Consider the following 230686-nt stretch of genomic DNA (forward strand, 5'->3'; position numbering starts at 1 on the left):
GGAAAAATGGAGTCAGCCCATGCACAATTGGGCGCTTATCGCGTCTCAGCTCCATATTTATTTTGAAGACCGTATGAACCTGAAACTTAGATAATCAATGAGGTGACACAGTTAGATGAACACTCTCGCGTGTTGACTGATTAGGCTTTGGGCGAACTTGTTTATTTAAGTCAAAACCATTTTCAGTTAACAAATCAAGCAAACTTTCATGACTATTCTCAGGAAGTGCATTTTTGAAAACAGCTTGTGCTTCTTTCATAAACTCCTCAGCTTCTTTATCCTCATTAGGGGCTAATTGCCATTCTTCGTCTTTAAATCCAATTCGCAGATGGTAATATTTATTCCTTTCTTGATTAAAATAGGAAATAGTCAACAGCCCATCAACAGAGCTTTCCCTTAAGAGCCACTTTTCTTTACTGGGTTTTTGCCTTGCTCCCGCAGCGTCCAGCATCAGGTCTGCTTGTTTTGCATCAATGTGTTTTGAAAAGATAATGGAAGAATTTTCGTTTTTTGATTCCATGACAGTCTCCTACTTGTTTATACTAAACAAAAATTTATTTATAATACAAAAAATAAAAACAAGTCTCACATCCTTAGATTGTCTTATAAAAGGATTCCCAAACTACCTTGATTGTATATCAAGGATATTTTGTTTTCTCCCTATTCGTTACTAATGGCAGCTCTTCACTAAGCATTTCTTCAACTTTCGATGCATCTATCCCTACAATAGACTCTTGTTTAAGTGCATTATACACTCCTTCCATTAATAAGTTACACAATTCGGGTTCTTCTTTATTCAAGTGAGTTAGCTCTCTTTTTAGAGGTATAGAAGAATTACCCGCGGCATATTGTAATACAACTTCCACAGCCTTTTGTATGCAATTATTACTTACCAACCAAACTAAAATATTTTTAACCCCCTCAAGATCTTGTACCTCTATTTTTTCAGGTACAGAACCATCGTTTAAGATTTTTGCCATCAAATTATCTACTGGAAAGCCCTTTCCTAAGCGCTTAAAGTCTTTTGGAGCGATACATACTAGCACATTCGTAAGATCTACCGTTTGTAACGTTAATTGCTCTTTTTCAGAGTCAAAACTGGAAACTTCTGTCCCTCCTATCTCAATTTTTGCTTCGGTCAAGTCACACGCGAAGCCAATACCCACGTAAAGATATCTAGTTGACCAAAAGGCTGCATTCGCTTGTGCAAATTTGACGAGAGTCTTTAGGTCTGGACACCAACCGATTCCTGGTGCATTTAGACTACGCTCCTGATAATCCTCTAGCTCACTTTTGGTAATATCTAAAATAACCTTTGCGGGATGAATCGCTTGAAATCCCTTTTTGTTGAATATTTCTTGGGGCGCTCTAGCATCAAGACGAAACAGAATACGAAAGCGTTGTAATTCCCATAGTTTTTGTCCAACGGTAGGATTCACAAATTGACTCAATTTTTTCCCTATCTTGGAGAAAAGTGAGTTTTCACCTCTTTTTGTTATTGAGGAATTATTACTTTGTTTAGATGAAACTGAAACTTTTTTAGAGCTTGGGGCACGCCCCTTAAAAAAACCTTTAAAGTAACTCATGATATTGTCTATTAACGCGCAAAATGATTGAATTAAATACATTATAGCGCAGCGCGTCACAATTGGTCAAATATTGGGCTTCCTTGTGTGATTTGATTTAAAGGTGATATGCTTTTTTACCCTGTAGAAGTCTTTTAAGGGGCAATTACCGTTTCTTTTGGGACTTCAAAATTAATTCATCTTAAGCTTTATTTCTTTTTGCATAGAGGAGAATTGCAGCAACTGATCTTTTGAAACATAAAGAATGTATGATTTTTGAGTAGAATAGTTACTCTCCAGAAGGATACTAAATGAAGTATTTTGTTCAATCTTCTTTTTGGGATTAACGGGTGTTATTTTTTCTACAAAATGATATGATTTATCTAATTCCTTCTCATTTAGTCCAAATATTTTCCCTAATTCAATAATATCCAGATTGGCTAGATATCTGATTGCCAATTCAACGTCTTTTTCAGTGAGTTGTAATTTTTCTTGCGACATATTGGCTAATTTTTCCTTGTACACTGAGCTGGGGTGCTCAAGTTGAGCATCAAATAATGATGTTTTAAATCGCGGATCCGTTTGATAAATCACATCCCCTATAAATATCTGCTGTCCATTAGAGTGAATAAACTCACTCTCAAGTTCTATTTCACCTTTGAGAGGTTTAGTAGAGTTTTTCCAGTCGGGGAGATCAAAAATGTAGACATTGCGTACACCCAATAACTCTGAAACACCTAGCGTATTTTCAAAGGTTCTAACATGTACATTTCCCATTAAACAACACCATTTTTTACCTTTAGATAGAGAGTGACTTTCACGCTCCATGATTTGAGCAGCAGTATAATTCATATACCTGACCCTAGTATTGTCTAGATGCTGATCATCAATGCCGATTTTTTGGCTGTAATAGACTGTACTTATATCAATTCCAACAACCCGAATACCCGCTTCACGAGCAGCTCTTAATACTGATGTATAATCATTTTGCTGCCACAATGGAGATGTAATTCCTGAAGCTGGACCAAAAGAATGTCTCATTCCACTCCGATTCATCTCATAAAGACGAGACATTAAGTAGGTGGATATCTCACCAGTCTCGAAGAATTTATCTAGATCGCTTTGGTCAGTATCGTAAAACAAGTGTTCCATGAATAAGATTTCATACCCGTACTCCTTCATTTTTTTCATGTTTTCAATTAGTACTCGTTTGGGGCTGATATGCGAATGGGACTCACCAATGATAAATGACCCTTCAAATAAATCTTGTACTCTTTCTACTGTCTTATCAATCATAACAGGTGAAATACTTGAGAAATAACTTTTAATTCTATCTTCAAATTTTTCAGTGTCTAAACAGCAATCCCTTATTGTTCTTCCATTAACTTCATGAATAACCGATAATACAGGAACAATATTCTCACAAAATTTTTTTCGTAGCTCATCAGAGATGGTTTCTTTATTATTCATACAATAAATAATAGTTGTTTACTTATTTATAATAATAGACATAGTATTTTTTTACGCCAAATCCTGACAAAGAAAGCTTGTACACAAGCAACTTTTGCAGAAGTTTTCCCGAGTCAAATCCTCAAACAAGACGGATGGAAAATATTTGAAATACCTCTTTTCGAAAAAGTTCAATGAACTGTCAAACTAACTTCACCCTGAGCAGGGGCAGCCGCAATATTCAAGTTGTATAAGTGTTAGTTCTCAATCTGAAAAAATGAGTTTACCTACGGCCGATTAAAGTTTCACTGGGGCTTCTTTGTAACATTGATAACTTTGGAATACTACAGAACTGCACTGAGCAATCGAATAGCATGTCTCTTGTGATAGCCACTCGACTCAAATCATTCTTCCAGAGTCATGCCTTTTTCACGCTTGTTATGATGCTCGGTAGCGTTTAGACAAATTTTTAAGTAAAGCTCCATCGATAACTTCCTCATGACAATGGTTCCGTTTATTTTTATTCTTCAGTGAGGTTGGTTATGAGGCAATTTGCTTATATAGATACTTATTGTAATTATAGTGCAATTAATGTACAATATAAATCCAGTTAGTGTTTTTGTTAAATTAATAGGTGAAATATGTGGAAATTTTTGAAGTCGATTAGCAATCCAGAAAACGGTAAAACGGGAGAAAGTAAAAAGAGCAAACAAATAATTTCAGTAAGTCAATCTAATAACGGTGGCTTAACGTCAAACATTAGCCCAGACATTTTTCAAAAAGAACTATTGCCGTTTCTTGATTTAAAGTCACTTTTGAACTTGCGACTCAGCTCTACAGAATTGTTTAGCCTAGTCACTCACTTCCTAGGGAATAATCCTAAGGCAAAAGATTTAGGTGTTTTGGCTCTTTCTAAGGGAAGCAATTTTTTTACTGTTGGTGATAATGTAGTGTATCAAAAGCCCGCTACATCTCTTTTTTTTGATGGAGCCGCTGTCTTTTACGGCAAAGAAGTAAAAGTATCTGACGATGATATTAAGAAGTCATTCAACTCAAACACTAAGTTTTTTAGCAAAAAAGGGGATGCTCAACGCTATATCCAAAAAGAAACCAAAACCAATGATTATGAACTGGTTATGGAAAAACCTCATCTTGGATATGTTACCTTAAAAGAAGTAACTCTTGCCAAAATGAAAAAAGACCATGATGGATTTACTGAACCAATGTCTATCCAAGATGCCCAAGAGCAAATTGTAACAATTAATCCAAAATAAAAGTCTGATGCCGCCTTTGCCGAGGCGGCATCACTGTCAAAGAATATGACTTTCCAAAAAAATATTCTATTCATTAACACTGTCGCTGAATGAATCTGAGTCCTTATCTTGGAAAGTAAAATATTTAAATAATTAACATTAGACTGAAATAGCGTAATTAAATGGACACACCCAATTAATGTCATAAACTGCGTTTGACAATAACGTTGTTTTGCTCTTCATCGTTTTTTTCGATTTTCTCAGTTGTTTTGACGCTTTCAACTTTTTCGCTTATTTCAGACTTTGTTTGGCTAGTGCTTTTTTCCATTTTTGCTGACAAGCTGTGTGCTCTTTGTCTCTGAGGAGTACTTTGTGGTGCTTTTTCAGAGAGCGAATCGAAAATATGCGAGTAGGAAGATTTATAAAACTTGTTTTCAAAAGCTATGCTCGTAAGTTTCTCTTTTTCATGTCGATCATTTAAATAATAGATAAAAAATGTTTTAAAACTCTCATCGTCTTTAAATTGCATCCAACCTGAATTAGCATCGAAATAGTCGATTAGGAAGCCTTGGGGCGTCGGTTTTGTTCGTTTATGAATAGCAACAACATGTCCCGCACCTTTGCTGTTATAATAACTAACAAAGGTGGCTGTATTAGTATATTTGCCTACTTCAAGCATTATACGATCGGTGAATTTTTCGAATTGCTTTTCTGGGTTGAGTTCTACATTATCCTCATAACTCTGATCGACATGTTCTTTTTGAGACCGATGAGTTTCATAGATTTTAGGATCAAAACGAACAAGATCATTAAAACTCGGTATTGCCTGTAGAATTCTATCCGTTGCTTTGGTTGGCTGAATAAATACCTCTTGATTACCTCGAAAGCCCATAAAACTATCTTTCTTTATAACATCCTCTGCCCAACGACAGGCTAAGCCATAACACATTCCTTTTTCTAAACCCATTCCGGGAAGCATTGCTTGACTACAATGTAGAACAACCCGACCGCCTAGTTCACAGCATTTTTCTTGATGTCGATAGGCCTGTAACCTTGTTCCATGCTTAATGATCCCTTCCCGTAATTCTTCTGTTTTCGCGGTTACTGTAGTGCATCCAATCGATAAGTACTTTAACGCACGAGCCAAGTCCTCTTGTCCATCAATTATCGCTAACAAGCGTTGTTTTTCAACTTCTCCATGTAATTGAAGCAGGGATACGTCCTGTGGCAAACTTGGAATAACCACTGGACTTGATGTATAAGCAACTTTTAATTTCATCAACAAAAACAAGTTGGCTAATTGTTCAGGGTCTCCACTGTCCAAGTAGTGGTGTTCCAATGCGTCTTCAATATATGCCAGGGTAAATGGATCATCTTTTTCTAAAAGTTTTCCAGTTTTATCAAGCGAGCTATTACTTTCTGGGTGTTGTAAATATTTCAAAAACTCTTTCTTTAGATCTTGATAATTCTTTGCAAAATCTCCCTTAGTACAATTCTCAATGAATTTTATATCGTTCTCGATTTTTTGAATCATTTCACGGCGACGATTGTCTTTATCTGGCATCTTCTCTAAATTTATTTCTTTCAACGAAACAGATAGTTGTTCGAGTTGCACTTTCATGGTTTTTACTGCTAACTCAAATGTACGTGGTTGATGAGCTTTGTATTGAGCGCGCAGTAACTTTTCGGAGTATTTATCAACAATCTCTTTCTGCTTCGGACTTAGTTTTACCAAGTTGGCTTCTTTAACGGCTGAAAATGCACTTAGGATTAGAGGCATTTTAATACTAATACAAACAAATTATACATACAGTATACATTATGTTCAGAAAATATCAAGCCATGACCTACCTAACGAATTGCCTCATAAGCAATGTTACCGAAACAAAAAATAAACCGGACAATTGTTGTGGGGAAGTTATCGATGGGGCTTTACTTAAAAATTTGTCTAAACGTTACCGAGCAGCATACAAGGGTGAAAAAGGCATTATGCTGGAAGAATGATTTGAATCGAGTGACTATCACAAGAAGCTGAAACCTAAAGTAAAGACAGGGTGCACCAACGCATATGCAGAACCTCTCTATTAACAAACAAATGAACTGAACAGCCGAGGGCGTCGATGATCCTGAGGATATAAACGAACGGACCTCATTGCCGACCTCTTCACCTCCTTGGGATACTTCCAAAGAAAGGGTGTTTTTTGTACACAAATGACTATTTATGTGCTATATAAATAAACAATAACTTAATAACTTAATTTAAGGTTGAAGATCATGGGTACAGGAAAAACAGAGTTCATACTATCTACAGCACCATCGGATAATGAGGTATCTTCCATTGAGCTAGCAAAATTAATTATTGGATGCCATGAAAGAAAAGCACTATTCACAGAGCCACCAGAGTCAGAGTTGGCTAGTTTAATCAGTAAAAAAGACGAAAAGGGTCTGGCTTATTGGCTACATTTTAACTCATCTATCAAATATCAATTACGCAAAGCAATTCAATCATGCAACACCAACAACGATTTCTCTAAGGAATTGGTCAAAAACGTCCATCTTATTTTAACAAAACACTTAAGGGAGCTGCAGGACAAGAAAAAATTGACGACCTATGAGTCGGGTGATTTTTCAAGCGATGAGTATATGTTCTTATGCAAGGTTTATGATTCAGTGCGATATAAACGAGATAGACAACCTTTTGAAGCCCAAGAAATAACACCCATATTGAAAGCCAAAAACCGTCGCTTGCGAGAAATAGGACGCTCTGGGCAACTGATATCCATTCGATGTACTGATTATGCCTCACAGGCCACGGCAAGAAAACTTGCAAAAGCCATCACGGGTTTGGCTTTGGGGGATAGGAAACAGTATTTGTACAGTCACTTGAATGGCGCTCACACGATTGGCTTTGATGTAGAAAGAGACAGCTCAGGTGTCTATAGAGTTTTTTGTTTTGAATCTGCAGCCGACCCCAAACACATGGAGGCTCTGGAGTTGTTGTATAAAGAACTAACTAAAAAAGGGTTGAAATTCGAAATCAAATCTTGTCAGTCTCGACTGCAAAAGGACGAATTCAACTGCTCGGTATACACTCTGGCGGTTCTTAGCGAACTCAGTAAATACGACCATGCTTTTGATTATTTGCCAGCGCAGTACGAAGAAGAGATGTCCTTTAAGTCAACCAAAGAAATCGAAATAGAAGAAGGTTACACAAAAAAGAGAAAAGTCAAACTGGATAATATGGATAAAATCAGTTGGGTGATGTTATGTGATATGCCTACCAAAGTTATCGCGATGGGGCAATCTTATGAGGCCATGAAAGTGGCCCTTAAAAAATCCAAAGATTTTGACCTTGACCCGGATGTATTTATTCAATTACATAAAAAGAAATACCATTTCGACCAGTCCAAGGAGCAATCAACTAAATACATCAATCAAAGACGCAAAAACATAGTGGATAAACTGGATGCCTCAATAAAACCAATGCTGGAAAAGTCCTACGAAAAACTTTTAAAGGGATTACCTTTACTGAGATTAATCGATGAGGGTACGGTTCCTGACTTTGAAAAAGAAATAACTGATAATGAGGCCATGAGCGTCGATGAAAAAATGGATTACATTGAAAAATTATTTTTTGTCATCACTAAAAAGTATAAAATTGGAGGAGCTTTTGACTCTTTTGAAGCAATTTCAAGCGTGCCTGCTCATTATTTAAAATCTTTACTCTTATTAAGGAACGAATATCTACTACTTGTAGCATCAAAACCAAGAACTGAATACGAGGAATTTTTTAAAAAGAGTCTTTATGGCACCCCCTTATACTACAAACTCGAAACGCATTGTGAAAAAATTCCCTCCGTAAAGGGTTTAAAATCATTATCCAGCGTCTTTAAAGAATTCTTTCCTAAGGATTTTGTGGCAGGATATTATCAACAACATGACTCATGCGAAGATTTAAAAATAAAAAACCCGCTTGCTGTATTGTTTAAAGAAAATAATCGCCTTAAATCTGCTGAAATCATGGAAAAATTAACTGCCCTCGAAAAAGAATATGGAGGCACTGTTGATTTAAACCTATTTATTCACTCGCAAATACTTGATTTTCTAGGAAAAGGTCTTAACAAGTGCATTCATCATGAGCCCTCCACTAGTTTAATGAAAGTCAAATCAGGACTGGATGAGGCGACCATGCTTAGGTTGATTGAATCAACAGAAAAGTGGAGAATAGCACGAGCTTACGTTATTACTGAAGACAATAAACTGTATTTTTATCATGAAGACACTAATCCAAAGCTCAAAGAAATTCCTATCAATGAAACAAATTTTAAAAAAATAATAGAAACGGTTATGTGGCAAATTAAGAAAGAAGGTGATAACCCCGAGTTAGAGCTTTTTTTAGATAATGAGCAAATGAAGCGAGTCTGTTACAATTTGCATTCAGAGACCTTAAATAGCCTGTGCACCCTAGCTGGATATGCTCCCTATTCGCCAGAAGAATTAAATAACAAAATGAATTTACTCGTTTTAAGAGAAATTTATATCCAATATCTGTCTAAAATATTGTCAAAAGACAAGATGTTGGCTGCAAGAGAATGGGGCTCATTTAAAAGGACACTGTTGGATATTTTAGATGTGGTGCAAAAAGATTGCCCTCTTTCTCCCTCAGCGCGTGAAGCAATTGTAAAGCTTGATGCAGCAGAAAAAGAACACTTAGAGCATCAACGTCAGAGTAATACATTCTTTCAAAAATTTTCAAGTTCTGCAAACAGTGTTACAAAAAGCGTTTTAGAGAAAAGCCTTTCATTTTTTAAATCCGCTAATATCCAGGACATCGTAAGTAGCTACTTCTCCAAAGAACCTGAAGAGCAATGTGGAGAAAAAGGTTATAGACAAGAAAATCACGAAGCCCTCGGTTTCAAACTTTCGATATTTCATGCGTTTTCTGGAGAAGGCGACCGTTGGATACGTTATGAACGCACCAAGCCGCCAGTTAAGAAAATAGACGAATTTGATTGGAAATTCAATTTATCCATTCATAAGGACGACGTCTCAAAAGCTTTTCCTATCATTGCAGAGGTGGCTAATCAAATGAGTTTGGGGACATTTAAAATCATGACTCAAGCACAAGCAAATCGTGTGCAAAATAATGACGTAAAAACCATGATAGGGCGAGAGCTTGTCATTTATGGTAACGCAAACCCGGAGTTCGATGCTGAAAAATGGATAGACGTTTTTGTTAAAATTGAGGAGCGTTTCAAAAAAGCAGGGATTAGAACATCTACTGATATTTCCCCCACTTCCAATAGAAAACTCGGCAAGTACGTAAGCTATACTCACGGCGCATGGACAAATGAAAGAATGGACGTCCCATTTGCTGAAGGCATTAAGGAAACCGCATAGAGGATGAGGACCCTTTCACTGACTATGAATACGATGAAGCTACAGAAGCCCCACACAAAAAGCTTGCATCAAAAAAAACATGTTAACGAAGGACTTTCAAGGCCACATAAAATGCATAATTAACGGTATATATTTTTAACATAAGAGTACGACGGAAAATAATCATGTTTTTCTCAAAGGATCATGAAATTAAGAGCAGCGATACGGTGAAATTTATAAAAGCATTTCCCGTACAAGAGTTTTGGCGTTTTTTTGTTGAACGCTCTCGTTATGATTACCGAGAATCATTGTACCGCTTTGTGTATAAACAACTGATGGGGATTAGTGAGGATGAGTTAATAAAAACGTCTTTAGAAACGATATTGGAACATGAGTTATTTAAAGAGCTTACTCTAGAAGATTATGAGGATACTCTGTGGGAAATTAGCCGCGGCAGCTCATCAGTATTTGATTTTCTTAATCTAGACTCAGAAGGACAAGAAGAGAAAAAATTAAAAGATTTTTTAGACATGCATAGGGGGTGGGTGGGTTTTGAGTCTAAAGAACCTGGTTATTTGTTAGGAATGACTAAAGGGTTATGTTTTCTACTTGATGGCATCAGGCAAAACAGTCAATTTAATGTGGAATTTATTAAAAAATTGCATGGCACGTGCCTTAAAAATGTGAAAAAAACAAGGAACTGCACTAAACCAGGGTGCTTTCGAGAGAGTGAAAATGTTGCGGCTTGGGATTTGATCCCTGAACGATGTGACTCCTTTGAAGGACTATTAGAAAACATTGTTTATTTGAAATCTATTCAAGGAAAATACCTGACTGATAAGAACCGAATGTTCGAGGAGGACCCTTTGTTTATAGAACTATCGTCCCCAAAAGAAAACAGCAGTGAAATCGAAATATGGGTTCAGAAGGAGAAAGGAAAACGTTCTTATACGACCTATTCCTCATTTAAAAACCACGATCCTGGGGAGCTGGCAAAGAAGATTTGGATGGCTGCAAAAGAAGGCATGCATATTCAATACGTCACTTCAGAAAATGGAGGAGGTCTATTAGATAGAGTACATGAAGATTGCATTCAACAACTTGAAAATTCCCTAAAAAAAGCCATAGGCAAACAGGAAAAACTAGTTTCAATTTTCACTTTTTTAAAACACGTGGTTTTATTTCATCCATTTGATGATGGGGTTGGACGGACCTATTCCATGCTCTTGATGCAATATTTGCTTATGCGTGAAAATTTAATGCCTGTGATATTTGAAGATTCTAATATGATTCCAGGACTTTCTGTTGAGCAACTTGTCAACGAGTATATTCGAGCTGAAAAAGAGATGGAGTTGGTTTTGAAAGACCCAAGTTATATTGCTGGTTCAAAATTTTCAAGTCCTAATGTTGATACCAATTCTCTTTTGAAAAGCCAGGGCACTGAGCATCAGGTGATGTTTCAAGACTGCCTAAATCTTTTAAAAAAAACCGTTCAAGAATTGGAGTTATCTTCCACCAGTAAATTGTTACCCGATAAGAACTGCGAAGCTCTCACATCAAAACGTGTTTAATCTTTTAAGAGATCAAATTAAATAAGGCTATGTAAATATTAGAAATAGAAAATTCTTGAAAGTCACATTTTAACACCGATTGTATCAGCCAACTCTTAAGTGGTCGTATTAAATTCTTTGGATACTCATCATTGGTAATTCGTGGTCAAATTGCACTAAATGACCTAAAAAAACCATCATTAACGATTAAATTGTCTTAATATTAGCTTAATTTATATTTGATATAGTTATATTAATTCTGTGTATTAATGGTTCAAAATGGGGTAAACAATGCCAAAACCTAATTTAACACTAAGTATCGATAAGGTAAAACAATATATATTTGATGCTAATGCTTTTACACACTTTAGCTTTTATCCCCAAGAATATCTTAACTCGACTTCAGTAGGACTTTTGAAGAAAAACAATTGGCTTAACAATCGTTATGTAGAAAAGCCAGCCATAAACTTAGAAAAATTAGTTCATGAGGGAATGTCAAAAAAGCAAGCAGAACTCTGTTTGTATTTGATTGAAAATCGAAAACTATTTTGCTGTGCAACTGCTTTTGGAGATGATCGGGTCTGGAAAGAGCGTGTGACAAGTAAATGGAGGTCGAACGATTTTATTGACAGATATTATGGATTAGCTCGGTTTGTATTTGAAGGCCCCATGCATCAGAAAGACAAGCTTAAAAAGCTAGTTGATGACTTGCGTGAGATGCAAGTCAGCCATATACCAGAACAATCCAGAGGCTACGATTTTAAGAAATCTATGGATGATTTAAGTACGTTGGTTTCTGAAGTTCCTGGTATTGATCAAATTAAAGAACATTTTAATAAAAATCAAAAATTGCTCGAAATCATAAATCGGTTAGAAATAGGTGCAAATAGCTACAATCCTCGTTGGGTGAACAGTAGCAAAAAATTAAGTAGAATTATTGATGCTCTTGTAAAAGCTATAGATAATGACTTGGATGTAGATAAATTACTAAAAGATAAAAACAGTGAATTATCCCAAGCCATAGATATGAAGCGCACAATGTGCTTTTTTGATAACTCAAAAGAGAAGCCTACCCATTCAAGAACAATAGTTAATAACTCAATGCCAAAACCATAGTTTATATTGCAATAGATAAGTACTGACAATGTTTTTGATGAATTGGGTACTGGTCATGGGCCTGAGGGGTTACTGATGTTATAACCGATTTATTAGGGGTTTATCATAACCCAATTTTTTCAATCTTTGGTTTAATTTCGCTCTTTATAGCTCTAAATCCCAATTTTTGTCACAGAGAGGATATCGCCTGATACGGCAACCACTTTTTTCATTAGATAGCCATATTCATTAAAATGAAGACCATGGTCTATATAGCCGCTGTTTTTGGCTACTCTGAAGGTTTGCCTATCATCTGGGCAAAAATCACATAAGAATTTTCTACCGGCTTTGTACCGATGATACGATATAAACCTATAAACTTTATTGTCATGATTGTGAGCGCTAGGGTAATCAACAATTTCCTGGAATAAATAAACATCAACGAGTTAAAGAGCGTTTAAAGAAAGAAGTGCTCCATTACCATACCGAAAGTTGTGTTAACTAGTTGGATCCGCCCAAATAATTTTAAATTGTGCAAGGACAAAGCTGCTGTGCGCTAAAAATTAAATTTTGAGTACCCCAATCAGTTGACCAGCTTGCTGCACTTATTGTGGCAGGAGTATTTATTTGTAAAACATTACCCAAAAATATATTATTCGGCTGGTTTGCGATAAGAGCATTAGTAGGTTGCGCAAAGATACTCTGACTGTTGTTCACGTTAAATCTTGTATATAGGTCGTTTATTTGATTGTTGGTTGGTACTGTAGCTGCAACAGCTACACAGTTATTTTTGGGGGGAAGCATACAGCTTGTCCTAGAGTTTGCTGCCAAATCATAACATCGCCAATTTACACCATCTAGGTTAATCGCCGTCAATCCATTGCATGAGGGGACACTTTCTCCTATTTGAGATACTGCAGGAGCTGAAGCTGATCCTGGTGTGAGCACATAACCAAAACTATTTGGGATTAAGGTCCCTTGAGAATTTTGAGCAAGATATCCAGGGGTCATTATTTTGAACCCCATGTATTTATAATAAAAATTTGTTACTACTGGTGTAAGAATAACCTCGTTATGTGTTGATTTATGTATTTCACAGGTGATGGGATCGTTAACATTTGTACACACAACAATATCAACAACGAGAGGGATACCTGAATAAGTGACCGCAATAACACTTCCTGGGCTATTTGAAAAAGTGGTTGTGCTGCTTAATAATAAGCCCGTAATTAAACAGGCATGTAAAAATTTGATGGCTTTCATCTTCATCCTATTTAAAAAATTATATTGTTAGAGTGCATAACAGCGCATTAGCATAACTTTGTCCGGTTGAGAAATGATTCATTATCTGAGTATTAATATTGCGTAAATTAGTTTGACCTAAGTAAAAAAATCGATACCCGCACTCGAGTGGAGCAGGCCCAAAGAAATGGTTTACTCTATAACCTATCCCCGCCATAGCAGTAAAGTTTGTAGTTGTTTGCCCTGCGACAATACTATCAGGAATTATACTTCCAAGAAGTGGCTGCTCATTAAATTTGCTGGTACGAATGATATTAGGTCCAATACCAATGTCTAATGTTAGATTGTGGTTATTATTGTTCCGATTTTTAACAAGAGTCTTAATTGCAAAATAGATAGGCCAATTTGTTATAAAATAATTGTATGAAAGGTTAGTGAATAATTGCTCCTGGGTAACCGTACCTATAATTTTAGATCGTGCCAAATAAAAAGCATTGAGGCCATATGTGAAACTAACATACTCCAACTCTTTTGTATTGAAATAATAGCCAAGTCCAACAAGAGCGTTGCTGTTATTTTGACGAGAAATAGAAAAATAATCCCCACGTGTTCCATTGATCTCAATAACCTGGTTAGTTCCTTGATGACCTATAAACCCACCTAATTGCAATGATAAGTAATAATTTTTCGATTTAGATTTATCTTTTAAGGAAGAAAAATGAGGAATATTTTTTGTTGACTCTGTTGTCTTTTCTGATAAGTTGAGGTTAGGATGATTTATTAGATTGCTAGCTATACTCGCTTCTGATAGTCCTATCAATATCAAAAAAAGATAAAAACAAAATTTTATTTTTAACTTCATTCAAATTCCATATTATTTTATATAAACAAATGTTAATTGCATTTCAATCAGAATACAATTAATAATCGATGATGACTTTGTTTCTTAATCCCACGCAGAGTCTTCTTCCACAAAACTTAGGCAGATCGACGGCTTTGAGGCATTTTCAGTGATGTCATTTTATTGAGCACTCCACTAGCCAACATAGTCTCTTGCTGTTGACGGGAAAAATCACGCGCATGTTGTATCACCAAAAGTTCGTTGGTAACGATGCTCTCCTAATTCAGAGTAATTTCGTCGACCATACTCCCCTGTTTTCTTGTACCGCGGAACCTTGATACCTAACTCACCAAGTCGCTTGCTTAAGACCCTGAAATCAGGACACGCTAATGGGATATTAATGAGCTAAGAAACAAAGCCTTTCATCAACCTTACTCACTCACCTAGAAAAATGAATTTATAATGAACCATTTGTTACAATATAAGTCAAATACGAAAAAAACAGATATTAATGGATTTTATTTGTACAGTTTTACAAATGCAGTCTATAATTATTATGGGTTAAACATAAGTAGGTTTTACTTAATAGAGGTACAGATAATGAAAACTTTATTATCAGTTGTTTGTTTTTTAATGATTAGTTTGTCTTCAATCGCTCTTGTAGGTTGTGGTGGTCCAGTTCCCACAGGTAGTACTGCAAGTCAGAGCATGAAATAGGGTATTTAAACTTTAGAAGCTCAAAGCAATAGTGAGCTTCTAAATCTCATTCAATTTAACGGAACGAGAAATTGATAAAACTCCAGACCAAACAGACTTTTTGGTTAGCTAGTGTAACTACTGCAATACTTATTACCGTCCTGTTTTATTATAATAAACGTACAGAAGTCGATGAAAACAATTATATTCTTTCTACTTTAAAGCAAGGTCTACTGATTAAAAAAATTACCGCGACTGGTACTATAAATCCCAAAAAAGTGATTTCTGTCGGAACTCAGGTCTCAGGAATCGTCGAAGATGTATTTGTTGATGAAAATAGTGTCGTTAAAAAAAATATGGTGCTTGCGGTGTTGGATAAAAAAATCTTTAGTAATGATGTTCAAAAACGTAGAGCCGTGCTCGACAAAATGAAAGCCCGCCTGGAATTGACTAAAATTCGCCTGGAACGAATGCAAAAACTTATCAAAAACAAATTTATATCTGCTGAGGATCTGGATATAAAAATAGCCGAACAGAAAATTGAAGAATCCGATTACGCCTTAGCCCAGGCTAATTTTGAGCAAGCTCTAATTCAAATCAAGTACGCCGATATTCTATCGCCGATTGATGGCGTAGTGATGGAACGGCTTGTAGAGCCTGGTCAAACTGTTGCGGCATCTTTTACCACCCCTGTTTTATTTAAAATCGCCGAAAACATGACCGATATGCAAATTAGAGTGAAAATATCTGAATTAGACATCCCTTTAACCTCAATAAATCAAAAAGCTACATTTACGGTCAGTTCATTCCCCGGGAAGACTTTTCAAGCCTATATAGAAAAAATCATGCTGAATCCAAATATTGAACAAGGCGTTGTTACTTATGATGTGTTAATGAAAGTGAACAATAAAGATAATCTGCTGAGACCAGGGATGTCGGCTGACATCTCGATTGAATTAGCACGAATAGACAACGCACAATACGTTTCCAGTGATGCATTGCGCTTTACCCCACCTGAATTTAAAAAAAGAGATCTCCACAAAAAATACATTTACCTTTTAGAAAAGGGACAAATTGTTCCTGTCGAAATAGAAACAGGGATTGAAAATGACGAGTATACGCAAATATTGGGTGGAAATATCAATAAAAACCAAAAAATAATTTTAGGAATTGATGACCATGAGCCTCATTAAAACCACTTCTCTTTGCAAACATTATAGCTATGATAATAACAATTATGAAACGGGGATCAGTGATGTATGTCTGGATATAAAAAAAGGGGAATTTTTGGCCCTCAGGGGACAATCTGGCTCGGGAAAAAGTACTTTATTAAATATATTAGGCTGTATTGATAGCGCTACTTCTGGAAGCTATAATTTTTGTGGTTTTGAAGTCACTGGCATGAACGCCAGCGAATTATCAAAATTCAGGTTAAATCATATCGGTTTAATCTTTCAATCGTTCCATTTGATGTGGGATCGCAGTGTGCTTGACAATGTCGCTTTGCCCCTGTTGTATAAGGGATTAACCTTGAAAGAAGCCCATAAAAAAGCCAGCCTGTTTATTGAGTCCATGCATTTAACTCAGCAGCTTTATAAGCCCGCCAAAAAACTATCAGGTGGCCAACAACAGCGCGTTGCTATTGCCCGAGCCTTAAGTAATTCACCACAGCTTATTCTTGCAGACGAACCCACCGGGAATCTTGATGAGGAAAATACGTTTATTATTCTCGATGTGCTAAAACAAATTAATAAGGTTTATAACGCAACACTATTAATTGCTACGCATGATGATATAGTAAACCAATATGCTGATCGCATTCTCACCATACGCCAGGGGAAAATTAATTAACAGGAGGGATTTTTGATGCTATGGCATGTCCTTCTACTCGAAATTATTATTTCCTTAAATAACTACCGCCTAAGAAGCTTGTTAAACATACTGGGTATTAGTATAGGAATTTGTTCTGTTTTCCTTACCTTGAATATCAGTAATTATATCAATCACACTCTGGAAAAAGAACTGTCGCCAATTAGTCGCATGTTAATCATTACTCCTCAAACGACCAGAGTTAATGGGGTTAATACCACCTCCAGATACACTTCCCTGTTAACTGAGGAAGATGGCGATAAAATCAGCCAGCTCAACGGGGTGAATCATACTGCGCCACTGATTGTCGAGAAAACGCACGCTATATCGAGTTTCAGCAATATTGATACCATAGTGATGGGTTCCTCTCCTGATTATTTTCCGGTCATGAATTTAAATATTATTTATGGGGTGAGCTTTAGCCTGGATGATATTAAAAATCATCGGAAAATAGCCGTCATAGGCAGTACTATAAGGCAAAAACTCTTCCCGCAAGCTGATCCCTTAAGTCAGTTCGTTAAGCTAAATAATGTACCTTATCGTATCATTGGTGTCATTGAAACACAGGGGCAAAGTGTTGATGGCAAAGATAGGGATAATGTAATCGTCATCCCCATTTCGACCGCCCGAGAAAATTTTTTTAATAATTATCAGGCTAATAATGCAGTAGACTACATTATCTTATCGGTAAAAAACCCTGCAGAAATCAACAGTATATCGACTAAAATAGTTGATTTATTAACTAATAATCACCGCATAAAAGATAAAAATAAACTAGATTTTAAAGTGCTGGATAGAGTTAAAGAAGTAAACTCATTGCGTTTTATTTTCGCGACTATAGGCGGGGCGCTGATGCTCATTGGCATTGTATCTTTAGTGATAAGTGGTATTGGCATTTCGACCCTGATGCTGATGTCTGTTTCAGAGCGAAAAAGTGAAATTGGTTTACGCAAAGCAATAGGCGCCACTGATGAAAGTATTTTAATCCAAATTTTACTGGAAACTGCTTTTTTAGCGCTTATTGGAGGGGTATTTGGCAGTATACTGGGCGTTATTGCAGTCTATATTTTCAGTACTTATATTGCTATCAGTTTTATTAATTCTTATTTTTATTTATTACCTTGCTGCTTGGTCTCACTTTTTATTGGTTTAATATCGGGTGTTTTTCCTGCTTATAGAACCACCAAAATACAGCCAGTTACTGCATTAAATGAGCGTCATTAATAACGGTGATAAGAGATGGCTTCTCCAGAAAAAAATCGTTTTGAATTGATTGATATAGTAAGAGGTTTAGCCGTTTTCGGGATGATTATTTTTCATTTTTTTTTCGATCTCACTCTTTTTGGCTATGCCTCATTTCAAATAGGCAAGACCCTGGGCTGGATAGTATTTAATAACGTCATTTCCTCTTCATTTTTATTATTAGTGGGTTATTCCATGGGATTGGCTGATTTATCGCCAAAAAAATTTTTAAAACGAATTTTCAGGGTTGGAGTCTGCGCAGCACTACTCAGTGTTTCTACTTATTTTATTTATCCCAATTATTGGATTTACTTCGGTATACTGCATTGTATAGCCGTCTGTATGGTGATTACCTATCCCTTTGCTCGATACCCCAGGCACAGTTTAACCATGGGGATCTTACTGCTTATTCTTTTTGCTTTCATTTGGCATGATTGGGTGTATTGGTATCATGAGCATATGATCCATACGCTTGATTTTCAGCCCATTTTTCCTAATATTGCCTTTGTTTTTTTTGGCATCTATTTATCCAGCAAAAAACTTCATCTGTATTACCAGGTCAATTTCCCCGGGAAAACTGTTTTCGCCATGATGGGCAGACATGCATTAATCATCTACATGATTCACCAACCCCTCCTCTATTCTCTTTTTTATTTGGTTCAATAACTGGTGACTACAAGCGCTGCATGACACTGACTTCGATGGGGATAGCTTGTTTTTCATACAGAACATCAACTAATCGTGTTCCAGGCAAAAAGCGCTCAATAAGCATCCAACCTTCTTCATGATTTGCAGAAATCAAGCGAGTGGAACCTCTACCGTTAAAATACTTTAATGCATGAATTTCTCTCGAAAATTCATCATGGAGAATGCTGACTTTTAATACCCATTTTTCACCTTTTGAACCTAAAACTGGAAGCATGTAGTTGAAACTTAAATGATCAAACGGATCCAATAAAGTAAGCTCCTGTGTATGAGCAAGATGCCCAAGAAATCGAGACAACCGCTGCCACCATTGTTTTCCCTCATCACCATGCACTAACGATATAGTATTTTTAAGTTCATTCTCACCGTTCGCTTAAATTTATTTAGAGTTCAGACAATATCCATTTTACTCCCCCAAAGCGCTCTGTGCACTTCAAAACAAACCAATCAAAAAAAATTAATTTTGCTATTTTCAATAATCCCATCATAATCCGGGTATTTTTTATTGCCGGAAAAGATTTATCTACAATGACAAACGGACTTATCAGTACAGTTGAGCGGATCGACGATATACCTCTGTTGCTAGCGCAGATGGAAAAAATTCAATTGGCAACATTACTGGACAAACACTTCCCCATGCATGGGCATTGGAAAGGACTTGGTTTAGGTCATATTGTCCAAGTCTGGCTTGCCCATATACTTAGTGAAGGCGATCATCGTCTGAACCATGTTGAAAGCTGGGCTGACAGCTTACTGATAACACTTGAAAAATGTCTTGCAAGGCCAGTGCGATCTTTGGATTTCACTGACGATCGCCTCGCGATAGTGCTGGATTCCTTGGGCCATGATGATGATTTTGAGGCATTTGAGAGCAATCTTAATCAAGGCATCATACGCGTTTATGATTTAAGGGCAAAACGCGTTCGGGTTGATAGCACTAGTGCATCAGGTTATATGACGGTAATGGAGAATGGCCTTTTTCAATTTGGTCACAGTAAAGATCCTCGCCCGGATTTACCCCAGTTAAAAATAAATCAGTCTGCGTTAGATCCTTTAGGTATACCGCTCACGACTACCATTGTCAGTGGTGAAAAGGCCGATGATCCATTGTATATCACCGAGATACGCAAAGTACAAAACAGCTTGATTGAACATGGCGTTCTTTAGTGGGTGACAGCAAAATGGCTTCCCTTGCAACTCGTGCTTACGTAGCCAAAAGTGATGACTTTTATTTGTGTCCCTTATCTGCAGTTCAAATGCCTGAATCAGAACTGTCATTACTACTGGACAAAATATGGAATAACGAACAAGTCCTAACCAGTATTTATCGTCCGGCAGTTGGTGAAGGTGATAGTCCTGAACAAATTGCAGAAGGTTACGGTTATACAATCCACTTGGAATCAGATGAAGCCGGTGATAATTTTTCATGGGAGGAACAGCGGCTTGTGGTTCGCTCACTTAATCATGCAAGAAAACAAGAGCATACGCTACATGGACATATCAATGAAGGGCAGACAGCCATTGCCAAGCTTAATCAGCGAGGACGTGGCATCAAAATGCTCGATGAAAAAGAGTTGCATGCGGCAGTTGATGCTATTTTGAAAAAGCACAAGCTTCAAAACTTGTTGCAAATTGAGTATCGTAGAGAAGAAAAGAAAACCCTACACAAAGCAACTCGCAAACGCGAGGCTTATATCCTGGTTGAAACACGCATTACTGTCCACTCCACCCTGAATCAGGATGCTTTGGAAAAACAGGTGCGCCATTTAGGCTGGCGGGTTTATGCGTGCAATGACCCTGCATTAAGCATTGAGGAGGCAGTATTGGCCTATCGGCAAGAATATTTAATCGAACATGGATTTGCTCGTTACAAAGGAAAGACACTGGGTCTCACCCCGATATACCTGAGCTCGACAACACGCATCAAAGGACTTATTCGCTTGCTCAGTATTGGATTGCGGATACTGTGTCTTCTTGAATTTTCTGTCAGGGAGGCGCTACAACAAAAACAAGAGAAATTGTCCGGGATTTATAAAGGCAATCCAAAGCGTGCAACAGTCAGGCCAACAGCTGAAATGATGCTGAAGGTTTTTCGGGGCATTTCACTGGTCGCGTTGATCGTTAATGGCGTAAAACACCTTGAAATAACACCATTAACAACAGTTCAAAATAAAATATTAGTGCTCCTTGGCTTGTCACCAACTTGTTATACTACTCTTCACAAGGTACCTTGCGAATCACACAATAAATACAGTTACAAGGTTGCATCAGGTTGATATTATCTGACAGTCTATATTTGACTGAAGCAGTAAACGCTACCGAGGGTCAAAATGAAGCGTTGGAATGTAGCGGAAATGATGGGCAAATGATGGGCATTGGTAAGAAGCTTTTCGCAAAAATTCACAAGCAAAAATATCATGCCCATCATAACCATGAAATTCACTTTATGGCACGAGAAATCAATGACTGACTGCCGCAAGGTATTCAGTCCATTGTGGATGGCAGCTATAACCCTCGTTGTTTAAAACGTTATTATTTTTCTGATGAAGTAGTCGACCAGCTACACCCCTCCGATAGAATCCTTCAGCATATTTTGCTGAAACAATTGAAACCTACGTTTAAGTATGTAATGAATCCAAATTGCTACCATTTGGACGGGCCTACAGGCGTCAAGTATGCGACGCAACATATAAAACTAGTGCTGCGAGATGAAAAACCTAATTACGTATTACGCGCAGATATAAAATCTTTTTATGCTTCCATACCGCATTTTCAGTTGGTACAGGATGTCAAAAAATATTATTACGACCCCAAGTTGCATGTGATGCTTGAAAACATCATCACAAAGCCTATTGATACCCCCAGGGGATATAAAAATCCTTCACAGGGCATTGCGTTACGTGGACCACTATCCCAATTTTTTAGCGGTATTTATCTTAAGCCACTTGATGATGCACTAAGCAAAATGGACGTGCACTATCTCCGCTTTCAAGATGATATTCTTATTTTTGCAAAAACAAAACGCCAACTGAGCCGTTGCCGGCGGCGCATGATGGACGTATTACACGAAAGACGCTTAAGCCTCTCGCGCAAAAAATCACGCATGGGCTGCATCAGTGGTGGCTTTCATTTTCTCGGTATTAACTATCTTCCGACACGAACGGAAGGTAACACCAACATATCTCACATCAATGATGTTGCAATAACCACCACCAATAATGTTTATAATTTGAACGAAAATGGGGGGGGTGGTAAGACAAATTTTGAGCATCAAAGGTGTGAGCCGATACGCATGGTCCCTCATCCGAGAACCCTGTGTAAAGCGCGAGAGCAAGTTAAATATATGGTGATTGATGGGATTTCTTCCTGCCGAATCAGAAATTATCTTCATCGTTGGACTATGTGGTGGACAAACACTTCAACCACTTGGCAATACCAAGAACTTTTGCAGCACTTTATTAATGTGAGCTGGCACGGACAAGTGACCGGTTACGCGACCGCCTTATCTTGTCGACATCAGCTTAGATTATTACACACGGGCTCGGCTGATGAGTTGGGGAAAGGGTATAAGTTCCGCAAGTTTGAAGTTTTTGTTCGACATAAGTTTTCCAACAATACCGACCGCGTGCGCCACCGCCCCGCCAACGCCATCGGCGATGCGGCTGCCCCCCCAAATATATCGACTGAAAAATCTGCCCCCAACCCATCAATAGAATCATCAGAAGTGGTAACAGGAAATGACCCAGCCATCCCGGCCTCTCGAAGTGTATATGACCGACCCACAGCCTCTTTTCCGTCTATCACATAATAGAGCCCCTGCGCCATCACACACCTATCAATACCCGGTAAACGTCTCATTTCAAAACCGATTAAGTGCCTCCACACTAAACGAATCTTGTCATAATTATCATTGCTTGCCTTGTATAAATTGGCCCACTCACGGTCAAGTAGTTCGAAAGCATGTTGAGGACTCGCATAGTTATAATGCATGCCGGGTTTGGTAAGAACTTTAGGCGCCCAATCTTTGCGAAACTGGCTAAGTGCCTTACAAAGTTCATTGTCGCCGGTCATGTCTTTCTTGAGCAATGCCGCTACTTGCTCAGGCGTTGCTTTTTTAATCAATTCAATCAATGGTGATAAATCATAGGGTTTTTGTGTCAGCATGCCTTCAATATGCGGCTTATAACGTTCATATTGAGCTATTCTTTGCTGCTCACCTTGTTCTATTTTTGAAAAATATTCCTGTACTTGCTTGGCCAGCTCATAATCACCTGCACCCAATAAAAACTCATAAATGGTGACCCGTTTCCACTCATCTCCACCGGGTGTTGTCACATTGCTCGCTTGAAGCAATAAAGAGGGATTTTTATCGAGCATGGCAAGTAGCGCCTTAACATCTTCTTGTCGTGCATACGCTGCGTGATGTAAGGCCTTTGCAATATCGCTATTGGGGTTTTGGCCGAAATCACTTATTTCTCGAATTATTTCGAGGGGTAATTTAGAAAAAATGGTGTCATTGCGATTACGCAACTTGATTATGGTGTAAACTTCTTCGCGACTTAGCATGGATTTCAAACCTCGTTATGTTTCATGATTTATTGAACGTACTAATGAATTATGTTCATAATATAAACAGCTGGAGTTAAAGTCAATCAAAAAACAGGATGCGACGGGGGGAGTTGTGAATAACAAGTTGTTTTTACGTTAGTTATTGTAAAAAATAACAGGAATAGCATCAAGTGGCTAAACTCGAGGTGATACAAAGTGACTTGATGATTGATAGGCTTACTGATGAACTTAATTTAATTTAAGCGAACGGTGAGTTCATTGAGCGGATTAGTAGAGATGAGATACTTCCTTTTTATCGATTAGCCATAGATCATGTGCTACTTCTTTTGTTAAGCAAAGCATACCTCCTGCCTTTTGATAACAGGCGATTGCACTGCGATTCTTAATATCTGGAGTGACTAGCGCTGTATCAAGTTGCTGAAAAAATATTCTGCACAAATGGCTTTAATGCAACAATGTCAAGCCTTTGTCCCAAAATTGATTTTTCACCAAGATAGAAATCAATAAATGCATTTTTTTGAAAATCAAAAGCCTTATCGGTAGGGAAAAAAATCACAGGCATCATAATACTGGATGTATCCTATAGGCTATTCATCCAGCAGGATAATAAAAACAAAGATGAGTTTTTTCTTTCTATTCTCCATCCGTTCTGTCGAAAATTTTTCAAGAAATTAAGCGATGCCTTTTTAAAGACGCGGTTAGACCGCAAGCTCATAAAACTGCTCTCAGGCTGGAGTATCTTCTTGGATTTTCATCTGTACCTTTTTAATTATTCTATGTAATTCAATTCCTGCAATTTTTGCTTAGCCGCCTGAAATGATTTAAAACCAAGCTTATATTTCGTGATGTTTTTGATACCACGATGATCTTGCTCAACCATGTTGTTAAGATATTTTATCCGCCTTACCTCAATGAATAAAGGAAATAAATAATAAATTATTGATTCGTTCCAGTGCTGCAGTATTGGGGCTAGATATTATCAATATTAACCTTTTGTGCGAGACCACTAGATCGACTTTAACAAGAAAAGCTTTTTTATTTGAGGTTTCAAAGTAATGTTTAAAATCGATGCATTCAAAAATCCCTTTTCGGAACATGACCAACCCATATATCCAGTTCGATCATAAACATAATAACTTCCTAGATTTTGTACAATTGGATAATCACTTGTTGTTGGGGGGATTACTTCAATCTTGATTTTCAATTTAAGGCCGCTTATATAGTTCTTCTAAATCAACTTCTTTCTCCATACTTGCAATAGCACTTTGAGCTTTTGATTGAGTAAAAAATAAAATATCACTTGCACTAACTTTTTCATCTTTTTGATAGGCGTTTACTAAAGCTATTCCAGCTTTTATACCGATTGCTAAAAAGCCAAACCCCAAAGTGAAAATACCCAATGCAATGTTTGCTAGAATAGGTTTCCATAAGGCCTCATGGGTTTTCATAAGTTTATCTTTAGAATGAAGCAACGTTTTGAATTGGGCTTGAAACAGCTCTATTTCGTCTGTCTCTAATTTCCCTTGCGATATTTTTATCTTGATGTTGTCCAATTTGTTAGCTAAGTCACTAGAAAGTTGAGCCACAGTCTTTTTATCTGTTTCAGAGACTAGAGTCTCTCCATAATCTCGCATAATTTTTATCTTTCTATATAAATTATCAAAAGAAGTAGAGATAACCTCAACTATTTCGGAAATTATAGGAGGAGGTGAAAGGGGCTCCTGTTCTTTGTGTTCTATTTTTAACTTAAGAAACTCATCAACCTGAAAAGCAGTCTTCAACATCTCTTTTAGCTCAGGATTTTGAATTTCCCTATCCAAAAACTCACCCAAATCAACAAAAATTTGGCCTTCGGAAAAAACAGCAACGTCATCATTAATGCCTTCTTGAATTTGTTTGGCGGTATGTCCTGGCGAATCTTTCCAATTACCTATAGCTGAAAGGCCTGAGCCTCGTTTAACTGCAAACTCGAAGGGAACTTTTATGAATAAAGCTTTATAAAGTTCGTCAGAGCCTGCAGGAGATTGCACAGAAAGTTTTTTTCCATATGCACCTGATCCCGAACTTATGGTTATTCCTAAGGCATGATGTCTAATTTCAAATTCATTCAAAAATAAGCCAACATTATCAGCCTTAATTTGCTCTCTAGTTAATTGCTTACCGTTATTTCCTGTCACGGTCATTTTTCCAGGAACTTTAGCTAGAAGACTAGCAAAATTGAACGCACCAATAAGAAAATAGTGGCATTTTCCTCCTCCTAATACATGCTCATATTTCTGAGTTTGATTTATGGATATGGATGGAGAAAGCATACTTAGTTGTAAAAGAGGCCACCCAGTTTTAGAATTACGAGGCACCGTTGGAATTTTATCATTTCCTTTTTTCTGCTCGTTGTAAGAACTTAAAATATACTCTTGAGATGCTTCTGATAAAAAAGTGACTGGTGGCACGTTACTTTCTCCTGTGTTTAATTAATTGTCATCCTAATATGTAAATATTAAGGAAATATTAATCTGTGAGTTCACTTAAATGTATTTTGAGTTCAAAAAACTCATTCGCGCCTCAAGTGGTTCTTGTCGTATAAAAATAAATCAATAGCAGAATTGGTTTTGCTATTTTCTATATTTGACTCAGGCAGTAGAGACCAACGTTGTTTTGTTCTCATCGATTTTTTGGTTATATCTTTCATCGTAGATTAGTTAGAAGTCGAGACCGCAAGATGTTTGTGAGCTACGAAGAATATTGTTCCTATCACCAATGTAAGCCAGGGTTAATCCGTCCAGGGCACCATAAGTTTCTTTCGGACTTAATAATTCTTTGTTTCTTCAAAATGCTCTTTAAGCTAAGGGATCATGACTGACTTATCTAGACCACCTGAATAAGGAAGGGCGATTTTTTAATGGATTTTTTCATGAATTACTCCTGGTAATATTGTTTTAGATAGGACGGAAGGGCATTCAAATCAGTTAATAGAATATCTATTAGTACTTGTCATGATTTAAGAAGTACCACTTAACCATTTTGATTGTAATTTTGCAATCTTACCTTTAGCTTCAAGGTTTTTGCTTACGAGCCGTTACACCGGTTAGTTCGAAGACAGCAATAACATGTTGTTTTTAAATATAAATCCATCTTGATTTTCCTATTTATAATCAGTTAAATTTAATTTGATAGAAACCGATATCGCAGGTTTTAGTATTGAGGCGTAGAGATGCAATCAAAAAAAGATGATAAACAGACTAAATATGAATTTGGTGTTTGTGTAAAAGAAACCAATAATGAAAATGGATCAGGTCATGTATCTGCATTTACGCGCAAAACAAAAGAAGGTAAGAGTACAGTTACTCATACTAGTTTTTTTCCGAGTGCTCTTGGAGGTATTCTTCAGCGTTTTAGTCTTGGTTCTATTCCAACATCTGGAGAGCTTGCTAAAGACCATATTGAAGATTTAACTGAAGCCAATAAGGTGTAGTCTAGAGAAATTACTGAACAACAGTATAAAAACATGAAAAAAGCACAAATAGATTTAAGTATTGGGGTAGACAATCGGGAAATTACCTACGCTGCCTTTGGAACTATAAATCCTATTGCAAACTTGGTCCCAAGTTTCTTAAAAGGTGGATAGGTGCTAATAAAATTGTTGAACAACATAAGAAAGAAAGTGGGTCTTTACCGCCGGAAGATCATTGTGGCATACATGGGTTTTTATTTGGAAGATGACAGTTAAGTCTCCTGGGCATGCTGCGGTACAAATAGGGGGCTCCAAGCCCAAAATGAAAGCAGGCGACCCCGGGGAATACGGAAGCCTACATCCAGATAAAATCCCTTCCATGGGATTAACATCGGTTTTACTTTTGTCAGCACACCTTGCTAGTAATTTAACTGAAGACATGGAGTCTTTAGGTGAGGCAAAGAGTACAACTAATATTAACGATATGGATTTTCTGCCACAATCAACCACCTATCAAAGCTCAAAACCATTAACCCCTGATGAAATCCATCATTTTAAAAATCTTGACAACATCAAGATGAGCAAGAAAATGGACAAAGTACGTAAAGAAGTAAGCTCTGGTGTAATGAGCTATCAATTGTTTCCAAATGTCAACCTGCTCAACTTTTTTAAAGATAGCGCATCATTCATAGCTCAAGATCCTATCGATATAGAAATGAGTCGTAGAGCAAAGAAAAATGCTCCAAATAATTCATCAGCACATAACTGCACTTCTCTTGTTAGTGATATTTTAAAGGAAGGCGGGTTAGACATTAATAATTCTAAATACTTACCATGGTCGATTACTCCAGATGGCTTGTCAGATGAACTAAGCAGTGTTGGCAAAAAACCTTAATTCTATCATTTTTTCATGAAGTATCAGGCTCTACGACCGATAAAGCCTGACTGAAAGGAGGTTATTTTTCCTCAACTGAGTTAACAACGCAGAGTTCTCTAATACTGAAATCGCTTCAACTAAATACTTCTCAATTAGTGCGGTAAATAAACTCCGCGATAAAGGATTGTAGTAGTCTTAATTGTGCTTTGATTTTTCTTCCTTTAGGCATGCTTCATAAGCGGTGTGGCCTTCTTCGTCCTTAAGACTAGTATCAGCACCAAGATCGATTAATCTTTTTACTGTTTTAGCAACACCTTTTTCAGCGGCAACATGAAGCGCTGTTTTCTTACAATTGTCAACAGCATTTAAATTAGCATGCTCTTTGGTCAAAAAATCAAAAGCTATTATGTAACCACGGTTAGTAGCAATATGTACTGCCGTTTTCCCTTCGATATAGGTAAATGACCTGCGGATGCAGCAAAATAAATTAGAGAATTTGGCGAAATATCCATTTCCTCATTTTCAAAAAAAGTTTCATAATGTCTGGTTGACTCGATGAAATAAAAGCTCTAATAGCTAAGAGAGTTTGATTTTTCTCTATGTGGCTCATGAAGTTCTGTTTTTTCTAGAAGTCTTTGCTCACTGCTGTTTTCGACTTTTTCTAATTGCTGCTCATCTTCTGGCTTTTGAAAATAATTGTTAGTAGAGTTGAAAAAAAGTTAATTTTATTTCTCAAAAATAATTACTCCTATAAGGTTAATTTATCATCATAAGTGTAAAAATACTTCTATGATTGTCTCAAACTATCTGTTTAGTAGATGCTTTTATAAGCTAAAACTGAGACTGGGATTGGTTGACATTTTGTTGCAATGAGAGTCAATGTAATCAATGCATGCATTTAATTGCTTACTACGCCCTTGTAATGCTTTTAAAGAACTCACTGCATCCACTATTATCTGGTCTCTTTCATCTTCAGTTGTTTCTTTTACTGTTGCAGATTTTACCTTTGAAAGAATTTTTTTTACTGCTCTCGCTTCACCACCAAATAAACTACTTATAGTAAAAATATGATTGACAAAATCTTGAAGTATTTTCTTTGTGAGAAGCAATGGATCTATATTTGAATTTGTTTGACGAATTTTTTCACAACAAAGATAGCTTTCTGTTTCTGAATTCCCTTCATTTTTTGAAATGCTTATTGCGTTATTAATATAATGAATGTTGGTTTTATTTTGTTCATCTAAATTACAAAGTAATCGCACAATTTCAAGAGTTCCTTTTCTTGCCGCAACTTGCAGTATTTCCCCAGCAGTTTTTTTGTCGGGTTGTTGAAAACTGGAAAGTGACTTAAAAACCTCCCATTGACCATCCGAAGCTGCCGTAATTAATGCAAAATTCATTGCTTTCTGAGATGGTTTGTCTTGTTGATCTTGCACGAAATAATTCAAAACCTTTATCCACTCTCTTTCAATGGTTAAAGCTTCAAATTTCTTATCGATACGTTTTTTGGGAACATTTGCTAATTGTTCTAATGCATTCTCGGATAAGCTTTTATCGGGCATTGTAGCAGGGGCTTGTATTCTAGCAATCGCTTCAACTGCACTCCATGCTATGGAGGATTGTTTTCTGATACCTTCATCTTCATAACTCTCCGCCACAGTTAATGCAATTTCAAGAGCCGTATTGATTATTTCTTTCCTTGGTTGATGCGCTGGTGCAGCTAAGTTGCATAGAGCTATAACAAATTCCCAATTGTTGGTAGCAGCCGCGTGGTTTATGGCGTAGGTAAATACTTTCTCTACTAACTTGTTACTTGGTTTATGCCCAGACTGACTTAAACCACATAATACCAAAACTAATTTCCATCTTTTCTCAGCCTCTTGCGAAGAAACTCGAGATGCCGAATAGATCGCTGTCTCTATAGCTTTATCAATCGCAATTGGCCGGATATAACTCATCTCCAGTGCTGATTTTACAAATTTACTGCTATTGACAGTTTGAACGAGTCCTTTAGAAGCTTTATCAATGAGTTCTAATTCTTTATTGGTAAATATAGGCATAAGGGAATTTTGTCTTTATAAAAATCAATTTGATTTTATTATATGATGCCTTGACTAAAAATGATATATTTTCTTACTAATCCCAAGCTATAAGCCGAGTTTTTTTGTATAGCCGTGTGGACAAGCAAGATCAATTAAATTCTGACTAAAACAGCTTATTAGGATGACTCTAAGTATTCGATTGAACTTACAAACTATTCTTGACTTGGTTGGTCAACGAGTCAAACTCATCTCACACTTTGTGATCAGCTATATTTAAGCCTTAATATTCAAATTTCTTTTCAATACTTTCGATATTGTTGTCTTTGGATTCATCTGTTTTTTTAAAAAAAGTTGTTTCCTTTTGCTCTTTAGACGAAAAAATTGCTGGATTTTTGAAATGTAGTTTTGGTGTAACCTTAATATTTGCTTCTTGGAATATGCTAGCTACCTCATTAATTGTATTTTCTATTTGGAGTCGAATATCTGCCGATACTTCATCATAACGACCAAATCTACCAGATCGATTATCTATAATCCACTCTCCGTTAATACACTTTAATTCTCCACCTAAATGAGCCAAGCCAACTTTAACTTGACCATCACTATTAAACTCAGCCGCCAACGTTGGATGTCCGAAGCCATGGTGAGCTTTAATCCCCTCTATCAGTCCTTGTAACTGAGCACAGATACTATTCCATATTTTCTTTTCTTGTTCATTTTTCATATCAACATTGAAAATCTCTGGATACTGCCATGGGTATTCAATACCGATAACAAGTTCTTTCTGTGAATTATAAGACCATAAGTAAACTATATCCTCCCTGAGAACAACCCTGTCTCCTGATTTGATTCTAAAATAGCCCGGGTTAAGCCTATCTTTTTCGGTATCTTTGACTCTATGAGGAGCTATCGGTTCCGTAATATCTGCTTTTCGTCTTGACATAATTTGCTCGAATAACCTATATGGTTATGTCTAATTATAGCACATACGCTTGTAATTGGATCAAATAAAGATCGATATGATGATACTGTGATCATCTGTATTGAATTGCGACTCTGTGTCTCTAAAATAAATGGCTATCATAATATAAAATGAACAAAAAGACTGTATTTTATTCGAACTGAATATGATGGGAATCATCGAGGAAGAACCTAAAACTATATTAACACAGGAAAGCTTTTAGAAGACTTTTGTAATATGTATAAAAAGAGAAGGATACCCATCTGGATCTGGAGTTATTAAAAGCAACGATAAAACAGATGAGTTGCATAGTTTAATAGCTCATGATCACCTCGTTTGTCACCATAAGCATAAATGATGCTGTGATTCCGCATTATGCATCTATCCATAAAGAACTGACATCAGAGAGACGTGCGAAAAAGCAGGTGATTGATAAAGAAATTAAAAATCTAGATAATATAATTAAAAAAGCTGATCCTCTTGCTAAATCAAGGCTGGTTAATGCAAGAGAGGCTTTAGTTGAAGCTAGGGAAAAAATCAAAAGTGATAGGAAAATGGAGACTGATTCACAATATGCTAATGGCCATAATTCAGAATGGAGTACATTGCATAATCGATCAGGTAATAGCGCGCAGACTTTCTTTAGAGAGTTTGTTCAAAGAACAGAAGAAGATCATGCTGTAAAAAGTGCATTAGAAATAAATTAGAATCATTCTGCTATCATCCCCGCTGCACAGACGGGGATTTTTTTATTTCTGAATAACGGCATAAGCCGATGGCAATGGCTCATTACTCAACATTGTCAGAAAAGAACCTTAACCTTACTTCAAAATAAAAATTATAATTGAATGATAGTTATTTTAGGCTAATCCTCAACGGTCATCATTTTAGTAGAACATTTTTATTTTTATTAAGATAAACTGTGAAAAGAAAACAGAGTTAACGGTGACTCTCATACTGGATAAGCTAGCTCTTTTATCTGATGAGGGAATATTACTGGTAATGAGTATTTTGTCAAAAGAACAATACTTCAATAAAACATTTGAGCAACTCTTGTTGTATGCTATTGCTCAAATTATCACGGAACAAGATCAAAAAGGCCCCCAACTATTTTTTCAACTTAGCTATATACGATTTTCTTAGAAATAAAACAAAATTACTTGTTCTTCTGATGAATGCTCAACCAAGCAAAGAGAAATTATCTCAATGCAAGCTTTTTACTCGTTTTATTGAAAAAGAACAAATCCTTATTGAGGAGACTGGTAAAGAGAAAAGTCAATTATCCCCAGCTAACCTTGGCCTGTTTGCTGAGAATAGAAATTCACTCTCATCATATTCCTTTTTAGGTGCAAACAATGAGAAGTAGTGAAGTAACTTTGTTCGATCTAAAGTATTATCGACTCGAATGTCAGAATAACTAGCGTATTCCTCTATTTCCAGATCAGTACTTTCTCCAATAGATAACGACTTATCAAATTTACGGTGCATGTCGTTACAGATCGCTAGCAAATTATAAATCGTTTTACTATCTGACTTTAATGCAGATTCTTCAATTTCACCCAAATACTCTTGGCCATATTGAGCTAGATCTTGCATACCCCTATTTTCTTCAATTCTTTTATAGCCCCCATGAATTAAAGTAGCAATTCCTCGCGTAATTGGTTTAATAGCCCATGCGAAAGGAAAAGTTACTAATTCAATAAGTCCTCTAAATACAGTAAATAATCCATCTGCAATTAATTTAGGACTAAGGGATAACATGCCTCCAAATATTTTTTCTAAACCAACGAGGCTATTTCCGATGCCAACTAATGGTTGTTTATAATCTTGCAAAATATGTGCGCTGCTTTTATAAGGTTTTAGATAATCAATTAAAATTTTAGCAATTTTCTTTGCGGTATGTTTTAAAGGAACATAAGATAACTCACCAAATTTAACCGGATCGTATTCGCGATGAGGGAAAGCCCGCCAGTCTGGATGGTTGTTTGTTGCCAAGGGATCTCTAGTAAAGTGATTAAAATAATTTGTAATTTCTGGTAAATAATCTTCATCATATTCTGCTACTGAGGTAGTTTTAATACTCTGTACCGCTTCCATTGCCCGCATAAAGGTTCTTATTTGCCAAAAGCTATATTGACCTACTTCCTTGATTTTTTTAGGTGAAAAATCTTTCAAGAACCAGTTTTGGTATTCTTTCAGTTTTGCATCCATTTGTTCTTTATATTTAAATGCATCTTGAATAGGACCAGCCATTGCAGATAAGAATCGTGCACTTGCTTCAAGTCCAGCATTTAAACCTTTAAAATATGAGAGGCCTAGAGCAGCATCTCCTTCAAGAACAACGTGTGCACCATCATGTAGTGTAACTACTTCTTTTGCATGAGTAGCTGGGGCTTCATTTACACTGATACGGATTGATTTAGGATCAATTTTTTGTCCGGCTTTCTCAGTATCATGGATTTTATAACTAATATATTTAGTAATGAATGATTTCAGACGAGGAGGTAGCTTTGGTGCATCTTCTGGAGTTTCGTCACTAAAAAGCCTTAAGGGTTTTTTGGAGGTTAATTTTTGCAATGCAAGAAAATCTTCTTTTGAAATCATCATTTGCATTGTTACTGGGGTTTTACCTTGATCAAAATGACCTACATATTCATTAGCAATTAGACCCTTGCGCGCCATTTGCTGATAAAATTCTTGTGTTTTAATGCCTAATGCTTTTTCTTCACCATCAATTTCAAAACGTAATTGTAACACAAAGTCAAATTCATGCTTGACCTGATTCTCCTCCGGGAATAATATTTGGTTCACTACACTATGTGTCCCGTCAGCTCCTATGATGAGTTTTGTGTGAGGGTATTCATCTGCTAGGATTTGTTTTAATGTTTCTTTGGTAACTTCATGTTCGATTAGAATGTCTACGCCACTGTTCCTCGCTAATTTAGTGAAAATTTTTTGAAGGGTATTTGTGCGAATATGGGGATCTTTTTGAAGTTGTGATAGCAGCGATACCATATCCGGATCCATCTCACTGTGGGTTGCTTTCATTATGGCTTCTAATTGTTTTGCCTGCATCACCAAGGTATGGCTTCTTTGATATTCTGCATATTTTTCAAGCACAACAATTTTCAGATTAGGATTAAGTTGCTTCATTCCCCAGGCATTGATAAGACCAATTGGACCTGCCCCAACGACTAAAACATCTGTATCTAATGCCATAATATAACATCCAAAAATTAGATAAAATATGATCAATAGTATCATTATATGAACAAAAAGACAACTCAAATATGGTTTTAGACCTGAGTATGCATATCAAGCTGCACTTGCTTGATATAAGAGTCGGATTCTTCTCATTTAAATAACGAGTTCTTAAATTGAAGATTATTGATAATAGTCTAACGAGTGTATATGCACCTGATTATAATAGCGCTCTGGCAGAGTTTGACAGCCGTCATTATCCAACCGCATACGGTTTTCTTGGCATTTCAATCCTTAGTCAAGCTCACATTTGCTCCTGGCGAATAGAATCTTATTTGTATCTCTTTAACCAAACTCTCGTGATACGCACTCCAAATAGTTTAATTATCCATGAGCCAAATAAAGAAAAAATTTTATTTTTAAATCCTGGGATAACCAGTATTTTGCCAGATAAAAAACCTTTAAATGCAATTTTAGCTACTTTTTGAGCTGACATCGAAGGTAATAAATAGAGCCTGACATTATGATCACCAATATTAGCTCGTTGTAAAAAAGCAGTTTTGGTAACTCCCGGGCAAACAACGGTTACAGAGACACCTGAATCACGCAATTCTTCGGCTAATGCTTTTGAAAACGTTACGATATAGGATTTGGTAGCACAATAAACTGACATTTGTGGGATAGGCATGAAAGCAGCTAATGAAGCAATATTAAGTATCTTCCCTTTGCCTTTTTGCAGCATGGCTGGTAACAATAAATGAGTTAAAGCAGTTAATGCACGAATATTTACCGCCAATAGATCCATTTGCGAGTCGAGGCTTGTATCAAAAAAGGTTCCAAAAGTACTGAAGCCGGCGCTGTTAACTAAGGCATCCACTTGAATGTTATGTGCATCTAAATAGGATTTTATCGCTAATCCGGCGTCTTTATTTTTCAAATCTTGAATAATGATAAAAACATTAATATTACAGTTTGAAAGCGTTTTGGCTAATTCTTCCAGCGGCTCTCGTAGCCTCCCTACTAAAATTAAATTATAACCTCGGGCAGCAAATAGTAGAGCCAATTCCTTACCAATACCACTTGAGGCACCAGTGATTAATGCGGTCTCTGTTGTCATAAAGTTCCACTAAATGGTTTTAAAAAATAAAACTAAATGCCGCAAAAGACATACCGGCACTACCTACGCAACTGATTACCCGGTCTCCTCGTTTTAATTTATGTGCATTAAGCGCCATAAACATCCCAGCTGGGACTGAGGCTGAAACTAAATTCCCGGTTTCTGGAAAAATACAAAATAATTTATCACCTAAACCCACCGCTTCTGCTCCCATTTGCCAACTGTTTTTGGTTGAGGCATGTGGAAGCAGAATGTCAATTGCATTGCTATCAATAGAAAGTTTTCTGATAATGTTTATTCCTTCAATATAACCGTGCTTGTGTAAATCAAAGCCATAAGATGTAAATCGGTAGGCACCGTTTTTTCCTATTTTATTGGTGGAGTTATCACAGAATGATTCGTAGTTAGGGAAGGGGATTGTGCATAAATCAGCTAAATCAGTACGTGATGAAAATTGAAATTCCCAAGGTTCGCTGTCCTCATTGGATAAAAAGGTAACTGAGGCTCCTTCTCCAACTGTAAACGCGGGAAAGGTATATTGAAGCTGTTGCACTGCGCTGAGTTTAAAAAGAGCGGGGTAGAAATATTCTTTAATATTAAACTCTGCGTTAACAATAATAATACGTTTATAGTTCCCCAGTTTAAAATAATTGTGTGCAAGATGTACGGCCCTAACCCAGCTCATGCATGCGTCCAAAATATCAAAGCAATGGGTGTGATCGAGTTTTAATGCATGAGCAATCATATAGGAGTTTCCTGGTTCAATAAAACCTTTACCAACTCCCACATAGATTAATAAATCAATATCCTTTTTTTGCCAACCAGTTTCCACTAATCCTTTATTAAAGGCATCTGTCACCATTTGTATCGGGAGTTCATCTTCAGCACGCCAATAACGATTATTCGCCCCAGCCATTTTTAATATTTTACTTACATGGGCGAGTATTCTCTGCTTTTCTTTTTCGGCAGTTTCCGTACTCTCGTCCGCGATTAATTGCAAAATATCTTCATTACTTACGGTACGAGAAGGAAGTGATAGTTGCACTGAATTAATTTTCATAAAGTGCTCCGGTGATTTAAATAGTCGGTAATGTAGCCAGCAGCCTTACTTACGCCATCTTCTTTGACTATTTTTGTTTGTAATTCTTTTGCGCAACAAGAGAGCGATTTGTTGTTAATGAGCTCATTAATAGCAGCCGTTAAATTATCAAAGGTTAATTTTTTGTAGGGAATGGGTTGAGTTGCGGCTCCCAATTTTGCAATGCTGTGACTCCAATAGGGCTGATCTAAAAAAAATGGGATAGGAATAGAGGGTTTCCCCGCTAATAAAGCCGCTGCGGTTATGCCTGCTCCACCATGATGAATGATGCCAGTTGTTTTAGGGAACAACCAATCATGAGGAATTGACTTAACGTATATTAAATGAGGGGGCAACTGATCAAGTACTGATTTAGGCCAATGACCACTCAAAACTCCTCTTTGTTTGGTGTGTAATAAGGCATCACTAATTAATTGGATTAATGTGTTATCTTGAACCGTAACTACAGAACCAAAACCGATGTAAATAGGGGGTGATCCAGCTAATAGGAAGTCTAGAAGCGGTTTATCGGGCTGCCAATTTGAAGCAGCAGGTAAATACCAATAACCCGTTATTTTTATGTGATCACGCCAATCCTTGGGTTTTTTAAAAATTGACGGACTCATATTATATAATGCTAACTCTTCATTTTGGCGTATTGTGCGCCAATACAAAAAAGACTGTTTAATTGGAGGTAAATTGAGCTGTTCAATCCGCCATTGATTGATTTGGGGACGAAAATAATACCACAGCAAAATTTCCATAAAATACCATCCCGCTAGTCGGCGTAAAGCCCCATTTTGTTTAGGAACCCTTTTTAGAGGATAGGGAAATTCAGCAGTGGGGTGCAAGGGTTGCGAGTAGGCTGGAATCGCTTTTATATTCAGTTTTTCTGCAATACTAGATGCTATATTAGTGCCAAGTACCCCATAAACAATCGCATCGGCATGCTGGCAAGCCAGCCAACACTCCACTAAGATGGTATTTGCTATAGTTAATTGCATGCTGGAAAAAATTTTAGCGGCAGCCAACGGATTCGTAGTAGCCATAAGTCTCTGCCCTTGCTTTCCCCCTAGTAGCTCAATAGGACTCCCTGATAGGGGGTAATGCGCTATTCCATAATCATAAATTAATGCTGAGTGCTCATCATGAGTAGCAATAACTACGGTATGATTTAATTTTTTAAGCCCTAAGGCTAATGCTATAAACGGTTGTATGTCGCCCCTGCTGCCGAGCGCCAAGAGCACAATGTTCATCAAAATCCTATATCATTGCATGCATTCCACTAAGTATAGCATTTTGTTTAAATAATGCTCTATTGGTCTTTGGTTCTCATTTCACTCTCAAGTGTAAAAAAAATTTCCACGATCTTCTCCAACTATCTGTTTGATGCCTTTATAAGCCAAAACTGAGACTGGGATTGAGTGGCATTTTGTTGCAATGAGAGTCCATATAATCAATGCATGCGTTTAGTTGTTTACTACGATCTTGTGTGGCTTTAAAAGAACTCACCCATATGTCAAGTGCTACTGTTCATGCCTGGTGGATTAAATGTATGAACAGTTGCCCCAGTCGCTTTTGCCTGTCTAGCCATATCCTTTAGTATGCTACTAATCCTTTTGAGTAACTGGGAATAATACTTTTGATCTGAATATTTGAATTTTTCTTTTGAAACAGTCTGTCATGATGAACCCAAAAAGAGCCATCTGGTATATAATTATATATAAAAAGAATTAATAAATTATTAGAGTGGTGTTTTGGTGAGTTTGAGTCCAAAGAATTTGGTTACTTGTTAGGAATGACTAGAGGGTTAAGTTGCAAGTTCAACATTTTCAAATCATCACATTAACCCCTTTAGAGTACTCATTTTCTTGATTGGGTGCATTTTCAACAAAAGTTCTTATAATGTCAGCCTCTACCGGACTGACTTCGACAAGAAGGCTAGGGGTTACTAAATCCTCGAATTTTTCTGAAATCACATCCATTAACTCGGTTTCATGACTCATGTGGTTTTCTCCCGTTTATTAATTACCCATATGGGTGTGATCATTCCCTTGATTTGTCTTGTGTGAACAAGACCATAATATCGACCATCGAATGACCATTCGCTTTGACTGGTCATCGTCATGATTTCATCTTCTTGAAGTTGATAATTCATTACCTGCCATTGAGGTAAAGTGCGATTCATTCCATCCTGTAATTTTGGTTTTGAATAGGGAATTAGCATTTGATTCACAAAAACCCCTTCATTTGTCACAGAGAGGATATCGCCAGATACAGCCACCACTTTTTTCATTAAATAGCCATATCCATTACAATAAAGACCTTGGTCTATATAGCCTCTGTTCTTGGCTAATCTGAAAGTTTGCCTATCATCTGGACAAAATATCACATAAGTATTTTTTAGCGGCTCTGTCCCGGTGATGCAAAATAGGCCTACAGGAATGGATTCAGTAAGATTTATCCTAAAGCCCATAGAATGAAACAATGAGCCTGCAGCAATAGTACTTATTAGAAAAATAGCGATTATGATGGACGGTTTTTTCACAGCCTGATCACCTCATCCTCACTTAAACGAACACGTAAAATATCTGAGTGAATAGGTGCCTCTACAGATGCTCTAGCCATGAAGACTGGATCTTTAAAATAAAGCGGTTGTTTACCATAAATAGCAGGGAAGCCCGCTGCATAAACAACCATGTCGCCTGCTTCAACAATCAAGCCATTAGAATCTTTTTTAGGCCCTGGCATACGTAGGCACTCATCAACGGTTAAAAGAGGTCTCGATATTTCCTGAATAGTTTTTGATATTTGATTTAAGAACGTAGAAAAGCGTTTACCGCTGGCGGTGATGTGTTCTTTAACAATAGTTGTTTGGCCTGTCAGCTTGGAAAGATGCTCTGCTGTTTCAACTCTATTGGGTGGATAAGCATTTTGGATGTGGCAATTAGAAGTAATGGTCTCATCAGGGCCATAGCCACGTTCACGGCTTTTAAGCTGATTAATGTCCTGACAAATTAGGTAAAATTTTAAACCATAACCAGCAACAAAAGCTAATGACTCTTGTAAAATATCGAGTTTTCCAAGGCTTGGAAATTCATCAATCATGCAAAGCAGTCGATGTTTATACGTTTTTTTAGCACTCACATACGATAATCCTTTGTCATCGGATACACGCTCAAATTCCATTTTATCAGCTAATAGTCTCACTATCATATTAATCATGACTCTAACCAGAGGTTGAAGCCTAGCCTTGTCGCAAGGCTTGGTAACAATATAGAGACTCACAGGATTTTCATGGTTCATCAAATCTCGAATACAAAAATCAGAGGAAGAGACGTTATGTGCTACTACTGGATCTCGGTATAACGCCAAATAAGATTTTAAAGTAGATAATACAGAGCCTGCTTCATCAATGGGTCGGTCTATCATGTCACGCGCGGAGGCTGAAATAACAGGATGGGTTTTGCCCTCAATATGTGGGTATTGCGTCATTTCAATGAGCAGGTCGGCAATATTAATATTGGGATCAACCAGCATGCGGTCAATGTTGGGAAATGTGGCTGGTTCTCCCTGGTTGTTCAGTTTATAAATCGTATGCAGAATAAAACCAACCAAAAGAGCTTGAGAGGTTTTTTGCCAGTGCGTCTCCAATCCTTTACCATCAGGATCAACTACAAGTGTTGCCAAATTTTGCACGTCACCGACCTCTGATTCGGTACCTACTCTGATTTCATTTAGTGGGTTCCAGCGTGCACTTTCTTTTAACGTTGCCGGCTCAAATCGAATGACTTTGTTGTTAGCATGTTTCTGCCGCCATCCGGAAGTACATGCCCAAAGTTCACCTTTTAAATCGGTAATGACGCAGGATTGCTTCCAGGATAAAAGGGTAGGGATCACTAGACCAACTCCTTTCCCTGATCGTGTTGGCGCATAGGTTAAAACATGCTCAGGCCCATTGTGGCGCAAATAATGAATCTCTCCTTTGTCATCTTCGAATGCGCCAACATAAACTCCTTCATCAAGGCCTACGAGGCTTGCACTGTTTAAATCTTCCCAATTAGCCCATCTGGCTGAACCATGGAGGTAATCACTCACATTGTTCTTTTTAAAATATTTGGAAGCCAACACGATCATCATTAAAAAGAGACAGCCAATCATGACAATTAGACCAAAGGCAGCATTAAATGAATCTGGATAATAGGATTGATATTTAAAAGCCCAAATAAAAATCTGCCAAGGCATATAAACATGGGCGAATGAAGCCCCTAGTACATCAGCATAGTGAAATTGATGCGCAAAAAACTGTGTTCCAATTTGCATACTGATTAAAAAAGAACAAATCACTAACCAGATATGCGTTTTATTTGCCTTGCCATGATTTTTTTCTCTGACTTGAGGGCCTATGGCTTTATTCAGTTTGTTTTGGCTCATTGGCTCTCTCCCGATGCCCTTTGGTTCACAAACTGACTGACCTCATCTGATGTATCAATTCCTGAACTAAAGCTACCTCCAGGAGTACCCATAGACAGAATATTTTGTGCGTTGGATTCTTGCGACTCAGAAGCAGGTGAATCTACCTTGTTCTGAATTGCCTCAGCAATTTTCCCACCCGTTGTGCCAGCAATTTTTTCAGCAATTGCCTCTTTAATCGAGTTTGCTTTTTCACGAGCTACATCCATAGTACCTGATGCTAAATGAGAACCAAAAGAACCTGCAAATTTGGCCGCTGTTCCCATGGCTTCGGCTAACCCACCTGTTTTAAATCCTTTATCCATTCCTGAGAGTGCACTTGTATCGCCAGAGTTGGTTGATTGACTGGCTGCTTTAAAGGCCGCATTAAGTGCGGATAATCCACCACCACTATGGGCAAGTGCGGTGCCTGCTGCACCTGTCATGGCAGCACCAGCTATTCCTGCTGCTCCTAGTGCACCACCAAGACCAATACTACCACCGCCACCAGAGCCCCCGCCTGAAACAATAGAAGCCAAGGCTGGTGGGATTTTATTAATAAGAACTAGCAACACCACGGCCACAACCAGCATGACAAACATCTCTTTTAACATGATGTTGTTTGACATGGCCGCATAGTATTGGTCGACAAAGGACTTACCAATGCCAATAATTAAAATCATGGCAAATGCTTGTAATGCAATACCTAATACCGTTTTGTAATAGTTAATCGCAATATCTTGGGTCCAACGCCCACCGCCAAAGCCTAATAAAATGATGCCGCCATAGGTTAATATCCAGGCAGTAATTAAGATAATGAGCATGTTAATGCTGACTAACGCCAATACGATTAGAATTACACCAGCCACGATTAATCCCACTGTGGTTGCCGCAGGCGACCAAATTGAGGAGCTGTCTATGGCATGCGAGACGATATCAAATCCCACATCCACAATAGCAGAAGGGGAGACTTGCTTATTGATGCCCGATGCACGCGCTGCAAGTTGTCGCATGGAATCAATAATAGATGTTGCAATCTCAGGACCATTATCTAAAATCCAATAGAAAAAACCGACAACCACCAAAAACCGCACCGTTTCGGCTAAAAACTCCTGAATGTCGGCCCTGCGTAATGCCATAAGGCCATATGTCCAAACCATACTGATTAAGGCCAGAGACCAAAAAAGGTATCTGGCATAACTTAAAATGGTTTTGCTCCACATGGCTGATGTGTTTGAAAATCGAAACAAAATGTTATCCAACAAATCTTTGCTATCGATACCTGAGTTCGTCGCATAAGAGCACGTCGAAAAAGCAAGCAAACATAATAAGATGAAGGTAGTGGTTGTCTTTTTATTCATAGGGCTACCACTCTTTTCCTGAGCTTTTGGAATAACTGCCGCTTCTAAAGCAGGCGTCCCCTATAGCTTGTAACTCTTCTTGGGTGCGATTATCACGTGGGCTATTGCAAGTTAAAGATGCTAAATGCTTGGCTTTTGTTTCAGCATTATCGCAACCTGAAAGCACACCTGTAAGTACTATAATAAATAAACTTAAACGTCTCATGTTTTCTCCTTGTTGTTATGAGCTACCATGTTTTACCAGAACTTTTGTGAAAGGTCCCCATTCTAAAATGCTCATCACCTGCTTCTTGAATGGCCTCCTTGTTGGTAATCGCTGCATCTCTAACCGCTTGGGCATTTTGTTGTGCTAATAGCAGACCTCTAATTTGTAGCAATTGATGTGATTGATTGCTTGCAAGTTGAGAAGCAGCTTGTAAGGCTTGCTTTTGACCGGTAGCTGTTTGTGCTTGTGATTGTAAAGTGCGCAGTTTTGCTGAATCAGCTTTTAGGCTTTGTTGCTGCTTATCAATGCCTTTGAGCATGGCGTCATTAGTACGCTTTTGGGCAACGGACGTGGCAAGCTTACTTTGATTAATCTTTTTGAGCTCCTCAGCGGAGCATTGACCATTACCATTAAAGCAAGTGTTATTCTGGTAATACTCCTGGTTTTGAAATTTATCCAGATACCCTTGAAGGCTACCTGTTTCTTGTTTGTAGTAGTCCAGGGTGTCGGTGGATTCCAGCAGATTATTAATCACAGAATTGGCATCATCCCATTGATAAGAGGTTAGGGACTTGGTGTTATCTAACATGTTTTGATATTGCTGTAGTTGGTTTTTGTATTGGTCGACTTGCGTTTTATACTCACTTACTTGGTTTGCAATCATCTTCCCATTTTGTATCCAATTTGCAGCATCAAATACTGGTGCACCATTAGCAAAAGTCTGAAGGCTCCATAAAAAAACGAGTGTTGCTTTACATTTCATAACATTCCCCTTTTATTCATATGCAAACTGTTGATATGGACGTTTAAAGGTCAGATCTTTCACGACCATAATGTTGAAGCGATACCCTGGGCGAACCCGAATGGTGGGAGCGACATTTAGATTTTTCGCAACAAGCTGTGATGTTACTTCGCCTAATTGTTGTCCCAATGCTTGACTCATAACACTACCTGCTGTGGGTGGGCCATATCCAAACTGATTGGTTTGATTCGTATTCTGGCTGTAGGTAATGCCTGCCACGATGCCAGACATCAACAATGCTGAGCCATAAATTCGTGCATAGTGGTTTTGGACCTGGTCGCGAAATCCTCCATATCCGGCACTATCCGCACCAGGCATGGAGCCAATATCCAATGCTTTGCCATCAGGAAACACCAGGCGCTGCCAGGCCACGAGTACTGAGTTCTGGCCAAAGCTTACGTCGCTGGAATAGATACCAAAGAGTTTGGTTCCCTGAGGAATGAGTAGGTATTTACCCGTTGCCGTGTCATACACGTTTTGTGAAACCTGACCGATAATTTGTCCTGGGAGTTCTGATGAAATGCCGCTAATCATAACCCCAGGTATGACGGCACCTGCTCTTAATTCATAACGGCTATTGGGATTTTCAAGTCTTGAGTTTAAATGCCAGCGCATCTCATTTTCTTCGCCGCCTAAGTTTTGTGGCGTAGGATTGCCGTGCTGAGTTTGTAGGAGTGTAAGCTGCTCTTTAAAGTTCATGGATGCATCACTGTTGTTGCTGATGCTAGCATTCATCACGTCCTTACTGTTCAAGCGTGCGTTATCTACCATAACGGATGTTTTAGCTTTAACCGCCTCTTCGAATTCTTGCGTTTTTTCTTGGCGAATGCGCTCGATTTCAGCTTCAGATACTTCAGGGGTGAAGGGTTCTTCTTTAAGAGGTGGTTCAGGAAGTGATAATGGTGCTGTTGCATTGAGCGCAATCATTTCACTTTTTATTGGGATTACAGCGGTTTTATGGCTCCCCACCACATCATTGGCTAGAAGCATTGTGTTCTTTTTTAGGCTTTTCATGGGTGCTATTTCTGGTGCCTGGTTTTGTGCATTCGCTCTTTTATTGGCAACGAGCGCTATCATCAAAACAAACAGCGTCAAAATACCTATGGCAATAATCAGCGGCACGTTATTTACTCGTTTAACACCGGCAGTTTTAAGCTTTTGTGGCGAGCTTTCGGGTGATAAATAATCATTATTTTGATTCATCTGCGTTACTCCTTATGAGACCAAAGGCTTTTGCACCTGGTAACCGTTACCTTTTCTTGGGATGAGCCGCTTCCAATCACAAGAATTGCCTTATCAAAAACACCATCGACAATGTAGCGACATCCTTGCAGACGATAGTTCACCATGACGGTTTCTGATTTATGAAATACTCCACGGCTTCTTAAAACCAATAAGGCAGGAGCCTCACTATGTACCATGGATCTTGGCATCTCGATGATGGTTTTAACCCCATTGTTATAAACCCGAACCGGTTTAAATCGTGCACGACCTCTAATTTGGTAGTTAAAGTTAAGGTTTTCTAAATATTCATGGGGTTCTGGTTGGAGTTTTATGGTTCGTTTTTGCTTAAGCACCTGCCTTTTGGCTTTGGCATCATTTGGATAGGTAAACGATACATAAGGCATAAACTCCGTTCGGTCAGACTTTAATCTAAAGTGATAGGTGCGTCTGTTGGTGGTCACCACCATAGAGGTATCAAGTCCAACATCTTTAGGTTTAATAATGATATGAATTTGTTGTAGGGAGCCTTCACCTGTGATGGATGGCTCAACAATAAAGCGAGGGTCGCCCACATTCATGTCGTTAAATAGTTCCCCGGGTTGTAAGGCAATATCACAGACTTGTAAGGGTGCGCATACGATTCTAATTTGTCCTGATCCAAAAACATAACTGACTGAGCCATCAGTGGATGCATAGGGCTTGCTTGTGTGCTTTCCTTTTTGCAAACGCTCCGCAATGTCGATGGCTTGCTGTTCTTGAATAGCAAGCCTTGGTGATTCTTGCGAAAAATATCGAGTTGCTAGCGATTCATTATCCAGGGCAAACGTTGTGAATGAGATGGTAAACCCTAACAGGAGCATTATTTTTTTCATGCGTTTTCTCCATGCTTTAATTCATACGACCAGTTAAAATCACGCACATAAATTAAATGAGGGTTTTTCAAAATCGATTCACTGGAGATGTCATTAAGTTCATTGTCCTGATACATGGTAATCATTGCCTTCATCATGCGAGGCTTTTCTTTAAGCGTGCCGTCACGGTTTCTAATCGTCTCAACCCAATCGACTTGCCAGGTCTCGGAAGACTCTTGAAGTACCGAGCGAATTTCAATGCTTACGATTTCATGTGTGGCTCTTTCAAAGGGGTTGGATTGTTGTTTGTCACTATAAAACTCTTGAACTTTGGTTAAGGCTGCATCATTGGCGTTCAAATAGGAATAAACTTGAAACACCGCTTTTTTTTGTAATTCGACATCAAGACTTACCATGCGAATGTTTTCGATAAAATGTGCCGCTGCAGCTCTGTAATCATCAATACTGGCCTGAATCACATTATCAGCTCGCGTGACAGACAAGGTATTGCCATTGGCATCTTGTTGAAACACCAAAGGAATAAACTTGGATTGACTGCCAATCGTTATTAGTCCGCCAACGCAAGCTAAAGCGACCAAAAGACTACCTAATCCGACTAATTGCCATACTTGAAGGGATTTCATAAGTCCCGCCGTATGAGCATTCCAGGCGCGACGGGCGTTTAGGTAGGGGTTCGAGGTAAGATTTTTTTTCATGCCGCTTCTCCGTGTTCTTCTGTGGTAATTCCTTGTTCTGAAAGCCAGTAAGACACCCAGGCTTTGCCATATTGAGATTCAAGCTGTTTCATCTGCGTGATAGAGTCGGGATCGGTTGCACCTACAAAGGCTAAGGCATAAGGCCCTAGTGCCAATTGATACAGTCGTTGGCCTTTTTCACTCACAAAGTAATAGTCACGCTTAGGTTGGGCATTCGCTATAATGTCAATCTGACGTGGATTTAATCCCATGCGCTCATAGATGGCGCGAGTTTCTGGATCGCGTGCATAGAGATTGGGTAAGAAGATTTTGGTAGCAGTAGACTCAACAATAATGTCTAAAATGCCAGAATTAGCAGCATGCGATAAATGTTGGGTTGCCATAAACACCACGCAGTTTTTTTTCGCCATGGAATCAAGCCATTCTGCAATCTTGTTTTTAAAGACGGGGTGAGCGAGCATTAGCCAGGCTTCATCAAGTAAAATAAGCGTTGAACGGCCATCTAACGAGGTTTCAATGCGGCGAAACAAATAGAGCAACACGGGGAGTGCGAATTTTTCACCTAAACCCATTAAGTGCTCAATTTCAAAGGTCATGAAAGACGATAAACCAAGGCCATCACGCTCTGCATCCAAGAGGTGTCCCATCAAGCCATCAATCGTATATTGCTTGAGCGTCTCACGAATGGGCTCATCTTGAATGGTTATCACAAATTCAGATAAGGTTTTAGAGCCACTTTGATGCATGCTCATAATGGCATGGCCGATTTCATTTCGTTGGGCAGGTGTTGTGTTTAAACCATTTAAGGCAAGAATCGTATCAATCCACTCCATAGCCCAAGCTCTATCGGCCTTCGTCTCTAAAAACTGTAAGGGTGCAAAAGCAAGACGGCTTTCTTTATCGGCAATAGTAAAATGCTCACCACCAGTTGCCTTGCACGTTGGATACATGGACATGCCTTTATCAAAAGAATAAATTCGAGCGTCTTTATAACGTCGCCAAGATAATGCCAATAAACCAAGATGAGTAGATTTTCCAGAGCGGGTCGGGCCAAACATAATGCCATGACCTAAGTCTCGGACATGAAGATTTAAGCGAAAGGGCGCATTACCACTGGTCACGCAATGCATCAACGGCGGTGAATGAGGTGGAAACAATGGGCAAGGTGCTTTGTCTTCCCCAGTCCAAATGCTTGATGTGGGTATAAGGTCTGCCAAATTCATGGTGTTGATTAAAGGGCGTCTGATGTTTTCAACGCCATGTCCTGGCAGGCTACCCATAAAGGCATCCATGGTGTTAATGGTTTCAGTTCGAGCGGTAAAGCCTAGGGCATTGATGTTTTTTTCTATAAATAGTGCGGCGTGCTCAACGGCAGCCCTTTCTTCATCCATTAACACAACGACAGAAGTGTAGTAGCCTTGCGCGACCATGCCAGAGTTCGTTTCAGCAATGGCCGCTTGGGCATCGTTCACCATATTAAGCGCGTCTTCATCCACAATACCTGAGCGTGTATTAAAAATTTGGTCAAAAAATCCCCTGACTTTTTGTTTCCATTTTTTACGGAACTTGGTGAAGTGGGCAACTGCTTCATGGGTATCCATAAAGATAAAGCGCGAGTTCCAGCGATAGCTAACAGGAAGCTGAGTTAACAGGGTTAAAATGCCAGGATAAGACTCCATGGGAAACCCTTCAATGGCAACACATTGAATGAACTGTCGACCCAATTTAGGCGTGATACCCATTGTTAATTCCTGGCCACCAATTAATGCATCGAGATAAATCGGGTTTTTCGGCAAATTAATGGGATGATTAACCCCTGTAACACAGTATTGAATGTGCTTTAAAAAGTTATCTTGGATGATGGGCTTGTCATCAATAATGCGAGTTTCTGAACCCAGTCGCTCTAAATGAAATGCTGCACTCATACGGGATTCAAAGTTTCGGCAGGATTGTTTGAAGGCATCGATTAATTGCTGAGTTTTTGCTTTTTGGCTCAAGTGCTCACTTGAATCGTCAAACATCAATTCAACAAAACGCTTTTGTACCAAAACCGGTGGATACCAGGTTAAAGTAATCACAAAATACCCTTCATACAAAGTGCCTATGCGCTCAAAGAGCTGTCTTCGTTCGTCATCAATGGCGCGTGATACCGCATCAGGAAAGTGTGAATCCTCTTGCTTGCTGTACCCAGGTGCTTGATGTCTTATGCAATCGACATGAATCATCCATCCACTTCCCATAGAGGAGAGCGCTTGATTGATACGAAAGGAAATCATCTCACGAGCCTCATCGGTACTATTTGCAATGTCTTCCCCTTGATAAATCCAGGCTGCCATAAAAGAGCCGTTTTTACCGATGATTACTCCATCGTCAACTACGGCGGCAAAATTTAATAAATCAACCAATCCTGAAGTTTTGCCTCGATGTTTTTTGGTATGGAGTTCGCGGCTTTTCATGCGAAGGCTTGCAAACAAGAGACTCAAAAAAAGAAGTCCTGCGATGCTGATTAAAAGCGTTATGAAAGCAATCATAGGTATCCCCTTGTATTATTCCTAAATGGAGTGGAGCGTGCAGGGTAGTAAGATTGATAGCTTCTTTGTCTAAGATAGACTGCCCTCATCTGAGGGTCTGATTTTGCCATAAGCCGAAGCCCTTTGAGTGATAAAAACCAAAGGGCCGCGCCCATAGTAGCAGCTAACCAGTCTTGCGCTGCAAAGACTAAAATGGCGGATAGCAAACCTGAAAACATAACAAGCTCGCGATCCCCTCCCATAAAGAGGCTTGCGCGGTTGCCACAACTTCTTATTGGAACGGTGCGAAGACTCATCGTGATAACTCCATAGGTTTAGAGATTTCGGCCCCTTTTCCTGTAATGGCGGTCATGGTATTTTGTGCCGCGACTAAAAATGATAGGACCAATACAAAAAAGACGAGCGTTCTCATAAAACCATTCATGTCCCCACCAAAAATAAGGGTGGCACCTGCGGCGACTAGCCCTATGATTGCTGCAGAAAAAGCAAAGGGACCGGTAATGGATTTTTGTATTTTGGTAAGCCATGAGTCGAAGGGGAGGCCTCCTCCAGCACTTGAGGCGCTTGCTGGTTCTGTCATTAAGAGTAGTAATAAAATGACAACCCCCATCATCCAAAGGTGTTTTTCATTAATGCGTAACGTTTGAGTCATAGCTATTCTCCTTATATGAGTGTTTCGATGTTGTACTGTCCGTTTTCATAGCCCTTAATGGATAGGATGTTTTCAACTTTTCGACCGGTTGGGGTTCGTGCGATATGCACCACACAATGCACTGCTTCACCAATTAATGGTTCAATATCAGCAGGTGCTGCAGGATTTCGGCTTATTAATGATTTCAACCGTTGAAGGCCTGCAAGACAGTTATTGGCATGCAATGTGGCAGCACCTCCCTCATGACCTGTATTCCAGGCATCGAGTAAATCAAGGGCCTCACTGCCACGAACCTCGCCAACTAAAATGCGGTCGGGTCGCATCCTAAGGGTTGTTTTTAAAAGTTGAGTCATGCTGACATCGATGGTGGTGTGGTATTGAACGAAGTTTTGAGCACTGCATTGGATTTCACCGGTGTCTTCGATGATAAAGACACGTTCTGAAGGGGCGTGACTCACCATTTCATGGATAATGGCGTTTACCAAAGTTGTTTTGCCTGAGCCCGTGCCACCAATTACTAGGATGTTTCGATGCTTAACCACGGCGTTTTTAATCACAGTAGATTGTGCCTCAGTCATAATTTGGGCTTGCACATAATCTTCTAAACTAAAAACCGATATGGCTTTTTTACGAATAGCAAAGGTGGGTTTAGATACGATAGGTGGTAATTGCCCGGCAAAGCGTGAGCCATCGATGGGTAGCTCCCCTTCAAGAATGGGATTAAAACGTGTTACTTCTTTACCATGAAATCCGGCCACGGTTTTGATGATGGATTCAGCCCGCGTTTCAACGATGTTTCCGATGCAGTGCATGGTCTCGCCTAAGCGTTCTTGCCACAATCTGCCATCGGCATTAAGCATAATCTCAACCGTTTTAGGGTCATTTAAAGCATTCTCAATTAACGGACCTAAATCACGCCGTAGTTTTTCTTTGGCCCGATCTTTTACCGTGATGGCTGCGTCTTCTGGTTCTATCATCATGTTTCTTGTTGTCCTTTTTTAAAATAAGATGGAAAAGCCTAGGAGGATTGAATGTTGCGATGGCAAATTCTCAATGTGTCCGGTTTCAGTTAATGGATTAACCTGGTAGTTAGGGTTCTTCCCAAAGACATGTTGATAGCCAACAAAAAAAGCCCCATTGTCACTGAGGCCATAGCCAAGACCTGCTTGAAGTTCAGGGTTTAGTCGCACTAGGTCATTGACTTCATTTCTATCGACTTGTAATTGCCTGAATGCGATGCCTCCTTTAACAAATCCAAATAAGCCAGGGTTATCAAAAGGGGTGATTTTTAGTGTTGCTAGCGCATCCAGTAGGGGTTTCACAACCACGCTTACAGGTTCTCCACCCAATGTGTTCAGCACGGGTTTGGGAATGTCTAATCGCATGGTGTTGCCGTTTTGCATCCCGACTTCTAATCCCAAACTTAAAGATTCGGAAAACTCTCGTTGCAGCTCTAAACTCAAACGTCCCAATATGCTTTGACCATCACGAGCGTAGGCATCATTGTAAAAAGCAACACCTGTACTTCCTGAAATGCTAACGCGCGTGTTCGAGCAATCAAAGCAGTTACTGGCTGCTGGTTGTGAGGCTAAAAGTGCGACACTTAAAAACACATAATGACTCTTCATGACGTATCCTTTCGACTAAAAACGCGAGATGGCTCGAACGCGGCCCATCGTGTTGGATTTATTGCTGGCAGTTAATTCCCCGGTTGAAAAATTAATAAGCCATGCATTTGAGGTGCTTGCTTCTGTTGAAGTCCAATAATAATCAGGGGTAAAAGCCACAAGATTTTTTTGGCGTAAATGGGTGTGCATTAACTGAAGCTCATAGGCCGAAGGTAAATACCAGCTGCCATAGCAAATCGTTTCCTGGGTAATTGGGGTTTTGCATGGGGTGATGCCATCGGTTTGAATTTGAAATTGCGAGGCAGAAAGAGCTGCAAATTGGCCTTTTTGATTATCCATCGTTTGGCTTGCAATAATGAGGCGGGTATTTGTTTCTCCAGCACCTATCCCATCGCCTTTTGCATTGGTTATTTTATTTCCAGAAGCCCCATTGCGCCATTGAATGCCTTCTTCGGTTACATCAATTTTGCTGGTGATAAGACCATGTTGTTTGGATTCATCTACCCAAAAAATCACACCGCCGTGATAGGCTTCACCGATGTGATGTGCGTTTTGATTCGCTTTTAAAAGGGCTATTTCTTGAAAGAGGCTTTGGATATTCGTGTTGGCAATATCAATTAACGTATAGGCATACTGAATCTTTGCCCACATTTCTGTATCATTGGCCGCAAATGAAGAAACGGCGGGAACACAAAATAATAGTCCAATCATTTTTTTAATATTCATGAAGACTCCTTATGCATTAAAAGGAATGGATGGGAAGAACAAGCGCTTCGGTCGCTTTGTCCATGCTTATTGCCTTGCCACTGCTAAAGTCCAACAAATAAGCACTAGAGATACTTTCTTCGCTAGAGCTCCAAAAGCGTCCCGAAATCCCTTGGAAATATGCGTTTTGTTGTATCAGCTGTAATTCAGTTAAAGAGGGCAAATACCAATTGCCATAACAGATATGTGTTTTGTCACAAGGCGCCATGCCATCGTCCTGAACTGCAAATTGATGGGCAACTAGAGCTGCAAATTGCCCTTCTTGATCGTCAATCGTTTGTTCTGAAATAATGAGTTGCGTATTAGAAAGACCTGCAAAGACACCATTGGCTCTTGCATTCGTTGTTTTTTCACCGCTTTCACCATTTCTCCATTGAACTGCTGAATATGTGGCAGAGCCTTTGGCAGCAATAAGGCCATGCTGCCCAGACTCATCAACCCAAACTACTAAACCACCTTGATATGTTTCACCAATGTGGTGTGTTAGTTCTTTAAGTTCTGCCTCGATTTTTGTGTTTTGTTGATGCAGTTGAACTTGAACCACTTCAAGAGAATCATGAATTTGCTTGTCCACGTACTCTTTTGATGCGGGGCTTGCATGAATTAGGTTTGGTAGTGAAGCCAGTGAAAGAGTTAGTGCCATCTTTTTAAAACATAACTTTCTCATGATGCTTATCTCCCTATCGATGCCGTTCAGCAACTTTTAGTCCGAGTTTGAATGTGCGGATAAGACGGTCAACGATGTTTTCTTTACTGGCTATTTGTTCATCGAACCATGAGTCATTTTGTTGAGCGCTATTGATTCGTCTTTGAATTTCTTCTCGGTGAATAGATAATGATTTAGGGGCATCAAATCCCAATCGAACCTGGCCTCCTTTCACTCCTACTACAGTGCAGTAAATATCATCACCAATCACAATCGATTGCCCAAGTTTTCTTGTTAAAACCAACATAATGTTTCTCCTTCTGTTATTAAATTAAAAAGGCTTTGCATTGCTTGATATGCGCTTCGACCACTTTCGGGCTTGCAGGTTGATGATCTGTATCTGCAACATAAAATGAGGTTTTTCTTTTGATATCTCGACAAAAACTAATCATTTGAGGAAGGCTAGGCGGCATTTTTTGAAAATCCCTGCACGCCAAAATAGCTTGATTTAAAGTGTCATCATCAAAAGGGCTTAGACCCACCAACCACTCTTTCTTGCAAAACTCTAGGAAGCCTTCGTTCTTGAACTGGCTACGCCACAAATTTCCATAAAAAACAGCAAATCGACTAAACAGGTTATCGATGCGTTTTTTGCTATTGTCGGTAACGTTGGAAGTTGATGACGTTGTCTTGCTGGTATTCATCTTCATCTGTACTTGTTGATTCTCCTGCTTCTGGGATCCAGAAGGGATCGTGGTTTGCATCAGTATTTGTGCGGCACTTTTCATTTCTTTTCTCCTGCTTTAACTCGAGTTTGATTTCATCTTCCCAGCATTGTTGCGACAACCAGTTGGCTGGAAATTTCCAAGCAGGTGCCCATTCGCCATGTGCTTGCTTTGCTTGGTAAATCTTGATTTGTTGTTGAAGGGCTTTCAGCATGGTTTGCAACTGAAGCGTATCGGGATTGATTTGCTTGAAGATTTCAAAAGCACGCTCACGTGATTTTTTCTCGGGGTACATTTCCCAGAAAAGATCAAAGTTGCGTAATAAATAAATATAATTATTATCTTTTATATAAGGTGTGTCGGCTTGTGGGGTTTCATCTGTGTCGGCTTTTGTCCCTGCACGCTCGTTAAATCTTGTAGTTAGAAGGGGTTTTGTGTTCGGTTGTGTGTCGGCTTGCTGTGTTGGGTTTGTGTCGGGTTTATTTTGGACACAATAACGGATATCCGCTAAAAGGCATTTTAAAATCAGATTCATATCACAAGACTGAATGGCGATAAGTCCAGATCGCTCAAGTCCTTTAATGGCTCTACGAATTTGCTGGCGGCTAGGACAGCCTGATTCTTGAATACCAGGATGAGGTTCAATATAAAGTGACTCAGCAAGTGATTGATAGCTTATGCGGCGCTTAATCCCAACCATGAAGGTATTGCGATCCATGTATGGACGAATCCCACTTAAGTAAGTAATTTGCTGGAGATATGAAAGCCCACAGAGTGCATCCAATTCCTTGTTATTCACTGTAAAGTACATAAATAATCCGTTATTCCTTAACTAAAACTCTTAGCGCCTACAGAAACTTGTGTTACCATTTTGAGAACTTAAGGCTTAAAATGGCTCTTATTGAGTTATATTACTCGTTTCGAGTAATTAATAGATCCAAAATAACACATAAAGAGCAATTGTCAAGAGATAAAAGGATTAATTTATTATCCAAAAACCGTGGAATGGGTATGAACATCAAAGAGAAAATCGGCCAAAGAATCATGAATGAACGTAAAGCCAAAGGCTTGACGAGAAAGGCATTGGCTGAGTTGACCAGTGAATTGAAAACTTCACGTATTAATAATTATGAAAGAGGGGACCGTACCCCCGGCCCAACAGAAATTAAATTGCTGGCTGATGCACTAGAAGTTTCAGCCTCTTATTTGATGTGCTTAACCGATAATCGTGAAGGCAAGATGACTAGGTCCCCTGGCATGGGGGCATTGGTTCCTATCTTGGATTTCAAACAAGCAGTTGACCCAGTAGCCGTCATCCAAAAAATCAAAGAAGATGTTGATACCAAGGTTGAGTTTATTCCTGTTAGCACAGCTGTCAGCGATAGCATTGGAAAGAACGCTTTTGCGTTGCAGATCAAAGATGAAAGCATGATGCCTGAGTTTCGGATTAATGATGTCATCATAGTAGATCCTGATACCAGCCCTAAGCCTGGTGATTTGGTAGTGGCTTTGCTTGAGGGAGAGCAGGAGGTTATTGTTCGCAAATATAAGCAGTTATCAGCATCTAAAGAGACACAGCAGTTTGAGTTAATCGCGCTTAATGAGGATTGGGCTGATATTCGTGTAGGTTATGGTGAACTTCAGGCTCAGATTATTGGATGTGGGTTTAGTTTGGTTAGGGCTTTGAGAGTGTAGACTTACTTTTGATTGATGAGGAAAAACCAAAGCTACATTAAGACTCAAGCCATCTTGTTATTATAAAAATCATAATATATACAATGAAAAGGTCTTCCACAAAACGATCTTATTTCTTATGTCAGTAAGCTTGAAGAAAAAGGGATAGGATTTCATAGTATTACTGAATCTATTAACATGGAAACCACTTCTGGAACGTTTATGTTTCATGTCTTTGGCGCACTTTCGGAGTTTGAACGAAATTTAATTAAGGAGCGAACACTTGCTGGGCTCGAAGCGGCAAGGGCTAGAGGTAGGCAAGATGGCAGACCAGAAAAGCTGAATGATGAACAAAAAGAGCTAGTAAAAACACTCTATGCTAATAAAAGACATTCAATTCAATCTATTTGTAAGATGGTGGGTGTAGGGAAAACTACATTGTATAAGTATATTAATCAGTGATAAGTTAAAGGGAATAATTAAGGATGCTCATTTAATATGAAAGCCACTAATGAGATAAATAGGAACTCACACTTACAACATATTTTAACAACTTTGGAAGAGTTAATTATAATATCAAAAAAAACTGCTGCGCCATCGGATAATTGTTTTCAGTATATAGGTACAATTGTTGACAATACTATTGGACTTCTCACTGCTCCGGCTAATAGTTTGGATGGCGGCAATCGTAGGATCAGCTTTAATGACGATAATAATTGGGTTAGTCTTATGCAGGCAGTTCATCGATCTTTTTTATCGAGCATACAAACCTCAGTAGAAAGAGCACTTGCCGAAAGCTGCAAAATTATAGAAATCAAAAGTAAAAAAAAGATTAATTCTCTTTTAAAAGAACTGGACGGTAAATTAACAAATAAGCAAATCAAGTTAATTGAATCACTAGCTCCTAAAAAACCATCTTTCGACGATTACTTAGAAGCCTCTTTAAAAAATATCAGTTCTATGGCAGAAGATAGAAAAAAAATTTGGCGAAAATATTTTAAGTGCTTATCTATATTAAGAAATAAAGTTTCTCATTCAGATTGCTCATTAAGTACTATTGAAAGGGAGAGTTTAGTGCAAAACGGCTTTGCTTCTTTAGTGAATGGAAATGAATTGCAATTTAATAGTAGGTTGTATTCGCAAATATGTGATTATGTCATTCAGTTTTTTCAAGAGTTAGGGCATACACTAAAGCATTGATTCATCAAAGTTTCGAAAACGCACATACTTAATAAAGGCTATACAAAGTCTCTTCTAAGAATATTGATTATGGATAAATGTGTGTAAATCCTTATGGTAATTTGACCAGTTTGATTTTATCTGCGCATCGTCTTCTAAATGTCTAATTATTTCATATTTTAAAAATAGATTCAGTAAATTATCCACTTCACCATGAATGGATTCGACAGCATGTAAAAAGCCCTCTATCCTTGTTGATGTTTTAATTTTATGGGCTTGGGGATAAAGTATTAGTGGATAACAGGTATGAGTATGATCTACATATATAGCACCCCATCCCTCAACGAACTCTAGAGGGTAGAATTCCATTAAAAAAGTTGGATCGTCCTCATCAAAATCATATGTTAGAATGTATTTCTCTGCTTCACGTGCTGATGAGGTAAACTTATTAATTTCTTTTCTAACTTCCTCTAGCATTAAACAATGCAAATAGTATTCAAAGAAAGCGATAGATATTAAAGACCTATAACAAGGGGCGTTTTTGTATTCAGAGCAGTTTGCATATTTACTTTTATAAAATCCATTTAATATTGACATAATTATCCATAAATTATTAATACATATTAAAATATAGCATAATTAAGTTATAGAGCATGACGGGGGAAGGGCACTCGCTCAACAAATAATATGTTTACTAATTAGATCAGAGATAATGTTTTAAATTAGCTATACTTCAATCAAATTAATTGCTGGATATTACCCATGGATGATGAATTAGAAAACTTCAAAAAAAAATATATTGAAGGACTAAATGCTCGCTTAAAACATGATCTTTCCGATGAAGAAATATGGATTGTACGAGAGTTTTTAAAAATACATAGCATCAACTTTAATGAAGAAGAAATTATAAAAGAGCATCAAGGTAGTAAAACAGATATTTCTTTTAAAGATTGCAGCTTTCAGTTAAAAAAAATCCTTTACCCAGAAGATTATAAAATTAAAGATGAAGACCAGAAATTCAAGAACCGTATTACTAATGCAAAAACTCGAGATGAATTAATTAATGCTAATCCTGGTTTTGAAGGTGAGTATCTTGAACCAGAATATTTAAGTGAGAAGATCATTCAAAATTCTTTTGAATTGGCAAACAGAAAGAGGCGAGACAAACCGCAGTATCCGCTTGAAATACGTGAAAAATTAGATCTTCTATTTCATATTGAAGTTGATCTAGCTAATGCAAAACAAAGGCCACAAGGAATCATTTATGATAAAAAAATTTCTGAGCGGCTCAAGGATACTGGATGGAGGTCAATTTCATACTTATATGGCCCGTTATCATTGATTCTATATGTATCAGAATATGCACCAAATATACTGAAGAGAGCTTCCTCCCAACAAACTTAAGTTATTCACAAATAGAACATCTCTTTTACTTAGAATTAATAACTGTATTTCTTAACTTCAATAAAATTGATCTTCTGTAGCATTAAAGGTCAAGCATATGAGTTAACAAAACCCCCGTTTTTCATCCTGATGAGCTAGTCAAGAAGGAGTCGCCATTTTATACAGTACACAAGTCTAAGTTGCTATTGCTATGTACCTTAATTGATCATTTATGTGTCGTAGGGGGAAGGGCGAGCATTTGATATAAAATATCAGGGTTTAAAATCAAATGTTCTTTTTCCTTTTTTGAAAGTTTTTTGATGAGGCGTTCTATCTGCATAGCAGTGGATTTGTCGCCCAGCACCTCCCAACTTTGGGCTATCGAGAGTGGTTTGAAGCTCTTTGTGTATTTGGCACCTTTTCCAGAAATATGTGCTTGAAAGCGCCTTTCAAGATTATCGGTATATCCTGTGTAGTAGCTATTGTTTTCACATTTAAGCATGTATACCCACCAGGATTTATGAAGTTGAGTTTTATTCAATATATTGTGTAACTCATTTTAATTTATAATTTTTGATTTCAAAACAGGTTACTTCTCGGTTCCAATAGGTTGTTGTTCCAGTATTAATCATACCAGCCTTTAGAAGAACCTTATAAGAAGCAACATTATTAGGTTCAACCACAGCCATTAGAGTTGGTATATTCAGATTATCAAAACCCCATTTAATTAAGGCGGTAGTCAGTTCAGTAGCTTAGCCTTTTCCCCAATATCTTGAGTGTAAACGGTAACCTACCTCTATTTGGGGTTGGTTGTCATCGTAGCCAAGATAAATCAAGCCGGCCTGACCGATAAAATGATTAGTATCTTTTTCACGTACTGAAAAAAAACTAAACCCATGTTTGGCATAATGTTCAATAGCCATATTCAAAAAAGTTGCAACCATAGCTTTTGTCCGAACACCGTCGCCTATATAACGCATCACTTCTGGATCTGATTGAAGTTCGAATACTTCATCAAGGTCTTCTAATTTGGGTGTTGTCAAAATAAGCCGTTCTGTTAATAGGAATATAGCCATGATTTTTTATGAATCGGTTAGGAGGGATCGATTATCATTATAAATCGAGTTGGTTTTTTGTCACACAATAACTTGTGAGGGAAAGGTATATTTTTTTAGATAGATAATGTGCCGTATCTGTTAACTGGGTTGTCAAAACCCTTAGACCATTACGTGAACAGAACTTGGCTTTGAACCCAGGTGTCAGAGAAGACATGCACTAAAAAAGTGTAAAATAATTTGTGTTCAAAAAAACACACATTTATGGAATAATGCTAATCAGTTCGTAATGATGTTGTATGTACAGATATTTTATTTGCAATAAAAGAATCCTTGATAATGGTTGATTTTTGATAATCTATTGATCTAAATTTTTTATAAAATAAATAGTACAAAATTTTGATTACCAAATTTTGGAGGGACTATGGAATTATTGGATGCAGTGGAGTCATTGGTGAAAAATCCTCTCCTTGATACAGTGATTTTAGAGGATTGTATTTTAAATAAAAGCTTGATTGAATCATATAAAAACTCAGATACCCATAAGATCAGGAAGTTAACCACAAATAAAAGGAACTTTTCGGATATGACACATGTGATCCCGTATCCCGATATGACACATGTTTTTACACTGACCTAATAGGGAGTTAAGTGAAAGTTTTAGCGTTAGTTGGTACTGGAATTAAAACAATCGCTCATATTACAGAGGAAGCAAAAGGATATATATGTACTTGTGACAAGGTATTGTATTTAGTTAATGAACCCTTGCTAGAGCGTTATATTCATAAATTAGCGAAATTATCAGAGTCATTGGATGCAATCTACTTTAACTCTAACTCAAGAGAAAATGCTTATAAAAATGTGGCACAATTTATTTATAGAGAGATCGAAGATGTAGACTCTCTATGTGTTGTTATATATGGCCATCCATGTGTATTTGCCACTCCTGGATTGCTTGCTTTCTCTGGGCTTAGTAATAACATTAAAACAGTAGTGTGTCCCGGTATTTCAGCTCAAGACTGTTTATATGCCGATCTTAGATTTGACCCTGCATCTGGAGGTATACAGTCATTTGATGCTACGGAATATCTTTTGTACGATAGATCAGTAGATACTTCTTCTCATGTAGTGGTTTACCAGATTTGTATGGTTGGAAATTTGGGGTTACCAACGAATACAGTCAATTTGGAAGCCATCAATTTTATTAAAAATAAATTAACTAAGCTCTATAAAAATGGAAAAAAGGCTATTATTTACGAAGCTGCTCTTTATCCTGGTACTTATCCAAAGATAACTGAGTTTGAGTTAGAGCAACTTGATAGGCAAGAGTTAACAACATTATCTACTTTGTATATTCCTCCCGATGAAAATCTTCGAGTGCCGAGTTCTGATGCATTAAGGTTATTAAATCAAATGGCATAGGTTAAGTGGATGTATCTAATATTTATTTAAGGTGAGGGAGTACAATGAGCTCAACAGTCAGCTCTTCTAAGGTAGGCTTTTCTTTTAGGGATTTACCAGTCGCTTGTAAATTGTTATTAGCTCTTTCTTTTATAGAAGCTATTGGAGGCGGCCTATCTTATCATATTGCGTATTTTTTTAGTGTAAGCACTAATTTTAATAAATTAAATATTGGTTTTTTAGGCTTTGCAATGGGGATTGGAGCCATTTTGGGCAGTATATGTGGTGGATACGTTACGGGCAAAGCACAAGCAAAGGATATCATAGGCACAAGTTTCTTACTCATAGGAGTAGCGTTTGTTATTTTAGCAAAAGTAAGTTCCTTTCATTTATCTGTTGCCTTTGTATTTTTAATGGGATTTGGAATCAACTTGTTTATCACTTGCAGTAACTCATCTTTTTTGCAGATTTCAAGAAAGACAAATCACAGTTTAACGATTGCTCAATCTTACAAAAATGCACTAGAAAATACTGGTGGTATTGTGGCAATGGTATTAATAATGCTTTTAGCGCAAAATCATTTTAAATTAGCAATGATTTTGGTTGGCGTTACTTTAATAGTATTTTCAACCGTTATTTTTATAAAATTAGAAATCAGCAATGATGATGTAGTTGCAACAACCAGTAATAAGGAAGAGATTGAGACAATCTATAGCTCGCTCATTCCAATGTTATTTTCAGTATTTTGCATCGGTTTGACTTATGGGATACAAAAAACAGTACTAGGGATTCACTTAAACGAAACAATTGGAAGTTCTTTAGTTATTGGATTTTTTTTCGCAACTGATCCAATTTTAATTGCATTATTTCAAGTAAAATTATCAAAACGAATTGAGGGTTTCAATAAACATGCAGTTGCTTGTATAGGCTGTATTTTATTAGGAGCATCAACCTTTTCTATGGGTTTGTCTACTACTATACTAGGAATGTTTTGTTCGCTATTAGTTTTTACTCTTGGTGAAATGTTATTTATGGCATATTCTGTTGCATTATGTCATCAATATGGAAGTTCTAATCACAGTGGCTTAGGAATAGGGGCGTGGCGTAGTGCATATGCGTTAGGCATGATGATTGGTCCTCTCATATCAGGTATAGCGATGTATTATTTCAATGCCCAAAGTGCTTGGACAATATCTTCTTTGCTTTGTTTCATGAGTGCTTTCTTAGTATTTAATTCTAAAAGAGAACGGCGGTTAGAGGCTGTTTATTGAGATGCATCCTTTAAAAAATGGTGCATCTTGACAGAAATTCCCATTATTTAAATTCTGCATCCCAGCGTCATTTTTGAACAAATGATGAATGTCCGATAGCCAATCCTTTTTACTCTCAAACCCATGGTAATAATGAAATTGAGATTTTTTGGCCTTTTCTTCAAGAATTGTATTGGCCCACTCTTCATGAGTAGAGGAAAATAATTCTTTATATTTAGTTGCAGCGATTTTTATATTTTCAAGCTCAGACATTAAAGTCGCTTTTTTTCTGGATAAACCTTGATATGGTCTGAAAATAGGATGTTGAAGCGAAAAATATACTGGATTTTTTTCAACATGTTTTTTAGGTATTAATATAGATGGTTCTGTTTTTAGTTTATAAATATCTTTTAAAACATAGGAAACCCATGATGCAGGCAAGAACTCATCCGTGTTACTAAAAGAAAACCCATACTTTTCACCTATTAGAATTTCAAAGATATATTTAGCAGTATCTTGAATAAAAAAATCGCGCTCTAAATTCGACTTATCAAAAGCAACCCTAAAAATATGTTGATAATAGTCTCCATAGTAGGTGTAAGCATAAGAATTTAGATAATATTTAAAGAAATACTTATTAATATGTATCCAATCAGGATTATTAACTATATTTTCTATCCATTTTTCAGAGAAGTAAACAATTGAGGCCCTCCATTTACTTTCAGATGGGCAAGACTGGTAAATTCGCTTAAAGAGATCACTGTGATCATGATATGAATTGGGGATGGTGCAGTCAATTCCAGAACGAATAAGACGATTATGGCTTCTTTTGCATCCAATGTTTTGTGTTACAAGAGTCGTTTGTGCCCCAGCTTTTACAGAAAGTATGCTATTAGGTAAATATCGTTTAAGTGGTTTTACCTGGGTTACATGTCCAATATTAAAAAAAGCTCCTTTTTTATCAATGTAAACAGGATACGTTTCATTTTCTGCATTACCTCTTAAGTACCATTCAAAGCATTTATCTAAGACAAGACCTAATGGACAACTATGAAATCCATAAATAAGGTCTTTCGTAATTGACTCTATAGATGAAAAATTATTAAGGGATTTAAGCTTTCCTTGGTGCGGAATATAAAAGGTTTCAGAATCACCAATTAAATCACCATATCCAAAATTAAAAAGATAAAGTGGGAAATCATTTCCGGGCGCTATTTCATCAACTAAGAAAAAAAACTCAGGATTAGATCTTTTTACTTCTTCTTTAATTTCATCCCAACATACTTTAGTAAAATTCCTACAAAATTCCATATTCGTATCATTATTGGTTAATTTATTGTTATTTTGAACTGAAATGCGATTTGTCCAAATATTTTAGTGATGTAAATGACAAGGGCATTATGCTTTAATCCCATCACTCTTGTCAAAACCGATTGAGATAAAAAATATTTTTAAATTATTTTCTGTAGCTATCTACAGAAAAGTTGAAAAGGAGTTTTCGTTGTGGAAAATAATTTTAGGCTACAAATCTGTAGGCACATCATTAAGTATCTATTAGAGTCAACTAACTATACTCTAATAGATATAGCTGCTTTATTAAACTGCTCAATAAGACAATTACATTCTATTTATTTCGATGAGTTAATGCCAACAAATCCACATTGCGAAAGGGATCTTCTAAGGCTTTATCATTTAATTCTTGAACTCAATACAAATAATCAATATGTGCATCAGGGATTTAAATGGAGTTGCATATGAACACATTAAATATTGAAGTGGATGCAAAGTTTTTAGGCGCCCAAAGGAAAACTATCTGGCAAATGGCTGCATCAGGCGTACTACTAATATCACCTTATATTAAACTTTGATTGCCATTGTACGAATAAATTTTTAAGGTATAGCCCAAAAAAAATTTGCAGTGATATGCTCGATATGCTCTAATAAATGCTCGAAACGAGTATTTATTATGTGTGATTTACAGGAGTTTAGAAGTCATGAACAATATTCACCTAATTCCCCGATTAATTCGTTTAAGAGACGCTCCGTCCTATGTAGGTATGGATCGACATCGATTTAATAAAGATGTCAGACCAAGCCTGGTTGAGATTCCAATGGGAACACAAGGTATTGCATTTGATCGACTTGATTTAGACGCTTGGGTAGACGATTATATACAGTGTAGTGGTCGTCCCGCGGCAGTAAAAAGTAGGAGTTTGGAATTATGGGACGAAAAAGAACACCAGGACTGCAAAAGCGTGGCAGCGTCTGGTGTATTGACAAAAAGGTCTTCGGACGACGACTTTGTGAAAGCACTGGTACTGACAACCTCGAAGAGGCGGAAAAGTATCTCGCAAGGCGTCTCGAAGAGATAAGATTAGCAACAGTCTACGGTGTTCGCCCAAAAAGAACATTCAAAGAAGCCGCTACTAAATTTCTGATGGAAAACCAACACAAACGCAGTATCAGTGATGATGCTGGTCGTTTGCGAGAAGTGGTTAAATACATTGGCGATTTGCCTATTGAAGCAATTCATATCGGTAGCTTGCAATCCTTTATTGAAGGTCGAAGAAAGGATAATGTGAGTATGCGAACTATCAATCATGGTTTGAAAATTGTTAGGCGTATATTAAATTTAGCGGCCAGTGAATGGATGGACGAGTTTGGCTTAACCTGGCTAATTTCAGCGCCAAAGATAAAACTTTTGCCTGAGCCAGATTTAAGGAAGCCTTATCCATTAAGTTGGGATGAACAGCACAAGCTGTTTCAGCAGTTACCCGAACATCTGAAAAATATGGCTTTGTTTGCCGTAAATACAGGGTGTCGGGATCGCGAAATATGTGAACTGCGCTGGGATTGGGAAATACAAATTCCAGAATTGCCACACATCATCGTTTTTATTGTACCAGGTGAACTGGTCAAAAACGGTGAGGAACGGCTGATTGTTTGTAATGAAACAGTTCGGGAAGTTATAGAAGGGGAGAGAGGTAAACATCCTACTCATGTTTTTAGTTTTAAAGGTCGACCACTAAGTCGTATGTTATCGACTGGTTGGCGACAGGCTAGGGACAAGGCGAAATTGCCTGAAGTAAGAGTGCATGATTTAAAGCATACTTTTGGTAGACGGTTAAGAGCTTCAGGGGTAAGTTTTGAAGATAGGCAAGATTTACTTGGGCATCGTTCAGGTAGGATTACAACTCACTATTCCTCAGCTGAGTTGCAAAGTTTATATCAAGCTGCGAATAAGGTTTGTGAGAATCGTAAAAGCGGAGTGATATTAACGTTATTGAGAAACCTAAAGAGTAGACCTGCATGTCAAAATACTCTAAGGGAAAGTCACGTAGGTTTGTAAGTGCGTGATCTAGGTCACGCAAAAGTCACGCAAGGACTTTTGCGTTAAAACAGGTGATCAACGTAAGTTATTGATTTTAAAGGTATAAATTGGTGGGCCCACTAGGACTTGAACCTAGGACCAACGGATTATGAGTCCGCTGCTCTGACCAACTGAGCTATGGGCCCGGAGAGGGGGTCATTTTAAACTTAATTTGCTTAATGTTCTAGTTTTTTTTGTGATTTTTTTAAAGCATTTTCCTCTCCCGTTAGGGAGAGGGGAGGGAAGGGTAAAGAGGTCACAAATCCTTTTTATCCTTCCTCTAATTTGGATAACTAGCCTTCATCGCCTTCAAGGAAGCTTCTCAGCTTTTCTGAACGAGATGGGTGGCGTAGCTTGCGGAGCGCTTTGGCTTCGATCTGACGAATCCGCTCGCGGGTTACGTCAAATTGCTTGCCCACTTCTTCCAGTGTATGGTCGGTATTCATTTCAATACCAAAACGCATGCGGAGTACTTTGGCTTCTCTTGGCGTTAACGTTTCCAAGATTTCTAAAGTTGCTTCGCGAAGCCCTTCGGCGGTTGCCATGTCGATTGGCGACTCGATGTTATTGTCTTCAATGAAGTCACCTAAGTGCGAATCGTCATCATCACCAACAGGGGTTTCCATGGAAATAGGTTCTTTGGCAATTTTTAAGACTTTACGAATCTTGTCTTCGCTTAATTCCATTTTTTCAGCTAATTCTTCAGGTGTGGCTTCGCGGCCAGTTTCCTGCAGGATTTGTCTGGAAATACGGTTAAGCTTGTTAATCGTTTCGATCATGTGTACCGGAATACGTATGGTACGTGCCTGATCGGCAATCGAACGAGTAATTGCCTGTCTAATCCACCAGGTAGCATAGGTTGAGAATTTGTAACCGCGACGGTATTCAAATTTATCTACGGCTTTCATCAGACCGATGTTACCTTCCTGAATTAAATCAAGGAATTGTAAGCCACGGTTGGTGTATTTTTTCGCAATGGAAATTACCAAACGTAAGTTTGCTTCAACCATTTCTTTTTTGGCGCGTCGTGCTTTGGCTTCGCCAATCGACATTTTACGATTGATGTCTTTAATTTCACCAATTGTTAAACCGTATTCGAGTTCGAACGCGACCAATCGAGATTGGATACGCAAAATTTCCTCGGTATATTCCTCAATACGAACCATATCGAGTTTTTTACCGTGTTTGCTAACAATGCTATTGAGCCATTCCATGTCGGTTTCCTGACCTGGGAATGTATCAATAAATAGTTTTCGTGGAATACGCGCTTTTTCAATACAAAGACGCATAATACTGCGCTCAAACTCTCTAATGTGGTTACGCAGCTGTCGGAAATGACGTGTTAAGCGATCAACTTGTCTGGACGTGAGCTTGAGCTTTAAGAATGACTCAGACATAGCTTCTAAAGCTTTTTCGCTTTTAGCATGTTCTCTGCCAAATTCTTTTAAAGCAGCAGCGGCGATTTCATAAGTTGCACGTAAGTCATCAAAATAAATTTTAGCTTGCTCTGGGTTTGGACCATCATCAACTTCTCCCAAACCACCACCTTCGCCGTCTTCATCTTCTTCATCATCAGACAGCAGCAATTCACCCACTTGTTCTTCATCGAGCATAGAGCCAATGCTTGAAGCAGGAGCTATTTCATCTTCAACATCAGAGAAACCACTAATAATTTCATTGAGACGAATTTCTTGAGCATTGAAACGATCATAATCGTCAAGCACTAACTGTACAGTTTCTGGATAATGAGCCAAAGACTTAAGGACTTGATAAATACCTTCTTCGATGCGCTTCGCAATGCGGATTTCGCCTTCACGAGTCAACAGCTCGACTGTACCCATTTCACGCATGTACATACGAACTGGATCGGTAGTACGGCCAGTTTCTTTGTCGACAGAGGCGAGTACCATGGCGGCTTCTTCGATATCCGGTACTTCTTCTGTATTCAGCAGAAGTGCCAGTTCATCATCACCTGGTGGCAACTCAAATACTTTAATGTTCATGCCTTCCAGCATGCTGATAATAACATCAAAATGTTCTGTATCGACGATATTAGGCAGCAAGTCATTGATTTGACTGTAGGTCAAATAACCTTGCTCCTTGCCTAGGCTGATGACTTTGGTTATCTGTGAGCTTTGCTGTTCTTGATCATTCGTGGTCATAGGCACTTCTCTAGGGACAATTGGATATTTTCCTAAAAAACAATGGAATCTACAGTATCTATAGCACTAATTGGATTTAGATTGCTTCTTTAGGATTACAAAACCTTACAATTATAAACCTTGAGACTGCAACATACCAGTAGTTTTTCATCGCTTTTTTCTGGGCCTCTTCTTTACAAGATTTTAGCACATTATGAATAATTGCAAGAGCTAGGGTAAATGCCAATTGCAAAGTAAAAAATTCTCTTATTCAAGCTATTTTCCAAATCAAACATGACGTTCTTTTAACATCTCTTGTAATTTTATTCGTTCTACTTCACTTAATCCCTGCTGACGTGATTTATTAATCAGCTGGCGAATGTTTAATTCCCGATTTTGTTTTTGCAAAAAGAGCATAATATCGATAAATTCTTTAACCAATTCTGGCTCGGGAACCAGATGATCCCACGCGGCGAGTTTGTTCATGGAGTCAAAATAAGGATGTTCACGCCATGATTCAATGAGGGTTGCTGTAGTTGCCTGTGGATTGGTTGCCAATTGCTGTAACACCTGCAATAGGATCTCATGTTCTTTTGAATCGAGAAGCTCAAGGTTGATTTTGGGTTTGATCTGAGCATAAATTTCTGGATGTTGGAGGAGCAAAGCCACCGCGATACGCATTGGCGTACGCGCAATAGTCATTGTCTGCTCCTGCTGAGGTGTTTTCGACTCCTCAGTAATCAACTGATTCAATCGATGCGTTTCGATATGAGTTAAACGTGCCAAATCTTCAATGAGCAATTGCTTGTATGAACCTTCATCCATTTTCTGTAAAAACGGTTTCGCCAAATTAATAAGCTGGGTTTTTCCTGCAGGTCGAAGCAGATTAAGGTCTTTGGCTAAGTTATCAAAAAGAAAACGATGTAATGGGGTTGCTTGCTTAATTCGATTTAAAAAATTCTCTTTTCCTTCCTGGCGGACCAAGCTATCCGGATCATGGCTATCTGGTAAAAACATAAAACTGGCATCAAGCCCCAAATTCAAATGCGGCAAGCTGCTTTCCAGCGCGCGCCATGCAGCTTGTCTTCCTGCATTATCCCCATCAAAACAAAAAATCAGTGATTTGGTGTGTTTGGAAAGTAGCTGAATATGGTAGGTGCTGGTTGCTGTGCCTAAAGTGGCTACGGCATTCATAATTCCATGTTGGGCTAAGGCAATCACATCCATATAGCCTTCAACCACAATAATGTACTCAATCGTTTTTTGCTGGCTTAGAATTTGATGCAAACCATACAATTCCCGGCTTTTTTGAAAAATCACGGTTTCCGGGGAGTTGAGGTACTTGGGTTTTTGCTCGTTGTCTAGGACGCGTCCGCCAAAACCTATAATGCGTCCATGGCGGTCATGAATGGGGAACATGATCCGGTTACGATACCGATCATAGATTTTTCCATCATCGTTTTTAATCAACATCCCCGTGGTTAGCAGTTCCCGTTGATTGCGAGGAAACGCTTTTTCGAGGTGATGCCAGCCCTCACTTGCAAAACCTAACTGATATAGCTTCGCAATTTCTCCGCTTAAACCTCTTCCTCGTAAATAATTAATGGCAGGTTGACCTTCATGTTTTAATTTTTTTTGATAATAAAGACTGACATCCGCTAAGAGTTTATATAGATCCAGGGAGGGATTATTTTTCTCGTTTTGTTTGTCTCTTGGGATGGTTAAACCCACGCGAGTTGCCAGGGTTTCAACTGCATCGACAAATCCCTGATTAAGGTAATTCATCACAAAGCTGATGGCATTGCCTGAGGCACCACAGCCAAAACAATGATAAAACTGTTTTTTAGCTACGACGTTAAAGGAAGGGGATTTTTCGTTATGAAAAGGACAGCAGGCAATATGACTGTTCCCTCGTTTTTTCAAGGGAACATAGCTGTCAATTAGTTCAACCAGATCCGTTCTATGGAGGAGATCATCAATGAATGGCTGCGGGATTAAGCCAGACATGTTGCTCCTTAGCTTAATTGAGCCTTAATCATGGCACTAACTTGAGCCATATCAGCCCGTCCTTGCAAGCTAGGTTTTAAGATCGCCATTACTTTACCCATGTCAGCCATTTTTTCAGCTCCGGTTGAAGCAATAGCGTCTTGAACCATTTGTTTAATTTCAGCTTCAGATAAAGGCTCTGGCAAGTATTTCTTAATGATGTCCAATTCAAATTGTTCTTGCGCCACCAAATCATCACGATTGGCTTTTTCGTATTGTGCTATAGACTCTTTGCGTTGTTTGCTCATTTTATCCAGAATCACCAACATACGCTCATTATCTACTTCAATACGCTCATCCACTTCGACTTGTTTTACTGCTGCAGTAATTAAACGAAGTGTGGATAAAAGCTCTTTATCCTTAGCTCGCATTGCATCTTTGACATCGTTATTAAGGCGTTCTTTAATTGTCATTTTTATTCCTTAAAATCTAATGAGCAGCTCGGCTCCTAAGTCTAGGAACGGCTATCTGGTTCATCTTGAACAAACCGAACCGTTCCTCAAGATTTTTATATACTTTGAAAAGCTAAAGGCCACTAAATACGACATCATAATCATAATTATTTGTGACTATGCGAAGTATATGTGGCCTTAGTAAAAAATACAGGACAGAAAATCCTATTTACGTCGGCGTTTTCCGCCTTGTTGTTTTGCTGTCATATCACGAGAAATTTTCTTCAGATGACGTTTTACCGCAGCTGCTTGTTTGCGCTTACGCTCAGCAGTTGGTTTTTCATAAAATTCACGACGGCGTAATTCGGTTAAAATACCGGCTTTTTCACAAGAGCGCTTGAAACGGCGCAATGCATATTCTGGATTTTCGCCTTCTTTGACGCGAACGGTAGGCATTAAACTAGTCCTCTGGTTATTTGATCTTAATAGGTGGGCAATTCTAGTGCTAGTTGAAGCACTCGTCAAGTTTTAAGTAGATAAATTTTGTTTTTAACCTATTAGATCACGTTCGAAAGCTACCGGATAGGGAGGTGTTTCGTCGATACAGTGCTTAAATCTGTGGTACAATTGCTGAATTTTTTTATCAGGCTCTTAATTTTATGTTGGTTTTAGGTATTGAATCCTCCTGTGATGAAACTGGGGTGGCAATTTACGATTCAGATGCTGGTTTATTAGCGCACGCTTTGCATTCGCAAATAGATACTCACCGTGTGCATGGCGGGGTAGTTCCTGAACTTGCTTCACGTGATCATATTAATTATTTGATTCCTTTGCTTGATAAAGTATTGCTACAAGCAGGTCTTGATAAAAAAGCACTGGATGGCGTTGCTTATACAGCTGGGCCGGGTTTAGTTGGTGCATTATTAGTGGGATCCTGTTTTGCTAAAAGTTTAGCTTATGCATTACAAATCCCTGCTTTAGCTATTCATCATTTGGAAGCACATCTTTTAGCAGCAAAAATGGAAACTCCTTCGCTCGAATTTCCCTTTATTGCACTTTTGGTATCCGGCGGTCATTGCCAATTGGTTGAAGTTAAAGATCTGGGGGACTATCGTATCCTCGGTGATACTTTAGACGATGCTGTGGGCGAAGCGTTTGATAAAACTGCTAAGTTAATGGGAATACCTTACCCAGGAGGCCCAGTACTTGCCGCCTTAGCGGATCAATGTGAATCAACCCCTTATCGATTCCCGCGTCCAATGACGGACAGGCCTGGTCTTGATTTTAGCTTCAGTGGTTTAAAAACATTTGCATTAAACACCTGGAATCAAAGTGCTAAAGATGAGCGTGCATGTGCTGAGATTGCTAAAGCATTTCAGCAAGCAGTCGTCGATACGTTAATGATTAAATGCAAACGAGCCATACAGGAATCGGGGTGCAAACGATTGGTGGTAGCGGGAGGAGTTGGTGCAAATAAAGCCTTACGCTTGGGCTTGCGTGAATGGATTGAGAGTATTGGTGGAATGATTTATTTTCCAGCTTTAGAATATTGTACGGACAATGGAGCGATGATTGCTTATGCTGGATGTTTACGGATGATGCGTGGAGAAAAAGATTCAGGTATGGGGGTGGAAGTTAAAGCAAGATGGCCTTTAGCTTAATTTTTTGTTCTGGTATCAAATGCAAAAGATTCATTTAATACCAGGTATTAATTGCACGAAAGCAACCGCCAATAGAGATTTAATAAGAACAGAAAGAACAGCCTTGGTTCTCAACATTCTCTTCCTCGTCGTCTCGACCTTTTGATAAATCTCTAATTTTGCTGCCATCCATATGAAATAGCTTTTTTGCAGCATCAATGAATTTTGCCAACAAACCTCTAGTGTCTAACAGCTCTTTTGCTCGCGCACTTCCATAATTAATTCCGCAATGTGTAACAGTTGGTTGGGCTGTTAGTTTGCCTTCATTGTCTGTTAAATCGACATCTATAGTCATCAACGCTTGATAAACGTATGGTTTTTCCCCCTTTGGGTCATCTGGATAAATTTTTAATATCTCTTTCCCATTAACTACCACTAAAGCCTCTTGAGTTACTACTTCTTGTAGAATAAAGCCCTTTTCTGTTGTAAGGAAATTGAGTGCTCTTTTTTGCCAAACAGGGGAGGATAGATTATTTGGGCTGGGATCTAGTGCCGGGGCAAATATGCGGGCTTCCCCTTGATGTTGCTCACGGCTGCAGAAAAATTTTTGTCCTATAACTCCTTTTTTATTAAGCTCATTGAACGCTTGGTCTGCAGCTGCAGTGGCTGGACTTAGCCCGCCTTGGCCCAATAGCAGCTTTAATTGAATAAGAGCATCATCTTGCTGATTTTCAGGCATACGGAAAAGAAGATGAGTCTTTAAAAAATTGCTTAATTCTTCCTGTTCACAGAAATAACGCCCATCGCTATATTTTGCAAATTTTCCTTCGTTTTTGAGTAGCTGCTCTAAACTCATGCCATCGATGGTTATGGAGGCGCGCTCTGTAAATCTAGCCGATAGTTGTGGATTTACAGGTCTCTTTTTTATATATTCGATCTCATGAAAAGGACTTGCTGTTGTGGTATCAAAAGAATAATACGTTTTACCCTCTCTCTTTTCGAACACATAGTTATGATCTTTATACCCCATTATTTTCCCCCAAAATTCGAACTTAATGGACTTATTATATACAGTTGAAATATTAATGTACATCCTGGGAGGTGGTTTAAGGTTCTTTTAAGGGAGTAAATGTTCTATATGGGTATGGCATTCATACCCATAGGGTGTCGGTTCAATCATTTGCTGAAAAAAGACAACTTTTGTAGGTTAAATCCAACTAAAGCCGTTGTAATTACCAAAGAACGAACTCCGCTAGACAATGGAGTTTTTATTCTTCTTTTTCTTTCTTTGCTTTAGATTTTACGGGTGCAGATTTTTTAGCTGCTTTGGTTTTCTTTTCGGGTTCTTCAGTCTTTTTAGGCGTTGCTTTTTTTGCTTTAGGTTTAGTCACCACGGTTTCAGTGATGATGACTTCTTCTACTTCAATTACTGTTTCTGTGGGTATGGTTTCAGTTTTAGCCGGGGTAACAGCATGCTCCGTTTTGCCTTCCATCATGCTATCGAGAACATCATCTTTCAATTTTATTTTAGGTTCTTTCTTATCAATAAGACGAATAATATTCTCTTTATGTTTGTAAAGGATTAAGAGCGCCATAATGAAGATGGGTGGAAAAATATCTAGGCGTTGAATCAGCAGCAGGGAATAAAATGGGGCAAAACCAATTGCGGTGATGGATGCTAAAGAGGAGTACCGTGAAAACTTGGCGACGGCCAACCAGGTTGCTGCAACTAAAACACCAACAAGAAACTGGAAGCCCAAGAGTGCCCCAATAGCTGTTGCAACTCCTTTTCCTCCTTTGAATTCAAAGAAAACAGGGTACATATGGCCAATAACCGCGGCTAGAGCGGTAAATCCTATTGTTATTGGATCAGCACCTAAGATTTTGGCAATGAGTACGGGAATCGTACCTTTGAGGAGATCGGCAGCCATAACCAAGGCCGCATATTGCTTTCCTGCAATGCGTAATACATTTGTAGCCCCGGGATTTTTTGAACCCTCTGTCCGTGGATCTGGCAAAGAGCAAGCGCTGCAGACAATAACCGCAGAACAGATAGATCCCATTAAATATGCAAGAACTACCAAAAATATGAATAACATCACCGATTGCTCCTTATCCGGAAAGTAACTTATTATTAATTAATCTTTATTGGCTAGCAAGTAGTTGCACCTAACTCAACTTTTTGAACTGGAATAAACAGGTCTTATTCTACAGTTTATACTTATAAATATAGCGCTTGTAAGTCATTGGTGTAACGTCTGCCAAAAGCAGTGACTTGCCAATGAGTATCCGTGAGCGTGATGAGCTTTTTCTGTTCGGCTATTTTGAGCTTGGGGAGTAAATCATTCAATGCTAACCCCGTAGTTTGGGTAAAGAGTTCTAAGGGGATGGCTTGTTCTAAACGGGTAGTGTTGAGCATAAATTCAAACAGAAGATCTTGGGCCGTTACGGTTTCCATACTTGCCAAAAAAGGTTTATCTGAGGCGAGATATTCTTTAGGTTGACGATGCTTACGTGTTCTTTGGATTCCTTTTGGGGTTGTGATTTTGCCATGAGCTCCAGCGCCTATACCTAAATAATCGCCAAAGAGCCAGTAATTCAAGTTATGCCGAGCTTGTCGCGCAGATTGAGCAAATGCAGAAATTTCATAGCGCTCAAAACCAGATTCTTTAAGTAAAGCGAGTCCTTCTTCTTCCAAGCACCATGCTTCATCTTCAGAAGGTAATGGAGGTTTTTCTTTGTAAAATACCGTATTTGGTTCTATGGTTAATTGGTACCAAGACAAATGTTCTGGTTGATGAGCAATCGCCGCCCGTAAATCTTCGATTCCTTGGGCCACGCTTTGCTTGGGTAAACCGTGCATAATGTCCAGATTGAGATTGTTAAAGCCGGCATTTCGTGCGGATTCGATAGCTCGATGCGCTTGTTGTGCATCATGAATACGACCCAAAGTATTTAAATGTTCGGGATTGAAGCTTTGAATACCTAAGGATAGTCGATTAATCCCAATTTGTCGGTATTCAGTAAATCGTTGTTGCTCTACAGTGCCTGGGTTGGCTTCCATAGTGATTTCAATATCCTGCGCAAAGGATAAAAGCCGTCTTAATTCGGTAAATAATGTATCGTATGCTTGCGCGGAAAACAAACTTGGAGTGCCTCCGCCAATGAAAATGGAACAAATCTCACGTGCTTCAAAGTGCTGCAAATCAGTTTTTAAGTCAGCAAGAAGCGCTTGAACATAATTTTGTTCTGGTAAACTCTCAGGACTTTTATGAGAATTAAAGTCGCAATAAGGGCACTTGCGAATGCACCATGGAATATGAATGTACAACGATAAAGGGATCATTACTCTTTTTAAGACTGGCTTGTTTGGGAATGCAATAGTATCATGTTGCAAGTTTTCTAACAAAAAATGTAATCATGCAAGTTGCTTTCTTTCCTGCTTTGCGAGAGAGAATTTGTGCTGATTACCTGAAAAATAAGAGGAAATCACATGGCAAATAAAAGAGTTAGAGTTGCTGTTACTGGAGCAGCTGGACAAATTGGTTATGCATTATTGTTTCGGATCGCTTCTGGACAAATGTTTGGTGCAAACACTGAAGTAGAATTAAATTTACTTGAGCTTGAAGCAGCACTGCCTTCTCTAGAAGGGGTTGCGATGGAGCTGGATGATTGTGCCTTTCCTTTATTGAAGCGTGTGGTTTGTACCTCAGATCTGAATAAGGCAATGGACGGAGTGAATTGGGCATTGTTGGTTGGCTCTGTTCCTCGCAAACAAGGTATGGAGCGTTCTGACTTATTGCAAATTAATGGTGGTATATTCACCAAACAAGGTCGAGCAATTAATGACAATGCAAGCGATGATGTGCGTGTCTTTGTGGTAGGAAATCCATGCAATACAAACTGCTTGATCGCCATGAATAACGCGAAAGATATCCCAAATGATCGTTTTTATGCTATGACCAGTTTGGATGAATTAAGAGCGCGTAGCCAATTGGCTAAAAAAGCAGGTGTGGACATTACCGCAATCACTGAAATGACCATTTGGGGTAACCATTCTTCTACCCAATATCCTGATTTTTATAATGCGAAAATTAATGGAGTTTCTGCTGCTAAAGTGATTGATGAGTCTTGGTTAAAAGACACATTTGTTTCTACTGTACAACAACGTGGCGCTGCAGTAATTAAAGCGCGTGGCTCTTCTTCTGCTGCCTCAGCTGCCAATGCCGTGATTACTGGTGTTAATCGTTTAGTGACTGATACTCCCGCTGGAGAGTCATTCTCTATGTGCCGTAGTTCTCAAGGCGAATATGGAGTCGATGAAGGGTTAATCTTCTCTTTCCCATGCCGACGTGAAAACGGAGAATTGAAGGTAGTTGAAGGCTTAACCTTTAATGATTACGGTCGTGACATGTTCCACAAAACTTTAGATGAGTTAAAGCAAGAGCACGATACAGTTAAGGATTTAGGCTTGTTGGATTAAGGATCGGTTCTTTCTATTAGTAATGCGACAACTCCTTTCTCTCCAAAGGAGTTTTGCTGGAAAAATTAGAACGGTAATTATCAAATTTCATATAGGTCATTTCAGAGACCTATATGTCATTCCCGCGAAGGCGGGAATCTATTCAAAAAATTTGGTATATGCCTGATTTTTGCGATGAATTCCCGCCTTCGCGGGAATGACATACTTAATAAAATTTCTCTATGGATAAAAAAGTCGTAAGATTGTAGCCTGGGTGAAGGCGCATCCGTAACCAGGGTTCTAATCACTTCATGCCGTGGGTCAGTCTGGCTCAATGTTATATTTCAAACCATTCTAGGTTTATACTCCTCGCTTTCTACAACAGAAGGATGCTCTGGGCGATTTTTATATTCATCACTTTGATATATTTGGAACAATTCTGAGCTATCTAAAACTTCTTTAGCTTTGGAATTACGTAAAAGCGTAGAAATAGAGCGCCCATTAGATAATATTCTATTTAATCTATCCACGAGCTGTTCTACCTGGACTAAAGGATCAGGGTGTTCCGGCAGCATATCAGGCAAGTATTTGATTATTGCCTCAGCTATTTGCTCATCAGTTAAGTAAAAAATTAAGCGTGTACCGGAAATTTGGACGAATTTATCTTTGGATTCCATAATCAAATGTGCTAAAAATTCTGGCTCTTTTTGTAAATGGGTAATGAGTCTTTGACTAAACCCAAGTTCATCTCGGTGAGCAATTAATTTGGTATGTAAGCCCGATTCATTCTGAGCGTGAATTTTTTCGTACATCGCATCTAACCACGGGACAAACTCAACATCTGCTTGCGTGTCGTTAAATTGGAATCTTTGCGACTTTTTAGGATGATCAAGATACCTATCCCAGTTTATCGCTGGCATTTCATGTTGTGCAGCCAGAGAATCAATTGAACTTTTTATAGGGCCAAAATTAATACGCCACTTTTCCAAATGGTGTAATGTTGCGCCTAATGCTTTTACCAGCTCAACAAATGTTGCTTTTTCATCAGGCTGATAGCGTTCAATAGCATCCTTTAGTTGCTGGATTTCAGGATAAGTATATTTTCCGTTTCTCATCGGTATCAAATGAAACACGGATTTAACGGCTTCAATCAGAGTAGAAAAAGGGTCATCCATATTCATCCTCAGCAGGAGCAGGCCCTTCTATAAAGGTAGTTTATAAAAAAAGAAAATGCCAAGCTTTTTTACATATTGCCGGCAATAAAGGTTGTATTTGCAAAAAAAGATCTTAAAATCAACGATTTTTGGGTGCGGTGCAGCATTATTTGCGCTTTAATTTGACAACCTGCAAAACTGCGAAATACGCACGTTCCATGCGTCCTATCAGGTGATTGTTTAGATTAATTCTGATACAATAAGTCCTTTATTTTTTCTGAGGATGGTGGAGTATGCAGTCTTTAAAAATAAGCTGTATCATGATTATTGCCATAGTTTTATGGGCTTCAGCATACGTTGGAATACGCATTGGATTAGTTGGCTATTCGCCTGGAGCACTTGCTCTTTTACGCTTTACGGTCGCATCACTCTGTATGATGATCATCTACCACAGCCTGGGCATTAAAAAACGAGTACTATGGAAAGATCGTATTCAATTACTGCTTGCCGGCATGGCTGGTATAGGTATTTATAATATTTGTTTGAATTATGGTGAGTTGAGTGTCTCTGCGGGCATTGCCAGTTTTGTTATGGGTTTAATGCCGGCAATGACCATTCTCTTATCACTGGTTTTTTTACGAGAGAAACTGGCGCGAGGTGTTTGGTTTGGAATTATAATCAGCCTATTGGGGTTGGCTTTATTGACGATTGGTGAGAACACAGAACCCGGAGTTCAACAGGGAATCATGGCGATTTTGGTTTCTGCATTGATGGGCGCGATTTTAACGATTATCCAAAAGCGATTCGTGAGTGTTTATCATCCTGTTGCGATTATTGCCTGGGTGATGTGGGGGGGAACTTTATTGTTATCTATATTTCTACCTGACATGCTGCAGCAAATTAGAATGGCTGAGGTACAAACTACAGCAGCGGTTGTTTATATGGGTATTTTCCCGGCCACACTTGCTTATTTAGCATGGGGCTATGTATTGAAATATTTATCGGCCTCTAATGCGTCCATCTCTTTATATGCTCTTCCCATCGTATCCACATTAATGGGATTTCTTTTGTTAAATGAACAACCTTCATTACTTTCTCTTGTGGGATGCAGCGTCACTTTATTAGGTGCTTTTATTGCCAACCGCTTTCAAATGCGTCTTTCTTTTGCTCAACAACGGCAACTGTCGAATTAATAAGTAGCCTGGGTGAAGGCATAGTCCCTAATCCGGGTTCTGACCCAATCCATACGCTTCATAACCCCAGACAATAAGTTTCTTATTTATTCTCTGTGAAAAGATTCGAACAGGGTTTATACTTTTGATTTTGATGTTTATTTGTGAGAATACTCATGGAATTGAGAATTGATAATACTCCCTTTAAATCCTTATTTCAGCCTTTAGATTTAGGTTTTACTCAATTAAAAAATCGATTGTTGATGGGGTCTATGCATACTGGTCTCGAAGAAGATAAAGAGAGTTTAAATCGTTTAGCACAATTTTATCGAGAAAGAGCACTTGGAGGAGTCGGACTTATTGCAACAGGTGGTTTTGCCCCGGATCGTGCTGGGCGTTTAGCTCCGTTTGCTGCAAAATTAACTAACAGCAAAGAGCAGAGTCGACATGAATTAATTACTCATACGGTACATGAGGCAGGCGGCAAAATTGTTCTGCAAGCTTTGCATGCAGGTCGTTATGGTTTTCATCCATTTATTGTTGCTCCCAGTGGCATTAAATCGCCTATTAGTCCTTTTAAGCCCTGGGTAATGAGTCAATATCGCATAAAAAAAACCATCAAACATTTTGCTCGCTGTGCGCGTCTTGCGCAAATGGCTGGTTATGATGGAATTGAGATTATGGGTAGCGAAGGATATCTAATTAATCAATTTATTGTCACGCATACCAATCAGCGTCAGGATGAATGGGGTGGAAGTTATACAAATCGTATTCGTTTTCCAATTGAAGTAGTGCGGAGTGTACGAGAAGCGGTCGGTGAAAAGTTTATTATCATTTTTCGTTTATCAATGCTGGATTTGATTGCTGATGGCAGCAATTGGGAAGAAGTAGTGATTCTTGCTAAGGCGATTGAAGAAGCAGGTGCTACCTTGATTAATACCGGTATTGGTTGGCATGAAGCGCGCATCCCAACGATTGCTACTATGGTACCTGCTGCAGCATTTACACCTCTAACCCAGCATTTGAAGCCTGAATTAAAAATTCCAGTGATTACTTCAAATCGTATTAATACACCTGAATTGGCCAATCAATTAATCGAGTCCGGGGTAGCCGATATGGTTTCTATGGCCAGGCCTTTTTTAGCAGATCCCTTATTTGCTGAAAAAGCCAAAATAGGCGAAAGCGAAGCGATTAATATATGTATTGCCTGTAATCAGGCATGCCTTGATCGGGTTTTTGTAAACAAAACGGCTTCCTGTTTGGTGAATCCACGTGCATGTAATGAAACGGAACTGATTTATGAGGTCACTGCACAACCCAAATCCATTGCGGTAGTGGGTTCTGGACCTGCCGGACTTGCTTTTGCAACGGTAGCTGCGGAGCGTGGGCATAAAGTCACCTTATTTGAAAAAAGCAATCAAATCGGTGGACAATTTAATCTGGCAAAAAAGATTCCAGGTAAAGAAATTTTTCAACAAACTTTGGATTATTTTAATTATCAATTGGAAAAATTTAAGGTAACTATTCTGCTAAATACCGAAGCAACGGCTGAGCTATTGCAAGAGTTTGATGAGGTTGTTTTAGCCAGTGGAATTAAACCAAGAGTTCCCGAGATCAAGGGCATTGACCATCCTAAAGTGGTGAGTTATATCGATGTGATTACTGGTAAGAAAGAAGTAGGTCAACGGGTGGCTATTATTGGTGCAGGCGGAATTGGCTTTGATGTGGCTGAATTTTTAACTCATGAGCATCCAGTTCCAAAGGATCAGTTTTATAACGAGTGGGGTATTGATATTCATGGAGAATACCGTGGTGGCATTAAACCTCCCCAAGTAACTCCCAGCCCACGTGAAGTTTATTTGTTGCAACGTAAAAAGGAAAAAATGGGCCAACGCCTGGGTAAAACAACAGGTTGGATTCATCGTTTAAGCCTGAAACATAAGCAGGTCAAAATGATTTCTGGTGTACACTATGATGCGATTGATGATGAAGGCTTGCATATGAACATCAATGAAAAATCACAGATTCTACCAGTGGATACAGTGGTTATATGTGCTGGACAAATCGAATTTGCTGAATTGTATACCCCTCTGAAAGAAGCAGGAAAACTTGTGCATTTAGTGGGTGGAGCATATAAAGCCCTGGAGTTGGATGCCCGTCATGCAATTGATCAGGCCTGTCGTTTAGCGGCATTGATTTAATCTGACTTTCCCTGGGTGACGAGTAGTCGTAACCCAGGTTTTTTAGTTAATTCGTATTTATTCTGGCTTAATTTATCGCACGTGGACTATAATAATTGCACACCAATTGATATAGAGTTTACCCTAATCAATTCATAAATATAGTGCATTATTTTGTTTATTTTGTTATTATACTGTTCAATTTTTATATCACTTAGCCTTTTATAGGTTATGTTTTAATCTATCAGGATTTTTATGTCTCAAGAAATCAACAGCTTCGCGTCCTTTAATTTTTCAGATGCTTTAAACAAAGCACTAGAGGATATGAAGTTTACTACACCATCACCAATTCAAATTCAAACCATTCCTTTATTGCTGGAAGGTCGTGATGCGATTGCTCTGGCACAAACTGGAACAGGGAAAACTGCAGCTTTTGCTTTGCCTATATTGCAAAATTTATCTACTAATGTCCAAGGTACTCAAGCCTTAATTTTGGCTCCAACCCGCGAATTAGCAATACAAGTTGCTGAGCAGTTTGAACTATTAAGTGCGAAGCAACGTGGTACTACTGTTGCTGTTTTATGTGGCGGACAAGATTACGGGCGCCAATTAAAACAATTGAAAGCAGGGGCTCAGGTAGTGGTTGGAACTCCAGGCCGTATTTTGGATCATATCGATAGACGTACTTTGCAATTAGATAATTTGCGTACGTTTATTCTTGATGAAGCCGACGAGATGTTGCGAATGGGCTTTATTGAAGATATTGAAACCATCATGGCAAAACTGCCTGAAGAAAAACAAATAGGCCTTTTTTCAGCAACCATGCCTCATCGTATACGCCAAATTGCCAATACTTATTTGCAGAATCCGGCTTCCATCGAAATACGTGCTGAAACGGCTACGGTTAAAAGTATTGAACAACGCTTTTTATTTGCTTCAGGACATCAAAAACCTGATGCATTATTGCGTGTGCTGGCTGTAGAAGAATATCAAGGTGTTATCGTATTTGTTCGTACTAAAAGCAGCACTGAAGAAGTTGCCGAACTGTTACAACAACAAGGATTGCGGGCGATGGCCATTCATGGCGACATTACCCAGGCACTACGTGAACGCATTATTGCACAATTTAGACAAGGGGCAATTGATATTCTGGTAGCAACAGATGTGGCTGCCCGCGGTTTGGATGTGGAGCGTGTAACGCATGTAATTAACTATGACTTACCTCATGATAATGAAACTTATGTGCATCGCATTGGTAGAACCGGTAGAGCTGGTCGTTCTGGAGTCGCTATTTTATTCGTAACACCTAAGGAATCACGTTTAATTACGAGTATTGAGCGACATACCCGTCAACGTATTACCAAAGTAGCTGTTCCCAATGATCATATGATTCAAGTTGCGCGGCAGGAACGGTTTATGGCAAACATCACTGCACGTTTAGAGCATGAAAACTTACCTTCATACAAACGCATCATTGAAGAGTATATTAAAGAAAATGACGTTTCCGCTGTTGATGTTGCTGCAACATTGGCTTTATTACTACACAAAGACCTTCCTTGGCAAAAAGAGCAAGCATTACCTAAAGCATCAAGACCTGCTAAAGAGGGACGTGTTGAGCGTGGTGGCAAATTTGAACGCTCTCGAGCCGATGAGCGAAGAGGCGGTTCTAGTGACAAGAAAGGTTTCCGAGACGGTCGTGACAATCGTAAAAAATTTAGTGACGAATTTGTAGAACAAGATTTATTCCGCATTGATGTGGGTAAAGTTCATGGAGTAAAACCAGGGAATATTGTAGGTGCGATTGCCAACGAAGCTGGTTTACAAAGTAAACATATCACTGGTCTGAAAATTCATGACGATCATTCAACAGTACGCTTACCTAAAGGAATGCCTAAAGAAGTCATGAGTGATTTAACCAAGGCATGGGTTTGTGGACGTCAGTTGAAACTAACCTTGATTGGTAGCGCTCAATAAAGTCGTAACCGAGAGCGCTAAAACTAATTCTTACCCGAGGTTCCGCTTGCTGCATCCGGCTATAGGTATGGAATCCTCGAGTGTAGCCTGGGTGAAGGCGACGCCGTAACCCGGGGTTCTGCTCTATACCTGATAACATTCACATATGCTACAGGCTTCCATGTTTTGGCTAATAAGGCTGTTTCAACATTTCGCTCAGCGAGCCTATTTCCCTTAACTAGCTCTTACAAATTACGTATTATATTTGTGGTAAGGAAACAATAGTGAACCAAAAATTTTCGATAGATTGCACTACATCACTAAACTTATCTAAATCAAGAGGCTTAGTAATGTAACAATTGACGTAGGTATCGTACGCTTGAAGAATATCACGTTCTTCCGTAGAAACAGTTAAAATAACGACTGGAATTTTTTTCAATGAATCATCAGATTTGATTTCTTTTAATACCTCGCGTCCATCTTTTTTGGGGAGATTTAAATCAAGTATAATCAGATCTGGACGTTTCGAATTCTCGAATCCATTGCGATGAAAAAGATAATCCATAGCTTGCTCACCGTCTGTTGCAATGGATAGGTTTAATTTGAGCTTGCATTCTTTTAAAGCTTCTTGTGTCAATCGAATATCTGCGAGGCTATCTTCCACTAATAAAATATTTGTTGTCCTAAGATTAGTCATTAGTTTGTCCATTCCTTTCTCCCTGATGCATGTATGTGAAGCAAAACTTAGAGCCTTTGCCTAATTCTGACTCAACCCAAATAGTGCCTCCTTGTTGCTCGACAATTTTCTTACACACAGCTAATCCAATCCCTGTTCCAGGGTATTGATCTCGAGTATGTAACCGTTTAAAGATTTCAAAGATCCGTTCTTGATATTCAGGTGCAATTCCTATGCCATTGTCCGCCACGCAAAAAGTGACAAGCTCACCCTTTTTTTTACCCGTGATTTTAATTACAGGATTTTCTTTGCAAAATTTGATGGAATTGCAAATAAGATTTTGAAATAATTGGCGTAACTGCCCTTGATCTGCCCACACCATTGGTAATTTGTCGTATTGAATAATAACCTTTTTTTCACTAATTGCTTCTTTTAAAGAAGCGGAGATGTCATCTAATAAAAGATTAGGATCCACCTGTTGCGTCGGCTTGGTTTGTGTTCTAACTCTAGAATAAGCCAATAAATCAGTGATTAATTGTTGCATTCGTTTACTTCCGTCAACAATATAATTAATAAAATCAGTTGCATCATCATCCAATTTATCTTTATAGCGTTTTTCTAATAACTTGGTGTAATTTGAAATCACTCGGAGTGGTTCTTGTAAATCATGTGAGGCGATATAAGCAAATTGTTCTAGATCTTTATTTGATCTTTGCAACTCATCCAAAGTTTTTTGTAACTGTTCATTGACTTTTATTTTTTCACTTATGTTCTTATCTAACTCATCTTCAATTATTTTTTTATCTGTAACATCACGTATGATCTTTCCAAAACCGACCAAGTTTTGAAGACTATCGTACATAGGTCTAACGATGATATTGGCCCAAAAAGGTTGGCCATTTTTGCGTACACACAATTCATTTTTTTCACTAAGACCTTTTTCTGCTGCTTCTTTTAATTCTTGTTCCTGGTCTTCTATAAGTTTGTCTTTAGGGAAAAGCAGAGTAAAATGTTTACCAAGTACTTCTTTCTCGGTATATCCCGTTATACGCTCAGCTCCTAAGTTCCAACTAGTGACTTCACCAGCTGGATTAAGAATGAGAAAACCATAATCTTTAGAACTATTCATAAATATGCGAATTCGTTCTTCTATTAGTATTTTTTCATTGATAATTTTATTTAACAAATAGAAACATAAAATAATTAATCCAATAGCACCGATGTTACATAATAGTGCTAAAGATAAGGTCCTTGATTCTACGATGAAAGCGTTTCCACTACGGATATCCAGCAGCTTTTGTTCTTCATTTATGATTTGTACACTGGTTTGGTTCAGTTGATCAGACATCCATTTGAAATTATCTGCGGCAATATATGTTAAACCTGCTTTCATCCCGTTTTTTTGACGTACTTGAATGGATGCATCCAAAAGTTTGAGGTATTCAGCAAATAATCGTGAAAAATCATTTATTCTGTTTTGTTGGATTGGGTTGTCTCGGGTTAGATTAGTAAATATTTTAATATTTAGAACAATCTGACCAATTAACGCTTTATAATCAATAAGATAATTTGCTTTGCCAAAAATAATATAATTACTGTGTATTTTTTCCAGAGTATTTACGCTGGTAATTATTCGTTCAGCAGTTTCTATGGTTTTATGAGTGTGAAAAACCTGATCATTTTCATCAATGAGTCGATAAAGTTGAAAGTATATAATGAAACTAATGATGATAATAAATACAACACTAAAAACAGAAAAAATCCTTATAAAAACTTGAGATGAAGGGACTTTCATCGCATGTCCTTTTTTAATTTACTACTGCTAGTATAGCATGTAAGAAAACGATTATTTTTAACTTCCCGAGGACTTAATTTGTAAATTACTATGAAGAAATAAGTCATAATAATCTGCATCATTAATGTCCTTAAAATGGGTTGGTTTGCCAAAAAAACCTGTCATTTTATGATATATACTTAAGAAGAGTTTCAAAAAACTTAAGAGATCTATCTAAAATCTCAAATGAAATTATGAAAAATAATTTATCCATTTTATTAGTTGAAGATAGTGCAGGCGATGCTCGATTAATAAAGGAATTATTAATCGATGGAGGGCATCTTGAGCCTAATTTTATCTTAACTCAGACCTTAGAAGAAGCGATAAATTTATATAAAGAAAATAATAATAAAATTGATTTGATTCTTCTTGACCTAGGTCTTCCAGATTCTCAAGGTTTAGACACCTTTCAAAAAATGCAAAATGTCGTAGTTGATACACCTATCATTGTCTTAACCGATTTGCTAGATGGAAATGTGGCCATTAATTGCTTAAAAGAAGGTGCTCAGGATTACATTAATAAGGAACATTATGATGGTGTCTCCCTTTTTCGCGCAATTACTTCTGCTATTGAACGTAATCAAACTGAAAGAAGCCTGCTTGAGTATGCTTTAGTCTTAAAATCTTCTAACGATGCAATCTATAGTAAGGATTTAAATGGCATAGTTAACTTATGGAATAAAGGTGCTGAGCGATTATTTGGGTATAAAGCAGAAGAAATAATAGGACAGCACGTCTCCATTTTGCTACCACCTGACATAAAAGAAGATGGTATGAATTTGATTCATATCATAAAAGAAGATAGAGAGATTTTAGATTATGAAATGTATGTTCTCACTAAAGATGGGCGACGTTTAAATGTACTTATTAATGCCGCACCTATCAAAAATAAATTAGGCAAAATTATTGGTATCTCTGTTATTGCTCATGACATCACGTATATAAAACAAAATGAGCTCATTCTGGCTATTGAGTATCGCATTGCAATGGCATTATCTGAATCACCTGATATCAATTCTGCAGGACACAATATTTTAAAAATAATTTGTGAAATTCAGAATTGGCAAATTGGAGAAATATGGGCAGTCGATCAAAAACAGGATGCATTACAGCATCTCAGTATTTGGCATAGCTTTAAGATGAGTTCCCTCTTTGATAAAAACGGAAGAAATATCATTTTCCAATATGGGGAAGATCTCGCTGACTATGTATGGCAAGGAAAACGTCCGATATTCATAAATGACTTAGAGCAGTTTGAAAAGAAATCTAAATTTTCAACGCTCTTTCCAAGAGATTTATGTTGTTGCTTTGGACTTCCCATTTCGTTTAGGGGGGAAGTTCTTGGCATTATATTATTATTTGGATATAGAGGGATCAATATTGATCGAAAGCTTTTCAATATGTTTGATAATGTCAGTGCGCAAATTGGGGGATTTATCAAACGTAAGAATCTAGAAAGAAATTTATTATATCTATCCGAGCATGACATGCTCACTGGTTTATCTAACCGTAAGCATTTTTCAAACTGCTTGAATAATGAGGTGGCTCGATGCAGAACGGAAAAATTATATTTTGCTATTTTATTTATCGATCTCGATTTTTTTAAAAAAATAAACGACAGTTTTGGTCACGAAACAGGTGATATGTTATTAAAAGAGGTTGCCAGAAGACTCAGCAACACTGTTCGTAAAACAGATATAGTCGCCAGGTTTGGTGGTGATGAATTTATTATATTATTGACAAATTTGAGTCGGATTGACATCGACATCATTACAAGCATTGCCGTTAAGATTTTAAATTTAATTTCGAAACCATTTCGCATTGAGAGCTATGAATTTTTTATCACTGCGAGTATTGGCATTAGTATTTATGCGAAAGATAGCAAGAATCCTGCTGTTTTACTAAGAAAAGCAGATCAAGCAATGTATTTTGCTAAAAACTCTGGCAGGAATAATTTTAAATTTTCCTATGGGATGAGATCAGAGCTCACTAGGAAAAAATATATTTTAGAAAATGAATTACATCATGCTATAGAAAAAAATGAGATGATTTTACACTATCAACCCATTATCGATACATCAAGTTCTCATACAATAGGAGTTGAAGCGCTTATTCGTTGGCAACATTCGAGTGGGGTAATGATATCTCCTGCTGATTTTATTCCCCTTGCCATAGAATCGAATTATATTATCGAGCTTGGTAAATGGATTCTCAAAACTGCGTGTTCTGAGTTTGTCAATTTGCACGCAAAATATCTTAAAAGCATCTCCGTTAATATTGCTTCACCTCAACTAGATAAAAGCTTTGTTCAAACTGTAAAAGAAATTATTCATGAAACTAATATTCAGCCAAACCAATTAGTGTTGGAGTTGACTGAACAGGTTTTTATTTCTAACACTGAAGCGAACATCAATATTGTGCGTGAATTAAAAAAGCTGGGGGTCAAAATTGCCATAGATGATTTTGGCACGGGTTATTCTTCATTTGCTTATATAAAATCGTTCAATATTGATATTATCAAAATCGATCAATCTTTTATTAAAGATTTGCCCTCAGATCCTAATTCGATTGCTATAGTCAATGCAATTGTTGCCATGGCAAAGGCAATGCATATTAGAGTTATTGCTGAAGGTGTTGAGATAAAAGAGCATTATCAGTTCCTAACACAGCATGGTTGTCATTACGTTCAGGGTTTTTATATAAGCAAACCCTTACCAATAGAAGAATTATCTAACTTTTTAATTAAAAAAATCAATTTTTGAAGTAAAACATTATCGTTCAATACGTACTACCCGCATTCTTTCAGTTAGGCTTTATATGCTAATAAAGCTGCTGTGGTCGCGGCGGCAGCAATAACGACTAAGCCTGCGGTGACAGGTGTAAAAAAAGTATAAGGATTCTCCGTTCGTTCTATTTTATTTTTGAGATCTGTTTTAATTCGTACAATCTTTTCTTTTACTGAGTCAATCCTGTTATTGGGGTTGGTATTTTCAGTTAAGAGGGGGAGATACTGTTGCTGGAATACTGTATTGGCAGCACTTATTTCTTGAGCCCTCTCATCGCTTTCTGAGTAAAACGATAATGAGCTGCGGGCAATTGCTTCAAAAACAGTGGCACTAAAGCGTAATTTATCGTGTTCATTCCATAATGATGCGTCAGTTATTTTGGTATTCAGTTGGTAACGAGAAGTAGGTACTTTATTTTCGAGGTAATGATGAATTGCTTCTTTTAACTCTCCCTCATCAGAAAATATTTGTTCCATACAATCAAGACATTTAAGGATGAAATTGTGTTCAAAAGTCATTTATGAAGCTTCCCTGGCAAAAAATACTAATATAAATATCTTTTGATTAGGGAGCAATGGAAAACCTTCAAGATAGTCTTCTTGTCCATGAAATAAGCATATTTATGATTTAAATAGTTGTTTTTAGAGCAGTTGAATTTATTTAACTTATTGATAAATATATTAAAATAGTGAAAAGTGGGTTTATGCAAAAAAATTGCTTATAAATGATCTTTCATACTATAATGCGGGTGGCTTTTTGTTTTTAAAATAACCAGATACACTCTTCAAAATTCAGTGCAGTAGCCATTTGTAGTAAGATGTCACTGCTTTATTTAGGATTAGACTTAAGGGTATTCATGAAACTGTTAGCAACTATAGGGGCTTTTTTATTTTCCGGGATTATTTGGGCTACACCTCTTCATAATATAGTTGTATTTGGTGATAGTTTATCTGATAACGGTAATTTATATAAATTTATGAAGTATCAATTACCACCATCTCCACCTTATTTCGAAGGTCGTTTTTCTAACGGACCTGTTTGGATCGAATATGTAATTGCTTCTTACTTTCCTGAAAATCCTGCTGGACATTTATTGGATTATGCTTATGGTGGTGCTGGTGTGTCCGAGGAAGAAGGAGCTGATGATGTCTTGTTTACTTTAAGAAGAGAAGTGAATAACTATTTGGCAGAACATAATGATAAAGCGAGTGAAGACAGTCTTTTCGTGATATGGATAGGCTCAAATAACTACCTCGCCTTTCCATCTGAAACGGAACAAACATTGCACGATGTGCATACAGGAATTGTACGCAGTATTAATCGATTAGTAGAAAAAGGTGCGAAACATATTTTAGTGGTTAATTTGCCTGATTTAGGGCGAACTCCTGCTGCAATTGAATTTGGTTCAATTAACGAAATGACTTATTACGCTCAAGAGCATAATAATTTATTAAGTAAGTCCGTTGATGACTTCAAACAAAAATACCCAGAGGTAGAGTGGTTATATTATGATTTGCATCAAGCTTTTGATGAAGTCATGATGCATCCACAAGATTATGGATTCACCAATATAACTGGCACTTGTGTTAATTCTGTAGTGGACGATATCACTAAAAAATCGGTCTTAAAAATGGTGGCATCCGTCAAACCTAAAATAGCACCAGATGCATGTAACGGTTACTTGTTTTTTGATTTAGTCCATCCAACTGCATTGGCACATCAAATTCTTGGAGATAAAGCCAAAATAATGTTGGATCAAGCGGGTATAGAATTAACTGATTAGATAAAGCGCTAACCTTCAATGTAGTCTGGCTCAGGGTTCTGCTACGTTGCATCAGACTACATATCCGTTTTAATTGAGCCAGGATCATTTTATTAGGATAATATGAAATATATTACAAGGATCGTTTTAATATTTTTTTTCTTATGTTCAGCTGCTTTGGCAGACAAATTAACCGTCAAGGTAGATGGTAAGAGTGTTGATTTACCTTATTGGCCCGCAAAAAACGAAAAATATGGCGCAGTGCTCCTGGTGAATGGAGGTGCACAGCCACAATCCACGCTCTTTTTAGATAACCTTGCAAATGAATTGGCTCAAAACGGATGGCAGGTTGTATTACTTAATAATAAAAGTAGTAATGCCGTTCCCTGGATCAAACAATTTCCAGAAGTGGTCACTACGTTGCGAAATCAAAAAATCATGCGTATTGTGGTCGTACATTATGGGGAACAATTGAAACAAACATTTGATTATCTGGAAAAACCTCCTGTACCTGAAATTGAAGGTTTAATCTTGCTATCGGCTTATGATCTTCCCCCATCTAAAAATAAGAAACCTAAATTAAATATGCCCGTCTTTGATATTGTTGCTCAATTTGATTATGATTTGACGAAGCAAGAAATGGCTGCAAGAAAAAAAGAATTTGGACCGGATAAAAATAATTATTTGGCTTTAGAGATACCGGGTGCCCACCATGACTATGAATACAGTAAGCAACTTCTCTTTTCCTTTATTCATGGCTGGATGGTAAAGCTGCCAAAGTTTCATCCTAAATCACCTCCAGTGATGTACTCTTATTTAGGACCGATCGCTCCTTTTTTGTAAGAGTGCACGCAGTATTCACTGAACGACTGTATTCGACACATTTTGCGCGAAAATAATATTTCGGAAGCCTCAAATACTGATGTTCTAACGGCAGAGCCGACGTTCAGTGACTTGTCTGCGAAAACTGTTACTTTTTTAAGATTGATTAAAGAAAATCAAGGATTTTACTGCGTACCCCACATGTGTAGGTTACCAGCCCTTACTGGTACAAATTAATTCATACGCTTTTACTATTTTTTGCGTTTTTTCATTTGCCATTTTAATCATTTCCTGGGGTAAGCCTTGGGCAATTAATTTGTCTGGATGATTACGGCTTAACAAGCGTCTATAGGCTTTTTTTACTTCTTGTTTGCTGGCATTCGGTGATACTTCCAAAAGGGCATAAGCATAATCCATGTTTGTTTTACTGGGTTGATAATTATATCTACTGTAGGATGAATACGAGTGAGATGATGAAGAGGATTGTTGTGATTGTTGCTTCGTATCATCTGGTGCTTCCGATGAATAACTGGTACCAAAATCCTCATAAAAACGATATTGTTTGTGAAGCGGTGCAAAATCGAGTTTGGAAAAAATCTTATCCAATATTTGGATTTTTTTAGCACCAAGCCCATCTGCTTGAGCAGCGCGATATTGAATATCGATAAACAAGCGTAACAAGTCCCGATTATCCTTACAGGCCTTCTTTAAATGTTCAAGCACTGCATCTAAGTTGAATTGGGCTTTTTTTCCATCATTAAATAAATGTTTTGCCAACGTTTTTTGTTCGCTACTCAAACGCATTTCGTCCATAAACTGACGTGCCATGTCCAGCTCTTGTTCGGAAACACGACCATCCGCTTTAGCTAAATGCCCCATAATGGAAAAGGTTGCTTCAAAAAAGACTTTTTGAATTACTTTACGCTTTTCGGTGTAATACAGCCAATGAGGATTAGAAAAATAATTATATAAACCCCGATCAAAGAAATTACCGACCAAAAGGCCAAAGATTGCCCCTGTAGGCCCGTCGATTAAATAGCCAAAAAATGCGCCAAGAATCTTCCCCCACCATGTTGATACGACAAAGAAGTCTCGAAGAGACATTACAAAGGATTCCTTATATTAGTACGTTAAAATTGATTTTATCGCTTTATACCACACTTTAAGTATATACTGTCGCTTTTTGGGTTTAGTTTTATATGCGATTTTTTTACTCTTTTTTGATGTATTTGCTAAGTCCTTTTCTGCTTATTCGTTTATGGTGGAAAGGGAGGAGCTTACCCTCATACAGGGAGCGTATATCCGAACGTTTCTTTCTCGGTAAGCATGATTATAAACCGTTTGATGTCTGGATTCATGCTGTATCTTTGGGGGAAGTAATTGCTGCTATTCCCTTGATCGATGCCATATTGGAAAAAAACTGGTCCATATTTGTCACTACTATGACTCCAACGGGTTCGGAGCGAGTACAAGCCCGCTTTGGTAATAAGGTGACTCATCAATACGTACCCTATGATCTTCCCTATGTACTCAAACGCTTTTTTAAACAAATTCAGCCTCGTGTTGGTGTGATTATGGAGACCGAATTATGGCCGAATTTAATTTATCAAGCTCGAGCAGCAAAAGTTCCGTTATTACTTGCGAATGCACGGATATCTGATGATTCCTTGAATGGATATAAAAAGATTAAATTTATAATTAAACCTATTTTGAATCAATTCTCTGCGATTTTGGCCCAAGGGGAAGAGGATGCACGCCGTTATATGACTCTAGGAGCCAGAAAAGAGATAGTCCATGTCTTAGGAAATATGAAATTTGATCTGCAAACCAATAAGATTGATAGTAAACGCTTTAGCGATTTAAAAAGTCATTGGGGAGCAGAGCGAGTGGCGGTGATTGCTGCAAGTACTCATGAGAATGAAGAGGCACAGATTTTGTCGCATTTAAAGCGATTACAGCAAGCCATGCCGGGAGTTGTTTTATTAATTGCACCTCGTCACCCTGAACGGTTTCAAGCCGTTTATCAATTATGCATGCAATCAGGGTTTAAAACGGGATTACGCTCTGATCTAAAAACCTTAAGCCCTGAAAATGAAATTGTTGTATTAGATAGTTTGGGGGAACTTTTAGGTTTGTATCAAATTAGTGACTATGCTTTTGTAGGCGGAAGTTTGGTTCCTGTAGGTGGGCATAATGTCTTAGAGCCTATTGCGATGGGTGTACCGGTATTAAGTGGAAGTCACATCCATAACTTTAAAGCCATTTGCAATGATTTACACGCGGCTCAGGGTATTTTGTTAGTGGATCAGGCCAATGATGTGATTGATGGAATTATTAAACTGCATACGGAGTCCGAGTTTCGTCAACACATGATTCAAAATGCCACTGCCGTTTTTGAAAAAAACAAAGGCTCAGTAGGGCGACATTTGCAGCAAATTGAAGCAGCTTATTTAGGTTGAATGAGGGTTTCCTGATTGTGGCCTTATATTAATGTAATGCCACCTGATTGGAGCTCCCTCACAGCGTCTTCCAATTCACCTTAAGTTTTCCTTGACAGCCACTGAGCCCTTCGTGCTGCGACTTGTTCGCAGCATCCAGGAATAAGCGAGCTTAGTGCCTCAATCCCTGGATCCCGCGGACAAGCCGCGGGACGTCGGTATTGTTATAGTCACGTAAAACTTAAGGGGAATTGGAAGCTCTGCGTTTCGGGATGACCTAACGATTTCCAGGATGACGTAACTATTTCTGATGAATGAATTCTGGTATTAATTAAGAAAAACGCGAACCCAAAGTGATTCATTATGAAGAGACCTCTTCTTTGCAGAAGAGGTGATCTATTTAATTAGGAGCCTTGATTTTGTTTTTCTTTAATCTCGGATAAGGTCTTACAATCAATACATAAAGTTGCTGTAGGTCTTGCTTCTAAACGTTTGAGGCCGATTTCAATACCACATGCTTCGCAGTAACCAAAATCTTCATTTCTCAAGCGCTCTAAGGCATCCTCAATCTTCTTAATCAATTTACGCTCACGATCACGAGTACGTAATTCGATGCTGAATTCTTCTTCCTGGCTGGCTCTATCTGAAGGATCTGGAAAATTAGCCGCTTCATCTTTCATGTGTGTCACTGTGCGGTCGACTTCTTCCATCAACGATTGACGCCAAGCTAGCAATATTTTTTCAATATGTGCTAACTGCTTTTCATTCATATATTCTTCACCAGGGGCTTCCTTATAGGGGGTGATTCCCATGCTACCTATCGCGTCGTTTTTCACGTTGTGTCGTCTCTCATTGGTTTTATCAATTAATTGCTCGGTCATTTTAGCCTCCGTTCCCATGTACAACTTTGGGGTTACAGAAAGCGGTTAGGTATACCAAAAAACGATTGTATCATCAATAAAATTATCGCCAACCCCCACTTACTCTGTCATTTCCCTGAATGTCTTGCCAACATTGTACGTTCTTATATTGTAATTCATTAAGTATAGTCTGTACTTTTAACTTTTGATCATACCCATGTTCAAGCAAAATTAGACCATCCGGTAAAAGGTAGTCATAACCTTGTTTAATAATACATTGTAGATCAGCTAAGCCTTCTTGACTACTCACTAAAGCATTTCTTGGTTCAAAACGCAAATCGCCTTGGTGTATATGGGGATCGTGTTCTGAAATATAAGGCGGATTTGCTACCAGTGCATGATATTTGCGTTGCGGAATATTACTAAACCAGTTGGATAAATAAAAACTTACATTGGTTATCTTATGGCTTTGTGCATTTTCTTTTGCAATATTTAAAGCTTCTGGACTGATATCCGCAGCAATGATGTGCCAATGAGGTCTCTCTTTAGCAAGGGCCAAGGCGATGGCTCCGCTGCCAGTACCCAAGTCTAGAACATAGGTATCGGGGCGATTGGGAATCAGCTCCAAGGCTAATTCCACTAGTCGTTCAGTTTCATGTCGGGGAATTAAGGTATGCTCATTAACTTTTAAATTTAGGGACCAGAATTCGCGTTCACCTATGAGATAGGCAATGGGAATTCCTTGGGATCTTTGAGCCATTAAATTTTGGAAGAGTTCCCATTGCTCTGCAGTAAGTAATTCTTCAGAATGTGCAAAGAGATAGGTCCTGGGTCTTTTCAAAGTGTGGCAAAGTAAAATCTCTGTTTCCAGATCCGGAGTTTTTCCCAGGGCCGTACGGATACTAATCATTTCGTCCCAGCTCTGCGAGTAATTCTGCATGGTACTCGCGTTTTAATGGTTCGATAACTAATGCTAAGTTTCCTTCCATAACGTCATTTAATTGATAGATCGTTAAGTTAATCCGATGATCTGTTAGTCGTCCTTGAGGGTAGTTATAAGTACGAATTCGTTCTGAACGATCACCTGTTCCTACCAGCGATTTCCGAGTTTGCGCTTGTTCTTTCTTTTGTTTGCTTTGTTCTGCATCCAGCAAACGTGTTTTAAGTAAAGACATTGCTTTGGCTCGGTTTTTATGTTGGGAGCGTTCATCCTGGCATTCCACTACTACACCTGTTGGGATATGCGTGATCCGTATGGCAGAGTCGGTTTTATTGACGTGCTGACCCCCAGCACCCGAAGAACGATAGGTGTCAATTCGCAAATCATCAGGATTAATTTGAATGTCATCAATTTCATCCACTTCAGGCATAATGGCTACAGTACACGCAGAGGTATGTACGCGACCTTGAGATTCGGTTTCAGGAACACGTTGTACACGATGAGCCCCAGATTCAAATTTAAGTTGCGAGTACACTGCATTACCACTAATACGCACGATAATTTCTTTATATCCCCCATGTTCTCCATGGCTGGCACTGATTAACTCTTGTTGCCAACCTTTGCCTTCTGCATATCGACTGTACATCCGATAAAGATCACCAGCAAAAATTGCGGCTTCATCACCGCCGGTTCCTGCTCGGACTTCGAGATAAATATTACGTTCATCATCTGGATCTTTGGGTATCAGGTGCCATTGCAATTGTTCGTCAAGCTCGTCTATTTGTTGTTGAGCTGCTCCTAACTCTTCCGAAGCCATTGAGGCCAGCTCCTCATCATCGCCTTCGAGCAATTCGTTCAATGAGGACAAATTATTTTTTGCTTCAACATAGGTTGCATAACATGTCGCTACCGGTTCTAGCTGGGCGTATTCTTTGGAAAGAGCTTTAAACTGATTCTGATCTGCTATAACGGATGCTTCAGATAATAAGCGACCTACTTCTTCGTATCGCTCGAGCATCTGTTGCAGTTTGAATTCAAGAGATTTCTTCATAGGATGACTGATGTGTTGTTGTATTAAAAAGATATTGTGCCAAAGTAAATAAATCTTCCCGACCGTCTTTAGCGATTTGCCTTAAACCTGCAGTAGGGCTGTGTGTGAGTTTATTAACCAAGCGTTCACTAAATTCATTTAAAACGACCTGCTGACATTGTCCTGCAGAAAGTTTTTTCAAAGCACGCTCTAACTCTTTTTGTGCCAAGTCTTGCATTTGACTGCGGTAATCACAAATGACTTTTTTGGCTTTAAGTGAGCGATGTTTGCGGATGTATTTCTTCAATTCTTCATCGATTAATTGTTCTGCATGTAACGCGGCATGGCGTCTTTCTTCCATACCTTTATCGATCATAAATTGCAAATCATCGATGTTATAAAGTTGTATTGGTCCTAATTCCTTGATGTTTTCTTCTACGTCGCGGGGAACAGATAAATCCAAAAAAAACATGGGTGCATGATTTCTTTGATTTAATGCCTCTTCGACCAAACTTTTATTAAGAAAGTGAATTGGACAATTTGTAGCAGAAACAATGACGTCAGCTTGAGGTAAATATTCAGCGATATCCGTGATAGGAATCGTTTTACCATTAAATGAGTTGGCTAGTTTTTCCGCATTTTCTAGTGTTCTACTTGCAACCATAAAACGTTCAACACCGTGTTGACGCAGGTATTTTGCAACTAAAGAAGCGGTTTCGCCTGAACCAATTAAAAAAACATTCAGCGATTTATAGTCTGTAAAAAGCTGGCCTATTAATTGTACTGCAGCATAGGCAATTGAAACGGGATTTGTACCGACACCACTTTGTGTTCGTACTCGCTTTGAAGCGCTAAAAACATATTCAAAAATTGGGCGTAGTTCCGTTTTTATGGCACCGAGATTGCACGCATGCTGGTAGGCTTGTTTCATTTGCCCAAGAATCTGGGGTTCACCAATCATCATAGAGTCTAAACCACTAGCAACACGTAAAAGATGCTTGATTCCTTGATGGCCTTTATGCACATAAAAAAATGGGGATAAGGAATCCAATGGTAATTGATGTTCTTTGGTAAGCCAATGTGCAATGACTTGCGGGTCTTGGGTATCGCAGTATATTTCTGTACGATTACAGGTCGATAAAATAGCGGCTTCATTCACTTCCGGCAATTTTAACAAGCTATCGAGCAAGGAATCTTGGGTAGCAGGAGATAAGGCGACTTTTTCACGCACGTTTATTGGAGCAGTTTTATGATTTAGCCCGCAAGCAACAAACACCATAGAATATAAATTATTGGAATATGAATTATTGAGTTAATCGTGGAATTGTAAACGATTAGTCAGTAAATTTGTAGGCCTGCTGTCTTATTTCTTTATTTTGATTTCTAGCGGCAACGATTCTATAACTTCAATGATGTGCAGTAGAACCGAGCTTAAGGCTTTACCGCAGACAATTAAAAAAACTAATTGTAAAATTAAAGTACATTCATATTTTGCCGCTAACAAGAATAGAGGGTTTTATACAAAAATCCCAAGTTACGGGGAGAGCATCATGGATATTATCCTGCAAGGCGAACATAGTGGCGAAGAAGCAGCAAAAAGTTTGGCACGTGTACTAGAATTATTTAAAGAACGATATCATATCGCTGGATTTCGTGAGATTCATTTAACGGTTACCTTAATTGATGAACAAGGTGATGATGTTGAATTAGTTGATAGTGAGTCGAATCAGGCGTATCGTATTTTTGAAGTTTATCGGCAAGGTTATGAACTCGATGGTAGAAAAGGAACTCCCGTATTGGAATTAATCGTTGATAACACGCGCCCTCGGTGAAGGAGTAGTTTATGGTTTTGGCAATAATCGCCATTATTCTTACATTAATTTTGGTTGTTGGAATACATGAGGGTGGGCATGCATTAGTAGCACGTATTTTTTCAGTAAGAATCAAAAAAATTTCTATAGGTTTTGGGAAGCCGTTATTGATTTGGCAAAGTCGAAGTGGTTGTGAATGGGTGTGGGCATTTTTTCCATTAGGAGGTTACGTCCAATTAGAAAATACACGTATCAGTCCCGTAGATCCAAAGCAACATTCCGTATGTTTTGATAAAAAACCGATTTGGCAGCGTATTCTTATTTTACTTGCAGGAGCAGTGGCAAATCTGATTACCGCATGGTTTGCTTTTGTTCTGGTGTATAGCATAGGCCTTACATACACTATGCCAGAAATCAAAGAAGTACTTCCCAACAGTACCGCAGCGAAAACAGGGATGCTTCCTGGTGATAAATTTAAATCGATTAACGGTTCTGCTACTCCGACTTGGAGCGATGTGGGGATGCGTTTGGTGACTCTATGGGGAAAGAACAATATTCCTGTTACGCTGATTCGGACTAATGGGCAAGAGTCAAATGCCATGCTTGACTTAAGCCATCAACAATTTCATGGGGCAAAAATATCTTTATTGACGCAATTGGGAATTAAACCGAATTTATCTGCGCCCAAAAACATATTGCGGGCTTCATCCCTCATGGATGCAATACATAAAACGAATGAATTCATGGGGAATATGGTTTATTTTTTTCTAATGATATTGAAACAATTACTTACGGGAGTAATCCCTTTTTCAGTATTGTTAGGACCTCTAGGTATTTTTGCAGCGTCAGTGGCTTCACTTACCCAAGGCGTGGTTGTTTTTCTATTTTTTATAGCTAGCTTAAGTTTGGCGGTGGCCGTGATTAACCTGTTCCCTATCCCAGGTTTGGATGGAGGCTCTATAGTGTATGCGCTCATTGAAAAAGTTCGCGGCAAAGCGGTCTCGGTACCTATGGAACTTTTATTGCATCGACTGTTCTTTATTATATTTTGTGTCTTATTGGTTCATTTATTAATGAATGATCTGCAGCGAGTCTAAATTTTAATAGTTAATTAGATGATTGATGCAGGGTTTGCTTCGTTCTTGAAAAGCAATTACAATCAATCAGTTTGTCTAAAAAAGGTGAATTATGTATCAAAGATTGCAGCAACAACTAGAAGGACGCAGCGGGAGACAAGAAAAAGGTTATCGTCGGTTCTTTTCAGAGGAACCAGTCCAAAATAATAACATTCAGATTGCCATTAAAAATACGAAATTAAATATTGATAAAGGTAATTTTGATGGTCGCTTAGAAGCAGCTCAAGAGGCAATTCAAGCTTTTGCCGATCAGAATGAGATAATCTATCAATCGCATGGCCATGGTTATGGCTCTTTATCTGTTAACAGTGTGGCGCATAGTATTACTCCCTATGGCATTGATGTTTCCATGATGTTGCAATTCTGCGGCATTAATGAATCGGAACTCACTCGACAACCAGAGTGCAAATAAAATCATATCATTGTATCCTGCGTGAGAAACCAGGATACCTATTTTATGATTTACCAACGGTTCGTGCACAGCACCATATGTCTACCTGTTTAACTCCCGATTTTTTTAAAGTGAAAGCCAGTTCATTTGCAGTGCTGCCAGTTGTTAAAAGATCATCAATAATTGCTACATGATGCCAGGGAAGCTTTTTTGTTTTAAACGCATGGCGTAAATTTTTTTGCCGTTGTTCTCCATCAAGACTTGCCTGGGGCTCTGTGTTAATGATCTTTTGGCAACTGGTTAAATCATAAGGTAACTTTAGTTCTTTGGCGAGTAAACGAACTAAAACCGCTGCTTGATTAAATCCGCGTGCCTTAAGTCGTTGTGGATGCATAGGGACTGGAATTAAACATTGAGGCCTCGTTCCATGACTGAGAGAGTTAAGAATTAAGTGACTTAAAAAAGAACCAAGATAAAGGCCATTGTGGTATTTAAATTGATGCAAAAGACTGCGCAATGGTTCTTCAAAGATGTAATGAATAATTGTTCGGTCAAAATGAGGTGTTTTTTTAATACAGCGCCCGCAGACCGACAGATGCGTATCAGGTAAAGGATAAGCGCAGAAATGACAAGCAGGGCCTAAAGGCGTCATGAGCGAAATACACGCGTGACATACCGCCATTTTGTTATTATGAAATTGATTGCATAAAGCACATATTGAGTACAAGCTTAAACTTTGTGTTAAACTCCATATTTTCTGGCGCACGAGCGTTGGAATCCATTAATTTTTCCTGGTTTTATAATGGCTGTTATCTATGAAATTAGCAAGGCATTTAATCATCATGCCGCTGAATATGAACGTGCTGCTAAAGTACAACAAGAGATTGGAGTACGGTTACTAGAGCGATTGCAGTATTTGAATATGAAGCCGCAGCGTATTCTTGACCTAGGATGTGGACCAGGTTTTTTTTCTTATGAATTGAGCCAAATGTATCCAAAGGCCCAAGTTGTTGGTTTGGATTTGGCACAGCTGATGCTAATTCAGGCACAAAAAAAACAAGGTTGGCGACGCAAATGGCCTTTAGTGGCTGCAGATATGGTGCATATGCCCTTTGTTACAGGTGCATTTGATTTAATTTTTGCCAATCAAGTGATTCACTGGGGCGGTCCGTTACAGCGAGTTTTTCGGGAATTGAATCGAGTCATGAACGCTAATGGATGCTTGATGTTTACTACTTTGGGGCCTGATACCTTTAAAGAATTGAAACATGCTTGGTCCGGAGTGAATCAGCATGCTCATGTGAATGAGTTTGCTGACATGCATGATGTAGGTGATTGCTTGATGTCTGAGCACTTTTTGGAGCCCGTAGTTGATATGGAATTATTGGCGGTACATTATGAAACGCTGCCTCAGTTATTACAGGCTTTAAAAGCCCAGGGAGTAATAAATATTAATCCGCAACGAAACCAAGGTTTAACGGGGAAAATGGCCTGGCGACAATTCGAACAAAATTACTCTACCCTGCAAACGGATAAAGGAAAATATCCATTAACTTATGAAGTAGTGTACGGACATGCCTGGAAGGGCGAGCAAAGAAAAACAGAACTTGGGGTTGAAACCATGATCCCTATTTCGCAGATAACGAGGCGAAAGAGTTAAAATATCGTTCATTTCCTAATCGTTTGATATTCTTGTAATGCTCTTTTCCTTGCGAGATTATGATCCACTAATGGTAAAGGATAAGCCCAACGTAATGCGCAACTCATTTTGAGGGGCCTCCCAAGGTTTGTGAATCCATTTATTGGGAACTTGTGCTAATTCCGGTATCCATGTTTTAACGTAGTTTCCTTGGGGATCAAATTTTCTCCTTTGAGTATCGGATTGAAAATTATTTATTACCTATCCAATTGACTACGTTCTTGTAATTGCTTGGTTAAGTCAATCAATGCAAGTGCTTTTTGATCAAATATTTTTAGCGCATCGAACGCAATTTGATAATGCGTGTTGATTTCTTCTTCCAATTTATTTTTGGAGTATAGAGTCGCAAATGTTGTTTTTTGGTTAGCCAAGTCAGAGGAGCGGCCTTTACCCAAATCTGCAGGAGCATAATGATCCAGGTAGTCATCTTGCATTTGAAAAACCAGACCTAAATGACTGGCATAAGTCTGTAAAGCGACTTGATGGGCTTCGGGTACTGTACGGGCATTTAGAACCATTTCAATGCACGCTAAAATAAGTCGCCCAGTTTTAAGATAGTGAATTTCTCTAAGCTGTTTTTCGCTAGTAGATGATTTGGCTAATTCAGATAAGTCTAGACTTTGTCCGCTCACCATCCCACTAATGCCGCTGGCTTTAACAAGCTCAAGAGTAACTGCTATGACTTGTTGGGGGTCAATCAGTGGAGAAAGATGAGTTAATAGGACTTCAATGGCCAAGGGTTGCATGCCATCACCAGCTAAAATCGCTGTCGCCTCATCAAAAGCTTTATGACAACTCGGTTTACCACGACGCAGATCATCATCGTCCATCGCAGGGAGATCATCATGAATTAAAGAATAACAATGCGTTAACTCAATTGCGGCAGCAATAACATCGAGAATTTTTAGATCCAGATTGAGCAAATCTCCAGTTAAATAGACCAAAATAGGTCTGATTCTCTTTCCGCCAGGGAAAAGAGAATAATTAATTGCCGAACGTATCGTTGTTGCAGGCACAGAAGAGTCATTGATTATTTGCTTGAGAAATTCTTCATGCCGTTGTATGTAATTACTTATCACTTAATTGTTCATCCGAGCTGGGTTCTGCCGAGGTTAATGTTTCTATTTTTTGTTCGGCTTTTTGTAGCACATCCTGACAATTTCTGGCCAGGCTAATTCCTTTTTCAAATTGTTTCAGGGAGTCTTCTAAAGAGAGTTCGCCTTTTTCTAGTTGCCTGACAATTTCCTCTAGTTCCGTGATCGACTGCTCAAAATGCATACCTTGGCTCATAGATTTTGTCCTGATTGTGCAAAATGTACTGATTATACTGAGTTGTACTCAGGATTCAATGTAAGTAAATTAATTTTATTTGAATTGGATTCACAGCCAGGCTACCTCACATTTAAATTTAAGTGAGGTATTCAGGCCATGCATAATGAAGATTCAATAAGCTAAATCGTGTATATTAACGGCAACCGAATCAGATGGAATAAGTATGAAAACGAAAACCCAATTTGTATGCAGTCAATGTGCCGCAATTTTTAAGCAATGGGCCGGACAATGCACGCAGTGTGGGGCATGGAATGCAATCGCAGAAGAAGGTATGCCTGTGAATAAAAATTCGCGCAGCGGCTCTTGGGTGAATCAACGTTCGGTAATCACTGCTGTAGAAGATGTGGTTATGGATAAAGAAGTGCGCATGGATTGTGGCTTATCCGAATTGAACAGAGTACTAGGTGGCGGTTTAGTTTATGGCTCTGTAGTCCTGATCGGTGGCGATCCAGGAATTGGTAAGTCCACTTTGTTATTACAAACATTGGCTAATCTCTCGATGCAGGAAACTGTTTTATATGTCACTGGTGAAGAATCCTTACAACAAGTAGCGATGCGTGCCAAGCGCCTGGGATTACCCTTGGCGGGTTTAAGACTTTTAGCCGAGACACAGGTCGAATCAATTATTGCTCATGCACAAAAAGAAAGTCCTAAAGTGATTGTGATCGATTCCATTCAAACTATTTTTACGGAAAATATCAGTTCTGCTCCAGGAGGGGTGAGCCAAGTACGTGAATCGGCCGCACAATTGGTTCGTTTTGCTAAGCTAACCCAAACCGCCGTGTTTCTGGTTGGACATGTAACGAAAGAGGGTGCTTTAGCAGGCCCACGAGTTTTAGAGCATATGGTAGACAGCGTTTTATATTTTGAAGGTCAAAGTGACAGCCGATTTAGGGTCATTCGTGCCATTAAAAACCGTTTTGGTGCGGTCAATGAACTTGGCGTGTTTGCGATGACGGACAAAGGTTTAAAAGAAGTAGCCAACCCGTCAGCGATTTTTTTATCGCGTCAACCAGAACCTACTGCAGGTAGTGCAGTGATGGTGACGTGGGAAGGGTCGCGTCCTATGTTAGTGGAGGTTCAAGCGCTGGTGGATGAGGCACATGGGCAGCAATCCAAACGTGTAACGGTTGGGCTTGAATCCAATCGCCTGGCTATTTTACTTGCTGTATTACATCGACATGGGGGCATTGCTACCTACGATCAGGATATCTTCATTAACGTAGTAGGTGGTGTAAAAGTGACGGAAACAGGATCTGATTTAGCATTATTAGCCGCCGTTGTATCGAGTTTACGTAATCGAATTTTTGATCGGGAAACCATTATCTTTGGTGAAGTAGGATTGGCAGGTGAAATTAGACCCGTTCAAAGTGGGCAAGAGCGATTAAAAGAAGCAGCAAAACATGGGTTTAAACGGGCAATAGTGCCTTTTGCCAATGCACCAAAACAGCAGAACTCTTCAATGGTAATCGAACCTGTTAAATATTTGCACGAAGTTTTGGAAAAAATGTAATTCTTGTGCTAGTGGTAGCCTGGGTGAAGCGTATTGGACCCCAGGTTACGACGTTATTATCCTAAACCTGAAATATCGTCACATTTTTTGTACCATTTTTCGAGTCCATTAATGGGTAACTTGTTTGTATATAGTATTATTACTCATATGTGTCATTAATCATATATAGTGTCATTCACGCCTGCGCGGGAATGACATAAATTTAGGTCAAAACTGGTCCTTCGTCGTAAACTCCTCAGGATAACGTGGTATGCAATTACGTTTTTTTTGGACTGCCCCAGAGCACTACGTGCTGCGACTTGTTCGCAGCATCCAGTAAAAAAGAAAGCTTAGTGCCTCAAGGTGAATTGGAAGGCGAAACGAGGGATTTCCAGTCACAAAGACGTGTATGTGTAAAGTTTCAAGAACTTATGACATGATGGATGGATAAAGTCTTTACCTTTTTGATGTTTAATCAACGATAGGAGCAATGATGACTTTTCCAGCCAAGCTAAAATTTGAATTTATGGATATGCTAACCCGCAACAAAATTTCTTGCAGTCAGGGTTGGACGAATTTTATGGGAAACGTACGTAATCCCTCAGCTGTGGTTGTTGATGTAGATAGTGAAGCGCAAGTTCAATTAATTATGAAAGAAATAAAACGGATGAATGAGGGGCGGACTCCAAAGAATAAAATTACCTTAAGAGCGACGGCCGGTTGGGAAAATAAAGACAACAGTGTAAGCTGTTGTTTATTTCCATGGTCCAAAGTTCAGGAAGAAGAATACGGTAAAGGCAGTTTTTCTTTTTCAGAAGTAGTAGGAGGAAGAGCTTCTTCTGAAGGCGAAGGTACTGACATTATTCTTCGTTTTAAAAAGAAATTTCACAAAGCGAAAGTCCTAGGCCCTCTTAATACCAAACCGGCATGGCTTAATCCCAACAATCCAATTCACCAGCTTCCTGCCTCATTGGTTGAGGTAAGTGCTGGAATGCAAATAGCCGAATATGCAGAATTTTTGCGAAAAAATAATTTATCTTCATCGACGCTTAGTATGTTGAGTTGGGCAAGTTTAGTAGGATTACTTGGGCATGGAGGACACGGTACAGGTCGTGATGAGCCGGCAGTCAGTGGCTTGATTGAGTCAATTCGAGTTTGTGATATGGATGGAAACATTCGTGAACTGACCCCGGACCATCCTGATTTTCAAACATTATGTGCAGCACATAGCGGTTTTTTAGGAGTTATTCTTAGTGTCAAAATGCGCGCGGTGAAGGCTTACAATTTACGAGAAACAATCGCAGTATTTCACAATACCGAAGAAATGAAAGGCAAACTGGGAGATATATTAAAGAATAATCACTATGTGAGTGTTATGGGAATGCCAAGCTCCTCCCCACTGGGTGAGAATGTTCATCAATGGCAAGTGCGTATGTGGAATTACACTACGGATAAACCAACTCAAAAGACTCAACCAACCTATGCACCAACGATTACTTCTTTGGCCCAAGAGCTGGGACTAAGGTTGGGTAAAGATTTAATGGACTTCTTAGTTAATTCGGAATTAAGAAGTTTATTGCCAGAGTTTATGTTAATTGCAGCGGCTCAATCGATTGAAGAACGAGGAACAAAATCTATAGTCGATTTTGAAAATCATATCACCCATCCCCAAGTCGCGTTCCCTGAAAAACTTCGTGATGTGGATTATTTTATCCCTGTAAAAGATGACAAGGCTGGAGAGAATTTAGAAGCAATTTTGCAACAAATCGAAAATCAGGTAAACAAGGCATCGAGGCGTGGAGAATACCCGATAACTTACGCGGTCTATGTTCGTTATTTGAAAGGAACTAATGGAGGATTATCTCCAACCGGTACGAGCAGCCCTGATGAACATATCATTGCGTTGGATGTGGTGACTCATCCCCAAACACGAGGGATTGTTCGTTTTGAAGAAGAATTTTTAGAGTTTTTAAAAGAACAAAAATTTGAAGTAAGAAATCATTTAGGAAAACATTTTCCAGATGGAGTGGTTCATTATTCTCAGTTCTTAGACTCTAAAAACATGAAGGAGTTTATAGAAGCAGCGGAACGCTGGAATGCGACACCCCAGAAGAATGATGGTGCAGATCGTTTGGCTATGGCTCCTTATAACACTAATTATTTTCAAAAAATGCTTGATCTGAGTTTGGGTTTGAAAAGTGAATTGGAGGATAAGAGTATAAAAGAGATAAGTCATTCACCAAAAATGAAATCCATAGAATATACTAAAGAAGAATGTGTAAGTTTTTTGATGCGTCTCCATGAGGTGGTTGATTTAATGCCAGTACAGAGCGAGGCAGCGAAAAATGCCAAGGCGATTTTTTTAAAGACGTGTCAGAATGAATTGGAAAATCGAAGGATACGTGATTTGGTGATTTCTTAACTGGTCTTGTCATAGCCAGGGTGAAGCACCTGTCTCTTGATCACACCTTTGTCGACGCCCCGCGGCTTTGTCCGCGGGGTCCAGGGTTTTAGGCAGATTTTCTGGATCCCGCGGACAAAGCCGCGGGACGTCGGGATAGGGCTGGACAGGTTTTTCAGAGATGAGTATAAGATTCAGGTGAAGCCCCCAGGCTACACTCTGACGATGGTGGAATGATATATGGACATAACTCCTTTTTTTAAATTAATGGTTGACCGCGGTGCTTCAGACTTATTTTTTAGTGTGGGGGCGCCACCTAATATTAAAATTGAAGGGGTAATTTCTCCTGTAGGGCAGGTGCCACTCAAATCCCAACAAATGGCTGAAATTGCTTTATCGTTGATGAATGATGATCAGCGCAAAGAATTCGAGGCTACTTTGGAACTGAATATGGCGCTCTCCATTGCTTCTGTCGGGCGTTTCAGAATTAATTTGTTTCGCCAGCGTGGAGACATCTCGATGGTGGTGCGTTATATCAAAAATAAAATTCCTTCACTCGAACAATTAAATTTACCGCTGATTTTAAAAACTATAGTTATGGAGTTACGCGGTCTGGTTTTGGTTGTAGGTGCAACTGGATCCGGTAAATCAACTACTTTGGCATCAATGATTGATTATCGTAACGAAAACCAAAGCGGGCATATTTTAACCATTGAAGACCCTATTGAATTTATTCATCAACATAAAAAATCAATAGTGGACCAACGCGAAGTGGGTATTGATACCATGAGTTATGATAATGCCTTAGTCAATGCGATGCGTGAAGCTCCGGATGTGATTTTAATTGGTGAGATTCGCGAACGCAATGCGATGAAGCATGCTATTGCCTATGCAGAAACAGGCCATTTATGTATTTCGACGCTCCATGCCAATAATGCGAACCAAGCAATGGACCGCATTATTAATTTCTTCCCCGAAGATGCACGGAAACAGGTATTAATGGACTTGTCGCTCAATTTACGGTCTATTATTTCAATGCGTCTTATTCCTGGCGTGAATAATCAACGTATGGCTGCTGTAGAATTATTATTAAATACGCCTTATGTTTCTGATTTGATCGAGAAAGGAAAAATTGATGACATCAAAGAAGCTATGGAGCGCAGCACCGAACAGGGGATGCAGACGTTCGATCAGGCTTTATTAAAATTATACCGAAGCGGAGCAATTTCCCAAGAAAATGCAATTAAGTATGCGGATTCAAAAAATAATGTGGGTTTACAAATTCGTTTAAATAGTAGCGGTGACTTTGATTCTCAAAATGATACGTTAACTATTGATGAGAATTGATTTTTTTGTTCTTCATGTTAAAATTTAGCGCAATTTGATTCCGATTTATGGTTCATGGCTGCATTTTTTCAGATTAAAGATATTACCTTAGGACCGCCTTCACACGCATCGGGTCATGAGACGTATCTTAAAGCAGTATATACTCCCCCCAGTCGGGAAAAACCCGCTTATAAAATTATTTATAAAAAGAATAAATACGGTCAACCGCAATTTTCTCGTTTGGAAGTGATGTTTAGCCAATTGGCTCGCCTGTTTTTATTATCTGGTTTAACGCCATCGAACAACTTGGTGGTCGATGGTGACAAAAACATTCTTGGTTTGGCTGTTCAGCATCTTTGCTATGTTATAGCCAACAAGGAAGGGCTAGAGCATGACTTTTATGCTTTAAATGATCCAAATACAGGTTATGACTCAACTCCATCACGACTCAATGATCCCACTAAAATACCCATTTATTTTCTAGATAAATTACCTCAGGGCTTTTTTGCGCGCTTAGTCGAAGCGGAGATAGATGGAAAATTAACCATTGATTATGACTCTTTAGCCAGCATCCTTGCGACTTCTTATACTTTGGAAGAGGATGATCTGCATAAAGGAAACTATGGCTTTTATTTGGTAGAGCGCAATGGTAAGCCTCAGGTGGTGTTCTTTAAAATTGATCATGATTTAATGTTCGTAGATAGCATTATGGGGTTTCATACTCGCCGACCTTTTCATTTAATGCACGGTGCTCATGCGTTTGACATTACCGTCAAAGACCTTAAGTCACTCACGTGTTTAACTAATTCGTCTAATTCCTATTGGCCAACAAAATTTAGTTATATTGCTAATCCCTTTGACAACAAGGAATACCATAATTATGCCGATATTAATGCTTTTTCTCTGCTCAGTAATAATTCTCGGTTCACCCAAGCGAAATGGAAATCATTTTATAAACATATTTTAATTCCCAATGAGATCATTGAGCAAACAGTACAAGACTGTGCAGAAATGGAGAATGCGGCAGATCGCGCTGAAGTTGCATTGATGACCCAAACTACCATAGCAAGGCTTGCCCGTTTGCGGGCTGCATTGTTTTCGGTAAAAGATTTTCGAAATTATGTAGGCAGTTTGGATAATGAAAAAACCAAAGCTTTATTGCAAGAAATTATTCCGCCGCATCTAGTAACTGAGGTTCTTGTAAAACAAGTCCGTAATTCTTTTATTCACTATAAGACCTTATGTAATGAAGCCGGTGGATTTGAGAAAGGAGATACACCGTTACATACCGCAATTAAGCTGGGTGAGTATCGCTATGAAGAAACTTTGAGCATGTTTGCTCAGTTCATGAATGTAAAAAATAAAGCCGGTAAAACTCCTTTAGACATTGTAGTGGAACGAGTTCAAGCTGGGGTAGATGATGAACAGGATGTAACGAAAAATGGAGTGTTAATCATCAAACATTTAATAGACAATGGAGCGTATATAACCAAAAAATATAGAGATTCTGGTCTTATGCAATTAGTTAAAGCATATGCTTTTAAAAATCCTTATTTGGAACAAATAAAACCGAATATGAGTTATCGATCATTCAAGCAGATTTTAAGAGATATAGGTGAGGATCATCGTTTTTGTCTGAAATTCCAAAAGAATTTAGCTCTAGAAAGTATTAAGCGTTTTATTAAGATTAATCAAAATCATCCTAATTTTGAGAATAGACTGAACCAGTTAAGATACGACATAAATGGTTACTCATCTGAAGAAGAATCGGCAGGGGTGAAATACATACGCCAACTACGCAGTAAACTATGGATTATTCGCCAATTACGGGGATTATATGGTTGGAGTTCCACACAATGGGAAATTAATACCCTAATTAACCGGGCTCTGGAGCGTAACCAAGCCAAAGAATCCAATTCTTTTTCATTCTTTTCTTGTGCCAAGCAAGCAGAATCCCCTCCGGCCTATGAGTTACAAAATTCATGTCCCGTGTAAACTCCTCAGGACGCAGGTGAATGGTTACCAACCCACATCCAGCCTGATACAAATAATTGCCGTGTTCTCTCACTTATGAAAATTAGAAATTAATGGGTTTGCATTTCTCCCAGGTGGAATGGGTAATCATGTCGGCAACGTGCATAGGCGGCACCGATTTTGGTGGGATCGGGGTAAAATGCGTAATGGGTGGCTTTGTATGCACAACAAGGGACGGCACTAACAAAACACCCTCGTTTGGCATTCCAACGATAATGGCCATCTTCTGCAAGCTGCAATGTTCTACCATCAAAACACACATAACGAGGATTCGAAGGAATCTCGCCAATGACGCAACCTTGAGCATAAGCAAAATTAATTAATGCTAATAATAATCCAATCCGTATGATTTTCATCACTTAATCCTTTAATCTTGCTATAATAATGTTATAAAGTTAGTTCATCTTACCCCCTATATTCAAGCAAGATGTGCTGAAGCGATGAAATTTAAGGTTTATTTAATAAAATAAGTTTAAAATAGATACATTATGGTTTGCGGAGTGTTTGATTATGCCTAAGAATAAAGAGCTTTTAACCGTATTAAAGAATACTGCAAAGTTACGAGGACCTGGTGTTGTAGAAGCGGAAAGAAATGGTGCTTTAGACGAATTATTAAAAGCTGATGCCAATAATCCAAAAGAGTTTAGATCAGCAGTACTTTCGGATGAAAGTATAGCTTTTTGGCAGCAGATGGACAGCACTATTGCTCCTCCATCTTGGGGCTTGGGAACTATAAAAAGAGGTGCCAGAGCTGCATTTGTCTCATCTAACCCCGTCCAAAATGATGATTTTTTGGGCGCCAGACTACAAGATACTCCTACTTTGAAAGAAATAAAACAAGCAGCCGCTGAACAACGTGTCAAATTTTCATTAGCAGCTGCGCAAAATGATGTTTTAGTAGGCCTTTTAACCTCTGATTTTACCGATAATGGAACAATACTTAGACAATACTTAGCATCGAGGGAGAATTCTCTTGGACTTAAATTTGGTGAGATACATGGATGGAATCCAAGCAATGAGGATGTCCTAACCCATGCCTCTTTAGCTAAGATAAGAATAGAAGCAGCAAATCAGCTACTACTAAAATTAATAGCCAAACCCGAACTCACTGATCCTAAATTATTTGATGATCTAACCAAGGCAACAAATATAGGAGAATTTCAAACTGCTGCGAAAGCACTTATTACTGCAGGCGGAATTACCCTACCTCCTGGGAAAACACTAGATGATATAACAAATGGTTTGGCATTTGACTCCGTTGCGGTAGTTGTTGATGCCGCTACAAAGCGAAGAGACAACTTACTGGATCTAAAGGCTATAGCTGAGTTTGAGAAACAACTGCAAAATTTTAAAAGCACCGTTTCAGATATCGATCTTTTGGGAATGAAAAATACGCTTAAACAAGGTGAACAAGCATTCTTAGATGCATTGGCTGCCGATGCAAAATTAAAAGAGGATCTAGCGAATAACCCATATAAAGCTAGAATGGCGAACTTGAAGGCTAGTAAAAGAACGGCTCTTGGTACTACTCACCAACAACCATTATGTGAGCAATACCTAAAAGCTAAGATATTAGCTACAGATAAAGCAATTAATGATCCTCTTTTACTCAATCCATTAAAAGAATTAAATAAAGATACCTTAAAAACCCAATTAGAAAATTTCGTCGGAGCAGCCGCCGATGCCGATGATAAGGCAATTATCGGCAAGGCTATAACTGATACCAACTTATCCGCGTTTAAAGTGGCTTTAACGGCGAATATCATAAAAAAAATAGGTTCAGGTGGTACTCCGGCTGATCTTGATTCCTTAAAAAAACTCCATGCAGCTTCTGGTAATTTAGAGAGTTTCCGAAAAGAGCTCGTTACTAAGGTTGGAAATGGAGTTACATTTGATTTTGTTCAGGAAAAAGACTTGCCTGAGTTAAGAGAGACACTTCGTGATCAGATAGCTGCCTTTTCGCGAAAAGATCGGGAGGATAAGTTTAAAGCTGCGGTTGAAAAATATTCTCGTTTAGGTGCGGTGTCGCATCCAAAATTAATGGAAGTATTTAAACAGTTACCCGATACAAAGCAAACTCAAATTTTGGAATCTAGTAAGCAGCACGAATTGCTTTTTGTAATCAATGCAAAAAGTCCCGAAGAAATTAAGTATTATTGGGGAAATAAAGACGCCAATGGCAGTGCGCTTGTTGTGGATGCGCTTGTTCGAGAGAATGAACGTGCTGCGGCCTTTAAACAAATCATGAATCCCACAATAGCTAAAGTTTTGATGGGGCTTGATTATATTTCTCCTAATAAAGCGATGATTGATGGTATAAATGAAAGGTTATTAGCAAACAAAGACCTCGATTTTACTAACCTCGCTCATTATAAAACCTTAATTGACGATATTCATGGAAAATGTGCCGTACCGGCTCCAAATAAAAATGCATTTTATAAATCTTTTGATCTGCAAAGTGATTCTGTAAATACTTTAAAGGTACCCACGCATCCGATAGCAGATGCGGTACAAGACGAACATAAAAAAAATAAACCTTTATTTGATGCTCACCAAGCTGTATCTCATGTGGTGGTCAGGGTCAATGGAGTGCAGGAAGATGAGGCTTTAGGTCCAACACAGAAAAAATTTGTGCAGATTCTTGCAAGAGTTACGGGAGCTGCTCATCTTGACATTCAAGGGGTGTCGGTGATGCCGCTGCGAAATGAGTATCATATCACAGCCGATGTCAAGAATCTTTTTGAGAAATTTAAATCGAGCACTAATGTTCACGAGTTTCTTGATAACCTCATCCCTGAAGCAGTTGCTAATCGTGATCCATTAAAGGGCGCACTAAAAAAAGAATTAAGCAGAGAGTTTACGCCAAGCGTGTATAATGAACTAAAAGGCATGAGAATTACGAGTCTTTTTGGCATAGATGATCAAACTAAACTATCCACTATACAAGAAATCAATCAGGACTTAGAACGACTGCAAAAAAGTAAGTCTTCAATTGAAAAACATAAAGGACATTTAGAAGCGCTTAAAGAGGATCTTAAGTCTCTACCTGCTTTATATAGCGGGGCCAATGAAGTCAAAGCCAAAAACAAAGCTGAGAAAATGATAGCAGAATATAAAGCTTTGGAAAAGCAATGTGATACGGTCATCGTGCATTTAGAACGGGTTCAGGCCGAGCTTCAAGTCCGTCTAGATAATACACCTGCTGGTGGTGTAAGTCCTCAGGTAAAAGAACAATTAGATCCACTGCATGAGAAGTTAAAGAAAGAAATAACGGATGTTAAGGAACAGCTCAAATTTTATAAAGAAATAAAACAAAAAATTTCGGGAGAAAATGGTGCTTTAGAACAAATTAAAGGAATAATGAAGCGAGAGCTCACTGCGGTGGTGGAGACAGCATCTACTACATACTCCACACTCGATCTGAGTGATATCAAAAAAATTGATGGTCAAATTGTTGGCAGTGGCCTTGATTACTTCCCTATAAAGGCTGAAGCTCGTACTCCTAGTGTGACCACCGGAGCTACTAATACAAGTGGCGACTCCGAGACCTCTAAGTTACACAAAATCCCTGAGCAAGGTAAAGCTTTTTGTATCAATACGCTTTATGTGAAGCCTGATTCAACAGAAGTAAAAGGACGTATTGCTATTGATTATCATCCTGATGGATCTATTCCCAAAGCAACTTTAGCAGGAAATGATGTAGTCAGTTCTAGACCTATAAAGGTAATGATTGCTGTGCCAGTAGATGATCCCGTTCATAGAGCGGATCAATCCTTGAGAGCAGCAAGAGAATTGTTAAAAGATTGGGATGGCCAGAGTCTTATTAAATTGAAAGGCTGGAGTGGTAAAGAGAAAGAATTGGCCTATTTATGGACCGCTCTCAATGTTTTAGGCGAGCATCACCCCAAATTCTCTCGTGATAAAATATCCATTACAGGAACTGCGAATTGGAAACCTGATGGGGAACGTAACTGGAGAGGTTTTACCGAAGTTTCTGTTTATAATAAAGTATTCAAGGAAAAAGCCAGTGGATACACTGCGGAACATGTAAGGGAATTCACCTCCATGATTGATCAAAAGAAACGAGATAAAGTGGATAAAGGTGTTAAAAACTCAACTTCATTCTACAGAGATACTCTCAGTGGCGATAAAGATCAAAATATCGAGAAAGAAGTTGAAAAAGATAAGAAAGTAGAAGGAACAGCTAAGACTCTTGGGGGGTAGGTTTAAGCGATAATTACTAAAAAGGGGTATACAATTGAATTCAAACCAATTGGCGATTGGTGTATTTGACTCAGGGATGGGCGGCTTAACTGTTTTACGTGCATTGCGGGAGGGGCTACCGCAAGAATCGTTTATCTATTTGGGGGATACCGCTCGACTTCCTTATGGAACTAAAAGTCCAGATACGGTAAAACAATATGCCATGCAAATGGCAAAATTGCTGGTTGAGCGGAGGATTAAGGCTTTAGTCATTGCTTGTAATACCGCCACTACAGCCGCATTACCGTATTTACAGGAAATGCTACCTGGTATGCCAGTGCTTGGTGTGGTTGCACCAGGTGCTGCGGCAGCAGTAGCGGCAACTGAAAACAAGCGTATTATTGTTTTAGCTACTGAAACAACAATTGCATCCAATGCATACCAACAGTTAATTACCCACCATTTACCTCAAGCAATAATTAATACGCGTGCATGCAGCGTTTTAGTTGCTTTAGCAGAAGAAGGCATGGTGAACAATCAAGTAGCGCGCGAAGCATTAAAACATTACTTGGATGGTTTTACCAATGAAGATACGGTGCTCCTTGGATGTACCCATTTCCCTGTATTTAAGTCTTTGCTGAGTGACTTGTTACCTAAAGGGGTTACTATAGTGGATTCAGCACATGCCACTGCACATGCTCTGTATCAGTTGCTCGAAAAGCAGGATTTATTGAATGATGTTCCTTCTTTGAGCCGTTCCGTAAATTATTTAGTAACGGATTCAGTGAAGCGCTTCCAAATTGTGGGCGAGATATTTTTAGGCGATCGGTTGTTCTCTGAGGACATTGAGCTTGTGGATGTTAAATCCTAAATATAATTTCTACGTACGCTGAAATTCATTTAAGAACTGTAGTTCCCGCGCAAGCGGGAACCATTCCTGATAAAGAACAGAGTAGTTCCAGCATAAATTCTCGCTTGCGCGGGAAAATTTGTAAGCTTAAGGCAGAATCCGGCGGATTGAGAGTGCAGTTACTCTTCTTTAGGAGGGCGGCTCATTAAGTTCTGTACCACTTGTTTGGGACTAATTTTCCCTTGCAAAAGGGCGTTAATTTGCTCGCAAATAGGCATTTCTACATGATGCTGTTTGGCAAGGAAGCAGACTTGAGAAGCATTATATTTACCTTCTACAACTTGGCCAATTTGCTTTTCTGCATCGTTGATGCTGATATTTTGTCCGAGGAGTAAGCCGAAGCGACGGTTTCTAGATTGATCATCAGTGCAGGTTAAGACCAAATCCCCTACGCCAGCTAAGCCAAGAAAAGTTTCTGCACGTGCTCCCAAAGCCAGTCCCAGACGCTCCATTTCTGCGAGTCCGCGGGTAATTAATGCGGCTTTGGCATTTGCACCATAACCTAAACCGTCACTGATGCCGCAGCCAATAGCCAAAACATTTTTAATCGCACCACAAATTTGTACGCCGATCAGATCATCACTCAAGTACACACGAAGGTTATCGTGATGAAGTAACTCACGAACATTTTTTTGGTATTCTGAGTCATTAGAGGCTAAAGTCACTGCCGTAGGTAAGAAATGGGCTACTTCTTTGGCGAATGATGGACCTGAAATAATTGCCTTGGGAAAAGTAGGGCCAAAAGTTTGACCCACTAAATCACTTAATAATTGATGGCTTTGTGGATCAATACCCTTAGTCAGCCAAGCTAATCCTTGAGGTGGTATTTTTATTTTGCCGATAATTTCTGCAAAAGCATGAGAAGGCACTGCAATAATAACGTAATGGGCTTCATTCACACACTGATCAAAATCGGTTGAAGGCTCTAATGTTTTAGGGAAATCAATATCAGGTAGATAGCGCGGGTTTGTTTTTTTCTCCGTCATAAGAGCAACTTGCTGCGGATCATGGCTCCACAACAAAACACGATGTCCCACTTTGGCGAGGTGAATTGCTACAGCCGTTCCCCAAGATCCAGCACCTAATATGGTAATGTTTTTTTGGTTCATTTTATGCTCTTAAAAAGGAGTGTATTGGTAGTGGGATCAAGCGAAGTGACCCGGTTGAAAAACAGATTCTTATACTAACCCCCGGGTTAGGGCTTTGCCTGTACCCGGGCTCAATACTTTAGTATGTACTTGTATTTTTTAAGCTTGACCTTCTTTTTGTTTTTCGGCAACTTGTTGCATGTATAAAGCATCAAAATTAATAGGTGCCAATACTAATTGTGGGAAACTGCCACGAATTACTTGAGAAGTAATTGCTTCACGAGCGTAAGGGAATAAAATGTTGGGGCAGAAGCTGTTTAACAAATGATCCAATTGATTTGTAGGAGCACCTTGAATGGTGAAAATCCCCGCTTGTTTCACTTCTACAAGAAATGCAGTAGCTTTTTGATTGCTCACGGTGGTAGTTACAGTTAATACTACTTCATAAACACCCTCTTCCAATTTGGTGTTGGAAGTATTGATTTCGAGATTCAGCTCTGGTTCCCATTGTTGTTGAAACACAGCAGGTGTATTAGGCGTTTCAAAAGATAAATCTTTGGTATAAATTCTTTGAATCATGAATTGAGTTTCATTTTGGTTTTGTGCTGGGTTTGCTTGTTCGCTCATGATATTGCTATCCTCTTAGTAATTGATCGAGTGTTCCCTGGGCATCCAGGGCATATAAATCATCGCAGCCACCGACATGCTGGCCATTAATAAAAATTTGCGGGACGGTACGTCTGCCGCTTTTTGCTATCATTTCATCACGTAATTCTGGTTGTAAATCAATACGAATGTCAGTAAATGAGGCACCTTTATATTGTAATAATTCCCTGGCTTTGACACAGTAGGGGCAATAACCTGTACTGTACATAATTATTTCAGCCATGATCTTATTTTCCTTTAACTAAGGGTAATTCTGCATTTTGCCAGGCAGTAACTCCGCCGCTAAGTACATGGGGTTGGTACCCTTGGGCGCGAATTTTATTAGCAAGAGCTTGCGCTTCCATAGGCCGTGAAGCAATGAGGATAATGGGCGTATTTTTATACTTATCCATTTTTTGCTGTTCAAAATCTTCACTTTTTGCATTGATCGCATCAATAATATGTCCTTGTTTAAAGGCATCTTTGTCACGCAAATCGATGACTATAGCATTCTCATTATTGATCAAATCAACAGCAGCCTGAGGAGTGAGTTCTTTTGCTTTCTTTTTCTGGGTAATTAACTCATTGATAAATATAAGTGATAAAACCACGATAAGTGCAAGCCATAATTGCCAATGATTTATGATAAATTGACCTAAATGTTCCATGTTCTCTCTTGATATTTTATTAATGTAGCGAATTATCCCCAGAATAAGGCATGAACGCAAGTAACGGAACTATATAAATGTAGCCTGGGTTTGTCTCTTGATCCTATCTGTGCCCACACTCTGCCGATTGTCCGCGAGACGCAGTTATTTCTGTTTTTTAAGTAGTACATAAACTGCCCCATTTCCGCCGTCTTTGGGCAAGGCACTATGAAAGGCTAAAACTTCATCTAATTGGGGCAACCAACGATTGAGTAAATTTTTAATTACTGGTGGTGCACCGAGGTTGCCTCCTTTGCCGTGAATAATTAGTAGACATCTTTTGCCATTCTCGGCCTGAGTTTGAATGAACTGACACAGGGTGTCTCGGGCTTTTTCACTTTTTAAGCCATGTAAATCCAAGCGGGCTTCCCAAGGTATTTGTCCATTTCGTAATGCCTTAAGACGTTGGTTAGAAATACTTGATTGCGAATAGGAGAGTTTTGTTTCAGAAAGTACTGTATCCACAATCATATCGGACAAGTAATATTCCTTTTTTGGTGGTATTACTGAGGGTTTGTCTTTTTTATTTGGAATTGAAGGCTTAGGTTCCGAGGTTTTTACCCGTTTGGTTTTTTCATTCAATGGTTTTACCGAGCGCATATGTTCGCGAAACAGGTCTTTGTCTTCATCGGATAAAAAATCATCAGCCATTTTTTACTAGAAAGGATTAAGTAATAATTGAAGTATAACTCAGGTGTAGTGCTGCTTGTACCTTTGATTTGAATGCAGTGGGTGTAACCAGGGTCTAATTCTGATACTTAAATAAAACTGAATTGTACTTAGGCTACATTTGTTGATTAACATAGGGTACAATTTGTACTTTTTCTGGATGAGAATCGAAATCCCATGAGCAATTATATACTTAAAGAAACGGAAGAATTAAACACCATTTTGGATTTTTTACGTTTTAGTGTGTCCTGTGCAAGTGATGCACATTTGTATTATGGTCACGGCACTGATAATGCTTGGGATGATATGCATTCATTGATTCTGAGAAGTTTGTCTTTGCCTTACGATTTAGAATCAAATTGGCTTAATGCACGCTTAACCACCAGTGAGAAAAAACATTTACATCAGCAATTAGAAAAGCGTATTAATCAACGGGTACCCGTACCCTATTTAATTAAAGAAGCTTATTTTTGTGATATTCCATTTTATGTGGATGAACGTGTTCTTATTCCTCGTTCACCTATAGCTGAACTCATCAAAAATGAGTTTTCTCCCTGGGTCGACCCTGATAAAGTGCATCGTATTTTAGATTTATGCACAGGTAGCGGATGCATTGCAATTGCATGTTGCTATGCTTTTTCTGAAGCTCAGGTTGATGCCGTTGATATTTCCAGTGAAGCACTTGCGGTTGCTGCGATTAATCGCGAACAGCTCGGTGTGGAAGAACAACTCAATTTAATTGAATCAGATTGTTTCTCTAAAGTGCCCAAGGTAGGCTATGATTTAATAGTCAGCAATCCTCCATATGTAGGCAAGGAAGAGATGCAAACTTTACCAGACGAATTTCGTCATGAGCCTGTGCTGGCGTTGGAAACGAGTAATAACGGATTGGCCATTGTTGAAACAATTCTTCATAACGCCCATGATTATTTAAATGACGAGGGTATTCTTATTGTAGAAGTAGGCAATAGTGAAGCAGCTTTATGTGAGGCTTATCCTCATGTTCCTTTTACTTGGCTTGAAATGAGTTATGGTGGACATGGCATATTTTTATTAACGAAGCAGCAACTAAAAGAGTACTTTAATGTCCGGTAATACATTTGGAACTTTATTTACAGTAACAACTTTTGGTGAAAGCCATGGCCCGGCTATTGGCTGTGTGGTTGATGGTTGTCCACCAGGATTACTGTTAAAAGAAGAAGACATCCAACCCTTTTTGGACAAACGCAAACCAGGACAATCCAAATATACAACACAACGTCGAGAAGAGGATAAAGTACAGATCCTGTCTGGTGTTTTCGAAGGCAAAACGACAGGGGCACCTATCGCTCTGTTGATTCAGAATACGGATCAACGTTCGCGAGATTATGAAGAAATTAAAAATTTATTTCGTCCTGGGCATGCAGATTTTACCTATCATCATAAATATGGTCATCGCGATTATCGTGGAGGGGGGCGCTCTTCAGCACGAGAGACCGCAGCACGTGTAGCGGCTGGCGCGATTGCTCGCTTGTATTTGCAGCGTCATTTAAACCTGGAAATTGTGGGATATTTGCAGCAAATGGGTGATCTGGTTTTGCACTTTGCTGATGAATCAGAGATTAATAATAATTCTTTTTTCTGTCCTAATAATACTCAAATTCAGGAACTTGCTGATGCGATTGAGCATTTAAGAAAACAAGGGGATTCTGTAGGCGCTCGCGTAAATGTCATTGCTAAAAACGTGCCTATAGGATTGGGAGACCCTGTATTCGACAAACTGGATGCTACATTAGCTTATGCTATGATGTCTATTAATGCAGTTAAAGGTGTTGAAGTAGGTGCAGGATTTGCAGCTGTGAATCAGTTGGGTTCTGTGCATCGTGATCAAATGTCTCACCAAGGGTTTCTTAGCAATCATGCGGGAGGAATTTTGGGTGGTATTTCTACCGGACAGAATATAGAAGTTAGTATTGCATTAAAGCCTACTTCGAGTATTACTACTCCAGGAAAAACGCTCAATGTTTCTGGTGATGAAGTAACCGTAGTAACTAAAGGGCGACATGATCCTTGCGTGGGAATTAGAGCGGTGCCTATCGCTGAAGCAATGATGGCTTTAGTTTTAATGGATCATTATTTGAGATATAAGGCGTTAATTCCTAATTCATAATTGGAAAATGCCAAGAACTCTCGCCCTAACCTTCTCCCATCAATGGGAGAGGTGATTGTACGAATTAGTAATCCCTTCTCTCCTTTGGAGAGAAGGGGCCCGAAAGGGCGGATGTGGGGCTACTATACTATCCTATCCTCACCCAACCCTCTTCAATTAATGGGAGAGGGGATGGTATGAAGTGAGTACGCATTAATAGGTCTTGAGAATACAGAAGAGGTCAAAAATGAGCAGAGAATTAAATGTAGCCATAGTTGGAGTCACTGGTGCGGTTGGCGAAACGTTTTTAAGCGTATTGGAAGAGCGAAAGTTTCCAATAAAGACTCTTTATCCATTAGCTAGTTCTCGTTCAGTTGGCAAAACGGTAACATTTAAAAACAGGCAATTGGATGTTTTGGATCTCGCTGAATTTGATTTTAGCAAAGCAGATATTGCTTTATTTTCAGCAGGTGGGTCGGTCTCTAAAGAATATGCGCCTAAGGCTGCAGCAAGTGGCTGTGTGGTTGTTGATAATAGCTCTTGTTTTCGTTATGAAGACGATATTCCTCTAGTGGTTCCAGAAGTTAATGCACACCGTATTGCTGAATATAAAAATAGAGGTATTATTGCCAACCCTAATTGCTCTACCATCCAAATGGTCGTTGCTCTAAAGCCTTTGTATGATGCTGTAGGAATTACACGCATTAATGTTGCGACCTATCAATCTGTTTCTGGAACCGGAAAGAAAGCTATTAGTGAATTGGTTTCACAAGTAGGCGACCTCTTAAATGGCAGACCTGCTAATGTCAACGTTTATCCGCAGCAGATCGCTTTTAATGCAATTCCGCATATCGATCAGTTTGAAGAAAATGGTTATACCCGTGAAGAAATGAAAATGGTGTGGGAAACACGTAAAATAATGGAAGATGACAGCATTATGGTTAATCCTACTGCAGTTAGAGTGCCTGTCATTTATGGGCATTCCGAAGCCATTCATTTAGAACTAAAAAAACCTTTAACGGCCGAAAAAGCACGGCAAATTCTTTCTAAAGCGCCTGGCGTTAAAGTGGTTGATAACGTAGGTAAAACAAGTTATCCGACTGCAATAAAAAATGCGGTTGGTAAAGATGAAGTATTTGTTGGGCGAATCCGCGAAGACATTTCACATCCAAATGGATTAAATTTATGGGTTGTTGCAGATAACATTCGTAAAGGTGCGGCGTCTAATGCAGTGCAAATTGCTGAAATTTTGCAACGAGAATATTTATAGTTCAGTGATTTTTCGGTACCTTCTCTCTTTGTGAGAGAAGGAGCTTTATCATACCACCATAGTATTTTGATCGAACAGATCGCTAAAAAAATCCTCCTACTTTTTATAACCTAAGTTATACTTTGATTAATACGATTGGATTTTTGAAAATATGCTAAATGAATATTATTTAACTGATGATATTGAAGAGCCTGTTCTTGCGAGCAGCATTTTATCTTATGCTACTCCTAGTGTTTCTAGTAAACGTTTCAATGAATTAAAAACAGGACAAATTGCCTGGGAGGCAAAACTGGATCTTTCTGATTTATCATCAGAGGGAGCTCGTAACGCTTTGTTGCAGTTTATCCAAAAACAGATAAAGCAGCATAAACATTGCTTACTCATAACTCATGGTACCGTAAGTTCTAGAAATACTCCGCCAGTATTAAAGAATTTAATCAATCACTGGTTGCCGCAAATTAAAGAGGTTACTGCTTTTCATAGTGCCCTGCCCAAAGATGGAGGCATTGGTGCCGTATATGTTTTACTAAGAACAGCACTGGATTTGCCCGTACCCACTCGTATAGAAAAAAGTACTTCTTTTTTGGTTGCAGAAACCAAGTCAATGGAACGACAGAGGCGTTTGGCCGAACAGCAGGGCGAGCGACGAATAGCGTTAGTGAAAGCACGCGAACATTCTGATTATGAAGCTGCGCCTGGTCCTGAGGGGGAATTGCAAAATAATATTTTACAACATCCTGCGTTAGACAGTCAGCGTTATGATGGAGTTGACTCTCCGTTAAACCCTGAGCCACCTTTAAATACTGATGCCCGACGTGAGTATGATAATGAACTACGCAATCAGGAGCAAGAAAAGCAATTGCGTTTAGGTAACATGCCCAAATTTAACAACACACCTAAACCTAGAGGTCCTTATTAATGACTATTGCAAGTGACATAATCAGCCATCGAATGCCTGATTTTGAAGCTTATCTTCGAGCAGGGGAATCGTTGGATGATATTGATGAATATGGTTTTACACCCTTAATTGAGTGTGCGATTACACGTCAAATCGAAATTGCCGAACAGTTAATTGCTCGAAAGGTTGATGTCAATAAAGGAGATGTGACCGGACGAACTCCTTTACATTGGGCTGTTGATAATAATGATGTTGCATTGGCGCAGTTGCTTTTAGAGCACGGCGCAGATCCCAATGCGTATACGCGCAATGGGCTTTCCATATTGGTTTATCCTGTATTACGTAATCAAGATACGCTCAAACATTTACTCTATCAATATGGAGCGAAGCTCGATTTTGCCCTTGATTTTATTAATGCCAAACTAGTAGGACATCGTTTTGAACTACAAGGTGATGTAGATATAGTTAATGCCAAAGGTGAGTTTATTGAACTGGACTATGAAGGGTTCATTCTTGAGTTTACAGTTGCAGTAATAAGAGATGCTTTAAGACGCTTTATCAATAGTTATTCAACACGCCATTTACGTGAATATTTTTCATTAGCTCATGTGATTATTGATGCGTTTTCGCTGGCAGAAGAGCTGTTACAATATCAACATTTGCCTTTTCTTAGTGAACAACACATGCAAAGGCTAGATGATTTATTAAAAGTACCTATGTTAATTCTACCAGCGGCAAGTCGAGGGCATGCCATGGGCTTTATTCGCTTTGGCCAATGGTGGGCTAAAATTGATCGCGGCGAAAACAGCCTTCAGGAAGGAAGCGTTAATATCTATAAAATTACTCGTCCTGAAGCGCTAAATGCTCATTTTTTACAAAATTTTCTTTATAAAAAACAAGCCAGAAATTTTTTCCATCAGAAAATCAACCATCAATTAGGCTTGGTACCCGTGGCAAAGATTCCCATTAGTTCGCAAATTAGTGGCAATTGTTCTTGGGCTAATATACAAGCCATTGTAGCAGTTGCTTATGCCATTCAAGGATTGGAAAAAAACAGTTTTTTAAATTCAGATCCTGCTATGACCTTTTATAATGAATGGGTCGCATGGGATAAGGAACGAGCTATAGATGAATGCATCCAGCGTTTTTATTTGGCTAATCCGGTGCGTAAAGCGAGTATTGCGGCAATGTTAGGGGGTGTTTTATTCCAAGCATTCAATTATGAAAACGAGCGACACTTAGAGATGGCGGAAAAAATACTTAAAATTTTAACCCAGCCGGATTATGAATATATTTTGAAAAGTTATCTTGAAGAATACTGCATCAAGCGACTCACTAAAAAAGGCAACAATTTGCTTAAAATCCTCGATGATTGCGGCATTAATCCTAATATTGGGATCAATCCTATTGCTACAGGTTTATGATTTCGCAATTTGAAGCGAACCACGAGTAACCCGTAAGGAGCAAAGCGGATAACGGGGTTTCTCAATTCATGATAAGAACTTCCATAGACAGGAACTCCCGTATTGATTGAGTACATATTGCAAGTTCCTGCGCTCTTCTTATTGTGCTTATTTTTTAAGCTATAATCAAAAGAGTAAAAACAATAATATCCTGATAAGGAGATCACTATGTTAAAGTGGGCGCTCATATTTTTGGTAATCGCCATCGTTGCGGGATTATTTGGTTTTCGTGGTATTGCGTCTACAGCTGCCAGGATCGCTAAAGTACTTTTCTTTTTATTTATAATTATTTTCCTGACTCTTTTAATTCTGGCTATATTTGGAACGGCATCTCTTACTGCAGTACCGTAAAACGCATTTATGCGATAACCTTCTCCCTAGGGGGAGAAGGGCGAACTCAATTATTGATTCGATATAAATAGGAGGTGTTATGCTAGAGAGGCAATATCAATAACAAAACGATAACGGACATCGCTTTTCAAGACGCGTTCATAGGCTTCATTAACTTGTTGGATAGGAATTAATTCAATATCAGATACGATGTTGTGTTTACCACAGAAATCGAGCATTTCCTGAGTTTCCTTAATGCCTCCAATCATTGATCCAGCAAGGTTTTTGCGTTGAGCAATCAGGGGAAATGGATTAATCGGGACAGACTCTTCCGGAATACCAACAACGACCATAGTGCCATCACGTTTGAGTAGTTTGATGTAATCATCCCAATTAATATTGGCGGAAACCGTACAGATAATGAGATCAAAATAGCTTTTTAACTTTTGAAAAGTGTTGGAATCTGAAGTAGCAAAAAAATGGTCGGCCCCCATACGTTTACCATCTTCTTCTTTACTCCGTGAATGACTTAATACACTTACTTCGGCACCCATTGCATGAGCCAGTTTGACTCCCATATGCCCAAGTCCTCCCAAGCCTAAAATAGCGACGCGTTTTCCAGGGCCAATATGCCAGTGTCTCAGTGGCGAGTAGAGCGTTATTCCGGCACAAAGTAGTGGTGCTGCTGCATCCATAGGTAAGTTTTCTGGAATTCTTAGAATATAATTTTCATCAACTACGATTTTGGTCGAATAGCCCCCTTGAGCTAGGTTATTGCTATTGGGCTCATAATTGTTATAGGTTAAAGTTATTCCTCCTTCGCAATACTGCTCTAATCCTTCATGACAGCTTTCGCATCGTCGGCAAGAATCAACAAAACACCCCACACCCACATGGTCTCCTACTTTAAATTTACTGACGGAGGACCCTACTTGACTGACTATGCCAATAATTTCATGACCAGGAACCATTGGGAATAAAGACCCCCCCCATTCATCTTTCACCTGATGAATATCTGAATGACAAATACCACAATAATGGATATCGATTAGTACATCATTTTTTCCAACATCACGACGACTAAATGAATAAGGGGCAAGTGGTGCTTTTCCTTTTTGAGCTGCATAGCCTTTTACAGGTATCATTAAAACTCTCCTTGTTGTGTCAAATCGGGGGAAGCTAAACTTTTGCAGACAGTGCTGCAAAATCTGTAGCACTATTAAAGAGTTTATGACTTATGCTGCCTAATGTATACCAGCACAAGAAAAATCTAGATTGTAACTCCTGTATTGAGTGATGACACGAAGTTAAGAGTGTTTTTCTATAATTTATCTGGAATGATCTTTTAGATATTCTTAAGTGCTTATTTAAAACAAAGTTCTGGATACCGCGCATAAAGCGCGGTACGTAGAGTGAGACAGCATACAGTATGTAGGTGAAAACTCTCTGGGATACGTCGAAGAAGCTGGTATGGGGGAATAAGCTTAACCTCGTGTCATTCCTAAATGGGGAATTTCTTTATCTAGTTCAGCAAAAATACCACCTTTAGAAAGAAGCTTATCTTCAAAGGTTTCTAATTGTTTGAGGGAGTCTGTTTTAGTATTAAAAAACGTTCCTATATACCCCTGTTCAGAATAAATTTCTGTCAATAGTCCTGGAACAAAAGTTAAACCAGCTATAATTCCACCTATTGTTTTTATACAAACAATGATTGATTTCAATATAGGATTCAATTCGTTATACCATTTGGCCCAACCGCGAAATTTGGCAAACTCGTCTTTTGCACCTTTTATGGCGTTTTCACACGTTGTCTTGAACTCGTTAAGACTGTTTTGTGACATAGGATTATTGAAAAAATTAGTACCTGCATTACCCAAGGAAGTGCGTAATAATTGGGCAATAGGTGCTACCATTGAGTAATTTGGGTCAAATCTAAAATTATCAAAAGTGTACTGCTCATCGGAAAGGGTAGATTCATAGGTTTTCGTTCCTTTATCAATCAGCTCATACAATTTATAATTGAGCATATGCAGCAACTGATTAAACCTATGTTCTTCTCTTGTAATAGCCAGCATGGCTGAAAATTTTCTTTTTACTTCAGGTAAGGTCTGTTGAATCAAAGCTGGATCAAAATGCTCCGTTAAATGGGTATTAACTTTTTCAACTAAGCGGTCTGTTAGAACGGAGAGATTATTATCAGCAATTTTATAAAGCTTAAGTTTTTTTCTCAGTAATAGAAGTGATTCTAAATCAAGTTCTAATAAGTTACCGGCTGCCACAAACAAAGAAGAGGATTTGATTGCATCTTCAATATTTTCGTCTGGAAGAATAACCGCATACAGTGTCCTATAAGTATTATAACAATGATGTTCACTATCAAAAGTACTCTCTGGATATTTATGTTCAATCCCTCTAACAATTTGAATAAAACGTGTTTGTTCTTCTTCGCTAAATGAAGGCTTTTTAAAATTAACAGTAAGGCCGAACTCCAGAGATGAATGCTTTTTACCATCTTGAAAACGAATATTACTTGTATGGCCTGCACGAAAAACACATTTCAGAGGTTGACCTTGTAACGGATGTAATGCACCTGCTGATTCGAGCACCATGTATTCAATGATATCCGTTTGATGTAGTTGCTGGTCTTCGTAAAGAAAACCGGATTGGCTAAGGTGGTTCGCAATAAGTTTATATAAAGACATCATTTTTAAAAATGAATAAAAAAGTTGGGGAACTCTAACATATCTTGCAGAGAGTTACATTATATTTTTATTAATTATCATGTGCTTAACTCATTTTCTGGGATTATCAGGCAAATTAGAATTTAGAGGTGAGGAGATAGAAAGTGAAACTCGTTTTTTTGGTAATGATTTCCCGGGTTAGGGCTTATCCTTCACCCGGGCGACATTGTTTAACTTTATTCCTTTATTGCTGGTTCTCTTTTTTTATTGCTTTCTCCTTTGGCAGCATTGGCCTTGATATTTCCTTGCTGTTGCTGACCCGTTTTTCTACGATTCTGGTTTGAAGGAGAACTGTTGCCTGTATTGGCTCGCTGTTGTTGATTACCGCTAGGCCGACGTCGTCGGTTTTGCGATCTTCTATCCCCGGAGCTTCTAGACGATTTTGCTTGAGGTTGATTACGGCCTGGCATTTTCTTAGCTTGACTTTGCGGCACTGCAGCTGAAGAGTCTGTATGTCCACCAAATAAGCTTGACCATAAACGTTTGATGAAACTGTTTTGGCCACTTTTTGCGGGTTGATGTTCCGTAAATGGCTTGACTGCAGGTTCATCACGTAAAGAAGCTTCTGTCTCACTCGCAGCAACGTGTAATTCAGGCTGTTGAATTAAAGAATAACTGGGCTTTTTAGACTTGCCTACATTATCCTCTTTAAGGCGCGTGATCGTATACTGTGGTAAGTGCATATAAGGATTAGCGATAATGATTACTGAAACGCCATGTCTTTTTTCAATGTCCTTAATGAAATTACGCTTCTCATTTATGATGAACGTTGCCATTTCTGCAGGAAGTTGTACTTGTATCTCAGCTGTCTTTTCCTTTAATGCTTCTTCTTCGATAAGACGTGTAATGGAGAGTCCATGAGACTGAATGTTACGAACAGTACCCCGTCCTTCACAACGTGGGCAAACTTCTTGAGCGCTTTCACCTAATGATAATCTTAGGCGTTGACGAGACATTTCTAATAGACCAAAGCGAGAAATACGTCCAACCTGAATCCGAGCTCTATCTGCTTGTAACGCTTCTTTCAAGCGATTTTCCACGTCACGTTGATTCTTACTGGAACTCATATCGATAAAATCGATAACGACCAGACCACCCAAATCACGTAGACGTAATTGACGTGCAATTTCATCAGCTGCTTCAATATTAGTATTGAAGGCAGTTGCTTCGATATCTGCTCCACCTGTTGCTTTGGCTGAGTTCACATCAATTGAAACCAGAGCTTCGGTGCGGTCAATCACTAAAGCACCTCCAGAAGGCAACATCACTTGACGTTGATATGCCGTTTCTATTTGGCTTTCAATTTGATAGAAATTAAACAAGGGGACACTGCTGTTGTAAAGCTTCAAATTAGGTAAGAATTCAGGCTTCACTCGCTCAATATATTGTTTGGCTTTAATATAGGAAATCTGATCATCAATGATGATTTCGCTGATTGACTTGCGTAAGTTATCCCGAATGGAACGAATGATGACATCACCTTCTTGGTGAATCAAGCAAGGAGCAAGTTCTGTGTTATAAGCCTGTTTGATTGATTGCCATTGATTGCATAGCATATCCAGGTCATCTTGCAACTCTTCTTGGCTTTTGCCAACGCCAGCTGTGCGGATGATAAGTCCCATATCTTCTGGAAGAGTCAATGCGTTAAGTGTTTCACGTAATTCATCACGCTCTTCTCCCTCGATGCGTCTGGAGATACCGCCAGAGCGAGGATTGTTTGGCATTAGAACTAAATAGCAACCTGCTAAGGTGATATAGGTGGTGAGTGCGGCACCTTTGCTACCACGCTCTTCTTTATCTACTTGAACTAATAATTCCTGGCCTTCACGAATTAATGAAGTAATTGGTGGCTTTTCATCGCCAAAATCTTCAGGATTTCTGCTTAAATATTCAGGTGCAATTTCTTTAAGTGGCAAGAAACCTTGACGTTTAGAGCCGTATTCTACAAAAACGGCATCGAGACTTGGCTCCCGTCGGGTAACGGTTGCTTTATAAATATTACCCTTTTTCTTCACTTCACCAGGACATTCAATATCCAGGTCAAATAAATAACGATCTTTAATAAGTGCAACACGAACTTCTTCAGTTTGCATCGCATTGATTAACATTTTTTCCATCTATTACCCCATATTAGGGCGCCGTCATTTAAGTTCAGATAGTATAAGGCTCAAAATACCTCAGAGGTTCAATTGGATATACTGACATTTCTACGTTTTGGGTGGAGATCTGGATTTTCTGTGCTACGATGCACACATTTGTATGCTTTGTTGCAATATTTGAAAACCCTGGAGTTTCACCGCAAGAAGGTAATGGGTCAGTAGCACCTGGAATTGAACGATAAGCGATGTGATCTTTAAGCGAACCCATGGCCTTGTAAACAGACTTTACGCAGGTTCCCTGTTCAATAGACCTCTTTTGAAACGCTACTGCAGAGGAGAACGGCGTCGTCGGTACGGTGCTCGAATCTTCGTGTACTGAGGAGTACGCTCCGGTCCGGTGCTTCGTTTTCCCGAGCAAGTGTCTCCCTGCAGCGAGTTTCGAAAGAGGTCTAAGGATAGGTGCATGCTCTGAAATATACTGGTTACAAATCAAACGGGTTGAAATATGAAGCCAAAGGCGTGCGAAAGCCCTGAAATAATTCGTAATCGGTATAAAGCATGTCTGGCATGCGTAGGTTTCTGTCAAAAATATGCTCAATTTATCTCTGGCATTGGGTCGCTTCCTTATATCTGCTTAAATGGAAGCGCTATTTCTTATGTAACTATAATTTAACAAGTAAATCACTCATTTAGGGTGGGTCAAGACCCAATTTCCTTAATGTTCAGCATATACTTAAAGTAAATAGTCACGCTTTTTTTATTTAAATGCGTTATAATTCGGTTGCATGGAAATTTTCCCACGCTACAGGCGATCATACCAAAAAAATCACGCCCAGCAAACAGGTTTATTGACAATGAGTGAAGTTAGTTATAAAGAAATCAGTAATGAAGAAGAAGGACAACGTCTAGATAATTACCTGATTCGTATTTTGAAAGGTGTTCCTAAAAGCCATATCTATAGAATTATTCGTGGTGGTGAGGTTCGAGTTAATAAAAAAAGAGCACAAGCTAATTCAAGATTGTATGCGGGCGATAGTGTTCGTATTCCTCCAATTCGCCTGTCAGAATCAAAAGAGGTGTTTGTAGGTGATGCCTTGGCAAAACGGCTAAATGAATGCATTATTTTTGAAGATTCTTGTTTCTTGGTTCTTAATAAGCCGGCAGGTATCGCTGTTCATGGTGGAAGTGGTTTGAGTCTGGGTGTGATCGAAGCATTGAGAAAAACAAGACAAGATTTAGCTTATTTAGAATTGATTCATCGTCTTGATAAAGAAACTTCAGGTTGTCTTTTATTAGCCAAAAAAAGGAGTACTTTAAGAGCAATGCATGCATTACTTGAGTCACGTGAGGTACAAAAGACTTATTGGGCATTACTGACCCATCGCTGGGAAGGTAAAAAGCAAGTGACTGTTCGTGCCGCACTTGAAAAAAATATTTTAAAATCAGGTGAACGTATTGTTTCGGTTAAAGAAGAAGGGAAAGCTTCAGAAACAGGATTTAAGCTTCTGGAAAACTATCAGCAGGCCTGTTGGGTTGAGGCTAGTCCTAAAACTGGACGCACACATCAGATTCGTGTGCATAGCGCCCATTTAGGACATGTTATCGTTGGCGATAAAAAATATGGATCACTTGCAGGAGAAATAGAAGGGATAGATAATCAGCATCATCGTCTTTTTTTACATGCGCGATCCATTCAATTTGAATTGAATGGTACAAGGCATTTGTTTCAAGCTGATGCAGATAACCATTTTTCTACCGCACTAAAACAGTTACGTGCGAGGAGCGTAGTGAGCAATGAGCAATCCATATGATTTAGTAGTATTTGACTGGGAAGGTACTATTGCGGATACTTTAGGAATCGTTTTACATATAGTTGCTACAGAAGCGAATTTGCTGGGATTTGGTAATTTTGATCCTTACCAGGCGAGAAAATATGTTGAGTTGGGTTTAGTACAAGCTTTGCGGAAAACATATCCCCATTTGACGACAACACAACATCAACAGTTATTACAGGCTGTACAATTAGCGATGCATTCTCGATCAACTGATGTATGTCTGATGCCTGGAGTGCGTGAACTGATCTATAAATTGCATGAGGCTAAGATAACACTGGCGATTGCAACCAATAAGGGACAACAATCCTTGTTGCGCGCCTTGCAGACTACGGGTCTTGATAAGATATTTAAAATAACCCGCTCTGCAGGACAGGTTCCCGCTAAACCTTGTCCACAAATGTTGGAAGAAATTATTGAAGAGCACGGTGGGACTGCAGCTACCACGTTAATGATAGGCGATTCGCTTACTGATATGGAAATGGCAAAAGGTGTTCAAGTTACTGCGGTAGGAATAGATATTTATCATCAACAAGAAGAGGCTGCACTTAGGGCTGCCGGTGCAGTGGTTGTATTTGATGATTATGAACAAATAGCAAATTTTTTAAATTTATCGAAGAGTAGTTAAACACATACAGTTGTCTGTAGTCGGGGTGAGGAAATAAAGTAACGAGCCAGAATTCGTAAGCTCAAATTCGCTGAGGCTATATTTTATTTTTGGACTACTCAAAGGATGGGGGTTGCTTTATTTCGTCTTATGTAAAGGGAGTATCAAGCGTTGAGTACATTAACCAGTTTGCCAAATTTATTAACTTTACTGCGTATCGTTTTGATACCAGTATTTGTTATTGTATTTTATTTACCGTTTTCTTTCGCACATATGCTGGCGGCATGCATTTTTGCTGCAGCAAGCTTTACTGATTGGTTGGATGGATATTTGGCGCGTAAGCTCAAAATGATGTCTCCTTTTGGTGCTTTTCTTGATCCTGTCGCCGACAAGTTACTGGTCTCTACGAGTTTATTGTTGTTAGTAGGAGCTAAAGAAATTAATTATATTACTATTCCGGCGATTGTGATTGTGGGCCGTGAAATTGTTATTTCAGCGTTACGGGAGTGGATGGCTGAAATTGGTCGACGTGCAAGTGTTACCGTAGGATATGTGGGAAAGATAAAAACTTTTCTGCAAATGATCGCTTTGATTTTATTATTAGCATTTAATTCCTTAGACACTTGGGGAGGAATTTTTGGTTTTGTCCTTCTTTATGTGGCAGCTATTTTAACGATTTGGTCGATGATTATTTACTTGGCCATTGCATGGCCAGAATTAACGAAAAAAAATTAATTTTATTATTGACAGGGTGTTAAATTTCGGTAGAATCACACCCCGTAGAGACGCGGGAATAGCTCAGTTGGTAGAGCACAACCTTGCCAAGGTTGGGGTCGCGAGTTCGAGTCTCGTTTCCCGCTCCAAATTAAAGCGACAAAAAAAGTCGCTTTTTTTTTAGAGCTTAAAGAAGAAGTATTAATGAGGCTGTGTGGCAGAGTGGTCATGCAGCGGCCTGCAAAGCCGTGGACGCCGGTTCGATTCCGGCCTCAGCCTCCAAAATCAAATGCCCAGGTGGCGAAACAGGTAGACGCAAGGGACTTAAAATCCCTCGGAGGAAACTCCATGCCGGTTCGATTCCGGCCCTGGGCACCAATCACCAATCATTCTGAAGCAAATAAGATCAAAGCAAGAATTGCAAAGACCATACCCAATCCATGTTTTAATGTTAATCCTTGTTTAAGAAACACAACGCTGAGTAGTAGTGTGATCATAGGATACATTGAGGTGACAAGTACCACCGGCATCGTAGGCCCATTACGTAGCGCCAAAATGAAAAAAATGCAGGCAATACCACTGGCTAAACCATTCAATAGCCCATAGGTGCTTCCTTTAGGACAAAGATCCAATTTAAAATCAAGTAATACCAATGCGATGATGCCGGAAATTAATACGCCTATGCTTGAATAAAAAGTGATGGATAGAGGATTAATAAAACTTGATGCTCTTGTACCCCAATATCCCCAGGCACCATAAAGAAACAAAGCAATGAGCGAGGGGTAGTACCAAGAGCTAGGATTCATACAAATTACCTTACCTGTGAGCAGGTTTTACATATTAGTGATATAGGATAACTGGTAGTTTATAAAAATAATACTACCGAGTATCTCCTTGGAGCCCGAGTTACAATTTTTATTTAACCAGGAATGGATCTTTGTGCAACTGTTGCTTGATCGGACTGAAGATCCAGCTCACTTTGCCGTTCTAGCCATTCAATTAATCGAGGACGGAATGTCTTAAAAAATAAATAGAAACGATTGGATGAACGAATCTTAGCTCCTTCATCACGTTGATACAAAGACATCACTTCTTCTGATGTGGTTAATTTTAAATTTAAGGCAATTTTATCTGCATGGAAGGCGATATCAGTCAAAACCCTATTCGTTAATTTGAAAAAATCCTCGATAATTTCACGACCTTCTATTTTAAAATCATTCAGAGTAAATTGATGTTTTGCAAAATAGTCACATTTTTTGCCATTGGCTGCTTTTAATTCTTCTTTGGCACCGGCGGCAATCAGATCTCTACTTAAATCATCAAAGTGGTAAAATTTGGCCCAATGAAGTGCCGTCATTCCTTGAGAGTCGGTGTGATTTACTGTACAACCTAATTCACGCATTTTTTTCAATATATGTTTTGCCGCTTCTTTATCTGCCAGTTTGCATGCCAATAATAGCGCTGTATTTTCATAAGAAGTTGCTAAAAGAAAATTTGAATTGCTTAAACTCAATGCCTGTTGCAGCTTAAATGGAGCGCGTTCAATAATAGCCTGATGTAAGGGAGTATTTGTGGGGACTTCATCATCATAACTGGCTTTGTCATGCAGAGACAGTTGGCAATATAGATTTAAATTTTTTAATGTTTCTTGATAATCCAAGGATTGCAGTTCGTTAAGATAAATAGCAAAAAAATTTTTAACCGCGTTTTCTTGATGTAATAAAGGTAAGGTGTGTTCTAAAATATTAAGATTCAGCAAACCATTATCCCGTAAATAACTCAGATGGGATTGAAGATTCTCGATACTGGTTTTATATCTTAGCTGAGGCAACATGGGTTCTATTAGTTCTTTTTGTAATAAACCCAATTTGTAGATGAATTTAAAAAAAGTGCTAAGAGCGAGAAGATCTTCCACTGAAGGATTGGCCTCTATTAATAATTCTGCTAGCAACGGAATTAATTTGTGAGGAAGGCATTTACAAAGCCCAAACAAATCAAAAATTAAATACCACTCACTGTATTCTTCCATAGATGCAGGCTCAGAATATCCTCTATCCATAGCAAAACGAACCGGAGCAATGCGGCTTAGTTCAGTATAACGAACAAGCTTGTCTTTTTGCGCTAAAAAACTAATGAGGTCATAAATCTTATCATCCTCTTTAGGTGCGAACCTCATTGCGTGTACTAGAGCTGTTCGTGTTTCCAAGTTTGTATTTTTATCAGTAAATACACGTAGGGCCAGAATTGGATCAGAAAAACGTTTTGCTTTAATAAAAGAAACAAGATGAATGAATTCAGTGAGTTGTTCAAGAGCGCCTCCAGATGGAGTTGAGCTAAGTTCTTCACCTAACATAGCATCGACCTCATCAAGATGCACATCGGGTTTATTAACTAAAGCAGTGATTTTATCGCTAAAGAGGATTTTTCTTACATTCCTTTCGGAGGCCATAATATTCCTTCTGTTAAAATTAGATTTTTTGCACCATCGAGGTTTTGTTATCCAACTCCGATAAGCGTAGTAGCAGTAGATAATATTAATTGAGGAAGCGTGCATTTTGCAATCATCATTGTCAATTTTTTGACTGAATGCTTTTTACGAAACCTGATGAAACAACTAAGAGTGAAGGATATTGCTTTATTTGGATACCATACATACTTTTTAATAGATCCAAGTTCATTGTTGAAGGAGGTAACTCGTTGATTTATTATCGGCCATTTGGTCGTTCATGGGACGAGATTCATCCGATCAAACAGGCAGTATGGCGTGTCGTCAAGGAGCTATCACCGCAGGGGGCTGGTAAAGAAGATCCAGATAATCCAGGGGTATTTAATTTATCTCTTCGACCCATAGATCTTCAATCTAAAGTCTTAAACTCAAACCGTCTATTCTCCACCAAACTCAATCCCAAAACGGAACCCTCAGTAAGGAGAGCTCAAAGTCGGCCTTAAGACGTAACCTGTTGCTTCATACTAATGAGCCCAAATTTGGGCTTCGTTCTACTGGATGAATGATTATGTAGGGCTTACATTGACAGTTAAAGACAAAGAGCATGTTTTTTAATTAGTTCGAAGCTTGTTGTTGAAGTAAAACCTCAATCCTAGACCATCATTGTCATTTTGCCCTCGAAGAGCCCTTATTTCGGGCTCATTTATATGAGTGTCCAGTGGAGTTAGGGGGCATCTTCATCTTATTCTTGTTCATAGAATCAATTCAAATTTCGCGTTTCTCGGTAAAATATCCACAAATTCTGTGGATAACTGTGTGAGTTAACTGATGAAGAAATAATAATGGCAGAACTCCGTATAAGGTGTATCGCTTGGATGATTTTTTCTCTACAATAAGACTTTAACTAAAAATAAAAGCAAACATGTATAAACCATTAGCCCTTTTTATGGGGTTACGCTATACGCGTTCTAGAAAGAAAAATCATTTTGTCTCTTTTATTTCGCTTAGTTCGATGCTAGGTATTGGCATAGGGGTGATGGTTCTTATTACAGTCTTATCGGTAATGAATGGATTTGATCAGCAAATACATAATCGATTTTTCGGAATGGCTCCTGAAATTACGGTTTCTGGACCCAATGAACGGCTCAGTGATTGGCCTGATGTGGCTAAAAAAATTCAAACGGTTCCCGAAATCAAAGCACTGGCACCCTATGTTGGTGGGCAAGGATTAATGGTTCATGAGGGGCAGGTGTATCCTATTGTTTTAACTGGGGTATTACCTGACAAAGAAGAAAAAATGAGCCATTTACAAAAAAAACTGTTGGCTGGAAATCTAAGTAATTTAAAGGATTTTGGCATTATTTTGGGTAAAGGGCTTGCAGATAATATGGGAACCATGATTGGAGATAAAGTTACCGTCATGATTCCTCAGGCAACGGTTACTCCTGCCGGAATGATTCCTCGTTTTAAGCGGTTCACTGTAGTAGGGGTATTTTCTGCTGGAAGTGGATTTAATTTTGATACCAAATTGGCCTTCATCAATATGGGAGATGCCCAAAAGTTATTACAGATGGGCGATGAAGTAACTGGGATCAAGATGAAAATAGACAACGTCTATCAAGCACCTGAATTAACTTCTCGATTATCTCAATTATTAGGTGATGAGTATCAGGTGGGTAATTGGACACAGCAATATGGGGCGTTTTTCCAAGCAGTTAAAATGGAAAAAACAATGATGTTTATGATTCTATTACTGATTATCGCCGTAGCAGCGTTTAATCTAGTCTCTTCTCTGGTAATGGTTGTTAATGACAAACAAGCAGAAATTGCTATATTAAGGACTATTGGTGCCACACCTTCTACCATTTTGTGGACATTCATTGTTCAAGGGATGATGGTGGGAATAGTAGGTACAATTTTTGGCTTGATTGGTGGTTTAATATTGGCAGAGAATGCGACCACAATAGTGAATCATCTTCAGTCCTGGTTTCATGTTAAAGTCTTATCATCCAGTATTTATTTCGTTGATTATTTGCCCTCTAAAATTCTATTTAGCGATCTATGGAAAGTTTGCGTTATGGCATTATTAATGAGTTTTTTTGCAACAATTTATCCTGCATGGCGGGCCTCAAAAACAGTGATTGCGGAGGCTTTGCATTATGAGTGATATTATTTTAAGTGCTAATAAATTATGTAAGTCCTACAGCGACGGTGCCTCTAAAGTGAATGTATTACGCGGGATTGACTTATCCATAGGTAAAGGCGAGCGTTTGGCAATTATTGGTCCTTCTGGCTCTGGGAAAAGTACTTTACTGCATTTGTTGGGTGGATTGGACAAACCCACAACCGGAGATGTATGGATAAAGGATACAAATTGGCAAAAGATAAATGAAAAACAACGTTGTAAATTACGTAATCAAGGTTTGGGATTTATCTATCAATTTCATCATTTGTTACCGGAATTTACTGCGCTTGAAAATGTTTCCATGCCTCTACTACTAGCAAATATTCCAGTGAAGGATGCAGAGGCGGAAGCGAGTAAAATGCTAGATGACGTGGGGCTTAAAGAAAGAAAAACTCATAAACCTGCACAGCTTTCCGGAGGAGAGCGGCAAAGGGTTGCAATAGCTCGGGCCTTGGTGCACCAACCCTATTGTGTCCTGGCTGATGAGCCTACAGGGAACTTGGATCAGACTACTGCTACAAAAGTTTTTGAGTTAATGCTGGAGTTGAATAGAAAAAGGAACACTGCTTTGGTTATTGTGACTCATGATCAGCAATTAGCTAGGCAAATGGATAGAGTCTTAGTACTAGGAGAGGGCATGTTATCAGAAGGTTAGATGATGTAGATACTGTCCTAGGCTAGAACTGTTTCAGATAAGGATTATCAACAAACAGAGGAGTTAACAAGGATGTTTAAGAAAAAAGCAGGTAATGTCAGTAAAACTGCAGATCTAATTCACAGTAATACTCAGGAAGCTACCTCAGTTAAATTAATGAAGAATTTTCTTGAAGGAGCGAGGAAAGACGCCAAGAAATATGATCTAATTGATACTGGTGTCCCCATAAATCCTCATCCATTTTTATCGTATAAAAACCAATATAATCGATTGAAATCTCAGATTCCACCGTTTATTGTCCAGGGTTTGCAAATTTCGGATGAAGAGCCATTTGAGGTAAATCCTGCTTCTCCTTAAAGCCCCCAATTACCTTGTAAATTCGTGAGTGAAATGAAGGAGAATTTGGGGTTTTGATCCATGATAAATCTGGGCGAAGTCCTAATCCGAAATTCTTTTCGTCATTCTGATGGGAACTCTGCGGGAATATGAGGAGAGGGTGGAGATTCCTCGCTCGGGATGACGTTTTGGGGTTTGGGGTGAAGAAGGGTTCTTAAGACCCTTCATTCAAATGCTTAATAATCGGCATGTCCTGGGGTGCGGGGGAACGGAATGACGTCTCGTACATTGGCTAAACCGGTAACATAGCTTACCAAACGTTCAAAACCTAAACCAAATCCAGCATGTGGCACAGTACCATAGCGACGAAGATCGCGATACCATTGATAACTCTCTTTGCTCAGATTGCATTCTTCGATACGTCTATCTAGAACATCAAGGCGTTCTTCGCGTTGACTACCGCCGATGATCTCACCGATTCCTGGTGCTAATACATCCATAGCAGCAACCGTTTTACCATCATCATTGAGGCGCATGTAGAATCCTTTAATTTCTTGAGGATAATTAGTCAGGATTACTGGTTTTTTACAATGAACTTCTGCCAGATAACGTTCATGCTCTGATTGTAAATCCAAGCCCCAACTTACTGGGAATTCAAATTTTTGACCGCATTGCTCCAAAATTTTAATCGCATCAGTATAGGTCATGACTTCAAAGTCTGAGTTCGCTATATGCTCTAAACGCTCAATACAACCTGGGGCAACAAATTGATTGAAAAACTCCATATCATCGGTACGCTCATCTAGGACTGCTTTACATAAATAGCGCAACATCCTTTGACTTAAATCACAAATATCTTGCAAAGTAGCAAAAGCGATTTCAGGTTCAATCATCCAGAATTCAGCGAGATGGCGGCTTGTATTTGAGTTTTCAGCACGGAATGTTGGCCCAAAAGTGTATACTTTTGACATGGCCATACAATAGGCTTCCAGATTTAATTGTCCTGAAACGGTAAGAAAAGTCTCTTTCCCAAAGAAATCCTTACTATAGTCAATTTGGCCGAATTGATTTTTAGGCACATTTAAAAGATCTAAAGTCGATACACGGAACATTTCTCCCGCACCCTCACAATCACTAGAGGTGATAATAGGTGTATGAATCCAGAAAAAACCTTGTTCGTGGAAAAAACGATGAATGGCTTGTGATAAACAATGACGGATTCGGGTAACGGCGCTAATTGTGTTTGTACGAGGACGTAGATGAGCCACCTCACGTAGAAATTCCAGTGTATGACGTTTTGCCTGAATAGGATAAGTATCTGGATTCTCAACCCAACCCACGACCTCAATAAAGTCAGCTTGAATTTCAAAGGATTGGCCTTTCCCTTGGGAGGCAACTAATTTTCCTGAAGCAATCAAAGAACAGCCGGCGTTAAGTTTAGTGACCTCTTCATGATAATTGTCTAAACCATCGGTAGCTACGATTTGAATGGGAGCAAAACAGGAACCATCATGCAAGCTAATAAAAGACAAGCCTGTTTTGGAATCACGCCGGGTTTTTACCCAACCTCTTACGGTAACGTGTTCATCAATGTTGATTTCACCATCCAAACATTGTTTTATGGTAAAAACTTCGGTCATTTTTTAACTCCTCACTCTGTGTATACTTTGCATGGTTATAAGGTATGTTTTAAGTACTTATTAAATTCTATCAGTCTGCATATGCTGATTGAGATAAAGCACAGGTGTAGCGTTACATCAAGCTTTTCTATTGAAGAATTAGTCTGGGTTAGCGAGCCTGGATATGCCAAAATCGCATTTGCGACCCCATGAGTATAGATACCTTTAACCAAAAATCAGATGATACACTGGGGTTATTCGCATTTCTACTATCTTGGTGCCAAAACGTATTGATTTTCTCATTCTATTGCGATATTCATAAGGCAAAACTTTACCTGATTCAATATAATTATTGAGGAACCGTCATGTTGCGTACAATATTCTGCATCTCTTTGTTTTTGTGTTCCGTTGAAGCTGCAGCAAATGATACGGTATTAAAATTATATAGACCTTATGGTGATGTATCAGAGCAGGTAGTCCCTCAAGTGAAAAAGGAGCTTGTGGGTGAATGTTATTCTCAATCTCAATTAATCGTTCGTGAAGATGCTTGGCGTTGTATTGCAGGTGGAAAAACGTATGATCCTTGCTTTGTTAAAGCCGGTCCCAATAGGACAGAAGCTTTATGCCCTCGCTCTCCTTGGAATGGAGAGAGCGTGCGGATTAAAGTTAAAGAGCCTTTGAATAATGAGCAACACATAACCTTAGATATGTCTCGCACTTATCCTTGGGGAATCGAATTAACCAATGGTGAGCAGTGCCACGCGATAAAGTCAGAAAAGATTTATGACCAAATGCCAGTGCGTTATAAATGCAGCAATAAAAATTACTTGGTTGGCTACTTACAGCGATGTAAAAACGTATGGAGTATGCTTGAAAAAACCCCCCAGGGTGTTGTGACTGTAGAGTTAAGTAAAGCATGGTTCTAAAAGTAAGATAAATATTCTGTCTGTAAGCCTATTTATTTTTCATTTTATAAAAATTTTAGTTGATTATGTCATAAAAAAATCTGAAAATTTCTTGTTTTTAAAGCACTTAAACTTATAAAGGATCAAATATGCAAGAAAAACAAGAAACAATATTTGAGGATTCTGGTTTCCTTAAAAATGAACACGAACTTAATCAATTACAAAGTTCTGCGGTTTATCTTCCCCATAGAAAAATTCAATTATTGAAAGAAAATATAAAAAAATTAACAGATGCAATAAATTATTATGATGATGCAGATTTGCAAATTCGTATTTTGGCTAAATTAGGGGAATATAATGAAACTTTATCTGAAGTCTTAGGATCTATTGATAATGCTACACAAAAGGATAAAGACGATCAATTGAAGTATCGAGAGCTTGCAAAACAATATAATCCGAAAATAGTCAATAAATTAGAGCTAGAACAACAAGAAAGTGATCGTTTACTAGCCGTTTCCTTATATGAAGAAGCTCTAGTGGGCGATGAATTAGAGCAGAAGCGAAGAGGTCGTTCCCAACACCTATTCTTTACATCAAGCAATCATGAGCCAACACCAGAAACAGGAGATGAACTATTATCTAGGAACACGATAAAATAATAGGTCCGGATTCATTCCTTGTTCAAGTTCGTGTAACCGTCAAACGATTACACGATTAAATGAGGGATAAAATTGAACTATAGAAGCTCAGGAGCTGCCTTTTTAAATTGCTCTAAAGTCAAACAATGAGCATTGATTTCATTAATGAGAGGATAGTTATTCATTGCAAAATGAAAACGGTGTGCATTATAGACCTGAGGTATAAGACAAAGATCAGCTAAAGTTACAGCATCACCAAAACAAAAGGGTTGGCTGCGTTTGAGGTTCATTAACTTCGCTTCAAAAGCATCAAATCCAGCTTTAAGCCAGTGGTGATACCATTCAGTAACTTGAGTTTCACTGGCTTGAAACTGCTCTTTTAAACGATTTAATACTCTTAAATTATTCAGAGGGTGCATATCACATGCTACGATTAAAGCTAGCGATCGTACCGTTGCCTTATCCAAAGGATTTTGAGGCAATAATGCAGGGGTTGGGTACGTTTCATCAAGATAATCGATGATTGCAAGTGATTGACTAATAATCTGTTCGTTAATTTCTAAACTAGGGACTAATTCTTGCGGATTTACTGCTTTGTACTCTGCACTATGCTGCTCACCACCATGATTCACTAAATGAATGTCAATTTTTTCATAAGTTATATCCTTTAGGTTCAGAGCAATACGCACCCGATAACAGGCTGTGGAGCGAAAATAATCATAAAGTTTCATGGCTTATACCTGTTTAACAACTTGATCAATGGCTCCAAACAAGCTTTTCCCTTGTTTGTCGAGCATTTCGATACGAATTCTATCTCCAAAATGCATAAAAGAGGTTTTTGCTTGGCCTTGTTCTATGATTTCCAGCATTCGTCTTTCGGCAATACAAGAAGAGCCTTTGCTGCGATCGAGATTCGAAACAGTACCTGAACCAATAATAGTTCCTGCACTTAGCACTCTAGTTTTTGCTGCATGTTGAATCAACTCTGGAAAAGAAAACGTCATGTCAATTCCAGCATTGGGTTGACCAAACAATTGTCCGTTCAGATGACTCAACAAAGGTAAATGCACTCGTTGTCCGTCCCAAGCCGTACTTAATTCATCGGGGGTAATTGCTACGGGAGAAAAACTACTTGAAGGTTTAGAATGGAAAAAACCAAAACCTTTTGCTAATTCATCCGGTATCAAATTACGTAATGAAACATCATTGACCAGCATTAACAGTTTAATATGTTGCGCTGCATTTTTATGGTTTATCCCCATGGGGACATCATCAGTAATTACTGCAACCTCTGCTTCAAAGTCGATGCCAAATGCCTCATCTGCAACTAATATGGGATCTCTAGGTCCCAGGAACGAATCGGAACCTCCTTGATACATTAATGGATCGGTCCAGAAATTCTCTGGTAATACTGCACCTCGGGCTTTGCGTACGAGTTCGACGTGGTTCACGTAGGCGCTGCCATCCGCCCATTGATACGCACGCGGTAAGGGCGATGTGCATTGTTGCGGATCAAAATTGAAGGTGTTTTGCAAATGGCCTTCATTAAGTTGTTGTGAGACATTTTGTAACTGTTCCTTTACTGTATCCCAATGATCTAGAGCATACTGTAAGTTGGGCGCAATCTGGGGAACACGTATTGCAAGAGTTAATGCTTGATTGACTAGGCATAATTCTCCATCTCGGGATGATGTTGATTTTAAACTGGCAAGTTTCATAAGCTCCTCTTTAGTAGTTGTGTTTGGGGCAGTGAAATGTATGCGAATTTTGACCATAGGTTGAGTTTTGGGCCACTTTCTTTAAATTAAGTCCATGTGTAGGCGAGGTTATCATTCCCGCCTTCGAGGGAATGATAAAGTTCTTAACTTAAGGGTAGTGGCATTTTGCTGTACCCAGGCTACAAAGTATTTCAGGTCACATTTCTTAAACAGATGTTTCTTTCAAGGTACCGCGTCGGATCTGATCACGTTCAATAGCCTCAAACAGTGCCTGAAAATTACCTTCACCGAATCCTTGATTCCCTTTGCGATGAATAATTTCAAAAAATACAGGACCAAAAATATTTTCAGTAAAGATCTGCAGTAATAATCCATGTTTCGGATCCTGCTCACCATCGATCAAGATTTTTTCTTCTTGAAGTTGCTTGACTGGTTCGTGATGCCAAGGAAGACGATCATGCAACATTTCGTAATAGGTATCGGGAACATCGAGGAATTTAACGCCTTGTTCTCTTAATGAATGTACCGTATCGTAAATATTTTCAGTAGTTAATGCGATATGTTGGATGCCTTCGCCTTTGTATTCATGAAGAAACTCTTCAATTTGTGACAAATCATCTTTCGATTCATTTAAAGGGATTTTAATTTTTCCACAAGGACTACCTAAGGCGCGACTTAACAAGCCAGTCATTTTCCCTTTAATATTAAAATAACGAATTTCCTGGAAGTTAAAAATGGATTCGTAGAACTGAGCCCATTTATCCATATTGCCCCGGAATACATTATGGGTTAAATGATCGATCATCACTAAACCATTACCCTCAACCTTTTTATTACCTTGGTGTTCCCAATGGCCGGAGAAGGGTTGATGTTGATCATCAACAAAATAAATCACACTCCCGCCGATTGCTTGAATTCCAAGTAAACCATGATGTGCGTGTGTGCAATCTTCAAAGGCTATCGCTCCATGTTGTAGTGCATATTCAAAAGCTGCTTTAGCATTTTTTACTTTAAATCCCATGGCGCAGGCACCCGATCCATGAGTCTTGCTGTGTGTTTCAGCTTGGCAATTTGTTGCTGCATTGACGATAAATTGAATCTCACCTTGCTGAAATAAGGTGATGTCTTGGTTTTTATGGAGTGCAGTTGCTTGGAAACCCATATCGGTGAATTGTTGATGTAGGCATTTTTTATCTGGACCTGAAAATTCTAGGAAAGCAAAACCATCTAATCCACAAGGGTTGTTGTTTGTTTGCATTGTTTATTGCTCCTTTAAAAGTATTCGGTACTTATAAAAATCCTTTCCTCAAGAGAGGGGAAAAACATGACACGTAGCCTGGGTGCTGCACTGCAGGCCCAGGAATTTTGAAAACCTGGGTTTCGTTGCACTTCACCCGGGCTACCTTATGTCTTTAAGATGGCTGTACTAAAAATAATCCATCAGCTATAGGTAACAAACTAATAAATACGCGTGGATCATTTTTAATCAATTCATTAAGTTTTCTGATTTCTCTGGTTTGTCCACCCGTTTCATTTTCATCGATTACCTTACCATCCCAGAATATATTATCAATAGCAATTAATCCCTGAGGTTGAATCAGTTTTAATGCCAGTTCATAATAATTCACGTAATTGGTTTTATCGGCGTCTATAAAAATAAAATCGAATTTTTGCTCCCAACCTTCAGCGATTAATGCATGTAATGTGTCTAATGCTCGACCAAGTCGTAATTCAATTTTATGATCTTGCTTGGCTTCTTTCCAGAAAGGATGTGCCTTGCTTGTCCATTCTGCGCTGATGTCACAGGTAATCAGTTTCCCATCATCAGGAAGCATTAAAGACATGGCCAAAGCACTATAACCAGTAAATGTTCCTAACTCCAAAACATTTTTTGCGCGGACTAAGCGTAAAAGCAATTGCATAAATTGTGCTTGTTCCGGTGCAACTTGCATGTTTGCCAGGTCCATGGTGGATGTCACTTTGCGTAGCCCGGTTAGGGAAGGGTGTTCACGCAAAGATTTATCCAGCATGTACTCATAAAGTTCAGAAGTTAGGCTTAAGTGTTTCATATCGTTCGTTCTTTTAAGATAATTTCTCTTTTGCCAAATTATCTGCAATTTCGCTAGTAGGTAGATTTTCCTTAACAGACAAAGCGAAGATTTCAGTTAGATGGCTATAAATCGCATCAATCTGTTGGTTAATTTGTTCTTCGGGAGTATGGAGGTATTTAGATGCAGCAAAAATTAATCCTCCAGCATTAATGACATAGTCCACTGCAAACAAAATGCCTTTATCATGTAATCTTTTTCCATGATAGGTATGAGCTAACTGGTTATTGGCTGCACCAGCGATAATTGTAGTTTGCAATTGAGAAATGGTGATGTCATTGATAATCGCACCTAATGCACAAGGAGCGAATACATCACAAGGAACTTTGTGAATTTGATCCGTACTTACTGATTTAGCACCCAACTCGGTTACAGCGCGCTCGACAGCGGCTGCAGATACATCTGCAACTGTTAGAGTAGCCCCTAATTCATGTAAGTGTCTGGCCAGTAAAAATCCAACATGTCCTAAGCCCTGGATGGCTACATGAATTCCATTCAGGCTTTCTTTTCCTAGTTTGAACGCAACTGCTGCTTGAATGCCGCGAAGAATACCTCGAGCAGTAGAAGGGGATGGATCGCCATCATACTTAGATAAGCTGGCTACATAAGGAGTATGTTCTGCAATGATGTCCATATCTGGTAATTCAGTACCGCTGTCAAGAGCAGTAATGTAGCGGCCATTTAATTCGTTAACAAACCGACCAAATTGATGCATGTACTGAGCACGGTCAAATGGGCCCTTAGGTTTTATAATGACTGATTTACCGCCGCCTAAAGGCAAATTCACTGATGCTGCTTTGAAACTCATTCCTCGGGCAAGGCGCATTGCATCTTGAATCGCAGCGTAGGTACTAGGATATTCAATAAAACGACAACCACCTAAAGCAGGACCTAATTTGGTATTGTGAATGGCGATTATTGCTTTCATTCCAGTTATGGGATCTACTTTGAAATGTAAGTCACCAAAACCATGAGAGAGGGCGTAATCGAGGAAATCATCATCGGCTATTATTTGGTTAGTATTTGATATATTGTCCACAGAAATCATTGCTTTTGCTCCTCTTGCAAATATTTTGCAGAAGTTATATTCCTATTTTTTGATTAAATCAATGGTACAGTTAATAATTTGGTGTCTTTAGGTATGCTGGTATACACTTATTTGATTATTCATCAAACTGGAGAGTGTTATGCGCCAAGTATTTGTTAGAATGCTGACTTTAATGCTAGTTACGCCGTTTGCCTTTGCTGAAGGGATTATACCGCCACCTATTCCACGGCCTCAATTGGTCCTTGATAAAATAGATTTTCAACTTTCAGCAAAGCAGTGGGTGACAACTCAAACTGCTTTATTAGGAGTCAATATCAATGTGACGTTAAGCAGTGCTGATTTGGTGAAGGCGCGAGCTGACATTATGGAGCGATTGAATAAAATAGCAAAAGGGGAGTGGCATTTGACCGAATTCGATCGCTCACAAGATAACTCTGGTCTTGAAAAGTTGTTTGTACAAGCACAAGCACGAGTAAGCCAAAGCGTATTAACTGATATTTATAAAAATGCCAAAGATGTAAGCTTACCAGGGGCAAAATATGAAATAGCCAGTGTTGATTTTAAACCAAGTTTTGATGAAACACAGGCTGTGTTAAGTCAAGTTCGAGAGCGGTTGTATCAACAAGTGAATGATGAGCTTGCTCGTATTAATAAAGCCTATCCAGGGCAAAATTACAGCCTTAGTAGTTTAAATTTTGCTGAAGGAAATAATCCTTCTATACCCCGTCCTTATCAAGCTAAGACAATGAATACTATGATGGCAGGAGAATCAGCTTCAGCACCAGCATTAACCGTCAGTAACGAGTTGATATTAACAGCGATGGTTGAGGTTGCTTCGAATCGCAAGCAATAGACAATGAGTGCACTGTCATTGATTTGAAGTTCTTTCTACCTCCCGCGGACAAGCCGCGAAACGTAAAAGATTAGTAGTTAGACCTAATGGCAAGCTTGATATAAAAAACAAGTATTTAAACAAGGGGAATTAATTTGTTGGTTGTTGAAAAAATTATTGGGCATCGAGGCGCTGCAGCTTATGCTCCTGAAAATACATTGGCTTCATTTGACAAAGCGTTGACTTTAGGATGTCGTTTCATTGAGTTTGATGTAATGTGTAGTGCCGATGGAGAGCCTTTTGTTATTCATGACGATAATTTAAAAAGAACCACTAACGGACGTGGCGAAGTAGGCATGGTTGAAGCTAGTTATTTGCAATCTTTGGATGCAGGCTCATGGTTTTCACGGCAATTTAAAGGCGAGTCTATTCCTCATTTTAAAGAAGTATTGAAATGGTTGTCTTTTGCAGGCGTACAGGCCAATGTAGAAATTAAACCCTATCCAGGAGCAGAAGAACAAACAGCCGTTGCGGTGATGAGTCATATTCAACGTTATTGGCCACAAGGTAAAGAGTTACCTTTAGTGTCAAGTTTTTCCTGGGATGCTCTTTTGTTATGTCGAAGTATTGCTCCGGAAATGCCCTTGGGTTTGCTACTGCATGAATGGGATGAGCAATGGTTACAAAAAGCAAAGCAATTAGATTGTTTTTCTATTCATTTTAATCGGAGAGTGTTAACTGAGCAGCGGGTAAAGGCAATCAAAGCTGCGGGTTATATTCTATGTGCTTATACAGTGAATCGCAGACGTTTGGCTAACAAGTTATTTGGCTGGGGCGTGGATGCGGTTTTTAGTGATTATCCTGACTTACTCGCATGAAAAAATTATTTCTTTTTTTATTCATTATCTTTTCAACTTTCTCGGCCCAGGCAAAACGGGTTGAGTTGGTATTTTGGCATGGAATGGCAGGGCATTTGGGTGATGAAGTTAGATTACTTGCTGATGATTTTAATCAAAGTCAAAGTGAATACTTGATTAAACCTGTTTATAAAGGAAATTATGTAGAAACCCTAACAAGTTTTGCTGCCGCATTTAGAGCCCATCATTCGCCGGCAATCGTGCAGATTTTTGAAGTTGGTACTGCAATAATGGAGTCACCTAATGGAGTAATCAAACCGGTAGACGAATTGATGCGGGAACAAGGAATGAGCTTACCCAAAGAGGATTTTATCCCGTCGGTCCGCGAGTTTTATAGTAAAAATGGACAATTGATGGCTTTGCCTTTTAACCTCTCAGTTGCTACCTTGTATTACAACTTAGATATTCTTGCCAAAGTAGGTTATTCCCAAGCTAATTTTCCCCGCACTTGGTCTGATATGGAGGTGTTGGCAAAAAAATTAAAAAAAGCGGGTTATGATTGCACTTATACCACCGCGTATCCGGGCTGGGTGCTTTTTGAATCCTTTTTGGCGATTCATGGATTACCATTAACACAGGATAATCCTGTACGTGCTGCTTATGCAACACCACAATTAGCCAGTCATTTTGAACGTTTGCAGCGTTGGCATTCACTGCATTATTTTAAATATGCAGGGAGGGTGGATGATGCCACCATTTTATTTACGAGTGGTGCTTGTCCATTATTTAGTCAATCTTCTGGGGCTTATAACAGTTTATCCTCCTTGGTACCCTTCCGTTTAGGCATCGCCAGTATGCCTTTGGATACTGCAGTAAGTCCGATAAGGCACGCTAATGTTGCAGGAGGTGCTGCATTATGGGCCGTAGCGGGGCAATCGAAAGAACATTATAAAGGAATAGCGCAATTTTTTGCGTTTATTGCAAAACCTGAAACACAAAAGCGATGGCATGAGCATACAGGTTATCTTCCCATAGGTTTACAAGGGATCTATGCTGATATTTTGCAAAGCAGTACCCATCCTACTTTATTAATGGCACGTACGGATTTATCAGGTGAATTACATGAACAACCGTTACAACGTTTTGGTCCACAAAATCAGATTCGTGGCATTAACGATGAAGTCTTAGAGGCAATGTTTGCAGGTCTTCTGAGTCCAAAGGAAGCGCTGCAGGAATCTGCGATGCGCACCGATCATGTGTTGTTTCGCTTTGTGAGAAATACCACGGGACAATAATATATTAATGAGTCCTTCTGGTCTTGAATTTTTTTAGGTTGAGTTATAGCAGGTTTTAATCCTAAATATAAAAAAACCCCCGCCGAGGCGGAGGTTTAATCAAGTAAAAGAACATTAATTAATAAGTGATCTCTTGTTTTATTCCAAGTTTGTCTTCCAACTGCGCTGCTGTTTCTTGCATTTTTTTCAATGACAAGCTTCCTTGTTGGATTAGTTTTTCAAGCTCACTATTCTTAACTTTTAGTTGTTCTATTTCCTTGTCTATTACGTCTATGTGTTGTTCTATTCCCTCGATCGCCTCTTTCGACGTCTTACCTTCTTCTACTCCCAGTGTTGGTCTCAAAAGAGTTTCTCTTACCCACTGAAGATAGAAATATGGGTTTCTACCAAATTCCGGTGGAAGACTACCTCCTACTTTTCTTCCGGGAATAAGTGATAACTCTTTTTCTGCCTCAACAAACTCTACGAGCTTGTCTTTTATTTTTCCTTTGATTTCTAAGGCCTTTTGCGTATCATTAAATGTGCCTTTGGCTATATCCAAGTCTTCCTTGAGTTTCTCAATATCCTGAGGTAACGGTTTATATTGTTGAAACAGCCTAGAAGCTTGATAGCCTCTTACTACACTTTGTATCCGAATAATGGCTTGTTCTTCTAATTTTGCCTGTTTTTCTCGGTTCAACATCACTGTTCTTGTTTTTGCTGCCGAATCTTTAGGATGAATGATCTCTTCTACAGTAAGAATTAGACCTTTACCTTCATATCGTTGATCAATGTATTGTTGAGCGCGAGCTGAAACGTCTTTGTTTCTTACACAACGACCCGTTGCCTGCGGTCCTGAAAGAATTCCGTTAATCACATTTATATCAGATTCAATAACTGGCGAATTAGTATTTATAATTTGCACGTTTAAGATATCTCTGATACTTACTCCTGTTGCAATGACCTGGTCCGCTACGATATGCGTTCTTAGACCTACTTCAATCTGAGCCAGTTGGTCATCAATTGAAGATTGCTTTGTACCCATATCAATGGCACTGGCATAATTCTCAGTTGCTTTTAATGCCTTTAAGTCAACTGGAGCAGCTTTAGCCACAATATCCGCTATAGGTTGTGAGGTTTTGATGTTAGCCACTATTTCTTCTGCTCTATCCAAAATCAATTTGGTAATGGCATCCTTTTGTTCTGCTGGTAATTTGGAAATGGGTGCTCCCAGTTTGCTCAGCGCTTCATTTAATTTTATTCTGCTTTTTCCTTCACACCCTTGCAGCTTAGATAAAAACATCTCATGGATATCGTCATTTTTTATCTTATATTTCACAATATGTTGATCCCAGTCTTTTACATATTCTTCCAGTTTATGAGTTCGGTCCTTCTCCGCAAGATCTGTAGGCTTTTCATTAAAGACAAGGGCAAGTGCAAAGCTATTGATTGTTCTTTGAATATCTTTTTGCTGTTCTTTATCGATATCCATTTTTAAATCCACTGCGCGTACAGGGACTCCTTGTTCTATTGTTGTCTTGGCAATCGCGCCATTGAATTTTTTAGCCAATTGCAGTTTAGCTTCAATTTCAGAATCTCTTCTGAGTTCAGCAACTTTAGCTTGGTATTGTTCAATGGTAGCTCCATCTCCGTTTGCAATTTTCTGATACGTTGCAGCTACTTTCTCACGAGTTGCTTTGTCATCAGAAAAGGCCATATTGCGTTGACAACGGATACGGTTCATTTCCAACGCTTGCTCTATAGCCATTTCTTCAGCAAGATTATCTCCAATTCCTGTATGCTTTTTCTTGATCTGTTCTTTTAATTCAACAGGATCAGTATAACCATTCATTCCTTCTGTGAGATAATAATCATCAAAGTAATGGAGTACCGCTTCGGTAACTAAATCTTTCTCTGCTAAATAAGCTACTTCGGGATGAATTGGACGAATGGTTCCTAACTCAATTGCAGCTCCAAGACTTAAATCATCCAAAGGCTCGCCTGAGAAAAGATCATACAATTTGGAAGTCGGTGTCGCTGTTAATGCAAGAATTGAATTGCGTTCCTTTAACCCTTGCAAAATTTGAGCATCTTCCTCATTAAATGTATGACGATGACTTTCATCGATTAACACCATGGAATCTTTAATTTCACCGGCAATAAACTTGAATAAAGGATGCTCGGCCTGTAAAATTATTTGATCAAAATGCTCCACGGAAGAATCATCGGCAATCACTTTTGCGAAATATTCTTTGATTGATTGAATATCCAATTCGGTCAACGGACTATCCCAATCAACGTCGACATTTCGTTTAAGAGTTTCTAAAGTGAAAACGTTAGGCGTATGCGTATTACCGTTGACGACACCTGCTCCAAGCATCTTTTGTGTTTCAAGTGATTGTTGATCAACCAAGGTTTTATCCGGAACAATCATGACTGTGCGTCCAACAGCTTGAGCAATACCTGCCATAACAATACTTTTACCTGAACCTGTTCCCATAACTGCGAGCCGTTGTTCTTCCCCTTTTTTCAGACTGTTGCAAAATTTGGCTAATATTTCAGTTTGATAAGCATGTGGAATAAACGATTTGGTTTCTACGGATAGCCCTTTCTTAGTTACCGCATGAAGATCGCCTTCTTTGTCGTAAATTAATTTAACAGATGCGGCCTGAGTTGGGTCAAAAAATAATTTTCCTCGGCTAACTTCTGCATTTAATTTACTGGTGATATTTACAGTATATTCTTGTTTATCGTCATGGAGCCCATCATAAATCATATCAACAGTATAAACAGCGCCACCAATAGTAATTGCGGCTTCAAGATGTAACTTGCTGTCTTCTTCTACCCATTGACTTTTTGACTCTCCGGGTTTGCCTGCTTGTGCTAAAATCGCTTTAACGATATTTCCAATTTTTGGTTCTTTCTTTGAGTTTTCTACATCAATAAGTTTCTTCGCTGAGCCTACTGTAATTACTGCTCCATTTGTAACAACTTCTTTTAATAAGTGAACGGCTGCAACGGTATCGGTGTAATCTTTAAGATCGTCAATTTGTTTTCCAACAATTTTACTTTCTGCGCCCATATGATTCTCCCCTTAAGAATGCTTTTTTTACATTAGTTTAAGTTAGGTCATTGTGAGTCTTATTTGATAATGTGGGTCACAATTTACCTAATAGAAGGGATTATACAAAAAAAACATTAAGTGACTATTAAGTGATTCCATTGAAAATAAATTGTTCATTTGGGGGTATAATTAATAATACAATGACAGTGAAGAAAAGATGGATTTGTATTTTTATTATTTATTGTATTTTAAATTTCTTTTCTTTGTTAATATTTGTGGCTAGATGACTCTTTTTTTGGTCACAATAAATTTTATTGGTCTTTTGTTTGAGAAAAAAAGATAAGATGAACACAGGATAGTAAGAGCGAGGGCGGCAAATGGCATATCTTAAATTCAATGGTGGAACACAAAATAAAATTAATAATCGTCTATTTAATTTAGGTCTAGAACCTGAAGCTCGAATGATGAAAACTCTTGAAGAGAACCCCCAATACCTCAATCGTCTCACTTCCTTATTCAGTATATTAAAGAAATATAAGATTGAATTGAATGATACGCTTCATAATGCCATTGCAAGTAATGTGGCTTATGCTGGAGCCGTGGTTGACTTGTTAGAATTTATGCACGAAGAAGGGGTCGATCCTGCATTTATTTCTCTAGAACGTTTATTGGCGAGTGCAAAATCTGAAACAACTCTAAAACAAGGGATGCAAATTCTGAAAACTCATGATTCACTTGATTTAGCAAGTTTGAATCTTATGTTCGCCTATCCTCAGGACTCTTTATTAATTGCTGATTTAATCGTTAATTTTCAAAAACACGCTTATCCAACGGCGGAGATCATTAAAAAGCTCCATCAATTTTCCGTCAAAAATATGAGTACAGTAATCGAGCTCTTTACGATGCTTTTAAGTAAAAACCTCTATTATTTTGAATGTTTCGATATTTTTTTAAGGCAACAAGAATATATACATAAAATTTATGAGGGCGCTAAAAAGCTTGTTGCGCAAGAGAAACTTGCACCAAGTTATTTCGAGGTTATTGAGAAGAATCCAAAAAATGCCAATATTCTTGCCAATATTATTTTGTTATTAAATCACGCATCATTAATTGATTATCAAAAAACAGAAGATGTATTAATAGCAAGCAAATTAGGAATAGGGGAGTTTCATTTTTTGACCCATTTGCAGCAAGCAGATATGTTAGATGCTGAAAATTATAAAAAGGTTTGTCGATATAGCAATCCTATTCTTACCCATCCTGAAGTTATTGAATTGTTTACCAGTCTTCCTTTATTTGAGGAATTCCATAGAGAAGAATTAGAAAAAATGTTGTCTTTAATTACTAAAGAAACAAGTGCAGATATTTATTTAGATGAATTCATTGATATGATCCAAAAACATCAATTCAGCAGTAAACCAAATCTCTAAATAATGAAATTTTTTGCTTAGTGCTGTCATTTTGTGTTATATTTTGGCCTTAGAGAACAATTTAAGGACAGTTATGGCTGACACTACTAATTGCCAAGATTCTGGGCCAGTGGAAAATAACAGCACTCAATCGATGATGCAAGCTTTATCCAACGATTCAAAAGCATCAGCGTCAACCACTGAATTTGTTAACCGTTTAAAAAGGTTAAATTTGGGAGTGGATGAGCGCATGATAAGACTTCTTTCAGACCACCCTGATTATGGTAACCGTCTAATTTCATTATTCAAGATGCTGAAAGCAGTCAAAATTCCAATGACTAGTGAGCTTGAGTTAATTATTTCCAACAATATTAGCTGTGTCGGTGGGGCCGTCAATTTGTTAGGATTGATAAAAGAATTAGATATTGATTCCCAAGCAATTTCATTAGACCGTTTATTTGAAGCTTCGCGATTTGATGCAAACGTAGCCCAAAGTGCGCGCGAATTACATCAACAACGTGTACTTGATTTAGCTACTTTTGAATTGCTGCTTGATTATCCAGAACAATCTCTTGAAATTTCCCGATTGCTTATTAATCTTCAAGAACATGCCTACAATGTTGAAAGTCTTGTCGAGAGACTTTGGGCTAGTTCAATTTCTAAAAAGCATATGGGTGCTACGCTCGATTTGCTAAATTTAATGCTGGAAAATGATAGCTACTATACTAATGCAATTGACATTTTTTTAAGACAAGAAAAATATATCAGCAAAATTTATGAAGGGGCTAAAAAGCTTGTAGCAGAACATTACCCTTTGTGTAGCTATTTTGAGCTGGTTGAGAACAACCCTCAAAATGCTAATGTTTTTGCGAAAAATATTTTATTATTACACCAGGCATCACTCGTCGATCTTGATAGTGCTGATGATTTATCCATGGTAAGCAAGTTAGGTGTTGGGGCATTTCATTTCATGAAACATTTACAACTAGCAGGTATGTTAAATGTTAAGAATATTGAAAAAATCTGTCAGCCCAATAATATATTAGAGCAAGATGCAGTTGTCCAAAGATTGATCAGTCTTCCTTTGATTACGAAATTCGAAAACGAAGAACTGGAACGAATGTTAGAGTTATTGGATAACGATACAGTTTCCAAGGAAGATATTGAGCTCTTCAATGAAATTTTGGAGGAACATTTTATTGCTAATATTTGCGCGCCTTCTGCAAGTTATAAATGAGCAAACAGATTCGCTGTTTGCTTTCCTTTCCAAATCTAATTTTTAAAAAAATACAACGTACTTCTTCTTGATTGAAGTACGTTTAAAAAGTTGGACTAATTCTTCAAGTTATTTAAACAAATTATTAACCACATGAGAAATCATTTAATTTCTCTGGTACTGAAGTGTTGGCAAAGCATTCAGTTGCAACTGAATTGCTTGTTGTCGTGCAGCTTCATCTTGTTTTTCTTTTATAGCAAGAGCATCATTGATAGCATTGATTTCTTGTTCTTGCTGGATAACTTCAGGGCTGTCTATAGATGTATCAGCATCTACGGGCACGTCTGGATAAGCAACTTGTGGCGGATTATACCCAGGGGCATAAGTATATTGGATGGGTTGATTTGTTGTTCCAACCACATAAGCTGTCGGAGCACAGCCAATGAGAATAAACGTCATTCCCAAGAGACAAACAGCGCGGGTTTCCTTGATCATAAGACATCGCCCTTAAAGCATAAGTTGAATTAGCTTTTTGCTTGAACTTGTATAATTATAGATCAATTAGTCTAGAATTTGTGCGATTAGCTTTATACGTGGATGGGCTGAGGTTTGGCTTTTTCTGATAATTTGAATAACCTAAGTTCTATTTGTGTGTACCCAGACTATGAATTTATTATTCGTTTAGTTATTTAGCATTGTAGCCGTGAAAGTGCATTTGAGCACATCATTCCGAGAGTAACGAGGGAGCTCCTATCATAAGATAGAGTCCCAGTGGGAGAGCCCTCATTACACCTTACAATTCACCTTAAGTTTTTTTTGGCTTATAACCAATACCCACGTCCCGCGGCTTTTCCGCGGGATCCAAGGATTTGAGGCGCTAAGCTCCTTTTTCCTGGATGCTGCGATCGAGTAGCAGCACGGAGGCTCAATGGCTGCCAAGAAAACTTAAGGTAAATTGGAAGCGTTACAGTCGGAATTACTGCAAAAGGATCTAGATTCCGCTGCATTGTGCCAGGCTCAGTTATAATGGTTCTAAAAAATTCCCCAGATTAGGTTTTTGCCCTAAGCGATATTGATATACGATATAAAACGCCATAATATTTTTTAAATAATTACGGGTTTCTTGCCAGGGCAAGGTCTCTATCCACACATCAATTTCTTTAGGTGGGTGGGTTTTTAACCAATAAACAACTTGTTTTGGCCCAGCATTATAGGCTGCAGCAATGAGTATAGGGTGATTGCCGAATCGCTTTGCAAGCTGTTTTAAATAAGCCACTCCAATATTGATGTTCTTTTGAGATAGAAACAACTGCTTTTGATCATTATAGGGAATCTTGTCTGCTTTTGAGACCACTCTCGCGGTATAAGGCATGACTTGCATTAGACCTCGAGCTCCTACCGAAGAAGTAGCATCATCTCTAAAGCCACTTTCCTGACGAATAATGGCGTATATAAATTCTGGCGCAACAGCATATTTTTTAGAGTACAGTGAAATACTGTCTTTATAAGCTAACGGAAACCTTAATGAAAGTTGATTATTTAAGGTTTCATTATTACTTAAATAGACCGATTTACCATGCCATTGCAATTTTTGATCGATCCAGTAGACTAATGCGCTTGCCTCATCTTTAGGTAATTCACTAATGAAATCATTGAGCAAGCGTGATGCTTGAAGCGTTTGTTTGCTCATGTAGAGGGCTTGGATTTGATCAATAAATGTTTGATAGGGGTTCAATACATCCAAGTTTGTTGTGGGTATTTCATTGCTAAAACTGGGCTTTTTATTAAGGTGAAGGCTGGCCAGAAATCCATAATACTGTCTATTTTTTGCTAAAGGCTCATAGATTGCTCGCGCTTCTGCTGTTTTTCCTTGCTCCTCTAAGGAACGTGCAAGCCAGTATTGCCAACAGGGCTCATCTTTACGTTTCGAATCATTAATTAATTCAGTGACTTGTGTCCAGTTTTTTCTTTTTAAAGCAAAGCGGATTTGCCAATCCAATAATACATCATTGTAGTACTGTGGTTTCACTTTATTGAACCATTGTAAGGCATCCTCATGATTGCGCATGGCTTTATAAAGGGCAATATGAGCTAAAAATGCTTGTTGCTGAGCTGGATTCAGCATTTTTTGCGTTTTGCTTTGTTGCCATAACTTAAGCGCTTTAATCATATTAATCGAAACCATACGCTTGAGACCATAAAGGTAGATGCTGCTATTTAATCCACCCGGAGATAACTTAATGATGTTCTCTGGATTTTGATGAACGGCATTTAAATTATTTAACTCAGCTGTATGAGGTGTTTTATATTGTTTTAATAAATAACGCGCTAATTGGATATTGCGTTGCTCCAAAGCTAAGTCAATTCGTTGAGTAATTAAATTTTGATCAAAGTTATTATCTTTAAGAAGCAAATCAAACAAACTGTTGCAAGAAGGAGGTCTTGAATCACCGCTTAGCCATAATGGAATAGATGCTTTTAATGCCTCTTGTTCTTTGCCTGTATTGTAGTTTGCAATTTGTTCATAGCAAACGAGGTTCAAATCATTAGAGGGCTGATAATATTGACTGAAGTGAGTCCAATCTCTATTTTTAGCCAATTCATACAGCCACTTTTCACGCAATTTTGTAGATAAAGGAGTTGTACCATTAATAAAATCCAAAAAAGTTGCGCTGGGTGTTGCAGCTGATGGAAGATTTTGGGTAAAGGATAGATAGGTATTAAAACGTTCCATGTAGGCTTCCCCCGAGAGGGCAAGGCAAACCTGGGAACTAATAAGTCCACATATGAGTAAAATAACTTTTTTCATAACTATTCTTATTTAATTTTCTTGAATATTTGCTAATTCTTTTCGCATGGCATCAATTGTTTCTTTATAATTTTTGCTCTTGAAAACCGCCGCACCGGCTACAAATTGGTTTGCACCCGCGCGCGCCAACGTAGCAATATTATCTATGGTTACTCCTCCATCGACACACAGATCAAGTTTAGGATAGAGTTTGCGAATTTGTGGGATTTTATCAATAATTTCAGTAATCATCTTTTGTCCCCCAAAGCCGGGATTTACGGTCATGATCAGGACAAAGTCGAGTTTATAAGCGCACCAGCTCAAAACCTCAATGGGTGTTGATGGATTTAATACAAGACCTGCTTCACATCCTAAATCTTTAATAAGATTTAAACTGCGATCTAGGTGTATGGTGGCATCTGGATGAATACTAATTCGCTTTGCTCCTGCTTTTGCGAATGATTCAATGAGTGCATCAACAGGTTCAACCATTAGATGGACATCGATGGGGAGTTTCGGAAAACGTTTGAGAAAAGCCTCACAGAATGCCGGTCCAAATGTTAAATTGGGTACATAATGATTATCCATGACATCGAAATGAATAAAATCTGCTCCCGCATTCATTACGGATTCTACTTCATTGCCCAGACACGTGAGATCCGCAGATAAAATCGAAGGTAAAATATGATAAGCCATAGGAGTAGTTTTTTTAATTTGGATAAGTACTATATCATATGCTGTCTTGAGAAAACATTCTACGATGTTGTATCAATAGTGTTGTATTTTATTGTGCTCACCGAACCCAACAAGCCCATTATAAGCCTCCTTGCATCTTGAAAATTTGGTCAAAATATGAGACAATATGACTCTATTTCTGCTCTTGTAATTTTTGAAAATTATCTCAAGATAATGCAAGATTACAGAGACCTAATCATGCTTTTTAGGGAGAATAATATGAGTCAAAACTGGCCTACCAGAGACAGAGATTTGCAAGCTGCCCGTGTGATTATGGAAGAATATGCGAGTGAACGTGAAAGTGACTCATTAGGTCTTTTTGAAATTGTTGTGGACCAAACAGAAAAAAAAATGAGTTTCCGTTTATCCGAATGGGTTGTCACTTTAGCAAAACATTTTAATTCAATGTATGGGGTAAGTCAGGGCGATTTTGTAACGCGACAAGTCATTACACGTTGCCTTACTCAAGGACAAACATTACATTAATATGATTTTCTCAAGAAGCCTGAGAACAGGCTTTCTACATTAAGAAAATAAACTTCTCAAGTTGTACTTATTCACCGGTACGCTTAGAATTCAAACAGATATTTATTATAATTTACTTTAAAATCCTCTGAATTTTGGAATTGGACGAGGGCTTGGTTTAGTTTTGTTAATAAGTCTTGATCCGCTGGATTAATGGCTATACCATAGCCATTACCGTACATGTATGGTGGACCTATTAATTTAAATGTGTCTCCAGAATTAGATGCCCAATAAACAGCAGTTGCATTATCCAGCAGAATAATATCTACATCGCCTCTACCTAATGCCGAGAGTTGGTCTTCAATGCCAGGATATTCCTTAATATTGGGATTTTTTACTCCCATCTGTGAAAGTTGGTCTAAAAATACGGTCCCCGATTCCAGTCCTATTGTTTTAGTATTTAACAAATCCAGGTTAAAAGGTTCTTTGGAAAGGGTTTTTCTCTCTAAAAACCGTGAATAACTGAGTAGATAAGGTAAACTGAAATTGACTTGTTTAGCGCGATCGCTCGTAATCGTTATCGAACTGACCGCCGCATCTAGTTTTTTGTTCGCAACGGCATCAATTAATTGAGCAAAACGCATCACATGAAAGGCACATTTTCTATTCATGATTTTGCATAGACTGTTCATCATATCAACATCGAAACCATAGGCTTCATTATGACTTCCTTGCATGACGAATGGGGGATCAAAACTTTCAATCCCTACATTTAAAGGTTCACCCTCAGCAAAGAGCGAAGAAGAGAAACAAATAAATGTAATCAGAATTAATCGAATCATTTTGAATCTATAGAATTGTTATTGACTTTTATAGATTATAATATAACGAGAGTATTAATTTTGGGAATGAAAAATAAGAAATTTATGCAAATAGAAATTCCTGAGTTATTACAAGCAAAAACATGGTTCATTGAAAAACATCTATCCGATTTGCACCACCCTTTGCGTGAAAGTGCCATCAAGTTACTTCTTATTAGTGATTATGCATCGCGACAGATTCAATTATTAAAAACATTACTTATGGAAGATGAGTGCTGTTCCTTGCTGTCACGTGAAGAGTACTTTCATACTTTGAAGAGTGTGTCCTTCCATCTGCCTCAAGCCACTTATTTGCGAGCCTTGCGTCAATTTCGTAATACTCAATTTTTACGCTTACTTCTTCTTGAGCTATCCGGTATTGCCAATACAGAACAGATTATGCGTTCATGGTCTGATTGCGCTGATGCGCTGATTTTGCATTCAATTGATTACTGCAAACAAGAATTGTCAGTACGTTATGGCATTCCGCGTGATGACGCTGGCAATGAAGTTGAGTTATATACGTTGGCAATGGGGAAGTTAGGGGGGAGGGAACTAAATTACTCTTCTGATGTGGATCTTATTTTTGCTTATACGGTTGTAGGAGAAACGGACGGCGAGGAGTGCATTGATAATCAGCATTATTTTAGTCGCTTGGTTCAACAACTTGTGCAGACATTACAAAATGTAACTGCGGATGGATTCGTATTTCGAGTCGATTTAAGATTACGACCAAATGGAGATAGCGGTCCACTGGTTTCCAGCTTGGCTGCAATGGAAACTTATTACCAAGAGCAAGGTCGTGATTGGGAACGTTATGCCATGGTTAAGACGCGGGTAATTACTGAGAAGGTGGATGAAGTCCAACCCTGGTTTGAGCGTTTAATCGTTCCTTTTGTATATCGCCGCTACGTAGATTTTAGTGTCATTGAATCATTGCGTAGTATGAAGGCCATGATTGAGCGAGAAGTCCAATTAAATCCACGATTGGATGATATAAAACGGGGCCGAGGTGGGATTAGGGAAGTAGAGTTTGTTATTCAGAATTTTCAGTTAATACGTGGCGGTCGCTTGCCGCAATTACAAGAGCAAAATGCTTTGACGGCACTTGCTGTGTTAAAACAGGAGAAATTATTACCTCATACCGATGCTTTAAAACAAGCTTATCTTTTTTTACGTAAACTCGAAAACATCCTCCAGAGTTTAAATGATCAACAGACGCACTCATTGCCTGAAGATTTGGTGAAACAAACACAAATTACTCTCGCTATGGGATATCTTTCTTGGGAGGATTTAATTAATAAATTACATCAATATCAACGGATTATCAGTTATGCGTTCCATTCAGTACTTGGTACAGTGAAAGATTATGAAGATGAGAAAAGATTATTAGCGAATCAATTAGCCAGTCTTTGGCAAGGACATGTTGAAACAAGTATGGCAATTAATTTGTTAACGAGTTTAGGTTTTGTAGATGCAACCCATTGCTATCAAATGATTCATTCCTTCCGTCATAGCCCTCGTTGTCGTCGGTTAACACAAGGGGCACGCATGCGTCTGGACCGATTTATGGTTATGTTGCTTGCTGAACTGACTCATGTTGAAAAAACGGATGAAGTTTTATTACAAGTAATGCACTTGCTGGAAAATATTGTGGGGCGTAGCGCATATCTTGCTTTATTAACCGAGAATCCGCAGGTTTTAACCGAGTTGTTGTTTTGGTTTGCCCAAAGTCCATTTATTACTTCCTTATTAGTGAACCAACCTTTCTTGTTGGAAGTATTGTTGGATCAAGGAGAAGAATGGCGACCTCAATCCTTGCATCAATTACAAAGACAATTAGTAGAAAAACTGGCTCATCATCCTGATGTTGAAGTGCAAGAAGAACTATTGCGTCAATTTAAACTGACCAACTGGTTAATGGCTGCCCGTGCCGAACTTTATGGTTTCTGTAATGCGGTGCGTATTGGGCAATTTTTGTCTGATGTGGCGCAAGTGATTGTAAATCAGGTTTTAGTAATCGCAAGCGAGCAATTGTATTTACGACATCCGGAAATGGAACAAGCAAAATCACATTTTGTAATTATTGCCTACGGGAAGTTAGGAAGTCGCGAAATGAATTATGCCTCGGATTTGGATTTGGTATTTTTACATTCGGCAAAACACTCTGAAGAGGCATTGATTACTCGTTTAACGCAAAAAATTTTGCACATGTTGACTACTCGTTCCCAGTCAGGAGTGCTTTATACAGTAGATACACGTCTTAGGCCTTCTGGTGCCGCGGGGTTGTTGGTGAGTCATGTAGATGCTTTTGTGGCGTATCAAAAAAATCAGGCATGGACTTGGGAACATCAAGCATTATTAAAAGCACGTGTTTTGACAGGGAATGCAAGGATCCGACACACCTTTTTACAATTGAAAAAATCGGTATTGTTATTGACCCGAGATAAACCTACTTTGCTGCAAGATGTATTGGCGATGAGATCCAAAATGGAACAGTATCAAGATCGAAATTCTATATCTGGTGGTTTGTTGGATTTGGAGTTTTTAGTCCAGTTTTTAATGCTTCATCTAGGGGAGTCTTCTTCTGCTCGGTACACCAATACCTTGAGCCAATTAGATCATTTGTTTTTAGTGGGTGCTTTAAGTAAAGAGCAGTATACTTTTTTTAAAAAAGCATATAAGAAACACCATCAGTTGTTGCATCAAAATTTACTGCGTCCAGGCGCTGTAAAGAATAAAAGCATGCAGGATGAGATATTGGCAATGTGCAAAGAAATTTATAATCGCTCCCTGTAACCTGGGTGGAGCATAGCGGTAGGATATGTCATACCGAACCACTATTTGTCATCCCGAATGTAGTGAGGGATCTCCAGAAGAAGGGGAGAGTAAAATCAGGAGATCCTTCGTTGTAAACTCCTCAGGATAACGAATCGTGATGCTTCACCGCAAGCTATTTGTTGAATTCGGCATAAAGGTCGTAATCATCACTATCTGTAATCATAACCTCCGCAAAAGATCCCACTTTAATACCAGGAGTTGGTGGTAGGATAACAAGACCATCAATTTCCGGGGCATCACTTTGGCTGCGTGCGATAATCTGCTCTTCATTTACTTCATCAATTAATACAGTTTGGACGCTACCTATCTTATTTTCCAGCTTATTGCGGCTAATTTCTGCTTGTAATTGCATGAAGCGATGATAGCGTTCTTCTTTTATTTCTTCTGGAACGGGGTCACTTAATTCATTCGCTTTGGCCCCTTCAACCGGAGAGTATTTGAAACAACCCACTCTATCCAACTGTGCTTCTTCGAGAAAGTCGAGCAGTTCTTCAAATTCTTCTTCTGTTTCCCCAGGAAAACCAACAATAAAGGTCGAACGCAGTGTAATATCAGGGCAAATTTCTCGCCAAGAAGCAATGCGTAATAAGGTATTTTCACTACTAGCTGGGCGTTTCATCGCTTTAAGTATTCGCGAATTAGCATGTTGTAATGGAATATCTAAATAGGGAAGAATCAATCCATCGCGCATCAAAGGAATAATCTCATCCACATGCGGATAAGGATAAACATAATGCAGGCGAATCCAAATGCCTAACTCACCTAATTGTTCGCACAAATCATAAAAGCGCGTGTTAATTGTTTTGTCTTTCCAGGTGATTGGTTGATAGCGTGTATCTACCCCATATGCACTTGTATCTTGAGAAATCACCAAGATTTCGTTAACACCAGCGTCTTTTAATTTTTGGGCTTCAGTTAAAACCTGGGTCATTGGGTAACTTTGTAATTTTCCACGCATGGTAGGAATAATGCAAAAAGTACATTTTTGATTGCATCCCTCAGATATTTTCAAGTAGGCATAATGGCGAGGAGTTAATTTAATTCCTTGAGGAGGAATAAGTTGTGTGAATGGATCTGCAGGCGGAGGCAAGTGCTGGTGAACTGCATTAATTACCTCTTCATAGGCATGTGCGCCGCTAATATGCAGGACATCGGGACATGCTTCTTTAATGATCTCTGCTTTAGCACCTAAGCAACCAGTGACAATAACTCGTCCATTTTCTGCCATTGCTTCTTTTATAGTATCCAATGATTCTTTGACCGCGCTATCAATAAACCCACAGGTATTAATGACTACCACACCTGCATCTTGATAACTGGATACCAATTCATATCCTTGAGCACGCAGCTGGGTAATGATGCGTTCTGAATCGACCAATGCTTTGGGACAACCCAGGCTAACAAAACCTACTTTATGATTCATAAAACTCTAACTGTAAAAAAAGTGAACGAATTATACCTCTTAATGCGTCTTATTGTCGACAAGATTCTTTGATTTAAATGATTTTTTGATTGTGGTACTTAGCTGGTTATTTTGGTTTAAAAATGCATATACATTGGCCATGGTTTCATTCCATGATGGGAAGTTCTGATAAGTAGAAAGAGAAGAAAAACTCATGTTGATTAGCAGGTCTCGATTTTTAATTAATTTGAGAATGTAATTTCGAAGCATGGTGCTATCCCCTGGCTCGATTAGGAACCCATTAATCGTATCATTGACAATTTCTGGTACTCCTCCAATGTTGCTTGCAATAACGGGAATACCAGCTCCCATTGCTTCGGTATAAACAATTCCATAACTTTCAAAATATGAAGGAACAATCAATACATGCTTTGAGAGCAGTTCTTTTTTTAATTGTTCAATATCCAGTAAGCCATGTATTTTGATATTTGCCTCCAATTTTAAAGTGCGAATCATCGTGAATATTTTTTGGGTGTATTTTAAATCAAAATAGAAATTACCGACGATGGATAATTGCCAAGAGTTATAATCTATTTCTGATAAAGCCTGCAGTAATAGATGCAACCCTTTGTTATATAATAAATTACCAACAAAAATAATCATGAATTTATTGTTTTGGCATTTAAACCTAATATTATTTTTTTTAGGATCCAATCGCAGCCGATCTTTCCCAGGATAAGCAATCAATGAATTTTTGTGTGTTCCAATAATTTTGAAAATGGAGCGTTCTGTAGAAATGCTATTGAAGATAAAACCATCGACTGATTTAAGGTATAGGCCTTCGATTTTTTTAGTTATCCATTTATTCCAAAAATGGTGTAAGACGTTTGCCTGTAACAAATGCACAATACTTATAATGGGGAAACTCCCCATTTTTTTTAGTTTTTTATTCAGAATAAATAACGAACTGAAATTCATCTCATCTTCTAAAAGAACATCAGGAGAAAACTCAATTACTTCATTTAGAAGTGTTTTCGAAAAGTTATCCCTTATTAATCGCAAAAAACCTTTTTTTTGCTGTGAAAAAATCTTAACGATTACTCCTTGAGCACGTAAATATTCGATTAACTTGAAATCATAAATATAGCCACCTGTAGTGGTACTTAAGGGGCCATATACGATTAATCCTACGCGCATTTTGCTTCTCGATAGCTGGCTTGAGCAATCTCATCTTCCCATAATCGCACTGTAATTTGGCTGCTGGGAGGGAGGTCAAAATAAGTATTAAATTTTTGCCAGAGGATTTTAGAAAAAAGTTCAAGACTTGGATTTTGCTCTTTGAACTCTGGAAGCTCATTTAATGTTTTATCCTGGAAATAGGATATTAATTGTTCAATACGTGCTTTGACTTCAACAATATCAATAAGAAAATTGTATGAATCCAGTTTTGTATCTTCAATTTCCAGCTCAAAACTATAGTGGTGAGAGTGACATTTATTTTCTGCCCCAAAGTCTTTTCCAATTAAGAAGTGTTGGGCAATGAAATTCTTTCTTAACATTAGACAATGCATTATTACACCTCATAAGTTAAAGTGATAAATAGAGTATCATTAGGATTAGAAGCTAATAATTGATACGCTGCATCCGCCTCCGTAATATGAATGTTATGCGAAATAAAACGAGAGGGTTTTATTTTTTCCAACATTTTAAATGCAACGTCAAAGCGTCGCGCTTTAGTCCATCTGCCTTGAAGTTCAGAAGCAATAGTACTGACCTGACTGGCAATGACTTTAATTCGATTTCGATGAAATCTACCCCCTAAATCGATAGAGCACGATTTTCTGCCATACCACGACCCTAGAACGATGCGTCCTTCATAAGCTGCAAACTCAATTGCCGTGTTGAGTGCATCAGGATTACCGGTTAATTCATAAATAAGATCAATCGTGCTCTGTTGTGCCTGTTCCAGGTATTGGTTTAATTGCATATGAAGATCGGATTGGGATGCATCAAAGACATGTTCTGCTCCTAACTCCCTGCATAAGTTTCTTCTTTTTTCATATAAATCGATTCCTAGAAGAGTAGTTAACGGGAATTGTTGCAGTAAGGCAGTGGTAAGAATGCCTACAACACCTAGTCCTAAAATAAGCACATTTTCTCCAATTAGAGGAGCCCCATCTAATGTTAAGTTAATTGCTGTTTCCATATTGGGTAAGAACAAAGCATCATAAGGCGATATATGCTCGGGTAACAGGATTAGGTGGTGTTCCTTTGCACAAAAATAACTTTCATGCGGATTGAATACGAAAACCCATTGGTTTAATAAATGGTTTAATTTTTTATTGCCTGTTTCAATGACTTTACCCACAGAACAATAACCATATTTGAATGGATAATTCAGTTTGTGCCTTAATGAAGGAATGCTTGCATCCATGCAGAGAGCCGTGGGCATTAAACCCCGATAAAAAAGCATTTCCGTCCCTGCACTGATTCCCGAAATGACATTTTGCACTAATACTTCATCTGTTTTTGGTCTGGGAACCAATTCTTCCAAGACAGAAACTTGGTTGGGTTTATTAAAATACAGTACATGATTTTTCAAGGTAGATTCCTTTCAATGTCAGCCATGATAATAATATCCTTCCCGAGCTTATACTGAAGTACATTTTTTAATTGAGGAAAACCTAAGCTTTCCTTTATTTCCCTCGATAGTACAGAGACTCCGCCCACAAAAATTGGAGCTACTGTGATGATTACTTTATCGACATGATCTTCATTAATAAAATTGGTGATAATGCCTCTTCCACCCTCAACCATTACTGTTTTAATGCCCAAAATAAATAATTTCTCTAAAGTTTTGCTTAAATCAGTCCGGCCTTCATCTGTTGCGTCAACTCGGACGATCGTGGCATTCATTTCAGTAAGTAATTTTTGTTTTTCAGGATCAGCTTGATCGGTAGTGAAAATTATAGGCGGCTTAGCGTTTTTCAAAACTCGTGCGGTTAAAGGAATGCGCAGTTTGCTGTCTAAAATAACAACTTGTGGATTGTTTCCTTTATAATGTCGCACTGTTAGAAGAGGGTCATCTGCAATAATAGTACCGACTCCAACCAATATGGCATCATTTTCAGAGCGTAATTTGTGCGTCATTACCAGCGATTCTTGAGAACTTAACATAAGTCTTTTTTTGCGGTGAAATGAAATGGATCCATCTAAGCTTTGAGCATAAGCCAGGGTCACCACCGGTTTCTTCTTTTTTAAGAAAGAAGAGCATTTTTCATATAACTCTTTAAGATCTTCTTCTTCAAATACATGATCCATTTTTTGGTTTTTAGTCAACAAATAAAATGCATTATGAGGATGAATAGAGCCTTTTATAGGGACTCTGGAGGTAACATTTAATTGGTACTGATTGAGCGCTTCTATCTTTTTAGGATTGTTGGTAAGTAAACGAAGCGATTTAATTTGTAATTCTTTTAAGATATGGGCCGCTACTTCATAAGTACGCTCATCGCCGCCATGACCTAATGCTAAATTCGCATCGACTGTATCTTTCCCTTGATCTTGCAAATTATAAGTGCGTAATTTATCAATTAATCCAATTCCTCGTCCTTCTTGACGAAGATAAATAATAATCCCGCGACCCTCAATAGCAATTTGACTCATGCTTATTTGTAATTGCTCGCCACAATCACAGCGTAAAGAGCCTAAAATATCGCCGGTCATACATTCCGAATGAATTCGAACTAAAATATCATCTCCATTATGTACCGCACCATAGGTGAGTAAAAGGTGCTCTTTATCATCTTGATTTGTCGTAAATAATGAAAGCTCAAAAGCCCCATATTTTGAAGGAATTGCTGCAGAAACTTCTTTTTTTACAACCAGTTGATTATCCATAATCTATTCCTTAGACGGAGTTTTCGCCCTTCAGGTTTCTTATTGCCTATTTAACTATAGTTCATAAAAAAAGACGGTCAAATAATAATCACAAAATCAAGCAATAACCATAATGACCAATGTTTTCCATTATATTGGGGGCAGTTGAATAAAAAATAATTTTAATTAGGGGTTCAAAAAACTTGATAAAGATCCGTTTAGGATAGCGGGAAAGAAGGACCCAATTTGAGGCAAAATAACTTTGAGATAATGCATTTTTATTTGTTGAAATTAAGGTAGGTCCTTAAGGTTATTCTATTTGATTTAAGGTTTTTAAAAATTTATTTGCGGAAATTTCCCCAACCAGTTTGAGATGATTGAGCTCTTTTCCTTGGGCATCTAGAAAGATAAAAGTTGGTGGCGCCACCACATGAAAGTAACTAAGCAGAGCTTTATTTTCTGCATTATTTTCTGTGACATCTATTTTAATTACAACAAATCGCGCTAAGGCCTCTTGTACCTGAGGGTCTTTAAATGTAGTCGCTTCCATTACTTTACAGGAGGTGCACCAATCAGCATAAAAATCAAGCATCACCGGTTTACCATGAGCATCCGCTATCGCTTGTTTTATTGTACTCAAGCTCTGTTGCTGTTGTATTTTAATTGGTGCAGCGCTTGCTGATTGTATGGTTAAGGGTTGCAAGGGATTGGTTGCTCCCATACTGGCGCCAACCAAAATCAAAAACCCATAGCCGAGAAGAATGAGTCCTATTCCTTGATTGAATTTTTCACGATGAGTTACAGAGTAGGTCAGGGCACCACTATAAATCCCTGAAAAAATAAGTAAACTTGCCCATAAGAGCATGCTGACCAATGGGGGAGCTATTCGAGCGATAAGGGTAATTGCAACGGCAATAAAAATAATGCCAAACAGGGACTTGATGGTATTCATCCAGTTGCCTGTTTCAGGTAACCATTTACCAGCAGAAGTACCGATGAGTAAAAGAGGTGTACCCATCCCCAAACTTAAGACAAATAAAGTCAGACAGCCTAGAAGAACATTCCCAGATTGGGCAATATAAGTTAATACTCCAATGAGTGGCGCAGTAACACAAGGTGAGAGAATTAGAGTGGATAAACACCCCATAATTGCGGCCCCAAGATAGTGTCCGCCTCTTTGATTACTGGAACCGTGTATTTTCGCTTGCCAAGAATGAGGTAGTTTAAATTCATAAAATCCAAACATGGAGATAGCTAACAGAATAAAAATCAGGCTAAATACTCCCACAGCCCAAGGTGATTGCATGCTAATTTGTAGATTGGCTCCAAGCAAAGCTACTACAGCCCCAATGATTGAATAGGTAATCGACATACTAAGCACGTAGCTTAACGAGAGGAAAAATGCTTTCCTGGTCGTAATTTCTTTCCCATGCCCCACGATAATTCCTGATAAAACGGGAACCATTGGTAGAATGCATGGAGTGAACGATAAAAGTAAGCCAAAGCCATAAAATGAGAAGAGAATTAATAACCAATCGTTGCTCAAAAAGATTTTAGTCACCCCATCATTTTGTGATTCTTCAATAACTGCGGACTGGGTATTTGGGGATTGCTCCAGATTCGCCTGTGTTAAAGCCAAATCGTTGTCTATGGACAATTGAATTGTCTTAGTCTCAGGAGCATAGCAAAAGCCATCATCAGAACAGCCCTGATAATGTAAATCAATTAAAGCATCCCCCGGGTTATTCCCTAAAATTCCAACGGGAATAGAGACTTGATTACGGTAGACAGAAAACTCATGTCCTAATTTATCTACTTTTTTCTCTGAGGGAGGGAACCGCAGAGTTCCTAAATGAAATGTGCCATTCTTTTTCGTGGTTAATTTAATACGGTCGCTATAAAGAAAATAATGGGGTTTTATCTGGAAATTAATCGCAAATGTATTAGGATCAACCTTGTTTACATTCACATGAAATACTTGAGCAGCCGGAAGTGGGTTTGCATGTAGAGCAAATGTAGTTATGCAGCTAAATAACAATAAAAACCATTTTCTCATTCTGAAAACCTTTATTATGCGGAGCTTAAAATACATATATGTAACTATATCAGAACATCATGGAGTGTGAATAAAATTAAACACTAAAATTTTTTTTATTTTAACCCTTGAAACTCATTTTCTTGTCCCCATATGGCATTCAGTGACATTGCAATTTGACTTTAAAGTTTAATTAATCAGGAGATAGAAGCATGAAAATTCGTCCTTTACACGATCGAGTTGTTGTTCGTCGTATGGAAGAGGAACGTACCACAGCTGGTGGTATTGTTATTCCAGATAGCGCCACTGAAAAACCAATGCGTGGTGAAATCATTGCTGTGGGTGTTGGTAAAATCCTAGACAACGGTGATGTTCGTGCGTTAGCAGTAAAAGTGGGTGATATTGTCCTGTTCGGCAAATACTCAGGTACCGAAGTGAAAATCGACGGTAAAGAACTAGTTGTGATGCGTGAAGACGACATCATGGGTGTAATTGAGAAGTAATCGTTTCATTAGGAGAGAGAGATAATGGCTAAAGAATTACGTTTTGGTGACGATGCGCGTTTACAAATGCTCGCTGGTGTTAATGCATTAGCTGATGCAGTGCAAGTAACTATGGGCCCACGTGGTCGTAATGTTGTATTAGAAAAAGCTTATGGTGCCCCAACTGTAACTAAAGACGGTGTATCTGTTGCTAAAGAAATCGAATTTGATCAACGCTTCATGAACATGGGCGCACAAATGGTTAAAGAAGTTGCTTCTAAAACTTCTGATACTGCTGGAGATGGTACTACTACAGCTACTGTATTGGCTCGTGCGATTGTAGTTGAAGGTTATAAAGCAATTGCTGCTGGCATGAATCCTATGGATCTGAAGCGCGGAATTGACAAAGCAGTTACAGCAATTACTAAAAAATTGCAAGCAATGTCTAAGCCTTGCAAAGACAACAAAGCAATTGCTCAAGTAGGAACTATTTCTGCTAACTCTGATGAAGCAATTGGCGCTATTATTGCGAGTGCAATGGATAAAGTAGGTAAAGAAGGTGTTATCACTGTTGAAGACGGTAACAGTCTTGAAAATGAATTATCTGTTGTTGAGGGAATGCAGTTTGATCGTGGTTATATTTCTCCATACTTCATCAACAATCAACAAAACATGACTTGTGAGCTTGAGCATCCATTCATTCTGTTGGTTGACAAGAAAATCTCCAGTATTCGTGACATGTTGTCTGTATTGGAAGGTGTTGCAAAATCAGGCCGTCCATTGTTGATCATTGCTGAAGATGTTGAAGGTGAAGCATTAGCAACTCTCGTTGTTAACAACATGCGTGGTATTGTTAAAGTATGTGCTGTTAAAGCTCCTGGCTTCGGTGATCGTCGTAAAGCAATGTTGCAAGACATCGCAATTCTGACTCATGGTGAAGTAATTTCTGAAGAAATTGGTAAGAGCTTAGAAGCTGCTACTTTAGAAGACTTAGGTACTGCAAAACGTATTGTAGTTACCAAAGAAAACACTACAATTATTGATGGTGAAGGTAAAGCTGCTGAAATCAATGCACGTATTGGTCAAATTCGCGCTCAAATCGAAGAAACTACTTCTGATTACGATCGTGAGAAATTACAAGAGCGTGTTGCTAAACTTTCTGGCGGTGTTGCAGTTATCAAAGTTGGTGCTGCTACTGAAGTAGAAATGAAAGAGAAAAAAGCTCGTGTTGAAGATGCATTACACGCTACTCGTGCTGCTGTAGAAGAAGGTATCGTAGCTGGTGGTGGTGTTGCTTTAATCCGTGCACAAAAAGCTCTGGATTCTTTAAAAGGCGACAATGACGATCAAAACATGGGTATCAACATCCTACGTCGTGCTATTGAAGCACCAATGCGCCAGATCGTATCAAACGCTGGTTATGAAGCTTCAGTAGTTGTAAACAAAGTGTCTGAAAACAAAGACAACTATGGTTTCAATGCTGCTACTGGTGATTTTGGTGACATGGTTGACATGGGTATTTTGGATCCAACTAAAGTAACTCGTATGGCATTACAAAATGCTGCTTCTGTAGCAAGTTTAATGCTGACTACTGAGTGTATGGTTGCTGATTTACCAAAGAAAGATGAAGCTGCTGCTGATATGGGTGGCATGGGTGGAATGGGTGGTATGGGAGGCATGGGCGGCATGATGTAAGCCCCTCTCTATCCCTATTTCTTTAAAAACCCGCCTTAATGGCGGGTTTTTTATTTGAAAATAATGGAATTTTTGCCGTGTATCATCCAAAATGATGAGGAATAATAAAGTCAGGAGTCATGATGGGAGCAATGATTAAAAAGTTAGAAGTAGTTTTAGCAGATACGTACGCATTGTATCTTAAAACTCAAAATTATCACTGGCATGTTAAGGGAGCGCAGTTTAAAAGTTTGCATGAATTATTTGAAATGCAATATACAGCATTGGCAGAAGCGATCGATGAAATTGCAGAACGAATTTTAATTCTTGGGCATAAAGCTCCTGCTACTTTTACCGCATTGAATCAATTAAAAACAATCAAAGACGGTGATTCCAATGTTGATGCGAATCATATGGTGAGTGAGCTTGCTCAAGATAATGGGAGTTTAGTTAAAGATTTAAACGCCGCGGTTAAACTCGCACAAGAACATGATGATGAAGGGACAATTGCGTTGCTTAGTGAGCGTATTGGGGCTCATGAAAAAGCACGCTGGATGTTGAACGCTTCTATTTCTTAACTTTGGTTTATACATCTCCTAACCTGGGTAAGCCCAGGTTATATCTGTTTACTTCTTCTTAATCATTTCTTTTTCGGCGCTTTTCTTCATGACAATGATGCTGATGCGTCTGTTTTCAGGACTGTATGGATCTTTTAGATTAAGAGGCACAGTTGATGAAAAACCAGATACACGAACGACTCTATCGGGATCCAAACCCGCCTTAACCAATGCACGACGGGCGGCATTGGCTCTTTGGGCCGATAATTCCCAGTTAGTGTATTCTAATTCATCAGGATTATGGTAAGGATGAGCATCGGTGTGCCCTTCAATGGTAATTTTATTGGGGACGTTCTTAAGTAGTTTTGCGATTTGGACAAAGACATGCTCCATGTCCGGATTAAGTTTGTCTGAACCTACATCAAACATCGGTTTATTTTGATTGTCGATTAATTGAATGCGCAATCCATTTTTTACTACTTCCATCATTAATTGATTTTTTAAACCAGCAAGAGAAGGATCTTCTTTAATACTTAAATTAATCTTGGACTTTAATTCTTCAAGTTTTTGGGTTTCATCTTCAGTTGATTGGATTACTTGAATGTCTTGGGCTTTTTTATTTGGAGCCGATGGGTGATCTGTTGTTGAAACTTGACCATTAGTGTCTTTTATTTGAGGTCCGCCGCCTTTAAGATTAATTTGTTGATTACCTACATTTTCTCCACCAAAAAAGGTGATTTTCATTGGTTGTTTAAAATACTCGGAGATCCCATCTTTTTGAGCTTTATTGAGAGAAGCAATCAACCACATTAGCAAGAAAAAGGCCATCATTGCGGTTACAAAATCAGCAAAAGCGATTTTCCATGATCCACCATGATGCTTATGCTGATTTTTCTTTATTTTTCGAATAATCGGGGTTGCGCCAGATTTTCCTTTATTGCTGTTGTCATTCATGTTGTAACCTCATTAACTCGGAGTGGGTTCCGCAGAAGAACCTTCTTCTGAGTTGGATGAGGATGCGCCCGGCTTGAAATTTTTGATTTCTTCATTGAGCTGGGTAAAGGAGGGACGTTGTGCGGAAAACAATACTTTGCGTCCAAATTCAACGGCAATAATAGGGGGGTTATTGTGTAAACTCGCCAAAATTGTAGCCTTTATGCATTGCAGCAATAATTGCTCCTGATTGGCGTGCTGTTCCATTGCTGAAGCTACAGGACCAACAAACCCATAGCCGATTAAAATACCCAAAAAGGTACCTACCAGGGCATGTGCAATGAGAACGCCTAATTCTGGTGGAGGTAGATTGATCGATTCCATGGTATGCACTACCCCAAGAACTGCCGCAACAATACCAAAGGCGGGCATGGCATCAGCGAGTTTGGATAAAGCATTAGCAGGAATCATTTCCTCCTCATGATGCGATTCAATTTCCATATCGATTAAAGCCTCCAGTTGAAAAGGTTGGAGGTTTGATGTGATGATTAATCTTAAGTAATCACAAATGAACTCAATAATATGGTGGTTTTTCATAATTGAAGGATAGGCATTGAAAATAGCGCTTTCTTTAGGGGCTTCAATATCCGTTTCTAAAGACATAAGTCCTTGTTGGCGTGCCTTATTTAGCAGCGTGTATAACAGACTTAATAGATTACTGGAAGTATCCTTAATGGATTTTTCCCCACGAAAAACCTTAGGTAGCGCTTTCAACAATGATTTTAATACCGAACCACTATTCCCAACAATCAAGGAGCCTATGGCCGCTCCACCTATAATAAGCAACTCAATGGGTTGAAAGACCGCAGCAAGGTGGCCTCCACCCAAAGCGAATCCCCCAAAAACACAGAGAAGTATGACAACATAGCCAATTAAAATTAACATTTTTAAACGATCTCCAAATTCCTTTTAAAACTTTGCATCGTCTTTATTTTAAATAATCGTGCACAACACGACCATAAGGTAATGTGAGATCCGTTAATAAATGTACCCCATTTACAATGCGCTTTACGGGCAAATTTGCTACAGGAGCTAATGCATGATGTTTCATTTCTAAAGAGGCTGGTCCATTCCAAGCACCTTTGATGATTACATTATCAAGATAATATTCAACCAGCTCACAAACTCGAACGCTGCCATCCACATGAGGAATTATCTTAAGTAAGTAATTAGGGGTAGCAAGTGATTCAGCTACTTTTTTTACATCAAGCGCTTCGTATTTATAACCCATAGTTGCTGTGGCAACTCTAATGGGTCCATATTCTAGAGTACCCAAGAAGGTTTCATGAACTACTTCCAGTTTGGGCTGAGCCAGCTTTTTAGGAAAGCCCCAAATTTCTCGTCCGCCCGCAATAGGAGGAAGATCATCTAAAAACATAGCATGCGTGTAATTTCCCTTTTTACCTTTATAGGATACTGGGATGACTTGACCTGATTCGGTATAGTCCCCAAATCCTGTTGAGTCTGGCATGCGAATAAATTCAAATTTGACTATTGGTTCTACTACTTCTAAGGGTTCAGGGACCACTTCGCGTAGTAACTCGATATCGGTTTCATAGGTAATTATTAAAAATTCCCTATTAATGAAACGGTAAGGGCCACGAGGATAACACGGACTGGTAAGTGGCATGGCAAATGCTTGTTTTACTACGTCTGCTTCATTCATTTTTCAGACTCCTCTTTTAAATGTTTATTTGGCGACATGTCGTATACAGCAATGCCCGTTGTACTAGGTATTTTTTTATGCCAAGGTGATTGTTTGACCGCTTTTTTTCCATCCGTATAGCCGTTTTTGATGCGCTCCATAATACTTTTCCTGGAGAACTCATAATCTTTTGAAGAAAACTCAGTTTCATCGTGCTCATACAAAAAGCGAACTAACGAAATTGTAGATTGATGACCTCGAGCCATACATAATTTAAGTTCTGGATTTCCTTTTTCCTCTTCAGGGATATATTGTGAAAGAACGTGAATGGTATTTTTTAATGCGTGAATTTGTTGATACATTTCCACAGCATGCGCAAAACGGCTGGAATACTCTATGTCTTTCCGACGTTTCATTACGGCATCCAATGACGTTGGATATAAGCCATAGGAGTCAAATAGATGAATTGCAAAACACAATAAATTATGAGGGCATCGATTAGCAGATAAGATGTAGGTTGCTGGCGAGTTACTTGAAATTCCACCATCCCAGTAATATTGCCCTTCAATTTCCACCGCTGGAAAACCAGGAGGCAATGCGCCGCTGGCCATGATATGTTCGGGGCCAATTTTTGTGTTTTGTGAATCAAAATAAACCATTTCGCCGGAGCAAATTTCAACAGCACCAATGCTTATGCGCGTCTCTTCAGAATTATTGAGTCGATCAAAATCGATAAACTGTTCTAGAGTCGACTTCAAATTTTTGGTGTCGTAAAAACTCAAGGTATCCGGTGCATCATAGTATCCCATGAGTAGTGGCGGGAAACGAGGTGTAAAAAATCCTGGCTGGCCAAAAAGTAATGCAGTTTGTGCTGAGAGAAAGTGTTCAATTTTGCGGCTTGCAACATCATCGGGAAGAAGCCTGCTCTCGATAAAAGAAGGGGTGGCTATGGTTTCCCAGAACTGATACATTTTTTCAACCCGTATATTAGGTGGATTGCCTGCAGCAATTGCCGCATTAATTGCTCCAATTGAGGTGCCTGCAAACCAGCTTGGATAGTAGCCTGCTTCGTCCAAAGCATGCAAAACACCTACTTGGTAGGCGCCTAAAGCGCCTCCACCTTGAAAACAACAAGCAACATGATGATGTGTTGCAGCTTTACTGTTTTTTGTTCGAGCCATAGGCCTTACTCCATGAACCATCCATGACTAACAATCAATGACTGACCTGTTAGAGCATTTGATTCAAAAGAAGCAAAAAATAACGCAGTCTGTGCTACGTCATCCGTGGTAGTGAATTCTCCATCCACTGTATCTTTAAGCATTACATTCTTAATAACTTGTTCTTCAGTAATTCCTAATTCTTTAGCTTGTTCGGGAATTTGTTTATCGACTAGTGGTGTACGTACGAATCCTGGGCAAATTACGTTCGCTCTCACGTTATGGGCTGCCCCTTCTTTGGCTACCACCTTACACAAACCAATTAAACCATGTTTTGCAGTCACATAAGGTGCTTTCAGTTTAGATGCTTCTTTAGAATGGACTGAGCCCATATAAATAACGCTTCCTCCCTTACGAGAGGCATACATATGTCTTAACGCAGCTCTAGTTGTTAAGAATGCTCCATCCAATTGAATTGATATGAGCTTTTTCCAATCAGAAAACGCCAGTTGCTCCACAGGACTGATGATTTGAATTCCTGCGTTGCTAACCATAATATCAACGCCACCAAAGTGTTTAGCAACATCATCTACGCCTTTATCCACTTGGTTTTCATCGGTGACATTCATGGCAACGGCCATAGCCTCCCCACCTTTAGATTTTATTTCTTCTGCTGCAAGATTGGCTTGATCCAGATTGAGATCTGCAATGGCAACTTTAGCTCCTTCTTTTGCATAGACTAAGGCGATTTCTTTACCTATGCCGCTGGCGGCACCTGTAATTATTGCTACTTTGTTTTTTAAGCGCATGATTACAATCCTTGTATTATTTTGAGTGAATGATCAAATATTTAGGCTTATTTTAAAAATTCTTTTAGAAGTATAGCAATGGAAATCTGATATTGCTTTATATTCCTAAGATTTTTGTTGTCATATAGAAAAATAGAAAAAAATTCATTTGAAACAGCTGTCTCAATGGTTTTTAAAGAACCATATTTTTTCTAATATGACTCCCTGTTAAAGAAGAGATAGATGAACTCATCGTACATGAGTAGGTGCGTTGTGCTCAATTTACTAATAACGTGCAGCTAAATTTGCCCATGACTTTGCTGGAGGTTTCGATTTCAGATGTTTAGCCAGATACTAGGTTATCTGATGTGGAAATTACACAAAATTAAACCTCTTAACCTCTTTTGGAGGTTAAGAGGGAACTTCATTTGTATTAGTAGTAATAAGGGCGATAGTATCGACCATAGTAGTATGCACGACGGTCTTGCTGTTGACCAATTGCATTACCTACAAGTGCTCCAGCCCCTGCGCCAATTACAGTTCCGACTGCGCTGCCTCCAGATACAGCATACCCTATACCTGCACCGGCAGCACCACCCGCGGCAGTACCTACTTGAGTATTAGTGCATCCCCCAAGCATAAAAGCTGATGCACCAACAAAAAATAAGGGAGCAATAATTTTTTTCATAGTGTAACTCCTTTTTATAGTTTTCAGGATTTCTGTAGTGATAGAGCACGATTCAATACAATAAATCCTAGTTGCTTCATCTTCACTATGATTTTAGTACAAAAAAAACATTTTATGTAGAATAAATGACCATAATTTGTGTTGCATATTATTTTTTAAATTTCTAATTTTACTCTTACCCACATTTTCCAGTAGTATTAGTAGTATGAAGAATAATAATACCAGAGGACTCTATGTTTAAAGGAAGCATTGTCGCTTTACTAACACCCATGAAGAATGATCAGATTGATGTCCCACGTTTACGAGAATTAGTCGAGTTTCATATTGAAATGGGGAGCCATGGTCTTGTTGCAGCCGGTTCTACCGGTGAATCAGGTACTTTATCACATGAAGAAAAACTACTCGTTATTAAAACAGTAGTTGATCAGGCGAAAGAACGAATTCCTGTTATTGCTGGTACTGGTATGAATGCAACCCGAGATTGTATTCAATTAACCCAGGAAGCTATGGAATGTGGTGCTCATGCAGCATTAATTATGACTCCTGCTTACATCAGACCGACGCAAGAAGGGCTATATTTACACTATAGTCAGATAGCCGAAGCGGCTGCTATGCCTATTATTTTATACAATGTGCCAACGAGAACAGCTTGTGATATGTTACCCGAAACAGTCGCCAGACTTGCGAAGATTTCTAATATTGTGGGAATAAAGGATGCTACGGGACAGATGACCCGTTTACAACAAATTTTGCGTCTTTCAGAAGGCAGTATTGATGTGTATAGTGGAGATGATTTTACTGCAGCATCCTGGATGTTGGCTGGAGCGAAGGGAAATATTTCAGCAGCAGCTAATGTGGTTCCGAAACTAATGGCTAAATTATGTGACTCGGCTTTAGATGGTGATCATGCAGCATGCTTACGTTTAAATGAACAATTAATGCCTTTGTATGACTTATTGTTTGTTGAAACGAACCCAATTGCAATAAAATGGGCAGCAAATAGAATGGGGTTAATGAACAATGAATTAAGATTGCCATTAACTCGTTTATCAAAAGAACATCATGAACCATTGGAAAAAATGATGAAGAGTTTGGAGTTGATTTAAGTGAAAAAGTTGGGTTTTATTTTTTTTGTAACACTTGTACTCTTTGGTTGTAGTCGTTATGCCAGTAATGGTGAACATCTTTACTTGAGTAGTCGTAATGGTCCCTCATTGGAAGTTCCGCCGCCATTAACGAGAGCAAATATTAGTAGTTTTTATGATTTGCCTGAGCAGAACCAGAATGCACGTGTAAGTATCGCACCACCTGTATCTTAAGGGGTTTATTATGACACCATCAGAATCGGCTGAGTTACTTATTGTACAGGAGTTATCGCAGCGTATTGTGGAAGCGCAACGTAAAATCAGGATTCTTGATAGTATTAAATGGGATGAATCCATAAGGAAGGAATTTTTTAAAAATAAAGGGAAAAAACTTCCAGCTATTGATAAAGAGTATTACGATAAAAAGCCTTTACCTTTTGATGTTCATGATAAACAAGAAGAATTCCGGATTATTTTACGTGATACTCAGAACCAACTGGGACAGTATTCCACTTTAACTCGTTTAATACGTCGTCAGTGTGAAGAATACAGTCGCGCTACGCAGATGCTTTCAAAACGAGGAACTCCTGCATTTTCAGAATTGGCAATGGAGTTGTATGGCAGTCCAAACGACGTATTCTATGCGGGCGGGCCACGTATGTCAGAGATGGGTACGTTACTCTTTGATGTCTTAACAGGTCTTAGTGTCCAATTACAGTCTGAAGCCGACGTAAAACGTTATACGCCCCAGCAGGCTCAAGAAATGCTACAAGCACGGTTAGGTCAATTTTTTGATAAACATCCGGGGAAGGTCACCGTCATGGTCAGTGATGATATGATTGCGGATGCTTCTGCGGGAGCAGACAGCATTAAATTGAGTCAACAAGCCATGTTTAGTGATCGCGATCTTCGTTATCTTGAAGTGCATGAAGGTTGGGTTCACGTTGGAACCACTTTAAATGGCTCCATGCAGCCCAATTGCTTTTTTCTTTCTAAAGGCTCTCCTTCTAGTAGCGTTATTCAGGAAGGTTTGGCGGTGATCACGGAGATTGTTACTTTTTCTTCATATCCTAGTCGTATGTTAAAGATTACTAATCGCGTGATTGCTTTGGATATGGTGACTCAAGGGGCTGATTTTCTCGATATTTATAATTATTTTATGGATTGTGGTTTAAGCGAAGAAGACAGTTACAATCAATCGGTACGTGTTTTCAGAGGAAGTACGCCTACAGGTGGTCCATTCACTAAAGATTTATCTTATGCTAAAGGCTTTGTATTGATTTACAACTACATCCGTTTTGCCATCAGCCGCAAGCATGTTGAGTCTATTCCCTTATTATTTACCGGAAAATTAGTGCTTGACGATTTGCCTTTACTTACTGAACTTAAAGAGCGTGGAATTTTAACCAATCCTGTTTATCTTCCGCCTCCATTCCAAGATTTGGCTGCGTTAAGTGCGTGGATGAGTTTTTCCTTGTATTTGAATCAATTTGATTTAAACGAGATTCAAAAGAATTTTCGCTTTTTGATCGTTTAGAACATGATCCTTGGCGGTCCATTGGAACCCGGACGGCTATGTCCGGGGGTGAGTATACTTCTATAAGAGAGTCTGGGTTACGGACTTTGCTTTCACCCAGGCTAAGACATTTATAATTAAGCCTTACACGCCACAGCCTCAATAAGCTCGATTGGTTCTTCTCTTTTGCGCTGATGTGAAAAGAAGCGAGCTTGACTGTAACTTAAATTAGGTTTCTCTTGTTCTTGTATTGTTTTTGAAAGTTCAGGGTATTCATCCAAAAGCAATCGAGCTTGTTCTTTGATGTATGAATCATTAGATTTATTAATCATATTGAAATAATAAGTCGCTGTTTGCAGATCCTTGGCATCATTTGAGTTTCCTAATATTTGTACCATAACCAGCATGGCATTAGTGCATTTCAAATTCGCAGCCTGGCGCATGGTTTGTTTGTACTCAGAAGATGTAGGTGGATAAATATGGGCTAAATGGTATAAAGCCATAGGGTTATCCCGAGCTAAAGCGATCATTTTAGGTAAATTTTGGATCACCGCTTGTTGTAAAACATGATCGTTAGGTGATTTATGTAATTGATTTACCAACGCAGCAAATTCATTACTAGAAGTTGTTGCCATATCCTACCCCCTAACCTTGACTACATTCCCTTGTAGGATAAAAGATCAAGGTTAAGGCAAGATTAAGGGGGGAGTGCTTTACGATTTTTTTACGTTTTCAAATGCTGCCCATCCTAAATGGAACAACATATGGGCCAATATTGCTGCAATAAGTCCCCATTGCCAAAATAAATATCCAAAAAGTAAGGACTGATAAAGGCTAAGGATAATCAGCGAGTAAATGAAACGTCGGTTAGAAGTACAGCCGGCAGCGATGTATGCAGGGATTTGGCTTACTACCAAAACCAAACCACTAATAAAAATTGAAATCCAAATGATCAAGGTAGGATATTGCTTTGTAAAGAGTAGTGCGAAAAATGTTGCAAGATTCATTAATCCCCATCGGCCAATGATTTCCTCTACGACACCGCCATAAAGAACACAACCATCCACACCAAGGGCAGTGCGTATACGAGTCATAATTTCCATGTTGTTCTTATCAACAATGCGTGCAATGAGACCGTAATAGAGAACTAAAAAAAATATAACTCCGAAAAAGGCATACAAAACAGTAGGTAGTAACATAGGAAGTAATACACTTACTGTTGCAGTACCCTGCAAAAGTGCTTCAAGCCTTGCATCATGTAAACCCGTCGTTGGAGATAACACGGCGCCTGCAAAACAGAGGACAAAGATCATAAATAAGGTTTGCAAAATGGCAAACCGACTCATTCTTTTCTTTAGTTCGTCAGAATTATCCGGTAATAAAAAATAAATTAAGCGTTTAATTGCAATGACTACGCCAGGAATGGATAAGCAGAATAAAACAATGATTAAAGGCCAATTGATTGTCATTTTTTATCCTTAAATAGTACTGAATAGAAAAAGCCATCCATACCTTGTTCTCCCGGTAAAATTTGTTGACCATGCCCTGTTGCGTGTCCCCATGCCCTAGGTTCTTTAATTATCGTACAGTCTGGATGGGTTGCAACAAAATTTGCGATTTGTTGCTCATTTTCAGCAGACATTACGGAACAAGTGGCATAAACAAGTACGCCACCTTTTGCGAGCAGGGGCCATAGGCAATTCAGCATGTTATGCTGAATTTTAGTTATGTTAACAATTTCCTCGTTATTACGTAATAACTTAATATCGGAGTGGCGTCGAATAACTCCTGTTGCAGAACAAGGAGCATCTAATAAAATACGATCAAAAAGTTGCCCATCCCACCACGTGGAGGGAGTTAATGCATCACCTTCAACTAAATTTGCATGCAAGTTGAGTCGATCTAAGTTTTGTTGAACTCGTTTCAATCGTTTAGGATCAACATCCAGAGCAATACATGCGGACAGATTCGGTTCCTTTTCTAGAATATGACAGGTTTTTCCTCCCGGAGCGCAGCAGGCATCGAGAAGACGTAACCCGGGTTTCAAAGACAGTAAAGAGGCTGCTAATTGCGCTGCACCGTCTTGAACGGAAACTCGCCCCTCTGTAAATCCTGGAAGTTGGTGCACATCGCAAGGTTTGCTTAAAGTAATTCCTTCAGGTGCTATAGGATGAGGTTCAGCAGCAATGCCCTCTTGATTTAAAAAGTGTAAGTATTCAGTAACTGAATTTTTTTGTACATTGACCCTTAAGGTCATGGGTGGGTGCATATCATTTGCTTGGGCGATTGCTTGCCAGTCATCAGGCCAATCTGCTTGCAAACGTTCCAGTAACCATTGCGGCTGGCCATGAATAAATCTGGGGTCATTGCTTAAACGCACCAGAATTTCTTTTTGTTGGCGACAGAAATTACGTAAAACAGCATTGACTAAACCCTTTGCCCAGGATTTTTTGATTTTTTCAAGTAAAGATACCGTTTCTTTGACTACAGCATAATCAGGTACCTGCATATAGTGCAATTGATAAAGGCCAATGAGTAATGCGACCCAAATTTCCAGTTCTTTAGGTTTTTTTTGTACTAAGCATTCCGCTATGGCTTGTAAACGAAAATAATGACGGCAAAACCCGAAGCAAATCTCTTTGGTCATGGGTGTGGCTTCGGCTGTTGAAGGCATAAGCTGTGATAAGGATGATTTCTCAGCTAATAACTGAGTTAAAATTTTTAAGGCGTGCAGTCGTTCATTCTTATTCATTAAACACAAATCCTGCATGTACTTGTGCTTTTGAAGAGTTTAACCAATCGGCAATGGAGATTACTTTAGCACCTGGAAGTTGGATTCGCTCTACAAGCAAACTTTGATTTCCAGTTGCGATTAACATTCCTTTTTTATCGATGCGAATGACAGTACCGGGTGCTTGTGAAAATGATTGGTCTACGACTTTGGCTTGATGAATACGCAACGTTTCTTCCCCAAGGGTTGTATAGGCGATTGGCCAAGGATTGAACGCACGAATTTTGCAGTCGATTTCTGTTGCTGAGTGCTGCCAATTGATACACGCATCTTCTTTGTTAATTTTGCTGGCGTAAGTGGCCAATTCATTATTTTGGATCTCGGGTTTTTCGGTGTGTGTCGCTAATTCATCTAGGGTTTGTAATAAAGGTTGCGCGGAGATCTGCGCCAATTTGTCATGCAATGTTTGCGCTGTCTCTGATGCAGTGATAGGGCAGGCAACCTTGTGAAGCATCGCACCTGTATCCATACCGACATCCATTTGCATAATCGTTACCCCAGATTCGTCATCGCCATGAAGCAGAACAGACTGAATGGGGGAGGCGCCACGCCAGCGAGGCAGCAAGGAAGCATGTACGTTAATACAACCTAAGCGCGGAATTTCCAGCACGGATTTAGGTAAAATTAATCCATAAGCAATTACTACTAAGACATCAGGCTTTAATGCAGCAAGCTCTGCAATGGCTTCAGGATTTTTGAAATTCAATGGCTGATAAACTGGGATATTCTGGTTTAAAGCCCACTCTTTGACTGCGGAAGCTTGCAGTTTTCTGCCCCGTCCAGCAGGACGGTCTGGTTGAGTATAAATTGCTTTAATATGATGTTTGGAATGTAACAATGCCTCAAGACAAGGCAAACCAAATTCTGGAGTTCCAGCAAAAACAATGTTCAATGTGCTCATGGTAACTACCTGTCAATCAAGGACCGTTCTTTAAGGGACGTATTTTAATGAAAAATCTTACAGAACCCTCAAGACCTTATCTACGTGCATGCTGGCGCTTGAATTTATCTAATTTCTTTCGTGCCATGGCTTTTTTCAATGGAGAAAGTAGATCAATAAACAGTTTGCCATTCATATGATCGATTTCATGCTGTAAACATTCTGCGAGTAAGCCTTCTGCTTCAATTTCAAAAGGTTTTCCATTTCGATCTAACGCCTTGACGGTAACTTTTTCTGCGCGAATCACGGTGTCGTAAGCACCAGGGACAGAAAGACAGCCTTCTTCAAATTTTTTTTCGCCTTCTGAGGCAATGATTTCAGGATTGATGATAACTAGTTGATTCTCTTTGTCTCCGATAATATCAATTACGGACAAACGCAAACTCACACCAATTTGAGGTGCTGCAAGTCCGACGCCTCGAGCATCATACATAGTTTCAAACATATCATCGATTAACGTTTGCAACTTATCATCAAAATGTGTAACGGGTTTTGCAACATCTCTTAATCGAGAGTCAGGTAAATATAGAATCGTATGAATAGCCATTGTTTATCTGGTTCTCTGTACAAAAATCATGTTAATATTATCCTTCATATATTGTAAGGCTGCAAGATATTCCAACAAAGGATTGACTCTAATGAGATTTATTCTTTTTATATTCTTTTTTCTCCTCTCTAATTTGAACTATGCACTAAGCTTAAAAGCAGATGCTCCAGCACGTTATGTGGTTCAACCAGGAGATACTTTATGGACTATAGCCAATCGCTATCTCAATAATCCCTGGGAATGGAAGGAGCTTTGGCATGCCAATCCCGGGATAAAAAATCCTAATCGTTTATACCCAGGAGCGGAGCTCGTTTTAGGCTTTTCTAAAACCAAACCCTACATTAAGGTAGTATCAAATGGGACAATAAAATTATCTCCCAATGTCCGTGCTTTGCCTTTAGATGATCCCATTCCTGCAATACTTTTAAGCGATATTAAGCCTTTTCTAAATGAATCGCTGATATTGGATCAGGACGCGGTCAGTAGAGCCCCTTATATTGTTGGATTGGTAGGGGAACACATGTTAGGTGGGCAAGGAGATGAGGTCTATGTTCGAGGATTACATCCATCACGAGAAATCCCCCCAGACGGTATTCCGTCGTATTCCATTTTTAGAGGGGGGAAAGATTATGTGGATCCAAAAACTAAGGAACTTTTAGGATATCGAGCTGATTTGATTGGTTATGCCGAGTTGATTGCAGGTGGTGAGCCTGCAACTATTTTATTAACCAGCATAAATGAAGGAGTGAGAATACAAGATAGTGTTCTGATTAATAATAGTCCTGAATTTAATTTGTTTTTTGAGCCTAAAGCACCTCTATTTCTCGTAAGGGGCTATATTATCGATATGCCAAATGGGATGCCTAGCGGAAATGTTGAGGAAGCTGCAGGTGGTGTGGCAGTGATTAGTTTGGGGGCCCGTGATGGATTGGAAGCCGGGGATGTTCTCGGTATCTATAGAGAAACAGGTACCGTCAATGACCCTAAAAATCCTCTGTTCCCTATTCTATTACCGCCTGAGCGTATTGGTGAGCTCATGGTGTTTCGGGTGTTTAGCAAAACCAGTTTTGCATTAATTGTTCGTTCAACACGCGTTGTTTACTTATTGAATTATGTGGCTAACCCATGAGTAATTTACCCTATTATCTTGCATTAAATCGAATGGAGCGAGTTGGGCCGCGCACCGTCGCCAAACTACAAACTCGTTGGCCTGACTTGCAGCACATGTTCCAGCTCTCAGCGATTGAACTCGAGCAAGCAGGCTTGCCGCAGGCTTTGGCGCATACTATTGCTCAGTTCGATATGAAGGTGATTGAAGAAGATTTGAGTTGGTTGCGTGCCGCAGATGATCATCATCTACTTACCTGGGACTCACCTGAATATCCTTCTTTATTGAAGGAAATTACGGATCCTCCCATTGTTTTATATGCTAAAGGACAGCTGGCTTGTTTAAATCAGCTTAAACTTGCGGTAGTAGGTAGTCGTAATCCGACTGTAACTGGAAGTGAAAACGCACGCCACTTTGCAAAAGCCATCGCCGCTCATGGAGTGACTATTGTGAGTGGTTTGGCCTTAGGTATTGATGCTCAAGCCCATCAAGGATGTTTAGAGGCCGGGGGGCAAACAATTGCGGTATTGGGTACAGGAATCGATCGAGTTTATCCTCATCGACATCGGGCTTTATCACAGAAAATTACTCAAAATGGTCTGTTAATGAGCGAATTTCCCTTGAAAAGTCCACCGATCGCTGGACATTTCCCCCGAAGAAATCGTATAATAAGTGGTTTATCATTGTGCATTTTGGTTGTTGAGTCAGCAATCAAGAGTGGATCATTAATCACAGCACGAATGGCCTTGGAACAAAATCGAGATGTTTTAGCGATTCCTGGCTCTATTCACAATCCTCTGGCTCGAGGGTGTCATTACCTGTTGCAGCAAGGAGCCAAATTAGTTACTTCAGTTGTCGATGTTCTTGAGGAGTTAGGGATTGATTTGGAACAGCAAACAGCTGATAAAGCTATTTTACCTCTTGCCAGCGGGAATAAAAACCTAGTAAAGTTCATTGGCTTTGAAATGACTACAGTGGATCAGATCATTTTACGTAGCGGATGCACCGTTGAGCAAGTCACTAGTGAGCTTGCAGAATTAGAATTAAATGGGGCTGTTGTATCTGTGCCCGGTGGCTATATGAGGTGTTAGTATATGAAAGATAACTTATTTGAGATGTTATTGAGTTTATTTGAACAAAGTCTTACTCAACTGAAAGAAAGCCATAAAACCGCTGGTCAAGATGCAACGGAACAACTAAATGAAGATGAGAACGTAACTTCTGAAGAACAAGTCTTACATTTGAAATTACAACAACACACATCAACTCGAGTCTTTACCTATGATGAGCAAATGAAACTGACTAAGGCCAGTTATCAATTTCTCATGCGTATGAAATTATGGAATGTTCTTAATACCGAATCATTTGAAATGATTATGAATCAATTACAATTTTCTGAATCTCGTATCGTAACTCTTCAAGAGACTAAATGGACTATAAGAAATGCTTTAGGGAGTTCTTTAAATGAAGAACAGTTGGCTTTTCTTGATTTAGTTCTTTATCAAACAGAAGATGAATTGACATTACATTAAAAGATCGTCTATTACCTATATTACTAGAAGTTGGTGATATTTCATTTTCAGCATCACTATTCCATGCTTGTTCTCAGGCGTGGGTATTTGGGTGCTTAGGGATGAAGTGAAAAGGATAAGGTTAACGTTATATGAGTAAACATTTGGTGATTGTTGAATCACCCGCAAAAGCGAAAACAATTCAAAAATATTTAGGCGGTGATTATGAGGTTGTGGCCTCTTATGGGCATGTGCGTGATCTACCTGCACGCAAGGGCTCCGTTAATCCCGAAAAACATTTTGCAATGACTTATGTTCCTATTGAAAAGAACGCACGTCATATCGAAACCATTGCCAAAATGCTCAAAAAGTCAGACTCTCTCTTGCTTGCAACGGACCCTGATCGTGAAGGCGAAGCCATTTCCTGGCATATTTTTGAATTAATGAAAGAAAAAAATCTCACAAAAGATAAACCCATTCACCGGATTTTTTTCAACGAAATTACTAAATCAGCAATTCAGGATGCAATAAATAACCCACGTTCCATTTCAATGGATTTAGTTAATGCTCAACAGGCACGACGTGCATTGGATTATTTGGTGGGATTTAATCTGTCTCCCCTATTATGGAAAAAAGTGAGAAGAGGACTTTCTGCGGGACGCGTGCAAAGCCCAGCACTACGACTTATAGTCGAGCGGGAAGAGGAAATCGAACGTTTTGTTGCTCAAGAATATTGGAAGATTTTAGCGGACTGCCTTCATAATAAAGTATCTTTTGAAGCACGTTTAACACATTACAAAAATGAAAAATTACAGCAATTTACGGTAACCAAAGAAGAACAGGCTCAAGAAATTAAAGAGAATCTGATTCGTCAAGCTCAAGGTCATTTACTCGTTACTCAAATTGAGAAAAAGCAGCGAAAACGTAAGCCTTCACCTCCGTTTATTACCTCGACCTTACAACAAGAAGCCGCACGAAAATTGGGTTTTACTGCGCGAAAGTCGATGATGGTTGCGCAACAATTGTATGAAGGGATAGATATTGGAACTGGGACTGTCGGTCTTATATCCTATATGCGTACCGATTCGGTGAATTTATCGACAGAAGCAATAGAGGAAACACGACAATTTATTACGGGACGTTATGGTGCCGATAATTGTCCTGAAAGCCCAAGAGTTTATAAAACCAAATCGAAAAATGCTCAAGAAGCACATGAGGCAATTCGTCCCACGTCGATTAAACGTACACCGGAAATGGTGCAATCGGCATTAACCGCAGATCAATACAAACTGTACAGTTTAATTTGGAAACGTACAGTAGCTTGCCAGATGGCCGATGCAATATTAGATACGGTTGCTGTTGATTTAAGTTGTGGCGAAGGCAATATGTTCCGCGCAAATGGTTCTACAATTACGTTTCCTGGCTTCCTCTCCGTGTACGAAGAAGGTCGGGATGATACTAAAGATGATGAAAATGAAGGTTCATTATTACCTGCATTGGCCGTTGGTGAAAAAGTCAAAGTACAAGACATATTAGCGAATCAACACTTTACTGAGCCTCCACCAAGATACTCTGAAGCAACTTTGGTTAAGGCACTGGAAGAATATGATATTGGACGACCGTCAACTTATGCATCCATCATTCATACATTGCAACAGCGTGAATACGTTGTTGTTGATAAGAAAAGATTTTTTCCAACAGATGTTGGTCGCATAGTAAATCGCTTTTTGACTGGTTATTTTACACGTTATGTAGACTATAAATTTACTGCTCAACTTGAAGATACCCTGGATGCTATCGCACGGGGTGAAAAAGAATGGATCCCGGTCTTAGAAGAATTTTGGCAGCCATTTGTCCAACAAATTCAAACGACTGATCAACAGGTACAGCGCAAAGATGTAACCTCTGAGGTTTTAGATGAAGAGTGTCCAAAATGTGGAAAACCTTTGTCAATAAGATTGGGCAAACGCGGACGCTTCATTGGCTGCACTGGCTATCCAGAGTGTGATTACACGCAAGATATGGCGGGTCAGGATAGTGAAAAAAATGAACCTGAAGTTGTTGAAGGAAGAGTGTGTCCGGCTTGTTCCAGTTCACTGCATATAAAAACAGGACGTTATGGTCGTTTTATTGGTTGTAGTAACTATCCTCAATGCAAGCACATGGAACCCATAGAAAAACCAGCGGATACAGGCGTGGAATGTCCTAAGTGTCATGAAGCAAAAATCTTACAGCGCAAATCAAGAAAAGGAAAGATTTTCTATTCGTGTGGAAATTATCCTAAATGCGATTATGCCTTATGGAATGAACCGATTAATCATCCATGCCCAAAATGTAGTTGGCCAATTTTGACGGTAAAAGAAAGCAAAAAATTTGGTCGACAAATTCTTTGTCCACAAGATGGATGTGGTTATTCTACCAAGGAAGAACTCGACGCAATTAAATAAGAAACGTTAAATCCTGGGGACGGTGTTTGCCGCACCCAGGGTATTAAATGTTTCGATCAATAAAAATCAATAGTAGTCGTAGTTACATCTAAAGGACCTACTGGATAAGAATAAACAGATACGGGTTGAACAACTGGTGCAACAGCAGGCGTAACAACACGTGTCACAGCCACAGGTCTATATGAAACTACCGGTCTATATCGAACTACGGGTTTGTATGTAACTGCTGATGTATATGCAATTGTCGGTGTGTATACCGGTGTATATGCGGTGGTACAACAACATCCTGCCATCAAAACAATACTTCCTAAAAGAATAATCCATTTCATTATGTAGCCCCCTTTAATGGATGCCTACGAAAAGTGTAGATTATTTAAACATTAATCTCAAGAATTGAACTATTAAGACCCTATAATCTCAGGATTGATGGAAGCTCTTTTCTCCTGCAAACGAAAGAGGGCACTTGATATAAGAAGTCCCCCTCTCCCGTACTGGGAGAGGGGCTAGGGGTGAGGGATATACCTTCATTGAATACAAACTCATTCTTCCTGTTCATTTTGAATCAGTATATACTCATCATCTTCTTCTTAGAAATAACTCAAACAGGATGTAGTGATGTTAGACAGGACCATTGTAGTTGATGAGCAATTTTTAAATCGAGTACAACAAGCAGATTTTCCAAAACCCAATAGTACGATGAGTCCGGAAACAGCGGAATTGGATAAGAAAACTGCTATAGAGCTCTTTGATTCGCAAATCAAATCACGCCTCCTTGATTTGATTGCCAGGCAGCTCAAGGAAAAAGGTTTATCTTTTTATACTATAGGCAGCAGCGGGCACGAAGGTAATGCAGTTTGGGGACAGGTTTTTCGTCCCGATGACATGGCTTTTTTGCACTATCGAAGCGGTGCTTTTTATTTACAGCGTGCCAAAAAAGTACAAACTACTGACGGCGTTAGAGATATTTTACTTTCTCTAGTCGCTGCATCAACTGATCCCATTTCAGGAGGGCGCCATAAAGTTTTTGGTAGTGTTCCTCTAAATATTCCGCCACAAACTTCTACTATTGCATCGCATTTACCCAAGGCTTTGGGTGCTGCATTATCGATTACGCGAGCAAAAGAACTACATATTCAAAGCAATTTAAATCCAGATTCTATCGTCATTTGTTCTTTTGGTGATGCATCAACAAACCATGCTTCGGCACAAGCAACTCTGAATGCTTGCTCATGGATTGCTCAACAAAATTATCCTGTACCCATTGTATTTATTTGTGAAGACAATGGAATAGGAATTTCAGTATCCACACCACCCCAGTGGATTGAGCGCTCTGTCAGTGCTCGACCGGGAATTCATTATATTGCTTGTGATGGCTTGAACATTGCGGATGCCTATGCGAGTGCACAAGAGGCAGAATACTTGGCGAGGGTAAAAAAACAACCTGTTTTTTTACACATGCGTTGCGTGCGTTTATTAGGCCATGCCGGGTCTGATATTGAATCACAATATTGTACGCAAGCTGAAATTGAAGCCCGAGAAGCTCAAGATCCTTTATTACATACGGCCGGTCTTTTATATCGGGAAGGGTGGATGAGTATTCAAGACATACTAAGCCTTTATCAAAATAATAAAGATTTAATTGAAGCCAAGGCTGTGGATGTCATCAGGCAGCCCAAGCTCTCCAGTGCTGAAGCCGTAATGTCTTCATTAATTCCCAATGGACCTAAGAAACCACCATTCCCTTTGCCCAGTGAAGAACAGCGCGCAGAAGTCTTTGCTAATGCATTTTCACAATTAGCTCAAAAACGAAATTTATGTCAGCAGATTAATTTTGCTTTGACTGATTTAATGCTGCAATATCCTAATATGCTAGTGTTCGGGGAAGATGTAGGCAAGAAGGGCGGTGTTTATCGAGTGACTGCTGATTTACAGGCTCGTTTTGGACAACGCCGAGTCTTTGATACGATTTTAGATGAAACCACAATTTTAGGAACTGCAATTGGCATGGCGCACAATGGATTTATTCCAGTGCCCGAAATTCAGTTTTTGGCTTATTTGCATAACGCAGAAGACCAACTCCGTGGCGAAGCCTCCACGCTATCCTTCTTTTCCAGCGGCCAATATCAAAACCCCATGGTATTGCGGATTGCCTCATTAGCTTATCAGAAGGGATTTGGTGGTCATTTCCATAATGATAATTCTATTGCTGTGTTACGCGATTTGCCTGGAGTGATTGTCGCTTGTCCTTCAAATGGTCCAGATGCAGCAAAAATGTTGCGAACATGCATGCGGCTGGCTTATGAAGAGGGAAGGGTAGTCGTCTTTTTAGAACCTATTGCTTTATATATGACCAAGGACTTACATGAGCCAGGTGATAATGGATGGCTATTTAATTACCCAGCCCCCGATGCACAGATTGAGCCGGGAGAGGTAGGTGTTTTTGGGGAAGGGCCCACAGTAATCTTAACCTATGCCAATGGGTATTATTTATCACGGCAAGCGGCAAAGGTGCTGAAAGAAGAACACAATATTCCTGTGAAAATCGTGGACTTACGTTGGCTTAGTCCCTTACCGGTCGAAGCAATTTTGAAAGAAATAGCCAAAGCGAAACAGGTATTAATTGTTGATGAAGGCAGACAAAGCGGCTCAGTAAGTGAGGGATTGATGACCATGTTGTTGGAGGAAGCCTCATCCAGGTTAAAAATCAAGCGAATTACCGGTAAAGATTGCTTTATTCCTTTGGGTAATGCTTGGCAATATTTGTTACCCAGTAAAGAAAGTATTATTGAAGCGGTAATTGCGTTACAGTCAGATAAAAGGGAGAAAGAAAGTGGACGACTTGTTGTTTCTTGATGAACAATTGAACGGTGATGAGCGCATGATACGTGATAGTGTCGCGCGTTTTGTCACCAATGATGTAATGCCTTTAATGGTAGAATCTTTTGAACATGCGCAATTTCCTCGTGAGCTCATTAGAAAATCAGCAGAAATGGGATTATTAGGTTTGACCTTGCCCGCTGAATATGGTGGCGCTGAGGCCTCTTACGTTGCTTATGGCTTGGTGTGTCAGGAATTAGAACGCGGTGATAGTGGCTTACGCAGCTTTGTTTCGGTACAAAGTTCCTTATGCATGTTTCCTATTTTTCGTTTTGGTACTGAAGAGCAACGAGTGCGCTTTTTACCCGGAATGGCTACAGGTGAGATCATTGGTTGTTTTGGTTTGACTGAGCCTGATTTCGGCTCCGATCCCTCGGGCATGAGAACCACTGCCAAGAAAGTAAAAGGTGGATGGACTCTAAATGGTGCCAAAATGTGGATAACCAACGCACCCATTGCCGATATTGCTATTGTTTGGGCAAAAACCGATGAAGGTATTCGTGGATTTATTGTTGATACTAAATCTGAAGGATTTAGATGTCCTGAAATCAAATTAAAGATGTCATTACGCGCTTCAATCACCGGCGAATTGGTGTTTGATAATGTTTTTGTCCCTGATGAAAATTATCTTCCTGGCAGTGAGAAAGGTTTAGGTGCTCCTTTAAGTTGCTTAAGTCAGGCACGGTATGGAATTGCATGGGGTGCTATGGGCGCGGCAATGGCTTGTTTTGATATTACTCGCGACTATCTGTTAGAGCGTAAACAATTTAACAAGCCGTTGGCATCGTTTCAGCTTATTCAAAAAGATCTGGCAGATATGTATACTGAAATTCTTAAGGCACAATGTCTTAATTTACAGATAGGCCGAATAAAAGATAATCATCGTGAAAATCCCGTGATGATTTCCCTGGCTAAAGGGAATGCATGCCGTGAAGCATTAAACATCGCACGAAAATGCAGGAATTTATTAGGAGCAAATGGAATCAGTCTTGAATATCATGTGATTCGTCACATGCTTAACTTAGAATCAGTCTTTACGTACGAGGGTACGGATAATGTTCATACTCTAGTACTAGGAAAACATATTACAGGCATTAATGCTTTTGCTTAAACCAAGCACTAAACGGTTAAGCATCACGATCAATGACTTTAATTGTAACCCGGAAACTCAATCCGGGTTACATTCTCGTTCACCAACTACACGTCATTGGCATCGGTAGAGTTTAACAGGAGTTCCTTCTACAAATGGAACTTATTCTTCATGCAATGGGATTGTGTGAAGTAAAGCAGGTTTATTGGGCAACTTACAGGAGTATCTATGTTTAAAATGATTTTAAAAAGAGCGTTAGTATTAAGTTTACCTGTATTAAGTATGAATGCGCACTCAGGGCCAAGCAAAGAGTTTTTAGCCAATCAATGCTATGAGCTTTCTCGAGTTGTGGTATCTTTAGCAGATAATCAGGAAAAAAAGATCTGCATCAATAAGCTTTATATGGCTTCCGTACAAATGAGGACCGCAGCCCTTTTAATTATAGAAAACTCTTCTGATGTAGCAAAAGAGATATTGAATAATGCTGTAGCAGCTTTGCAATATGCAGAACTACTCAGCTGCAAACAATACATTCAAATTGCACACTCAAAATTTGAAGCTCAGAAGATTAAAACATTATTGTAATGACGATACTCTTCAAGTGCTTATAAGGCCTTGGAGAGTTGTTAGGAGCTTTTAAGTGAGTTCATATTTAAAAATTGTATTTTTAGTTCTTGTTGTTTTTATTGCTGGCGTTGCGATTGGAGTTCATTTTCATCCATCAATTCATGAATTCATGGAAAAAATTTGGAATAAGCTAACTCGAGAACAAATATCAGAAGAAGTGCACTTTTGTCCTCCAGCGAGCATCGTCCAACAACATCAATACAACCCTGATGCATTTCAAGTAGGCAAATTATATTGGCAGATGGAGTACCAAGGCTGGAGAGCACCTGAGAGCATAGGCTTTATGCAAGCACTGATTAATTCAAATAATAATTTAGTGTGTTATTACCACTGGCCAAATCCAAAAGATAAAGGCACTTATTTATGGCTGACTATTCACTTATCACCATCAGTAAATCAAATTGTGAAGCCTTATGGCCCATATTGGACAATTCAAAAGAAAGAAATGCAATCAATATGTAGTTCAGGAATAAATGCCTGCGGTATTATTCTTTCAGAAAGTACCAAAAGGATCATCCCTCAAAAATAAAGCCATAGCCTGGGTGCCGCGCAGCGAAACCCGGGCTACAAACACCAATCATCCGATAACCCCTTGTTATTTCCCGCAGACTTAGTTATCATTTGCCACCAAGTCGGGGCGTAGCGCAGCCTGGTAGCGTACTAGCATGGGGTGCTAGTGGTCGAAGGTTCAAATCCTTCCGTCCCGACCATCAAATCCCCTTTATAATCAGTAAGTTGCATCTTCTTAGTTAAACCCCTTAAAAATAAAAAATTCTGCTGGGTGTACTTATGGGTGTACTTTTAAAATTTCGAAACATCACATCTCAAAACCTGTGGCAATGATCATAAACACAATTGACGTTATAAAATTACTACTAAGCTTATATTTTCATGTAAACTTAGAAGTAAAGATGCATAACCAGTTTATAATGAACATTGAGAACTATTAGGTACCTAATATGAATAAACAAAATATAAAGTTGCTATTTTTCTCATTTATTTTATTAATGGTTTTAGTTTTATTGCACTATTACTGGGTGATGATGGAATGGAAGGATATCATCATGACCGCTGCGGTGATTATTGGACCAATAGTTGCTGTTATTATTGCTCGCACTTTAGACGATGAAAAATTTTCCAAAGAAAGAAAACTTGAAATTTTTAGAGCACTCGTAAAAGATAGAAGCAATCCATTGTCTTATGATTTCGTAAATGCCTTTAATTTAATTCAAATTGAATTTTCGAAAGACAAGCAAGTTATTGATGCATGGAAATCTCTTTATAATAGCCGTCAGGAAGCGGGTCCTGCAAAAGATGATCATGAAGGCTGGGGTCGAAAAATTGCTGAATGGAATAGTAAAACAGATAGGTTATTATTTGAAATTGCTACAATTCTCGATATGAAGGTTAATCCCTTTGATATTCAAGCTAGCTATATCCCTGTTGCGTGGGGCAATGAACAACAATTGAACTCAGAAATTAGAGCTTTACTACTGAAGCTACTTAAAAATGAAATATCATTGCAGATCAAAAATAGTGAAAGTGTGAATACAATGGAAAATTTATCAGACGAGCTCAGAAATCAATGAGCAAGTGCAATCTTAATGGAGTGAAGCACAATCAAGTTTTTTTGCTGCTTCCCACTACGCTTGCTATTCATTCTTAAGTTAACCTACTATGACATCATATTTGTGACTCTTTCGAATTACCTGGAATTATATGAAAACTGTTTGTGTTTATTTGGGTGCTCAATTTGGTAATGATAATGAGTATAGTGATGCAGCAATTTTATTAGGTAGAAAAATAGCTGCTGATGGCTTTACACTAGTTTATGGTGGTTCAAGTTTAGGGATGATGGGACTTCTTGCTAATACTGTAAAAGAATATGGTGGAAGGGTAGTGGGGATAATTACTAATCATCTTATTCAACAAGAAAAACCGTTAAAATCCTTAGATGAATTACATATTGTAGATTCTATGCAGGAGCGTAAATCATTGATGCAAAAAATATCTGATATTTTTGTTGTGATGCCAGGTGGACTAGGAACTTTAGAAGAAGCAATTGAGACATGGAACGCAATAAAAATTGGAGAATTAACAAAACCCTTAGGTTTTTTAAATATTAAAGGATATTTTGATGGGCTATTTTCATTTGTGAATTCATGTGAGCAAGCTGGCTTTCTAACTGCTCAGGCAAGTAATATCCCTATTTCAAGATCTAATATTCCATTGCTTTGGAATGAAATGCTTGATCGATATAAAGCATGTCATTCTGTTTCTATTAGCTAGGTGTAAGATAATTAACCTATCTGAGCGTGCTGTTGATAGAAAAAAATCACTCTTCATTATGCTTCATTCTGATCTGTCGACAATGTTGACATAACATTTCACCATCCATGTAAGATTCTAAAAGACTAGCCACATCTACTGTTCCTCCGGAAACACAAGTATCATCATCATACTCTTCGTCGTTTTGGACCACACCTATACATCTTGGATTAAGTAGAGGCCAAATTTCATCTTCATATACTCTTTCTTGAGCCGGAGACAAATTATCAAAGGATTCTTCGCCTATGATTTTTCTACAAATACCCTGTGCTGCTTCATTATGGCTTAAATAGTCATTCTCTATTAAGTATTTTAAAACTTCTATTTGCTCCATTTTTTCATAAGGATCTTCGAACTCCATAATCTGCCCCTTGAATTAAAATATTATCTTCAGTATAGCCTTAATTTGGGTTATTAGAGGAACGACATAATTATGTTATGGTCAATGAAGTGCACAGGAGCAGAAAGCATGTCTAAATGGTTTATTAACTACTTGAGCATGTATAGGTAGGGCTTGGTTTGATACTAATTAAATTTCCTACAATCTCTTTAGTATTGGCATCAACTAATTGGTTATATGCATTAATTCTTAAAGCCAAAATACAGTTAGACAATTCTGTTTTAACATAAACCCAATCGTTTTTGCGAATGTATTGATTTGCTCTTAAAGTCCGTTTACGTTTCTTTTTATCTAAAGGGTCAAATAGTATAATTGATTCTTCATTTTCCATGTTTTTCGGTTCACTCATTGTTTCAATAGGGATTTCTAAATTTACGTCTGAAAGAAGCTGCTCTACTATCGATTTATATTCTTCCGGACAGATTATTTTATTAACATTATTGTTGGAAATTTTTATACGTCTACGTATTAATATCTCAAAGCAAGGATGTTTTTGTTCTAATGCTTCAATTAATGTTCTAGTATCACTCGTTTTATCTTTATCAGGGCTTGTTAAGAATTTACGACCTGAATTAAAAGGAAAAACAAAAAACTCCCTAAATGGTAAAATTTTTTCCGGCTTTATAACAAAACATACACAACCGTAATATGATTGCCCACCATAATTATACCAATTTGTATTTCCAAGAAATACATAATCCAAAAATCCATTTTTTGTTTCAGCTAAAACATCATTTCGATTCAGTTGGTTCAAGATATGAGGGTTATGGTAGTAATGTTTTCCAAATAGCATCGCCTTGGAGTATAGATAACCATCTTTTAAAATACTTTCCATAGATTCTATTGAAGTCCAATGATAGAGAGAATACAGATCTTTTCGCAGTAGTCGTTTTAATTGAGTTCTCACGTAATGAGTAGGAGTCGTCATAATAACTGCTATTAATGAATATTGAATTAATTATAGAATATAAAAATTTTATATTGCCTTAATATCCGCATATTAGCTTGAGGCTGATGAGCAATGGTGATACTGGAACAACCAGTTTGATCTAGCATTTAAAGATGAGATACTATGAGTAGTCCTCCGCAATTTATAGTGTCATCGAGGTAAATAATCTTATGGTTTTATCCAAGGTAGACCTTAGTAATGGCTAAACGTGAATGCCCAAGTTCCCGACTAATGATTTGCCGTGCCTGTTTGTCAATTTTCTTCTCGTTACTATTGAGTTCTTTAGTAGCTTTTCCGCCAGCTATCGGGCAGACTAATCCAATTTTTAAAGAATCAAATTCTTTAGTCAATTCGGAATATCTACGTTGAGCATAAGCATGACGCAGGCCATGCAATTTACAGACTCCCATTAATTTAGCTTGTTGTTGATAATGACCTAAATGTTGCTTATAGGTTCTTTTCGTAGGAATTAGTGACTCACCACGTCTTATCTGTTGCCAGACTTTTGATAGCCATTTCATTTGGTCTTTATTGGAAATTTTAAGCAATCGACCGATACCGCCTTTTGTCCAACTGGGTTTGATATGCAAACAATCGCCATGCCATGCTTCACTGACTATAAATTTCATGGATTCTTCCCTACGTAGGCCAAAAAGCATTTGTGCTTCCAGTGAAAGGCGTATGTGCGGATCGGTACATAAGTTTAAATCGATATGGTGGATGGCTTTATTTTGAGTAGGAATATAAGTGCGTTTATCAATTTGATAGGAGTCATTACCCGTTTTTACTAGTTTGGGTTTATCAAGAAAATAAGCGAGCTTACGCAGTTTGGACATATAATTCTTGATAGTTGCGGGACTCTTGCCCTGTTTTTTCCAATGCTCAACAAGAACATAAATATGTTTGGGCTTTAAGCCATTTAAATGACCAACTTTAAAACCCAATTCATGCAGGTCTTTCATGCAGCGATTAATCATATGTTTCATATCCGCCTTACTTGCATAGGAATAACCCTGCATCTGTCCAATTAATTGGTGTACTGAGTAAAGTGCACTGCGTAGTTTATTGCTCATTGAGATAACTCCAAAGTGTGGTACGGGATTTCAGACCCATTTCATCCATTATGAGTAAGGACAAACGGTAATGGGATATTTGAGATGATAGTTGTGAACTTAATTGTTGGGCATAAAGATAACGCCAGCATTTCTTACTGGGTAACTTTGAGGACTTCATCGCTTTTTGCCAGCTAAAACAGATAGCTCTATAACCATGAGTGGTAATAAGACATCCGTTTCCTTGGGTTAATGTATTAAAATCCTGTATAAGCTTTATTTGGGCTTCGGAGCGAATAGGAATCTTCCTATCCTTGCTGTTAAAAGTGATTTCTCGTGTCAGTAGTAATTCATGCTCTTGGATATGTACTCCTGGCAAAATGCGCATGGCTTCGCTCAAGGTCAAGCCAAAATGAATTTGAAAACCTAAAAGGATTTTGGCAATGGGATCATTGATCTTATCAAGCAAATCAGCAGAAGTTTTTCGAGTTTTCTTCTTAATTTTTTTAGTTTGCAAACCAAGGCTGAGATTATCAATCTTCTCAACATTATGACCCACATGACATAGAAATTTGCGGATGATGGTCATATAATTCATAAGAGTCGAAGGCTTAACCTTTTTCTTATGCCAATGTTGAATCAGGTGTTGCAAATGGATGGAAGTCAAACCCGGCCAATTGGATGGCGCAAGGCCAAGAACAAAGAGATCCTCAATCATCCTAAGAATAACAAAGCGACGGTATTTTTTGCCACGAGGGCTACCGCTATTATCATGATCCAGATACTGGCTTGCTATTTGTCTTAACGAGTGTTTGCGCATAATTTTATTCAATCAATCAATTTATTTGCCCTGTCTTTGGTTTAGTGTTAATCGAGCGATTCACTCAAAGAGGATATCCCGCTTGCGCTGCAAGGCTCGAAATGGTGGGACAAATCAAGGTTAATGATTATTGTGGTACAACGGTTTTTTAGTGGTTTATCTCCTTATTGTTTAAATACAAAAACGCACGGCAATCCAACAGCAGCTGCCGCTGATCCATGGTTAATAAAGAAGTGATTATTAACTTATCTACCCGATGGTAGCCTATCCTAGAACTACAGATTCCCGACTAGACGTCCAGCCACAGGTTAAGGGATGAGAGTGGCTTAGCATAAGACCCGAAGGTTTCGCCTGAGTTGCACAGGCTCATCAGTTATGCTTATGAAAAATCTAGCAAAGGCGAGATCTGGGGGCAATAGGTTTTGGAGGAATATTTTGTTCAATCCTGTGGTGCGGGATTGAATTTTTTTTGTTAATTGTTTGATTTTAAATTTGAATTTTTTGATTATTTCTCTGCGTCACTGCTGGGAAATTGCAGTGACGCAGAATACTATCTAATTACCAATCAAAATCTAAGAGGTATTATTTGCTAGTCTAACTCAACGACTGTTCCTGATTTATATATAGCTATGGCTGGAACCTCTTCGTCATCAAATTTGGGTTCCTTTCTAATAATTGAAAAAGTCAGATCCACATGCTGCATAGATTTTTTTGAAGCATAATTTCGTGCTTCATTTTCGTCATCAAATTCTTTTCTGAATTTAGTATTTTTCGGATCGGAATTAACTACATATATATTCATAATTGCCCCCATTATGGTGCTTTAAAAACAGTTAACAATTTTTTACCAATGAAAATATTATAGTCCAGCATTTTAGCTAAGTGATTTTTAGAGTCCGCACAGAAAGTGATTGCAAATTAATTTGTTGCCAAAAATATTATAAATAGTGTTATACTATACATAACACGGCCTGCTCCTCTACATTGAAAAATGCACGAGTGGGTTTTCTTTTTTATAAAGCCTAAAAAATGTCGCATTATAATAAACCTTATCTTACCTTTGAACAGCAACTTGAGTTATTAAAATCTCGTGGTTTGGGGGTAACCAATGACAAAGTGGCATTGGAGTATCTAGGTCGATTGGGCTACTATCGTTTAAGTGGTTATTGGTATCCCTGCCGCAAATTACTCCCTTTAGTAGAACAACAAACAAAATCTATAAGACCTCGGCGTTCAGATGAATTTTTGCCAGGTTCTCGATTTCAGGATGTTGTGGATTTGTATGTCTTTGATAAAAAGCTGCGCCTATTAATATTGGATGCAATTGAGAGAATAGAAGTTGCTTTCAGAGTGGACATAGCTTATTTGCTTGGTGAAAGAGACCCGTTTGCCTACACCAATCCTGATTTATTACATGGTCATTTTACTAAAAAAATTGATCCAAATACGGGTAAAACGAAGTATCAAGAATGGATTTCTAAACATGAGCAATTAATAAATCGCTCAAAAGAAGATTTTGTAGAGCACTACAAGGCAAAGTACGGTTTACCATTGCCGATATGGGTTGCTATTGAGTTATGGGACTTTGGTCTTTTGTCTGTATTTTATAAAGGAATGGCAGTTAAAGATAAGGCTATCATTGCTAACAAATATGACATTCCTGACTGGCAGATTATGGAGAGTTGGTTACGTTCTTTAAATTATGTCCGAAATGTTGCGGCGCACCACAGCCGTTTATGGAATAGAAACTTAATTGATCAGCCGAAGCTTGCAAAGCCAGGTGCAATGCTTGCTTTCGATTCATTCATTGATAATGTTCATATGACATCGAGAGTATATGTGGTTTTATGTATATTGGCGCATTACATGAAAATAATTTGCCCGCGATCAACATGGCAAATGCGTCTAGTGGAGCTGATACACTCCTTTCCAAATTCCAATTATGTAAGTATTCAAGATATGGGATTTCCAGCTGAATGGGAACAACATATATTCTGGAAGAATTGATTTTGTGGAGTGCATATAGACTTAGGCGGCTTTAACTACTTATGTGAACTCTCAAGCCAACTTTTTTTACCCAACCAACTTGCAGGATAAGGCCAAAGAGGCATGGTTTTTTTGGGTTTAACTAGCTGTTCTTGTAATCCATCCATGATCAGTGCAAAAAGTCTTTCATCAGGATCAATTTGCTGAAATTGGTTCCAGGCTTCGGATTTATAGCTAGGTAGGGGGTAGAGTTGCCAGAATTGTTCGAATTTTTGGTATAGATCTTTTAGGTTGCTGTTGGGCTGTGCTTTGAAAGCTGATTTTGATATACAGGCTGTTTTTTTGGGTTTCATTGATTTTAGGTTTTCTGGTGGTACTGGATGGTTCTGTTCTACTTGGTTCGGTGGATTTTTTTTAGTCTGAGATTCATTTTCAATGTCAACAGGCTCATATGGGTTAGCCAAAAGACATTTCACAATGAGGTTTTTTGTTGTTGAGCGAATTTCTATGATGCCTTGGCGTGCCAGGGATTTAATTACACGTTTCATTTGTTGGTGGCTAGGGCAGCCTGTTTTTACGCCCTTGATGGGGGCGACATAAAGTGTTTCTCTCAGTGACTGGTAGCTTATTTTTCGTTTAATGCCGACCATGAATGTTTTTCTGTCCATGTAGGGACGGATGCCCATGAGGTAGACAACTCTTTGCATGAGTGGGATTTCGCTGAGTGCGTCCAGTTCATATGTGGTGACGAATAAGAAATCCATTTTTACTCCTGTTTTAACCCTGTATTTTAATTTCAATTGATATCAAACGCTATCAATCGATGACATTTAGATAACCAAGATGCATTAAACTTGATTCATTCTAGGAAATTGGATAAGAGTGTCAATAGGTGAAGTGAGCTTGATAGTAAATGATATTCAATGAACCTTATATTTTTTTTTACTTAGAGGTTTTTGCACTTGAAGCCAGTTCATTTTTGTTCAAAATTTTTAAAAATTAATTTTCCTCGCGCGCATAAAACACACAAAATAAAATATCTGGAGTTATGAGGTGGATCGGCCTGGAGAGTTTCACTTTGTCGGGTTTTTAGATTCGACAGGTTTTTTCACCATGCCAGTACTGTATCTTGCTATGTCGGGTTTGTGCCGGGATGATGTGTCGGGTTAAGGTCGGCCTTGTTTTGGGCGGATTTAGGCTCATTGATTTGGGGAGTTAAAAACAATTGTGGTGAAAGTTTAGTTTAATGGTCATCTATTGATGATGTTTATTTAAATCGGAGTGTTTGTCAAAGGTTTTTTCTACCTGTTATTGATTGAATATATATGAAGTTATTTTCAAATTGTGACAAATTGTCACTGTTCAATTTAATCAAAATCAGACAAAGTCTAACCAAATTTAAATAAATGGTAAGATTATGTCTGATTTTGAGATGGAAGATAAATTGTAAATAAATTAGAAGTTATACGTAAAGATTTAATCGAATCGGCCTGGGCTTTTTGCGTTTGGCATTCACAAATAATCTGCTTCTTTTAAAATTTGAATAGAAATTCTTTTGTTCAGCTTGGGTCTTGGTCTGTGTCTGTTCTATAATGTAAATCCGTAACACTTGTTCGGTATTTTCATTCATGTTAGTTATCTCATCTCCGCATTTTTCCCATTTACTGACAGCGGTGTGCGATTCATGAACCACTGTTTTGCCAAATTCTCGAAGGGTCATGGAAAAATAGGAGCGAATGAATTTAACTTGATTGCCAGTTAATCTCTCTTCTTGAATGGCCAATTTTTTAATAATTTCATTGGCAATGTATTGGACATCAATTTTTGGAAGCCATTCATCATTGAACCGAACCATTTCTACGTTCCCTAATTCGATAGGAAAACCAAGTCCCTCATATAGGACGTTAGGTTCTATTTTAGTTTCCATGGTTTTTTCCTTGATTACATTGCACATAGTAATAATAGGCGTCACAATGGTTTCTGTAAACTTAGTTTACATTCATTTAAAATAATTAAAACTTGTATATAAAAGAGCATATGTTCCATTTTGGAACCTATGTATTTTTTGATTGCTGTGTATGAAAAGTTATTAGTATGTTTGATTTTGAACCATTTACAAAATGGAAACAGTTGCTCATTTTTCAGTTATTTCCATTTTGGAAACATCTGCTCAGGATGTTATAAGCAATATTTGCCATCCCTTTTTCTAATTACCTTATTAAAATGGAGGTGGCAATATACCTCTACCCTTAATCTAACATTGATCATAACTGTTAAATTCAGTTGGTGACAAAATGTCACCAACTGAATAAATATTTAATGTTGGGATTCATTTATTAAATCTAATCCTTTTGTAGTTAAGCGATATTTTTGCAATCGGCTGTTGGGTATGTCTGGAATAGTCATTTCTATCATTCCAAGTGTTATAAGTTGTTTAATTTGCTTATTTAGTTCACCAGAAACGGTTTCATGACCTAAGGCACGAGCAATTTGTAATTTGCCAATTTCTTCATTTTGTAATATCAAAATGACTCTAGCCGCAAGTTTTGACTCTAGCCGTGACTCTAGCCGTGACTCTAATTGTTCATCCCTTTTATCGAAAATAGTGTCAATTGGTATAGCTTGTGCAAGGTATATTATAAAGCGTATTCGCATCCCAATTTCTATAATTTCGGGTTCTTGTAATTTTTGTTCTATAGCTTCGGAGTAGATACGACTTACGCCACTTCCCCATTGTTCAATTAAATTAAGTTCACGAAAAACTCTGGCAATGACATGATTTCTAATTTTTGATATACCCTGTCGCATATCTTCAATTGTTAGTCCTGGCAAAAGAATTCCAGGGTGTTCTATTTCTATACGGTCGTCAAAAAAGGAAATTCGAATTGGCGCACCACGTTGAGAGTAGTCAGTATGAACAAGTGCATTGATAACAGCTTCGCGCAACATAAGAAGAGGGATACTCCAAATATCTTTTCTTTGTACTGCTGAAAAATCAGCGCCACGTAAAGCGTGCTTTTTCAAAAACATCATGATGCTCTCAACTGCATTGGGAAGATAGTCATAGATATCAACATGATCGAAAATACGGGATTTGTCTTTACCAATGAAACGGCCACATTGTACCCAGGCATCAGGAAAATATGTATTGCGTTCTTTTCCAAATAACAATATCGCGCCTTTTGTTGGAACTAATTTTCCTTGATGAGAAGTGATGAGCTTTAAAGTCAGGAGGTTTTTTTCATTCAGCGATTTAATATCTGAAAATAGTTCTTGAGCTTTCGTTATATCAACATCATCGACAGAAAGCTCAGGCATGGGCATTTCATCAAAATTTACTCCTTCTGAGCGACGGTGTAATTCTGTGATAAGCTCTTGATCTGCTTGACGATTTGTGGAACCTAGTCGGACATAAATACCTTGTGTTGATCCCTCTGAATTGATCCAATGAGGTCCTGTATTGCTGACAAATACTTCAATTACCAGCAGTGTTTTATTATTTAGTGTTACCAATTCAATACTAGGTATAAGGCGTGGTGAGATAGAATCAGCAATCAGATTACATAGACGTTCCTCTTCGTCTAATGGATGCTCAACACCTGTTATTTGTCTATCATCATTGCCCCCAATAATCAGGTGACCGCCAGCTGTATTTGCAAAAGCAACGATAGATTTAAGTAGTGATTTTGGTGATGATAAATCTCTTTTAAACTCGAGTGTTTTTCCTGCTTGTTGTGTAATTAGATTTTTTATCATAAATTTTTATCCAATCGTAATTTCTGCTTTGTTTAATGCATCTTTGCAATATACAGCTAATTTGGGGGAGTCTGATTCTATAAGTTGCTTAATACGTTCTTCCCACCGAATAAGGGCTTCCTTTCTTTGAGGCAGCATTTCATTCTTATTATAAGTAGCCATGATCTTTGGCATCTTATGCCCTAAACATTTTTCAATCACCACTGGATCAACATGTAACGCTTCACCAAGCTGAGTTGCAAAGGTTCGTCTTAAATCATGTGCTGTCCAGTGAGGGATGCCTACACGTGATTGTATTCTGATTACCGCTCTTGGCATAGCTCGGTCAGATAATATACTTTGGTCGTCTGCGCCTGTAATGACGTATTCTGAATTGCTGTGGGCTTTGAGTTCTCTCAATACCTTTTTAGTCATTTCTGTGAGGTGGATTCTCATGACTATGTTAGTTTTGGTATTTTCGGCAGGGATAGTCCATAAGGAGTTTTCAAAGTCGAATTCTGACCATTTGGCTACTCGGATTTCTCCTGTTTTAACTCCTGTTAGCAGGATGATTTTCAGGGCTGCTCTGATCTGGAAAGAAGTGCCATGTTCTTCACTGTCTAGGAATTGCCATAGGGTTTTTACTTCATCGAGGGTTAAATAGCGTTCTCTGGGTTTTTCTATACCGCCTATGTCTCTGGCTCGTATGGTCATTGCAGGGTTTAGCAGCATTTCTCCTCGGCTTACAGCATAGTTGAAGGCTTGCTTTAGTGTGCTCAGTACTTTATTGGCATGTACGGGTGAACCGCGACCAACGATTTTATCGAGAGCTTGAGTTATTTCCCTCGTTTTTAAGTGTTCGAGTTTTTTATTACCTAATAAGGGAATAATATCTCCCTTGATGTGCTGCCAGACTTGCAGAGGCTGGGCGCGGTGTTTTTCGATGTAGTTGGTGTACCAGTTGAGTATCAGTTTTTTTACTGTGCTTTGGTCTTTCTGTTTTTGTTCTTCAATGTGCTCTTTGGGATTAACTTCGCCATGACGCATATCGCTTAAATCGATAAAACGTTTCTTGGCTTCCGATAAGCTCATAGCTGGGTAGTGGCCTATAGTAAGGAAATGTCTTTGGCCGTTAATTTTATAACGGTATAACCAAGTTTTTAACCCTTTGGGGGTGACACGGATGCCAAAGCCTCCGTCTCTGAATTCTTCATAACGAGCAGATCTTGGTTTTAGGGATCGAATATATGCGTCTGTAAAGTTTCTTTCCATCATTGCACCACTTAAAAATTAGGTGTACTTCTAGGTGTACTTTCGTGAGTTCTCACATGAAATCATTTGATATTTTTTGAAGTATATCAGATGATAAAAATTAATAAAATACAATGAGTTAATGATACTTTTTGATATCAAATGATACCGTTTGAAAACGGTCTTTTTAAGAATGGGGTGCTAGTGGTCGAAGGTTCAAATCCTTCCGTCCCGACCATCAATTCTCCTTTTAAATCAGTAAGTTGAGTCTTCTCGGTGCGGAGTGGGAGTTTGTTCATCAAAACAGCCTCTTTGTTAATAATAAAGAGTAGTTTCTTCTAAGATTTTAAGCATGATACTTTTGAAAAACGGGAATAGGTGGTTTGAAATACCTATACCCGGCTAACGCCTAATACGGGCTAATTATCTTAATCGCCTGAATAATACTTTTACTGACGGGGTTACTGTGTTTTTCAGGTCGATACACCAGGCAAATATCATCTCTGAATACAGGTGCGCCTTCCAGTTTTTTAAGATTCGGGTATTGCAAGGCAACCCTGGAAGGTAAAATGCCATACCCCAGGCCTATCGCCGTTAATTTGGCTGCAACTTCCAGATTGGAGGAACTGAGCACTCCGCTAAAATGGATTGTGCTGTTCATGTTTTTCAGTATGTACTGCGACTGAGCAAGGTTTTTATCATAAATCAGTTTATCTTGTGCTGTATCAGTATAAAAAACAGTAACTTCATCGGTACATAGCTTGGTAATCACCAGATCAGGATACTCTATGGGATTCACAATAATGCCAAAATCAGCCTCCCAACTGATCACTTTTTCCATCATCTCTCTTGAAAGACCATGAATGAAATTAAAATCAAGTTTGGGAAAATCATGCTGTAACTTTGGTAAAAAATACTCAAGTGTGTACAAGGCAACAGAGGGGTGGACGGCAATGGTATAGCTACCCTGCACCATGCCTGATTCAGGATGAGCCAGGTTCTGCGCATGCTCCCATTCATACATCAGTCTATGAGCACGCTTTTTAAACTCTTCACCTAATTTAGTTAGTTGAATGCCATTTTTAAGGCGGATAAGCAGTTGCCCACCTAACCTGTCTTCCAAACGCTTGACCGCATAACTAAAGGCAGGTTGTGAGATACCCACAATTTCAGAAGCCCGGGTCATGTTCAGGGTTTCACTCACCGTAATGAAGTATTTGATATCAGTCAATAATAAAGACATTAGAGCTTTCAATAACATAAGACATAAATAAAACTTATCACATCAATAAAAATAAGTCATTTTATTTATTTCTTTGGACTGGGTAATATTTTATCAAGTGATGCAATTAGTCCAAGATAAAGGTGCAAAAAAGTGAACAATCCAACATACAATTTGATGTCCCCAGATAATGATATAAGCAGTGATTTTGTGATTGAAATGGCAAAAAGGATATTGGCTGAAGTCATGATTTTCCGCCGTGTTCCTGAAGCTATAACTTCATGCCGCGATTTGAGATGCTCTGATTGCAGCGCTCACCACTTACCCAAAATAATTTCTGCCGTGACTCAGAATAAACCGGTTACTTTTGTATTACCGGCTTTTCCTGGCAAGTCGCCTAACCCTGAAAAGGTACTGGGGCACCTACCCGATCTGGCTGAACGCCTTTCCCTGCGTTTTCTCGGCAACCTGTGTCAGCGTATCAAAAAAATATACATTCCTGGCATTAAAATCATTCTTTGCTCCGATGGACGAGTATTCAGTGATGTGGTGGGCATGGTAGAAGAACACGTGAGTGCCTACCAACATGAGTTGGATAAACTGATAGCAGAACTGGCCCTGACAGACGTGAGCATCTTTAATCTTGACGATTTTTACCAAGGGTTGAATTTTGTCCAAATGCGCGAAGAGCTCATGAAGCATTATGGAAATTCTGCAGAATCTAAAGCAGAAAATTCGCAACGGCACAAAACTTTTGGCAAGTGCTGATGAACAGGAAGCCATTCGCATGTATCGCGGCATCACCCGTTTTTTGTTTGAGGATGCTATGCACCAGAACCAAACCAAAAGCCGCACTGCTATTCAAAAAGAGTCTCGTCATAAGGCTTGTGAAGTGATTAGAAGAAGTAATGCCTGGAGCCATTTAATTGAAAAGCATGTCCCTGACGCGGTGCGATTATCGATACATCCACAAATCTGCGGTGCCAAAAAACTGGGGATTCGTCTGGTAGGAAATGAAAGCTGGAGGACGCCATGGCATGGTGTCGCTGTTGAAAGCAAAAAGGGATACATCCTTCTCAAACGCTCTGAAGCAGAGGCTTTGGGGGCTCGTTTGATTCACAGCAAAGACGGACGGCAAAGCCATTACAGTTTACTAGGATAATATTTACAGGCTACAAACACAAAATTAATTCAATCCCAATTAGCTGAGGTGTAACATGATCTATAAAATAAACCGCATGAAACCATTTGGTGTGCTCATCGAACCTGTAAGCCATACTACTCATATCAATGATCTGGATATAGAGGAGTTACGTCAGTTATTTTGGCAAGAGCAACTCTTGTTATTAAGAGGCTTTGCAACTTTTCAAAACGCTGATGGCTTTGCCGATTATTGTGAGCGCTGGGGTGAAATCAGTATTTGGCCTTTTGGGAAAGTATTGGAACTCATAGAACAGGAACACCCCGAAGACCATATTTTTGATAATAACTATGTTCCTCTGCATTGGGACGGTATGTATCGCCCCCAGGTTCCGGAATATCAAATATTCCATTGCGTTAAAGCCCCTATTACTGGGCAAGGAGGAAGAACTACGTTTTCAAACACTGTTCTGGCCTTAAAACAAGCCGCTGCTGAGACCAAAAATCTATGGAATAAAGTAACAGGCATCTATCAAAGAAAAATGGAATTTTACAATAGTAAAACAGTATCGCCTATTATCACCAGGCACCCGCGAAAAGACATACAGGTCATTCGTTACAATGAACCACCCTCTCAAGAGAAAGGTCATTTTCTTAATCCTCCCGACCTTGAATTTTCCGGCATCAGTGATGAAGAGTCAGTGCATTTTCATGCCAGTTTACAAAAAGCGCTCTATGCTCCTGATACCTTCTACGCTCACAAATGGCAAACGAGTGATGTTGTCATTGCCGATAATTTTTCACTCTTGCACGGCAGAGAAGGATTCACCTCCAAATCCCCTCGCCATATTCAACGGGTGCATGTTTTAAGTAACCCTCCTTTTGATAATCCCGGACTGGAATCCTACCAATGAACGTAAATGTTACAGACATAGTTATTGTGGGCGCGGGCCCTGTTGGCCTCATGTGTGCTTATCTGGGGCAGCTTTGCGGTTTACGAACTCTTATTGTAGACAAGACCGAAGCCCCATTGGAAACAGGCAGAGCAGATGCATTCAACGCACGCAGTTTACAACTACTTGAAGTGGCTGATTTATTTGTCGATCTCTATCCTTTAGGAAAAACCTGCAACACCAGTTCGGTCTGGGCTGATGGGCAATTTGTTTCCCGTCAGTCTTCATGGTGGGAGGCACTGGAAGGCTGTCTGCATCCCCATTTTCTCATGCTTGGTCAATCGTATATTGAAAAGCTGTTGGATGAGCAACTAAAAACGATGGGAGCTGCAGTGAAACGCTGTACTGCTGTGGCGCATATAGAACTTAATGAAGAAGGTTGTCTCACCACTTTGGACGATGGCACGCAAATTCAATCACGTTATTTAATTGGTGCTGATGGTTCCCGATCGTTTGTCCGCGATCACTTTCACATCCCTTTTGAAATCATCCGGCCACAAATTGTATGGGCAGTTATAGATGGGATTATCGATACCGACTTTGCAAAGGTTCCTGAAATCATCGTCTTTCAGGCGGAATCCTCCGATGTAGCCTGGATTCCCAGAGAAGGTGACATTGACCGCTTTTATGTTCGTATGGACATCAAAGAATTTACCCTCGAAGACGCGCTGGGCAAAATTAATCGGGCACTGCAACCGTATACTTTAAGCTTTAAACAGATTACCTGGTTTTCCCAATTTTCCGTTAAGGAGTCAGTAGCGGAAGAATTCTTCATTCACGATCGCGTTTTTCTTGCAGGAGATGCCTGCCATATCCATTCGGTAAATGGCGGTCAAGGCCTTAACACCGGACTTGGTGATGCCTTTAACCTGATGTGGAAACTGCACAGAGTCATGCGTTGCAACGCTCCGGAAGAACTGCTACAAAGCTATACAAAAGAACGCCGACCTGTGGCACAAAGTGTTATCACCAGTTCAGGCGAGCTCGTCCGCTCCACCAAATATTCCCCTACAGGAACCCATGCCCAGGATTATGTAAAGATTGTTGAAAAGCGTGCCGGGAATATTACTGGAATGGGAATTCGTTATGGGGATGAAGGACTTGAGGGTACGCGTCTCTTTGATATGGATCTGTTTCACGGCAACAAGAAAACCCGGCTTTATTCACTTTTGGATTATACGAAATATACTCTGCTCCTCTTTGGTCATTGTGAATGTATGCCCCCAGCTCAAGATACGGTTCAAGTCATTCAGATTTATCTGGAACCCTGTACGGATGATTTATGGACACATGCAACTCACTATAAAAATCAGGCCATATTAGTCAGACCTGACTCATACATTCAATCAATCACTTCCCTGGACAGCAAGGAGTATAACCAATGAACAGACCTGTTATTATAGTGAACCCTATATCTTCAGGAATAGAATTAGCTCCTGCATTTAAAGCACGCGGAATACCAGTAATAGCCATAACACTTCACTCCCTGGAATGGGCAGGCTTTGGTACCAACATTCAACATGCGGACTTTAACGAAATTATTCCCATCCAACCCAATCTTGCAGAACGACTTAAGGATTATGATCCTCTTGCTATTATTCCTGGCGATGAAGAAGGCGTCCCCCTTGCAGAATCTTTGGCAGCGACGTTGACACCCCAATTTGCCAATGATCCCGCAAAAGCAATGAACCGATTACATAAAGCACTGATGCAAAAATCATTACATGATGCAGGTATACCGGCTTTGAAAACACTAAATACTGCATCTGAGAAAGAAGTGGAGGCCTGGTTTAAAACCAATAGCCTTACTGACTCATCGTTTATCATCAAGCCGCCAATCTCAGCGGGCAGTGACAAGGTCTTCCATATATCCACCAAAGGAGATTGGCAAAAGGCCTTTCATCAGGTATTGACCGAACCATCGAAACTTACCGGAAAAATGAATGACACAGTAGTCGTCCAGGAAGAAGCCATAGGTACAGAATATGCCGTGGGTACTGTAAGTGCAAATGGTTCCCACTATCTGACCCATTTAATTAAATACAATAAGACTTCTTTTAATGGCCGTAAAACCGTATACGATCACGTCGAATTTATAGCCTTTGATGAAGAAGCACATGGGGATTTATTCGCTTACACAAAAGATGCACTTGATGCTTTGGGCATTCGCTGGGGAGCTGCTCATACTGAAATTATCCTCACAGAGCATGGCCCTCGCCTGATAGAAACAGGTGCCAGAATGTGTGGCGGCCCCGTTGTTGGCTTTGCCCGTGAAGCCACTGGCAGTAGCCAGGCAGACAAATTGGTTGAGATTTATGTTGATGGTAACGTTGCTACCAAAGAATACGTATTCAAAAAAACGGTTGTACCTGTTTTTTTGAAGTCCTCAGCAGCAGGAACCTTAACCAATATGGAAGCTTTTGCAGACCTTGCCACCTTACCGACCTTCTTTAAAAAATATATTTGGTTTAAAAATGGCGATGTTGTGCCTCAAACTATAGATTACCTTACAAACTTGGGAATAGTCGCACTAGCTGGCGATCGCCAGGCTATTTTCAATGATTATCAAAAAATTCGTCAAATGGAATCCGAGTTGATGATTTTGTAAGTTCACTATGGTCTTGATTGCTATTTCGATCCCGTATTACGCTTCGCTAATACGGGCTACAACGTACCCCAGAGTTTATTAGGTGATGAGATCAATGAATTGATGACAAATATGCGGCTCAGACAGAGATTCTCTGAGCATTTCATCCAAGGCTTGAGTTATCTCACGAGTTTTTAAGTGCTCCAGTTTCTTATTGCCCAATAGGGGAATGATATCTACTTTGATATGTTGCCCAGAGGTTGGGCGCGGTGTTTTTCAATGTGGTTGGTATACCAATGGAGTACCAGATTTTTTACTGTGCTTTGGTCTTTCTGTTTTTGCTCTTCAATATGCCCCTTGGGGTTCACTTCTCTATGGCGAATGTCGCTTAAATCAATAAAACGTTTGTTGGCTTCGGATAAACTCATAGCAGGGTAGTGGCCTATGGTGATGAAATGCCTTTGGCCGTTGATTTTATAACGGTATAGAAATGTTTTTAGCCCTTTGGGTGTGATTCGAATATCAAAACTGCCATCTCTGAATTATTCATAACGAGCAGATCTTGGTTTTAGCGATCGAATATAGGCGTCTGTAAATTGTCTTTCCATCATGGCACCACTTAAAAAATTAGGTGTACTTTCGTGAGGTTCTCACATGAAATCATTTGATATTTTTTGAAGTATATAGATAAAAATTAATAAAATACAATAAGTTAATGATTCTTTTAATATCAATTGATACTGTTTGAAAAGGCATTTTTTAAGAATGGGGTGCTAGTGGTCGAAGGTTCAAATCCTTCCGTCCCGACCAATTCCAGTAAGGGTTTTATACGATTTCCAAACCCCGTCAGAAGTATTTGGTGCCAGTTTTGGTACCGAGCGTAAAATGGTACCAAAACCAACTAATAAAAACTGACCTAACTGTATTCTATAAATTTTTATAACTATTATTGACTATGACGCACGTGAGAGAGTACAAATGTTAGCTGATTACCTACGCTCAGTACATTAGCAATTTGCTTCACCATAAAATCTTACCTATTCAATCGGCTATAAACATTTTCCAAGTCTGGCGGTAATTCATATCGTACTGGTTCTGATTTTAGCCATTTATTACTGAAAAAACTTAAATTTGATGTTACAAATTCATAAGCATTAGATACTGCCTTTTTACTGAGGTCATAAATTCCCGAGGGGGTAGTGAGTTGTATCATACTATCAATAAAAATCGCATGGAAAATCGACTGCGCATCCGGCTTCTCATTTTCTCTTAATAAGCGTTCCATACTGTTTTGAGCGGCATTGATAAACAGAATATAAAATACTCCTAAACCAATAGATGAGAAACTTTCATCTAGTAAATTAACAATAAGAGACATGGTATTAGTAGTTACTAAGAGCCCGGCTATATATCGAGTTAATTGCACGTATACCGCATTTTGGAATGCAATTTTAATTCTGCTACTCTCAAGTTCAGATATAAGTCTGTAGGTATTAAATAGAAATAATAAGTCATGCTCTTCTTTTAACGAGTTACTGATTAGTTCATTTAGTGTTTGATTATAGGTTGCCATATTATCACGCCCAAAGAGGATATCCAAAATTCTTTGTCGTGGAGGGGGGTGCCTCAAAAAATTTGCCTTATATTCACTTATAAATTGACGATTAGGCAAAACTCTAAGAGCTGGAACAGTTTGATCTTCATTATTTCTATTATCAATCAAAGCAAATAGGTCTTGGATACGAGTTTCTGGTGGATTATTGGTTATTTCCCCTCTGAAACTTCTCAATTGCCAATTGAATTTGTTTTCTGTATCAATCTTAGCAAGAACATCATTATCATCAATAAGAGTATTAATATCATTGCTTGTCAGCAACTTGCTTACTAAATCATCATTAGTAACATTTTCGTGAGAGCCTGAGATTTTACTTGATAATTTAAGTGCATAATACGGGCCTTTTCGCCTTGATAAAGGGCAAGAAGAAAGCTTTCTCAGCGTTTCCTCATCACTAATATAGAAGTAAATGTCTTTTTCCTTCTTATTCTGCTTAGGAACTTTTATTAAAAGAGCATTTTCTTTGGTTAGTGGTTCGAAAGATATTGGGCATTTATTAGTGTATGGCATAGATAATTTCTTCTTATTAAAATTTTCAGAATTCTTAGTTAATTTCTTTACTCGAAGTCTCTCTATCTCTATAGAGCTCATGTGAAGCAATCATTAGAGGAAATTTTAAATCCTTCCTCATTACAATGATTAAATGTAGTTATACTGCTGCTGTTGTGTAATCGTATATTCCTCTTCTTCATCGCTGTAATACGATTGGATTTCTGTAGGCTGGTTATGTCTATCCTTTTCTTTGTAATAAGCTCTTTCCAGCAAACGAAATTGCTCACGTTCAACTTCTAATCTTGTTTGATCGCTCTGAGACTCTCTATGGCGTTCATTATTTTTTTTGTTTTTTGTAGAAGCATATAAATTCATCTGACCCAACATAGTTTGAGTGCTATCTGGGCAAGCCTCTGCTTCTTGTTGCAATTCAAATTTAGCTTCTAGAAACAATTCCTTCCATGCTACCAGGGCTTCTTTCATAAGAGGGATGCGATCGATAGCGTCTAATTTTGATAGACTACTGATAATTTCAGTGGCAGCTAGATGTGACCGAGAGCCTAACTTCCAAATTCCCGCGCGCAAAGCTGAATCATGGCTTAAGGCTAAAAGATACAAGAGATCAACTCCATTATACTTGTTTAACGAAGTTAACTTATGGTGCGCTATGAAATCTATAAAATCTTGCCCTAAGATTATGTCTTGTCTTGTCGGAGAAAACGTGTATTGCGAAGAAAAAATAATAGGGGCAACAGCCTGATAATGAGCACTTTTTTCCGCTGATTTTATATCTAGAGGAAATGAATGAGATGTCAATTCATCAATGGAATTTGTCACATGGATCTGGGCATTTTTTTTATAGTAAAAAGGCATATGTTTTCCTTTTAAAAAGTTTGTGTGCATTAGCATAAATACTTATTTGCCAATAGTAATTTACAATCAGATAGAATTAAAATAGAACATTTGTATATAGGTATATAATATTTTTATATTCTTAATGCATGATCTATGAAAGCGCATGCGGTTTTTCAAAAGGTTTCGCACGTGTAGGGATAAGCAAAGGTTGGGTCATTTTAACACACCAGGCTTTCCACGCTACAAATGGGGTCAGGTCTTGAATTTTTAAGATAAAGATTCCTTATAAGTCTCAAATTGCGATTCAAAATTCAAGCCCTGACCCCGAAGTAGATTTTCAGTTGGCTTCTTTGTAAAAAAGTTAATTTGGACTTGGGAGTGGTCAAAACATTTGTTTTTCCAAGGGAAGAAACTCTTTATTGATGGCCCTATTTGCTGAAAAGGTGATGAGGATAAACCACTTCGGATATAAGAAGTGGTAGTTCGCAACTTCTGTTTGAGAAGAGTTGGGCCGGAATGAACCGGCCATTTTATAGTTTTAGGACCGGTTACAAGGAAGACTCTTGAGGTTTTTCACTTAGAATATAAACACATTAGGTGGTTTAGGTTTCTTCCAGAAAAATGTAAGAGTTGGGGAATCTTTGCAAAGATAAGTGGGTTTGAGAATTCACTATTTTTGAAATTAATTTTTTCAAATTTGGAAATTTTGGGTAATACAAAATATTAGTGATAAGACATCGACTATTTTTTTGTACGCTTTGGTTTAACTATTTTTATTGACCCCCGACCGGGATCTTGGTTAAAAAAGGGTCCTGTTCAATTTTTAACCCCTATTAATACCAAACTGTAATGGTATTATCTGTTGTGACCTGGACAAATCAAAAACGCCATAGCGATTAATATTTTCCCTGCAATATGCTGATAAAATCGATAATCATCTTTACTATATTTGACTTCTTCAGGAGAAAGCTGGTTCATAACCAATGGGGCCAGGCCTTGAATTTAATGGTTTTTATTGGTTTATAGTCTGCATTGCAAGACTCAAGGCCGGACCCTATATGTGCGCAGTTATTTCAGGAGGAGCAAGGTGGTAGTCTACAATAATAGTGTCGCAAAAATCACCCACATCATCTGCAAGAGTAGTACAGTCTTCCTGTAATGTATCTTGTGTTTTGTAAAGGCCAAAAGATAAAAGTCCTAAACAAGTTGCCGGAATGCCAAAAGCAGAGAGAAATCCTGCTAAAGTATCAGTAAAATACATGCCAGTAAGAAAACCGAAATACCATGCACCAAATGCAGCACCTATAGCTAGACAAATACTGATAGCAAGTAAATAAAAGCAAGCCATTGCAATCTTATAATTGACTAATGCTTGATTTTTTTCATTAGGTAAATTACTTGGTAATTTTAGTGCTTCCCGTTGTAAGTGTTGACAGTCTTTTAACAAAGAGTTCAACGTGTCTTCGCCAGGATTTTTTTTCATGGCGGCAGTTAGACGTAACAGATTCTCAGTTTGAGCGATGATAGCATACAGTGTCTTTTGCGCTTCTTCATCTTGCATCAGAGTATGTAATTTCTGACATTTGGTGACAATGCGTGCTCCATGATCTAGGTAGGCTTCTTTTATAATATTATTTTGGTTATATTGATTATTGAAAAACCATTTTTTTGCCAGAGTAGCACGTATTTTTTTTGATGTAGTCATTAAAAATCAATCCTTGAATAAATAATGCAGAACAGTAAGCATTATATTAAATACCGAAGTAATTTACTTGATCGAGCATGCGCAAACAAGGGTTTTTCAAATGCTAAATATATATTTCTCTTCAATAAAAATAATCGTTTCTCTTTTTATTTTGGTAAGCAAAATTTGTGTTTTCACAAAATGGAAACCTTGTTCGAGGCTACGCTGGTTTAAGAAGTTTATTAAAAATCCAGAATGGATATTGTAATGCTTCTATGCTTGCTATAAAGTCACTTAAGATTTTTATATGATAATTGAAGGAGTTAGGAATGCAAGATAAGAAAGATGTTGGTTTCTTTGCGGCTGTTGTGGAAGGAGTCACTGTGCTTTCTGAATTAAATGCAATTAGAGTATTTTGCAATAATTCAGAAACTTTTAAAACGATGCAGAAAGATTCATTTTCAGGAGATTCTCAACGTAAACAAGAGTTTATTAAGTCAATAAAAGAAGCTCATACGTTTTCTGATATGCTTCCAATTATCGATAAATTTAATCCAGGTATGGAAAATGAATCTATGGCTGTTAAAGCATTATTCAAAACAGTTGTGTTTTTTGGTAGTTATGTTAATAGCGATGCAGATTTTGTATATCACTTACCAACATTGAAAAATGAAATTATTAATTACGCGGTTGAGAATGGTTATGATTTAAAATACCAACAAGACACCTCTCATGGAATTTAATTAAAACTATAAGTCTTAAATCAAAGCATCATTTACAAATCGAAATGAGTTCAACATTCATCGCATAATAATACTTATGCGATGAAATAACTTGGCAAGCCCGTAAGGAGCGAAGCGGATTATGGGATTATTCCCCAAAACAAATGGGGGCAGGCCTTGAATTTTGAATCTGAAGTTTTTATTAGTCTCATAGTTGCACTTCAAAATTCAAGCCCTGACCCCGAAGTACTACAGGGAAAAGGAAAGATCTAGCCCTATTAATCTTACGAGAAAAAGGTTGTTATCAAAAAGGACTCGTAGAATTTAGATATTGAGTAAGTTAGCAGCATTTAAGTAACTTATTTTCATTTTATCTTCATCGTCCAATTGCACAGAATCGAACCATTGGCTTGCTTTTAAATTATCTTCGTAAGGGTAGTCAACTGAAAACATGATTCTATCTGCACTAACTGTAGAAATTGCATGCATCAAGGACGGAGTATCAAAAAAACCACTTGTTGTTAGGAATATATTAGTATTTAGATACTCTGTAATTGTTTTTTTACATTCTAATTTTTCACGCCAACCTTCTTCTTTTAGTCGATGATCAAGTCGCCAAGCCCAAAATGCAAGCATTTCCCCCATGTGTCCAATGATAATTTTAAGGTTTGGATACCTATCAAAAAGTCCTGATAGCATTAAGCGCAAAACATGTTCGGCTGTTTCAATATGAAATCCCCATGTTGAGCCATGTAATGCTGCGTAGGGTGAATAGGTCGCTACTCTTTCTTCAGGAATCCCTCTGGGGTGTATATAAACGGGGATGTTATTGACATGAATGTATCCCCAAAATTCGTCAAAAGCCTTTTCATCCAGGTATTTTGCTGGTGTATAGCTACTGCTATCGTATCCATTAATTAGGCAGCCAACGATTTCTTGAGCACCATGAATGCGTTCAAGCTCTTTGATGGCAAGCTCTGGGGCATAAGTGGGGACGCAGGCAAAGGCACGAAATCTATTTGGGGATCGAGTAACACAGTCTATTAAGTAGTCATTCCACTTTTGGGCGCACGATTCTAATTGCGATGCTAGGGCTAATGACTGCAATCCTGGAGTCGTTACAGAAATCACTGATAAATCGATTCCCGCTTCATCCATACTTTCAAGTCTTAGCTTATGTACATCTTTTAAAAGAGCTAAATTTTGATTAAATTCGAAATGACTTTTGTGCTCCAAAATTAAGTCTCGACCAGGAACAACAATCGCTTCTTCTAAAGCAATCCTTTTCATTTTTAACCTATTCCATCCGTTAATATAGATAAGTCTAGTATATTATTCATGGAATGTTGGATCTTAGTTTAGAAAGAATGGGTCAGGCGTTGAATTTTGAATTGTAAGAATCTTTAACTTCAAAATTCAAGGCCTGCCCCCGAAGTACACTCTGTATATGCATTAAGTTAATCTCTAAAAACAGCTATATGAAATGGGCGAGCTGCAGGCGTGCCATCTGGATTATAGGTATGCACTTGCATCTGCAAGGGATCTTCCATTAAGCCTACAGTGATTAGTCCAGGCGAGACTTTCTCATACATTGAACTACCGATTGTGCCTGCAAAGTTTGTTTTTGCTTCCTCTTGTAATTTAATTTTCCAGGTAATAATGTATTTATTAACACCGTCAAAATCGCACTTATCTATCATATACCCACGTGCAATTGTACCATCGGCATTGATCACACAAGCTAATCTATTTTCAAATTTATCCATTAATGCCTCCTGTGTATTTAGTTACTGTATAACTGTAGAGTATTTTTTCAAAAAATGAAAAGTTAGTGCCAAATTTGAAAATCTCATAAAAGAGTTGATATTTAGTTAGTAAAAATGAACTAATTTAAAAGAAAATAGTAAAAATATTTTTTGCAATTATCTAAAATTTATACGCCTTTCGATTTTATTAGGCATATTAACAGGTACTGTGGGTTCATTATTGCAACTGGTAATCCATTGGTCAGATAATGCTTTAATCAGCTGGTTTAATTTTGCAGAGTCAAAAGGTTTAGATATAGATATCGTTCTGCACTCACAACGATGGTCATGGGTTTTATCGCATTGGCTTTGGTCAAATGGGTTGCAACCGAAGCGTCAGGAAATGATATTCAGGAAATTGAGGGTACTCTACTCCATGAGCGCCCAATTTTTGTTCGTAGATCATCGCCTGTAAAATTTGTCGTTGGTGTTTTCTCAATTGGCTCTAAAATGGTGCTCGGGTGCAAGTATGATGCAGTATATTTCGGGTGCACAATGGAACATAAAGCATATCGATACTTCGTAGATTCCGGGCGGCAGTCTACGTATCATTGTGTTGTATTTCTTGGTATGTAGTATTTGTCTGTTGAATAGAAACTTTATCGCAACAATTTAGGCTAACCAACTCTTCAGAGTCATTGGTAATTCCTAAGCTAGATTCAGGCTCTAATTCAAATGAAAAACCATCCCCAAAATTATCGGTGGTAAATAAAACCATTACAGTGCCTTCTGGCATAGTTAAGTTATTAATAATGCTTTTATTTTTTATTGCAATAAAACTTAATAAATTGTCAGTATTTTGTTCTTTGGATTCCAAATTACATACCAGTTTTTTTGTACATTTAAAATTTCCCTGCATAAGAAATTGCTCACCAGGAGGGAGATCAAATAAACAATTTGAGGTACCAGATATGCTATTAGAATAGATCGACCATAATAAGAAATTAACTCCCAAAAATTTGTTACTTATTTCTCTAATTTTCATATTCTACCTCTAAAGATTTCGTGTTAAAAAATGTATCTATTTATAATTTATGTTGTTGCAGCCAATACTCAAGCAAACCAACTTGCCACAGCTTAGAAATACCTGAAGGCGTAAAATTCTTTGCTGAATTTGTAAATAAGCTTTGAACTGCTTGTGAATTAAAAATACCTCTTTGTTTTATGTTTTCAGGAGAAAGTACCTCACGCATCAACTCTAAAGTACTTCCCTCTAAATATTTCAACGCTGGAACAGGAAAATATCCTTTAGGACGATCTACAATTTGTTTAGGAAGCATTTTCCTTCCAAGCTGTTTTAAAATATATTTACCACCTTGAGGCAATTTATATTGAAGAGGCATAGAAGTTGCAAGTTTGAGCACCATTTCATCCAAAAAGGGCACTCTTGCTTCGAGGCTTGCTGCCATTGTCATATTATCAACTCGGCTTAAAGGACCATTTGCTAATGCGAAGGTGCTTTCATATTTAAGTAGATTATCGATAGGGTTTCTAGAGTTATTTTTTTCACACAGCTTAATTAAAAAATCCGAAGCATGAAATGTTGTTTGGAGGTCTGGCATGACAAGTTGCTGGTATTCTTTAAACGAACGATCAGCTACCTTGTTAAAAATGATTTGTGCTGATTGTGATGGTAAAGCTGGATTTACATGTATGTTTTGAAACCAATGATAACCCGCAAAAATCTCGTCTGCACCTTGACCGGAAAGAGCTACTTTAACATGTTTGGATACCTCGTGAGAAAGAAGATAAAAACCAATATTATCATGACTCAACATAGGTTCTGACATTGCAGAAATGCAGTTTCCCAATGAATAGGCTAACTGCTTATTTGAAATAAACATTTGCTGATGCTGCGTATTAAATTTTGAAGCAATAAGATTCGAATATAAGAATTCATCACCTTGCTCTCCATTCGCACCTTCAAATCCAATAGAGAATGTTTGAATTTCTTGTTGTCCAAGTTTAGAAGCCATCGCCACAAGTAATGAAGAATCTAATCCACCAGAAAGTAAGATGCCCACTGGAACATCTGCTGCTAATTGGCGATGAGTTGCTGATTTTAATACTTCATAAGTTTCTTTTATCCAATAATTTTCATCACGATAATGCTCTGCTTTTGTATTCTCGAATTTTAAATCCCAGTAACTCTCCTCCTCAATTTTTCCATCAGGATGAACAGTCATGAGAAAACCTGGAGAGAGTTTTTTTACACCCGATAAAATGGTAAGCGGTTCAGGAACTGCATGAAAGGTTAAGTAATAATGAAGTGCAATTTTATCAATTGAAGTATCGATATTACCAAATTCAATTAAAGCGGGTAATGTGGATGCGAATTTGAATCCATAATTTGCATCAGCAGAATAATATAGTGGTTTAATGCCTAATCGATCACGGGCAAGTATCAATTTACCTGTATTTTGTTCCCAGATTGCAAAAGCAAACATACCATTGATTCGATGTAAACAATCTTTTCCCCAAGCATGATAGGCCTTAAGAAGTACTTCTGTATCACTATTGGAAATAAAAGAGTATCCTTTAGATTTTAGAACATCACGTAACTCAGTGAAATTATAAATTGCTCCATTAAAAACCAACGCCAAACCTAAATCTGAATCAACCATGGGTTGCATTCCTAGATTTGATAAATCAAAAATTTTAAGTCTTCTGTGCCCAAGCGCCAAACTTTTCGTGAGGTATATATGACCGTCATCAGGCCCTCGGTTAAACTGCCTAAGTAGAGCCTTTTCTAGATTAATAAGTGGAATATTTTTTTTATTGAATTGGAATTCACCGGCAATACCACACATTGTTACTCCTCCTTTGTTACAATTTTGCAGCTAAAACGCTAGGTTCATCTAGGGTCACATTTGTTTTTAATGGTTTAAAAAATAATAGGCGTGGTTTATCACAGAACTTAGTAAATTCTTCCTGCTCCTGATGTTTCAGTGTTTTATGTAAGATTCTTTTGGAACCTTCATTTGAAGGGTGAACTGTAGCAACGATTTCTTTAATGTTTTTTTCTAAGGTTTCATTCTCACTTTCAGAAATAATATGTTTTATAAACTTTTTCCCTAAGATTGCAATTTCAGTTCCATAACCTTTTCCCCAAAAAGCGTGATCAATAATATAAGCAATTTCACCGACATTTTGATGGCCGACCCCCACATGGGAGAAATCATCTAAAGAATGTTTTATGTGGAGATAACCAATAAATTCTTGAGTAGTTGAATGGTAAATTGAGAGCACCGAGAATTTGTTACCAGAGTTCCAACGTTTCGTTTCATCTTGTATGAACTCTTCTACGGCAGAGGATTCCCAGGTCTTTCCTTCACCAAACATCTTTATATTTTCATATTTTGCTAATAGACGAGTATAGTTATCAATTAAAAAGCTCTCTTCATCTTGATTAAGGGATCTGGCTTCTAATCTATTCGAATAAATGGTGTAATGATTCAATTCACTTTTAATAGTTACATTACCTAATTTTTTTGATGTATAAGTTACTTGTTTCATTATTATTATCCTCCTCGATTGTTTTTATTAAACAGCCGCTCCCATTAAGAGGGTGTAATAACAGACTCGCGTCTGTATAGAGGGGTTTGAAGTAAAAACTCACTGACGTTGTGCTTCACAATATCTTTAAGGCAATGATTATGAGCAAATACTTTGCGTTGTCGTTCAGAACTTGTGCCTGAGTCCATAATCATTTTAAGGGTGGAAAAATAAGTTTGATAGTCCAATTTTTTGATGTATGGTTTTAATTTTTCAAACCATTCATGGATATCTTCACGCATCAATTTGGTTTTACCTTCAGTATTCATTACTAGTTCAGCATCCAAACCATAACGAATGGCTCTCCATTTATTTTCACGAGAAAGCCAATAAGGAGGATAGGCGACTGATTCAAGCCAACCCCCATTATCAGCAAACCAACGGGCAAGTGTATGAATAAAGGCAACTAAAGCAAGCGTCTCTGATAAAGTGGCTGCTCCATCACAAACACGAATTTCTAATGTTCCAAAACCAGGACTTGGCCTTAAATCCCACCATAAGTCTTTAAGCGATTTAATCGAACCACATAATTTTAATGACTTATATAGATGCTCAAAGTCTTGCCATGTTCGAACATGATAGGGTTGTCCTGCAGTTGGTAACGCTTCATAGGTAGTTGGTCTGCAAGAGGCAAGCCCTGTATCTATTCCTTGCCAGAACGGAGAGCTCGAAGACAGCGCTAATAAATGAGGCAAAAAATACATAAAAAAATTGTTAAAACGTATGCAGTCTTCACCACTGGACATACCAATGTGAACATGTAAGCCATATACGCTCATACGTCGGGTAAGCCATTGATTACGATCAATTAGCTCTTGATAACGAGTCGTAGGAGAGACTACCCAATCAGAGTATTTAGAGAAGGGGTGAGAACCAGTTGTGGAAAATAAAATCCCTAAATCCTTTGTTGCTAATTGTAAAGAAGCAAGTGTTTTATAGAGATCGTCTTCAACTTCCTGGGTAGTGGTGCATTTATCTGTAGTCACTTCTATAGTACTTAAATAAAACTCTTGTTTAATTTTTTCAAGATGGGCTGTAGCATTAAGTACATCAGTTGCTCTTGAGCATAAATTATAATTTTTAGCGTCAATGAGCTGGAGCTCAATTTCAACTCCTAATGTTAATACTCCATTACTATTAAAATAAATTTCTTCCTCTGTAGAGGTGCAGGTCAATTGCGATGCATCCTTGGTTGATTTTAAGAGTTTGTTAATTTGATTATCCATTCGATAATCCTCCCTTTGTTGATGATACTTGAGAATTACTAAAGCGACTGGTGTATTGAGGATTAATTTCAATATTATTTTTGATGATGTTTCTATAGTTATATTGAATACTTGGATACAATAGTTAATGCCCTTAAAAATTCATATCTGTTGATATGATTTGTACACAAAGTATTTGTCATGGTACTGGGTAAATTAATTCATTGCAACCGTTAATAGGTAAAGAGTGATCCATGAATGATATCGAGAAAAAATCGCTAGACGATAAAATAACAGCTGCTCAACAGTCAGAGCAGCGTTCCAAAAGCATCATTCTTGCCTTACGAAAAATTATGCAGCAGATGGATTATCATTCCAGAAGATTAAACAAATGCTATGGCTTAACTGTTCCTCAAATGGTCTGTTTGTATGAAATTTATGAAAATGGGCGGATGACCATATCTACTCTTTCAAAGAGAATTTATTTATCAATGAGCACTATTGTAGGGGTAATTGACCGACTAGAAGAAAAACAATTTGTTAATCGAACTCGTGATATTCAGGACCGCCGTATTATTTATATCGATATTACAGAAAAAGGAAAAGAGTTTGTTTCTGCTGCCCCTTATCTTCTGCATAATAGATTGAACGATAACCTTCAGGTTTTAACTGTAGAGGAACAAATAGCGCTTGCTAACTCAATCAATTTATTAGTTGATCTTTTAAGAGATATATAAAGTTTTTTCCTTAAATAAGAAAAATTGCTGCAATATTATTCATGGAAATCGTTCATTCGATGATTGCGCGTATACAGTTTTTTCACTAAAGGACCAATAGAAAACACCTCCTGATATCGTAAAACTAAGAAAAACACTCGATGTTTCTTTGGATACCCTACCATCAGATATGACTCTACATTTATACCAAAAATATTCCGATCAACTGATCGAAGCTTTCAAAAAGTCCAAAAGCAAGTATCCCTTAGTAGTAGAACCATGCCGAGAACTCCATTTGGTTCAATATCTTCCAGAAAGAAAGTTGCATCAAGCTGCCATTACCACCAAAAATTATTGAGCAAGTTATTGTTTTAGCAGGAGGAAGTTTAAATATATCTGAAAGTGATGCATGGAAACTTTTGCTGATGCTCTGCCTTGAATTTTGCAATTCAAAACTCAAGGCCTGCCCCCGAAATTTTATTCGAATAATTCTCCAAAGATGATTGCATTTCTTATTGACTGTAGAAAGTAGAGGGGCACTTAAATCATTCATTTTCATTTCACTAACATGGTAATATACCAGAGTTAAATTTTTAAAAAGTTGGATGATTAATCGAATTATGGAAAATAAAACTTTATCCGCTTTATTAACAGCATCAAAAATGACTCTTGCGGGACTTATTGCTTGTATCTTTTCATTCATTGTTCCTTGGTCTTATAGTTTTTGGGCTGTTATTAGCGTCGCTGCCGTGACCCGCCCCGGATTAACCCACACTTATTTAAAAGCTATTGCTAGAAGCACTGGCACACTCATTGGTGCAATCCTTGCTTATCTATCCTTTTGGCTCGCTGGCCACAATGCGTTAATATTAATTGTATGCTTTTTTATAATTATTTCTCTTGTTAGCTATCTTTCATTGCAGCGATCATTTCTTAGTTATTGCGGTATTATTATTGGAATAACTGTAATAATCATTCTATCCAGTTCTGCGCAATATGAGCCTATCACCACCATTATTTTACATAGAATTATTGATGTTCTGGTTGGAATATTAGCAATATTACTAGTCAATATCCTCCTTAGATTTTTCTTTCAAAAAAATGAACCCGTTAAAGAGAATTTAAAAATGGAGTTTCTCAACAATTTTGAGTTGCTATTTAACTGGTACGAAAATAAATATCTAATTAAAACAGCTATAGCAATTGGTTTTACAGCGAGCCTCACTTTTTTGCCTTGGTTGTATTTGAAATATCCGGGGGGATTTTGGGTTACGATTTGTTGTCTCTTTATAATGGAGGAAAACATAATCAACGTAAAAGAAAAAATTTGGTTTAGATTTCTAGCACATGTACTAGCCGCAGCTATTGGAACCATTTCCGCGTTTTTAATTGGCAATCACCAGTGGTTAACTCTGATTCCTCTATCAATGACCTTTTTCTTTTGTGGGTATATTATGGTTACTAACGATGTCTATGGAAAAGCAGCCAATACTTTGGCTATTGCCGTATGTATTATGCTTCTTTCAGGATCCAGCGAGGGCACAAGCCTTACAATAACGGCTTCACGATTTATTAATACCATCATCGGATTAGGATTAGGATTTTTCGCCACATGGCTTTTTATATCAAGGAAAGGACCTCCTCCTCATCTACTTGAAGAACATGAGCATTTAAGATGATGAAAGTGATCTTCATTCAGGAGCTCATCCCAGGCCCCGAGGTTCCTCAGCAAAAGGAAAGACCTTATGTAGGTGCTCCCTTATGTATAATTAGGTTTTAGATTTGAATTAAGTTCTAATGCATCGATATTTCTAAGATTAATATAATATTCTGCCAAATGTTCTTTAATTATTTTAAGCTCATGCTCTCTGAGTTGTTTATGTTCAATTTCCGTAAGATGATCAGGTAAATCATGTAATTCAATTTGTCGCATTGTGGGCTTATCTGATTTCCAATCATATGATCCAATTCTCAACTTTCGGATATCACCATTATAGCAAATTCACTTGCTATGGAATGAAATACTTGAGCGAGTTTTGAAGTCAATGGTTTTTATTAGGCTCTTAGTTTGTAATGCAAGATTCAAGGTCTGACGCTCTAGGTTCAGGTATTTAAAGAGTTTCTTGCTTTTACGATAGTTGATGAATTACCATTCATTTTTTCACCAACCGTAGATTTCAAAATGTTCATTATTAAATTAAATGGACAATTTATTGGAGAGTTGCCTGATGATGCCAATATTGATGCATTAAATATTTTAGTTGGTAATTATTTATTTAAGGAGCCAGTTAGAGGTCACATCAAGCCAGAAAACACTCTAATAAAAGCGTTAATAGGGCATTGTACTGCTTTTTTTGATCAAAATAAGTTAAACGACCCACATAAAAGTTTTCAATTGAATTACTTTATCACAACACCCTATCGAACCAATTCGAAAGCAGTAGGTATGGCTAATACCCCTTTAATTCACTATTTCTCTAAAAATGATTTTGAGAATGGAAAAAAGATAGGAGTATTTTATGAATATACGCGATTGCTTACCATTGAAAGCGATATTTTACAACAACGTAAGGCCTTCGTTAATCAGTTAAAGACATTAATATATGCGTTTTACTGCTGTCCACCTCCTGTACTTCCCCAAGTTCCTATTGAACTTTTTCAATTAATACTATATCAATCAAGTCCATCGACTGTAACTTTAGAAGATATCGTTTATTTGACCAACAACTATTTAACTGGGACACAGCGAAAAGCCATCCCCGTTCATTTAGATAACCAAAGCACTACCGATTCTTTGAGCAATATTTGTTCATTTTTTAAATTTGAGCAAAACTCTCATGTCCAGAGCTGCGATTTGATGAGAGATCAAAAGAACACCAACGGGGTAAGTCCTTGAATTTTGAATTTAAAAGTTGTTATTAGTTTCATAGTCGCAATTCAAAATTCAAGGCGTGTCCCCCGTAATTTGTATGATGTTTCCTTTTTATTCTTTTTTAGCGAAACGAATTAGATCTACATTCATGCATGTCTATTTTTTCAAACTTATATCCTATTTGTTTAATATACATTTTTTTAAAAAATTTGACGGGATAGCTCGGCCTGACCCTATATGTGCTGTTTTTAAAGATAATTATAGCGGTCTGCATTAGCTATGCATAAGCACGCGCAGGTATGAGGCCAAGGCCCCGCCTACGTTTGGTGTATGCGAAATGACTAGGCCATAGATTAAAATAAATGGGCTTTCGTGTTCGATTGTTCCACTTACCCCAACATTAGTTTGAAAATAGAATCAGTTCTATGACTAACATCGACGATGTTTTCCTTTTGGATTTGAGCTTCATCCAAAATTTTACAGATACAGGAATATAATCGACTAGACCGAGCTGTATAAAATGAATTGTATTCCTCTTCAATTTCCTTTTTTGCTTCCTCTAATGCAGCAATTTTTTCAAACGATGTTAGGCGTTCATTTTTTAACATGTTGATTAAATCACTAGCTTTTTTTCCCCTTGTTTGATTGGGAGCTGAAAAAAAACTTTGTGAGGGATTCATGAAGCGCATTACCTGAAGATAAGTCTCTAAACTGTCTATAGCTATTTTCGGGTCAAAATTTTGCGCAACCTCCTCTAAGCGATGGAACTCGAATTTATTTTGCGTTAATAAAGCGAACTCTTCTTTCGTACAATTTAATTTTTCTGGATTAAATTGTGCAAAAACACTATTTCGAAGTTGGTCTGATGAAAAGCAATCTGCTATCTCCTGGAGCTCTGATAAGGAAGAAACAAAAGAATCCAATGCAATTGACGATATATAGTCTGCATAACTGGATTTTGGAATCAAAGCTAAATATTTTTCAAATAATTCTTTAGTGTTGATAAGAGATTGAAAAGCTTTGATAAGCTGTAATTGTCCGTCCCCCGTAGTTTCTTGTACCAATGGAAATAAGTTGTCGCTATCTTTTATCTCATGTTTAAACTGGGAAAATAGTTGACCTAATAATAAAGATTGAATCGAACTACAGCGTTTCCAAGCAAAGTAGTGTTTTCTCCAGTCCACAAAGGAGTGACACTTACTTTTTATTTGTTCTGACATTATCGTTAAAAGATTAAATTTAACAAAGAAGTGAAGCAATTTAGTAAAAGAATCATAATTTCCAGCATTTAGCCACTCATATAAATGAGGCTTAATAAAGTTAATAACTTTTTGTTGTTGAACACTGGAACATGCAAGAAGTATGGTGCAAACACTTTCATAACTATCAAGCAATATAGGATATTTGGACTCAAGTCCCTCGAATACCTCAGTCATTAAATCTTTGCTCACTCTTTTTTGCAAAGCCAAGAAATCCTGGGGTGAGTTAATTGAAGCAGCTAAGCGCTCAGCATATTTTCTTTTAAAACTAATTTTTGCTGGATTGTGAAGTTCGGAAATCAATTTCTGATATTTTTTTGGAGTATTATATTCCTGAATCAATTGTTCAAACGTGGCATCGACTATGAGTTGTTGCTGCTCATTGGAAAAAAATCTGAGCAACTGATGGATTCCAGGCATAAACGGTAATGCAGCCAGGCGAGATTGAACACGTGTAGCAACTGCGTCAAACAGTGCAGGAGTATCCGTTAGCCCTTTAAATTTCTCATAGCTCTTTATCTGTGGCGCTATGAAATCAGCTGCGGCGCTCATATTATCAGCAGCGCTTCGTAGTACCAATTTCGTTACTCGTTCAAACAACCTGGTATTATCACCGTTCAGCATTGGTGGTCGATGCACCAATCCCTCTAACACTTTGGGTAATAAAGACTTCAATGAAGGTAAATCTTGCGTCTGTTTTTCTTTTGTAGCAACCGAGATTTTATAAAGTCCTGGATATTGAACGAGGAATTCAAATAAACAATCAGAGATTTGGTAGGCACAAGGGAAAATATTTTCTTCTTGTTGTCGCTTTAATTCTTCTTCTGTCAATGGACAGTCTTTATGACGTACAAATACAGCTAAAAAATAACTCTCCAGAGTCACGTTGCCGCGCCCATATGATTTCAGCCGAAGGTCTTTCACTAATTTGTTTGTTTCCAGGAGGTTGTCTTCTTCCTGGGGTAAAGGAAGGTCTTTTGATAAACTGCGCCACAGTAAATAAAACGTTTTAATCGCATCAGCAACCACCTCATTATCGGCCCAGTCCTCATTACCCGCATCCACTGCCGAGCTTTTTCTCATCTCTGTTGCCAGCTTTTTTATCGCAAACCCTAGTGAATTGTCATCATACTGTTGGGCATGGTGCTGCTTTAAAACACGGATAAAAGTCGTGCTCGCCTCTCCGGCCACTTGTTCCAGGTTGAGAAAATCCCTACCACCAAGTTGATAAGGTAAAGTGGTCTCAGCAGGCTGAAAATCTGCGAGTACGTGGTTGCTGTTAATAGCCGCCGTCTGAAAGATTTCCTCCACTGGAATCAACCGTGTATAATCTTGGTTGATAATATAGTTTTCCAATTCAAAATGACCATCGACTTCCGTTTCAAATTTAAGAGAGGGGCACTCTCGATTCACCCCTATAAGACCTGGCATTAAAATTTGGCAGATCGCTTCTTTGGGCCCAGCTATCTCTTCTGCTACTTTTAGACAGAACTGATTTACTGGCAAAAAAGGATAACGCGTATAGGCAAGATTCGATTTTTTCAAGGTAGCCCAACGGTCTTTGAAATAGCTTCTAATTTTGCCAATAGTTTCTGAAGAAAGAGTGTCATCATCCTTTCCTTGAGTTAATTGAGTAAAAAAAGAGAAGGTATAGGCAGACTCCTGCTGCATCACTTCAATGGTTTGATTATCTAAAGTGGATGGGAAAATCGTTGGTTGATTTTGAGAAGTAGTAAGCAAATCTTTGAGTTGTTTTACAGTAATCATACCAGTAAGCATATAAAAAACGTAAGATTATACGCACTCAAACTGCGATTTCAATGAACACCGGCTACAATACAGATATCTCTAGGTTTTCATTGAGTAAAAGTTATATATCAGACCCTTAATTAAATCATCAACTGATTTAAACCGCTGCCTGTTGCTGGTTTAACTGTATTTTATAATTCCTATTTTTCGAGATTTAATAACAATGAATCATATGGGGGGGTAAATGTTAGCTGATCCTATGATATGTGGAAAATAAAGGCATTATAAAAACGATAAGTTATATGAAGTCATTGGCCAAGCGCGTCATAGTGAAACAGATGAAGAGATGATAGTGTACAGAGCACTTTATCATTGTGAACAAAACAAATGGGCTCAGGCCTTAAATTTTGCAATTCAAAACTCAAAGCCTAACCTCGAGGTTTTTATCACGTGAGTGTACTTATAGGTTGTATTTCTGGATCTGAGGAATGAGTTAGATTTGTAGATTTAGATAATCCGAAGAAAGTGCCGTTATAACTGCAAAGCTCAGCTGAACTTGATATGGTGGGTTCCATTCCTGTTTTCATTAATCTTATGAATGTATCATAAGCTGCCTCGACGTCGTTGAGCGTGGTTGCAACCTGCACACGAGCTACCTTAGGGTTTGACGCTTCATCTATTTTTGTCTGGCTTGTGCTTAGGTCGATGGTGAGTGGGAGCTCCTCAAATGTTGCCATCGACGGGTTAAGCGAGATCATGGCTGATAAACTATCCCAGAATTGTAATTTTTCATAAAATAATTTCTCCCCCATTCCTAGTAGTAAGGACGTTAACATCGCTTTGACCAGTTTTAACGAAGGTAGCGTTTCTTTATCCAAACGTGCATAAAACTCTCGGGTCATAGGCATTTGACAGGTAATGTCGATTGGAACAAGTCTTATAGGAAGATTTTGAGTAGTAAAAACAGTTTTTGCGGCTTTGGGATCAGCGTAAATGTTCCATTCTGCTGTCGTATTTTCAGTATTTTGGATAAGATCAGATATGTTTCCCGGTACTTTTACAGCGCCTCCCATGATGTATATTTTTTCAATTTTTTCTATGCAATCAGTATGGGCAGATATAAGCTGGGCAATATTAGTTAAAGGACCAGTGGCTACTATAGTTATCTTCTCGTCACTAGACATTAAAGTGTCATACATTAACTTCACTGCAGAATCAGTCACTTGAGAATCAGCTACTGAGGGTACCTCGGTATTATTTAAAATAGTATTTGCTTCTTTATTAATATATTCTGGAAAAGGAGTCCCGTGTGGATCCGAGGGGGAATTAATCCCGTATGCAACAGGGATTTTTGCCGAAGGTTTTAACATTCGGCATACTCGCTCCATATTTTCGGCACCGATTTTGGTGGTCGACTCTCCATATGCTACAGTGATGGCTACTACTTCAGCATTAAGCAGCAATAAGCACAATGCCATTATATCTTCATAGGCAGCATCACCATCATGTATGACTTTCATCACCAATCCTTATTATATTTGAAACGCGCTACATGCTACGTTAAATTCATAAAGATTTCTGCATTTTGCCAAAGGAACGCAAAATAAATTTTGCAAATATAAATTAA

214 protein-coding genes, 5 tRNA genes and 3 pseudogenes are annotated in these 230686 nt (G+C 38.5%); 97 read left to right on the forward strand and 125 right to left on the reverse strand.

Annotation, left to right across the window (positions count from 1 at the left end; translation table 11 throughout):
- Positions 1 to 94: 94 nt before the first annotated feature.
- The 3 genes from ACWTEW_RS02235 to ACWTEW_RS02245 all read right to left on the reverse strand — a co-directional run bounded on the left by ACWTEW_RS02235 (position 95) and on the right by ACWTEW_RS02245 (position 3035).
- The gene (locus ACWTEW_RS02235) at positions 95 to 520 is read right to left on the reverse strand and encodes a hypothetical protein (RefSeq protein ID WP_454780196.1); all 426 of its coding nucleotides are present in this window, start codon (positions 518 to 520) and stop codon (positions 95 to 97) included.
- Between the two features lie 118 nt (positions 521 to 638).
- A complete protein-coding gene (locus ACWTEW_RS02240) occupies positions 639 to 1451 on the reverse strand; it encodes a hypothetical protein (RefSeq protein ID WP_454780197.1) in 813 nt (270 codons plus the stop codon).
- Between the two features lie 306 nt (positions 1452 to 1757).
- Positions 1758 to 3035: a membrane-targeted effector domain-containing toxin gene (locus ACWTEW_RS02245; protein WP_028378583.1), complete on the reverse strand. Its 1278-nt coding sequence runs from the start codon at positions 3033 to 3035 to the stop codon at positions 1758 to 1760.
- Positions 3036 to 3655: 620 nt separating this feature from the next.
- On the opposite strand from ACWTEW_RS02245, the gene ACWTEW_RS02250 reads away from it, so the two are divergent.
- A complete protein-coding gene (locus tag ACWTEW_RS02250) occupies positions 3656 to 4288 on the forward strand; it encodes a hypothetical protein (RefSeq protein ID WP_028378582.1) in 633 nt (210 codons plus the stop codon).
- A 181-nt stretch (positions 4289 to 4469) separates the two neighbouring features.
- Here ACWTEW_RS02250 and lem8 read toward each other — a convergent pair whose 3' ends face one another.
- Complete coding sequence (gene lem8 / locus ACWTEW_RS02255) at positions 4470 to 6047, reverse strand: Dot/Icm T4SS effector Lem8 (RefSeq protein WP_028378581.1); 1578 nt, start codon at positions 6045 to 6047, stop codon at positions 4470 to 4472.
- Between the two features lie 41 nt (positions 6048 to 6088).
- On the opposite strand from lem8, the gene ACWTEW_RS02260 reads away from it, so the two are divergent.
- The 4 genes from ACWTEW_RS02260 (at position 6089) to ACWTEW_RS02275 (ending at position 12312) form a co-directional block, all read left to right on the forward strand.
- Positions 6089 to 6271, forward strand: coding sequence for a hypothetical protein (locus tag ACWTEW_RS02260; protein ID WP_028378580.1), 183 nt, complete (start codon positions 6089 to 6091; stop codon positions 6269 to 6271).
- A 270-nt stretch (positions 6272 to 6541) separates the two neighbouring features.
- Positions 6542 to 9667 (forward strand): hypothetical protein, encoded by a 3126-nt coding sequence (locus tag ACWTEW_RS02265; RefSeq protein ID WP_454780198.1) that lies wholly within the window; start codon positions 6542 to 6544, stop codon positions 9665 to 9667.
- A 164-nt stretch (positions 9668 to 9831) separates the two neighbouring features.
- Complete coding sequence (locus ACWTEW_RS02270) at positions 9832 to 11217, forward strand: hypothetical protein (RefSeq protein ID WP_028378578.1); 1386 nt, start codon at positions 9832 to 9834, stop codon at positions 11215 to 11217.
- 270 nt (positions 11218 to 11487) lie between these two features.
- A complete protein-coding gene (locus ACWTEW_RS02275; RefSeq protein ID WP_028378577.1) occupies positions 11488 to 12312 on the forward strand; it encodes a hypothetical protein in 825 nt (274 codons plus the stop codon).
- Between the two features lie 504 nt (positions 12313 to 12816).
- Here the strand turns inward: ACWTEW_RS02275 and ACWTEW_RS02280 are convergent.
- Complete coding sequence (locus tag ACWTEW_RS02280; RefSeq protein WP_028378576.1) at positions 12817 to 13554, reverse strand: hypothetical protein; 738 nt, start codon at positions 13552 to 13554, stop codon at positions 12817 to 12819.
- 19 nt (positions 13555 to 13573) lie between these two features.
- Complete coding sequence (locus tag ACWTEW_RS02285) at positions 13574 to 14395, reverse strand: hypothetical protein (protein ID WP_050598488.1); 822 nt, start codon at positions 14393 to 14395, stop codon at positions 13574 to 13576.
- Between the two features lie 767 nt (positions 14396 to 15162).
- Between ACWTEW_RS02285 and ACWTEW_RS02290 the strand changes: the two genes are divergently transcribed.
- The 4 genes from ACWTEW_RS02290 to ACWTEW_RS02305 are packed head-to-tail and all read left to right on the forward strand — an operon-like array spanning position 15163 to position 18847.
- A complete protein-coding gene (locus tag ACWTEW_RS02290) occupies positions 15163 to 16263 on the forward strand; it encodes an efflux RND transporter periplasmic adaptor subunit (RefSeq protein ID WP_028378573.1) in 1101 nt (366 codons plus the stop codon).
- Positions 16250 to 16921: an ABC transporter ATP-binding protein gene (locus tag ACWTEW_RS02295; protein WP_050598487.1), complete on the forward strand. Its 672-nt coding sequence runs from the start codon at positions 16250 to 16252 to the stop codon at positions 16919 to 16921. Before ACWTEW_RS02290 ends, ACWTEW_RS02295 begins: the two co-directional genes overlap by 14 nt.
- A 15-nt stretch (positions 16922 to 16936) precedes the next feature.
- Complete coding sequence (locus ACWTEW_RS02300) at positions 16937 to 18163, forward strand: ABC transporter permease (RefSeq protein WP_019234660.1); 1227 nt, start codon at positions 16937 to 16939, stop codon at positions 18161 to 18163.
- Positions 18164 to 18178: 15 nt separating this feature from the next.
- Complete coding sequence (locus ACWTEW_RS02305) at positions 18179 to 18847, forward strand: heparan-alpha-glucosaminide N-acetyltransferase (RefSeq protein WP_028378571.1); 669 nt, start codon at positions 18179 to 18181, stop codon at positions 18845 to 18847.
- 7 nt (positions 18848 to 18854) lie between these two features.
- Here the strand turns inward: ACWTEW_RS02305 and ACWTEW_RS02310 are convergent, their stop codons facing one another.
- On the reverse strand, positions 18855 to 19184 hold the full coding sequence (locus ACWTEW_RS02310; protein WP_229309755.1) for an aminoglycoside phosphotransferase family protein: 330 nt from the start codon (positions 19182 to 19184) through the stop codon (positions 18855 to 18857).
- A gap of 230 nt (positions 19185 to 19414) precedes the next feature.
- On the opposite strand from ACWTEW_RS02310, the gene ACWTEW_RS02315 reads away from it, so the two are divergent.
- The 3 genes and pseudogenes from ACWTEW_RS02315 to ACWTEW_RS02325 form a co-directional block, all read left to right on the forward strand.
- The gene (locus ACWTEW_RS02315; protein ID WP_197697699.1) at positions 19415 to 20053 is read left to right on the forward strand and encodes an IS1634 family transposase; all 639 of its coding nucleotides are present in this window, start codon (positions 19415 to 19417) and stop codon (positions 20051 to 20053) included.
- Between the two features lie 14 nt (positions 20054 to 20067).
- On the forward strand, positions 20068 to 21162 hold the full coding sequence (locus ACWTEW_RS02320; RefSeq protein ID WP_201785600.1) for an IS1634 family transposase: 1095 nt from the start codon (positions 20068 to 20070) through the stop codon (positions 21160 to 21162).
- Positions 21163 to 21380: 218 nt separating this feature from the next.
- Positions 21381 to 21971 (forward strand): annotated as a pseudogene (locus tag ACWTEW_RS02325) (reverse transcriptase domain-containing protein); the annotation flags it as partial.
- Between the two features lie 431 nt (positions 21972 to 22402).
- On the opposite strand, the gene ACWTEW_RS02330 reads toward ACWTEW_RS02325, so the two are convergent.
- From ACWTEW_RS02330 to ACWTEW_RS02340, 3 genes are all read right to left on the reverse strand, one after another.
- The gene (locus tag ACWTEW_RS02330; protein ID WP_028378570.1) at positions 22403 to 23452 is read right to left on the reverse strand and encodes a hypothetical protein; all 1050 of its coding nucleotides are present in this window, start codon (positions 23450 to 23452) and stop codon (positions 22403 to 22405) included.
- Positions 23453 to 23864: 412 nt separating this feature from the next.
- Positions 23865 to 24020 carry a hypothetical protein gene (locus ACWTEW_RS02335; protein WP_019234665.1) on the reverse strand — a complete coding sequence of 52 codons (156 nt, stop codon included), beginning with the start codon at positions 24018 to 24020 and terminating at the stop codon, positions 23865 to 23867.
- 640 nt (positions 24021 to 24660) lie between these two features.
- Complete coding sequence (locus ACWTEW_RS02340) at positions 24661 to 25632, reverse strand: hypothetical protein (protein ID WP_205882908.1); 972 nt, start codon at positions 25630 to 25632, stop codon at positions 24661 to 24663.
- A gap of 1034 nt (positions 25633 to 26666) precedes the next feature.
- Between ACWTEW_RS02340 and ACWTEW_RS02345 the strand changes: the two genes are divergently transcribed.
- Positions 26667 to 26927, forward strand: coding sequence for a hypothetical protein (locus ACWTEW_RS02345; protein ID WP_050598486.1), 261 nt, complete (start codon positions 26667 to 26669; stop codon positions 26925 to 26927).
- A gap of 301 nt (positions 26928 to 27228) precedes the next feature.
- On the forward strand, positions 27229 to 27801 hold the full coding sequence (locus ACWTEW_RS02350; RefSeq protein WP_205882909.1) for a hypothetical protein: 573 nt from the start codon (positions 27229 to 27231) through the stop codon (positions 27799 to 27801).
- Between the two features lie 177 nt (positions 27802 to 27978).
- On the opposite strand, the gene ACWTEW_RS02355 is transcribed toward ACWTEW_RS02350, so the two are convergent.
- The 3 genes from ACWTEW_RS02355 to ACWTEW_RS02365 form a co-directional block, all read right to left on the reverse strand.
- Positions 27979 to 28257 (reverse strand): ankyrin repeat domain-containing protein, encoded by a 279-nt coding sequence (locus ACWTEW_RS02355; RefSeq protein ID WP_080274359.1) that lies wholly within the window; start codon positions 28255 to 28257, stop codon positions 27979 to 27981.
- A 350-nt stretch (positions 28258 to 28607) separates the two neighbouring features.
- Entirely contained in the window at positions 28608 to 29843 is a 1236-nt protein-coding gene (locus ACWTEW_RS02360) for an ankyrin repeat domain-containing protein (RefSeq protein ID WP_028378567.1), read from the reverse strand.
- Between the two features lie 262 nt (positions 29844 to 30105).
- The gene (locus ACWTEW_RS02365) at positions 30106 to 30768 is read right to left on the reverse strand and encodes a hypothetical protein (protein WP_019234669.1); all 663 of its coding nucleotides are present in this window, start codon (positions 30766 to 30768) and stop codon (positions 30106 to 30108) included.
- A gap of 341 nt (positions 30769 to 31109) precedes the next feature.
- Here ACWTEW_RS02365 and ACWTEW_RS02370 point away from each other — a divergent pair, with 341 nt between their 5' ends.
- Both ACWTEW_RS02370 and ACWTEW_RS02375 read left to right on the forward strand, forming a co-directional pair.
- Positions 31110 to 31493, forward strand: coding sequence for a hypothetical protein (locus ACWTEW_RS02370; RefSeq protein ID WP_019234670.1), 384 nt, complete (start codon positions 31110 to 31112; stop codon positions 31491 to 31493).
- 238 nt (positions 31494 to 31731) lie between these two features.
- Positions 31732 to 31929: a hypothetical protein gene (locus tag ACWTEW_RS02375; RefSeq protein ID WP_028378566.1), complete on the forward strand. Its 198-nt coding sequence runs from the start codon at positions 31732 to 31734 to the stop codon at positions 31927 to 31929.
- A gap of 132 nt (positions 31930 to 32061) precedes the next feature.
- Here ACWTEW_RS02375 and ACWTEW_RS02380 read toward each other — a convergent pair whose 3' ends face one another.
- The 23 genes from ACWTEW_RS02380 to ACWTEW_RS02490 form a co-directional block, all read right to left on the reverse strand.
- Positions 32062 to 34005, reverse strand: coding sequence for an FAD-dependent oxidoreductase (locus ACWTEW_RS02380; protein WP_028378565.1), 1944 nt, complete (start codon positions 34003 to 34005; stop codon positions 32062 to 32064).
- A gap of 313 nt (positions 34006 to 34318) precedes the next feature.
- On the reverse strand, positions 34319 to 35104 hold the full coding sequence (locus ACWTEW_RS02385; protein ID WP_032832000.1) for an SDR family NAD(P)-dependent oxidoreductase: 786 nt from the start codon (positions 35102 to 35104) through the stop codon (positions 34319 to 34321).
- Positions 35105 to 35123: 19 nt separating this feature from the next.
- A complete protein-coding gene (locus tag ACWTEW_RS02390) occupies positions 35124 to 36164 on the reverse strand; it encodes a 3-oxoacyl-[acyl-carrier-protein] synthase III C-terminal domain-containing protein (protein WP_028378564.1) in 1041 nt (346 codons plus the stop codon).
- On the reverse strand, positions 36161 to 37438 hold the full coding sequence (locus tag ACWTEW_RS02395; RefSeq protein ID WP_050598484.1) for a glycosyltransferase: 1278 nt from the start codon (positions 37436 to 37438) through the stop codon (positions 36161 to 36163). The genes ACWTEW_RS02390 and ACWTEW_RS02395 overlap by 4 nt, the downstream gene beginning before the upstream one ends.
- A 576-nt stretch (positions 37439 to 38014) precedes the next feature.
- On the reverse strand, positions 38015 to 38188 hold the full coding sequence (locus tag ACWTEW_RS02400; RefSeq protein ID WP_028378563.1) for a hypothetical protein: 174 nt from the start codon (positions 38186 to 38188) through the stop codon (positions 38015 to 38017).
- Positions 38185 to 38730: a conjugative transfer signal peptidase TraF gene (traF, locus tag ACWTEW_RS02405; protein WP_028378562.1), complete on the reverse strand. Its 546-nt coding sequence runs from the start codon at positions 38728 to 38730 to the stop codon at positions 38185 to 38187. The genes ACWTEW_RS02400 and traF overlap by 4 nt, the downstream gene beginning before the upstream one ends.
- Positions 38727 to 40616 carry a type IV secretory system conjugative DNA transfer family protein gene (locus ACWTEW_RS02410; protein WP_028378561.1) on the reverse strand — a complete coding sequence of 630 codons (1890 nt, stop codon included), beginning with the start codon at positions 40614 to 40616 and terminating at the stop codon, positions 38727 to 38729. The genes traF and ACWTEW_RS02410 overlap by 4 nt, the downstream gene beginning before the upstream one ends.
- A complete protein-coding gene (gene trbL, locus ACWTEW_RS02415) occupies positions 40613 to 41995 on the reverse strand; it encodes a P-type conjugative transfer protein TrbL (protein WP_028378560.1) in 1383 nt (460 codons plus the stop codon). Before trbL ends, ACWTEW_RS02410 begins: the two co-directional genes overlap by 4 nt.
- A 4-nt stretch (positions 41996 to 41999) precedes the next feature.
- A complete protein-coding gene (locus ACWTEW_RS02420) occupies positions 42000 to 42200 on the reverse strand; it encodes a hypothetical protein (protein WP_028378559.1) in 201 nt (66 codons plus the stop codon).
- Between the two features lie 22 nt (positions 42201 to 42222).
- Positions 42223 to 42963: a P-type conjugative transfer protein TrbJ gene (gene trbJ / locus ACWTEW_RS02425; RefSeq protein ID WP_028378558.1), complete on the reverse strand. Its 741-nt coding sequence runs from the start codon at positions 42961 to 42963 to the stop codon at positions 42223 to 42225.
- Between the two features lie 12 nt (positions 42964 to 42975).
- Entirely contained in the window at positions 42976 to 44205 is a 1230-nt protein-coding gene (locus tag ACWTEW_RS02430; protein ID WP_028378557.1) for a TrbI/VirB10 family protein, read from the reverse strand.
- 5 nt (positions 44206 to 44210) lie between these two features.
- Positions 44211 to 45098: a P-type conjugative transfer protein TrbG gene (trbG, locus tag ACWTEW_RS02435; RefSeq protein WP_028378556.1), complete on the reverse strand. Its 888-nt coding sequence runs from the start codon at positions 45096 to 45098 to the stop codon at positions 44211 to 44213.
- Positions 45095 to 45793: a conjugal transfer protein TrbF gene (locus tag ACWTEW_RS02440; protein ID WP_028378555.1), complete on the reverse strand. Its 699-nt coding sequence runs from the start codon at positions 45791 to 45793 to the stop codon at positions 45095 to 45097. The genes trbG and ACWTEW_RS02440 overlap by 4 nt, the downstream gene beginning before the upstream one ends.
- On the reverse strand, positions 45790 to 48324 hold the full coding sequence (locus tag ACWTEW_RS02445) for a VirB4 family type IV secretion/conjugal transfer ATPase (RefSeq protein ID WP_028378554.1): 2535 nt from the start codon (positions 48322 to 48324) through the stop codon (positions 45790 to 45792). Before ACWTEW_RS02445 ends, ACWTEW_RS02440 begins: the two co-directional genes overlap by 4 nt.
- Positions 48321 to 48620, reverse strand: coding sequence for a conjugal transfer protein TrbD (locus tag ACWTEW_RS02450; RefSeq protein WP_028378553.1), 300 nt, complete (start codon positions 48618 to 48620; stop codon positions 48321 to 48323). The genes ACWTEW_RS02445 and ACWTEW_RS02450 overlap by 4 nt, the downstream gene beginning before the upstream one ends.
- Entirely contained in the window at positions 48617 to 48976 is a 360-nt protein-coding gene (locus tag ACWTEW_RS02455; RefSeq protein WP_019234687.1) for a TrbC/VirB2 family protein, read from the reverse strand. Before ACWTEW_RS02455 ends, ACWTEW_RS02450 begins: the two co-directional genes overlap by 4 nt.
- An 11-nt stretch (positions 48977 to 48987) precedes the next feature.
- The gene (gene trbB / locus ACWTEW_RS02460) at positions 48988 to 49956 is read right to left on the reverse strand and encodes a P-type conjugative transfer ATPase TrbB (protein WP_019234688.1); all 969 of its coding nucleotides are present in this window, start codon (positions 49954 to 49956) and stop codon (positions 48988 to 48990) included.
- An 18-nt stretch (positions 49957 to 49974) separates the two neighbouring features.
- Positions 49975 to 50604 carry a hypothetical protein gene (locus ACWTEW_RS02465; RefSeq protein WP_028378551.1) on the reverse strand — a complete coding sequence of 210 codons (630 nt, stop codon included), beginning with the start codon at positions 50602 to 50604 and terminating at the stop codon, positions 49975 to 49977.
- A 15-nt stretch (positions 50605 to 50619) separates the two neighbouring features.
- On the reverse strand, positions 50620 to 51330 hold the full coding sequence (locus tag ACWTEW_RS02470; RefSeq protein ID WP_028378550.1) for an Lcl C-terminal domain-containing protein: 711 nt from the start codon (positions 51328 to 51330) through the stop codon (positions 50620 to 50622).
- Between the two features lie 16 nt (positions 51331 to 51346).
- Positions 51347 to 52036, reverse strand: a complete 690-nt coding sequence (locus tag ACWTEW_RS02475; RefSeq protein WP_032831999.1) for a hypothetical protein — start codon at positions 52034 to 52036, stop codon at positions 51347 to 51349.
- A gap of 13 nt (positions 52037 to 52049) precedes the next feature.
- Positions 52050 to 52322: a carbon storage regulator CsrA gene (gene csrA, locus ACWTEW_RS02480; RefSeq protein ID WP_028378548.1), complete on the reverse strand. Its 273-nt coding sequence runs from the start codon at positions 52320 to 52322 to the stop codon at positions 52050 to 52052.
- Between the two features lie 19 nt (positions 52323 to 52341).
- Positions 52342 to 52650 carry a hypothetical protein gene (locus ACWTEW_RS02485; RefSeq protein ID WP_028378547.1) on the reverse strand — a complete coding sequence of 103 codons (309 nt, stop codon included), beginning with the start codon at positions 52648 to 52650 and terminating at the stop codon, positions 52342 to 52344.
- Between the two features lie 19 nt (positions 52651 to 52669).
- Positions 52670 to 53551 carry a hypothetical protein gene (locus ACWTEW_RS02490; protein ID WP_028378546.1) on the reverse strand — a complete coding sequence of 294 codons (882 nt, stop codon included), beginning with the start codon at positions 53549 to 53551 and terminating at the stop codon, positions 52670 to 52672.
- Between the two features lie 200 nt (positions 53552 to 53751).
- Here ACWTEW_RS02490 and ACWTEW_RS02495 point away from each other — a divergent pair, with 200 nt between their 5' ends.
- The 3 genes from ACWTEW_RS02495 (at position 53752) to ACWTEW_RS02505 (ending at position 55614) form a co-directional block, all read left to right on the forward strand.
- The gene (locus ACWTEW_RS02495) at positions 53752 to 54435 is read left to right on the forward strand and encodes a helix-turn-helix domain-containing protein (RefSeq protein ID WP_032832002.1); all 684 of its coding nucleotides are present in this window, start codon (positions 53752 to 53754) and stop codon (positions 54433 to 54435) included.
- Between the two features lie 111 nt (positions 54436 to 54546).
- A complete protein-coding gene (locus tag ACWTEW_RS02500; protein ID WP_202972556.1) occupies positions 54547 to 54876 on the forward strand; it encodes a recombinase family protein in 330 nt (109 codons plus the stop codon).
- A gap of 36 nt (positions 54877 to 54912) precedes the next feature.
- The gene (locus ACWTEW_RS02505; protein WP_019234697.1) at positions 54913 to 55614 is read left to right on the forward strand and encodes a hypothetical protein; all 702 of its coding nucleotides are present in this window, start codon (positions 54913 to 54915) and stop codon (positions 55612 to 55614) included.
- Positions 55615 to 55668: 54 nt separating this feature from the next.
- Here ACWTEW_RS02505 and ACWTEW_RS02510 read toward each other — a convergent pair whose 3' ends face one another.
- Positions 55669 to 56190 carry a hypothetical protein gene (locus ACWTEW_RS02510; protein WP_019234698.1) on the reverse strand — a complete coding sequence of 174 codons (522 nt, stop codon included), beginning with the start codon at positions 56188 to 56190 and terminating at the stop codon, positions 55669 to 55671.
- A gap of 165 nt (positions 56191 to 56355) precedes the next feature.
- On the opposite strand from ACWTEW_RS02510, the gene ACWTEW_RS02515 reads away from it, so the two are divergent.
- Positions 56356 to 56997: a PDDEXK family nuclease gene (locus tag ACWTEW_RS02515; RefSeq protein WP_028378544.1), complete on the forward strand. Its 642-nt coding sequence runs from the start codon at positions 56356 to 56358 to the stop codon at positions 56995 to 56997.
- A gap of 205 nt (positions 56998 to 57202) precedes the next feature.
- On the opposite strand, the gene ACWTEW_RS02520 is transcribed toward ACWTEW_RS02515, so the two are convergent.
- Together ACWTEW_RS02520 and ACWTEW_RS02525 are read right to left on the reverse strand one after the other, a co-directional pair.
- A complete protein-coding gene (locus tag ACWTEW_RS02520) occupies positions 57203 to 57478 on the reverse strand; it encodes a GIY-YIG nuclease family protein (protein ID WP_028378543.1) in 276 nt (91 codons plus the stop codon).
- Between the two features lie 52 nt (positions 57479 to 57530).
- Positions 57531 to 58052: pseudogene (locus ACWTEW_RS02525) on the reverse strand (GNAT family N-acetyltransferase).
- Positions 58053 to 58455: 403 nt separating this feature from the next.
- Between ACWTEW_RS02525 and ACWTEW_RS02530 the strand changes: the two are divergent.
- From ACWTEW_RS02530 to ACWTEW_RS02540, 3 genes are read left to right on the forward strand one after another with little or no spacing between them, the layout of a single operon-like run.
- A complete protein-coding gene (locus ACWTEW_RS02530) occupies positions 58456 to 58671 on the forward strand; it encodes a hypothetical protein (protein WP_028378542.1) in 216 nt (71 codons plus the stop codon).
- Between the two features lie 11 nt (positions 58672 to 58682).
- Positions 58683 to 59453, forward strand: coding sequence for an SAM-dependent methyltransferase (locus tag ACWTEW_RS02535; RefSeq protein ID WP_058479879.1), 771 nt, complete (start codon positions 58683 to 58685; stop codon positions 59451 to 59453).
- 44 nt (positions 59454 to 59497) lie between these two features.
- Positions 59498 to 60703, forward strand: a complete 1206-nt coding sequence (locus ACWTEW_RS02540; protein WP_058479880.1) for an MFS transporter — start codon at positions 59498 to 59500, stop codon at positions 60701 to 60703.
- Here ACWTEW_RS02540 and ACWTEW_RS02545 read toward each other — a convergent pair.
- A complete protein-coding gene (locus ACWTEW_RS02545; RefSeq protein WP_028377808.1) occupies positions 60686 to 61993 on the reverse strand; it encodes a hypothetical protein in 1308 nt (435 codons plus the stop codon). The two genes, ACWTEW_RS02540 and ACWTEW_RS02545, sit on opposite strands and share 18 nt — an antisense overlap.
- 910 nt (positions 61994 to 62903) lie before the next feature.
- Here ACWTEW_RS02545 and ACWTEW_RS02550 point away from each other — a divergent pair.
- Positions 62904 to 64031, forward strand: coding sequence for a tyrosine-type recombinase/integrase (locus tag ACWTEW_RS02550; RefSeq protein ID WP_028377809.1), 1128 nt, complete (start codon positions 62904 to 62906; stop codon positions 64029 to 64031).
- A gap of 90 nt (positions 64032 to 64121) precedes the next feature.
- On the opposite strand, the gene ACWTEW_RS02555 is transcribed toward ACWTEW_RS02550, so the two are convergent.
- From ACWTEW_RS02555 to rpsU, 5 genes are all read right to left on the reverse strand, one after another.
- A tRNA-Ile gene (locus ACWTEW_RS02555) sits at positions 64122 to 64198 on the reverse strand.
- Positions 64199 to 64345: 147 nt separating this feature from the next.
- On the reverse strand, positions 64346 to 66214 hold the full coding sequence (gene rpoD, locus ACWTEW_RS02560) for an RNA polymerase sigma factor RpoD (RefSeq protein WP_454780199.1): 1869 nt from the start codon (positions 66212 to 66214) through the stop codon (positions 64346 to 64348).
- A gap of 267 nt (positions 66215 to 66481) precedes the next feature.
- Positions 66482 to 68200, reverse strand: a complete 1719-nt coding sequence (gene dnaG / locus ACWTEW_RS02565) for a DNA primase (RefSeq protein ID WP_454780200.1) — start codon at positions 68198 to 68200, stop codon at positions 66482 to 66484.
- Between the two features lie 8 nt (positions 68201 to 68208).
- Complete coding sequence (locus ACWTEW_RS02570) at positions 68209 to 68652, reverse strand: GatB/YqeY domain-containing protein (protein WP_454780201.1); 444 nt, start codon at positions 68650 to 68652, stop codon at positions 68209 to 68211.
- Between the two features lie 204 nt (positions 68653 to 68856).
- Entirely contained in the window at positions 68857 to 69087 is a 231-nt protein-coding gene (gene rpsU / locus ACWTEW_RS02575; protein ID WP_010652681.1) for a 30S ribosomal protein S21, read from the reverse strand.
- Between the two features lie 203 nt (positions 69088 to 69290).
- Between rpsU and tsaD the strand changes: the two genes are divergently transcribed.
- Positions 69291 to 70292 carry a tRNA (adenosine(37)-N6)-threonylcarbamoyltransferase complex transferase subunit TsaD gene (gene tsaD / locus ACWTEW_RS02580; protein WP_454780202.1) on the forward strand — a complete coding sequence of 334 codons (1002 nt, stop codon included), beginning with the start codon at positions 69291 to 69293 and terminating at the stop codon, positions 70290 to 70292.
- A 79-nt stretch (positions 70293 to 70371) separates the two neighbouring features.
- Here tsaD and ACWTEW_RS02585 read toward each other — a convergent pair whose 3' ends face one another.
- The 3 genes from ACWTEW_RS02585 to hemW all read right to left on the reverse strand — a co-directional run bounded on the left by ACWTEW_RS02585 (position 70372) and on the right by hemW (position 73617).
- The gene (locus ACWTEW_RS02585; RefSeq protein ID WP_454780203.1) at positions 70372 to 71301 is read right to left on the reverse strand and encodes a hypothetical protein; all 930 of its coding nucleotides are present in this window, start codon (positions 71299 to 71301) and stop codon (positions 70372 to 70374) included.
- Positions 71302 to 71539: 238 nt separating this feature from the next.
- Complete coding sequence (plsY, locus tag ACWTEW_RS02590; protein WP_454780204.1) at positions 71540 to 72373, reverse strand: glycerol-3-phosphate 1-O-acyltransferase PlsY; 834 nt, start codon at positions 72371 to 72373, stop codon at positions 71540 to 71542.
- Positions 72374 to 72492: 119 nt separating this feature from the next.
- Complete coding sequence (hemW, locus tag ACWTEW_RS02595; protein WP_454780205.1) at positions 72493 to 73617, reverse strand: radical SAM family heme chaperone HemW; 1125 nt, start codon at positions 73615 to 73617, stop codon at positions 72493 to 72495.
- A gap of 147 nt (positions 73618 to 73764) precedes the next feature.
- Between hemW and ACWTEW_RS02600 the strand changes: the two genes are divergently transcribed.
- Positions 73765 to 74754, forward strand: a complete 990-nt coding sequence (locus ACWTEW_RS02600) for a malate dehydrogenase (RefSeq protein WP_454780206.1) — start codon at positions 73765 to 73767, stop codon at positions 74752 to 74754.
- A gap of 323 nt (positions 74755 to 75077) precedes the next feature.
- On the opposite strand, the gene ACWTEW_RS02605 is transcribed toward ACWTEW_RS02600, so the two are convergent.
- Positions 75078 to 75908: a hypothetical protein gene (locus ACWTEW_RS02605; RefSeq protein WP_454780207.1), complete on the reverse strand. Its 831-nt coding sequence runs from the start codon at positions 75906 to 75908 to the stop codon at positions 75078 to 75080.
- Between the two features lie 272 nt (positions 75909 to 76180).
- On the opposite strand from ACWTEW_RS02605, the gene ACWTEW_RS02610 reads away from it, so the two are divergent.
- The 3 genes from ACWTEW_RS02610 (at position 76181) to ACWTEW_RS02620 (ending at position 81213) form a co-directional block, all read left to right on the forward strand.
- Complete coding sequence (locus ACWTEW_RS02610; protein WP_454780208.1) at positions 76181 to 77080, forward strand: DMT family transporter; 900 nt, start codon at positions 76181 to 76183, stop codon at positions 77078 to 77080.
- Between the two features lie 155 nt (positions 77081 to 77235).
- A complete protein-coding gene (locus ACWTEW_RS02615) occupies positions 77236 to 79260 on the forward strand; it encodes an oxidoreductase (protein WP_454780209.1) in 2025 nt (674 codons plus the stop codon).
- 234 nt (positions 79261 to 79494) lie between these two features.
- The gene (locus ACWTEW_RS02620) at positions 79495 to 81213 is read left to right on the forward strand and encodes a DEAD/DEAH box helicase (protein WP_454780210.1); all 1719 of its coding nucleotides are present in this window, start codon (positions 79495 to 79497) and stop codon (positions 81211 to 81213) included.
- A 238-nt stretch (positions 81214 to 81451) separates the two neighbouring features.
- Here ACWTEW_RS02620 and ACWTEW_RS02625 read toward each other — a convergent pair whose 3' ends face one another.
- On the reverse strand, positions 81452 to 81901 hold the full coding sequence (locus ACWTEW_RS02625; protein ID WP_454780211.1) for a response regulator: 450 nt from the start codon (positions 81899 to 81901) through the stop codon (positions 81452 to 81454).
- A complete protein-coding gene (locus ACWTEW_RS02630) occupies positions 81882 to 83663 on the reverse strand; it encodes an ATP-binding protein (protein ID WP_454780212.1) in 1782 nt (593 codons plus the stop codon). Before ACWTEW_RS02630 ends, ACWTEW_RS02625 begins: the two co-directional genes overlap by 20 nt.
- Before the next feature lie 233 nt (positions 83664 to 83896).
- Here ACWTEW_RS02630 and ACWTEW_RS02635 point away from each other — a divergent pair, with 233 nt between their 5' ends.
- On the forward strand, positions 83897 to 86464 hold the full coding sequence (locus ACWTEW_RS02635; protein WP_454780213.1) for an EAL domain-containing protein: 2568 nt from the start codon (positions 83897 to 83899) through the stop codon (positions 86462 to 86464).
- Between the two features lie 44 nt (positions 86465 to 86508).
- On the opposite strand, the gene ACWTEW_RS02640 is transcribed toward ACWTEW_RS02635, so the two are convergent.
- Positions 86509 to 87006 (reverse strand): hypothetical protein, encoded by a 498-nt coding sequence (locus tag ACWTEW_RS02640; RefSeq protein WP_454780214.1) that lies wholly within the window; start codon positions 87004 to 87006, stop codon positions 86509 to 86511.
- Between the two features lie 338 nt (positions 87007 to 87344).
- Here ACWTEW_RS02640 and plaA point away from each other — a divergent pair, with 338 nt between their 5' ends.
- Entirely contained in the window at positions 87345 to 88271 is a 927-nt protein-coding gene (gene plaA / locus ACWTEW_RS02645) for a GDSL family lysophospholipase PlaA (RefSeq protein ID WP_454780215.1), read from the forward strand.
- Between the two features lie 102 nt (positions 88272 to 88373).
- Positions 88374 to 89093 (forward strand): alpha/beta hydrolase, encoded by a 720-nt coding sequence (locus ACWTEW_RS02650; RefSeq protein WP_454780216.1) that lies wholly within the window; start codon positions 88374 to 88376, stop codon positions 89091 to 89093.
- A gap of 189 nt (positions 89094 to 89282) precedes the next feature.
- Here ACWTEW_RS02650 and djlA read toward each other — a convergent pair whose 3' ends face one another.
- Complete coding sequence (djlA, locus tag ACWTEW_RS02655) at positions 89283 to 90176, reverse strand: co-chaperone DjlA (protein ID WP_454780217.1); 894 nt, start codon at positions 90174 to 90176, stop codon at positions 89283 to 89285.
- A gap of 95 nt (positions 90177 to 90271) precedes the next feature.
- On the opposite strand from djlA, the gene waaA reads away from it, so the two are divergent.
- Positions 90272 to 91531, forward strand: coding sequence for a lipid IV(A) 3-deoxy-D-manno-octulosonic acid transferase (waaA, locus tag ACWTEW_RS02660; RefSeq protein ID WP_454780218.1), 1260 nt, complete (start codon positions 90272 to 90274; stop codon positions 91529 to 91531).
- 383 nt (positions 91532 to 91914) lie between these two features.
- On the opposite strand, the gene dksA is transcribed toward waaA, so the two are convergent.
- From dksA to hemA, 4 genes are all read right to left on the reverse strand, one after another.
- Positions 91915 to 92391: an RNA polymerase-binding protein DksA gene (dksA, locus tag ACWTEW_RS02665; protein ID WP_031562609.1), complete on the reverse strand. Its 477-nt coding sequence runs from the start codon at positions 92389 to 92391 to the stop codon at positions 91915 to 91917.
- Between the two features lie 82 nt (positions 92392 to 92473).
- Entirely contained in the window at positions 92474 to 93280 is an 807-nt protein-coding gene (gene prmC / locus ACWTEW_RS02670; protein WP_454780219.1) for a peptide chain release factor N(5)-glutamine methyltransferase, read from the reverse strand.
- Positions 93273 to 94361: a peptide chain release factor 1 gene (gene prfA / locus ACWTEW_RS02675; RefSeq protein ID WP_454780220.1), complete on the reverse strand. Its 1089-nt coding sequence runs from the start codon at positions 94359 to 94361 to the stop codon at positions 93273 to 93275. The genes prmC and prfA overlap by 8 nt, the downstream gene beginning before the upstream one ends.
- Positions 94345 to 95619, reverse strand: a complete 1275-nt coding sequence (hemA, locus tag ACWTEW_RS02680) for a glutamyl-tRNA reductase (RefSeq protein ID WP_454780221.1) — start codon at positions 95617 to 95619, stop codon at positions 94345 to 94347. Before hemA ends, prfA begins: the two co-directional genes overlap by 17 nt.
- Positions 95620 to 95890: 271 nt before the next feature.
- Between hemA and ACWTEW_RS02685 the strand changes: the two genes are divergently transcribed.
- From ACWTEW_RS02685 to ACWTEW_RS02695, 3 genes are all read left to right on the forward strand, one after another.
- A complete protein-coding gene (locus ACWTEW_RS02685; protein ID WP_454780222.1) occupies positions 95891 to 96172 on the forward strand; it encodes a hypothetical protein in 282 nt (93 codons plus the stop codon).
- Between the two features lie 11 nt (positions 96173 to 96183).
- Positions 96184 to 97248 carry a M50 family metallopeptidase gene (locus ACWTEW_RS02690; RefSeq protein ID WP_454780223.1) on the forward strand — a complete coding sequence of 355 codons (1065 nt, stop codon included), beginning with the start codon at positions 96184 to 96186 and terminating at the stop codon, positions 97246 to 97248.
- A 91-nt stretch (positions 97249 to 97339) separates the two neighbouring features.
- On the forward strand, positions 97340 to 97699 hold the full coding sequence (locus tag ACWTEW_RS02695; protein WP_454780224.1) for a hypothetical protein: 360 nt from the start codon (positions 97340 to 97342) through the stop codon (positions 97697 to 97699).
- A 43-nt stretch (positions 97700 to 97742) separates the two neighbouring features.
- Here ACWTEW_RS02695 and ACWTEW_RS02700 read toward each other — a convergent pair whose 3' ends face one another.
- Complete coding sequence (locus tag ACWTEW_RS02700; RefSeq protein WP_454780225.1) at positions 97743 to 98444, reverse strand: ComF family protein; 702 nt, start codon at positions 98442 to 98444, stop codon at positions 97743 to 97745.
- A 36-nt stretch (positions 98445 to 98480) separates the two neighbouring features.
- Here ACWTEW_RS02700 and bioC point away from each other — a divergent pair, with 36 nt between their 5' ends.
- Complete coding sequence (bioC, locus tag ACWTEW_RS02705; RefSeq protein ID WP_454780226.1) at positions 98481 to 99338, forward strand: malonyl-ACP O-methyltransferase BioC; 858 nt, start codon at positions 98481 to 98483, stop codon at positions 99336 to 99338.
- A gap of 57 nt (positions 99339 to 99395) precedes the next feature.
- On the opposite strand, the gene ACWTEW_RS02710 is transcribed toward bioC, so the two are convergent.
- Genes ACWTEW_RS02710 through ACWTEW_RS02720 form a run of 3 tightly spaced genes read right to left on the reverse strand, consistent with a single transcriptional unit; the run spans position 99396 to position 100667 of the window.
- Positions 99396 to 99575: an FAD-binding domain-containing protein gene (locus tag ACWTEW_RS02710; RefSeq protein ID WP_454780721.1), complete on the reverse strand. Its 180-nt coding sequence runs from the start codon at positions 99573 to 99575 to the stop codon at positions 99396 to 99398.
- Entirely contained in the window at positions 99575 to 100456 is an 882-nt protein-coding gene (locus ACWTEW_RS02715; RefSeq protein ID WP_454780227.1) for a polyprenyl synthetase family protein, read from the reverse strand. The genes ACWTEW_RS02710 and ACWTEW_RS02715 overlap by 1 nt, the downstream gene beginning before the upstream one ends.
- Entirely contained in the window at positions 100446 to 100667 is a 222-nt protein-coding gene (locus ACWTEW_RS02720) for an exodeoxyribonuclease VII small subunit (protein ID WP_454780228.1), read from the reverse strand. The genes ACWTEW_RS02715 and ACWTEW_RS02720 overlap by 11 nt, the downstream gene beginning before the upstream one ends.
- 205 nt (positions 100668 to 100872) lie before the next feature.
- Between ACWTEW_RS02720 and radA the strand changes: the two genes are divergently transcribed.
- The 4 genes from radA to ankK all read left to right on the forward strand — a co-directional run bounded on the left by radA (position 100873) and on the right by ankK (position 107923).
- Positions 100873 to 102222, forward strand: a complete 1350-nt coding sequence (gene radA, locus ACWTEW_RS02725) for a DNA repair protein RadA (protein WP_454780229.1) — start codon at positions 100873 to 100875, stop codon at positions 102220 to 102222.
- A gap of 472 nt (positions 102223 to 102694) precedes the next feature.
- Complete coding sequence (locus tag ACWTEW_RS02730) at positions 102695 to 104623, forward strand: L-gulono-gamma-lactone oxidase (RefSeq protein ID WP_454780722.1); 1929 nt, start codon at positions 102695 to 102697, stop codon at positions 104621 to 104623.
- Positions 104624 to 104842: 219 nt separating this feature from the next.
- Positions 104843 to 105949: a PilT/PilU family type 4a pilus ATPase gene (locus tag ACWTEW_RS02735; RefSeq protein WP_454780230.1), complete on the forward strand. Its 1107-nt coding sequence runs from the start codon at positions 104843 to 104845 to the stop codon at positions 105947 to 105949.
- Positions 105950 to 106003: 54 nt separating this feature from the next.
- The gene (ankK, locus tag ACWTEW_RS02740) at positions 106004 to 107923 is read left to right on the forward strand and encodes a Dot/Icm T4SS effector AnkK/LegA5 (RefSeq protein ID WP_454780231.1); all 1920 of its coding nucleotides are present in this window, start codon (positions 106004 to 106006) and stop codon (positions 107921 to 107923) included.
- Positions 107924 to 108012: 89 nt separating this feature from the next.
- Here ankK and ACWTEW_RS02745 read toward each other — a convergent pair whose 3' ends face one another.
- Complete coding sequence (locus ACWTEW_RS02745) at positions 108013 to 108318, reverse strand: hypothetical protein (RefSeq protein WP_454780232.1); 306 nt, start codon at positions 108316 to 108318, stop codon at positions 108013 to 108015.
- 154 nt (positions 108319 to 108472) lie between these two features.
- On the opposite strand from ACWTEW_RS02745, the gene ACWTEW_RS02750 reads away from it, so the two are divergent.
- Together ACWTEW_RS02750 and murI are read left to right on the forward strand one after the other, a co-directional pair.
- A complete protein-coding gene (locus ACWTEW_RS02750; protein ID WP_454780233.1) occupies positions 108473 to 112186 on the forward strand; it encodes an AAA family ATPase in 3714 nt (1237 codons plus the stop codon).
- A gap of 34 nt (positions 112187 to 112220) precedes the next feature.
- A complete protein-coding gene (murI, locus tag ACWTEW_RS02755; RefSeq protein WP_454780234.1) occupies positions 112221 to 113036 on the forward strand; it encodes a glutamate racemase in 816 nt (271 codons plus the stop codon).
- A gap of 158 nt (positions 113037 to 113194) precedes the next feature.
- Here murI and ACWTEW_RS02760 read toward each other — a convergent pair whose 3' ends face one another.
- The 5 genes from ACWTEW_RS02760 to ACWTEW_RS02780 all read right to left on the reverse strand — a co-directional run bounded on the left by ACWTEW_RS02760 (position 113195) and on the right by ACWTEW_RS02780 (position 116166).
- Complete coding sequence (locus ACWTEW_RS02760) at positions 113195 to 114184, reverse strand: NAD(P)H-dependent glycerol-3-phosphate dehydrogenase (protein WP_454780235.1); 990 nt, start codon at positions 114182 to 114184, stop codon at positions 113195 to 113197.
- 138 nt (positions 114185 to 114322) lie between these two features.
- Positions 114323 to 114790: a protein-export chaperone SecB gene (gene secB, locus ACWTEW_RS02765; protein WP_454780236.1), complete on the reverse strand. Its 468-nt coding sequence runs from the start codon at positions 114788 to 114790 to the stop codon at positions 114323 to 114325.
- A gap of 7 nt (positions 114791 to 114797) precedes the next feature.
- Complete coding sequence (gene grxC / locus ACWTEW_RS02770; protein WP_454780237.1) at positions 114798 to 115052, reverse strand: glutaredoxin 3; 255 nt, start codon at positions 115050 to 115052, stop codon at positions 114798 to 114800.
- A 4-nt stretch (positions 115053 to 115056) separates the two neighbouring features.
- A complete protein-coding gene (locus ACWTEW_RS02775; RefSeq protein ID WP_454780238.1) occupies positions 115057 to 115476 on the reverse strand; it encodes a rhodanese-like domain-containing protein in 420 nt (139 codons plus the stop codon).
- 144 nt (positions 115477 to 115620) lie between these two features.
- Positions 115621 to 116166 (reverse strand): Smr/MutS family protein, encoded by a 546-nt coding sequence (locus tag ACWTEW_RS02780; protein WP_454780239.1) that lies wholly within the window; start codon positions 116164 to 116166, stop codon positions 115621 to 115623.
- 195 nt (positions 116167 to 116361) lie between these two features.
- Between ACWTEW_RS02780 and prmB the strand changes: the two genes are divergently transcribed.
- The 6 genes from prmB (at position 116362) to ACWTEW_RS02810 (ending at position 122294) form a co-directional block, all read left to right on the forward strand.
- Positions 116362 to 117279, forward strand: a complete 918-nt coding sequence (prmB, locus tag ACWTEW_RS02785; RefSeq protein WP_454780240.1) for a 50S ribosomal protein L3 N(5)-glutamine methyltransferase — start codon at positions 116362 to 116364, stop codon at positions 117277 to 117279.
- Positions 117269 to 118333, forward strand: a complete 1065-nt coding sequence (gene aroC, locus ACWTEW_RS02790; RefSeq protein WP_454780241.1) for a chorismate synthase — start codon at positions 117269 to 117271, stop codon at positions 118331 to 118333. The genes prmB and aroC overlap by 11 nt, the downstream gene beginning before the upstream one ends.
- A gap of 226 nt (positions 118334 to 118559) precedes the next feature.
- A complete protein-coding gene (locus tag ACWTEW_RS02795; protein WP_454780242.1) occupies positions 118560 to 119582 on the forward strand; it encodes an aspartate-semialdehyde dehydrogenase in 1023 nt (340 codons plus the stop codon).
- Between the two features lie 151 nt (positions 119583 to 119733).
- Positions 119734 to 120501, forward strand: a complete 768-nt coding sequence (locus ACWTEW_RS02800; RefSeq protein WP_454780243.1) for a Smr/MutS family protein — start codon at positions 119734 to 119736, stop codon at positions 120499 to 120501.
- Entirely contained in the window at positions 120501 to 121904 is a 1404-nt protein-coding gene (ankH, locus tag ACWTEW_RS02805; RefSeq protein WP_454780244.1) for a Dot/Icm T4SS effector AnkH/LegA3, read from the forward strand. Before ACWTEW_RS02800 ends, ankH begins: the two co-directional genes overlap by 1 nt.
- Before the next feature lie 207 nt (positions 121905 to 122111).
- Positions 122112 to 122294: a DUF1328 domain-containing protein gene (locus tag ACWTEW_RS02810; protein ID WP_454780245.1), complete on the forward strand. Its 183-nt coding sequence runs from the start codon at positions 122112 to 122114 to the stop codon at positions 122292 to 122294.
- 77 nt (positions 122295 to 122371) lie between these two features.
- Here ACWTEW_RS02810 and ACWTEW_RS02815 read toward each other — a convergent pair whose 3' ends face one another.
- The 3 genes from ACWTEW_RS02815 to ACWTEW_RS02825 form a co-directional block, all read right to left on the reverse strand.
- Positions 122372 to 123418, reverse strand: coding sequence for an NAD(P)-dependent alcohol dehydrogenase (locus tag ACWTEW_RS02815; protein ID WP_454780246.1), 1047 nt, complete (start codon positions 123416 to 123418; stop codon positions 122372 to 122374).
- Between the two features lie 339 nt (positions 123419 to 123757).
- Entirely contained in the window at positions 123758 to 124978 is a 1221-nt protein-coding gene (locus tag ACWTEW_RS02820; protein WP_454780247.1) for a hypothetical protein, read from the reverse strand.
- Positions 124979 to 125190: 212 nt separating this feature from the next.
- Positions 125191 to 127131 (reverse strand): Rne/Rng family ribonuclease, encoded by a 1941-nt coding sequence (locus ACWTEW_RS02825; RefSeq protein WP_454780248.1) that lies wholly within the window; start codon positions 127129 to 127131, stop codon positions 125191 to 125193.
- An 836-nt stretch (positions 127132 to 127967) separates the two neighbouring features.
- Between ACWTEW_RS02825 and ACWTEW_RS02830 the strand changes: the two genes are divergently transcribed.
- From ACWTEW_RS02830 to ACWTEW_RS02855, 6 genes are all read left to right on the forward strand, one after another.
- Complete coding sequence (locus ACWTEW_RS02830) at positions 127968 to 128924, forward strand: RluA family pseudouridine synthase (protein WP_454780249.1); 957 nt, start codon at positions 127968 to 127970, stop codon at positions 128922 to 128924.
- Positions 128908 to 129573: an HAD family hydrolase gene (locus ACWTEW_RS02835; RefSeq protein WP_454780250.1), complete on the forward strand. Its 666-nt coding sequence runs from the start codon at positions 128908 to 128910 to the stop codon at positions 129571 to 129573. Before ACWTEW_RS02830 ends, ACWTEW_RS02835 begins: the two co-directional genes overlap by 17 nt.
- Positions 129574 to 129723: 150 nt before the next feature.
- Positions 129724 to 130287 (forward strand): CDP-diacylglycerol--glycerol-3-phosphate 3-phosphatidyltransferase, encoded by a 564-nt coding sequence (pgsA, locus tag ACWTEW_RS02840; protein WP_454780251.1) that lies wholly within the window; start codon positions 129724 to 129726, stop codon positions 130285 to 130287.
- Between the two features lie 52 nt (positions 130288 to 130339).
- Positions 130340 to 130415 (forward strand) — tRNA-Gly (locus ACWTEW_RS02845).
- A 59-nt stretch (positions 130416 to 130474) separates the two neighbouring features.
- Positions 130475 to 130548: transfer RNA gene (locus tag ACWTEW_RS02850), tRNA-Cys, on the forward strand.
- A gap of 9 nt (positions 130549 to 130557) precedes the next feature.
- Positions 130558 to 130644 (forward strand) — tRNA-Leu (locus ACWTEW_RS02855).
- Between the two features lie 8 nt (positions 130645 to 130652).
- Here ACWTEW_RS02855 and ACWTEW_RS02860 read toward each other — a convergent pair.
- Together ACWTEW_RS02860 and ankQ are read right to left on the reverse strand one after the other, a co-directional pair.
- A complete protein-coding gene (locus tag ACWTEW_RS02860) occupies positions 130653 to 131072 on the reverse strand; it encodes an EamA family transporter (RefSeq protein WP_454780252.1) in 420 nt (139 codons plus the stop codon).
- 113 nt (positions 131073 to 131185) lie between these two features.
- A complete protein-coding gene (gene ankQ / locus ACWTEW_RS02865) occupies positions 131186 to 132715 on the reverse strand; it encodes a Dot/Icm T4SS effector AnkQ/LegA10 (protein ID WP_454780253.1) in 1530 nt (509 codons plus the stop codon).
- Positions 132716 to 132963: 248 nt separating this feature from the next.
- On the opposite strand from ankQ, the gene ACWTEW_RS02870 reads away from it, so the two are divergent.
- From ACWTEW_RS02870 to ACWTEW_RS02885, 4 genes are all read left to right on the forward strand, one after another.
- Entirely contained in the window at positions 132964 to 133215 is a 252-nt protein-coding gene (locus ACWTEW_RS02870; protein ID WP_454780254.1) for a hypothetical protein, read from the forward strand.
- 419 nt (positions 133216 to 133634) lie between these two features.
- A complete protein-coding gene (locus tag ACWTEW_RS02875; protein ID WP_454780255.1) occupies positions 133635 to 134879 on the forward strand; it encodes a lipoprotein-releasing ABC transporter permease subunit in 1245 nt (414 codons plus the stop codon).
- Entirely contained in the window at positions 134872 to 135552 is a 681-nt protein-coding gene (gene lolD / locus ACWTEW_RS02880; protein ID WP_454780256.1) for a lipoprotein-releasing ABC transporter ATP-binding protein LolD, read from the forward strand. Before ACWTEW_RS02875 ends, lolD begins: the two co-directional genes overlap by 8 nt.
- Positions 135553 to 135624: 72 nt before the next feature.
- A complete protein-coding gene (locus ACWTEW_RS02885; RefSeq protein ID WP_454780257.1) occupies positions 135625 to 135909 on the forward strand; it encodes a hypothetical protein in 285 nt (94 codons plus the stop codon).
- Positions 135910 to 136124: 215 nt separating this feature from the next.
- Here ACWTEW_RS02885 and asnS read toward each other — a convergent pair whose 3' ends face one another.
- Positions 136125 to 137528: an asparagine--tRNA ligase gene (asnS, locus tag ACWTEW_RS02890; protein ID WP_454780258.1), complete on the reverse strand. Its 1404-nt coding sequence runs from the start codon at positions 137526 to 137528 to the stop codon at positions 136125 to 136127.
- A 344-nt stretch (positions 137529 to 137872) separates the two neighbouring features.
- On the opposite strand from asnS, the gene ACWTEW_RS02895 reads away from it, so the two are divergent.
- Entirely contained in the window at positions 137873 to 138433 is a 561-nt protein-coding gene (locus tag ACWTEW_RS02895) for a hypothetical protein (RefSeq protein WP_454780259.1), read from the forward strand.
- Positions 138434 to 138561: 128 nt separating this feature from the next.
- Positions 138562 to 139071, forward strand: coding sequence for a hypothetical protein (locus ACWTEW_RS02900; RefSeq protein ID WP_454780260.1), 510 nt, complete (start codon positions 138562 to 138564; stop codon positions 139069 to 139071).
- Between the two features lie 77 nt (positions 139072 to 139148).
- Here the strand turns inward: ACWTEW_RS02900 and maiA are convergent, their stop codons facing one another.
- The 5 genes from maiA to ACWTEW_RS02925 all read right to left on the reverse strand — a co-directional run bounded on the left by maiA (position 139149) and on the right by ACWTEW_RS02925 (position 143924).
- The gene (maiA, locus tag ACWTEW_RS02905) at positions 139149 to 139781 is read right to left on the reverse strand and encodes a maleylacetoacetate isomerase (protein ID WP_454780261.1); all 633 of its coding nucleotides are present in this window, start codon (positions 139779 to 139781) and stop codon (positions 139149 to 139151) included.
- A gap of 3 nt (positions 139782 to 139784) precedes the next feature.
- Positions 139785 to 140768, reverse strand: coding sequence for a fumarylacetoacetate hydrolase family protein (locus ACWTEW_RS02910; protein WP_454780262.1), 984 nt, complete (start codon positions 140766 to 140768; stop codon positions 139785 to 139787).
- Positions 140769 to 140973: 205 nt separating this feature from the next.
- Positions 140974 to 142026 carry a 4-hydroxyphenylpyruvate dioxygenase gene (gene hppD / locus ACWTEW_RS02915; protein WP_454780263.1) on the reverse strand — a complete coding sequence of 351 codons (1053 nt, stop codon included), beginning with the start codon at positions 142024 to 142026 and terminating at the stop codon, positions 140974 to 140976.
- Positions 142027 to 142180: 154 nt separating this feature from the next.
- Positions 142181 to 142837 (reverse strand): class I SAM-dependent methyltransferase, encoded by a 657-nt coding sequence (locus ACWTEW_RS02920; RefSeq protein ID WP_454780264.1) that lies wholly within the window; start codon positions 142835 to 142837, stop codon positions 142181 to 142183.
- Between the two features lie 13 nt (positions 142838 to 142850).
- Complete coding sequence (locus tag ACWTEW_RS02925) at positions 142851 to 143924, reverse strand: Leu/Phe/Val dehydrogenase (RefSeq protein ID WP_454780265.1); 1074 nt, start codon at positions 143922 to 143924, stop codon at positions 142851 to 142853.
- 139 nt (positions 143925 to 144063) lie between these two features.
- Here ACWTEW_RS02925 and ACWTEW_RS02930 point away from each other — a divergent pair, with 139 nt between their 5' ends.
- The 3 genes from ACWTEW_RS02930 to ACWTEW_RS02940 all read left to right on the forward strand — a co-directional run bounded on the left by ACWTEW_RS02930 (position 144064) and on the right by ACWTEW_RS02940 (position 146908).
- On the forward strand, positions 144064 to 144777 hold the full coding sequence (locus ACWTEW_RS02930; protein WP_454780266.1) for a hypothetical protein: 714 nt from the start codon (positions 144064 to 144066) through the stop codon (positions 144775 to 144777).
- A gap of 137 nt (positions 144778 to 144914) precedes the next feature.
- Positions 144915 to 145634, forward strand: coding sequence for a glycerophosphodiester phosphodiesterase (gene ugpQ / locus ACWTEW_RS02935; protein WP_454780723.1), 720 nt, complete (start codon positions 144915 to 144917; stop codon positions 145632 to 145634).
- On the forward strand, positions 145631 to 146908 hold the full coding sequence (locus ACWTEW_RS02940) for an extracellular solute-binding protein (protein ID WP_454780267.1): 1278 nt from the start codon (positions 145631 to 145633) through the stop codon (positions 146906 to 146908). Before ugpQ ends, ACWTEW_RS02940 begins: the two co-directional genes overlap by 4 nt.
- A gap of 118 nt (positions 146909 to 147026) precedes the next feature.
- Here the strand turns inward: ACWTEW_RS02940 and ACWTEW_RS02945 are convergent, their stop codons facing one another.
- Positions 147027 to 149969: a DEAD/DEAH box helicase family protein gene (locus ACWTEW_RS02945; protein WP_454780268.1), complete on the reverse strand. Its 2943-nt coding sequence runs from the start codon at positions 149967 to 149969 to the stop codon at positions 147027 to 147029.
- Positions 149970 to 150328: 359 nt separating this feature from the next.
- Between ACWTEW_RS02945 and ACWTEW_RS02950 the strand changes: the two genes are divergently transcribed.
- Together ACWTEW_RS02950 and ACWTEW_RS02955 are read left to right on the forward strand one after the other, a co-directional pair.
- On the forward strand, positions 150329 to 151381 hold the full coding sequence (locus tag ACWTEW_RS02950) for a hypothetical protein (RefSeq protein WP_454780269.1): 1053 nt from the start codon (positions 150329 to 150331) through the stop codon (positions 151379 to 151381).
- A 73-nt stretch (positions 151382 to 151454) separates the two neighbouring features.
- Positions 151455 to 152597 carry a hypothetical protein gene (locus ACWTEW_RS02955; RefSeq protein ID WP_454780270.1) on the forward strand — a complete coding sequence of 381 codons (1143 nt, stop codon included), beginning with the start codon at positions 151455 to 151457 and terminating at the stop codon, positions 152595 to 152597.
- A gap of 144 nt (positions 152598 to 152741) precedes the next feature.
- Here the strand turns inward: ACWTEW_RS02955 and ACWTEW_RS02960 are convergent, their stop codons facing one another.
- From ACWTEW_RS02960 to rpe, 3 genes are all read right to left on the reverse strand, one after another.
- Complete coding sequence (locus ACWTEW_RS02960) at positions 152742 to 153071, reverse strand: hypothetical protein (protein ID WP_454780271.1); 330 nt, start codon at positions 153069 to 153071, stop codon at positions 152742 to 152744.
- A gap of 526 nt (positions 153072 to 153597) precedes the next feature.
- Positions 153598 to 155385: a transglycosylase SLT domain-containing protein gene (locus tag ACWTEW_RS02965; RefSeq protein ID WP_454780272.1), complete on the reverse strand. Its 1788-nt coding sequence runs from the start codon at positions 155383 to 155385 to the stop codon at positions 153598 to 153600.
- A gap of 12 nt (positions 155386 to 155397) precedes the next feature.
- Complete coding sequence (rpe, locus tag ACWTEW_RS02970; protein ID WP_454780273.1) at positions 155398 to 156060, reverse strand: ribulose-phosphate 3-epimerase; 663 nt, start codon at positions 156058 to 156060, stop codon at positions 155398 to 155400.
- Between the two features lie 258 nt (positions 156061 to 156318).
- On the opposite strand from rpe, the gene ACWTEW_RS02975 reads away from it, so the two are divergent.
- Positions 156319 to 156585 (forward strand): hypothetical protein, encoded by a 267-nt coding sequence (locus tag ACWTEW_RS02975; RefSeq protein ID WP_454780274.1) that lies wholly within the window; start codon positions 156319 to 156321, stop codon positions 156583 to 156585.
- A gap of 83 nt (positions 156586 to 156668) precedes the next feature.
- Here the strand turns inward: ACWTEW_RS02975 and ACWTEW_RS02980 are convergent, their stop codons facing one another.
- Positions 156669 to 157406 carry a transporter substrate-binding domain-containing protein gene (locus tag ACWTEW_RS02980; RefSeq protein ID WP_454780275.1) on the reverse strand — a complete coding sequence of 246 codons (738 nt, stop codon included), beginning with the start codon at positions 157404 to 157406 and terminating at the stop codon, positions 156669 to 156671.
- 84 nt (positions 157407 to 157490) lie between these two features.
- On the opposite strand from ACWTEW_RS02980, the gene glnE reads away from it, so the two are divergent.
- Entirely contained in the window at positions 157491 to 160223 is a 2733-nt protein-coding gene (gene glnE, locus ACWTEW_RS02985; RefSeq protein ID WP_454780276.1) for a bifunctional [glutamate--ammonia ligase]-adenylyl-L-tyrosine phosphorylase/[glutamate--ammonia-ligase] adenylyltransferase, read from the forward strand.
- 154 nt (positions 160224 to 160377) lie between these two features.
- Here glnE and rimO read toward each other — a convergent pair whose 3' ends face one another.
- The 6 genes from rimO to dsbD all read right to left on the reverse strand — a co-directional run bounded on the left by rimO (position 160378) and on the right by dsbD (position 167602).
- Positions 160378 to 161688: a 30S ribosomal protein S12 methylthiotransferase RimO gene (gene rimO / locus ACWTEW_RS02990; protein WP_454780277.1), complete on the reverse strand. Its 1311-nt coding sequence runs from the start codon at positions 161686 to 161688 to the stop codon at positions 160378 to 160380.
- A gap of 39 nt (positions 161689 to 161727) precedes the next feature.
- On the reverse strand, positions 161728 to 162864 hold the full coding sequence (locus ACWTEW_RS02995; protein ID WP_454780278.1) for a glycosyltransferase family 4 protein: 1137 nt from the start codon (positions 162862 to 162864) through the stop codon (positions 161728 to 161730).
- A complete protein-coding gene (locus tag ACWTEW_RS03000) occupies positions 162855 to 163226 on the reverse strand; it encodes a 6-pyruvoyl trahydropterin synthase family protein (RefSeq protein ID WP_483099556.1) in 372 nt (123 codons plus the stop codon). The genes ACWTEW_RS02995 and ACWTEW_RS03000 overlap by 10 nt, the downstream gene beginning before the upstream one ends.
- Positions 163227 to 163240: 14 nt before the next feature.
- Entirely contained in the window at positions 163241 to 164269 is a 1029-nt protein-coding gene (locus ACWTEW_RS03005) for a zinc-dependent alcohol dehydrogenase (RefSeq protein WP_454780280.1), read from the reverse strand.
- Positions 164266 to 165567, reverse strand: coding sequence for a GTP cyclohydrolase II (gene ribA, locus ACWTEW_RS03010; RefSeq protein WP_454780281.1), 1302 nt, complete (start codon positions 165565 to 165567; stop codon positions 164266 to 164268). Before ribA ends, ACWTEW_RS03005 begins: the two co-directional genes overlap by 4 nt.
- A gap of 289 nt (positions 165568 to 165856) precedes the next feature.
- Complete coding sequence (dsbD, locus tag ACWTEW_RS03015; RefSeq protein WP_454780282.1) at positions 165857 to 167602, reverse strand: protein-disulfide reductase DsbD; 1746 nt, start codon at positions 167600 to 167602, stop codon at positions 165857 to 165859.
- A gap of 191 nt (positions 167603 to 167793) precedes the next feature.
- Between dsbD and groES the strand changes: the two genes are divergently transcribed.
- From groES to ACWTEW_RS03030, 3 genes are all read left to right on the forward strand, one after another.
- Positions 167794 to 168084, forward strand: coding sequence for a co-chaperone GroES (gene groES / locus ACWTEW_RS03020; RefSeq protein ID WP_454780283.1), 291 nt, complete (start codon positions 167794 to 167796; stop codon positions 168082 to 168084).
- A 24-nt stretch (positions 168085 to 168108) separates the two neighbouring features.
- Positions 168109 to 169758, forward strand: coding sequence for a chaperonin GroEL (gene groL / locus ACWTEW_RS03025; RefSeq protein ID WP_454780284.1), 1650 nt, complete (start codon positions 168109 to 168111; stop codon positions 169756 to 169758).
- Between the two features lie 122 nt (positions 169759 to 169880).
- Positions 169881 to 170315: a Dps family protein gene (locus ACWTEW_RS03030; RefSeq protein ID WP_454780724.1), complete on the forward strand. Its 435-nt coding sequence runs from the start codon at positions 169881 to 169883 to the stop codon at positions 170313 to 170315.
- Between the two features lie 48 nt (positions 170316 to 170363).
- On the opposite strand, the gene motB is transcribed toward ACWTEW_RS03030, so the two are convergent.
- The 6 genes from motB to ACWTEW_RS03060 form a co-directional block, all read right to left on the reverse strand.
- A complete protein-coding gene (gene motB / locus ACWTEW_RS03035) occupies positions 170364 to 171248 on the reverse strand; it encodes a flagellar motor protein MotB (RefSeq protein WP_454780285.1) in 885 nt (294 codons plus the stop codon).
- Positions 171249 to 171260: 12 nt separating this feature from the next.
- On the reverse strand, positions 171261 to 172172 hold the full coding sequence (gene motA / locus ACWTEW_RS03040) for a flagellar motor stator protein MotA (RefSeq protein WP_454780286.1): 912 nt from the start codon (positions 172170 to 172172) through the stop codon (positions 171261 to 171263).
- 43 nt (positions 172173 to 172215) lie between these two features.
- Positions 172216 to 172953: an acetoacetate decarboxylase gene (locus tag ACWTEW_RS03045; RefSeq protein WP_454780287.1), complete on the reverse strand. Its 738-nt coding sequence runs from the start codon at positions 172951 to 172953 to the stop codon at positions 172216 to 172218.
- Positions 172950 to 174113: a patatin-like phospholipase family protein gene (locus ACWTEW_RS03050; protein ID WP_454780288.1), complete on the reverse strand. Its 1164-nt coding sequence runs from the start codon at positions 174111 to 174113 to the stop codon at positions 172950 to 172952. The genes ACWTEW_RS03045 and ACWTEW_RS03050 overlap by 4 nt, the downstream gene beginning before the upstream one ends.
- A gap of 5 nt (positions 174114 to 174118) precedes the next feature.
- On the reverse strand, positions 174119 to 174901 hold the full coding sequence (locus tag ACWTEW_RS03055; RefSeq protein ID WP_454780289.1) for a 3-hydroxybutyrate dehydrogenase: 783 nt from the start codon (positions 174899 to 174901) through the stop codon (positions 174119 to 174121).
- A gap of 412 nt (positions 174902 to 175313) precedes the next feature.
- Complete coding sequence (locus ACWTEW_RS03060; protein WP_454780290.1) at positions 175314 to 175568, reverse strand: glycine zipper domain-containing protein; 255 nt, start codon at positions 175566 to 175568, stop codon at positions 175314 to 175316.
- A 233-nt stretch (positions 175569 to 175801) separates the two neighbouring features.
- Between ACWTEW_RS03060 and dapA the strand changes: the two genes are divergently transcribed.
- The 3 genes from dapA to ACWTEW_RS03075 are packed head-to-tail and all read left to right on the forward strand — an operon-like array spanning position 175802 to position 178190.
- The gene (gene dapA, locus ACWTEW_RS03065; RefSeq protein ID WP_454780291.1) at positions 175802 to 176674 is read left to right on the forward strand and encodes a 4-hydroxy-tetrahydrodipicolinate synthase; all 873 of its coding nucleotides are present in this window, start codon (positions 175802 to 175804) and stop codon (positions 176672 to 176674) included.
- The gene (locus tag ACWTEW_RS03070; protein ID WP_454780292.1) at positions 176675 to 176887 is read left to right on the forward strand and encodes a hypothetical protein; all 213 of its coding nucleotides are present in this window, start codon (positions 176675 to 176677) and stop codon (positions 176885 to 176887) included.
- 10 nt (positions 176888 to 176897) lie between these two features.
- Positions 176898 to 178190: a flavohemoglobin expression-modulating QEGLA motif protein gene (locus tag ACWTEW_RS03075; RefSeq protein ID WP_454780293.1), complete on the forward strand. Its 1293-nt coding sequence runs from the start codon at positions 176898 to 176900 to the stop codon at positions 178188 to 178190.
- Positions 178191 to 178306: 116 nt separating this feature from the next.
- Here the strand turns inward: ACWTEW_RS03075 and ACWTEW_RS03080 are convergent, their stop codons facing one another.
- The 5 genes from ACWTEW_RS03080 to def all read right to left on the reverse strand — a co-directional run bounded on the left by ACWTEW_RS03080 (position 178307) and on the right by def (position 182447).
- Complete coding sequence (locus ACWTEW_RS03080; protein ID WP_454780294.1) at positions 178307 to 178804, reverse strand: hypothetical protein; 498 nt, start codon at positions 178802 to 178804, stop codon at positions 178307 to 178309.
- Between the two features lie 78 nt (positions 178805 to 178882).
- On the reverse strand, positions 178883 to 179638 hold the full coding sequence (locus ACWTEW_RS03085; protein WP_454780295.1) for a CPBP family intramembrane glutamate endopeptidase: 756 nt from the start codon (positions 179636 to 179638) through the stop codon (positions 178883 to 178885).
- Entirely contained in the window at positions 179635 to 180921 is a 1287-nt protein-coding gene (gene rsmB, locus ACWTEW_RS03090) for a 16S rRNA (cytosine(967)-C(5))-methyltransferase RsmB (RefSeq protein ID WP_454780296.1), read from the reverse strand. The genes ACWTEW_RS03085 and rsmB overlap by 4 nt, the downstream gene beginning before the upstream one ends.
- Positions 180914 to 181861 (reverse strand): methionyl-tRNA formyltransferase, encoded by a 948-nt coding sequence (gene fmt / locus ACWTEW_RS03095; RefSeq protein WP_454780297.1) that lies wholly within the window; start codon positions 181859 to 181861, stop codon positions 180914 to 180916. Before fmt ends, rsmB begins: the two co-directional genes overlap by 8 nt.
- Before the next feature lie 76 nt (positions 181862 to 181937).
- On the reverse strand, positions 181938 to 182447 hold the full coding sequence (gene def / locus ACWTEW_RS03100; RefSeq protein ID WP_454780298.1) for a peptide deformylase: 510 nt from the start codon (positions 182445 to 182447) through the stop codon (positions 181938 to 181940).
- Positions 182448 to 182538: 91 nt separating this feature from the next.
- On the opposite strand from def, the gene ACWTEW_RS03105 reads away from it, so the two are divergent.
- The 4 genes from ACWTEW_RS03105 (at position 182539) to topA (ending at position 187513) form a co-directional block, all read left to right on the forward strand.
- Positions 182539 to 183576: a LysM peptidoglycan-binding domain-containing protein gene (locus ACWTEW_RS03105; RefSeq protein WP_454780299.1), complete on the forward strand. Its 1038-nt coding sequence runs from the start codon at positions 182539 to 182541 to the stop codon at positions 183574 to 183576.
- On the forward strand, positions 183573 to 184646 hold the full coding sequence (gene dprA, locus ACWTEW_RS03110) for a DNA-processing protein DprA (RefSeq protein ID WP_454780300.1): 1074 nt from the start codon (positions 183573 to 183575) through the stop codon (positions 184644 to 184646). Before ACWTEW_RS03105 ends, dprA begins: the two co-directional genes overlap by 4 nt.
- 3 nt (positions 184647 to 184649) lie before the next feature.
- The gene (locus ACWTEW_RS03115) at positions 184650 to 185087 is read left to right on the forward strand and encodes a DUF494 family protein (RefSeq protein ID WP_454780301.1); all 438 of its coding nucleotides are present in this window, start codon (positions 184650 to 184652) and stop codon (positions 185085 to 185087) included.
- Between the two features lie 131 nt (positions 185088 to 185218).
- On the forward strand, positions 185219 to 187513 hold the full coding sequence (gene topA, locus ACWTEW_RS03120) for a type I DNA topoisomerase (RefSeq protein ID WP_454780302.1): 2295 nt from the start codon (positions 185219 to 185221) through the stop codon (positions 187511 to 187513).
- Positions 187514 to 187569: 56 nt separating this feature from the next.
- On the opposite strand, the gene ACWTEW_RS03125 is transcribed toward topA, so the two are convergent.
- Positions 187570 to 187842 (reverse strand): hypothetical protein, encoded by a 273-nt coding sequence (locus ACWTEW_RS03125; RefSeq protein ID WP_454780303.1) that lies wholly within the window; start codon positions 187840 to 187842, stop codon positions 187570 to 187572.
- Positions 187843 to 188128: 286 nt separating this feature from the next.
- Between ACWTEW_RS03125 and ACWTEW_RS03130 the strand changes: the two genes are divergently transcribed.
- The 7 genes from ACWTEW_RS03130 (at position 188129) to ACWTEW_RS03160 (ending at position 194396) form a co-directional block, all read left to right on the forward strand.
- Positions 188129 to 190366 carry a dehydrogenase E1 component subunit alpha/beta gene (locus ACWTEW_RS03130; RefSeq protein ID WP_454780304.1) on the forward strand — a complete coding sequence of 746 codons (2238 nt, stop codon included), beginning with the start codon at positions 188129 to 188131 and terminating at the stop codon, positions 190364 to 190366.
- The gene (locus ACWTEW_RS03135) at positions 190344 to 191501 is read left to right on the forward strand and encodes an acyl-CoA dehydrogenase family protein (protein ID WP_454780305.1); all 1158 of its coding nucleotides are present in this window, start codon (positions 190344 to 190346) and stop codon (positions 191499 to 191501) included. The genes ACWTEW_RS03130 and ACWTEW_RS03135 overlap by 23 nt, the downstream gene beginning before the upstream one ends.
- Positions 191502 to 191708: 207 nt before the next feature.
- Positions 191709 to 192065 (forward strand): hypothetical protein, encoded by a 357-nt coding sequence (locus ACWTEW_RS03140; RefSeq protein WP_454780306.1) that lies wholly within the window; start codon positions 191709 to 191711, stop codon positions 192063 to 192065.
- A 55-nt stretch (positions 192066 to 192120) separates the two neighbouring features.
- Positions 192121 to 192636, forward strand: coding sequence for a hypothetical protein (locus ACWTEW_RS03145; RefSeq protein WP_454780307.1), 516 nt, complete (start codon positions 192121 to 192123; stop codon positions 192634 to 192636).
- Positions 192637 to 192740: 104 nt separating this feature from the next.
- Positions 192741 to 192817, forward strand: a tRNA-Pro gene (locus tag ACWTEW_RS03150).
- Positions 192818 to 193066: 249 nt separating this feature from the next.
- Positions 193067 to 193696, forward strand: a complete 630-nt coding sequence (locus ACWTEW_RS03155; protein WP_454780308.1) for a DUF6680 family protein — start codon at positions 193067 to 193069, stop codon at positions 193694 to 193696.
- Positions 193697 to 193826: 130 nt separating this feature from the next.
- Entirely contained in the window at positions 193827 to 194396 is a 570-nt protein-coding gene (locus ACWTEW_RS03160; RefSeq protein ID WP_454780309.1) for an LOG family protein, read from the forward strand.
- Between the two features lie 46 nt (positions 194397 to 194442).
- Here the strand turns inward: ACWTEW_RS03160 and ACWTEW_RS03165 are convergent, their stop codons facing one another.
- The 5 genes from ACWTEW_RS03165 to ACWTEW_RS03185 all read right to left on the reverse strand — a co-directional run bounded on the left by ACWTEW_RS03165 (position 194443) and on the right by ACWTEW_RS03185 (position 198458).
- Positions 194443 to 194796: a hypothetical protein gene (locus ACWTEW_RS03165; RefSeq protein WP_454780310.1), complete on the reverse strand. Its 354-nt coding sequence runs from the start codon at positions 194794 to 194796 to the stop codon at positions 194443 to 194445.
- 124 nt (positions 194797 to 194920) lie between these two features.
- Positions 194921 to 195763 (reverse strand): hypothetical protein, encoded by an 843-nt coding sequence (locus tag ACWTEW_RS03170; protein WP_483099557.1) that lies wholly within the window; start codon positions 195761 to 195763, stop codon positions 194921 to 194923.
- 197 nt (positions 195764 to 195960) lie between these two features.
- Positions 195961 to 196857: a phage integrase N-terminal domain-containing protein gene (locus tag ACWTEW_RS03175; RefSeq protein ID WP_454780312.1), complete on the reverse strand. Its 897-nt coding sequence runs from the start codon at positions 196855 to 196857 to the stop codon at positions 195961 to 195963.
- The gene (locus ACWTEW_RS03180) at positions 196847 to 197656 is read right to left on the reverse strand and encodes a phage integrase N-terminal domain-containing protein (protein WP_454780313.1); all 810 of its coding nucleotides are present in this window, start codon (positions 197654 to 197656) and stop codon (positions 196847 to 196849) included. The genes ACWTEW_RS03175 and ACWTEW_RS03180 overlap by 11 nt, the downstream gene beginning before the upstream one ends.
- A gap of 589 nt (positions 197657 to 198245) precedes the next feature.
- Entirely contained in the window at positions 198246 to 198458 is a 213-nt protein-coding gene (locus tag ACWTEW_RS03185; RefSeq protein ID WP_454780314.1) for a hypothetical protein, read from the reverse strand.
- Positions 198459 to 198685: 227 nt separating this feature from the next.
- On the opposite strand from ACWTEW_RS03185, the gene ACWTEW_RS03190 reads away from it, so the two are divergent.
- The gene (locus ACWTEW_RS03190) at positions 198686 to 199663 is read left to right on the forward strand and encodes an Abi family protein (protein ID WP_265657354.1); all 978 of its coding nucleotides are present in this window, start codon (positions 198686 to 198688) and stop codon (positions 199661 to 199663) included.
- 35 nt (positions 199664 to 199698) lie between these two features.
- Here ACWTEW_RS03190 and ACWTEW_RS03195 read toward each other — a convergent pair whose 3' ends face one another.
- From ACWTEW_RS03195 to ACWTEW_RS03215, 5 genes are all read right to left on the reverse strand, one after another.
- Positions 199699 to 200406 carry a Vir protein gene (locus tag ACWTEW_RS03195; RefSeq protein ID WP_454780315.1) on the reverse strand — a complete coding sequence of 236 codons (708 nt, stop codon included), beginning with the start codon at positions 200404 to 200406 and terminating at the stop codon, positions 199699 to 199701.
- A 698-nt stretch (positions 200407 to 201104) separates the two neighbouring features.
- Positions 201105 to 201569: a hypothetical protein gene (locus ACWTEW_RS03200; protein WP_454780316.1), complete on the reverse strand. Its 465-nt coding sequence runs from the start codon at positions 201567 to 201569 to the stop codon at positions 201105 to 201107.
- 389 nt (positions 201570 to 201958) lie between these two features.
- The gene (locus tag ACWTEW_RS03205) at positions 201959 to 203398 is read right to left on the reverse strand and encodes an ATP-binding protein (RefSeq protein WP_454780317.1); all 1440 of its coding nucleotides are present in this window, start codon (positions 203396 to 203398) and stop codon (positions 201959 to 201961) included.
- A gap of 6 nt (positions 203399 to 203404) precedes the next feature.
- Positions 203405 to 204652 carry a tyrosine-type recombinase/integrase gene (locus ACWTEW_RS03210; RefSeq protein ID WP_454780318.1) on the reverse strand — a complete coding sequence of 416 codons (1248 nt, stop codon included), beginning with the start codon at positions 204650 to 204652 and terminating at the stop codon, positions 203405 to 203407.
- A gap of 385 nt (positions 204653 to 205037) precedes the next feature.
- Complete coding sequence (locus ACWTEW_RS03215) at positions 205038 to 205871, reverse strand: LysR family transcriptional regulator (protein ID WP_454780319.1); 834 nt, start codon at positions 205869 to 205871, stop codon at positions 205038 to 205040.
- A gap of 132 nt (positions 205872 to 206003) precedes the next feature.
- On the opposite strand from ACWTEW_RS03215, the gene ACWTEW_RS03220 reads away from it, so the two are divergent.
- From ACWTEW_RS03220 to ACWTEW_RS03240, 5 genes are read left to right on the forward strand one after another with little or no spacing between them, the layout of a single operon-like run.
- The gene (locus tag ACWTEW_RS03220) at positions 206004 to 206618 is read left to right on the forward strand and encodes an L-tyrosine/L-tryptophan isonitrile synthase family protein (RefSeq protein WP_454780320.1); all 615 of its coding nucleotides are present in this window, start codon (positions 206004 to 206006) and stop codon (positions 206616 to 206618) included.
- Positions 206619 to 206637: 19 nt separating this feature from the next.
- On the forward strand, positions 206638 to 207012 hold the full coding sequence (locus ACWTEW_RS03225; RefSeq protein ID WP_454780725.1) for an L-tyrosine/L-tryptophan isonitrile synthase family protein: 375 nt from the start codon (positions 206638 to 206640) through the stop codon (positions 207010 to 207012).
- A 55-nt stretch (positions 207013 to 207067) separates the two neighbouring features.
- Positions 207068 to 207904, forward strand: coding sequence for a TauD/TfdA dioxygenase family protein (locus ACWTEW_RS03230; RefSeq protein ID WP_454780321.1), 837 nt, complete (start codon positions 207068 to 207070; stop codon positions 207902 to 207904).
- Positions 207901 to 209328: an FAD-binding protein gene (locus ACWTEW_RS03235; protein WP_454780322.1), complete on the forward strand. Its 1428-nt coding sequence runs from the start codon at positions 207901 to 207903 to the stop codon at positions 209326 to 209328. Before ACWTEW_RS03230 ends, ACWTEW_RS03235 begins: the two co-directional genes overlap by 4 nt.
- Complete coding sequence (locus ACWTEW_RS03240) at positions 209325 to 210551, forward strand: ATP-grasp domain-containing protein (RefSeq protein WP_454780323.1); 1227 nt, start codon at positions 209325 to 209327, stop codon at positions 210549 to 210551. Before ACWTEW_RS03235 ends, ACWTEW_RS03240 begins: the two co-directional genes overlap by 4 nt.
- Before the next feature lie 215 nt (positions 210552 to 210766).
- Here the strand turns inward: ACWTEW_RS03240 and ACWTEW_RS03245 are convergent, their stop codons facing one another.
- The 4 genes from ACWTEW_RS03245 to ACWTEW_RS03260 form a co-directional block, all read right to left on the reverse strand.
- On the reverse strand, positions 210767 to 211051 hold the full coding sequence (locus ACWTEW_RS03245; protein WP_454780726.1) for an Arm DNA-binding domain-containing protein: 285 nt from the start codon (positions 211049 to 211051) through the stop codon (positions 210767 to 210769).
- 512 nt (positions 211052 to 211563) lie between these two features.
- Positions 211564 to 212736, reverse strand: a complete 1173-nt coding sequence (locus ACWTEW_RS03250) for a hypothetical protein (RefSeq protein WP_454780324.1) — start codon at positions 212734 to 212736, stop codon at positions 211564 to 211566.
- Positions 212737 to 212784: 48 nt separating this feature from the next.
- Positions 212785 to 213510 carry a hypothetical protein gene (locus tag ACWTEW_RS03255; protein ID WP_454780325.1) on the reverse strand — a complete coding sequence of 242 codons (726 nt, stop codon included), beginning with the start codon at positions 213508 to 213510 and terminating at the stop codon, positions 212785 to 212787.
- 1036 nt (positions 213511 to 214546) lie between these two features.
- On the reverse strand, positions 214547 to 215197 hold the full coding sequence (locus tag ACWTEW_RS03260) for a hypothetical protein (RefSeq protein WP_454780326.1): 651 nt from the start codon (positions 215195 to 215197) through the stop codon (positions 214547 to 214549).
- Positions 215198 to 215505: 308 nt separating this feature from the next.
- Here ACWTEW_RS03260 and ACWTEW_RS03265 point away from each other — a divergent pair, with 308 nt between their 5' ends.
- Positions 215506 to 215919 carry a hypothetical protein gene (locus ACWTEW_RS03265; protein ID WP_454780327.1) on the forward strand — a complete coding sequence of 138 codons (414 nt, stop codon included), beginning with the start codon at positions 215506 to 215508 and terminating at the stop codon, positions 215917 to 215919.
- 303 nt (positions 215920 to 216222) lie between these two features.
- Here the strand turns inward: ACWTEW_RS03265 and ACWTEW_RS03270 are convergent, their stop codons facing one another.
- Entirely contained in the window at positions 216223 to 217188 is a 966-nt protein-coding gene (locus ACWTEW_RS03270; RefSeq protein ID WP_454780328.1) for an amidohydrolase family protein, read from the reverse strand.
- A gap of 167 nt (positions 217189 to 217355) precedes the next feature.
- On the reverse strand, positions 217356 to 217664 hold the full coding sequence (locus ACWTEW_RS03275; RefSeq protein WP_454780329.1) for a hypothetical protein: 309 nt from the start codon (positions 217662 to 217664) through the stop codon (positions 217356 to 217358).
- Positions 217665 to 217991: 327 nt separating this feature from the next.
- On the opposite strand from ACWTEW_RS03275, the gene ACWTEW_RS03280 reads away from it, so the two are divergent.
- On the forward strand, positions 217992 to 218279 hold the full coding sequence (locus ACWTEW_RS03280; RefSeq protein ID WP_454780330.1) for a chloride channel protein: 288 nt from the start codon (positions 217992 to 217994) through the stop codon (positions 218277 to 218279).
- Here ACWTEW_RS03280 and ACWTEW_RS03285 read toward each other — a convergent pair.
- The 4 genes from ACWTEW_RS03285 to ACWTEW_RS03300 are packed head-to-tail and all read right to left on the reverse strand — an operon-like array spanning position 218245 to position 222484.
- The gene (locus tag ACWTEW_RS03285) at positions 218245 to 218688 is read right to left on the reverse strand and encodes a hypothetical protein (protein WP_454780331.1); all 444 of its coding nucleotides are present in this window, start codon (positions 218686 to 218688) and stop codon (positions 218245 to 218247) included. The two genes, ACWTEW_RS03280 and ACWTEW_RS03285, sit on opposite strands and share 35 nt — an antisense overlap.
- Positions 218689 to 218728: 40 nt before the next feature.
- A complete protein-coding gene (locus ACWTEW_RS03290) occupies positions 218729 to 220513 on the reverse strand; it encodes an N-acetylglutaminylglutamine amidotransferase (RefSeq protein WP_454780332.1) in 1785 nt (594 codons plus the stop codon).
- A gap of 16 nt (positions 220514 to 220529) precedes the next feature.
- Positions 220530 to 221219: a GNAT family N-acetyltransferase gene (locus ACWTEW_RS03295; RefSeq protein WP_454780333.1), complete on the reverse strand. Its 690-nt coding sequence runs from the start codon at positions 221217 to 221219 to the stop codon at positions 220530 to 220532.
- Between the two features lie 44 nt (positions 221220 to 221263).
- The gene (locus tag ACWTEW_RS03300; RefSeq protein ID WP_454780334.1) at positions 221264 to 222484 is read right to left on the reverse strand and encodes a carboxylate-amine ligase; all 1221 of its coding nucleotides are present in this window, start codon (positions 222482 to 222484) and stop codon (positions 221264 to 221266) included.
- Between the two features lie 233 nt (positions 222485 to 222717).
- Here ACWTEW_RS03300 and ACWTEW_RS03305 point away from each other — a divergent pair, with 233 nt between their 5' ends.
- Positions 222718 to 223200 (forward strand): MarR family winged helix-turn-helix transcriptional regulator, encoded by a 483-nt coding sequence (locus ACWTEW_RS03305; RefSeq protein WP_454780335.1) that lies wholly within the window; start codon positions 222718 to 222720, stop codon positions 223198 to 223200.
- Positions 223201 to 223444: 244 nt separating this feature from the next.
- Here ACWTEW_RS03305 and ACWTEW_RS03310 read toward each other — a convergent pair whose 3' ends face one another.
- Positions 223445 to 223732: a hypothetical protein gene (locus ACWTEW_RS03310; protein ID WP_454780336.1), complete on the reverse strand. Its 288-nt coding sequence runs from the start codon at positions 223730 to 223732 to the stop codon at positions 223445 to 223447.
- Positions 223733 to 223799: 67 nt separating this feature from the next.
- On the opposite strand from ACWTEW_RS03310, the gene ACWTEW_RS03315 reads away from it, so the two are divergent.
- Positions 223800 to 224858, forward strand: a complete 1059-nt coding sequence (locus ACWTEW_RS03315; RefSeq protein WP_454780337.1) for an FUSC family protein — start codon at positions 223800 to 223802, stop codon at positions 224856 to 224858.
- 80 nt (positions 224859 to 224938) lie between these two features.
- Here ACWTEW_RS03315 and ACWTEW_RS03320 read toward each other — a convergent pair whose 3' ends face one another.
- A complete protein-coding gene (locus ACWTEW_RS03320; RefSeq protein ID WP_454780338.1) occupies positions 224939 to 225112 on the reverse strand; it encodes a hypothetical protein in 174 nt (57 codons plus the stop codon).
- Positions 225113 to 225361: 249 nt separating this feature from the next.
- On the opposite strand from ACWTEW_RS03320, the gene ACWTEW_RS03325 reads away from it, so the two are divergent.
- Positions 225362 to 226075: a hypothetical protein gene (locus tag ACWTEW_RS03325; RefSeq protein WP_454780339.1), complete on the forward strand. Its 714-nt coding sequence runs from the start codon at positions 225362 to 225364 to the stop codon at positions 226073 to 226075.
- A gap of 365 nt (positions 226076 to 226440) precedes the next feature.
- On the opposite strand, the gene ACWTEW_RS03330 is transcribed toward ACWTEW_RS03325, so the two are convergent.
- Positions 226441 to 229089 (reverse strand): hypothetical protein, encoded by a 2649-nt coding sequence (locus ACWTEW_RS03330; protein ID WP_483099558.1) that lies wholly within the window; start codon positions 229087 to 229089, stop codon positions 226441 to 226443.
- Between the two features lie 259 nt (positions 229090 to 229348).
- Between ACWTEW_RS03330 and ACWTEW_RS03335 the strand changes: the two are divergent.
- Positions 229349 to 229513: pseudogene (locus tag ACWTEW_RS03335) on the forward strand (DUF1653 domain-containing protein); the annotation flags it as partial.
- Here ACWTEW_RS03335 and ACWTEW_RS03340 read toward each other — a convergent pair.
- On the reverse strand, positions 229506 to 230579 hold the full coding sequence (locus tag ACWTEW_RS03340) for a nucleoside hydrolase (RefSeq protein ID WP_454780341.1): 1074 nt from the start codon (positions 230577 to 230579) through the stop codon (positions 229506 to 229508). The pseudogene ACWTEW_RS03335 and the gene ACWTEW_RS03340 overlap by 8 nt on opposite strands.
- Positions 230580 to 230686: the final 107 nt, after the last annotated feature.

It is taken from the genome of Legionella stuttgartensis (assembly GCF_977063405.2).

Bases quoted from the DNA above. Each gene is read 5' to 3' on its own strand.
- ribA (WP_454780281.1), bottom strand. From the start codon at position 165,567: ATGGATAATCAACTGGTTGTAAAAAAAGAAGTTTCTGCAGCAATTCCT.
- ACWTEW_RS02795 (WP_454780242.1), top strand. From the start codon at position 118,560: ATGAGCAGAGAATTAAATGTAGCCATAGTTGGAGTCACTGGTGCGGTT.
- ACWTEW_RS02830 (WP_454780249.1), top strand. From the start codon at position 127,968: ATGAGTGAAGTTAGTTATAAAGAAATCAGTAATGAAGAAGAAGGACAA.
- ACWTEW_RS03170 (WP_483099557.1), bottom strand. From the start codon at position 195,763: ATGACGACTCCTACTCATTACGTGAGAACTCAATTAAAACGACTACTG.
- ACWTEW_RS02950 (WP_454780269.1), top strand. From the start codon at position 150,329: ATGGCATATCTTAAATTCAATGGTGGAACACAAAATAAAATTAATAAT.
- topA (WP_454780302.1), top strand. From the start codon at position 185,219: ATGAGTAAACATTTGGTGATTGTTGAATCACCCGCAAAAGCGAAAACA.
- ACWTEW_RS02745 (WP_454780232.1), bottom strand. From the start codon at position 108,318: ATGAAAATCATACGGATTGGATTATTATTAGCATTAATTAATTTTGCT.
- ACWTEW_RS03205 (WP_454780317.1), bottom strand. From the start codon at position 203,398: ATGATAAAAAATCTAATTACACAACAAGCAGGAAAAACACTCGAGTTT.
- ACWTEW_RS02385 (WP_032832000.1), bottom strand. From the start codon at position 35,104: ATGACAACAGAGACCGCATTAATCACTGGTGCCTCAAGTGGTATTGGT.
- asnS (WP_454780258.1), bottom strand. From the start codon at position 137,528: ATGACCGAAGTTTTTACCATAAAACAATGTTTGGATGGTGAAATCAAC.
- ACWTEW_RS02930 (WP_454780266.1), top strand. From the start codon at position 144,064: ATGCGCCAAGTATTTGTTAGAATGCTGACTTTAATGCTAGTTACGCCG.
- ACWTEW_RS03290 (WP_454780332.1), bottom strand. From the start codon at position 220,513: ATGTGTGGTATTGCCGGTGAATTCCAATTCAATAAAAAAAATATTCCA.
- rpoD (WP_454780199.1), bottom strand. From the start codon at position 66,214: ATGACCACGAATGATCAAGAACAGCAAAGCTCACAGATAACCAAAGTC.
- ACWTEW_RS02550 (WP_028377809.1), top strand. From the start codon at position 62,904: ATGGGACGAAAAAGAACACCAGGACTGCAAAAGCGTGGCAGCGTCTGG.
- ACWTEW_RS02960 (WP_454780271.1), bottom strand. From the start codon at position 153,071: ATGATCAAGGAAACCCGCGCTGTTTGTCTCTTGGGAATGACGTTTATT.
- plaA (WP_454780215.1), top strand. From the start codon at position 87,345: ATGAAACTGTTAGCAACTATAGGGGCTTTTTTATTTTCCGGGATTATT.
- prmC (WP_454780219.1), bottom strand. From the start codon at position 93,280: ATGATTAGTATCCGTACGGCCCTGGGAAAAACTCCGGATCTGGAAACA.
- ACWTEW_RS02635 (WP_454780213.1), top strand. From the start codon at position 83,897: ATGAAAAATAATTTATCCATTTTATTAGTTGAAGATAGTGCAGGCGAT.
- ACWTEW_RS02980 (WP_454780275.1), bottom strand. From the start codon at position 157,406: ATGATTCGATTAATTCTGATTACATTTATTTGTTTCTCTTCTTCGCTC.
- dsbD (WP_454780282.1), bottom strand. From the start codon at position 167,602: ATGAGAAAATGGTTTTTATTGTTATTTAGCTGCATAACTACATTTGCT.
- djlA (WP_454780217.1), bottom strand. From the start codon at position 90,176: ATGTCTCTTCGAGACTTCTTTGTCGTATCAACATGGTGGGGGAAGATT.
- fmt (WP_454780297.1), bottom strand. From the start codon at position 181,861: ATGAGCACATTGAACATTGTTTTTGCTGGAACTCCAGAATTTGGTTTG.
- ACWTEW_RS02315 (WP_197697699.1), top strand. From the start codon at position 19,415: ATGACAAACGGACTTATCAGTACAGTTGAGCGGATCGACGATATACCT.
- secB (WP_454780236.1), bottom strand. From the start codon at position 114,790: ATGAGCGAACAAGCAAACCCAGCACAAAACCAAAATGAAACTCAATTC.
- ACWTEW_RS02330 (WP_028378570.1), bottom strand. From the start codon at position 23,452: ATGCTAAGTCGCGAAGAAGTTTACACCATAATCAAGTTGCGTAATCGC.
- ACWTEW_RS02520 (WP_028378543.1), bottom strand. From the start codon at position 57,478: ATGCTTAAATGTGAAAACAATAGCTACTACACAGGATATACCGATAAT.
- csrA (WP_028378548.1), bottom strand. From the start codon at position 52,322: ATGTTGGTTTTAACAAGAAAACTTGGGCAATCGATTGTGATTGGTGAT.
- ACWTEW_RS02685 (WP_454780222.1), top strand. From the start codon at position 95,891: ATGGATATTATCCTGCAAGGCGAACATAGTGGCGAAGAAGCAGCAAAA.
- ACWTEW_RS02825 (WP_454780248.1), bottom strand. From the start codon at position 127,131: ATGGAAAAAATGTTAATCAATGCGATGCAAACTGAAGAAGTTCGTGTT.
- ACWTEW_RS02370 (WP_019234670.1), top strand. From the start codon at position 31,110: ATGATCACCTCGTTTGTCACCATAAGCATAAATGATGCTGTGATTCCG.
- ACWTEW_RS02760 (WP_454780235.1), bottom strand. From the start codon at position 114,184: ATGAACCAAAAAAACATTACCATATTAGGTGCTGGATCTTGGGGAACG.
- ACWTEW_RS02585 (WP_454780203.1), bottom strand. From the start codon at position 71,301: ATGGGGTATAAAGATCATAACTATGTGTTCGAAAAGAGAGAGGGTAAA.
- ankK (WP_454780231.1), top strand. From the start codon at position 106,004: ATGGCTGCATTTTTTCAGATTAAAGATATTACCTTAGGACCGCCTTCA.
- aroC (WP_454780241.1), top strand. From the start codon at position 117,269: ATGTCCGGTAATACATTTGGAACTTTATTTACAGTAACAACTTTTGGT.
- ACWTEW_RS03185 (WP_454780314.1), bottom strand. From the start codon at position 198,458: ATGAATATATATGTAGTTAATTCCGATCCGAAAAATACTAAATTCAGA.
- ACWTEW_RS02295 (WP_050598487.1), top strand. From the start codon at position 16,250: ATGAGCCTCATTAAAACCACTTCTCTTTGCAAACATTATAGCTATGAT.
- ACWTEW_RS02900 (WP_454780260.1), top strand. From the start codon at position 138,562: ATGCAAGAAAAACAAGAAACAATATTTGAGGATTCTGGTTTCCTTAAA.
- ACWTEW_RS02605 (WP_454780207.1), bottom strand. From the start codon at position 75,908: ATGGATGACCCTTTTTCTACTCTGATTGAAGCCGTTAAATCCGTGTTT.
- ACWTEW_RS02495 (WP_032832002.1), top strand. From the start codon at position 53,752: ATGAACATCAAAGAGAAAATCGGCCAAAGAATCATGAATGAACGTAAA.
- ACWTEW_RS03030 (WP_454780724.1), top strand. From the start codon at position 169,881: ATGGGAGCAATGATTAAAAAGTTAGAAGTAGTTTTAGCAGATACGTAC.
- rpe (WP_454780273.1), bottom strand. From the start codon at position 156,060: ATGGCTTATCATATTTTACCTTCGATTTTATCTGCGGATCTCACGTGT.
- ACWTEW_RS02450 (WP_028378553.1), bottom strand. From the start codon at position 48,620: ATGAGTCTTCGCACCGTTCCAATAAGAAGTTGTGGCAACCGCGCAAGC.
- ACWTEW_RS02615 (WP_454780209.1), top strand. From the start codon at position 77,236: ATGGAATTGAGAATTGATAATACTCCCTTTAAATCCTTATTTCAGCCT.
- ACWTEW_RS02420 (WP_028378559.1), bottom strand. From the start codon at position 42,200: ATGAGACGTTTAAGTTTATTTATTATAGTACTTACAGGTGTGCTTTCA.
- ACWTEW_RS03235 (WP_454780322.1), top strand. From the start codon at position 207,901: ATGAACGTAAATGTTACAGACATAGTTATTGTGGGCGCGGGCCCTGTT.
- ACWTEW_RS03050 (WP_454780288.1), bottom strand. From the start codon at position 174,113: ATGGCTCGAACAAAAAACAGTAAAGCTGCAACACATCATCATGTTGCT.
- ACWTEW_RS03060 (WP_454780290.1), bottom strand. From the start codon at position 175,568: ATGAAAAAAATTATTGCTCCCTTATTTTTTGTTGGTGCATCAGCTTTT.
- ACWTEW_RS03165 (WP_454780310.1), bottom strand. From the start codon at position 194,796: ATGGAGTTCGAAGATCCTTATGAAAAAATGGAGCAAATAGAAGTTTTA.
- ACWTEW_RS02270 (WP_028378578.1), top strand. From the start codon at position 9,832: ATGTTTTTCTCAAAGGATCATGAAATTAAGAGCAGCGATACGGTGAAA.
- def (WP_454780298.1), bottom strand. From the start codon at position 182,447: ATGGCTATTCATACGATTCTATATTTACCTGACTCTCGATTAAGAGAT.
- prfA (WP_454780220.1), bottom strand. From the start codon at position 94,361: ATGAAGAAATCTCTTGAATTCAAACTGCAACAGATGCTCGAGCGATAC.
- ACWTEW_RS02895 (WP_454780259.1), top strand. From the start codon at position 137,873: ATGTTGCGTACAATATTCTGCATCTCTTTGTTTTTGTGTTCCGTTGAA.
- ACWTEW_RS02285 (WP_050598488.1), bottom strand. From the start codon at position 14,395: ATGAAGTTAAAAATAAAATTTTGTTTTTATCTTTTTTTGATATTGATA.
- ACWTEW_RS02925 (WP_454780265.1), bottom strand. From the start codon at position 143,924: ATGATTTCTGTGGACAATATATCAAATACTAACCAAATAATAGCCGAT.
- ACWTEW_RS03270 (WP_454780328.1), bottom strand. From the start codon at position 217,188: ATGAAAAGGATTGCTTTAGAAGAAGCGATTGTTGTTCCTGGTCGAGAC.
- ACWTEW_RS03055 (WP_454780289.1), bottom strand. From the start codon at position 174,901: ATGCGCTTAAAAAACAAAGTAGCAATAATTACAGGTGCCGCCAGCGGC.
- hemA (WP_454780221.1), bottom strand. From the start codon at position 95,619: ATGGTGTTTGTTGCTTGCGGGCTAAATCATAAAACTGCTCCAATAAAC.
- ACWTEW_RS02515 (WP_028378544.1), top strand. From the start codon at position 56,356: ATGGATGATGAATTAGAAAACTTCAAAAAAAAATATATTGAAGGACTA.
- ACWTEW_RS03105 (WP_454780299.1), top strand. From the start codon at position 182,539: ATGAGATTTATTCTTTTTATATTCTTTTTTCTCCTCTCTAATTTGAAC.
- ACWTEW_RS02820 (WP_454780247.1), bottom strand. From the start codon at position 124,978: ATGATGTCTTTATATAAACTTATTGCGAACCACCTTAGCCAATCCGGT.
- ACWTEW_RS03200 (WP_454780316.1), bottom strand. From the start codon at position 201,569: ATGGAAACTAAAATAGAACCTAACGTCCTATATGAGGGACTTGGTTTT.
- ACWTEW_RS03315 (WP_454780337.1), top strand. From the start codon at position 223,800: ATGGAAAATAAAACTTTATCCGCTTTATTAACAGCATCAAAAATGACT.
- ACWTEW_RS02630 (WP_454780212.1), bottom strand. From the start codon at position 83,663: ATGAAAGTCCCTTCATCTCAAGTTTTTATAAGGATTTTTTCTGTTTTT.
- ACWTEW_RS02455 (WP_019234687.1), bottom strand. From the start codon at position 48,976: ATGACTCAAACGTTACGCATTAATGAAAAACACCTTTGGATGATGGGG.
- motB (WP_454780285.1), bottom strand. From the start codon at position 171,248: ATGAATGACAACAGCAATAAAGGAAAATCTGGCGCAACCCCGATTATT.
- groES (WP_454780283.1), top strand. From the start codon at position 167,794: ATGAAAATTCGTCCTTTACACGATCGAGTTGTTGTTCGTCGTATGGAA.
- ACWTEW_RS03160 (WP_454780309.1), top strand. From the start codon at position 193,827: ATGAAAACTGTTTGTGTTTATTTGGGTGCTCAATTTGGTAATGATAAT.
- trbB (WP_019234688.1), bottom strand. From the start codon at position 49,956: ATGATGATAGAACCAGAAGACGCAGCCATCACGGTAAAAGATCGGGCC.
- ACWTEW_RS02600 (WP_454780206.1), top strand. From the start codon at position 73,765: ATGGCAAATAAAAGAGTTAGAGTTGCTGTTACTGGAGCAGCTGGACAA.
- rsmB (WP_454780296.1), bottom strand. From the start codon at position 180,921: ATGAATAAGAATGAACGACTGCACGCCTTAAAAATTTTAACTCAGTTA.
- ACWTEW_RS03285 (WP_454780331.1), bottom strand. From the start codon at position 218,688: ATGAAAATTAGAGAAATAAGTAACAAATTTTTGGGAGTTAATTTCTTA.
- ACWTEW_RS03195 (WP_454780315.1), bottom strand. From the start codon at position 200,406: ATGGATTTCTTATTCGTCACCACATATGAACTGGACGCACTCAGCGAA.
- ACWTEW_RS03330 (WP_483099558.1), bottom strand. From the start codon at position 229,089: ATGCTTACTGGTATGATTACTGTAAAACAACTCAAAGATTTGCTTACT.
- ACWTEW_RS02365 (WP_019234669.1), bottom strand. From the start codon at position 30,768: ATGTCAAGACGAAAAGCAGATATTACGGAACCGATAGCTCCTCATAGA.
- ACWTEW_RS02625 (WP_454780211.1), bottom strand. From the start codon at position 81,901: ATGGACAAACTAATGACTAATCTTAGGACAACAAATATTTTATTAGTG.
- ACWTEW_RS02235 (WP_454780196.1), bottom strand. From the start codon at position 520: ATGGAATCAAAAAACGAAAATTCTTCCATTATCTTTTCAAAACACATT.
- dnaG (WP_454780200.1), bottom strand. From the start codon at position 68,200: ATGTCTGGCTTAATCCCGCAGCCATTCATTGATGATCTCCTCCATAGA.
- ACWTEW_RS03075 (WP_454780293.1), top strand. From the start codon at position 176,898: ATGACACCATCAGAATCGGCTGAGTTACTTATTGTACAGGAGTTATCG.
- groL (WP_454780284.1), top strand. From the start codon at position 168,109: ATGGCTAAAGAATTACGTTTTGGTGACGATGCGCGTTTACAAATGCTC.
- ACWTEW_RS03225 (WP_454780725.1), top strand. From the start codon at position 206,638: ATGTATCGCGGCATCACCCGTTTTTTGTTTGAGGATGCTATGCACCAG.
- ACWTEW_RS03140 (WP_454780306.1), top strand. From the start codon at position 191,709: ATGTTTAAAATGATTTTAAAAAGAGCGTTAGTATTAAGTTTACCTGTA.
- ACWTEW_RS03230 (WP_454780321.1), top strand. From the start codon at position 207,068: ATGATCTATAAAATAAACCGCATGAAACCATTTGGTGTGCTCATCGAA.
- ACWTEW_RS02695 (WP_454780224.1), top strand. From the start codon at position 97,340: ATGTATCAAAGATTGCAGCAACAACTAGAAGGACGCAGCGGGAGACAA.
- dksA (WP_031562609.1), bottom strand. From the start codon at position 92,391: ATGACCGAGCAATTAATTGATAAAACCAATGAGAGACGACACAACGTG.
- ACWTEW_RS02965 (WP_454780272.1), bottom strand. From the start codon at position 155,385: ATGAAAAAAGTTATTTTACTCATATGTGGACTTATTAGTTCCCAGGTT.
- ACWTEW_RS03265 (WP_454780327.1), top strand. From the start codon at position 215,506: ATGCAAGATAAGAAAGATGTTGGTTTCTTTGCGGCTGTTGTGGAAGGA.
- ACWTEW_RS02505 (WP_019234697.1), top strand. From the start codon at position 54,913: ATGAAAGCCACTAATGAGATAAATAGGAACTCACACTTACAACATATT.
- ACWTEW_RS02860 (WP_454780252.1), bottom strand. From the start codon at position 131,072: ATGAATCCTAGCTCTTGGTACTACCCCTCGCTCATTGCTTTGTTTCTT.
- ACWTEW_RS03320 (WP_454780338.1), bottom strand. From the start codon at position 225,112: ATGCGACAAATTGAATTACATGATTTACCTGATCATCTTACGGAAATT.
- ACWTEW_RS02885 (WP_454780257.1), top strand. From the start codon at position 135,625: ATGTTTAAGAAAAAAGCAGGTAATGTCAGTAAAACTGCAGATCTAATT.
- waaA (WP_454780218.1), top strand. From the start codon at position 90,272: ATGCGATTTTTTTACTCTTTTTTGATGTATTTGCTAAGTCCTTTTCTG.
- ACWTEW_RS03115 (WP_454780301.1), top strand. From the start codon at position 184,650: ATGAAAGATAACTTATTTGAGATGTTATTGAGTTTATTTGAACAAAGT.
- ACWTEW_RS02810 (WP_454780245.1), top strand. From the start codon at position 122,112: ATGTTAAAGTGGGCGCTCATATTTTTGGTAATCGCCATCGTTGCGGGA.
- hppD (WP_454780263.1), bottom strand. From the start codon at position 142,026: ATGCAAACAAACAACAACCCTTGTGGATTAGATGGTTTTGCTTTCCTA.
- ACWTEW_RS03325 (WP_454780339.1), top strand. From the start codon at position 225,362: ATGTTCATTATTAAATTAAATGGACAATTTATTGGAGAGTTGCCTGAT.
- ACWTEW_RS02875 (WP_454780255.1), top strand. From the start codon at position 133,635: ATGTATAAACCATTAGCCCTTTTTATGGGGTTACGCTATACGCGTTCT.
- ACWTEW_RS02280 (WP_028378576.1), bottom strand. From the start codon at position 13,554: ATGAAAGCCATCAAATTTTTACATGCCTGTTTAATTACGGGCTTATTA.
- ACWTEW_RS02345 (WP_050598486.1), top strand. From the start codon at position 26,667: ATGCAATCAAAAAAAGATGATAAACAGACTAAATATGAATTTGGTGTT.
- hemW (WP_454780205.1), bottom strand. From the start codon at position 73,617: ATGATCCCTTTATCGTTGTACATTCATATTCCATGGTGCATTCGCAAG.
- lem8 (WP_028378581.1), bottom strand. From the start codon at position 6,047: ATGCCTCTAATCCTAAGTGCATTTTCAGCCGTTAAAGAAGCCAACTTG.
- ACWTEW_RS03300 (WP_454780334.1), bottom strand. From the start codon at position 222,484: ATGGATAATCAAATTAACAAACTCTTAAAATCAACCAAGGATGCATCG.
- ACWTEW_RS02610 (WP_454780208.1), top strand. From the start codon at position 76,181: ATGCAGTCTTTAAAAATAAGCTGTATCATGATTATTGCCATAGTTTTA.
- glnE (WP_454780276.1), top strand. From the start codon at position 157,491: ATGCAAATAGAAATTCCTGAGTTATTACAAGCAAAAACATGGTTCATT.
- ankH (WP_454780244.1), top strand. From the start codon at position 120,501: ATGACTATTGCAAGTGACATAATCAGCCATCGAATGCCTGATTTTGAA.
- grxC (WP_454780237.1), bottom strand. From the start codon at position 115,052: ATGGCTGAAATAATTATGTACAGTACAGGTTATTGCCCCTACTGTGTC.
- ACWTEW_RS02245 (WP_028378583.1), bottom strand. From the start codon at position 3,035: ATGAATAATAAAGAAACCATCTCTGATGAGCTACGAAAAAAATTTTGT.
- ACWTEW_RS03045 (WP_454780287.1), bottom strand. From the start codon at position 172,953: ATGAATGAAGCAGACGTAGTAAAACAAGCATTTGCCATGCCACTTACC.
- ACWTEW_RS02430 (WP_028378557.1), bottom strand. From the start codon at position 44,205: ATGAATCAAAATAATGATTATTTATCACCCGAAAGCTCGCCACAAAAG.
- ACWTEW_RS03260 (WP_454780326.1), bottom strand. From the start codon at position 215,197: ATGACTACATCAAAAAAAATACGTGCTACTCTGGCAAAAAAATGGTTT.
- ACWTEW_RS02835 (WP_454780250.1), top strand. From the start codon at position 128,908: ATGAGCAATCCATATGATTTAGTAGTATTTGACTGGGAAGGTACTATT.
- ACWTEW_RS02510 (WP_019234698.1), bottom strand. From the start codon at position 56,190: ATGTCAATATTAAATGGATTTTATAAAAGTAAATATGCAAACTGCTCT.
- ACWTEW_RS02530 (WP_028378542.1), top strand. From the start codon at position 58,456: ATGGAATTATTGGATGCAGTGGAGTCATTGGTGAAAAATCCTCTCCTT.
- ACWTEW_RS03295 (WP_454780333.1), bottom strand. From the start codon at position 221,219: ATGAAACAAGTAACTTATACATCAAAAAAATTAGGTAATGTAACTATT.
- ACWTEW_RS02780 (WP_454780239.1), bottom strand. From the start codon at position 116,166: ATGGCTGATGATTTTTTATCCGATGAAGACAAAGACCTGTTTCGCGAA.
- ACWTEW_RS02350 (WP_205882909.1), top strand. From the start codon at position 27,229: ATGAAAGCAGGCGACCCCGGGGAATACGGAAGCCTACATCCAGATAAA.
- ACWTEW_RS02975 (WP_454780274.1), top strand. From the start codon at position 156,319: ATGAGTCAAAACTGGCCTACCAGAGACAGAGATTTGCAAGCTGCCCGT.
- ACWTEW_RS03085 (WP_454780295.1), bottom strand. From the start codon at position 179,638: ATGACAATCAATTGGCCTTTAATCATTGTTTTATTCTGCTTATCCATT.
- ACWTEW_RS02540 (WP_058479880.1), top strand. From the start codon at position 59,498: ATGAGCTCAACAGTCAGCTCTTCTAAGGTAGGCTTTTCTTTTAGGGAT.
- ACWTEW_RS02440 (WP_028378555.1), bottom strand. From the start codon at position 45,793: ATGAAAAAAAATCTTACCTCGAACCCCTACCTAAACGCCCGTCGCGCC.
- ACWTEW_RS02910 (WP_454780262.1), bottom strand. From the start codon at position 140,768: ATGAAACTTGCCAGTTTAAAATCAACATCATCCCGAGATGGAGAATTA.
- ACWTEW_RS02920 (WP_454780264.1), bottom strand. From the start codon at position 142,837: ATGAAACACTTAAGCCTAACTTCTGAACTTTATGAGTACATGCTGGAT.
- ACWTEW_RS02305 (WP_028378571.1), top strand. From the start codon at position 18,179: ATGGCTTCTCCAGAAAAAAATCGTTTTGAATTGATTGATATAGTAAGA.
- ACWTEW_RS02570 (WP_454780201.1), bottom strand. From the start codon at position 68,652: ATGACAATTAAAGAACGCCTTAATAACGATGTCAAAGATGCAATGCGA.
- ACWTEW_RS02995 (WP_454780278.1), bottom strand. From the start codon at position 162,864: ATGCGCGTAGGATTAATCGTATATGGCCCCTTAAGTACCACTACAGGT.
- ACWTEW_RS02445 (WP_028378554.1), bottom strand. From the start codon at position 48,324: ATGATTGCTTTCATAACGCTTTTAATCAGCATCGCAGGACTTCTTTTT.
- ACWTEW_RS02400 (WP_028378563.1), bottom strand. From the start codon at position 38,188: ATGAGTCATGAAACCGAGTTAATGGATGTGATTTCAGAAAAATTCGAG.
- ACWTEW_RS03310 (WP_454780336.1), bottom strand. From the start codon at position 223,732: ATGAATGATTTAAGTGCCCCTCTACTTTCTACAGTCAATAAGAAATGC.
- ACWTEW_RS02650 (WP_454780216.1), top strand. From the start codon at position 88,374: ATGAAATATATTACAAGGATCGTTTTAATATTTTTTTTCTTATGTTCA.
- ACWTEW_RS03125 (WP_454780303.1), bottom strand. From the start codon at position 187,842: ATGAAATGGATTATTCTTTTAGGAAGTATTGTTTTGATGGCAGGATGT.
- ACWTEW_RS02260 (WP_028378580.1), top strand. From the start codon at position 6,089: ATGTTCAGAAAATATCAAGCCATGACCTACCTAACGAATTGCCTCATA.
- ACWTEW_RS02360 (WP_028378567.1), bottom strand. From the start codon at position 29,843: ATGCCTATATTTACCAATAAAGAATTAGAACTCATTGATAAAGCTTCT.
- bioC (WP_454780226.1), top strand. From the start codon at position 98,481: ATGGCTGTTATCTATGAAATTAGCAAGGCATTTAATCATCATGCCGCT.
- ACWTEW_RS03250 (WP_454780324.1), bottom strand. From the start codon at position 212,736: ATGAGCTCTATAGAGATAGAGAGACTTCGAGTAAAGAAATTAACTAAG.
- ACWTEW_RS02800 (WP_454780243.1), top strand. From the start codon at position 119,734: ATGCTAAATGAATATTATTTAACTGATGATATTGAAGAGCCTGTTCTT.
- ACWTEW_RS02475 (WP_032831999.1), bottom strand. From the start codon at position 52,036: ATGAGAAAGTTATGTTTTAAAAAGATGGCACTAACTCTTTCACTGGCT.
- ACWTEW_RS02380 (WP_028378565.1), bottom strand. From the start codon at position 34,005: ATGGCATTAGATACAGATGTTTTAGTCGTTGGGGCAGGTCCAATTGGT.
- ACWTEW_RS02640 (WP_454780214.1), bottom strand. From the start codon at position 87,006: ATGACTTTTGAACACAATTTCATCCTTAAATGTCTTGATTGTATGGAA.
- ACWTEW_RS02275 (WP_028378577.1), top strand. From the start codon at position 11,488: ATGCCAAAACCTAATTTAACACTAAGTATCGATAAGGTAAAACAATAT.
- maiA (WP_454780261.1), bottom strand. From the start codon at position 139,781: ATGAAACTTTATGATTATTTTCGCTCCACAGCCTGTTATCGGGTGCGT.
- ACWTEW_RS03215 (WP_454780319.1), bottom strand. From the start codon at position 205,871: ATGTCTTTATTATTGACTGATATCAAATACTTCATTACGGTGAGTGAA.
- ACWTEW_RS02620 (WP_454780210.1), top strand. From the start codon at position 79,495: ATGTCTCAAGAAATCAACAGCTTCGCGTCCTTTAATTTTTCAGATGCT.
- ACWTEW_RS02470 (WP_028378550.1), bottom strand. From the start codon at position 51,330: ATGAATATTAAAAAAATGATTGGACTATTATTTTGTGTTCCCGCCGTT.
- ACWTEW_RS02300 (WP_019234660.1), top strand. From the start codon at position 16,937: ATGCTATGGCATGTCCTTCTACTCGAAATTATTATTTCCTTAAATAAC.
- ACWTEW_RS02720 (WP_454780228.1), bottom strand. From the start codon at position 100,667: ATGAGCCAAGGTATGCATTTTGAGCAGTCGATCACGGAACTAGAGGAA.
- trbG (WP_028378556.1), bottom strand. From the start codon at position 45,098: ATGAAAAAAATAATGCTCCTGTTAGGGTTTACCATCTCATTCACAACG.
- ACWTEW_RS02945 (WP_454780268.1), bottom strand. From the start codon at position 149,969: ATGGGCGCAGAAAGTAAAATTGTTGGAAAACAAATTGACGATCTTAAA.
- prmB (WP_454780240.1), top strand. From the start codon at position 116,362: ATGAGCAATTATATACTTAAAGAAACGGAAGAATTAAACACCATTTTG.
- ACWTEW_RS02730 (WP_454780722.1), top strand. From the start codon at position 102,695: ATGACTTTTCCAGCCAAGCTAAAATTTGAATTTATGGATATGCTAACC.
- ACWTEW_RS02465 (WP_028378551.1), bottom strand. From the start codon at position 50,604: ATGAAGAGTCATTATGTGTTTTTAAGTGTCGCACTTTTAGCCTCACAA.
- ACWTEW_RS02750 (WP_454780233.1), top strand. From the start codon at position 108,473: ATGCCTAAGAATAAAGAGCTTTTAACCGTATTAAAGAATACTGCAAAG.
- ACWTEW_RS03080 (WP_454780294.1), bottom strand. From the start codon at position 178,804: ATGGCAACAACTTCTAGTAATGAATTTGCTGCGTTGGTAAATCAATTA.
- trbL (WP_028378560.1), bottom strand. From the start codon at position 41,995: ATGAATAAAAAGACAACCACTACCTTCATCTTATTATGTTTGCTTGCT.
- ACWTEW_RS03305 (WP_454780335.1), top strand. From the start codon at position 222,718: ATGAATGATATCGAGAAAAAATCGCTAGACGATAAAATAACAGCTGCT.
- ACWTEW_RS03280 (WP_454780330.1), top strand. From the start codon at position 217,992: ATGGGTTTTATCGCATTGGCTTTGGTCAAATGGGTTGCAACCGAAGCG.
- ACWTEW_RS02395 (WP_050598484.1), bottom strand. From the start codon at position 37,438: ATGAACATTGTGCTCTTGGCGCTCGGCAGCAGGGGCGACATACAACCG.
- ACWTEW_RS03255 (WP_454780325.1), bottom strand. From the start codon at position 213,510: ATGCCTTTTTACTATAAAAAAAATGCCCAGATCCATGTGACAAATTCC.
- ACWTEW_RS02390 (WP_028378564.1), bottom strand. From the start codon at position 36,164: ATGAAAATTAATTCAGTGCAACTATCACTTCCTTCTCGTACCGTAAGT.
- ACWTEW_RS03130 (WP_454780304.1), top strand. From the start codon at position 188,129: ATGTTAGACAGGACCATTGTAGTTGATGAGCAATTTTTAAATCGAGTA.
- ACWTEW_RS03155 (WP_454780308.1), top strand. From the start codon at position 193,067: ATGAATAAACAAAATATAAAGTTGCTATTTTTCTCATTTATTTTATTA.
- ACWTEW_RS02940 (WP_454780267.1), top strand. From the start codon at position 145,631: ATGAAAAAATTATTTCTTTTTTTATTCATTATCTTTTCAACTTTCTCG.
- dprA (WP_454780300.1), top strand. From the start codon at position 183,573: ATGAGTAATTTACCCTATTATCTTGCATTAAATCGAATGGAGCGAGTT.
- ACWTEW_RS02410 (WP_028378561.1), bottom strand. From the start codon at position 40,616: ATGAGCCAAAACAAACTGAATAAAGCCATAGGCCCTCAAGTCAGAGAA.
- dapA (WP_454780291.1), top strand. From the start codon at position 175,802: ATGTTTAAAGGAAGCATTGTCGCTTTACTAACACCCATGAAGAATGAT.
- rimO (WP_454780277.1), bottom strand. From the start codon at position 161,688: ATGAATCATAAAGTAGGTTTTGTTAGCCTGGGTTGTCCCAAAGCATTG.
- ACWTEW_RS02955 (WP_454780270.1), top strand. From the start codon at position 151,455: ATGGCTGACACTACTAATTGCCAAGATTCTGGGCCAGTGGAAAATAAC.
- motA (WP_454780286.1), bottom strand. From the start codon at position 172,172: ATGTTAATTTTAATTGGCTATGTTGTCATACTTCTCTGTGTTTTTGGG.
- ACWTEW_RS03175 (WP_454780312.1), bottom strand. From the start codon at position 196,857: ATGAGCAATAAACTACGCAGTGCACTTTACTCAGTACACCAATTAATT.
- ACWTEW_RS03240 (WP_454780323.1), top strand. From the start codon at position 209,325: ATGAACAGACCTGTTATTATAGTGAACCCTATATCTTCAGGAATAGAA.
- ACWTEW_RS02320 (WP_201785600.1), top strand. From the start codon at position 20,068: ATGGCTTCCCTTGCAACTCGTGCTTACGTAGCCAAAAGTGATGACTTT.
- ACWTEW_RS03275 (WP_454780329.1), bottom strand. From the start codon at position 217,664: ATGGATAAATTTGAAAATAGATTAGCTTGTGTGATCAATGCCGATGGT.
- ACWTEW_RS02265 (WP_454780198.1), top strand. From the start codon at position 6,542: ATGGGTACAGGAAAAACAGAGTTCATACTATCTACAGCACCATCGGAT.
- trbJ (WP_028378558.1), bottom strand. From the start codon at position 42,963: ATGAAATGTAAAGCAACACTCGTTTTTTTATGGAGCCTTCAGACTTTT.
- ACWTEW_RS02490 (WP_028378546.1), bottom strand. From the start codon at position 53,551: ATGTACTTTACAGTGAATAACAAGGAATTGGATGCACTCTGTGGGCTT.
- lolD (WP_454780256.1), top strand. From the start codon at position 134,872: ATGAGTGATATTATTTTAAGTGCTAATAAATTATGTAAGTCCTACAGC.
- ACWTEW_RS02545 (WP_028377808.1), bottom strand. From the start codon at position 61,993: ATGGAATTTTGTAGGAATTTTACTAAAGTATGTTGGGATGAAATTAAA.
- ACWTEW_RS03180 (WP_454780313.1), bottom strand. From the start codon at position 197,656: ATGCGCAAACACTCGTTAAGACAAATAGCAAGCCAGTATCTGGATCAT.
- ACWTEW_RS03000 (WP_483099556.1), bottom strand. From the start codon at position 163,226: ATGTTAAGAAAGAATTTCATTGCCCAACACTTCTTAATTGGAAAAGAC.
- ACWTEW_RS03190 (WP_265657354.1), top strand. From the start codon at position 198,686: ATGTCGCATTATAATAAACCTTATCTTACCTTTGAACAGCAACTTGAG.
- ACWTEW_RS02690 (WP_454780223.1), top strand. From the start codon at position 96,184: ATGGTTTTGGCAATAATCGCCATTATTCTTACATTAATTTTGGTTGTT.
- ACWTEW_RS02335 (WP_019234665.1), bottom strand. From the start codon at position 24,020: ATGATGCCTGTGATTTTTTTCCCTACCGATAAGGCTTTTGATTTTCAA.
- ankQ (WP_454780253.1), bottom strand. From the start codon at position 132,715: ATGGCCTCCGAAAGGAATGTAAGAAAAATCCTCTTTAGCGATAAAATC.
- ACWTEW_RS03210 (WP_454780318.1), bottom strand. From the start codon at position 204,652: ATGATGGAAAGAAACTTTACAGACGCATATATTCGATCCCTAAAACCA.
- ACWTEW_RS02735 (WP_454780230.1), top strand. From the start codon at position 104,843: ATGGACATAACTCCTTTTTTTAAATTAATGGTTGACCGCGGTGCTTCA.
- tsaD (WP_454780202.1), top strand. From the start codon at position 69,291: ATGTTGGTTTTAGGTATTGAATCCTCCTGTGATGAAACTGGGGTGGCA.
- radA (WP_454780229.1), top strand. From the start codon at position 100,873: ATGAAAACGAAAACCCAATTTGTATGCAGTCAATGTGCCGCAATTTTT.
- ACWTEW_RS02250 (WP_028378582.1), top strand. From the start codon at position 3,656: ATGTGGAAATTTTTGAAGTCGATTAGCAATCCAGAAAACGGTAAAACG.
- ACWTEW_RS03340 (WP_454780341.1), bottom strand. From the start codon at position 230,579: ATGAAAGTCATACATGATGGTGATGCTGCCTATGAAGATATAATGGCA.
- ACWTEW_RS02815 (WP_454780246.1), bottom strand. From the start codon at position 123,418: ATGATACCTGTAAAAGGCTATGCAGCTCAAAAAGGAAAAGCACCACTT.
- rpsU (WP_010652681.1), bottom strand. From the start codon at position 69,087: ATGCCTACCGTTCGCGTCAAAGAAGGCGAAAATCCAGAATATGCATTG.
- ACWTEW_RS02775 (WP_454780238.1), bottom strand. From the start codon at position 115,476: ATGGAACATTTAGGTCAATTTATCATAAATCATTGGCAATTATGGCTT.